Source organism: Cellulomonas sp. C5510, assembly GCF_019797765.1.
Lineage (GTDB): Bacteria > Actinomycetota > Actinomycetes > Actinomycetales > Cellulomonadaceae > Cellulomonas.
This window is the reverse complement of sequence record NZ_CP081862.1, coordinates 2,226,771-2,457,456: the sequence shown is the minus strand read 5'-3', so window position 1 is coordinate 2,457,456 and position 230,686 is coordinate 2,226,771. Positions and strand designations below refer to the sequence as shown.

General features: G+C 74.9%; 194 protein-coding genes, 1 tRNA gene and 3 rRNA genes (2 of these 198 only partly in view). 137 read left to right on the top strand and 61 right to left on the bottom strand.

The window, feature by feature from the left end; translation table 11 throughout:
* Window positions 1-372: the 3' portion of a DUF3040 domain-containing protein gene (locus K5O09_RS11425; protein ID WP_222169668.1), read on the top strand. Its footprint begins 18 nt before the window's first position; the window shows 372 of its 390 coding nt (coding positions 19-390); the start codon falls outside the window, past its left edge; its stop codon occupies window positions 370-372.
* A 126-nt stretch (window positions 373-498) separates the two neighbouring features.
* On the opposite strand, the gene K5O09_RS11420 is transcribed toward K5O09_RS11425, so the two are convergent.
* The 3 genes from K5O09_RS11420 to K5O09_RS11410 are packed head-to-tail and all read right to left on the bottom strand — an operon-like array spanning window position 499 to window position 5,010.
* Window positions 499-2,742, bottom strand: coding sequence for a DUF3488 and transglutaminase-like domain-containing protein (locus tag K5O09_RS11420; protein WP_222169667.1), 2,244 nt, complete (start codon window positions 2,740-2,742; stop codon window positions 499-501).
* 43 nt (window positions 2,743-2,785) lie between these two features.
* Complete coding sequence (locus K5O09_RS11415) at window positions 2,786-4,006, bottom strand: DUF58 domain-containing protein (RefSeq protein ID WP_222169666.1); 1,221 nt, start codon at window positions 4,004-4,006, stop codon at window positions 2,786-2,788.
* Window positions 4,006-5,010: a MoxR family ATPase gene (locus K5O09_RS11410; RefSeq protein WP_222169665.1), complete on the bottom strand. Its 1,005-nt coding sequence runs from the start codon at window positions 5,008-5,010 to the stop codon at window positions 4,006-4,008. Before K5O09_RS11410 ends, K5O09_RS11415 begins: the two co-directional genes overlap by 1 nt.
* A 506-nt stretch (window positions 5,011-5,516) precedes the next feature.
* Between K5O09_RS11410 and mraZ the strand changes: the two genes are divergently transcribed.
* The 20 genes from mraZ (at window position 5,517) to dnaE (ending at window position 30,682) form a co-directional block, all read left to right on the top strand.
* Entirely contained in the window at window positions 5,517-5,951 is a 435-nt protein-coding gene (mraZ, locus tag K5O09_RS11405; protein WP_222172742.1) for a division/cell wall cluster transcriptional repressor MraZ, read from the top strand.
* A 220-nt stretch (window positions 5,952-6,171) separates the two neighbouring features.
* Entirely contained in the window at window positions 6,172-7,257 is a 1,086-nt protein-coding gene (rsmH, locus tag K5O09_RS11400; RefSeq protein WP_222169664.1) for a 16S rRNA (cytosine(1402)-N(4))-methyltransferase RsmH, read from the top strand.
* Complete coding sequence (locus K5O09_RS11395) at window positions 7,254-7,667, top strand: hypothetical protein (RefSeq protein WP_222169663.1); 414 nt, start codon at window positions 7,254-7,256, stop codon at window positions 7,665-7,667. The genes rsmH and K5O09_RS11395 overlap by 4 nt, the downstream gene beginning before the upstream one ends.
* A gap of 65 nt (window positions 7,668-7,732) precedes the next feature.
* Window positions 7,733-9,544, top strand: a complete 1,812-nt coding sequence (locus tag K5O09_RS11390) for a penicillin-binding protein 2 (RefSeq protein WP_255595307.1) — start codon at window positions 7,733-7,735, stop codon at window positions 9,542-9,544.
* 73 nt (window positions 9,545-9,617) lie between these two features.
* Window positions 9,618-11,222 (top strand): UDP-N-acetylmuramoyl-L-alanyl-D-glutamate--2,6-diaminopimelate ligase, encoded by a 1,605-nt coding sequence (locus K5O09_RS11385; RefSeq protein ID WP_222169662.1) that lies wholly within the window; start codon window positions 9,618-9,620, stop codon window positions 11,220-11,222.
* Window positions 11,219-12,712, top strand: coding sequence for a UDP-N-acetylmuramoyl-tripeptide--D-alanyl-D-alanine ligase (gene murF / locus K5O09_RS11380; protein WP_222169661.1), 1,494 nt, complete (start codon window positions 11,219-11,221; stop codon window positions 12,710-12,712). The genes K5O09_RS11385 and murF overlap by 4 nt, the downstream gene beginning before the upstream one ends.
* Entirely contained in the window at window positions 12,709-13,791 is a 1,083-nt protein-coding gene (gene mraY / locus K5O09_RS11375; RefSeq protein WP_222169660.1) for a phospho-N-acetylmuramoyl-pentapeptide-transferase, read from the top strand. Before murF ends, mraY begins: the two co-directional genes overlap by 4 nt.
* Window positions 13,776-15,248 carry a UDP-N-acetylmuramoyl-L-alanine--D-glutamate ligase gene (gene murD, locus K5O09_RS11370; RefSeq protein WP_222169659.1) on the top strand — a complete coding sequence of 491 codons (1,473 nt, stop codon included), beginning with the start codon at window positions 13,776-13,778 and terminating at the stop codon, window positions 15,246-15,248. The genes mraY and murD overlap by 16 nt, the downstream gene beginning before the upstream one ends.
* Window positions 15,249-15,258: 10 nt before the next feature.
* Entirely contained in the window at window positions 15,259-16,488 is a 1,230-nt protein-coding gene (gene ftsW / locus K5O09_RS11365) for a putative lipid II flippase FtsW (RefSeq protein ID WP_222169658.1), read from the top strand.
* 134 nt (window positions 16,489-16,622) lie between these two features.
* The gene (murC, locus tag K5O09_RS19560; protein ID WP_370635434.1) at window positions 16,623-19,628 is read left to right on the top strand and encodes a UDP-N-acetylmuramate--L-alanine ligase; all 3,006 of its coding nucleotides are present in this window, start codon (window positions 16,623-16,625) and stop codon (window positions 19,626-19,628) included.
* Between the two features lie 161 nt (window positions 19,629-19,789).
* On the top strand, window positions 19,790-20,752 hold the full coding sequence (locus K5O09_RS11355; protein WP_255595306.1) for a cell division protein FtsQ/DivIB: 963 nt from the start codon (window positions 19,790-19,792) through the stop codon (window positions 20,750-20,752).
* A gap of 141 nt (window positions 20,753-20,893) precedes the next feature.
* The gene (ftsZ, locus tag K5O09_RS11350) at window positions 20,894-22,138 is read left to right on the top strand and encodes a cell division protein FtsZ (protein WP_222169656.1); all 1,245 of its coding nucleotides are present in this window, start codon (window positions 20,894-20,896) and stop codon (window positions 22,136-22,138) included.
* Window positions 22,139-22,143: 5 nt separating this feature from the next.
* Window positions 22,144-22,890: a peptidoglycan editing factor PgeF gene (gene pgeF, locus K5O09_RS11345; RefSeq protein ID WP_222169655.1), complete on the top strand. Its 747-nt coding sequence runs from the start codon at window positions 22,144-22,146 to the stop codon at window positions 22,888-22,890.
* Window positions 22,891-23,008: 118 nt separating this feature from the next.
* Window positions 23,009-23,494, top strand: coding sequence for a cell division protein SepF (locus K5O09_RS11340; RefSeq protein WP_222169654.1), 486 nt, complete (start codon window positions 23,009-23,011; stop codon window positions 23,492-23,494).
* 22 nt (window positions 23,495-23,516) lie between these two features.
* Window positions 23,517-23,807 (top strand): YggT family protein, encoded by a 291-nt coding sequence (locus K5O09_RS11335; protein ID WP_222169653.1) that lies wholly within the window; start codon window positions 23,517-23,519, stop codon window positions 23,805-23,807.
* Between the two features lie 157 nt (window positions 23,808-23,964).
* Entirely contained in the window at window positions 23,965-24,630 is a 666-nt protein-coding gene (locus tag K5O09_RS11330; protein ID WP_222169652.1) for a DivIVA domain-containing protein, read from the top strand.
* A 152-nt stretch (window positions 24,631-24,782) separates the two neighbouring features.
* Window positions 24,783-25,241, top strand: a complete 459-nt coding sequence (locus K5O09_RS11325) for a TraR/DksA family transcriptional regulator (protein WP_222169651.1) — start codon at window positions 24,783-24,785, stop codon at window positions 25,239-25,241.
* Window positions 25,242-25,367: 126 nt separating this feature from the next.
* Window positions 25,368-26,096, top strand: a complete 729-nt coding sequence (locus tag K5O09_RS11320; RefSeq protein ID WP_222169650.1) for a signal peptidase II — start codon at window positions 25,368-25,370, stop codon at window positions 26,094-26,096.
* Window positions 26,089-27,024 (top strand): RluA family pseudouridine synthase, encoded by a 936-nt coding sequence (locus K5O09_RS11315; RefSeq protein WP_222169649.1) that lies wholly within the window; start codon window positions 26,089-26,091, stop codon window positions 27,022-27,024. The genes K5O09_RS11320 and K5O09_RS11315 overlap by 8 nt, the downstream gene beginning before the upstream one ends.
* 76 nt (window positions 27,025-27,100) lie before the next feature.
* A complete protein-coding gene (dnaE, locus tag K5O09_RS11310; RefSeq protein ID WP_222169648.1) occupies window positions 27,101-30,682 on the top strand; it encodes a DNA polymerase III subunit alpha in 3,582 nt (1,193 codons plus the stop codon).
* A 229-nt stretch (window positions 30,683-30,911) separates the two neighbouring features.
* Here the strand turns inward: dnaE and K5O09_RS11305 are convergent, their stop codons facing one another.
* Entirely contained in the window at window positions 30,912-31,130 is a 219-nt protein-coding gene (locus K5O09_RS11305; protein ID WP_222169647.1) for an RNA-binding S4 domain-containing protein, read from the bottom strand.
* A 381-nt stretch (window positions 31,131-31,511) separates the two neighbouring features.
* Between K5O09_RS11305 and hisD the strand changes: the two genes are divergently transcribed.
* A complete protein-coding gene (hisD, locus tag K5O09_RS11300; protein ID WP_222169646.1) occupies window positions 31,512-32,834 on the top strand; it encodes a histidinol dehydrogenase in 1,323 nt (440 codons plus the stop codon).
* Window positions 32,835-32,884: 50 nt separating this feature from the next.
* Window positions 32,885-33,277: a hypothetical protein gene (locus tag K5O09_RS11295; protein WP_222169645.1), complete on the top strand. Its 393-nt coding sequence runs from the start codon at window positions 32,885-32,887 to the stop codon at window positions 33,275-33,277.
* A gap of 194 nt (window positions 33,278-33,471) precedes the next feature.
* Here K5O09_RS11295 and K5O09_RS11290 read toward each other — a convergent pair whose 3' ends face one another.
* Window positions 33,472-35,685: a RecQ family ATP-dependent DNA helicase gene (locus tag K5O09_RS11290; protein ID WP_222169644.1), complete on the bottom strand. Its 2,214-nt coding sequence runs from the start codon at window positions 35,683-35,685 to the stop codon at window positions 33,472-33,474.
* Between the two features lie 153 nt (window positions 35,686-35,838).
* Here K5O09_RS11290 and K5O09_RS11285 point away from each other — a divergent pair, with 153 nt between their 5' ends.
* The 6 genes from K5O09_RS11285 (at window position 35,839) to K5O09_RS11260 (ending at window position 40,710) form a co-directional block, all read left to right on the top strand.
* Window positions 35,839-36,969, top strand: a complete 1,131-nt coding sequence (locus K5O09_RS11285; protein WP_222169643.1) for a histidinol-phosphate transaminase — start codon at window positions 35,839-35,841, stop codon at window positions 36,967-36,969.
* On the top strand, window positions 36,966-37,580 hold the full coding sequence (hisB, locus tag K5O09_RS11280; RefSeq protein ID WP_222169642.1) for an imidazoleglycerol-phosphate dehydratase HisB: 615 nt from the start codon (window positions 36,966-36,968) through the stop codon (window positions 37,578-37,580). Before K5O09_RS11285 ends, hisB begins: the two co-directional genes overlap by 4 nt.
* Complete coding sequence (locus K5O09_RS11275) at window positions 37,577-38,125, top strand: hypothetical protein (protein WP_255595300.1); 549 nt, start codon at window positions 37,577-37,579, stop codon at window positions 38,123-38,125. The genes hisB and K5O09_RS11275 overlap by 4 nt, the downstream gene beginning before the upstream one ends.
* Window positions 38,126-38,410: 285 nt before the next feature.
* Window positions 38,411-39,058, top strand: coding sequence for an imidazole glycerol phosphate synthase subunit HisH (hisH, locus tag K5O09_RS11270; protein ID WP_222169641.1), 648 nt, complete (start codon window positions 38,411-38,413; stop codon window positions 39,056-39,058).
* Window positions 39,059-39,157: 99 nt separating this feature from the next.
* Window positions 39,158-39,898 carry a bifunctional 1-(5-phosphoribosyl)-5-((5-phosphoribosylamino)methylideneamino)imidazole-4-carboxamide isomerase/phosphoribosylanthranilate isomerase PriA gene (gene priA, locus K5O09_RS11265; RefSeq protein WP_222169640.1) on the top strand — a complete coding sequence of 247 codons (741 nt, stop codon included), beginning with the start codon at window positions 39,158-39,160 and terminating at the stop codon, window positions 39,896-39,898.
* On the top strand, window positions 39,895-40,710 hold the full coding sequence (locus tag K5O09_RS11260; protein WP_222169639.1) for an SseB family protein: 816 nt from the start codon (window positions 39,895-39,897) through the stop codon (window positions 40,708-40,710). Before priA ends, K5O09_RS11260 begins: the two co-directional genes overlap by 4 nt.
* Window positions 40,711-40,801: 91 nt before the next feature.
* Here the strand turns inward: K5O09_RS11260 and K5O09_RS11255 are convergent, their stop codons facing one another.
* The 3 genes from K5O09_RS11255 to K5O09_RS19200 all read right to left on the bottom strand — a co-directional run bounded on the left by K5O09_RS11255 (window position 40,802) and on the right by K5O09_RS19200 (window position 43,016).
* On the bottom strand, window positions 40,802-41,299 hold the full coding sequence (locus K5O09_RS11255) for a hypothetical protein (protein WP_222172909.1): 498 nt from the start codon (window positions 41,297-41,299) through the stop codon (window positions 40,802-40,804).
* 128 nt (window positions 41,300-41,427) lie between these two features.
* On the bottom strand, window positions 41,428-42,189 hold the full coding sequence (locus K5O09_RS11250; protein ID WP_222169638.1) for a serine protease: 762 nt from the start codon (window positions 42,187-42,189) through the stop codon (window positions 41,428-41,430).
* Complete coding sequence (locus K5O09_RS19200; RefSeq protein WP_255595297.1) at window positions 42,186-43,016, bottom strand: hypothetical protein; 831 nt, start codon at window positions 43,014-43,016, stop codon at window positions 42,186-42,188. The genes K5O09_RS11250 and K5O09_RS19200 overlap by 4 nt, the downstream gene beginning before the upstream one ends.
* Before the next feature lie 112 nt (window positions 43,017-43,128).
* Here K5O09_RS19200 and K5O09_RS11240 point away from each other — a divergent pair, with 112 nt between their 5' ends.
* Window positions 43,129-44,529, top strand: a complete 1,401-nt coding sequence (locus tag K5O09_RS11240; protein ID WP_370635433.1) for an MFS transporter — start codon at window positions 43,129-43,131, stop codon at window positions 44,527-44,529.
* Window positions 44,530-44,543: 14 nt separating this feature from the next.
* Here the strand turns inward: K5O09_RS11240 and K5O09_RS11235 are convergent, their stop codons facing one another.
* The 3 genes from K5O09_RS11235 to K5O09_RS11225 form a co-directional block, all read right to left on the bottom strand.
* Window positions 44,544-44,900: a DUF1844 domain-containing protein gene (locus K5O09_RS11235; protein ID WP_222169637.1), complete on the bottom strand. Its 357-nt coding sequence runs from the start codon at window positions 44,898-44,900 to the stop codon at window positions 44,544-44,546.
* An 81-nt stretch (window positions 44,901-44,981) separates the two neighbouring features.
* The gene (locus tag K5O09_RS11230; protein WP_222169636.1) at window positions 44,982-46,484 is read right to left on the bottom strand and encodes a catalase; all 1,503 of its coding nucleotides are present in this window, start codon (window positions 46,482-46,484) and stop codon (window positions 44,982-44,984) included.
* A 137-nt stretch (window positions 46,485-46,621) separates the two neighbouring features.
* Window positions 46,622-47,095, bottom strand: a complete 474-nt coding sequence (locus K5O09_RS11225) for a Fur family transcriptional regulator (protein ID WP_222169635.1) — start codon at window positions 47,093-47,095, stop codon at window positions 46,622-46,624.
* A gap of 308 nt (window positions 47,096-47,403) precedes the next feature.
* On the opposite strand from K5O09_RS11225, the gene infC reads away from it, so the two are divergent.
* The 8 genes from infC to K5O09_RS11185 all read left to right on the top strand — a co-directional run bounded on the left by infC (window position 47,404) and on the right by K5O09_RS11185 (window position 59,498).
* A complete protein-coding gene (gene infC / locus K5O09_RS11220; RefSeq protein ID WP_255596359.1) occupies window positions 47,404-48,498 on the top strand; it encodes a translation initiation factor IF-3 in 1,095 nt (364 codons plus the stop codon).
* An 86-nt stretch (window positions 48,499-48,584) separates the two neighbouring features.
* Complete coding sequence (gene rpmI / locus K5O09_RS11215) at window positions 48,585-48,779, top strand: 50S ribosomal protein L35 (protein WP_146835768.1); 195 nt, start codon at window positions 48,585-48,587, stop codon at window positions 48,777-48,779.
* A 60-nt stretch (window positions 48,780-48,839) separates the two neighbouring features.
* Window positions 48,840-49,226, top strand: a complete 387-nt coding sequence (gene rplT / locus K5O09_RS11210) for a 50S ribosomal protein L20 (RefSeq protein WP_222169634.1) — start codon at window positions 48,840-48,842, stop codon at window positions 49,224-49,226.
* A gap of 194 nt (window positions 49,227-49,420) precedes the next feature.
* On the top strand, window positions 49,421-50,311 hold the full coding sequence (locus K5O09_RS11205) for an RNA methyltransferase (protein WP_222172735.1): 891 nt from the start codon (window positions 49,421-49,423) through the stop codon (window positions 50,309-50,311).
* Between the two features lie 145 nt (window positions 50,312-50,456).
* Complete coding sequence (gene thpR / locus K5O09_RS11200) at window positions 50,457-51,074, top strand: RNA 2',3'-cyclic phosphodiesterase (protein ID WP_222169633.1); 618 nt, start codon at window positions 50,457-50,459, stop codon at window positions 51,072-51,074.
* A gap of 220 nt (window positions 51,075-51,294) precedes the next feature.
* Complete coding sequence (gene pheS, locus K5O09_RS11195; protein ID WP_222169632.1) at window positions 51,295-52,359, top strand: phenylalanine--tRNA ligase subunit alpha; 1,065 nt, start codon at window positions 51,295-51,297, stop codon at window positions 52,357-52,359.
* Complete coding sequence (gene pheT / locus K5O09_RS11190) at window positions 52,359-54,941, top strand: phenylalanine--tRNA ligase subunit beta (RefSeq protein ID WP_222169631.1); 2,583 nt, start codon at window positions 52,359-52,361, stop codon at window positions 54,939-54,941. Before pheS ends, pheT begins: the two co-directional genes overlap by 1 nt.
* Before the next feature lie 426 nt (window positions 54,942-55,367).
* Window positions 55,368-59,498: an ExeM/NucH family extracellular endonuclease gene (locus K5O09_RS11185; protein WP_222169630.1), complete on the top strand. Its 4,131-nt coding sequence runs from the start codon at window positions 55,368-55,370 to the stop codon at window positions 59,496-59,498.
* Window positions 59,499-59,582: 84 nt separating this feature from the next.
* On the opposite strand, the gene K5O09_RS11180 is transcribed toward K5O09_RS11185, so the two are convergent.
* The 3 genes from K5O09_RS11180 to K5O09_RS11170 all read right to left on the bottom strand — a co-directional run bounded on the left by K5O09_RS11180 (window position 59,583) and on the right by K5O09_RS11170 (window position 62,172).
* Window positions 59,583-60,314 carry a DsbA family oxidoreductase gene (locus K5O09_RS11180; RefSeq protein ID WP_222169629.1) on the bottom strand — a complete coding sequence of 244 codons (732 nt, stop codon included), beginning with the start codon at window positions 60,312-60,314 and terminating at the stop codon, window positions 59,583-59,585.
* On the bottom strand, window positions 60,311-61,294 hold the full coding sequence (locus K5O09_RS11175; protein ID WP_222169627.1) for a quinone oxidoreductase: 984 nt from the start codon (window positions 61,292-61,294) through the stop codon (window positions 60,311-60,313). The genes K5O09_RS11180 and K5O09_RS11175 overlap by 4 nt, the downstream gene beginning before the upstream one ends.
* A gap of 116 nt (window positions 61,295-61,410) precedes the next feature.
* Window positions 61,411-62,172 (bottom strand): alpha/beta hydrolase, encoded by a 762-nt coding sequence (locus K5O09_RS11170; RefSeq protein WP_255595287.1) that lies wholly within the window; start codon window positions 62,170-62,172, stop codon window positions 61,411-61,413.
* Between the two features lie 84 nt (window positions 62,173-62,256).
* Here K5O09_RS11170 and argC point away from each other — a divergent pair, with 84 nt between their 5' ends.
* The 28 genes from argC to K5O09_RS11030 all read left to right on the top strand — a co-directional run bounded on the left by argC (window position 62,257) and on the right by K5O09_RS11030 (window position 97,094).
* Window positions 62,257-63,327: an N-acetyl-gamma-glutamyl-phosphate reductase gene (gene argC / locus K5O09_RS11165; protein WP_255595285.1), complete on the top strand. Its 1,071-nt coding sequence runs from the start codon at window positions 62,257-62,259 to the stop codon at window positions 63,325-63,327.
* Window positions 63,324-64,526 (top strand): bifunctional glutamate N-acetyltransferase/amino-acid acetyltransferase ArgJ, encoded by a 1,203-nt coding sequence (gene argJ / locus K5O09_RS11160; protein ID WP_222169625.1) that lies wholly within the window; start codon window positions 63,324-63,326, stop codon window positions 64,524-64,526. The genes argC and argJ overlap by 4 nt, the downstream gene beginning before the upstream one ends.
* The gene (gene argB, locus K5O09_RS11155; protein ID WP_222169624.1) at window positions 64,523-65,536 is read left to right on the top strand and encodes an acetylglutamate kinase; all 1,014 of its coding nucleotides are present in this window, start codon (window positions 64,523-64,525) and stop codon (window positions 65,534-65,536) included. Before argJ ends, argB begins: the two co-directional genes overlap by 4 nt.
* Window positions 65,537-66,832, top strand: a complete 1,296-nt coding sequence (locus K5O09_RS11150) for an acetylornithine transaminase (protein ID WP_222169623.1) — start codon at window positions 65,537-65,539, stop codon at window positions 66,830-66,832.
* Complete coding sequence (argF, locus tag K5O09_RS11145; protein ID WP_222169622.1) at window positions 66,829-67,776, top strand: ornithine carbamoyltransferase; 948 nt, start codon at window positions 66,829-66,831, stop codon at window positions 67,774-67,776. Before K5O09_RS11150 ends, argF begins: the two co-directional genes overlap by 4 nt.
* Window positions 67,773-68,312 (top strand): arginine repressor, encoded by a 540-nt coding sequence (locus tag K5O09_RS11140; protein ID WP_222169621.1) that lies wholly within the window; start codon window positions 67,773-67,775, stop codon window positions 68,310-68,312. Before argF ends, K5O09_RS11140 begins: the two co-directional genes overlap by 4 nt.
* 52 nt (window positions 68,313-68,364) lie before the next feature.
* Window positions 68,365-69,603 (top strand): argininosuccinate synthase, encoded by a 1,239-nt coding sequence (locus K5O09_RS11135; RefSeq protein ID WP_222169620.1) that lies wholly within the window; start codon window positions 68,365-68,367, stop codon window positions 69,601-69,603.
* Entirely contained in the window at window positions 69,596-71,056 is a 1,461-nt protein-coding gene (argH, locus tag K5O09_RS11130) for an argininosuccinate lyase (protein ID WP_222169619.1), read from the top strand. Before K5O09_RS11135 ends, argH begins: the two co-directional genes overlap by 8 nt.
* A complete protein-coding gene (locus K5O09_RS11125; RefSeq protein ID WP_255595283.1) occupies window positions 71,053-71,655 on the top strand; it encodes a uridine kinase in 603 nt (200 codons plus the stop codon). Before argH ends, K5O09_RS11125 begins: the two co-directional genes overlap by 4 nt.
* Window positions 71,652-72,386, top strand: a complete 735-nt coding sequence (locus tag K5O09_RS11120; protein ID WP_370635432.1) for a DNA-3-methyladenine glycosylase — start codon at window positions 71,652-71,654, stop codon at window positions 72,384-72,386. The genes K5O09_RS11125 and K5O09_RS11120 overlap by 4 nt, the downstream gene beginning before the upstream one ends.
* Before the next feature lie 53 nt (window positions 72,387-72,439).
* Window positions 72,440-73,705, top strand: coding sequence for a tyrosine--tRNA ligase (tyrS, locus tag K5O09_RS11115; RefSeq protein ID WP_255595281.1), 1,266 nt, complete (start codon window positions 72,440-72,442; stop codon window positions 73,703-73,705).
* A gap of 939 nt (window positions 73,706-74,644) precedes the next feature.
* A 16S ribosomal RNA gene (locus K5O09_RS11110) occupies window positions 74,645-76,165 on the top strand.
* Between the two features lie 361 nt (window positions 76,166-76,526).
* Window positions 76,527-79,638, top strand: a 23S ribosomal RNA gene (locus K5O09_RS11105).
* A gap of 97 nt (window positions 79,639-79,735) precedes the next feature.
* Window positions 79,736-79,852: ribosomal RNA gene (gene rrf / locus K5O09_RS11100) — 5S ribosomal RNA — on the top strand.
* The 16S, 23S and 5S rRNA genes sit together here, the layout of an rRNA operon.
* A gap of 2,018 nt (window positions 79,853-81,870) precedes the next feature.
* Entirely contained in the window at window positions 81,871-82,626 is a 756-nt protein-coding gene (locus K5O09_RS11095; RefSeq protein WP_222169616.1) for a hypothetical protein, read from the top strand.
* Window positions 82,623-83,672, top strand: a complete 1,050-nt coding sequence (locus K5O09_RS11090; RefSeq protein WP_222169615.1) for an HAD-IIA family hydrolase — start codon at window positions 82,623-82,625, stop codon at window positions 83,670-83,672. Before K5O09_RS11095 ends, K5O09_RS11090 begins: the two co-directional genes overlap by 4 nt.
* A gap of 49 nt (window positions 83,673-83,721) precedes the next feature.
* Complete coding sequence (locus K5O09_RS11085) at window positions 83,722-83,865, top strand: hypothetical protein (RefSeq protein WP_222172908.1); 144 nt, start codon at window positions 83,722-83,724, stop codon at window positions 83,863-83,865.
* Between the two features lie 5 nt (window positions 83,866-83,870).
* Window positions 83,871-84,683: a TlyA family RNA methyltransferase gene (locus tag K5O09_RS11080; RefSeq protein ID WP_222169614.1), complete on the top strand. Its 813-nt coding sequence runs from the start codon at window positions 83,871-83,873 to the stop codon at window positions 84,681-84,683.
* A complete protein-coding gene (locus K5O09_RS11075; RefSeq protein WP_222169613.1) occupies window positions 84,680-85,657 on the top strand; it encodes an NAD kinase in 978 nt (325 codons plus the stop codon). The genes K5O09_RS11080 and K5O09_RS11075 overlap by 4 nt, the downstream gene beginning before the upstream one ends.
* 3 nt (window positions 85,658-85,660) lie before the next feature.
* The gene (gene recN / locus K5O09_RS11070) at window positions 85,661-87,391 is read left to right on the top strand and encodes a DNA repair protein RecN (RefSeq protein WP_222169612.1); all 1,731 of its coding nucleotides are present in this window, start codon (window positions 85,661-85,663) and stop codon (window positions 87,389-87,391) included.
* A gap of 6 nt (window positions 87,392-87,397) precedes the next feature.
* The gene (gene steA / locus K5O09_RS11065; RefSeq protein WP_222169611.1) at window positions 87,398-88,588 is read left to right on the top strand and encodes a putative cytokinetic ring protein SteA; all 1,191 of its coding nucleotides are present in this window, start codon (window positions 87,398-87,400) and stop codon (window positions 88,586-88,588) included.
* Window positions 88,589-88,703: 115 nt separating this feature from the next.
* Window positions 88,704-89,756 carry a copper transporter gene (locus tag K5O09_RS11060; RefSeq protein ID WP_222169610.1) on the top strand — a complete coding sequence of 351 codons (1,053 nt, stop codon included), beginning with the start codon at window positions 88,704-88,706 and terminating at the stop codon, window positions 89,754-89,756.
* Window positions 89,753-90,694 (top strand): hypothetical protein, encoded by a 942-nt coding sequence (locus K5O09_RS11055; protein ID WP_222169609.1) that lies wholly within the window; start codon window positions 89,753-89,755, stop codon window positions 90,692-90,694. Before K5O09_RS11060 ends, K5O09_RS11055 begins: the two co-directional genes overlap by 4 nt.
* Entirely contained in the window at window positions 90,691-92,571 is a 1,881-nt protein-coding gene (gene murJ / locus K5O09_RS11050; RefSeq protein WP_222169608.1) for a murein biosynthesis integral membrane protein MurJ, read from the top strand. Before K5O09_RS11055 ends, murJ begins: the two co-directional genes overlap by 4 nt.
* Complete coding sequence (locus tag K5O09_RS11045; RefSeq protein ID WP_222169607.1) at window positions 92,568-93,653, top strand: glycosyltransferase; 1,086 nt, start codon at window positions 92,568-92,570, stop codon at window positions 93,651-93,653. Before murJ ends, K5O09_RS11045 begins: the two co-directional genes overlap by 4 nt.
* A gap of 81 nt (window positions 93,654-93,734) precedes the next feature.
* On the top strand, window positions 93,735-95,432 hold the full coding sequence (locus K5O09_RS11040; protein ID WP_222169606.1) for a CTP synthase: 1,698 nt from the start codon (window positions 93,735-93,737) through the stop codon (window positions 95,430-95,432).
* On the top strand, window positions 95,429-96,043 hold the full coding sequence (locus K5O09_RS11035; RefSeq protein ID WP_222169605.1) for an NUDIX hydrolase: 615 nt from the start codon (window positions 95,429-95,431) through the stop codon (window positions 96,041-96,043). The genes K5O09_RS11040 and K5O09_RS11035 overlap by 4 nt, the downstream gene beginning before the upstream one ends.
* A gap of 82 nt (window positions 96,044-96,125) precedes the next feature.
* Window positions 96,126-97,094, top strand: coding sequence for a GGDEF domain-containing protein (locus K5O09_RS11030; protein WP_222169604.1), 969 nt, complete (start codon window positions 96,126-96,128; stop codon window positions 97,092-97,094).
* A 16-nt stretch (window positions 97,095-97,110) separates the two neighbouring features.
* On the opposite strand, the gene K5O09_RS11025 is transcribed toward K5O09_RS11030, so the two are convergent.
* The 4 genes from K5O09_RS11025 to K5O09_RS11010 are packed head-to-tail and all read right to left on the bottom strand — an operon-like array spanning window position 97,111 to window position 100,825.
* Window positions 97,111-97,917 carry an ABC transporter permease gene (locus K5O09_RS11025; RefSeq protein WP_222169603.1) on the bottom strand — a complete coding sequence of 269 codons (807 nt, stop codon included), beginning with the start codon at window positions 97,915-97,917 and terminating at the stop codon, window positions 97,111-97,113.
* Window positions 97,917-98,888, bottom strand: coding sequence for an ATP-binding cassette domain-containing protein (locus K5O09_RS11020; protein WP_222169602.1), 972 nt, complete (start codon window positions 98,886-98,888; stop codon window positions 97,917-97,919). Before K5O09_RS11020 ends, K5O09_RS11025 begins: the two co-directional genes overlap by 1 nt.
* Window positions 98,889-98,927: 39 nt before the next feature.
* Window positions 98,928-99,626 carry a response regulator transcription factor gene (locus tag K5O09_RS11015; protein WP_222169601.1) on the bottom strand — a complete coding sequence of 233 codons (699 nt, stop codon included), beginning with the start codon at window positions 99,624-99,626 and terminating at the stop codon, window positions 98,928-98,930.
* Window positions 99,623-100,825, bottom strand: coding sequence for a sensor histidine kinase (locus K5O09_RS11010; RefSeq protein ID WP_222169600.1), 1,203 nt, complete (start codon window positions 100,823-100,825; stop codon window positions 99,623-99,625). The genes K5O09_RS11015 and K5O09_RS11010 overlap by 4 nt, the downstream gene beginning before the upstream one ends.
* Before the next feature lie 208 nt (window positions 100,826-101,033).
* On the opposite strand from K5O09_RS11010, the gene K5O09_RS11005 reads away from it, so the two are divergent.
* Window positions 101,034-101,729 (top strand): D-alanyl-D-alanine carboxypeptidase family protein, encoded by a 696-nt coding sequence (locus K5O09_RS11005; RefSeq protein WP_222169599.1) that lies wholly within the window; start codon window positions 101,034-101,036, stop codon window positions 101,727-101,729.
* A gap of 18 nt (window positions 101,730-101,747) precedes the next feature.
* On the opposite strand, the gene K5O09_RS11000 is transcribed toward K5O09_RS11005, so the two are convergent.
* The 4 genes from K5O09_RS11000 to K5O09_RS10985 all read right to left on the bottom strand — a co-directional run bounded on the left by K5O09_RS11000 (window position 101,748) and on the right by K5O09_RS10985 (window position 105,275).
* Window positions 101,748-102,404, bottom strand: coding sequence for a GAP family protein (locus K5O09_RS11000; RefSeq protein ID WP_222169598.1), 657 nt, complete (start codon window positions 102,402-102,404; stop codon window positions 101,748-101,750).
* Between the two features lie 19 nt (window positions 102,405-102,423).
* Entirely contained in the window at window positions 102,424-103,407 is a 984-nt protein-coding gene (locus K5O09_RS10995; protein ID WP_370635430.1) for a heme A synthase, read from the bottom strand.
* A 105-nt stretch (window positions 103,408-103,512) separates the two neighbouring features.
* Complete coding sequence (locus tag K5O09_RS10990) at window positions 103,513-104,313, bottom strand: ABC transporter permease (RefSeq protein ID WP_222169597.1); 801 nt, start codon at window positions 104,311-104,313, stop codon at window positions 103,513-103,515.
* Window positions 104,310-105,275, bottom strand: a complete 966-nt coding sequence (locus K5O09_RS10985) for an ABC transporter ATP-binding protein (RefSeq protein WP_255595271.1) — start codon at window positions 105,273-105,275, stop codon at window positions 104,310-104,312. Before K5O09_RS10985 ends, K5O09_RS10990 begins: the two co-directional genes overlap by 4 nt.
* 163 nt (window positions 105,276-105,438) lie before the next feature.
* Here K5O09_RS10985 and K5O09_RS10980 point away from each other — a divergent pair, with 163 nt between their 5' ends.
* The 8 genes from K5O09_RS10980 (at window position 105,439) to K5O09_RS10945 (ending at window position 112,520) form a co-directional block, all read left to right on the top strand.
* Complete coding sequence (locus K5O09_RS10980; protein ID WP_222169595.1) at window positions 105,439-106,272, top strand: metalloregulator ArsR/SmtB family transcription factor; 834 nt, start codon at window positions 105,439-105,441, stop codon at window positions 106,270-106,272.
* A 1-nt stretch (window position 106,273) separates the two neighbouring features.
* Window positions 106,274-107,716, top strand: coding sequence for a Fe-S cluster assembly protein SufB (sufB, locus tag K5O09_RS10975; RefSeq protein ID WP_222169594.1), 1,443 nt, complete (start codon window positions 106,274-106,276; stop codon window positions 107,714-107,716).
* Window positions 107,716-109,077 carry a Fe-S cluster assembly protein SufD gene (gene sufD / locus K5O09_RS10970; RefSeq protein ID WP_222169593.1) on the top strand — a complete coding sequence of 454 codons (1,362 nt, stop codon included), beginning with the start codon at window positions 107,716-107,718 and terminating at the stop codon, window positions 109,075-109,077. Before sufB ends, sufD begins: the two co-directional genes overlap by 1 nt.
* A complete protein-coding gene (locus K5O09_RS10965) occupies window positions 109,074-109,406 on the top strand; it encodes a non-heme iron oxygenase ferredoxin subunit (RefSeq protein WP_222169592.1) in 333 nt (110 codons plus the stop codon). The genes sufD and K5O09_RS10965 overlap by 4 nt, the downstream gene beginning before the upstream one ends.
* A 24-nt stretch (window positions 109,407-109,430) precedes the next feature.
* Window positions 109,431-110,198 carry a Fe-S cluster assembly ATPase SufC gene (sufC, locus tag K5O09_RS10960; RefSeq protein ID WP_222169591.1) on the top strand — a complete coding sequence of 256 codons (768 nt, stop codon included), beginning with the start codon at window positions 109,431-109,433 and terminating at the stop codon, window positions 110,196-110,198.
* Between the two features lie 104 nt (window positions 110,199-110,302).
* Window positions 110,303-111,667 carry a SufS family cysteine desulfurase gene (locus K5O09_RS10955; protein WP_222169590.1) on the top strand — a complete coding sequence of 455 codons (1,365 nt, stop codon included), beginning with the start codon at window positions 110,303-110,305 and terminating at the stop codon, window positions 111,665-111,667.
* On the top strand, window positions 111,664-112,176 hold the full coding sequence (gene sufU / locus K5O09_RS10950) for a Fe-S cluster assembly sulfur transfer protein SufU (RefSeq protein WP_222169589.1): 513 nt from the start codon (window positions 111,664-111,666) through the stop codon (window positions 112,174-112,176). Before K5O09_RS10955 ends, sufU begins: the two co-directional genes overlap by 4 nt.
* On the top strand, window positions 112,173-112,520 hold the full coding sequence (locus K5O09_RS10945; protein ID WP_222169588.1) for a metal-sulfur cluster assembly factor: 348 nt from the start codon (window positions 112,173-112,175) through the stop codon (window positions 112,518-112,520). Before sufU ends, K5O09_RS10945 begins: the two co-directional genes overlap by 4 nt.
* A gap of 112 nt (window positions 112,521-112,632) precedes the next feature.
* On the opposite strand, the gene K5O09_RS10940 is transcribed toward K5O09_RS10945, so the two are convergent.
* From K5O09_RS10940 to K5O09_RS10925, 4 genes are all read right to left on the bottom strand, one after another.
* Window positions 112,633-113,526: a neutral zinc metallopeptidase gene (locus tag K5O09_RS10940; protein WP_222169587.1), complete on the bottom strand. Its 894-nt coding sequence runs from the start codon at window positions 113,524-113,526 to the stop codon at window positions 112,633-112,635.
* Between the two features lie 188 nt (window positions 113,527-113,714).
* Entirely contained in the window at window positions 113,715-114,317 is a 603-nt protein-coding gene (locus tag K5O09_RS10935) for an energy-coupling factor transporter transmembrane component T (protein WP_222169586.1), read from the bottom strand.
* Complete coding sequence (locus K5O09_RS10930) at window positions 114,314-115,177, bottom strand: energy-coupling factor ABC transporter ATP-binding protein (RefSeq protein ID WP_222169585.1); 864 nt, start codon at window positions 115,175-115,177, stop codon at window positions 114,314-114,316. Before K5O09_RS10930 ends, K5O09_RS10935 begins: the two co-directional genes overlap by 4 nt.
* Window positions 115,174-115,884, bottom strand: coding sequence for a biotin transporter BioY (locus K5O09_RS10925; protein WP_222169584.1), 711 nt, complete (start codon window positions 115,882-115,884; stop codon window positions 115,174-115,176). The genes K5O09_RS10930 and K5O09_RS10925 overlap by 4 nt, the downstream gene beginning before the upstream one ends.
* A 442-nt stretch (window positions 115,885-116,326) precedes the next feature.
* Between K5O09_RS10925 and K5O09_RS10920 the strand changes: the two genes are divergently transcribed.
* A complete protein-coding gene (locus K5O09_RS10920) occupies window positions 116,327-117,925 on the top strand; it encodes an ABC-F family ATP-binding cassette domain-containing protein (RefSeq protein ID WP_222169583.1) in 1,599 nt (532 codons plus the stop codon).
* 120 nt (window positions 117,926-118,045) lie between these two features.
* On the opposite strand, the gene K5O09_RS10915 is transcribed toward K5O09_RS10920, so the two are convergent.
* Genes K5O09_RS10915 through K5O09_RS10905 form a run of 3 tightly spaced genes read right to left on the bottom strand, consistent with a single transcriptional unit; the run spans window position 118,046 to window position 119,720 of the window.
* Window positions 118,046-118,993, bottom strand: a complete 948-nt coding sequence (locus tag K5O09_RS10915) for an SURF1 family protein (protein ID WP_255595259.1) — start codon at window positions 118,991-118,993, stop codon at window positions 118,046-118,048.
* Between the two features lie 44 nt (window positions 118,994-119,037).
* Window positions 119,038-119,322, bottom strand: coding sequence for a hypothetical protein (locus tag K5O09_RS10910; protein ID WP_222169581.1), 285 nt, complete (start codon window positions 119,320-119,322; stop codon window positions 119,038-119,040).
* Window positions 119,319-119,720 carry a DUF3099 domain-containing protein gene (locus tag K5O09_RS10905; protein ID WP_222169580.1) on the bottom strand — a complete coding sequence of 134 codons (402 nt, stop codon included), beginning with the start codon at window positions 119,718-119,720 and terminating at the stop codon, window positions 119,319-119,321. Before K5O09_RS10905 ends, K5O09_RS10910 begins: the two co-directional genes overlap by 4 nt.
* A 287-nt stretch (window positions 119,721-120,007) precedes the next feature.
* Between K5O09_RS10905 and fabG the strand changes: the two genes are divergently transcribed.
* Genes fabG through K5O09_RS10890 form a run of 3 tightly spaced genes read left to right on the top strand, consistent with a single transcriptional unit; the run spans window position 120,008 to window position 122,078 of the window.
* Entirely contained in the window at window positions 120,008-120,742 is a 735-nt protein-coding gene (gene fabG, locus K5O09_RS10900) for a 3-oxoacyl-ACP reductase FabG (protein WP_255595257.1), read from the top strand.
* A gap of 33 nt (window positions 120,743-120,775) precedes the next feature.
* Window positions 120,776-121,543 (top strand): enoyl-ACP reductase FabI, encoded by a 768-nt coding sequence (fabI, locus tag K5O09_RS10895; RefSeq protein ID WP_222169578.1) that lies wholly within the window; start codon window positions 120,776-120,778, stop codon window positions 121,541-121,543.
* Between the two features lie 19 nt (window positions 121,544-121,562).
* On the top strand, window positions 121,563-122,078 hold the full coding sequence (locus tag K5O09_RS10890) for a histidine phosphatase family protein (RefSeq protein ID WP_255595255.1): 516 nt from the start codon (window positions 121,563-121,565) through the stop codon (window positions 122,076-122,078).
* Window positions 122,079-122,092: 14 nt separating this feature from the next.
* On the opposite strand, the gene serB is transcribed toward K5O09_RS10890, so the two are convergent.
* Together serB and K5O09_RS10880 are read right to left on the bottom strand one after the other, a co-directional pair.
* Window positions 122,093-122,728: a phosphoserine phosphatase SerB gene (serB, locus tag K5O09_RS10885; protein WP_255595253.1), complete on the bottom strand. Its 636-nt coding sequence runs from the start codon at window positions 122,726-122,728 to the stop codon at window positions 122,093-122,095.
* Window positions 122,729-122,824: 96 nt separating this feature from the next.
* Complete coding sequence (locus tag K5O09_RS10880; RefSeq protein ID WP_222169577.1) at window positions 122,825-124,066, bottom strand: glucose-1-phosphate adenylyltransferase; 1,242 nt, start codon at window positions 124,064-124,066, stop codon at window positions 122,825-122,827.
* 70 nt (window positions 124,067-124,136) lie between these two features.
* On the opposite strand from K5O09_RS10880, the gene glgA reads away from it, so the two are divergent.
* Window positions 124,137-125,357, top strand: coding sequence for a glycogen synthase (gene glgA / locus K5O09_RS10875; RefSeq protein ID WP_222169576.1), 1,221 nt, complete (start codon window positions 124,137-124,139; stop codon window positions 125,355-125,357).
* Window positions 125,358-125,396: 39 nt separating this feature from the next.
* Here glgA and K5O09_RS10870 read toward each other — a convergent pair whose 3' ends face one another.
* Window positions 125,397-126,203, bottom strand: coding sequence for a hypothetical protein (locus K5O09_RS10870; protein ID WP_222169575.1), 807 nt, complete (start codon window positions 126,201-126,203; stop codon window positions 125,397-125,399).
* A 55-nt stretch (window positions 126,204-126,258) separates the two neighbouring features.
* Here K5O09_RS10870 and K5O09_RS10865 point away from each other — a divergent pair, with 55 nt between their 5' ends.
* The 9 genes from K5O09_RS10865 to K5O09_RS10825 all read left to right on the top strand — a co-directional run bounded on the left by K5O09_RS10865 (window position 126,259) and on the right by K5O09_RS10825 (window position 137,864).
* Window positions 126,259-127,044: an ABC transporter ATP-binding protein gene (locus tag K5O09_RS10865; RefSeq protein ID WP_222169574.1), complete on the top strand. Its 786-nt coding sequence runs from the start codon at window positions 126,259-126,261 to the stop codon at window positions 127,042-127,044.
* Between the two features lie 168 nt (window positions 127,045-127,212).
* Window positions 127,213-127,719 carry an NfeD family protein gene (locus K5O09_RS10860; RefSeq protein WP_222169573.1) on the top strand — a complete coding sequence of 169 codons (507 nt, stop codon included), beginning with the start codon at window positions 127,213-127,215 and terminating at the stop codon, window positions 127,717-127,719.
* Between the two features lie 128 nt (window positions 127,720-127,847).
* Window positions 127,848-129,056 (top strand): SPFH domain-containing protein, encoded by a 1,209-nt coding sequence (locus tag K5O09_RS10855; RefSeq protein ID WP_222169572.1) that lies wholly within the window; start codon window positions 127,848-127,850, stop codon window positions 129,054-129,056.
* A 456-nt stretch (window positions 129,057-129,512) separates the two neighbouring features.
* Entirely contained in the window at window positions 129,513-130,250 is a 738-nt protein-coding gene (locus K5O09_RS10850; RefSeq protein ID WP_222169571.1) for a TetR/AcrR family transcriptional regulator, read from the top strand.
* A 136-nt stretch (window positions 130,251-130,386) separates the two neighbouring features.
* On the top strand, window positions 130,387-132,120 hold the full coding sequence (locus K5O09_RS10845) for an ABC transporter ATP-binding protein (protein ID WP_222169570.1): 1,734 nt from the start codon (window positions 130,387-130,389) through the stop codon (window positions 132,118-132,120).
* Window positions 132,117-134,192, top strand: coding sequence for an ABC transporter ATP-binding protein (locus tag K5O09_RS10840; RefSeq protein WP_222169569.1), 2,076 nt, complete (start codon window positions 132,117-132,119; stop codon window positions 134,190-134,192). The genes K5O09_RS10845 and K5O09_RS10840 overlap by 4 nt, the downstream gene beginning before the upstream one ends.
* A gap of 86 nt (window positions 134,193-134,278) precedes the next feature.
* Window positions 134,279-135,598, top strand: a complete 1,320-nt coding sequence (locus K5O09_RS10835) for a sugar MFS transporter (RefSeq protein ID WP_222169568.1) — start codon at window positions 134,279-134,281, stop codon at window positions 135,596-135,598.
* A 72-nt stretch (window positions 135,599-135,670) separates the two neighbouring features.
* Window positions 135,671-137,008 (top strand): amidohydrolase, encoded by a 1,338-nt coding sequence (locus K5O09_RS10830; protein WP_370635428.1) that lies wholly within the window; start codon window positions 135,671-135,673, stop codon window positions 137,006-137,008.
* Window positions 137,009-137,033: 25 nt separating this feature from the next.
* Window positions 137,034-137,864 carry an RNA methyltransferase gene (locus tag K5O09_RS10825; RefSeq protein ID WP_222169567.1) on the top strand — a complete coding sequence of 277 codons (831 nt, stop codon included), beginning with the start codon at window positions 137,034-137,036 and terminating at the stop codon, window positions 137,862-137,864.
* Between the two features lie 18 nt (window positions 137,865-137,882).
* Here the strand turns inward: K5O09_RS10825 and K5O09_RS10820 are convergent, their stop codons facing one another.
* Entirely contained in the window at window positions 137,883-138,113 is a 231-nt protein-coding gene (locus K5O09_RS10820; RefSeq protein ID WP_222169566.1) for a DUF3072 domain-containing protein, read from the bottom strand.
* Window positions 138,114-138,218: 105 nt separating this feature from the next.
* Between K5O09_RS10820 and K5O09_RS10815 the strand changes: the two genes are divergently transcribed.
* Window positions 138,219-139,919, top strand: coding sequence for a BCCT family transporter (locus tag K5O09_RS10815; RefSeq protein ID WP_222169565.1), 1,701 nt, complete (start codon window positions 138,219-138,221; stop codon window positions 139,917-139,919).
* 12 nt (window positions 139,920-139,931) lie between these two features.
* Here K5O09_RS10815 and K5O09_RS10810 read toward each other — a convergent pair whose 3' ends face one another.
* Window positions 139,932-140,552 carry a LysE/ArgO family amino acid transporter gene (locus K5O09_RS10810; RefSeq protein WP_222169564.1) on the bottom strand — a complete coding sequence of 207 codons (621 nt, stop codon included), beginning with the start codon at window positions 140,550-140,552 and terminating at the stop codon, window positions 139,932-139,934.
* A 161-nt stretch (window positions 140,553-140,713) separates the two neighbouring features.
* On the opposite strand from K5O09_RS10810, the gene K5O09_RS10805 reads away from it, so the two are divergent.
* From K5O09_RS10805 to K5O09_RS10790, 4 genes are read left to right on the top strand one after another with little or no spacing between them, the layout of a single operon-like run.
* Complete coding sequence (locus K5O09_RS10805) at window positions 140,714-141,103, top strand: GntR family transcriptional regulator (protein ID WP_222169563.1); 390 nt, start codon at window positions 140,714-140,716, stop codon at window positions 141,101-141,103.
* Window positions 141,100-141,969 (top strand): ABC transporter ATP-binding protein, encoded by an 870-nt coding sequence (locus K5O09_RS10800; protein ID WP_222169562.1) that lies wholly within the window; start codon window positions 141,100-141,102, stop codon window positions 141,967-141,969. Before K5O09_RS10805 ends, K5O09_RS10800 begins: the two co-directional genes overlap by 4 nt.
* On the top strand, window positions 141,966-142,682 hold the full coding sequence (locus K5O09_RS10795; RefSeq protein WP_222169561.1) for an ABC-2 transporter permease: 717 nt from the start codon (window positions 141,966-141,968) through the stop codon (window positions 142,680-142,682). The genes K5O09_RS10800 and K5O09_RS10795 overlap by 4 nt, the downstream gene beginning before the upstream one ends.
* Before the next feature lie 12 nt (window positions 142,683-142,694).
* The gene (locus tag K5O09_RS10790; protein ID WP_222169560.1) at window positions 142,695-143,579 is read left to right on the top strand and encodes a LysR family transcriptional regulator ArgP; all 885 of its coding nucleotides are present in this window, start codon (window positions 142,695-142,697) and stop codon (window positions 143,577-143,579) included.
* A 61-nt stretch (window positions 143,580-143,640) separates the two neighbouring features.
* Here K5O09_RS10790 and K5O09_RS10785 read toward each other — a convergent pair whose 3' ends face one another.
* From K5O09_RS10785 to K5O09_RS10770, 4 genes are all read right to left on the bottom strand, one after another.
* Entirely contained in the window at window positions 143,641-144,078 is a 438-nt protein-coding gene (locus K5O09_RS10785; protein WP_222169559.1) for a PTS sugar transporter subunit IIA, read from the bottom strand.
* Window positions 144,075-145,583: a PTS mannitol transporter subunit IICB gene (locus tag K5O09_RS10780; RefSeq protein WP_222172728.1), complete on the bottom strand. Its 1,509-nt coding sequence runs from the start codon at window positions 145,581-145,583 to the stop codon at window positions 144,075-144,077. The genes K5O09_RS10785 and K5O09_RS10780 overlap by 4 nt, the downstream gene beginning before the upstream one ends.
* Window positions 145,584-145,784: 201 nt before the next feature.
* A complete protein-coding gene (locus K5O09_RS10775) occupies window positions 145,785-146,825 on the bottom strand; it encodes a zinc-dependent dehydrogenase (RefSeq protein WP_222169558.1) in 1,041 nt (346 codons plus the stop codon).
* Window positions 146,826-146,872: 47 nt separating this feature from the next.
* Window positions 146,873-147,634 (bottom strand): DeoR/GlpR family DNA-binding transcription regulator, encoded by a 762-nt coding sequence (locus K5O09_RS10770; RefSeq protein ID WP_222169557.1) that lies wholly within the window; start codon window positions 147,632-147,634, stop codon window positions 146,873-146,875.
* Between the two features lie 215 nt (window positions 147,635-147,849).
* On the opposite strand from K5O09_RS10770, the gene K5O09_RS10765 reads away from it, so the two are divergent.
* Window positions 147,850-148,266, top strand: a complete 417-nt coding sequence (locus K5O09_RS10765; protein ID WP_222169556.1) for a transferase — start codon at window positions 147,850-147,852, stop codon at window positions 148,264-148,266.
* A 62-nt stretch (window positions 148,267-148,328) separates the two neighbouring features.
* On the top strand, window positions 148,329-149,417 hold the full coding sequence (locus K5O09_RS10760) for an App1 family protein (protein WP_222169555.1): 1,089 nt from the start codon (window positions 148,329-148,331) through the stop codon (window positions 149,415-149,417).
* Between the two features lie 13 nt (window positions 149,418-149,430).
* Here the strand turns inward: K5O09_RS10760 and K5O09_RS10755 are convergent, their stop codons facing one another.
* Genes K5O09_RS10755 through K5O09_RS10735 form a run of 5 tightly spaced genes read right to left on the bottom strand, consistent with a single transcriptional unit; the run spans window position 149,431 to window position 155,404 of the window.
* Window positions 149,431-150,885 (bottom strand): GuaB1 family IMP dehydrogenase-related protein, encoded by a 1,455-nt coding sequence (locus tag K5O09_RS10755; protein WP_222169554.1) that lies wholly within the window; start codon window positions 150,883-150,885, stop codon window positions 149,431-149,433.
* Window positions 150,886-150,940: 55 nt separating this feature from the next.
* Complete coding sequence (locus K5O09_RS10750; protein ID WP_222169553.1) at window positions 150,941-151,837, bottom strand: carbohydrate ABC transporter permease; 897 nt, start codon at window positions 151,835-151,837, stop codon at window positions 150,941-150,943.
* A complete protein-coding gene (locus K5O09_RS10745; RefSeq protein ID WP_222169552.1) occupies window positions 151,834-153,045 on the bottom strand; it encodes a carbohydrate ABC transporter permease in 1,212 nt (403 codons plus the stop codon). The genes K5O09_RS10750 and K5O09_RS10745 overlap by 4 nt, the downstream gene beginning before the upstream one ends.
* Window positions 153,046-153,047: 2 nt before the next feature.
* Complete coding sequence (locus tag K5O09_RS10740) at window positions 153,048-154,316, bottom strand: extracellular solute-binding protein (RefSeq protein ID WP_222169551.1); 1,269 nt, start codon at window positions 154,314-154,316, stop codon at window positions 153,048-153,050.
* 41 nt (window positions 154,317-154,357) lie between these two features.
* Window positions 154,358-155,404, bottom strand: a complete 1,047-nt coding sequence (locus K5O09_RS10735) for a LacI family DNA-binding transcriptional regulator (protein ID WP_222169550.1) — start codon at window positions 155,402-155,404, stop codon at window positions 154,358-154,360.
* A gap of 197 nt (window positions 155,405-155,601) precedes the next feature.
* Here K5O09_RS10735 and K5O09_RS10730 point away from each other — a divergent pair, with 197 nt between their 5' ends.
* From K5O09_RS10730 to pflA, 4 genes are all read left to right on the top strand, one after another.
* Window positions 155,602-157,668, top strand: coding sequence for a glycogen debranching N-terminal domain-containing protein (locus K5O09_RS10730; protein ID WP_222169549.1), 2,067 nt, complete (start codon window positions 155,602-155,604; stop codon window positions 157,666-157,668).
* A 130-nt stretch (window positions 157,669-157,798) separates the two neighbouring features.
* Window positions 157,799-159,730 carry a 1-deoxy-D-xylulose-5-phosphate synthase gene (dxs, locus tag K5O09_RS10725; protein WP_222169548.1) on the top strand — a complete coding sequence of 644 codons (1,932 nt, stop codon included), beginning with the start codon at window positions 157,799-157,801 and terminating at the stop codon, window positions 159,728-159,730.
* A gap of 270 nt (window positions 159,731-160,000) precedes the next feature.
* Entirely contained in the window at window positions 160,001-162,268 is a 2,268-nt protein-coding gene (gene pflB, locus K5O09_RS10720) for a formate C-acetyltransferase (RefSeq protein ID WP_222169547.1), read from the top strand.
* 95 nt (window positions 162,269-162,363) lie between these two features.
* Window positions 162,364-163,293, top strand: coding sequence for a pyruvate formate-lyase-activating protein (gene pflA, locus K5O09_RS10715; protein ID WP_222169546.1), 930 nt, complete (start codon window positions 162,364-162,366; stop codon window positions 163,291-163,293).
* A gap of 18 nt (window positions 163,294-163,311) precedes the next feature.
* Here pflA and K5O09_RS10710 read toward each other — a convergent pair whose 3' ends face one another.
* The 4 genes from K5O09_RS10710 to K5O09_RS10695 form a co-directional block, all read right to left on the bottom strand.
* Window positions 163,312-165,540, bottom strand: coding sequence for a 3-hydroxyacyl-CoA dehydrogenase NAD-binding domain-containing protein (locus K5O09_RS10710; RefSeq protein WP_222169545.1), 2,229 nt, complete (start codon window positions 165,538-165,540; stop codon window positions 163,312-163,314).
* Between the two features lie 102 nt (window positions 165,541-165,642).
* On the bottom strand, window positions 165,643-166,893 hold the full coding sequence (locus K5O09_RS10705; RefSeq protein WP_222169544.1) for an HRDC domain-containing protein: 1,251 nt from the start codon (window positions 166,891-166,893) through the stop codon (window positions 165,643-165,645).
* Window positions 166,894-166,966: 73 nt separating this feature from the next.
* Entirely contained in the window at window positions 166,967-167,395 is a 429-nt protein-coding gene (locus K5O09_RS19555; protein ID WP_222169543.1) for a LuxR C-terminal-related transcriptional regulator, read from the bottom strand.
* A 418-nt stretch (window positions 167,396-167,813) separates the two neighbouring features.
* Complete coding sequence (locus K5O09_RS10695; protein ID WP_255595238.1) at window positions 167,814-168,395, bottom strand: DUF3000 domain-containing protein; 582 nt, start codon at window positions 168,393-168,395, stop codon at window positions 167,814-167,816.
* Between the two features lie 112 nt (window positions 168,396-168,507).
* On the opposite strand from K5O09_RS10695, the gene gndA reads away from it, so the two are divergent.
* The 13 genes from gndA (at window position 168,508) to K5O09_RS10630 (ending at window position 183,511) form a co-directional block, all read left to right on the top strand.
* Window positions 168,508-169,950 carry an NADP-dependent phosphogluconate dehydrogenase gene (gndA, locus tag K5O09_RS10690; protein ID WP_222169541.1) on the top strand — a complete coding sequence of 481 codons (1,443 nt, stop codon included), beginning with the start codon at window positions 168,508-168,510 and terminating at the stop codon, window positions 169,948-169,950.
* Window positions 169,947-171,218, top strand: a complete 1,272-nt coding sequence (locus K5O09_RS10685) for a hypothetical protein (protein ID WP_255595237.1) — start codon at window positions 169,947-169,949, stop codon at window positions 171,216-171,218. The genes gndA and K5O09_RS10685 overlap by 4 nt, the downstream gene beginning before the upstream one ends.
* 347 nt (window positions 171,219-171,565) lie before the next feature.
* Complete coding sequence (locus K5O09_RS10680) at window positions 171,566-172,930, top strand: MFS transporter (RefSeq protein ID WP_222169540.1); 1,365 nt, start codon at window positions 171,566-171,568, stop codon at window positions 172,928-172,930.
* Window positions 172,930-173,952 carry an alpha/beta hydrolase fold domain-containing protein gene (locus tag K5O09_RS10675; protein ID WP_222169539.1) on the top strand — a complete coding sequence of 341 codons (1,023 nt, stop codon included), beginning with the start codon at window positions 172,930-172,932 and terminating at the stop codon, window positions 173,950-173,952. The genes K5O09_RS10680 and K5O09_RS10675 overlap by 1 nt, the downstream gene beginning before the upstream one ends.
* Window positions 173,937-175,070 carry a crotonobetainyl-CoA dehydrogenase gene (caiA, locus tag K5O09_RS10670; RefSeq protein WP_222169538.1) on the top strand — a complete coding sequence of 378 codons (1,134 nt, stop codon included), beginning with the start codon at window positions 173,937-173,939 and terminating at the stop codon, window positions 175,068-175,070. Before K5O09_RS10675 ends, caiA begins: the two co-directional genes overlap by 16 nt.
* Window positions 175,067-176,281, top strand: coding sequence for an L-carnitine CoA-transferase (caiB, locus tag K5O09_RS10665; protein WP_222169537.1), 1,215 nt, complete (start codon window positions 175,067-175,069; stop codon window positions 176,279-176,281). Before caiA ends, caiB begins: the two co-directional genes overlap by 4 nt.
* A gap of 42 nt (window positions 176,282-176,323) precedes the next feature.
* Window positions 176,324-177,874, top strand: coding sequence for an AMP-binding protein (locus K5O09_RS10660; RefSeq protein ID WP_222169536.1), 1,551 nt, complete (start codon window positions 176,324-176,326; stop codon window positions 177,872-177,874).
* A 58-nt stretch (window positions 177,875-177,932) separates the two neighbouring features.
* A complete protein-coding gene (locus K5O09_RS10655; protein ID WP_222169535.1) occupies window positions 177,933-178,805 on the top strand; it encodes a MaoC/PaaZ C-terminal domain-containing protein in 873 nt (290 codons plus the stop codon).
* Complete coding sequence (locus K5O09_RS10650) at window positions 178,796-180,178, top strand: MFS transporter (RefSeq protein WP_222169534.1); 1,383 nt, start codon at window positions 178,796-178,798, stop codon at window positions 180,176-180,178. The genes K5O09_RS10655 and K5O09_RS10650 overlap by 10 nt, the downstream gene beginning before the upstream one ends.
* 32 nt (window positions 180,179-180,210) lie before the next feature.
* Entirely contained in the window at window positions 180,211-180,993 is a 783-nt protein-coding gene (locus K5O09_RS10645) for a hypothetical protein (RefSeq protein WP_222169533.1), read from the top strand.
* Window positions 180,994-181,008: 15 nt separating this feature from the next.
* On the top strand, window positions 181,009-181,935 hold the full coding sequence (locus K5O09_RS10640; protein ID WP_222169532.1) for an electron transfer flavoprotein subunit alpha/FixB family protein: 927 nt from the start codon (window positions 181,009-181,011) through the stop codon (window positions 181,933-181,935).
* Window positions 181,932-183,227: an FAD-dependent oxidoreductase gene (locus K5O09_RS10635; RefSeq protein ID WP_222169531.1), complete on the top strand. Its 1,296-nt coding sequence runs from the start codon at window positions 181,932-181,934 to the stop codon at window positions 183,225-183,227. Before K5O09_RS10640 ends, K5O09_RS10635 begins: the two co-directional genes overlap by 4 nt.
* Complete coding sequence (locus K5O09_RS10630; protein WP_222169530.1) at window positions 183,224-183,511, top strand: ferredoxin family protein; 288 nt, start codon at window positions 183,224-183,226, stop codon at window positions 183,509-183,511. Before K5O09_RS10635 ends, K5O09_RS10630 begins: the two co-directional genes overlap by 4 nt.
* A 52-nt stretch (window positions 183,512-183,563) precedes the next feature.
* On the opposite strand, the gene K5O09_RS10625 is transcribed toward K5O09_RS10630, so the two are convergent.
* The 3 genes from K5O09_RS10625 to K5O09_RS10615 form a co-directional block, all read right to left on the bottom strand.
* Entirely contained in the window at window positions 183,564-186,107 is a 2,544-nt protein-coding gene (locus tag K5O09_RS10625) for a helix-turn-helix transcriptional regulator (protein WP_222169529.1), read from the bottom strand.
* 86 nt (window positions 186,108-186,193) lie between these two features.
* Window positions 186,194-186,679: a hypothetical protein gene (locus K5O09_RS10620; protein WP_222169528.1), complete on the bottom strand. Its 486-nt coding sequence runs from the start codon at window positions 186,677-186,679 to the stop codon at window positions 186,194-186,196.
* Window positions 186,680-186,689: 10 nt separating this feature from the next.
* Window positions 186,690-187,478 carry a dihydrofolate reductase family protein gene (locus K5O09_RS10615; RefSeq protein WP_222169527.1) on the bottom strand — a complete coding sequence of 263 codons (789 nt, stop codon included), beginning with the start codon at window positions 187,476-187,478 and terminating at the stop codon, window positions 186,690-186,692.
* A gap of 181 nt (window positions 187,479-187,659) precedes the next feature.
* Here K5O09_RS10615 and zapE point away from each other — a divergent pair, with 181 nt between their 5' ends.
* On the top strand, window positions 187,660-188,715 hold the full coding sequence (zapE, locus tag K5O09_RS10610) for a cell division protein ZapE (protein ID WP_255595231.1): 1,056 nt from the start codon (window positions 187,660-187,662) through the stop codon (window positions 188,713-188,715).
* A gap of 195 nt (window positions 188,716-188,910) precedes the next feature.
* Here zapE and treZ read toward each other — a convergent pair whose 3' ends face one another.
* The 3 genes from treZ to glgX are packed head-to-tail and all read right to left on the bottom strand — an operon-like array spanning window position 188,911 to window position 195,526.
* A complete protein-coding gene (gene treZ, locus K5O09_RS10605; protein WP_222169525.1) occupies window positions 188,911-190,776 on the bottom strand; it encodes a malto-oligosyltrehalose trehalohydrolase in 1,866 nt (621 codons plus the stop codon).
* Window positions 190,773-193,304, bottom strand: a complete 2,532-nt coding sequence (gene treY / locus K5O09_RS10600; RefSeq protein WP_222169524.1) for a malto-oligosyltrehalose synthase — start codon at window positions 193,302-193,304, stop codon at window positions 190,773-190,775. The genes treZ and treY overlap by 4 nt, the downstream gene beginning before the upstream one ends.
* Window positions 193,301-195,526, bottom strand: coding sequence for a glycogen debranching protein GlgX (glgX, locus tag K5O09_RS10595; protein ID WP_222169523.1), 2,226 nt, complete (start codon window positions 195,524-195,526; stop codon window positions 193,301-193,303). Before glgX ends, treY begins: the two co-directional genes overlap by 4 nt.
* Window positions 195,527-195,876: 350 nt before the next feature.
* Between glgX and K5O09_RS10590 the strand changes: the two genes are divergently transcribed.
* The gene (locus tag K5O09_RS10590; RefSeq protein ID WP_222169522.1) at window positions 195,877-196,086 is read left to right on the top strand and encodes a hypothetical protein; all 210 of its coding nucleotides are present in this window, start codon (window positions 195,877-195,879) and stop codon (window positions 196,084-196,086) included.
* A gap of 97 nt (window positions 196,087-196,183) precedes the next feature.
* Here K5O09_RS10590 and K5O09_RS10585 read toward each other — a convergent pair whose 3' ends face one another.
* Together K5O09_RS10585 and K5O09_RS10580 are read right to left on the bottom strand one after the other, a co-directional pair.
* Entirely contained in the window at window positions 196,184-196,789 is a 606-nt protein-coding gene (locus tag K5O09_RS10585; protein ID WP_222169521.1) for an isochorismatase family protein, read from the bottom strand.
* A 48-nt stretch (window positions 196,790-196,837) separates the two neighbouring features.
* Window positions 196,838-197,638 (bottom strand): putative protein N(5)-glutamine methyltransferase, encoded by an 801-nt coding sequence (locus K5O09_RS10580; RefSeq protein WP_222169520.1) that lies wholly within the window; start codon window positions 197,636-197,638, stop codon window positions 196,838-196,840.
* Window positions 197,639-197,812: 174 nt separating this feature from the next.
* On the opposite strand from K5O09_RS10580, the gene K5O09_RS10575 reads away from it, so the two are divergent.
* From K5O09_RS10575 to K5O09_RS10560, 4 genes are all read left to right on the top strand, one after another.
* Window positions 197,813-197,886 (top strand) — tRNA-Leu (locus K5O09_RS10575).
* 241 nt (window positions 197,887-198,127) lie between these two features.
* Complete coding sequence (locus tag K5O09_RS10570) at window positions 198,128-198,832, top strand: ANTAR domain-containing response regulator (protein ID WP_370635427.1); 705 nt, start codon at window positions 198,128-198,130, stop codon at window positions 198,830-198,832.
* Between the two features lie 233 nt (window positions 198,833-199,065).
* A complete protein-coding gene (locus K5O09_RS10565; RefSeq protein WP_222169519.1) occupies window positions 199,066-200,328 on the top strand; it encodes an ABC transporter substrate-binding protein in 1,263 nt (420 codons plus the stop codon).
* Window positions 200,329-200,501: 173 nt separating this feature from the next.
* Window positions 200,502-200,897 (top strand): DUF2277 domain-containing protein, encoded by a 396-nt coding sequence (locus K5O09_RS10560; protein WP_222169518.1) that lies wholly within the window; start codon window positions 200,502-200,504, stop codon window positions 200,895-200,897.
* A gap of 33 nt (window positions 200,898-200,930) precedes the next feature.
* Here K5O09_RS10560 and K5O09_RS10555 read toward each other — a convergent pair whose 3' ends face one another.
* Genes K5O09_RS10555 through K5O09_RS10540 form a run of 4 tightly spaced genes read right to left on the bottom strand, consistent with a single transcriptional unit; the run spans window position 200,931 to window position 205,145 of the window.
* Window positions 200,931-201,749 (bottom strand): ABC transporter ATP-binding protein, encoded by an 819-nt coding sequence (locus tag K5O09_RS10555; RefSeq protein WP_222169517.1) that lies wholly within the window; start codon window positions 201,747-201,749, stop codon window positions 200,931-200,933.
* Window positions 201,746-202,747, bottom strand: coding sequence for an ABC transporter ATP-binding protein (locus K5O09_RS10550; protein WP_222169516.1), 1,002 nt, complete (start codon window positions 202,745-202,747; stop codon window positions 201,746-201,748). Before K5O09_RS10550 ends, K5O09_RS10555 begins: the two co-directional genes overlap by 4 nt.
* Complete coding sequence (locus K5O09_RS10545; protein ID WP_222169515.1) at window positions 202,737-203,723, bottom strand: branched-chain amino acid ABC transporter permease; 987 nt, start codon at window positions 203,721-203,723, stop codon at window positions 202,737-202,739. The genes K5O09_RS10550 and K5O09_RS10545 overlap by 11 nt, the downstream gene beginning before the upstream one ends.
* Before the next feature lie 9 nt (window positions 203,724-203,732).
* On the bottom strand, window positions 203,733-205,145 hold the full coding sequence (locus tag K5O09_RS10540) for a branched-chain amino acid ABC transporter permease (protein ID WP_222169514.1): 1,413 nt from the start codon (window positions 205,143-205,145) through the stop codon (window positions 203,733-203,735).
* Between the two features lie 433 nt (window positions 205,146-205,578).
* Here K5O09_RS10540 and K5O09_RS10535 point away from each other — a divergent pair, with 433 nt between their 5' ends.
* Window positions 205,579-206,262, top strand: coding sequence for a GNAT family N-acetyltransferase (locus K5O09_RS10535; protein WP_255595229.1), 684 nt, complete (start codon window positions 205,579-205,581; stop codon window positions 206,260-206,262).
* On the opposite strand, the gene K5O09_RS10530 is transcribed toward K5O09_RS10535, so the two are convergent.
* The gene (locus K5O09_RS10530; protein ID WP_222169513.1) at window positions 206,175-206,627 is read right to left on the bottom strand and encodes a PaaI family thioesterase; all 453 of its coding nucleotides are present in this window, start codon (window positions 206,625-206,627) and stop codon (window positions 206,175-206,177) included. The genes K5O09_RS10535 and K5O09_RS10530 overlap by 88 nt on opposite strands.
* On the opposite strand from K5O09_RS10530, the gene polA reads away from it, so the two are divergent.
* Window positions 206,626-209,355 (top strand): DNA polymerase I, encoded by a 2,730-nt coding sequence (gene polA, locus K5O09_RS10525; RefSeq protein WP_222169512.1) that lies wholly within the window; start codon window positions 206,626-206,628, stop codon window positions 209,353-209,355. The two genes, K5O09_RS10530 and polA, sit on opposite strands and share 2 nt — an antisense overlap.
* A gap of 65 nt (window positions 209,356-209,420) precedes the next feature.
* Here polA and K5O09_RS10520 read toward each other — a convergent pair whose 3' ends face one another.
* Entirely contained in the window at window positions 209,421-210,359 is a 939-nt protein-coding gene (locus K5O09_RS10520; protein WP_222169511.1) for a class I SAM-dependent methyltransferase, read from the bottom strand.
* Between the two features lie 123 nt (window positions 210,360-210,482).
* Between K5O09_RS10520 and K5O09_RS10515 the strand changes: the two genes are divergently transcribed.
* The 16 genes from K5O09_RS10515 to K5O09_RS10440 form a co-directional block, all read left to right on the top strand.
* Window positions 210,483-211,508: a 6-phosphofructokinase gene (locus tag K5O09_RS10515; RefSeq protein WP_222169510.1), complete on the top strand. Its 1,026-nt coding sequence runs from the start codon at window positions 210,483-210,485 to the stop codon at window positions 211,506-211,508.
* Window positions 211,509-211,655: 147 nt separating this feature from the next.
* Entirely contained in the window at window positions 211,656-213,149 is a 1,494-nt protein-coding gene (gene rpsA, locus K5O09_RS10510; protein ID WP_222169509.1) for a 30S ribosomal protein S1, read from the top strand.
* A 249-nt stretch (window positions 213,150-213,398) separates the two neighbouring features.
* Window positions 213,399-215,273, top strand: coding sequence for an ABC transporter ATP-binding protein (locus K5O09_RS10505; protein ID WP_222172724.1), 1,875 nt, complete (start codon window positions 213,399-213,401; stop codon window positions 215,271-215,273).
* Window positions 215,270-217,090, top strand: coding sequence for an ABC transporter ATP-binding protein (locus K5O09_RS10500; protein WP_222169508.1), 1,821 nt, complete (start codon window positions 215,270-215,272; stop codon window positions 217,088-217,090). Before K5O09_RS10505 ends, K5O09_RS10500 begins: the two co-directional genes overlap by 4 nt.
* A 33-nt stretch (window positions 217,091-217,123) precedes the next feature.
* Window positions 217,124-217,555, top strand: a complete 432-nt coding sequence (hisI, locus tag K5O09_RS10495) for a phosphoribosyl-AMP cyclohydrolase (protein ID WP_222169507.1) — start codon at window positions 217,124-217,126, stop codon at window positions 217,553-217,555.
* A complete protein-coding gene (locus K5O09_RS10490) occupies window positions 217,552-219,165 on the top strand; it encodes an anthranilate synthase component I (protein ID WP_222169506.1) in 1,614 nt (537 codons plus the stop codon). Before hisI ends, K5O09_RS10490 begins: the two co-directional genes overlap by 4 nt.
* On the top strand, window positions 219,155-219,835 hold the full coding sequence (locus K5O09_RS10485; protein ID WP_222169505.1) for a Trp biosynthesis-associated membrane protein: 681 nt from the start codon (window positions 219,155-219,157) through the stop codon (window positions 219,833-219,835). Before K5O09_RS10490 ends, K5O09_RS10485 begins: the two co-directional genes overlap by 11 nt.
* A 59-nt stretch (window positions 219,836-219,894) precedes the next feature.
* Window positions 219,895-220,215: an HGxxPAAW family protein gene (locus K5O09_RS10480; protein ID WP_222169504.1), complete on the top strand. Its 321-nt coding sequence runs from the start codon at window positions 219,895-219,897 to the stop codon at window positions 220,213-220,215.
* 159 nt (window positions 220,216-220,374) lie between these two features.
* Window positions 220,375-220,824: a CD225/dispanin family protein gene (locus tag K5O09_RS10475; RefSeq protein ID WP_222169503.1), complete on the top strand. Its 450-nt coding sequence runs from the start codon at window positions 220,375-220,377 to the stop codon at window positions 220,822-220,824.
* A gap of 6 nt (window positions 220,825-220,830) precedes the next feature.
* Entirely contained in the window at window positions 220,831-221,310 is a 480-nt protein-coding gene (locus K5O09_RS10470) for a DUF2752 domain-containing protein (RefSeq protein WP_255595228.1), read from the top strand.
* A 140-nt stretch (window positions 221,311-221,450) separates the two neighbouring features.
* Window positions 221,451-222,266, top strand: coding sequence for an indole-3-glycerol phosphate synthase TrpC (trpC, locus tag K5O09_RS10465; protein WP_222169502.1), 816 nt, complete (start codon window positions 221,451-221,453; stop codon window positions 222,264-222,266).
* A 70-nt stretch (window positions 222,267-222,336) separates the two neighbouring features.
* Window positions 222,337-223,611 carry a tryptophan synthase subunit beta gene (gene trpB, locus K5O09_RS10460; RefSeq protein ID WP_222172722.1) on the top strand — a complete coding sequence of 425 codons (1,275 nt, stop codon included), beginning with the start codon at window positions 222,337-222,339 and terminating at the stop codon, window positions 223,609-223,611.
* The gene (gene trpA / locus K5O09_RS10455) at window positions 223,608-224,426 is read left to right on the top strand and encodes a tryptophan synthase subunit alpha (protein WP_370635426.1); all 819 of its coding nucleotides are present in this window, start codon (window positions 223,608-223,610) and stop codon (window positions 224,424-224,426) included. Before trpB ends, trpA begins: the two co-directional genes overlap by 4 nt.
* A 142-nt stretch (window positions 224,427-224,568) precedes the next feature.
* A complete protein-coding gene (lgt, locus tag K5O09_RS10450) occupies window positions 224,569-225,459 on the top strand; it encodes a prolipoprotein diacylglyceryl transferase (protein ID WP_222172720.1) in 891 nt (296 codons plus the stop codon).
* A 152-nt stretch (window positions 225,460-225,611) separates the two neighbouring features.
* The gene (gene gltB, locus K5O09_RS10445) at window positions 225,612-230,195 is read left to right on the top strand and encodes a glutamate synthase large subunit (protein ID WP_222169501.1); all 4,584 of its coding nucleotides are present in this window, start codon (window positions 225,612-225,614) and stop codon (window positions 230,193-230,195) included.
* A protein-coding gene (locus K5O09_RS10440) for a glutamate synthase subunit beta (protein ID WP_222169500.1) crosses the window boundary here: on the top strand, window positions 230,188-230,686 show its beginning. Its footprint extends 983 nt past the window's final position; the window shows 499 of its 1,482 coding nt (coding positions 1-499); the start codon lies at window positions 230,188-230,190; the stop codon falls past the right edge of the window. Before gltB ends, K5O09_RS10440 begins: the two co-directional genes overlap by 8 nt.

Sequence of the window (230,686 nt, the reverse complement as noted above, 5' to 3'; positions counted from 1 at the left end):
GAGCAACGTGTACTGGAGCAGATGGAGCGTCAGCTCACGTCTGACGATCCCCGGCTCGCGAACACGCTCACCTCGCGTGGTCGGAAGCCGGTCCTGCGGTACGTCCTGGGCGGCATCGGTGCCGTCGCCGGACTCCTGCTGCTGGTGGGTGGCGCGGCTGCGTCCGAGGTGTGGCTCGGGGTGCTCGGCTTCGTCGTGATGTTCGCGTCCGTGGCGATCGCGTTCACCCGACTGCGCGGCGGCAGCGCCTCCGGCCCGACCGGCGTCGTCCGGCCCGACGGCAGCACGACGGCGCGCCCCGCGCCGCGCAAGAAGGGCTTCATGAATCGCATGGAGGACCGCTGGGACCGTCGGCGGGACCAGGGCCGCTGACGTTCTCGCGGTCGACGCTGCGCCGTGGCGCGGCCCCGGCGGTCGCTCTCGCGCCCGGTACGGCCAGCGGGCGCGTCAGCCTGATGACGACGTCTCCGCCTGCCGACGTCGCCGTCGATCGAGCGATCATCCGCGGGCGGGCAGCGGGGTGCCCGGTGCCTCGGGCCGACTCCCCGTGCTGACGTCCGTCAGCACCACCGCGATCCACGCCTGCAGCTCGGCGGGTGCCGGCGGGCCGGGGTCCGGCGCGTAGCGCTCCCGCTCGACCGAGGCTGCGAGCGCGGTGAGCGCCTGCTCCGCCTCGGCGGACAGCGGGCGGCCCCGGCGGTCGCGGACCTGGTCACGGACGGCCGCGGCCGCCTGCCGGGGGGTGTGCGCGTCGGACCACCCGACACCGGCGCGCCGCAGCCGCTCCCGCAGCCGCCGCCAGGCCGCCTCGGGGGTCAGGCGGGCGCCTTGCTGCTGCCGTCGCCGCAGCGCGATGCCGCCGAGCACGCCGGCCGCGACCAGCACCAGCACGCCGAGCGTGATGAGCGGCGCGGGGGTGCCGTCGGCGGTCGTCACGCCCGGCAGGCCGCCGCCGCTGCTCGAGGTGGTGGACGTCGCCGTCGGGGTGGGGGCGGCGCTCGGCTGCGCGGTGCCGGTGGTCGGGGCGGCGGTCGGCGTGCTGGCGCTGAAGGGGTTGCTCCACGCGGGGGGAGGGCCGGTCTGGACGGCGGGTGTGGGCTCGAACCGCACCCAACCGGTTCCGGGGAAGTAGAGCTCCGGCCACGCGTGGGCGTCCGCGCCCGTGACCCGGTACGCGCGGTCCGACCCCAGGTCGCCGGGGAGGAACCCGACCCCGAGACGGGCCGGGATGTCGAGCGTGCGGGCGAGCACGGTCATCGCGGTGGCGAACTGGACGCAGTACCCCCGCCGGCTCTGCAGGAAGTCCCACACGGCGTCGTCGCTGGTGCCGGCCTCGACCGAGGTGTCGTACCGGAACTGCGTGCCGTCGCGGAAGTACGACTGCAGCGCGAGGGCGCGGTCGTAGGCCGTGCCCGCGCCCGCCGTGATCTCCGCGGCGAGGTCCCGCAGGTCCTGCTCGTGCTCGGTCTCCGGTACGGCGAGGTAGGCATCGGCCCCGTCCGGGAGGTCGCCCGCGGCGGCGCGCAGCAGGTCCGCGTCCAGAGCCGGCACCTCGACGACCATGTCGTAGCGGGTGCCCGCCTGCGTGCGGTCCTGCCCGACGACCTCGTCCCGGGCGGCGTCGTAGGACCAGCGGCCGTCGATGGCGACCGTGCGGGGGAACGTGCTCACCGGCAGCCGCTGCTCCCGCAGCGCCCCCACCTGGACGCCGACGGAGACGAGCGTGCCGCGCGCCGGATCCGGTGCGGCGCCCACGAGCCCCGGCGTGGACGACAGCAGCCCCTCGCGGTCCCAGTCGGTGAGGTCCGCGCCCGGGTCGCGCTGCCAGGACCGGCCGTCGAAGTCCCGCAACGTGAACGAGCGCAGCGGCCCGACGAGCCCGGCGGTGGCGGCGGGGCGGCCGTCGGCCTCGGGGTCGACCGCCTCGACGGTGTACCGCAGGACGACCTGCGAGGACTGCTCGCGCAGGCTGTCGCGCAGGTCGAGGTCGTCCGCGAGGCGCACCGGCCCGACGGCTCCGGTGCCGACGTCGGGCAGGTCGAGCCACGACCACGCGGGGACGGCCGCCACGACGGGGCCCGCCGCGAGCGTGACGACGACCAGGCCCGCGGCGCCCGCGAGCACCGTGGCGGCGCGTCGGCCGCCACGGTCGCGGCTGACCGGCGGCTGGGCGAGAGCGAGCAGGACCAGGTAGAGGAACCCGGTCGCGGCGAGCGCAGCCGTGCTGCCGGGGAAACCCAGCACGACGGCGGGCGTCCAGACCGCGACGAGGGCGAGCCCGGTGAGCGCGGGCATGCCGCAGCCGACGGCCAGCAGGTCCGCGGCGAGGAACACCAGGACGGCGGCGCCGACGATCAGCAGCTCGACGGGCGGCGGCACGGGCATCGGCACCACGGACACCTCGATGAGCTGGGCGGCCTGCCCGCCGAGCTGCCCCGCTCGTTCGAGGGTGGCGGGCCCGACCAGCAGGGGGCTGCTGCCGGGCGGTGTCGCGTAACAGGCGAGCAGCGCGTACGAGGAGACGAGCAGCGCCACCGTCGACGGCAGCCACGACGACCGGCTGACTGCGCGCACACCGAGCACCACGAGCGCTGTGCCGGCGACGGCGAGCACGGCGTGCAGCGCCCAGGTGCTCCCGGCGAGCAGGCCGGACAGCGCGCCGAGCGCCGCGCCCGTCGCCGCGGCCACCACGGCCGTCGCGACGGGTGAGCGCCAGCCCCTCCGGAGCGCGCTGCCGCTCACGACCGCCTCCGCGGGCGCCCGGTCCGGGAGGTCGGTGCAGCCGTCATGTCGTCGCCCCGGTGAGCCGCCACCAGGCGGCCGCGGTGTCGGAGCCCGGCGCGGCCTGGACGACGCGCCAGCCCGCCCGGCGCAGCGCGCGTGCGGTGGCGGTGGCGGGCTCGTCGCTGTCCTCGCCCCGGACGACCGCCCACGAGGGCCGGGTGCGGCTCACCTCGGCGAGTGCCGCGCGTCCGGCGGCGCCCTGCGGCCCGAGGACAGCCACGACCAGCCCGGAGCCGCCGTCGGCCTCGTCCATCGCGCCGATCTCGGCGAGCAGGGCGCGTTCCGCCGCCGCCGGGTCCGGGTGCCCGGCGAGGTCGACAGTGGCGTCGAGGAGCTGCTGCGCGGCCGGCGCGCCGGCGTCGGTCAGCCTGCGCCCGCCGGCCGGGGTCCCGGTGAGCAGGTGCGTGGGGTGGCCGGCCGCACGGACCGCGAGGGCGACGGACGCGGCCAGGGAGATGCTCCACTCGAGCGCGTCGCCGGCGCCCGGCTGGTCGAGCAGCACGGTGACGGGGCGCATCCCCGCGCGCTCGTCGGAACGCACGACCAGCTCGCCGCGCCGGGCGCTGCTCGGCCAGTGCACACGGCGCAGGTCGTCGCCGACGCGGTAGTCGCGCAGTGCGGCGTCGTCGGACGCGGGGGAGCGCGCGCCGACGACGGACCGCTCCGGCTCGGCGACCAGCAGCTCGCGCGGGACGGGCAGCTCGACCACGGCGGGCCACACGGTGACGGTCTCGCGCGTGCCGAGCGTGGCCCGCACCTGCGCGACCCCGAACGGGTCCGTGCGGGTGACGACGAGCGGTCCGAGCGCCCACCGCCCGCGGCGGGTGGCCTGGACGGGGTAGCGCAGCCGCACCGCCCGGGGCTCCCGGGACACCGTCGCGCGCAGCGGTCGCCCGCCGGACAGCTCGACGGCGGCCTGCTCGCGCAGCCGCAGGTCGGTGAGCCGGGCGCGGGCCGCGCCGCGGGCGAGCGCGACCTCGACCTGGACGTCGGCGGTGCGCCCGGCGTGCACGGGGTCGGGCCGCACCGTCCGCCGCGTCCGCAGCGCGTTCCCGCGTCCCGGGTCGACGACGCCGACGGCCGCCAGACCCAGCAGGACCAGCAGGACCGGGAGGGTGCCGAGCGTGAGCAGGTCCGTCGACCCGAGCCCGGTGCCTGCCGCGGACACGACGAGACCGGCGACCACGAGGCCCGCCCCCCGGCGGGTCGGGCGCACGCGCATCAGCCCGCGGCGGTGCGGTCGCGGGCGACCCCGCGCGCCGGTGCGGGCACGGCGGTGCGCGCGACCAGGTCGCCGATCACGTCCTGGCCGGTGCGGCCGGCCAGCCGCGACTCGGCGCTGAGGATGACGCGGTGCGCGAGGACGGCGACAGCCAGGTCCTGCACGTCGTCGGGCAGCACGTGGTCGCGCCCGGCGACCGCCGCGAGCCCCTTCGCGGCGCGCAGCAGCTGGATCGCGGCGCGCGGGGAGGCACCGAGACGGAGCGCGGGGTCGTCACGCGTCCCGCTGACGAGGTCGACGACGTACTGCTTCACCGCGGCCGAGGCGTACAGGTGGCGGGTGGTCGCGATCAGGCGCGTCACCTGCGCCGCGTCCGTCACGGCCGAGAGCCCGTCGAGCGGGTCGGACGTCTCCTGCAGGTCCAGCATCGCCATCTCGGCCTCCGCGGTCGGGTAGCCGACCGCGAGCCGCGCCATGAACCGGTCCCGCTGCGCCTCGGGCAGCGGGTAGGTGCCCTCCATCTCGACGGGGTTCTGGGTCGCGACGACGAGGAACGGCCGCGGCAGCGGGTAGGTCCGCCCGTCCACCGTGACCTGGGCCTCCTGCATGGACTCCAGCAGGGCGGACTGCGTCTTGGGGGAGGCGCGGTTGATCTCGTCGCCGATCACCACGTGGGAGAACACGGGGCCGGGCCGGAACTCGAACTCGCCCGTCTGCGCGCGGTAGATGGTGACGCCGGTGAGGTCGCTGGGCAGCAGGTCCGGGGTGAACTGGACCCGGCCGACGGTGCAGTCGATCGTGCGGGCGAGCGCCTTCGCCAGGGTGGTCTTGCCGACGCCGGGCACGTCCTCGAGCAGGAGGTGGCCCTCGGCGAGCAGCACGGCGACGGCGGTGCGGACCAGCTCCGGCCGGCCGCTGACGACGCGGTCGATGCCGGCGCGCATCCGGTCCGTCACGGTGATGAGCTCGTCCATCGCGGACGCGCCGGGCACGGCCAGCGGCATGGGACCCCCTCGGTCGACTGGGGGAAGCCTAAGCGCCCGCGCTGGTGGGCGGGAGGTCGGCGGCCGCGGTGCGGCCGGGCTCGGCTCGCTCCCGCTCCGGGCGGGGGAGTCTCCCGGTGCCTCCGGGCGGCGCGCCCGCGATGCTCCACTTCCCTCCCCCCGCGAGCACGGGGGCCGGCGGGGCGCGTCGGGGCTCGGCGGGCAGGAGTGCGTTGCGAGGCGCTGACCTGCGACGACGCGCTGCGGTGAGGGCAGGGGCGGTGTGGGGCGCGCGCCGGCTGCCGCGAGGTCGCCACGCGGAGGGCGTCTCGTCCTCCACCACGCTCCACCGGTTCTGACCTGCGCGGACGCCTCAGGTTCACCCGTCCGGCACCGATCTCCCAGGTACAGGTGGAGTGAAGTGGAGTACCGTGGAGCCACGGGGTGCCAGCGGGTGCCCCGAGCGCGGTCCGGGGGAGGTGGGCGACGTGGGGTTCGAGCAGGCGCTGGCCGGCCTCGGTGCCTCCGTGCCGTTCCTCGGGACCCACACCCCGAAGCTCGACGACAAGGGGCGGCTGATCCTCCCGGCCAAGTTCCGCCCCCAGCTCGCGCAGGGCCTGGTCATGACGCGCGGCCAGGACCGCTGCCTGTTCCTGCTGCCGCTCGACGAGTTCGCCCGGATGCACGACAAGCTCCGCCAGGCGCCCGTCACCAGCAAGCAGGCCCGCGACTACCTGCGCGTGTTCCTGTCCGGAGCCTCCGACGAGGTCCCCGACAAGCAGGGACGCGTGTCGATCCCCCCGATGCTGCGCGCGTACGCCGGCCTCGACCGCGACGTGGCCGTGATCGGCGCCGGCACGCGCGTCGAGATCTGGGACCTGCAGGCGTGGGAGACCTACCTGGCCGCGCAGGAGGCCGGCTACGCGGAGACCGCCGAGGAGGTGTTCCCCGGAGCCTTCTGACGCACGACCACCGCCCGGTGAGACCTCCCCCCGGCAGCTCTGACGCACTTCCCCGGCGTCAGAGGGCCGGTGGGGGATCTGGTCGGACGGCGGAGGGGCCGCCCGACCACTTCCGTGCCCCGCACCAGCACCACCCGGCACCACCCGGCACGACCCCGCACCACCCGCCCCGGCCCGTCCGGGCACGACCCCGCACCACGCCGCGCGAGAGGAGGCACGCATGAACGAGCGCGACGCCGCGTCCCGGCACACGCCGGTGCTCCTGCAGCGCTGCCTCGACCTGCTGGCCCCCGCGCTGGCGGAGCCCGGCTCGGTGCTGGTGGACGCAACGCTCGGCATGGGAGGGCACACCGAGGGCGTGCTCGCGGCGCTGCCGCACGTCCGGGTGGTCGGTGTGGACCGCGACCCGGAGGCGCTGCGGCTCGCCTCGGCGCGGCTCGCGCCGTTCGGCGACCGGTTCACCCCGGTGCACGCCGTGTACGACGAGATCCCCGAGGTGCTCGAGCGGCTCGGGCTCCCCGGCGTCCAGGGCGTGCTCATGGACCTCGGCGTGTCGTCGCTGCAGCTCGACGAGGCGGAACGCGGGTTCTCCTACGCCCAGGACGCCCCGCTGGACATGCGGATGGACCCCACCCGTGGCCGCACCGCGGCGGACGTGCTCAACACCTACGACGAGGCCGAGCTGGCCCGGGTGCTGCGGGAGTACGGCGAGGAGCGGTTCGCCGGGCGCATCGCGCGGCGGATCGTGCAGGCACGCGCGACCGCGCCGGTCGAGCGGTCCGGCCAGCTCGTCGACCTGGTGCGCGCCGGCATCCCCGCGGCCGCGCGCCAGACGGGCGGCAACCCCGCCAAGCGGACCTTCCAGGCGCTGCGCATCGAGGTGAACGACGAGCTCGTCGTCCTCGGTCGCGCGGTCCCTGCGGCGGTCGAGGCGCTCGTCGTCGGCGGGCGCATCGTCGTCGAGTCCTACCAGTCGCTCGAGGACCGCCTGGTGAAGCGGGCGTTCGCGGCGGGTGCCGAGATCAGCGCCCCGCCCGGGCTGCCCGTGGTCCCCGAGACGCACGCGCCGTACCTGCGGCTGCTGACGCGCGGTGCCGAGGAGGCCGACGCCGCGGAGATCGCCCGCAACCCGCGGTCCCAGTCGGTCCGGCTGCGCGCCGCCGAGCGGTTGCGCCCGACGCCCGACCACCTGCGTCCCGGTGCCGGCGCACCGCCCCACGGCGCCCGGGGACGCGCCGCGCGCCGCACGGAGACCGGCCGCCGCACCGACACCACCCGCACCACCGGACCGAGGAGAACCGCATGAGCGCCGAGCAGGCCGCAGCGCGCGCCCCGCGCGTCCACCCCCGTCCGTCCGCCGCGCCCTCCGCCGCCCCCGCGCGCCCCCGCCTGCGCCTCGTGCGGCCGCCGGCGCAGGCGCGCACGCACGTGCCGTTCGTCGTCACGTGCATGGCGATCCTGGCCGCGGCGCTGCTGGCCGCCCTGCTGCTGAACACCCAGCTCGCCGCCGGCGCGTACGCGACCCGCACGATGGACCTGCGGCTCGCCGAGCTGGCGCGCACGGAGCAGTCGCTGTCGGCCGAGCTGGACGCGAACAAGGCGCCCGCGCACCTGGCGGAGCAGGCGACTGCGCTCGGCATGCAGCCCGCGGGGTCGACCGCCTGGCTGCGGCTCGCGGACGGCACCGTCCAGGGGGCGACGGGAGCCGGCCAGTGAGCACGCCGCCGCGCCGGACGTCCGCCCCGGTGCGGCCCGCGCGGCCCGCCGGTGCCGTGCGTCGCGTGCCGGGCACCTCGGCGCCCCGCGTCCCGACGCAGCGCGGCCCGCGTCGGGCCGCCGTCGCCGGGGGGCCCAGCATCACGCTGCTCAACCGCCGCCGGACCGTGCTGGTCGTCGCGGTCGCGCTGCTGCTCACCGTGTTCTCCGGCCGGCTCGTGTGGCTCCAGGGCGTGCAGGGCCAGGCCGTGGCGGCGGAGGCGCTGCAGAGCCGCCTGACCACCGCGCAGCTCGTCGCCGCGCGCGGGCAGATCACGGACGCCGAGGGCGAGGTGCTCGCGACGTCCGTCGACCGGTACGACATCGAGGCCAACCAGCAGCTGATCCGCACCTGGTCGGCGAAGGTCGACGGCACCACCTACACCGGTGCGGCCGGGGCGGCGCAGCTCCTCGCGCCCGTGCTCGACGCGAACGCTGCGGAGCTCGGCGCGACGCTCGACGGCGACCGGGGCTTCGTCTACGTGGCCAAGAACGTGCTGCCGGAGGTCTGGCAGGCGGTCGCGGAGCTGCGCATCAACGGCATCACGGCCAGCCAGGTGGCGGACCGCGTCTACCCGAACGGCAACCTCGCGGGCAACCTGCTGGGCTGGGTCGACGCCGAGGGGAGCGGCGCCACGGGGGTCGAGGCGGTGCTCGACGACGAGCTCGCCGGCACCCCGGGCAGCACGACGTACGAGCGGGGGCGCGGCGGCCAGCAGATCCCCGGCGGCTACCAGGAGTCGACGCCCGCCGTCGACGGCCGCAGCGTGCAGCTGACGATCAACTCCGACATCCAGTGGAAGGCGCAGCAGGCCATCGAGCAGCAGGTCGCCGCGACCGGCTCGGACTCCGGCACGATCGTGATGACCTCGGTCACGACCGGCGAGGTGCTCGCGATGGCCGAGTCACGCACGGTCGACCCGAACGACCCCGGCGCGGACTCCGCGTTGTGGGGTGGGTCCAGCGCGGTGTCCGACGTCTTCGAGCCGGGGTCGACCGCGAAGATCATCACGATGGCCGCGGCCGTCGAGACCGGCCTCGTCGACCCGTACAGCCAGTTCGAGGTGCCGTACCAGTACACGACGCCGAACAACCAGACGTTCAAGGACTCGCACGAGCACGCGGGGCTGCGCCTGACGACCACGGGCATCCTCGCCGAGTCGTCGAACACCGGCACGGTGATGATCGGGCAGAACATCCCGGAGCAGGTGCGGCACGACTACCTCGCCAAGTTCGGCTTCGGTCAGAAGACCGGCATCGAGCTCCCCGCGGAGCAGTCGGGCCGGCTGTGGGACGCGGACGACTGGGACGGCCGCACCAAGTACGCGGTCCTGTTCGGACAGGGTCTGTCCGTGACGGCTCTGCAGGCGACTGACGTGTTCGCGACCATCGCCAACGGCGGTGTCCGTGTCACCCCGCACCTCGTCAAGGGCTGGACGGAGCCGGACGGCACGTACACCCCGGCCCAGCCGGCGGAGACGACCCAGGTGGTGTCCCCGGAGACCGCGCAGACCGTCCTCACCATGATGGAGAGCGCGGTCGACGAGGGCACCGGCTCGGCGGCCGCCATCCCGGGCTACCGCGTGGCCGGCAAGACCGGCACCGCCCAGGCATGGGCGGCCGACGGGACCCAGGGCATCACCGCCTCGTTCATCGGCGTGGCCCCGGCGGACGACCCGGCGATCGCCGTCAGCGTCGTCCTGCACAACCCGCGCACGTCGGAGTGGGGCGGCACCGTCGCCGCCCCGGTGTTCTCCGAGGTCGCCGGCTACGCCCTCACGGAGCTCGGTGTGGCCCCCAGCGGGACACAGCCCGAGCTGTTCCCGACGACCTGGTGAGCGGGGCGTGACCACCGTCACGGGCGGGCTCCCGGTCGCGGGTGCGACCGCCCCTCGCGGTAGCCTCGTGCCCATGACGTCCCCGCAGGGCCGGCTGCGCCCGGAGCACCCCCACCGTCGCCGGGTCGCCGACCTCGCCGCCGCGTCCGGGGTCGTCGCCGCCGGCTCCGAGGTGCCCGTCGACCTCCTGGCCTCGGGCGTCACCGTGGCGAGCGGCGACGTGCTCCCGGGCGACGTGTTCGTCGGCGTGCCCGGGGCGCGGACCCACGGCGCCGTCCACGCGCCGCAGGCCGTCGCCGCCGGAGCGGTCGCCGTCGTCACCGACGCCGCCGGCGCGGAGCTGCTGCAGGACGAGCCGGCGCTGCGCGACGTGCCGGTGCTGCTCAGCGACGACCCGCGCGCGCTCGCCGGGATCCTCGCGGCCGAGCTGCACGACCACCCCGGACGTCGGCTCACGACGGTCGGCGTCACCGGGACGAACGGGAAGACCACCACGACGTACTTCGTCGAGGCCGCGCTGCGGCGCGCGCACGAGCGCACCGTCGTGATGGGGACGGTCGAGCTGCGCATCGGCGACGAGGCGATCGAGAGCCCCCGGACCACGGTCGAGGCACCCGTCGTGCAGTCGATCCTCGCGCTCGGCCTGGAGCGGGGCGCGACCGCGGCGGCCATGGAAGTGTCCTCGCACGCGCTGGCGCTCGGGCGCGTGAACGGGCTCGAGCTCGACGTCGCCGGCTTCACCAACCTGCAGCGCGACCACCTCGACTTCCACGGCGACATGGAGGGGTACTTCCAGGCCAAGGCCCAGCTGTTCCGCCCCGGTCACGCCCGGCGCGGGGTCGTGGTCGTCGACGACGAGTGGGGCCGCCGGCTCGCGGCGGAGGCGGAGATCCCCGTCGACACGGTCGCCACGCACGTCGGCTCGCCCGAGTCGGCGACGGCGGACTGGGCGGTCACCGAGGCGGACATCGGCCTGGACGGGGTCGGCTCCTCGTTCCTGCTGCGGGGCCCGGACGGCGCCACGCACCGCGCGGCGAGCCCGCTGCCGGGCCTGGTGAACGTCTCGAACGCGGCGTTGGCGGTCGTCGTCGCCCACCGGGCCGGCATCCCGCTCGCGGACGCGATCGACGCGGTCGCGCACGCCAGCGGGATCCCCGGGCGGATGGAGCGCGTCGTCGAGCGCCGCCCGGCTCCCGACGAGCGACCGCTCTGCCTCGTGGACTACGCCCACACGCCCGACGCCCTGGTCCTGGCGCTGGAGGCCGTCCGCCCGATCACGCCCGGCCGGCTCGTCATCGTGTTCGGCTCCGACGGCGACCGCGACCGCGGGAAGCGGCCGATCATGGGCCGGATCGCCGCGCGCCTCGCCGACGTCCTCGTCGTCACCGACGAGAACCCCCGCTCGGAGGACCCCGCGTCCATCCGGGCCGCGATCCTCGACGGGGTGCGCGACGAGCGCCCCGGCCTGGCGGACGTGCACGAGGCCTCGAGCCGCACGCAGGCCATCCACGACGCCCTCGACCTCGCGACGGAGCTGGACACCATCATCATCACCGGCAAGGGTCACGAGCCGACCCAGGAGATCGCCGGCGTCTTCCACCGCTACAACGACCGCGACGTGCTGCGCGCGGCGGACGCGGAGCGGACGGCCCGGCAGCAGCAGGAGCAGCACGCGTGATCGCGATGACGGCGGCGCAGGTGGCGGCCGCGACCGGCGGGCGGCTGCGCCCGGCGGACCTCGACCCGTCCACGGTGGTCACCGGACCGGTCGTGGTGGACTCCCGGCTCGCCGGACCCGGCGCCCTGTTCGTCGCGCTGCCGGGGGAGCACGTCGACGGGCACGACTACGCCGCGGCTGCCGTGCAGGCGGGGGCGACCCTCGTGCTGGCGGCCCGCGAGCTGACCGCCGACGGCCCCGACGGCGGCGACCCGGTCCTGCTGCCCGTGGTCGTGGTCGACGACGTCGAGCGCGCGCTCGGCGAGCTGGCGCGCGTCGTGCTCGAGCAGCTCCGCGAGGCAGCGGCCGAGCCGGGCGGCAGCGGGCTGCGCGTCATCGGCGTGACGGGATCCGTCGGCAAGACCACCACCAAGGATCTGCTGGCGCAGCTCTGCACCGCTGCCGGCCCCACGGTGGCGCCGGAGAAGTCGTTCAACAACGAGATCGGCCTGCCGCTGACCGTGCTGCGGGCGGACGAGCAGACCCGGTTCCTCGTGCTCGAGATGGGCGCGTCGGGGATCGGCCACCTCGACTACCTCACGGACATCGCGCCGCCGGACGTCGCCGTCGTGCTCGTCGTCGGGCACGCCCACCTGGAGGGCTTCGGCGGGATCGAGGCCGTGGCGCGCGCGAAGTCCGAGCTCGTCACCGGGCTCGCGCCGGGGGGCGTCGCCGTGCTCAACGCGGACGACCACCGCGTGCTGGCCATGGCGGAGCTGGCCCCGGGGCCCGTCGCGACGTTCGGCACCACCACGGGCGCGGACGTGCGTGCGGTGGACCTGCGCGTGGACCGCGCCGGCCGCGCGGCGTTCACGATCGACGCCGGGCGGGTCCCGCCCGTCGAGGGCGACGCGTCCCGGGAGCGCGCCGAGGTCACGCTGCGGCTGGTGGGGGAGCACCACGTGCACAACGCGCTGGCCGCCGCGGCGGCCGGGCTCGCCGTCGGCCTGCCCCTCGCGGACGTCGCCGCCGGGCTGTCCGCCGCCGACGCGATCAGCCCGCACCGGATGCACGTCGTCGAGCGCCCCGACGGGGTGACGGTCGTCGACGACTCGTACAACGCCAACCCCGACTCGATGCGCGCCGCGCTGCGGGCGCTCGCCGTGCTGGCGGGGCGCGAGCGCCGCTCGGTGGCCGTGCTCGGCGAGATGATGGAGCTCGGCGCCGACGCGCGCGCCCAGCACGAGGCGATCGGCCTGCAGGTGGTGCGGCTCAACGTCGGGCTGACCGTCGTGGTCGGGGAGGGCGCGCGGGGCATCGCCGCCGGCGCCGTCCGCGAGGGGTCGTGGGGTGACGAGGTCGTCGTGGTGGACGACGTCGACGCCGCCGCGGAGCTGCTCGGGTCGGAGCTGCGGCCCGGCGACGTCGTGCTGCTCAAGGCCTCGAACGGTGCCGGGCTGTGGCGTCTCGGCGACCTGCTGACGAGCGTGCCCGCGGAGGTGCAGCCGTGATCTCCGTCCTCGTCGCCGGCGGCGTCGCGATGGTCGTCGCGCTGCTCGCCACCCCGCTGTTCATCAGCTTCCTCGTCGGCCGGCAGTACGGCCAGTTCATCCGCCAGGACGGCCCGACGGCGCACTACACCAAGCGCGGCACCCCCACGATGGGCGGCGTCGTCATCATCGCGGCCACCCTGCTCGGCTGGGGCGCGGCCGTGCTCGCCTCCGGGACGCTGCCGAGCGCCTCCGCGGTGCTGGTGCTGTTCCTCATGACCGGGCTCGGCGTGGTCGGGTTCCTCGACGACTTCATCAAGATCTCCCGGCAGCGCAGCCTCGGTCTGTCCGCGCGCTGGAAGATCGTCGGGCAGGGCTTCGTCGGCATCACGTTCGCCGTGCTCGCGCTGCAGTTCCCCGACGCGACCCTGCGCACGCCCGCGTCGACGCACATCTCGTTCATCCGGGACACCGGGCTGGACCTCGGGTTCGCCGGCGCCACCGTCGGGGCGATCCTGTTCGTGATCTGGGCGAACTTCCTCATCACCGCCTGGTCGAACGCCGTGAACCTCACCGACGGGCTCGACGGGCTCGCCACCGGGTCGTCGCTCATCGTGTTCGGTGCCTACGTCATCGTCTGCGTCTGGCAGTTCAACCAGCGCTGCGGCCTCCCGGACGGCGACCCCGCCCGGTGCTACGGCACCCGCGACCCGCTCGACATGGCCGTCGTGGCCGCGGCGATCACCGGCGCGTGCTTCGGGTTCCTGTGGTGGAACGCCAGCCCGGCCAAGATCTTCATGGGCGACACCGGGTCGCTGGCCCTCGGCGGCGCGCTGGCCGGCCTGTCGATCGTCACCCGCACCGAGGTGCTCGCGGCGATCATCGGCGGCCTGTTCGTCATCATCGTGATGTCCGACGTGATCCAGATCGGCTTCTTCAAGCTGACCGGCAAGCGCGTGTTCAAGATGGCGCCGCTGCACCACCACTTCGAGCTGTCGGGGTGGGGCGAGGTCACGATCGTCATCCGGTTCTGGCTGATCGCCGGGCTGTTCGTGTCCCTGGGCGTCGGGATCTTCTACGCGGAGTGGGTGACGGGCTGACCGTGGACGACACCGCCGCCGGACCCGCGACCGCGCAGGACCTCGGGCGGGCCCGGGTCGTCGTCGCGGGGCTCGGGCTCTCGGGGCGAGCCGCGCGGGACGCGCTCGCCGGCCTGGGCACCCGGGTCACGACCGTCGACGACCGCGCGGAGGATGCGGACCACCGGGTCGACGGGTTCCTGGCCGCAGGTCTGCTGGACGCCGCCGACGTCGTGGTCGTCTCGCCGGGCTGGCCGCCCGCCCACCCGCTGCTCGCCGCCGCCCGCGCGGCCGGCGTGCCGGTGTGGAGCGAGGTCGAGCTCGCGTGGCGGCTGCGCGTCGGCCGGGACACCGGCGACGGCCCGGCTCCGTGGCTCGCCGTCACCGGCACCAACGGCAAGACGACCACCGTCGAGATGCTCGACGCGATCCTGCGGGCGGCCGGCCGGCGCTCGGCCGCCGTCGGCAACGTGGGCACCCCCGTCGTCCGGGCCGCGACCGACCCCGCGCTCGACGTGCTCGCCGTCGAGCTGTCGAGCTTCCAACTGCACCACACGACCTCGGTGGCGGCCCAGGCGGCCGCGGTGCTCAACGTCGCGGCCGACCACCTGGACTGGCACGGCTCGCTCGACGCCTACGCAGCCGACAAGGGGCGCATCTACTCGGGGGTGGAGGTCGCGTGCGTGTACAACGCGGCCGACCCGACGACCGAGCACCTCGTGCGGGAGGCCGACGTCGCCGACGGCGCGATCGCGGTCGGCTTCACGCTCGGGGCGCCGTCGGTCGGCCAGGTCGGCCTCGTCGACCACGTCCTCGTCGACCGGGGCTTCGCCGCGCTGCGGCACACCCACGCCCAGGAGCTCGCGACGCTCGACGACCTGGCCCACCTGGCCGGGCCGGACGGGCTCGCGCCCCACGTCGTGCAGGACGCGCTCGCCGCGGCCGCCCTGGCGCTCGCGCACGGTGTGCCGCCCGAGGCGGTCGGGGTGGGGCTGCGGTCCTACCGTCCCGGCGCGCACCGGATCGCGACGGTCGCGGAGGTCGACGGGGTGCGCTGGGTCGACGACTCCAAGGCCACGAACGCCCACGCGGCGGCCGCGTCCCTGGCGGCGTTCGCGCCGGGCAGCGTCGTGTGGCTCGCGGGCGGGCTCGCGAAGGGCGCGACGTTCGACGACCTCGTGGCGTCGCGGGCCGACCGGCTGCACGCCGTGGTCCTGATCGGCGTGGACGCCGCACCGCTCGCCGACGCGCTCGCCCGACACGCGCCGCAGGTCCCCGTGGTCCGCGTGGATCCCGGTGACACTGGGACGGTGATGACCCGCGCCGTGACCGAGGCCCGCCGCCTGGCGGACGCCCGGGGTGCCGGCACCACCGTCCTGCTGGCGCCGGCGTGCGCCTCGATGGACCAGTTCTCCTCGTACGCCGAACGGGGAGAGGCGTTCGTCGCCGAGGTCCGCGCACTGCTCCCGAGGGGGTGACCCGGCGCCGATGGCCCAGACGACCGACGCCCCGTCGCCCGCCACGGAGCAGCGCCCCTCGCGGCTCGGGCAGTGGAACAGCGCCGTCACGAGCTACTACCTGCTCGTCGGCGCCGCCGGGCTCATGCTCGTGCTCGGCCTCGTCATGGTCCTGTCCTCCTCCGCGGTGGACTCGCTCGCCAGCGACGACTCGCCGTACGCGGTGTTCCGCAACCAGGCCCAGTACGCGCTGATCGGCCTGCCGCTGGCGTGGGTCGCCTCGCGGATGCCGTCGCGGGTCTACCAGGCGCTCGCCTGGCCGCTGCTCGGTGTCGGCCTGGTCGCGCAGCTCCTCGTCTACACGCCGCTCGGCTGCGGCAAGGGCGGCAACCAGGGCTGGGTCTGCGTCGGCGGTTTCACCGCGCAGCCCGCCGAGGCGCTCAAGCTCGCGCTCGTGGTGTGGCTCGGAGCGGTGCTCGCCCGCAAGCAGCCGCTGTTCGACGACTGGAAGCACGCCGCCATCCCCGCGCTGCCCGTCGCCGGAGGCGCGGTCGGCATGGTGCTGCTCGGCCACGACCTCGGCACCGCGATCATCATGCTGCTCCTCGTCGCCGGCGCGCTGTTCGTGGCGGGGGTGCCGATGCGGATCTTCGCCGCCGCCGGGATGGCGGCCGCCGCCGGGGTGGCCGTGCTCGCCATCGGCAGCACCAACCGGACCAGCCGGATCATGGACTGGTTCACCGGCGACTGCGACGTCCAGGGCGGCTGCTACCAGACGGTCCACGGTCTGCAGGCGCTCGCCACCGGAGGGTGGGCGGGTCTCGGCCTCGGCCAGAGCCGCGAGAAGTGGTCCTACCTGCCCGAGGCGCACAACGACTTCATCTTCGCGATCATCGGCGAGGAGCTCGGCCTCATCGGGACGCTGCTCGTCCTCGTGCTGGTCGCCGTGCTCGCGTTCGCGATGTTCCGCGTCATCGCCCGCCACCGGGACCCGTTCGCCCAGATCGTCACCGGCGGCGTCGCCGCGTGGATCGTCGGGCAGGCCCTCGTCAACATGGGGGTCGTCGTCGGGCTGCTCCCGGTCATCGGGGTGCCGCTCCCGCTGGTGTCCGCGGGCGGGTCCGCGCTCATCACGACGCTCGTCGCTCTCGGCATGGTGGTGTCGTTCGCGCGGACCGAGCCCGGTGCCGCGGAGGCCCTCGCCACCCGGCCGAGCGTCGTGCGCCGGTCGCTCGCCGTGATCGGCCGGACCCGTGCCTGACGTCGCGGGTGTCCCGCAGCACCCCGCCCGGTGCCGCCCCGGCGCGCCGGACAGGCCGCCGGCTCACGCGCGACACCCCCGCCCCTCGCCCCGCTCGCACCACCGGCGCCCGCGCGCCTGAACCGGAGGACCCCGTGACCGCACCCGACGCCGACGCCACGCACGACGAGGAGCCGCGTCCCCGCGCGGTCCTGCTCGCGGGCGGCGGCACGGCCGGGCACGTCAACCCGCTGCTCGCCGTGGCGGAGGAGCTGCGCGCCCGCGACCCGGAGCTGCGCCTCGTCGCGCTCGGCACCGCGGAGGGCCTCGAGTCGCGGCTGGTGCCCGAGCGCGGGCTCGAGATGCACGTGGTCCCCAAGGTGCCGCTGCCCCGCCGGCCCACCCCGGACTGGCTGCGCCTGCCCCGGATGCTGCGCGTGGCGGTCGACGCCGCGGGCGAGGCGATCGACGCCACCGGCGCGGGTGCGGTCGTCGGGTTCGGCGGCTACGTCTCCACCCCGGCCTACCTGGCGGCCCGCTCCCGCGGCGTGCCCGTGGTCGTGCACGAGCAGAACGCCCGGGCCGGGCTCGCGAACCGGCTCGGCGCCCGCGGCGCGCACGCCGTCGCGGTGACCTTCCCCGGCACGCGTCTGCCCCGGGCCCAGGTCACCGGGCTGCCGCTGCGCCCGGAGATCGCCGGCCTGCTGGCCGACCGCGCCCGCGACCCGGAGGGGACACGGCGCCGGGCGGCCGCCGAGCTGGGCTTCGACCCGGCCCGCGTCACGCTGCTGGTGACCGGCGGCTCGCTCGGGGCGGTGTCCGTCAACCGCGCGCTCGCCGCGGAGGCGCGCGCCGTGCTCGCCACCGGGGCCGAGGTGCTGCACCTGACCGGCGCGGGCAAGGCCGAGGAGGTGCGCTCCGCGGTCCGGGGTGTCCCGGGCGCGGAGCGGTACCACGTGCGGGAGTACCTGGGGGAGATGGAGCAGGCGCTCGCCGTCGCGGACCTCGTGCTGTGCCGTGCCGGTGCGGGGACGGTCAGCGAGCTGGCCGCCCTCGGCATCCCCGCGGTGTACGTGCCGCTGCCCGTCGGCAACGGGGAGCAGCGCCTCAACGCGCAGCCCGTGGTCGCCGAGGGCGGCGGGCTGCTCGTCGCCGACGACGCGCTGACCGGCGACTGGATCACCGCGCACCTGCTGCCGCTGCTGGAGCCGGACGCCGCGGACGAGCGCCGTGCGATGGGCGAGGCCGCCGCCCGGGTGGGCGTGCCGGACGCCGCCGCGCGCGTCGCCGACCTCGTGCTGGACGCCCTCGCCGAGGGCGAGCGGGTCGCCGCCCAGCGGGCCGAGGCGGAGCGGGCCGCGGCCGAGCGCACCGCCGCGGACGCCGCGGAGCGCGAGTCGCGAGCCGACGGAGCGGGTCGTGCGGACGCGGGCCCGGCGGGCGACGGCTCCGCGGCGGACGCCGGACCGCTCGTGGACGGCGCGGCTGTCGGCGGGACGGTCGCGCCGGACGGCGGCGACGCCGCGGCGGCGGGTGGCCGGGGGGACGGGGAGCCGAGCGCGCACCCCGCCGCGACCCGCGGTGACGCGGTGGCCGATCTCGGGCGCGTGCACCTGGTCGGCGTCGGCGGGGCGGGGATGTCCGCCGTGGCGGGGCTGCTCGCCGCGCGCGGCCTGACGGTCTCCGGCTCCGACGCGCACGAGGGCCCGGCCCTGCCGGCCCTGCGCGAGGCGGGCGTGGTCGTCCACGTCGGTCACGACGCGGCGCACCTGGCCGGCGTCGACACCGTCGTGGTGTCGAGCGCGATCCGGGAGACGAACCCCGAGCTCGCGGCGGCGCGGGAGCGCGGGCTGCGGGTGCTGCACCGCTCCGAGGCGCTGGCCGCGCTCATGACCGGGCGCATCGGCATCGCCGTGGCCGGCGCGCACGGCAAGACCACGACGTCGACGATGGTCGCGACCGCGCTCGGCGCCGCCGGCCGCGAGGACCCGGTGCTCGACCCGTCGTACGCGATCGGCGGCACCGTCCTCACCGCCCACGGCGCCACGCCCGGGCACCGCACCGGGGCGGGCGAGGTGTTCGTCGCGGAGGCCGACGAGTCCGACGGCTCGTTCCTCGCGTACGCGCCGGCGGTCGCCGTCGTGACCAACGTGGAGCCCGACCACCTCGACCACTACGGGTCGGCGGAGGCGTTCGAGGCCGCGTTCGAGGCGTTCGCCGACCGCGTGCTCGACGGCGGCGCGTTCGTCGCGTGCCTCGACGACGCGGGAGCGGCCCGGCTGGTCGAGGCGGTGCGGGACCGCCTGACGCGGCGCGGCGTCCGCGTCCTCACCTACGGATCGGATGCGGCGGTCGCCGGGGACGGGCCGGGCCCGGACCTCGTGCTGGGCCCGGTGCGGGCGCAGGGCGGCGGCTGGCACGTCACGCTCACGTCGCGCTCCGCCGAGGTCCCCGGTGCCGACCTGGTGCTCGCGGTGCCCGGCGACCACAACGCCGCGAACGCCGCGGCGGCGTACCTGGCGGCGTGGGCCGTCGGTGCCGACCCCGCGGCCGTCGCGGCCGGGCTGGGGGAGTTCCGCGGTACGGGCCGGCGGTTCGAGGACCGCGGGACGGCGGGCGGCGTCCGCGTCGTCGACGACTACGCCCACCACCCCACCGAGGTCGCCGCGCTGCTGCGCACCGCCCGCGGCGTCGTCGGGGACGGGCGGGTGCACGTGCTGTTCCAGCCGCACCTGTACTCGCGGACGCGGACCTTCGCGACCGAGTTCGGCGCGGCGCTCGACCTCGCGGACACCGTCGTCGTGACCGACGTCTACGCCGCGCGCGAGGACCCGGACCCGGAGGTCAGCGGCGACACGATCGTGCAGCGCGTGCCCACGCCGGGGCGTGCGACCTACGTCGCGGACCGCCACGAGGCCGCGCGCGCGGTGGCCGCGGCGGCCGCGCCGGGCGACCTGGTGCTCACGGTCGGCGCCGGCGACGTCACGCTGCTCGCAGCCGAGGTGCTCGCGACGCTGGACGGGGGGGCCGGCGACGCGCAGCCCGGCGACGGTGCCGGGGACGCCGGCGACCTGCTCGCCCCTCCCGGGCCGTCCGAGGTGCCCGACGCGTCCGAGGGTGGCGACGACGCGGACCAGCCCGACGGGACCGGCCGGGCGTGACGCCGCAGCGCCCGCGCCCGCCCCAGCCCGGACGGACGTCCGGGCCGAGACGTCCGCCCGCTCCCCGTCCGGCCCCTGCCTCGCCGGATCCCCGCCCGGCGGCGTCCCGCCCCTCCGGCCCGGGCACCACGGCGCGCCCGGGCACCGCCCCCACGAGCGCCGTGCCCGACAGGAGCGCAGCGCCCGCGGTGGACGCCGCCGCGCGCCCCGGTCGCGCCGCGGGGGTCGGCGGCTCGGGATCCCCGGCGCCGACGGGCCGGGCGTCCGGCGGCGGTCGGCGGACGGCGGGCTCGGCACTCGTCCCGCGGTCCGGCACGGGGGCGTTCCCCGTCCGGCCGCCCGTCGTCAGCCAGGGGTCGGCCGCTCGGTTCGCCGAGCGGGCGCGCGCCCGACGCCGACTGGCGTGGCGCCAGATCCTCCTGGTCGCCGGCGGGGTCCTCTCCGTCGCGGCGGTCGCGTGGCTGCTGCTGCTCTCGCCCGTGCTCGCCCTGGAGAAGGACCAGGTCACCGTGACCGGTGCCGGCACCGTGGTCGCGGTCGACCAGGTGCGGGCCGTCGTGGACGCGGAGGACGGCACGCCGCTGCCGCGCCTCGACACGGCCCGGCTGCGCTCCGAGCTGCTCGACGTGCCCGGGGTGCGGGACGTGACGGTCAGCCGGGACTGGCCGCACGGGCTGACCGTGGCGCTGGTGTCCCGCGAGCCGGTCGCTGCCGTGCCCGAGTCGTCGGAGGTCGCAGAACGGGCGGACCACAGCGCCACGGACGGCGAGGGCGGGGGCTTCGCCCTCGTCGACCAGGAGGGCGTGCAGGTCGGCCGGGCGGATGCGCCGCCGGAGGGCCTCCCCGTGGTCGAGGTGCCCGTCGGCGAGGGCCGCATCCTCACGGCGACGCTCGGGGTGCTCGAGGCGCTGCCCGAGGACCTGCTCGCGGCGATCGGGCAGGTGTCGGCGGGCACGCAGGACACGGTGCAGTTCACGCTGCGCGACGGGGCGACCGTCGAGTGGGGGAGCGCGCAGGACTCGGCGCTCAAGGTGGCGGTGCTGCAGGCGCTGCGCGCCGCGCCCGAGACGGCGGGCTCGACGCGCTACGACGTCTCGGCGCCCACGATGCCGGTCGTCGGGTGATCCGGGGCCGACACGCGCGCACCGGTCGTTGAACCGGTCCGGCGCGCCACATACCGTCACACCCAGACAGAACTGACATAACTATAACCCTCTAGTTGAGGGTGAAGGTTCGTCGACATCGCGAGACGAGAGGCACCCACCGTGGCAGCTCCGCAGAACTACCTGGCGGTCATCAAGGTCGTCGGCATCGGTGGTGGCGGCGTCAACGCCGTGAACCGCATGATCGAGGTCGGCCTCAAGGGTGTCGAGTTCATCGCCATCAACACCGACGCGCAGGCCCTGCTCATGTCCGACGCCGACGTGAAGCTCGACGTCGGCCGCGAGCTGACCCGGGGCCTCGGCGCCGGCGCCGACCCGGAGGTCGGCAAGAAGGCCGCCGAGGACCACGCGGAGGAGATCGAGGACGTCCTGCGCGGCGCCGACATGGTGTTCGTGACCGCGGGCGAGGGCGGCGGCACCGGGACGGGCGGCGCCCCGGTCGTGGCCCGCATCGCCCGCTCGCTCGGCGCGCTGACCATCGGCGTCGTCACGCGCCCGTTCACCTTCGAGGGTCGCCGCCGCACCGTGCAGGCCGACTCCGGCATCGAGGCGCTGCGCGCCGAGGTCGACACCCTCATCGTCATCCCCAACGACCGCCTGCTGTCGATCTCCGACCGGTCGGTCTCCGTGCTCGACGCGTTCCGGTCCGCCGACCAGGTGCTGCTCTCCGGTGTCCAGGGCATCACCGACCTGATCACCACGCCGGGCCTCATCAACCTCGACTTCGCCGACGTGAAGTCGGTCATGCAGGGTGCGGGTTCGGCGCTCATGGGCATCGGCTCCGCACGCGGGGAGGACCGCGCGGTGCAGGCGGCCGAGCTCGCCATCTCCTCGCCGCTGCTGGAGGCCAGCATCGACGGCGCCCACGGCGTGCTGCTGTCGATCCAGGGCGGGTCCGACCTCGGGCTGTTCGAGATCAACGAGGCCGCCCGCCTGGTGCAGGAGGCCGCGCACCCCGAGGCGAACATCATCTTCGGCGCCGTCATCGACGACGCCCTCGGCGACGAGGTGCGCGTGACGGTGATCGCGGCCGGGTTCGACGGCGGTGCGCCTTCCGTCCGGCGCGATTCGCGCGCTCTGGGGCAGGTCAGCTCCGGCGGCGCCCCGGCGCCGGCGGCGATCCCGCCCTCGGCGGCGGTGCCCACCACGACCGCCGCGCACGCCGCCGTCCCGCCGCGGCCCGTCGGCCCCGACGAGGAGCAGCGCCCGGCGGCCGGCGTCCCGGCGTTCCTGAGCACCGAGACCGACGCCGGCGCCACCGGCCAGCTCGAGGTCCCGCGGATCTTCGAGGAGGAGGTCGCGCGGCGCAAGGACGACGACCTCGACGTGCCGGACTTCCTCAAGTAGCCGCCGTGGGTCTCCCGGTCCTGGAGGTCGACCTCGGCCCCGGCGTCCGGGCGGGCTTCACCACCCGCGCCGGCGGCGTCAGCGCGCCACCCTGGGACACCCTCGACCTCGGTCTGGCCGTGGGGGACGACCCGGCGCACGTGCGTGAGAACCGTGCGCGCGTCGCGGCGTGGGCCGGGGCACCGGTCGCGTGGGGCCGTCAGGTGCACGGGTCCGCCGTGCACGTGGTCGGCTCCGCCGCCGACGCCCGGTCCGACGCGGTGGGGGACGCCGACGCGTTCGTCACGACGCTGCCCGGGACGGCGGTCGGTGTGCTGGTCGCGGACTGCGTCCCGGTGCTGCTCGCCGACCCCGTCGCGCGCGTCGTGGGCGCGGCGCACGCCGGGCGGCGGGGGCTCGTGGCCGGCGTGCTGCAGGCGGCGCTCGGGGCCATGGTCGCCCGGGGAGCGGACCTCGCACGGGTGCGAGCGGTGGTCGGTCCCGCGATCTCGGGTGCCCGCTACGAGGTCCCCGCGGCGATGCAGCGGGAGGTGGCGCACGTCGTGCCCGCGACGGCGTGCACGACCGACCGCGGCACGCCCGGGCTCGACCTGCCCGCTGGCGCCGCCGCCGTCCTGCGCGAGGCCGGCGTCGGGGACGTGCGGCTCACGGGATGGTGCACGGACACCGACGAGCGCTTCTACTCGCACCGGCGGGCGCAGCGTGCGGGGCGCACCACCGGGAGGTCCGCCGGGGTGGTCGCGCTCGTCTGAGGCGCCGGGCCGGCGTGGACCGCGGTCGACACGCCGCGTGTCGCAGCCGGGCAGCGCGCCGGCGCGTTGCTAGCGTGACGTCGCAGGACCTTTCAGCAATGCGGATGGAGTGATCGCGATGGCCGGAGCGCTGCGCAAGACCATGCTGTACCTCGGGCTTGCCGACGACCGTGGCGAGCACGACCAGTACGTCGACGAGTACGACGAGCCGGAGGCGACCGTGGGACAGGACTACGAGGCCGAGGTCACCCCGCTGCACCGGACCGCCGCGCCCGTCGAGCGCCCCGTCGCGCCGGCGTCCGCGCCCCGCCACGACGGCGAGGTCCGCCGCATCACGACGATCCACCCGCGCTCCTACAACGACGCGCGCAAGATCGGCGAGGCGTTCCGGGAGAACACCCCGGTCATCATGAACCTGTCGGACATGGACGACGCGGACGCCAAGCGGCTCGTCGACTTCGCCGCGGGCCTGATCTTCGGCCTGCACGGCGCGATCGAGCGGGTCACCAACAAGGTGTTCCTGCTGTCGCCGTCCTCGGTCGAGATCACCGGTGACGGCCGGCCCGCCGAGGGCTCGCGCGCCGGCTTCTTCAACCAGAGCTGACGGATCGGGGAGACTGGGACGCGTGACCTTCGTCCTCGGCCTGCTGCAGCTCGTCGTCCTGGCCTTCATCCTCGTCCTGCTCGTGCGCCTGGTCCTCGACTGGGTGCAGTACTTCGCGCGGGACTGGCGCCCTCGCGGTGCCGCTCTCGTCGTCGCCGAGATCACGTACTCGGTGACCGACCCCCCGCTGCGTGCGCTGCGCCGCGTGATCCCGCCGCTGACGCTCGGCTCGGTGCGCCTCGACCTGGCGTTCCTCGTGCTGATGCTCGGCTGCTCGTTCCTGCTCTCCCTCCTGGGGTGGCTCGCGGCATGACGCCGCTGCTCCCCGGGCCGGCGTGCCCCCGGGTCCGATCGCGTGCCGCGGCACGCGGGCGGGTCGCGTGCACAACTCCCAATGTCCGCTACGGTGGCCCGAGGTGGTCGGCGGACTGCCACCGGCTCGACCCAGTACGACCGAAGAGGTGACGACGATGGCACTGCTGACGGCAGACGACGTCCTGAACAAGAAGTTCCAGGCGACGAAGTTCCGCGAGGGGTACGACCAGGACGAGGTCGACGACTTCCTCGACGAGGTCGTGAACACCCTCCGGGAGACCCAGAGCGAGAACGAGGACCTCAAGGCGAAGCTCGCCGCGGCGGAGCGCCGCATCGCCGAGCTCAGCCGCCAGGGCGCGCAGGCGCCTGCGGCCCCGAAGCCCGAGGAGAAGCCCGCCCCGGCCCCCGTCGCCGCGGCCCCGGCCCCGGCTCCCGCCCCGGTGGCCACCGCGCCGGTCGCGCCGCAGCGGCAGAGCGAGCCCGAGTCCGCCACCGGCATGCTCGCCCTGGCCCAGAAGCTGCACGACGACTACGTCCGCAGCGGTCAGGAGGAGGGCGACCGCATCGTCAACGAGGCGAAGGGCCAGGCCCAGCGCATCGTCCGCGAGGCCGAGGAGACCTCCGCCCGCACGCTCAGCGAGCTCGAGCAGGAGCGCTCGGTGCTCGAGCGCAAGATCGACGAGCTCCGGGTGTTCGAGCGCGACTACCGCACGCGCCTCAAGAGCTACCTCGAGAACCTGCTCGGCGACCTCGACAACCGGGCCAGCGCGCTGCCGCAGCGCGGTGCCCAGGGCGCGACGCCGTCGGCCGACCGCCTCTGACACCGGCGCCGCCGGGCGCCTGCCGACCCGGCCGGCAGCCGGACGCCTCGTCACCCACGACACACCACGCCCGCGCCGTCGGGCGTGGTGTGTTGTGCGTCCAGGGCGGGGCGCATAGTCTCTGCGGACTCATCTGAGGAAAGAGGACCCCCGTGGCCATCAACGACTCGCTCAGCGCGCACGCCCCTCGCACGCTCCCCGACCTGACGGACGCGGCCACCCGGTTCCCCGTCCGGGCCGGTGAGGACGCCTGGACCGAGCAGGAGGTGCAGGAGATCGCCACCGAGCTCGTCGGCGAGGTCGACCGTCTGACCGCGGAGCTCGCGGCCGCCGACGAGGAGCTGTCGAACCTGCTGCGCAACTCCGGTGACGGGGCCGGCGACGACCAGGCCGACTCCGGCTCCAGCGCGCTGGAGCGGGAGCACGAGCTCACGCTGGTCAACAACACCCGCGACATGCTCGAGCAGACCACCCGCGCGCTGGCGCGCATCGACGCCGGCACGTTCGGCCGCTGCGACTCCTGCGGCGAGGCGATCGGCAAGGCCCGCGTGCAGGCGTTCCCGCGGGCGACGCTCTGCGTGGCGTGCAAGCAGCGCGAGGAGCGCCGCTGACCCCGCCCGCGACGCCGACGACGGCCCCCGGGTGACCCCGGGGGCCGTCGTGCGCCCGGGGTCACCTGCACCGCGGCCGCGCGGGGGCGGCCGGCGGGGTGCGGCGCGCCCGTAGACTCTGCGGCGATGTCGCGAACCCCCGGGCCCGAGCCCGTCCCCGCAGCCCCGCAGCCCGGCGATGCCGAGGTCGCCGCCGTCCCCGCGCGCCCGGAGGGTGGCCCGCTGCCCCGGACGGCACCGGACGCAGCCCCGGTGCCGGGCCGCGGCTCCCGCCGCCGGTTCGTCGCCGGGCTGGTCGCCCTGGCGGTGGGCACGCTCGTGCTCGACCAGGCCACGAAGGCGTGGGCGCTCGCGACGCTCGAGGAGGGCGTCCGCCGACCGCTGCTCGGCGACCTGCTCGGGCTGCAGCTGCTGTTCAACCCGGGTGCGGCGCTGGGCATCGCGACGGGGACGACCTGGCTGCTGACCGTCGTCGCGATCACCGTCGTGGTGGTGATCGTCCGGGTCGCGCGGCGGCTGGGGTCGCGTGGCTGGACCGTGGCGCTCGGGCTCCTGCTCGGCGGGGCGCTCGGCAACCTGGTGGACCGGATGATCCGCGACCCCGGCGTGGCGCGCGGGCACGTCGTGGACTTCATCGCGTACGCGGACTGGTTCGTGGGGAACGTGGCCGACATCGCCATCGTCGTGGCGGCGGGCATGCTCATGCTGCTGTCGCTGCTCGGCATCCGGCTGGACGGCTCGCGCGAGGGCCGCGGCGAGGACGAGGCGCGACGCGACGGCGCGCCGGCGACCGGCGGGGCGGCCGGTGCGCCGGCGGACCTGCCGGGGGCCCCGGGGACGCGCGCCGATGGCTGAGGTCCGCACCCTCCCGGTCCCGGACGCGTTGGCGGGCGAGCGGGTCGACGCCGCGCTGTCGCGGATGCTCGGGCTGTCCCGGACCCGCGCGGCCGAGCTCGCCGAGGGCGGGTTCGTGCGGGTCGACGGGCTCGCCGTCGGCAAGTCGGCCCGCCTGCCCGCGGACGGCTGGCTCGAGGTCGAGGTGCCCGCGCCCGAGCCGACCCGGGCCGTGGACTCGGAGCAGGACGTGCCCGCCCTGCGCATCGCGCACGACGACGCCGACCTGGTGGTGGTGGACAAGCCTGTCGGCGTCGCCGCCCACCCGTCGCCGGGCTGGACCGGCCCGACGGTCGTCGGCGTGCTCGCCGCACGCGGCTACCACGTGTCGACCTCGGGCGCGGCGGAGCGCCAGGGAGTCGTGCACCGGCTGGACGTCGGGACGTCGGGCCTCATGGTCGTCGCCAAGAGCGAGCACGCCTACACGGTCCTCAAGCGGGCGTTCAAGGAGCGCACCGTCGAGAAGGTCTACCACGCGCTCGCGCAGGGCCACCCCGAGCCGACCACCGGGACGATCGACGCCCCGATCGGCCGGCACCCCGGGCAGGACTGGAAGTTCGCCGTGACAGCGGACGGCAAGCCGTCGGTCACCCACTACGAGGTGCTGGAGATGCTGCCGGCCGCGTCCCTGGCGGAGGTGCACCTCGAGACGGGGCGCACGCACCAGATCCGCGTGCACTTCGCGGCGCTGCGGCACCCGCTCGTGGGCGACCTGACGTACGGCGCGGACCCCGTGCTCGCGCAGCGGGTCGGGCTCACGCGGCAGTGGCTGCACGCGGTGCGGCTCGGCTTCGCGCACCCCGCGGACGGGCGGTGGCTGGAGGTCTCCAGCGCGTACCCCACGGACCTCGAGCACGCGCTGGAGACGCTGCGCGACGGCTACCGCTGACGCTCTCCCCGCGGGGCGCCGGGTGCGGCGGCGGGGCACGCCGGGTCTGTCGGACGGGCGACCTAGGATGACGGGCATGGCATCAGGTGGCAGCAACGGTTCCGACTTCGTCCACCTGCACGCGCACTCCGAGTACTCGATGCTCGACGGTGCGGCCCGGGTCGGTGAGATGCTCGCGGAGGCCCAGCGCCTCGGTCAGTCGGCGATGGCGATCACCGACCACGGCTACCTGTTCGGCGCGTTCGACTTCTACTCCCAGGCCACGAAGCTCGGCGTCAAGCCGATCATCGGCGTCGAGGCGTACGTCACGCCCGGCACCAGCCGGTTCGACCAGACGCGCGTCCGCTGGGGCGAGGCCCACCAGGCGGCCGACGACGTCTCCGCCCGCGGCGCCTACACGCACCTCACGCTGCTGTCCCAGACCACCGAGGGCATGCACAACCTGTTCCGGATGGGCTCGCTGGCCTCGCTCGAGGGGCAGATGGGCAAGTGGCCGCGCATGGACCGCGAGCTGCTGCAGACGTACAGCACGGGGCTGATCGCGACGTCGGGGTGCCCGTCCGGGGAGATCCAGACGCGGCTGCGGCTGGGGCACGACGCAGAGGCGCTGCGGGCGGCCGGGGAGCTGCAGGACATCTTCGGCAAGGAGAACTTCTTCGTCGAGCTGATGGACCACGGTCTCGAGATCGAGCGCCGGACCATCAAGGGCCTGCTGCGGATCGCGGAGACGCTCGGCGCGCCGGTCGTCGCGACGAACGACCTGCACTACACCCGCAAGGAGGACGCGCACGCGCACGAGGTGCTGCTGGCCGTCCAGTCCGGGTCCACGCTCGACGAGCCGACGTACGACCAGGGCGGGTCCCGCTTCGCCTTCAGCGGCGACGGCTACTACGTGAAGTCGGCGCAGGAGATGCGCCAGACCTGGTCGGAGCTGCCGGAGGCCTGCGACAACACCCTGCTCATCGCGGAGCGGTGCGACGTCGAGTTCCCGACGGGCGCGAACTACATGCCCCGGTTCCCCGTGCCGGACGGCGAGGACGAGAACTCCTGGTTCATCAAGGAGGTCGAGCGCGGCCTGCACCGGCGCTACCCGGGTGGCATCCCGGACGACGTCCGCGCCCAGGCGACGTACGAGACCGACGTCATCGTCCAGCTCGGCTTCTCCGGGTACTTCCTCGTCGTCGCCGACTTCATCGCGTGGGCGCGCGCGCAGGGCATCCGCGTCGGGCCGGGGCGTGGCTCCGCGGCGGGGTCGATGGCCTCGTACGCGATGGGCATCACCGAGCTCGACCCGTTGCGGCACGGGCTGATCTTCGAGCGGTTCCTCAACCCCGAGCGCGTGTCCTGGCCGGACGTCGACGTCGACTTCGACGAGCGCCGGCGCGGCGAGGTCATCCGGTACGTCACCGAGAAGTACGGCGACGACCGGGTCGCGCAGATCGTCACCTACGGCACCATCAAGGCGAAGCAGGCCCTCAAGGACTCCTCGCGCGTGCTGGGCTTCCCGTTCGCGATGGGGGAGAAGCTCACCAAGGCGATGCCGCCCGCCGTCATGGGCAAGGACATCCCGCTGTCCGGCATGTACGACCCCGAGCACCCGCGCTATGCCGAGGCCGAGGAGTTCCGCCAGGTCGTCGCCGCCGACCCCGAGGCGCAGCGCGTCCTGGAGACCGCGCGCGGCCTGGAGAACCTCAAGCGCCAGTGGGGCGTGCACGCCGCCGGCGTCATCATGTCCAGCGAGCCGCTGATCGACATCATCCCGATCATGAAGCGCCCGCAGGACGGCGCCGTCATCACGCAGTTCGACTACCCGACGTCCGAGGGCCTCGGCCTCATCAAGATGGACTTCCTCGGGCTGCGGAACCTCACCATCCTCGACGACGCGCTGCGCAACATCGTCATGAACGACAAGCCGGCCATCGAGCTCGAGGAGATCCCCCTCGACGACAAGGCGACGTACGAGCTGCTGGCGCGCGGCGACACCCTGGGTGTGTTCCAGCTCGACGGCGGCCCGATGCGGGCGCTGCTGCGGCAGATGCGCCCCGACAACTTCGAGGACATCTCCGCCGTCATCGCCCTGTACCGTCCCGGGCCGATGGGCATGAACTCGCACACGAACTACGCGCTGCGCAAGAACGGCCTCCAGCCGATCACGCCCATCCACCCGGAGCTCGAGGAGCCCCTCGCGGAGGTCCTCGACGGCACGTACGGCCTCATCGTGTACCAGGAGCAGGTGCAGAAGGCCGCGCAGGTGCTCGCGGGCTACTCGCTCGGCCAGGCGGACCTGCTGCGCCGCGCGATGGGCAAGAAGAAGAAGGAGATCCTCGACAAGGAGTTCGTGCCCTTCGAGGCGGGCATGAAGGAGCGCGGCTACTCGAAGCCCGCGATCCAGGCGGTCTGGGACACGCTCGTGCCGTTCGCGGGCTACGCGTTCAACAAGGCGCACTCCGCGGGCTACGGCGTGGTGTCGTACTGGACGGCGTACCTCAAGGCGAACTACCCGACCGAGTACATGGCGGGCCTGCTCACCTCGGTGGGCGACGACAAGGACAAGTCCGCGCTGTACCTCGGCGAGTGCCGGCGCATGGGCATCACCGTCCTGCCGCCGGACGTCAACTCGTCGTCCGCGCTCTTCACAGCCGTCGGGGCGGACATCCGGTTCGGCCTCACCGCCGTCCGCAACGTCGGCGCCAACGTGGTCGACGCGATCGTGCGGACGCGGGAGGAGAAGGGCGAGTTCACCTCGTTCACCGACTTCCTCGACAAGGTCCCGGCGGTCGTCTGCAACAAGCGGACCATCGAGTCCCTCATCAAGGCCGGGGCGTTCGACTCGCTCGGCCACGCGCGCCGGGCGCTGCTGCTCGTGCACGAGCAGGCCGTGGAGTCCGTGATCGGCGTCAAGCGCCGCGAGGCCGAGGGGCAGTTCGACCTGTTCGCGGACCTCGGCGCGGGCGACGACCCCGGGTTCTCCGTCCAGGTCCCGGACGTGCCCGACTGGGACAAGAAGCAGCGGCTGCAGTTCGAGCGGGAGATGCTGGGTCTGTACGTGTCCGACCACCCGCTGTCCGGGCTCGAGCACGTGCTGTCCGCCGCCGCCGACGTCTCGATCGCGACCCTCAACGCCGACGAGGCGCGCCCCGACGGGTCCACCGTCGTCGTCGCCGGCCTCGTGACGTCCCTGCAGCGCAAGATGTCCAAGCAGGGCAACCCGTGGGCCGCCGTGACGCTGGAGGACATGGAGGGGTCGGTCGAGATCATGTTCTTCGGCGAGACCTACCTCGCCTACTCGACCGTGCTCGCCGAGGACGCCGTCATCGTCGTGCGGGGGCGCGTCCGCCGCCGGGACGACGCCATGCAGCTGCAGGCGATGGAGGTGTCGCTGCCCGACCTGTCGGCTGTCGCGGACGCGCCCGTCGTGGTGCGGATGTCGGAGGCGCGCTGCACGCCGCCGGTCCTCGAGCGGCTGCTCGAGGTGCTGCGCACCCACCCCGGGATGTCGGAGATCCACTTCCGCGTCGCGCAGGTCCGCGGGGGCACCGCGCTGGTCATGCCGAACGGCGGCTGGCGGGTCGAGCGTTCACCCGCGCTGTACGGCGACCTGAAGGCGCTGCTCGGCCCGGGCTGCCTCGAGTCGGCGACCACCCCGGTCGGCGTCTAGGGCCCGCGCCGGGCCGTCCGGCCCGGCGCGCCCCGGGCGGGCGCGGACGGGCGCGCCGAGAGTTCCGCCGCCGCCCGCCGAGGTCGTCGACCTCGCGTGAGGGCTGCGTCCGCACCGTCCCGCGAGTTCGGCAGGTGCGGTGCGAGTTCGGCACCTCCGACTGCCGAACTCGACCGGGAGTGCCGAACTCGCCGGGAGTGTCGAGCTCGCGGGGTGCCGCCGGGGCGCGTCAGGCGACGGTGGCGCGATGCGGGCCGGCCGGGGTGGCGACCTCGACGACGTCCCCGCGGTGCAGCTGGCGGCCGCGGCGCGACTCCGGCTCACCGTTGACGGTCACCTCGCCGTCGTCGAGCAGCGCCCGGGCGTCCGCCCCCGAGTCGGCCAGGCCGGCGAGCTTGAGGAACTGCCCGAGTCGGATGACGTCGTCAGAGATCGGCACGGTGGTCACCGGACCATCCTGCCAGCGCGCGGCACCGTCACGCTCGGCCCAGACCGGCAGTCCTCGCGCGCTAGTGTCCCGTGTCCCGTGTCCCGTGTCCCGTGTCCCGTGTCCCGTGTCCCGCGTTACCGCCGCCCGTGTCCCGCGTTACCGCCGCCCGTGTCCCGCGTTACCGCCGTCCGCCCGCGATCGCGGCTCGGTGCCGGTCGACCGCGCTCGGCACCGCCCGGCCGACGGGGACCGTGGCGGTTCGGGGAGCAGGGAGGCGCGGGAGCCCGCGCGCCCGTCCCGGCTCCGACGCCGAGGCCCGGACGTCGGGCTGAGCGCGCCCTCGTCCGCGCCGGTGGACGCCCGGGGCGCACGCTCCGGCGCGGCCCTAGAATCGGGAGGGTGATCTCCCGCATCGACCTGCGCGGTCGCGCCCTGTCCCGCCGCGAGCTGCTCGAGACGCTTCCGCGTCCCGAACTCGACGTCGAGTCCGCCACGGCGGCCGTCGAGCCGGTGATCGCCGACGTCCGGGCGCGCGGCGCCGCGGCGTTGCGTGACCTGGCCGAGCGGTTCGACGGCGTCCGGCCCGCCCACCTGCGGGTGCCGGCGGATGTGATCGCCGCCGCCGTGGACGTGCTGGACCCGCAGGTGCGGGCGGCGCTCGACGAGACGATCAGCCGGGTCCGCGCGGTGCACGCCCAGCAACGCCCGGCCGACCACACCGTGCAGGTCGCCCCGGGCGCGCAGGTGCGTCAGCGGTGGATCCCGGTGCGGCGCGTCGGCCTGTACGTGCCGGGCGGTCTCGCGGTCTACCCGTCGTCCGTGATCATGAACGTGGTGGCCGCGCAGGAGGCGGGCGTCGGTTCGCTGGCCGTCGCGTCGCCCCCGCAGCGGGACGAGGACGGGCTGCCGGACCCGGTCGTGCTCGCGACGTGCGCGCTGCTGGGGGTCGACGAGGTCTACGCGGTCGGGGGCGCCCAGGCGATCGCGATGCTGGCGTACGGCGCGGCCGGCTCCGAGCCCGCTGACGGCGGCACGCTCTGCGAGCCCGTCGACGTGATCACCGGCCCGGGCAACGTGTACGTCGCGGCGGCCAAGCGCCTCGTGCGCGGCGTCGTCGGCATCGATGCGGAGGCGGGCCCCACGGAGATCGCGGTCCTGGCGGACGGCACCGCGGACGCCGACCACGTGGCCGCCGACCTGGTCTCGCAGGCGGAGCACGACCCGCTGGCGGCGTCCGTCCTGGTCACGCCGTCCGTCGAGCTCGCGGGCGCCGTCGAGGCGAAGCTCGTGGACCGCGTGCAGGCCACCCGGCACGCCGCGCGCGTGGCCCAGGCGCTGTCCGGCCCGCAGTCGGCGATCGTCCTGGTGGACGACGTCGAGGCCGGCCTCGAGGTCGTCAACGCCTACGGGGCGGAGCACCTCGAGATCCAGACGGTCGACGCCGCGGCCGTCGCGGAGCGTGTGACCAGTGCGGGTGCGATCTTCGTCGGCGCGTACTCCCCGGTGTCGCTGGGCGACTACATGGCCGGCTCCAACCACGTCCTGCCGACCGGTGGCTGCGCCCACTTCTCGTCCGGGCTCGGCGTGCACTCGTTCGTCCGGGCGGTGCAGGTGGTGGAGTACGACGCGGACGCGCTGCGGGAGGTCGCGGACCGGATCGTCGCGCTCGCCGACGCCGAGGGGCTGCCGGCGCACGGCGAGGCCGTCCGCGCCCGGTTCTGAGCCACGTGATCACGCGCGGGACGGTGACCTGGTCGTCTACCGTGGGTGACATGCGTACACGCCGTCGGCCGGTCGTCGCTCTCGCGGTCACGGTGATCCTGGCCGTCGGCTCGCTGGCCGGGTGCGTCGCCGAACGCGAAGACGAGCCGGACGCCGAGGGGACGACACCGGGGCGGACCGCGCCCGTGTCACCGGGGACCGCAGTCCCGCCCACGACCCCCGCCACCTCAGGGGACCCGACGGTGGGGGAACCGACGCCGGGCCAGCCCTGCGAACCGGGATCGCACCCGGACTGCTCGGACGCCACCGGCACGGAGGGTGACTCGTGGCGGATCATCGCCGGGTACGCCGACTGCGTCGAGGGCTTCGGCGAGGACGAGGCGTACGGGTTGTGCACGGACCTCGACGGCGACGACCAGGCGGGGTACGCGGACGCAGGCTGACCGGCGTCGGTGGTTCGGCGCCGGCGCCTCGCGCGCGGCGGCGGCACCGAACCGCGCGGCGGTGCCGAACCACGGAGCGCTGCCGAACCACGAAGGGCTGCCGAACCCGAGGAGCGACACGACCGCCGCCGCCGGGGCCGGTCCACGGCGCCGCGCCGACGGGTGACGCGACCGCGACCGCCGGTGCGCCGGTCTCAGCCCACCCCGAGCACGAACGGAAGCACCGCCGCAGCGCCCGCCTGCCGGAGCAGCCGCGCGGCGACGGTGAGCGTCCACCCGGAGTCGGTGCGGTCGTCGACGAGCAGCACGGTCCGTCCGGGGAGCCCGGCGGCCGCGGCGGGCCCGAGGTCCAGCTCGAGCCGCCGGGCGACCGCGGCGAGGCGGTGCGCGGAGTTGACGTCGTGCCGGCTCGGCGGGGTGTCGGGCCGGGGCGCGACGGCGCCGACGAGCGGGACGCCGAGGTGCCGGGCGACGCCGTTCGCGAGGTGCTCGACGAGGGCGGGCCGCGTCGAGGAACGCACCACCACGACCCCCTCGGGCCGGTGCTCGGGCCGCCACGCGTCGAGGGTGGCGAGCACCGGGTCGCGCAGCGCCGCCGGGAGGCCGGCCTCCGGGTCCGCCTCGCCGCCGAACAGGTCGCGCAGCAGCCCGCCCCACCCGACGGAGTCGAGCCGGGCGACGGCGCGCCCCGGCTCGGCGTTCTCCTCGACCGGGATCCGCCCGCGCAGGTCGAGTCCCAGGGTCGCCATCCCGGTGGGCCACTGCCGGCGCGGGTCGACGGCGACACCCGCCGAGGTGAGCAGCGCCTGGGCGCCGGCGACGTGCTCGGCGTCCGGCGCCACGCCCACCGTGCTGCCCGTGCAGCGGTCGCAGCGTCCGCACCGCCACTCCTCGCCGCCGGGGCCTGCGAGCTCGGGGTCGTCGAGCGCCCGTCGCAGGTGGGCCATCCGGCAGCCGTCGGTGGTGACGTAGTCGACCATGAGCTGCTGCTCGGCCCGACGGGTGGCGGTGACGCGCTCGTACCGCTCCGCGTCGTACGACCAGGGCTCGCCGGTCGCCTCCCAGCCGCCCCGCACGCGCCGGACCGCACCGTCGACGTCGAGCACCTTGAGCATCTGCTCGAGGCGTGACCGGCGCAGCGAGACGTGCGTCTCGAGCGCCGCGGTGGACAGCACGCCGCCCTCGCGCAGGGCTCGCAGCGCGGCCCGCACGTCGTCCTCCGGGGGGAACGCGGTCGACGCGAACCACTCCCAGATCGCGCGGTCCTCCCGGCCCGGCAGCAGCACCGCGGTCGCGCGCCCGCCGACGGCCTCGGCCGCCCGTCCGGCCCGGCCGACCTGCTGGTAGTACGCGATGGGGGAGGACGGGGCCCCGACGTGCACGACGAACCCGAGATCCGGCTTGTCGAAGCCCATGCCGAGGGCGGAGGTGGCGACCAGCGCCTTGACGCGGTTCGCGAGCAGGTCCGCCTCGGCGACCTCCCGCTCGGCGGGATCGGTCTGCCCGGTGTACGCCCGCACGTCGAGGCCGGCGGAGCGCAGGTGCTCGGTGACCTGCTGGGCGGCCGCGATCGTCAGGCAGTAGACGATCCCGGAGCCCTCGAAGGCGGGCAGGTTCTGCGCGAGCCAGGCCAGCTGCCCGGCCGTGTCGGGGAGCCGCACGACGGACAGGTCGAGGCTGGAGCGGTCGAGCGGCCCGCGCAGGACGAGGACGTCGTCGCGGACCGCGGTCCCGAGCTGCTCCGCGACGTCCGCGGTGACGCGGGCGTTCGCCGTGGCCGTCGTCGCCAGCACGGGGATCCCGTCCGGCAGCTCCGCGAGCAGCGTGCGGATGCGACGGTAGTCGGGCCGGAAGTCGTGGCCCCAGTCGGAGATGCAGTGCGCCTCGTCCACGACCACCAGGCCGGCGTCCGCGGCCAGCCGCGGCAGCACCTCGTCCCGGAACTGGGGGTGGGTGAGGCGCTCGGGGGAGACCAGCAGCACGTCGACGTCGCCCGCGGCGATCTGCGCGTGCACGTCGTCCCACTCGGTGACGTTGGCGGAGTTGAGCGTCACTGCTCGCACGCCGGCACGCTGCGCGGACGCGACCTGGTTCCGCATGAGCGCGAGCAGCGGCGAGACGAGCACCGTCGGACCCGCGCCGCGGGCGCGCAGCAGGGCCGTCGCCACGAAGTACACGGCCGACTTGCCCCACCCGGTGCGCTGGACGACGAGCGCGCGGCGGTGGTCGGACACGAGCGCATCGACGGCGCGCCACTGGTCGTCGCGCAGACGCGCGTCGTCACGCCCCACGAGGCGGCGCAGCACGGTCTCCGCCTCCTCGCGCAGGTCGGCGCGCGTCGTGCTGCCGCCGGCGTCGGCGATCTCGTCGGAGGTCGGGTCGGTCGCGCCCGGCGTCTGCTGCGTCATCGCCCCGACACTAGCCAGGACCCCCGACACCGGCCGCCTCGCCCGCCCCGCCCTGTGGACGACCGCCCACCCGCGCTGCCGACGCCGCCCCCCGCCGGCGCCGTCCTGTGGACGACCGCCGGCGGCCGCCCGTGCCGCGGATACGATCACCCGGTGACCGCACCCGATCCCGCCCCGCAGGCCACGCGGCCCGTGCTGCCGGTGCGTCCCGAGCTCGCCGGCGAGGTGCCGTACGGCGCCCCGCAGCTCGACGTGCCGGTGCTGCTCAACGTGAACGAGAACCCCTACGCCCCGTCGCCGGAGGTGGTGGCCGACATCGCCGCCGCGGTCGCGGAAGCCGCCACGGGCCTCAACCGCTACCCGGACCGCGAGTTCCTCGCGCTGCGCGCCGACCTGGCGGACTACCTGGCGGTGGAGTCGGGCGTCCGGCTCGAGCCCGAGCAGGTCTGGGCGGCCAACGGGTCCAACGAGGTGATGCTCCACCTGCTGCAGGCCTTCGGAGGGCCGGGACGCACGGCGGTGTCGTTCGCGCCGACGTACTCGATGTACCCGGAGTACGCCCGGGACACCCACACCCGCTGGGTGGCCGGCCGGCGGACGGAGCAGTTCGACGTCGACCCGGCCGAGGCGCGCACCCTCGTCGCGCGCGAGGCGCCCTCGGTCGTCCTGCTCACCAGCCCGAACAACCCGACCGGGACGGCGCTCGACCTCGCGACGGTGCGCGAGGTGCTCGACGCCGCGGCGGAGGTGCCGGGCGGGTGCGTCGTCGTCGTCGACGAGGCGTACGCGGAGTTCCGGCGGGAGGGCGTCGACTCGGCGCTGACGCTGCTCGCCGAGCACCCCCACCTCGCGGTGAGCCGCACCATGTCCAAGGCGTTCGGCCTGGCCGGCGCCCGCGTGGGCTACCTCGCGGCGTCGCGGGAGCTGGTCGACGCGCTGCGGGTCGTGCGGCTGCCGTACCACCTGTCCGCGGTCACGCAGGCGACGGCCCGCGCGGCGCTGCGGCACGCCCCGGAGCTCATGGCGCAGGTCGGCTCCCTGCGGGCGGAGCGCGACGGTCTCGTGGCCACCCTGCGCGGCCGCGGGCTCCGGGTGGCGGAGTCCGACGCGAACTTCGTGCTGTTCCAGGTGCACGGGGACCGACACGAGATCTGGCAGGGTCTGCTGGACCGGGGCGTGCTGATCCGCGAGGTCGGCCCCGAAGGATGGCTGCGGGTGTCGGTCGGCACCCCGGAGGAGACCGCGGCGTTAACCGCCGCGCTGTGGGAGGTGCTGGGGACGTGACCACGACGACCGGCGGGCGGACGGCCCGGATCGAGCGGACGACGAGCGAGTCGAGCGTCGTGGTCGAGGTGGACCTCGACGGATCGGGGCGCACGGACATCAGCACGACCGTGCCGTTCTACGACCACATGCTCACGGCGCTCGGCAAGCACTCCCTCATCGACCTGACGGTCCGGGCGTCGGGGGACACCGAGATCGACGCGCACCACACCGTCGAGGACGTCGCGATCTGCCTGGGCGAGGCGCTGCGGCAGGCGCTGGGGGACAAGCGCGGCATCGCGCGGTTCGGCGACGCCACGGTGCCGCTCGACGAGGCGCTGGCGCAGGCCGTCGTGGACGTGTCGGGCCGGCCGTACCTGGTGCACTCGGGGGAGCCGGAGGGTCAGGAGTACCACCTGATCGGCGGTCACTTCACCGGGTCGCTGACGCGCCACGTGCTCGAGTCGATCGCCCACCACGCCGCGTTCGGCATGCACGTGCGCGTGCTCGCGGGTCGCGACCCGCACCACATCGTGGAGGCCCAGTTCAAGGCGCTGGCCCGCGCGCTGCGGGCGGCCGTCGCCCTGGACCCGCGCGTCGACGGCGTGCCGAGCACCAAGGGCGCGCTGTGAGCGACGCGCCTCGCGGCGGTTCGCCCGACGACGTCCCCGAGGACCTCCCGGACGACCTCGGCATCGAGGTCCCCGACGACCTGTCCGGCCTGGACGCGGCGGCGGCCGAGCCCGACGAGCCCGTCGTCGCCGTCGTCGTCACGCAGGTCGACGGCGCTCGGCCCCTGGCCGCGGCGTGCTCGCTCGCGGGGGTCGACGTGGACGCGGTGCCGTCCCCCGTCGGCGCGCTGGCCGTGCTCCGCGACACCGCCGACGCCGCGGGCACCGCTGCCGCCGCCGAGGCGATCTCCCGGATGCTCCGCGGCTCGCCGGTCGTGCTCCTGGACCGGCGAGCCGGTCGGATCGCGGCGAGCCGGTGGGTCGGTGGCGCCCGGGAGGACGACCTCCCGCCCGGGCTGGTGCTGTCGGGCGCACCCGCGGTGCTCGAGGACGTGCTCGTCGGCGGTACACCGGTCGCCGATCTCGACGGCGTCGAGACGAGCGTCGGCATGTCGCGCTGGGCCGCGATGAAGGCGCTCTCGGGCGGTCGGCGCCGCAAGGGCTGACCGTCCACCGCCTCGCGTGCACGCGACGCGGTGCGCGCTCGCGGCGCAGCGGGCTGTCGGACCCGGCCAGGCCGCCGCCCTCGCCGGGCGCGCCGTGCCGCACCGCGCGGGGCTGCGCGGCGCCCGCACCGCGGCGGGTCTTGCCGCGCCGGGTCTCACCGCGCCGGGTCTCACCGCGGCGGGTCTCACCGCACCGCACCGGGTCGTCCCGCACCGCTCGGCCCGGCCCGGTCCGCGCACCGGACGCCGGGAGGCCGGCCGCGCGGCGCCGGGTAGCCTGGACCGGTGCCCAGCCAGCCTCGCGTCGTCGTCCTGGACTACGGATTCGGGAACGTCCGCTCGGCCGTGCGCGCCCTGGAGCGGGTCGGCGCCGAGGTCGAGCTGACGTCCGACGCGCACCACGCCGCGGAGGCTGACGGCCTCGTCGTCCCGGGTGTCGGCGCCTTCGCCGCGGTCATGGCGGGCCTGCGGGACGTGCGCGGGGACCAGATCGTCGACCGCCGGCTCGCGGGCGGCCGTCCCGTCCTGGGCATCTGCGTCGGCATGCAGGTGATGTTCGACCGCGGCGAGGAGCACGGCGTCCGCACGGACGGCCTCGGCGAGTGGCCCGGCGTCGTCGACCGGCTCGAGGCCGACGTCGTGCCGCACATGGGCTGGTCGACGGTCGACGCCCCCGACGGCACGCGGCTGTTCGCGGGCGTCGAGCGCGAGCGCTTCTACTTCGTGCACTCGTACGCCGCCCGCAGCTTCCCGCTGCTCGGCACCGCCGACCCCGAGCGCATGTCCCCGCCGCTGGTGACGTGGTCCGAGCACGGCGGGCGGTTCGTCGCCGCCGTGGAGAACGGGCCGCTGGCGGCGACGCAGTTCCACCCCGAGAAGTCGGGCGACGCCGGGGCGCAGCTGCTCGAGAACTGGGTCGGCTCGCTGACCTGACCCGACCGACCCGACCGACCCGTCCCACCCCGCACGAACCCCGCCCCCGGTTCCCCGGCACCGCCGGCCGTCGCCGGGGCACCCCGACCGAGGAGTCCCATGTCCGACCGTCTGCAGCTCCTGCCCGCCGTCGACGTCGCCGACGGCCAGGCCGTCCGCCTGGTCCAGGGCGAGGCGGGATCGGAGACGTCCTACGGCGACCCGCTCGCTGCCGCGCTCGACTGGCACGCCGGCGGTGCGGAGTGGGTCCACCTCGTGGACCTCGACGCGGCGTTCGGCCGCGGCTCCAACGCCGAGCTGCTCGCCGACGTGACGCAGGTGCTGTCCGGCAAGGGCGTCAAGGTCGAGCTGTCCGGGGGCATCCGCGACGACGCGTCGCTCGAGCGGGCGCTCGGGACGGGTGCGACCCGGGTGAACCTGGGGACCGCCGCGCTGGAGGACCCGGACTGGACGGCCGGCGCGATCGCCCGGCACGGTGCCGCGATCGCCGTCGGGCTCGACGTGCGGGGCACGACGCTCGCCGCGCGCGGCTGGACCCGCGACGGCGGCGACCTGTGGGAGGTGCTCGCGCGCCTCGACGCCGCCGGGTGCGCTCGCTACGTCGTGACGGACGTCACCAAGGACGGCACGCTCCGCGGCCCGAACGTGGAGCTGCTGCGGGAGGTCTGCTCGCGCACCGACGCGCCGGTGGTGGCGTCCGGCGGCGTCTCGTCGCTCGACGACCTGCGCGTTCTCCGGACGCTGGTGGCGGACGGCGTCGAGGGCGCGATCGTCGGCAAGGCCCTGTACGCGGGCGCGTTCACGCTGCCCGAGGCCCTGGACGTCGCCGGGCGGCCGTGACCGGGCGGGAGCTGCCACCGACCTCGCCGTTCGCCGGCGACGACGGCAGCGCGGACCCGGCGGTCGCCGCGGCGCTCGCGGACCTCGCGTCGGGCGGCACGGTGGCGGCTGTGGTCGCGGCGCTGGCCGGGACGCGCGTGCTGGTCCCCGTGCTCGCGGAGCTCGACTCGGCGGGGACCGTGGAGGTCGACGGCCACGCCCACACGGTGGAGAAGGAGGCGTCGGCCGGGATCGTGGCGCTGCGGGCGCCGGACGGCAGGACGGCGTTGCCGGTGTTCTCGTCGGTGGTGGCGATGACGGCGTGGCGTCCGGACGCGCGGCCCGTCCCCACGGAGGTCGCCCGCGCGGCCCTGTCCGCGGTGCAGGAGGGCTGGGCGCTGCTCGTCGTCGACCCCGGCGGCCCCGTGACGGCGCTGCTGCCGCGCCCGGCCGTGTGGGCGCTCGCGCAGCAGCAGCCGTGGCGCCCAGCGGTGACCGGGACCGGAACCGGCGCGGCGGTCGACCCCGAGGTGGCGGCGGCCGTGCGCGGGGCGGTGCTCGCCGCGGTGGGGCCGTCGTCCGGCGGCGAGCAGGGGCCCGGAACCCGCAGCCGGTGGTTCCGCCGCGCGGCACCGGCGGAGCACCCCGGCGTGCCGGTGCGCGACGTCGCGGCGCTGCCGGGCGGCCGTGCCGAGGTCGCCGTGGAGCTGACGCTCGTGCCGGGACTGGACCGCGTCGCCGTCGACGCGGTGGTGCGCCGCGTGGGGGAGGCCCTGGGCGCCGACGAGACCGTCACGCAGCGCGTGGACTCCGTCGAGGTGCGGCTGCGCTGACCTCGGTGCCTCGGTGCCTCGGTGCCTCGGTGCCTCGGTGCCTCGGTGTCTCGGTGCCGCTGTGCGGCGGCGGTGGGACGCCACCGCCCGCTCAGCGCCGGCGGCGCAGCCGTCCCACCGCGAGCACGAACGACAGCGCCACCACGGACACCGCGCCGACCACCTGCCCGCCGAGGACGACCCGGTTGACGTCGACGGCGGGCCGCCAGCGCACCCCGGTGCTGTCGACGACGTAGACGCCCAGCGGCTTGATCCGCGTCGCGAAGCCGGACCCCTCCGCGTCGCCGCCGCCCCGGCCCGACGGGGCCCGCCCGCCGCCCGCGCCCGGGCCCTCCGGGTCGCGCCGCTCGTCCTCGTCCTGCCCCGCCCCGGGCCCGGGGTGCTGCCACCGGCGGCTCCCCGGGCGCAGGCCGAGTCGGCCGTGCCCGCTCGCCGTGCCGGCGCCGTGCGACCCGAGCACCTTCGCGACCGGGATCACCAGCGTGCCGTCGTGCTCGTACGCCTCCCCGAAGACGCGCTGGGCCGAGAACACGTCGCTCGCGGCGCGGGTGAGCTCCGGCAGGTCGTCGCGGCGGTCGTCGTGGGGCATGGGTCCTCCCGGGTGGGTCCGAGGCCCCACCGTCGCACGTCAGGCGCCCGCCGCACCAGGGCCGGACGCCGCGGGCGCGTGCACCGGACGGCACCCCGCGCGCCTCGGTCGGCCCACCCCGGGGCGGGTCAGCCGCAGGACGTCGTGGGGGTGAACGACGCCTCGTCGGCGAGCAGCTGCCGCAGCGTGCTGACGGGGACGACGAAGCTCTGACCGGTGGCGTTCTTGGCGTACACCACGCCGACGACCCGGCCCGAGGCGTCCAGCACGGCGGAGCCGGAGCTGCCGGGCTCGACCTCGGCGTTCGTGACGAGGACCTGGCCGAGGTTCTCGTTCAGCGGGTCGGTCGTCGCCCCGATGACCTGGCCCGTGGTGACGGTCAGCGCGCCGCCCTGCGGGTACCCGACGACCGTGACCTCGTCGCCCGGGCCGGGGTCGGCCTCGGCGAGGCCCGGCGCTGACGGCAGCGGGTCGGCGGTGCGCACGACCGCGAGGTCGGCGAGCGCCGCGGTGGCCGAGGCCGTGACCGCGACGTCGCGGCCGTCGTACGTCGAGAGCTGCAGGTCGGCGGAGTCGGCGACGACGTGGCGGTTGGTGATGAGCGTGCTCTCGTCGATCGCGAAGCCCGAGCCGGTGGACAGGGAGTCGCAGCCGACGTTCCGGATCCGCACCGCCATCCGCTGGGCGGAGTCGAACCCGTCGGGCGAGAGGTTGCCGGACGAGGTCGGCGTGGGCACGGGGGCGTCGGACGGCACGAGGTCCGTCGGCACGGAGCCCGGCTCGGGCGGCAGGACCCCGCACCCGGCGAGCACCAGCAGCGCGAGCAGCGGGGCGGCGGCTCGGGGCGCGGCACGGCGCCGCTCGCGTCGTGCCCGGACGTCGCCGGTCACCCGTCCGCCCCCGCCGCGAGCTGGCGCTGCAGCTCGGTGTTCGCGTCGGTCGCCGCGGCGCACACGCCCTGGACGTCGCCCTGGAACCGCTCGAGGTCGGCCGGGTCGTACGACTCGGCGTCCTCGAGGTACGTGATCAGCTGGTTCTGCGCGTCGATGCAGGTCGACAGGGCGGAGGCGACGTTCGCGGCGGCCTGCGAGACGCGGGCCTGGTAGTCCACGAGCTGACGCTGGACCTCGCGGTCGTCGCCGACCTGCGCCTTCTCGTCCGCGAGCTGCACGATGCGCTCCTGCGCCGTCGCGAGCTGGTCGGCCACGGCGGCCAGCTCCCCGAGCGTGCCCTCGTGCTGCGCGCGCAGGGTGGCGAGCTCGGCACCGACGTCGCGCCCGCGGTCCTCGACCTGCGCCGCGTACTCCTGCCAGCTCACGACGCGCAGCCAGAGGACGGCGGCGAGCGCGAGCGCGGCGGCGAGCAGCACGGCGAGCGCGACCAGCCCCCAGCCGCGGCGTCGACGGCGGGCCGGGGGAGCGACGTGGGCGTGCTCGTCGTGGCGGCGGTCCGGGCCCGTCGCGGCGGACGGGTCCCCTGACGGGCCACCGGGCACGCGCCCGGGGGTCCCCGCGGGAGCCGGTGCGGCGGCGTCCGGTCCGCCACGCAGGTCGACCGCGCGCGGGTCGGCCGTGCGTGTCGCGGCGGGGGAGGACGAGGCGCCGTGGGCGCCTCCGGCGGCGGCCCGGGCGTCCGTGGTCTCGTGGTGCGGCCGCGACGAGGGCCCGACCGGCGCCGGCGTGCCGATCGGGTCGCCCGGCCCGGTGGCAGACGTCACGGCACCACCATACGGGCGGGTCGGCGGGACGTGCCCGAGATCACTCCCGGTCGGGGTCGCGGTGGTGGGAAACCTGTCGTCCGGGACGGGGCCGCCGCGGGAGAATCCTGACGTGTCCCTCGCCCCCTACGGCCGCCTGCTGCGCCTGCCCGGAGTCCTCCCGCTCGTCCTCGTCTCCTTCGTGGCGCGCATCCCGCACGCCATGACGGGCGTGGTGCTCACCCTGCACGTGGTGGGCCCGCTCGGGCAGGGGTACGGCCGCGCAGGCCTCGTCGCCGCCGCGATGACGGTCGGCGTGGCGATCGGGTCGCCGTGGCGCGGGCGGCGGGTGGACCGGCTGGGGCTGCGGCGGGCGCTCGTGCCCTCGGTCGTGGTGGAGTCGGCGGTGTGGCTCGTCGCGCCGCGGCTCGGGTACGAGGCGCTGCTGGTCGCGGCGGTGGTCGCGGGGGCGTTCCTCGTCCCCGTGTTCTCCGTGGTGCGGCAGTCCCTGTCGGTGCTGGTGCCCCCGGAGCAGCAGCGCACCGCGTACGCGCTGGACTCGGTGGGGACGGAGCTGACGTTCATGCTCGCCCCGACGGTGGGCGTCCTCGTCGCCACGCAGGTATCGACCTCCGTCGCCCTGACGGTGATCGGCGTGTCCACGGTCGGCGCCGGCCTGCTGCTCATGTGGTTCGACCCGCCGACCCGCTCGGCCGGGACCGCACCCGGTGCGCCCCCCGCCGGGCCGCGGCAGCGGGTGCTGACGCCGGGCCTGCTGGTCGTGCTCGCCGCTGCCTCGACGGCGGCGCTGGTGCTCAACGGGACGGACGTGGGCATCGTCGCGGCGCTGCGCGGCTGGGGCCACGAGTCCGCCGTCGGCTGGATGATCGCGCTGTGGTGCGTGGGCTCCGTGGTGGGCGGGCTGGTGTACGGGGCGGGTCGGCGCGAGCTGCATCCGCTCGTGCTCGTCGCGGCCCTCGGGGTGGCGACCGTGCCTGCCGCGTTCGCGCAGACGCAGGCACAGCTCGCGGTCGCGGTGGTGGTCGCGGGTCTGCCGTGCGCCGCGGCGCTGTCGTCGATCAACGCCTCGCTGGTCCGTGCGGTGCCCGAGCACCGGCGCGGCGAGGTGATGGGCTGGAGCGGCACCGCGAACACGGTGGGCGCCGCGATGGGCGCACCGGTGGTCGGCGCGGTGATCGACGGGTTCGGGCCGTGGTCGGGCTTCGCCGCCGCGGGCGGTGCCGGCGTGCTGCTCGCGCTCGGCGGTCTCGCGGTGCTGACGGCCGCGCGCCGGCGCGCGGCGGTGGGACGCGCCGGTGCGGCGGGCTCCGCGCCGGACGGTGGTGCGGGGCAGGGCGACGCGCTGCCCGCGGGACCCGCGCCGCTGCCCGGGGCCACGGGGCCGGCTGCGTCCGCCCCGGTGCCCGCCGGGGCCGCCCGTGCCGTCCCGGCGGCCGCCGGGGTCGTGCCGACACCCGTGCCCGTGGGGGCCGACGACGTGGCCGTCCGCCCGCAGGAGGACGTCGCCCGCTGACGCGGCAGGGTGTGTCAGGACACCGCGCCGGTGAACTTCTCGCCGGGACCCTCGCCCGGGGCGTCGGGGAACGGGCTGGCCTCCCGGAACGCGAGCTGCAGCGAGCGCAGCCCGTCGCGCAGCGACCGTGCGTGCTGGTTGCCGATGTCCGGCGCCGACGCGGTGACGAGGGCCGCCAGCGCGGTGATGAGCTTGCGGGCCTCGTCGAGGTCCAGGTCGTCGCTGCCCCTCCGGCCGTCGGTGTCGGGCGACAGGCCGCACTTGACGGCGGCCGCGCTCATCAGGTGCACGGCGGCGGTCGTGATCACCTCGACCGCGGCGACGTCGGCGATGTCGCGGGTGGCGGTCTCGGGGTCGGGCGTCTGGCTCATGCGGGCGATCCTCTCATCCGCGACGACGCCCGCCGTCCGGGGTCCGGGCGGCGGGCGTCGTGGTGCGCGGGACGGCCGGTGTCAGGCGACGGGCGTGCTCGCGGTGGCGGGCTCGCCGGTCTCGAGCGGGGCGCTGCCGGCGAGCGCGGCGGCCAGCGCCTCGCCCAGACCCGCGTCCACGTTCCTCCAGTACTGGACGGCCCGGGCGCGGATCACGTCGCTGCGCACCGCACCGACGTGCCCCGTGATCGTCTCGAGGAACCGGGCGCGGGCCGCGTCGTCGAACACCTCGCGGTACAGCGTGCCGGCCTGCCCCCAGTCGTCGTCCTCGGCGTGCAGCGTGGCCGCGGCGCGGACCATCGCCCCGTCGGACTCCCACCCGGCGGACTCGGCGGCGCGCGCAGGATCCGCCGCCGGGCCGCCGACGGAGTTGGGGGCGTAGACCGGGACGTCGGGCGCGCTGAACGAGTAGCGCGCCGCGCCGTCCTTGGAGTACGAGTGCACCGGGGACCGCGGGGCGTTCACCGGCAGCTGGGCGTGGTTGGTGCCGACGCGGTACCGGTGGGCGTCCGCGTAGGAGAAGATCCGTGCGAGCAGCATCTTGTCCGGGCTCGCCGCGATGCCGGGGACGAAGTTCGACGGCGCGAACGTGGCCTGCTCGATCTGCGCGAAGTAGTTCTCCGGGTTGCGGTTGAGCTCCATCACGCCGACCTCGATCAGCGGGTAGTCGGCGTGCGGCCAGACCTTCGTGAGGTCGAAGGGGTTGAACCGGTACGTCTTCGCGTCCTCGTACGGCATGACCTGCACGGACAGCGTCCAGCGCGGGAAGTCGCCGTCCGCGATGTGCTCGAACAGGTCGCGGATGTGGTGGTCGGCGTCCGAGCCGGCGAGCTGCGCGGCCTCGTCGGCCGTCAGGTTGTCGATGCCCTGCTGCGTCGTGAAGTGGTACTTCACCCAGAACCGCTCGCCGGCCGCGTTGACCCACTGGTAGGTGTGCGAGCCGAAGCCGTCCATGGTCCGCCAGGAGCGCGGCAGACCGCGGTCGCCCATCAGCCACGTCACCTGGTGCGCGGACTCGGGGGACAGCGACCAGAAGTCCCACTGCATGTCGTTGTCGCGCAGGTTCGAGCCGGGCAGGCGCTTCTGCGAGCGGATGAAGTCGGGGAACTTGATGCCGTCACGGAGGAAGAACACCGGCGTGTTGTTGCCGACCAGGTCGTAGTTGCCCTCGGACGTGTAGAACTTCAGCGCGAAGCCGCGGGGGTCGCGCCACGTGTCGGGGGAGCCGTGCTCGCCGGCGACGGACGAGAACCGTGCCAGCATGTCGGTCGTCGCGCCGGGCTGGAACAGCGCCGCCCGCGTGTAGCGGCTGACGTCGGCGGTGGTCGTGAACGTCCCGAAGGCGCCGCCGCCCTTGGCGTGCACGACCCGCTCGGGCACGCGCTCGCGGTTGAACTGGGCGAGCTTCTCGACCAGGTAGTGGTCGTGCAGGACGATCGGGCCGTCGGCGCCGACCGCGAGCGAGTGCGCGTCGGAGGCGACGGGGGCGCCGGAGTTCGTGGTGGTGGGGTGGACCTGGGTCACACGTGTCCTTCCGGGTCGGGCGAGCCGCTGCGGGCGCGCCGGGGGCCGGTGCGGGCGGGTGCGCCCGACCGGTGGTCGGTGGGTGGTGGCCGGCGGGGCGCGCCGGCAGGTCGTCGGTGGGGTCCGGTGGAGGAGGTTCAGCCGGAGGCGGCCCGGCAGCCGGGGCACAGACCCCAGTAGGTGACCTCGGCGGTGTCGACCGTGAAGCCCGACGTGGAGACGGGCGTGAGGCAGGGTGCCTCGCCCACGGCGCAGTCCACGTCGCCGACGGCACCGCAGCGCCGGCACACGACGTGGTGGTGGTTGTCGCCGACGCGGCGCTCGTACCGGGCGGGGTGCCCGGCCGGCTCGATGCGCCGCAGGATGCCGGCGTCGGTCAGTGCGTGCAGCACGTCGTAGACCGCCTGCACGGAGACGGTCGGCAGGGCGGTCCGCGCGTGCCGCAGCACGGCGTCCGCGTCGGCGTGCGGCATCGAGGCGACCGCGTCGAGCACGGCCACGCGCGGGGCGGTGACCCGCAGCCCGTGCCGGCGCAGGAGGTCCTGCGGGGTCCCGTGCTCCGACTGCTCGGTCGGCGCGCCGGCTGCGGCGGGTGCGTGGTCGACGGGCATGGGCCCACCCTGGCACGTCTTCTGGAACAGTTCAAGGAGGGATCTGACGACGTGTCACCACCTGGCGCCGGTGCCGGGGGATGCGGACGGTTGGCCCGGGTGTTCTGGTAGAGTCATCCACGACTGACCTGGGTGGTGCGCGCGAGTGCTCCACCCGGGTGCACAAGTGGAGCCACTCCCACCTGAGTCCCGACCGCCCGGTCCGCCGGCAGCAGGGTCCAGGTCACCGGTCCAGGCCGTGCCCCCTCGCGGGAGCGCGGTCGGCGACGCACCGCTCGCGCGGTGGTCGTGGAACCGTCGGCCCCCACCTGTGCCCAGGACCGGGGGCCTTCCTCGTTCCTGGGGTCGACACCTGCGACTTCGAGGAGCACCACATCAGCGAGCCCCGCATCAACGATCGGATCCGCGTCGCCGAGGTCCGCCTGGTCGGCCCGAACGGCGAGCAGGTCGGCATCGTCCGCGTGGAGGACGCGCTGCGCCTGGCCCAGGACGCCGATCTCGACCTGGTCGAGGTGGCCCCGGACGCCCGTCCGCCCGTCTGCAAGATCATGGACTACGGCAAGTTCAAGTACGAAGCAGACATGAAGGCCCGCGAGGCCCGGCGGAACCAGACCAACACGGTTCTCAAGGAGATCCGCTTCCGCCTCAAGATCGACCCGCACGACTACGGCACCAAGAAGGGCCACGTCGAGCGGTTCCTCGCGGCGGGCGACAAGGTCAAGGTCATGATCATGTTCCGCGGCCGTGAGCAGTCGCGCCCCGAGATGGGCGTGCGCCTGCTCCAGCGGCTCGCGGACGACGTGTCCGAGCTCGGCTTCATCGAGAGCATGCCGAAGCAGGACGGCCGCAACATGATCATGGTGCTCGGCCCGACCAAGAAGAAGGCCGAGCAGAAGGGCGAGCAGCGACGCGCACGGCGCGAGCAGCGCACCCAGGACGAGACCGACGCTCCGGGCGCCGAGGCCCCGGCCGAGGACGGCCCGACGGCTGCTCCCGCGGCCGCGCCTGCTCCGGCGGCGGCGCCCGCTCCGGCCGCCGCGCCTGCCCCGGCTGCCGCGCCTGCCCCGGCTGCTGCCGAGACGCCCGCCGCCTCGCCCGCACCCAGCGCGCCCCGCCCGGCGACGGCTCCGCGCCCGGCGTCGGCACCCCGGCCCGCGGCCGCACCGCGACCCCAGGCCGCACCGCGACCGCAGACCACGGCACGCCCCGCCGCGGCTCCCCGGTCCGCGTCGACCCCCACGCCGGCGGCTGGTCCGTCGGCGACACCCCGCCCGACGTCCGGCCCCGCGGCCGGGTCGACGGCGGCGCCGACCCCGCGGCCCGCGCCGCGCCCGGCACCCACCCCGCGTCCCTCGGCGCGACCGGCCCCCCGCGGCCAGTCGTCCGGCGGCGGGAACGTCTGACCCGCACCACCACGCCCTGACCCCACCGGGTCCGGACGGACGAGTCGCGCCCCGGCGCGATGCGACGACAAGGAGAGACGGCAGCCATGCCGAAGAACAAGACGCACTCCGGTGCGAAGAAGCGCTTCCGGATCACCGGGAGCGGCAAGGTCATGCGCGAGCAGGCGAACGCCCGCCACCTGTTCGAGCACAAGTCGAGCCGTCGCACGCGCCGCCTCGCCTCGGACCAGGTCGTCTCCGCGGCCGACGCCCCCCGCATCAAGAAGCTGCTCGGCAAGTGACCGTCGGCGCGTGAGCGCCACGGCACCCCGCCGACCCGAGAACAGAGCAAGGAGCATCACGTGGCACGCGTGAAGCGGGCGGTCAACGCCCAGAAGAAGCGCCGGGCAACCCTCGAGCGCGCCAGCGGCTACCGCGGGCAGCGCTCGCGCCTGTACCGCAAGGCCAAGGAGCAGGTCACCCACTCCCTCGTCTACGCCTACCGCGACCGCAAGGTCCGCAAGGGCGACTTCCGCAAGCTGTGGATCCAGCGGATCAACGCGGCGGCGCGCGAGCAGGGCCTGACCTACAACCGCCTGATCCAGGGCCTCAAGCTCGCGGGCGTGGAGGTCGACCGCCGCGTGCTGGCCGACCTGGCCGTCACCGACGCGCCGGCGTTCAACGCCCTGGTGCAGGTGGCCAAGGACGCGCTCCCCGCGGACGTCAACGCGCCGCGCGCCGCGGCCTGACGCCGAGCAGCACCTCCGGCCGGGCGCACCCCGCCCGTGCCGTCGACGGACCCCCGGCAGCCCTCGCGGCTGCCGGGGGTCCGTCGTCGTCCGGGACGAAGCCCGGTGCGGGAGTGCGGGAGGATGGGGACGTGTCCCGTGAGCTGCCGCCCGTCGTCCCGGTGAACCACCCCGCACGCAGCGGGCCCTCCCTGCTGACGAACCTGCACTCCGACCGGGTGCGGCACGTGCGGGGCCTGGTCGCGCGGGCGGGTCGGCGCCGGGCGGGCCGGTTCCTGGCGGAGGGCCCCCAGGCGGTCCGGGAGGCGGTGCGGTGCACGCCGTGGCTGGTGCGGGACGTCTACCTGACGCCCGAGGCCGTGGAGCGCCACCCGGAGATCGCCGAGGACGCGAGCGGCCTGCACGTGCACCTCGCGTCCCCGGCGGTGCTGGACGCGATGTCCGCGGACGCCCAGGGCGTGCTCGCGGTCGTGGACCTGCCCGCCGACGCCGTCCCAGCGGGGCGGCTGACCGGGCCGCTGGCCGCGGCGGCGCTGCCCGAGGTCCTCGCCGGGCGGCCCCGGCTCGTGGCGGTGCTGGCGCGGGTCCGCGACCCGGGCAATGCGGGCACGGTCATCCGGGTGGCGGACGCCGCCGGGGCGGACGCCGTCGTCATCGCGGGTGACAGCGTCGAGGCGACGAACCCCAAGGTCGTCCGGTCGACGGCGGGCTCCCTGTTCCACCTGCCGGTGGTCTCGGGGGTGCCGGTGGCCGAGGCGGTCGCGGCGGTGCGCGGCGCGGGCCTGACGGTGCTCGCGGCGGACGGCGCGGGCGACCTGGACCTCGACGACCTGCAGGACGCCGCTGCCCGTGCCGGCGGCGCAGCGCCGGTGGACCCCGCGGCGGCCGCCGCTCCCGACCGGGAACCCGACCTGCGCGCGGCGACCGCGTGGCTGTTCGGCAACGAGGCGTGGGGCCTGCCCGCGGCGGACCGGGACCTCGCCGACGCCGTCGTGCGGGTGCCACTGCGCGGCAGGGCGGAGTCGCTCAACCTGGGGACGGCCGCGGCCGTGTGCCTGTACGCGTCCTCGCGCGCGCACCGCTGACCGGCGCGCGCACCGCTGACCGGCGCGCGCACCGCTGACCGGCGCGCGCACCGCTGACCGGCCCGCGCCCGTCCGGCGCATGCGGCCGTGGGGCGCGGCGGCCTCCGCCACGGCGCCGCGCGGTCGCCTGCGGCATGCTGGCCGGGTGCGCGTGTTCGCAGGTCTGTGGCCGACGCCGGAGGTGCGTCGTCACCTGGCGTCGGCGCTCGTGACGGCTGTCGGCGTGGACGCCGAGGGCGCGCCGGGCCGCGCGGGTCCGGAAGGGGTGCGGTGGACGGCGGCGGAGAACTGGCACGTGACGCTCGCGTTCTACGGGGACGTCGGGGAGAGCGTGGCCGAGCTGCTGGCGGGGGAGCTCGCGGCGGTGGCGGCGGGCACGAGCCCGTTCGGGCTGTCGCTGACGGGGGCCGGCGTCTTCGCGCACCGCACGCTGTGGGCCGGCGTCGGCGGGGAGGTCGAGGCCGTGCACAGCCTGGTGGCCGGGTGCCGGGAATCGGGCGAGGCCGTGGGTGCACGGCAGGACGACAGGGTGCGGTCGCGGCCCCACGTCACGCTCGGGCGGGCTGTGCCGCCCCGGGGGCCGCGCCGCCGGGTCCGGACCGCGGGCCCGGACCCGGCCGACCTCCTCGTGCACGCGCTGGCGGTCTACCGGGGCCCGGCCTGGCCCGTGCGGGACCTCGTGCTCGCGGAGTCCCGGCCGGGCGAGGGACGCGCCGGCGGGCCGCTGTACGTGCCGCTGGGCTCCTGGGCCCTCGGCGGCTGAGCGGCGTGGTGTGGCACCATGGCGCGCATGACGTCCCAGCCGCGCACCAGCCGCCGATTTCCCGGGCCCGTGCCCGGGGCGCGGCGCTGACGCGCGGCACCTGACCTCCGCAGGGCGGACGGTCCGGAGTCCCCGGCACGGGCGCCACTAGACTCGCCCGTCGGCCGGTCGTCGCGTGCGCGCGACCTCCCGGCCCGCCGATCCCGCCTGGAAGGTCCGGATGTCCACGCCCGACACACCCCTGTCCCCGCTCGACGCCGACGCCGTCGAGCACGCCCTGTCCGACGCCCTGGCGGCCGTCGCCGCCGCGCGAGACCTCGACGGGCTCAAGGCCGCCCGGCTCGCGCACACCGGCGAGCGCAGCCCGTTGGCGCTGGCCAACCGCGCGATCGGCGGCCTCGCCGCGGCGGACAAGGCCGTCGCCGGCCGGACCGTCGGCCAGGCGCGCGGCCGCCTGAACGCCGCGATCGCCGCGCGCGAGGAGCAGCTGGCCGCCGAGCGCGATGCTCGGGTGCTCGTCGAGGAGGCCGTGGACGTCACGCTGCCGTCCGACCGGCGCCCGCAGGGTGCCCGGCACCCGCTCGAGCTGCTGCAGGAGCGCGTCGCGGACGTGTTCGTGGCGATGGGCTGGGAGATCGCCGAGGGCCCCGAGGTCGAGGCCGAGTGGTTCAACTTCGACGCCCTGAACTTCGGCCCGGACCACCCGGCCCGGCAGATGCAGGACACGTTCTACGTCGCCGCTCCCGACGGCGAGCCCGACCCGCACCTGGTGCTGCGCACGCACACCTCGCCGGTGCAGGCGCGCAGCCTCCTGGAGCGTGAGCTGCCCGTGTACATCGCGTGCCCGGGCCGGGTGTTCCGCACCGACGAGCTGGATGCCACGCACACGCCGGTGTTCCACCAGGTCGAGGGGCTGGCGGTCGACAAGGGCCTGACCATGGCGCACCTCAAGGGCACGCTGGACCACTTCGCGCGGGCGATGTTCGGCCCGGAGGCCCGCACGCGCCTGCGGCCGTCGTTCTTCCCGTTCACCGAGCCGAGCGCCGAGATGGACCTGTGGTTCCCGCAGAAGAAGGGCGGCCCCGGCTGGATCGAGTGGGGCGGCTGCGGGATGGTCAACCCGAACGTGCTGCTCGCCGCGGGGATCGACCCCGACGTCTACTCCGGCTTCGCGTTCGGGATGGGCATCGAGCGCACGCTCATGCTCCGCCACGAGATCGCGGACATGCACGACATGGTGGAGGGCGACGTGCGCTTCTCCACCCAGTTCCGGGCGGTGATCTGATGCCTCGCATCCCCCTGACGTGGCTCGCCGAGCACGTCGAGCTCCCCGAGGGCCTCACGGCCGAGCAGCTGGCGGTCGACCTCGTGCGGGTCGGCCTCGAGGAGGAGGCCGTCCACCCGGCCGCCGTGACGGGTCCGCTCGTCGTCGGCCGGGTGGTGGAGCGCCACCCCGAGCCGCAGAAGAACGGCAAGACCATCAACTGGTGCCAGGTCGACGTGGGTGACCACAACGGCACCGCGGAGGACGGCACCCGCACACCGCGCGGCATCGTGTGCGGCGCGCACAACTTCGACGTGGGCGACCACGTCGTCGTGGCGCTGCCCGGCACGGTGCTGCCCGGGCCGTTCCCCATCGCGTCCCGCAAGACCTACGGCCACGTGTCCGACGGGATGATCTGCTCGTCCCGCGAGCTCGGCCTCGGCGACGACCACGACGGCATCATCGTGCTGTCCGAGCTCGGCATCGACGCGGAGCCCGGGACCGACGCGCGCGCCCTCCTGGGGCTCGGCGAGGAGGTCCTGGAGATCAACGTGACCCCGGACCGCGGGTACTGCTTCGCGATGCGCGGCGTCGCACGGGAGTACGCGCACGCCACCGGGGCGGTGTTCACGGACCGCGGCCTGCCGCGGCCGGGGGCCGACCACGGCGTCGCGACGACCGGCGGCTTCGGTGTGGAGCTCCGCGACGACGCCCCGATCCACGGGGTGCCCGGTGCCGACCGGTTCGTGGCGCGCGTCGTGCGCGGTGTCGCGGCCGACGCGCCGTCGCCGGCGTGGCTGCAGCAGCGGCTCACGCAGGCCGGCATGCGCCCGATCTCTCTCGCGGTCGACGTGACCAACTACGTGATGCTCGACCTGGGCCAGCCGCTGCACGCCTACGACCTGGCGACGCTCAGCGCGCCGATCGTCGTGCGCCGGGCGCGCCCGGGGGAGCGGCTGACGACGCTCGACGGCGTGGACCGGCCGCTCGACCCGGAGGACCTGCTCATCACGGACGGCCCCGACGCGGGGCGCGTGCTCGGGCTGGCGGGCGTCATGGGCGGGGCCGAGACCGAGGTGTCGGCCACGACGACCGACCTGCTGATCGAGGCCGCGCACTTCGACCCGGTGACGATCGCCCGCACCGCGCGGCGGCACAAGCTGCCCAGCGAGGCGAGCAAGCGCTTCGAGCGCGGGGTCGACCCGCAGCTGCCCCGGGTCGCGGTCGCGCGCGTGGTCGAGCTGCTCGTGGAGCACGGCGGCGGGACGCCCGACCCGGTGCTCACGGACGTGGACCGCACGGGTCCGGCGCCGCGGCTGCTGCTGCCCGCCGACCTCCCGTCGCGGCTGATCGGGCTCGACCTGGACGTCGCGGAGGTCGCCACGCACCTGCGGGCGATCGGCTGCACGGTCGGCGAGCCCGCCGGGACGGGCGCGGACACGGTGCTGCCGGTGACCGTGCCCACGTGGCGCCCGGACCTCACCGCCCCCGTGGACCTGGTCGAGGAGGTCGCGCGGCTGCACGGCTACGACGCGATCCCCTCGGTGGTCCCGCGCTCGCCGGTGGGGCTCGGCCTGACCGTGGCCCAGCGCCGGCGCCGCCGGGTGGCGCAGGTGCTCGCGGACTCCGGGTGGGTCGAGACGCTGTCCTACCCGTTCGTCGGCACCGCCCAGCTCGACGCGCTGGCCCTGCCGGAGGACGACGCACGGCGCGCCCTGCTCCGGCTGGCGAACCCGCTGTCGGAGGAGCAGCCGTACCTGCGCAGCTCGCTGCTGGTGACGCTGCTGGAGACCGCGCGGCGCAACGTCGCCCGCGGCACCACGGACCTCGCGGTGTTCGAGGTCGGCGCGGTGACGCGGCCCGTCGCGGGGACGTCCCCGGCACCGGTCCCGCCTGTCGCCGAGCGCCCCGCGCCGGAGGTGCTCGACGCGATCCGCGCGGCGGTGCCCGCGCAGCCGCGGCACGTCGCCGGCGTCCTCACGGGGCTGCGGGAGCCCGCCGGCTGGTGGGGTCCCGGGCGCCCGGCGGACCACGTCGACGCGATCGACGCGGTGCGCCTGCTCGCCGAGACGCTGGGCGTCGACGTGCGCCTGGAGGCCGACGCCTCGACCGCGCCGTGGCACCCCGGGCGCTGCGCCCGCGTGACCACGGCGGACGGCGTACTGGTCGGCCACGCCGGTGAGCTGCACCCCGCGGTCGTCACGACGCTCGGCCTGCCGGTGCGGGCGTGCGCGTTCGAGGTGGACCTCGACGTGCTGCTCGCGGCGGCGCCGCGCACCGAGGTGGCCGCACGCGAGGTGTCGACCTACCCCGTCGCGAAGGAGGACGTCGCCCTGGTGGTGCCGGACTCCGTGCCGGTCGCGGACGTCCTCGAGGCCGTGCGGGCGGGGGCGTCCGCGAGCACGGCGGGGGACGTCCTGGAGAGCGCGCGCCTGTTCGACGTGTACTCCGGCGAGCAGGTCGGCGCCGGACGGCGGTCGCTGGCGTTCGCGCTGCGGCTGCGCGCCGCGGACCGGACGCTGACCGCCGACGAGACGGCGGCCGTGCGCGCCGCCGTGGTGGCGGAGGCGGAGCGCCGGTTCGGCGCGACCCTGCGCGCGTAGGCGGGCCACGTCCCGACGGCCCCGGCCGCCGCCCCCGACGGGGTGTGCGGCCGGGGCCGTCGCCGTGTGCCGCCGCGCCGGGCCGGCCGCGCGCCCGGCGTCCGCGCGGCCGGCGTCCGCGCGCCCGGCGCCCGCGTCGGCGCCGTCGGCGCCGCCACGCCCGTCCGAGGTCGTCAGCCCGGACGGACGACCTCGGCCCGGCACCGGGTCCTGTGCAGTCGTGGTGTTCACGCTCCCGCCACCCGCGTGTTCCCCGGGGGTGGTTGCCTATCCGGACATACCGCCCATACGTTGTCACTCGGCTGAGTCACGTCTGTGACTGGGCCCTGTGACGCGGGCCGTCGTGCCCCCGGGGATCGGAGAAGATCGGTGAGCGCTGTACGCACACGCACGAGGTGGGCGGCGAGCCTCGCCGCCGCGGGAGCGATGGTCGGGGCACCCCTGGCCGCCGCTGTGCCCGCGGCAGCGGCGGAGGACACCCACACCATCGCGCAGGTCCAGGGCACGGGGGACGCCTCGCCGCTCGCGGGATCGACGGTGACGACGACCGGAGTCGTCACCGCGGTCTACGCGACCGGCGGCTACCGCGGCTACGTGATCCAGACGCCGGGCACGGGCGGTGACGCCGCCCGGACGGGGTCGGACGCGGTGTTCGTGTTCTCGCCGTCGACGGCGGGCTCCGTCGCCCCGGGGGAGCTGGTCCAGGTGACCGGTGCCGTCTCGGAGTACCAGGGCCTCACGGAGATCACCGTCGCCTCGGCGGCCGGCCTCGTGAAGCCCGGGGGCGAGGCCGCTCCCGTCGAGCCGGTCACGACGCCGTGGCCGGCGGACGCCGCTGGGCGCGAGGCGCTCGAGTCGATGCTGTACCTGCCGACGGGCGACCTGACGGTCAGCAACACCTACACCACCCACCAGTACGGCGAGATCGGCCTGGCCGTGGGCACCGCGCCCCTGCGGCAGCCGACCGACGTCGCGGCGCCCGGCACCCCGGAGAACGCCGCGGTGTCCGCGGACAACGCCGCCCGCGGTGTCGTGCTGGACGACGGCGCGAGCACGAACTTCCTCTCGGCCGCGAACTCGGGTCTCACCCCGCCGTACGTGTCACTGGAGAACCCGGTGCGCGTCGGGGCGCAGGTGACGTTCACCGAGCCCGTCGTCGTGGACTACCGGAACAGCAGCTGGAAGCTCAGCCCGACGGCGCCGGTGGACCCCGCCGACCCGACGAGCGTGCCGGTGCAGGTCGAGGACGACCGCACGGCCGCCCCGGAGGGCCTCGGTGACGCCGAGGTGACCGTCGCGTCGTTCAACGTCCTCAACTACTTCACGACGCTCGGCTCCCAGGGGGCCTCCTGCGTGCCCTACACCGACCGTGCCGGCGACCCGGTGACGGTCCGCGAGGGCTGCGCGCAGCGCGGGGCGTGGGACGCGGACGACCTCCAGCGCCAGCAGGACAAGATCGTCGCGGCCGTGAACGCCCTCGACGCCGACGTCGTGGGCCTCATGGAGATCGAGAACTCCGCTGTCGTCGACGGCGACCCCGACGAGGCGCTGGCCTCGCTGGTCGGCGCCCTCAACGACTCCGCGGGGGCCGGCACGTGGGACTACGTGCCCTCGTCGGCCGAGCTGCCGGCGGTGGAGCAGCAGGACAGCATCACGAACGCCCTGATCTACCGCCCCGCGGAGGTCGAGCCGGTGGGCGACGCCCGGGCGCTCGGCACGCAGTCGGGGGAGGACCAGGCGTTCGGCAACGCGCGGGAGCCGATCGGCCAGTCCTTCGTGCCGGTGGGTGGGGGCGACGAGCTCTTCGTCGTGGTCAACCACTTCAAGTCGAAGAGCTCTCCCGGTCCCTGGCCGGGTGACGCGGACGCCGGGGACGGCCAGGGTGCGTCGAACGAGTCGCGCGTCCGGCAGGCCGAGGCGCTGCGCGACTGGGTCCCGACGGTGCAGGGCGACGCCGAGGCCGTCGCGCTGCTCGGCGACTTCAACTCCTACACCCAGGAGGACCCGCTGCGGGTGCTGTACGACGCCGGCTACGCGGACGCCGCGACGGCGCTGGACACGCCGGGCTCGTCGTACGTCTACCAGGGCCTGTCGGGCTCGCTGGACCACGTGCTGCTGAACGAGGCGGCGCTGGACCGGGCGACCGGCGCGGACATCTGGGAGATCAACGCGGGCGAGTCGGTGGCGCTGGAGTACAGCCGCTACAACACGCACGGCACGCTGTTCTACGCGCCGGACGCCTACCGGTCCTCCGACCACGACCCGGTGCTCGTCGGCTTCGAGGCGGGCGACGGCGGCACGGCGCCCGACGGGCCGCTCGACCTCACGCTGCTGAACATCAACGACTTCCACGGCCGCATCGACGCCAACACCGTCGCGTTCGCCGGGACGGTCGAGCAGCAGCGGGCGGCGGCCGAGGAGGCCGGGGGCGCCGCGGTGTTCCTGTCCGCCGGCGACAACATCGGCGCGTCGCTGTTCGCGTCCGCGGTCGCGGAGGACCAGCCGACGATCGACGTGCTCAACGCCCTGGACCTGGCGGCGTCCGCCGTCGGCAACCACGAGTTCGACCGCGGCTACGCCGACCTGGTGGACCGCGTGATCGCGGGCGGCGGGAACGCGCAGTGGCCGTACCTCGGCGCGAACGTCTACGAGAAGGGCACTGAGAACCCGGCGCTCGACGAGTACACGGTGCTCGACGTCGACGGCGTGCGGGTCGCCGTCGTGGGCGCGGTCACGCAGGAGACGCCGACGCTCGTCAGCCCGGGCGGCATCGGGACGCTCGACTTCGGCGACCCGGTCGAGGCGGTGAACCGCGTCACGGCGCAGCTGTCCGACGGCGACGAGGCCAACGGCGAGGCCGACGTCATCGTGGCGGAATACCACGAGGGGGCCGGCGCCGGGACGCCCGACGGAGCGACGCTGGAGGAGGAGATCGCCGCGGGCGGCGCCTTCGCCGACATCGCGACCGCGACCTCCGCGGACGTGGACGTGATCTTCACCGGGCACACCCACAAGCAGTACGCGTGGTACGGCCCGGCGGAGCCCGGAGCCACCGGCGAGGGCACGCGACCCATCGTCCAGACCGGCTCGTACGGCGAGAACATCGGCAAGGTCACGCTCACCTACGACCCGGCCACGGACGCGGTGTCGGCGCTCGCGGGGGAGAACGTCAAGCGCGTCGCCCCGGCGACGGGCCAGACCCAGGCGCAGCTCGACGCGGCCCTGGTGGCCCAGTACCCGAGGGTCGCCGAGGTGAAGGCGATCGTCGACGCGGCGATCGCGGAGGCGGCCGTGGTCGGCAACCAGCCCAAGGGCTCGGTGACCGCCGACATCACGACGGCGTTCGCGGGCGGCGGCTACACCGGGACCGGCGGCACCTACGCCGGCGGCACCCGGGACGACCGGTCGAAGGAGTCGACGCTCGGCAACCTCGTCGCCGACTCGCTGCTGGAGACGCTCGCTCCCGCCGAGCGCGGCGGCGCGCAGATCGGCGTCGTCAACCCCGGCGGTCTGCGGGCGGAGCTCTTCTACGCCCCGGACGGCGTCATCACCTACGCCGAGGCCAACGCGGTCCTGCCGTTCGTCAACAACCTCTGGACGACCACGCTCACGGGCGACCAGGTGGTGACGATGCTCGAGCAGCAGTGGCAGACCAACGCCGACGGCACGATCCCCTCGCGCCCGTACCTGCAGCTCGGCCTGTCGGACAACGTCACGTACACCTACGACGAGTCGCAGCCGCTCGGCAGCCGCATCACGTCGGTGACGGTGGACGGGGCCCCGATCGACCCGGAGGCGGAGTACCGCATCGGCACGTTCTCGTTCCTCGCCCAGGGCGGTGACAACTTCCGGGTGCTCGCCGAGGGGGCCGGGACGACCGACTCCGGGCTGATCGACCGGGACGCGTGGATCGCGTACCTGGAGGCGAACCCGGGGCTGGCTCCGGAGTTCGACGAGCGGGCCGTCGGGGTGCCGGCGCTCCCTGAGGAGGTCGCCGCGGGTGAGGAGCTCGCGTTCCCGGTGACGGGCCTGGACCTGACGAGCCTCGGTTCGCCGCGCAACACGGCGCTCGACGTGCAGCTGGACGGCACGTCGATCGGGTCCGCCTCGGTGACCGAGGGCGTCGCGGACGTCGCGGTGACCGTCCCGGAGGGCACGACGCCGGGCGCGCACACCCTCGCGCTGGTGGCGGCCCCGAGCGGCACGACGGTGACGCTGCCGGTGACGGTGTCCGAGCCGGAGGGACCGGTGCTCGCGGCCTCGACGACCCGCCTGTCGGCCAGCCGGTCGAGCCAGCCGTACGGGAGCTGGCTCCCGACCGTGCTGCTCGCCCGGGTCCAGGTCGAGGGCACGTGGTTCCCGAGCGGGACCGTCGAGTTCCGCGAGGGCGACCGGGTGGTCGGGCGGTCCCCGGTGCTGCTGGGCCTCGCGCTCGGGACGGTGCCGCGCACCGCGCCCGTGGGGCCGCACCAGTACACGGCGACGTTCGTGCCGTCGAAGCCGGACGCGGTGGCCGGCAGCACGAGCGCCCCGGTCACGGTGACGGTGCGCCGCTGACCTCGGCGGGCTGACGCGGCAGGGCCCCCTCCCGGACGTCCGGGAGGGGGCCCTGCCGCGTGTGCGGCGCCGTCGCCGGCGGGCTCAGCAGCCGTCGGGCCCGCACGCCTCCGCGTCGGCCGCCCCGGCCACCGTCGGGATCGCCAGCGGCGGGTTGGCGTCCCGCCACGCCTGGTCGAGCAGCTGCGCGAAGACCTCCACGGGCTGCGCGCCCGAGAGCCCGAGCCGCCGGTCGGCGACGAAGAACGGCACGCCCTGGATGCCGAGGGCCGCCGCCTCGGCCTCGTCGGCGCGGACGGCCCCCGCGCCGGCGTCCGAGTCCAGGGCCGCGCGCACGGCGTCCGCGTCCAGCCCGGCCTCCGCCGCGACCGTGACCAGCACCTCGGGGTCGTCCACCACGCGGCCGTGCTCGAAGTGCGCGCTCATCAGCCGCTCGACGACGTCGGCCGCCGCGGCCGCCCCGCCGAGCCCCGCCGCGACGTGCACCAGCCGGTGGGCGTCGAACGTGTTGGCGGGCACGACCCGGTCGAAGTCGTAGGCGAGCCCGACCGACGCCGCGATCCCCGTCACGTGCGCGAACATCTGCTGCACCTGGTCCAGCGGCATGCCCTTGCGCTCGGACAGCAGCTGCGCCTCGGTCAGGCCGGGGTGCGCGGTCGACGGCTCGGCGTCCGGCTGCAGCTCGAACGACCGCCACGTCACGCGCACGTGGTCGCGGTGCTCGAACTGCTCCAGCGCGGCCGCGAACCGGCGCTTGCCGATGTAGCACCAGGGGCAGGCGATGTCGGACCAGATCTCGATGTGCAGGTCTCTCATGCGGTCAGCAGCACCTTCCCGGTGGTGGCGCGGCCCTCGAGGGCGCGGTGGGCCTCCTCGGCCTCGGACAGGGGGTAGGTCGCGCCGATGCGGACGTCCAGCGCCCCGGCGGCGACCGCGTCGAACAGCTCACCCGCGCGCCACGTCAGCTCCTCGCGGGTCGCGACGTGGTGGCCGATCGTGGGGCGCGTGAGGTAGACGGAGCCCGCGGCGTTGAGCCGCTGCGGGTCGAACGGCGGCACCGGCCCCGACGACGCCCCGAACAGGGCGAGCCCGCCCCGGGGGCGCAGGGACGCGAGCGACGCGTCGAACGTCGAGCGCCCGACGCCGTCGAAGACGGTGTGCACGCCCCGGCCGCCGGTGAGCCCCCGCACGATCTCGGGCAGCTCGGAGGTCAGGTCGTCGAGCTCCGTGTACCGGATGACGTCGGCGGCGCCGGCCGCGCGGGACAGCGCCTCCTTCTCCGCGGTGCCCACGGTGGTGATGACGCGGGCACCGCGCGCGGCGGCGAGCTGGGTGAGCAGCAGCCCGACCCCGCCCGCTCCGGCGTGGACCAGCACGTCCTGCCCGGCCTCGACCGGGAACGTCGACGTGGCGAGGTAGTGCGCGGTGATGCCCTGCAGCGGCAGCGCGGCGGCCACGTCCTCCCCGACGCCGTCGGGCACGTGCAGCGCGACGACCTCCGGCACGACGACCAGCTCCGCGTACGACGACGGAGCCGACGCCCACGCGACCAGGTCGCCCACGGCGAACTCCCGCACCTCGCGCCCGACGGACTCGACGACGCCGGCACCCTCGGACCCCGGGACGTGCGGGAACGGCATGGGGTACGTGCCGTTGCGGTGGTAGACGTCGATGAAGTTCACGCCCGCGGCGCTGAGCCGCACCAGCAGGTCGCGCGGCCCGGGCAGCGGGTCGGGGATCTCGTCGAGCGCCAGGACGTCGGGCCCACCGGGTTCGGTGGCGAGGACTGCGTGCATGTGGCCTGCAACGACGCCGGGCGCGCGGGCATTCCGCGGCACGCCTCGCCTGCGCCGCGGAGGGCGCCCCGGGGCGTGGCGGTCCGGCCGTCGCGCGAGGCGCCCCGCGCCCGCGCTCAGGCGGGCCCGATGCCCTGCGCGGCGAGCCAGGGGAGCAGCGCGGCGGTCCACGCCCCGGCGGGCAGCCCGTCGGCGAGCCCGAGGCCGTGCGGGCCGCTGGGGTAGACGTGCAGCTCCACGGGCACCCGGTGGCGCCGGAGCGCGGCGGTCGCGAGCAGCGCGTGCTCGACGGGCACCGCCTCGTCGTCCGCGGTGTGCCACAGGAACGTCGGCGGCGTGGCGGCGTCGACGCGCTCCTCGACCGACAGCGCCCGCGCGGGGCCGTCGTCCTCGTGGCCCAGCAGGTGGGTGCGGGACCCCACGTGGGGGTGCCGCACGAGGGAGACGACCGGGTAGCAGAGCACGGCGGCGTCCGGCCGGCGCACCTCGGAGGGGTCCAGGCCCGCGAGGGCCGCCGCACCGGCGCGCTCCTCGTGTGTCGCGGTCGCGGCCGTACCCGCCAGGTGCCCGCCGGCGGAGAAACCGAGCACCGCGACGGGCCCGTCCACGGGGGCGCCGCCGCGCCGGCCCGCGCGCAGGTCGGCGACCGCGAGCAGCACCTCGTGGAGGGCGGCCGGGTAGCGGGCAGGCGCCACGGGGTAGTCCAGCCAGGCCGACCGGACGCCGTGCGCGCCCAGGAACGCGGCGACGTCGCCGGCCTCGTGCGGGGCGCGCATGACGTAGCCGCCGCCGGGGAGCACCAGCACGGCGCCGCGGGAGCCGCGGGGAGTACCGTCGACGGGGGGACCGGGATGCAGCTGCGCGCGAGGGCTGGTCACGGAGCGTGAGACTAGCGCCCGCCGGCGGGGTCGACGCCACGCCGGGCCAGCAGGATGAATCGTCCTGCACAGGGATGTATGATCATGCACATGTCCTTCTCCGTCGCCGTCGCGGGCGCCTCCGGGTATGCCGGCGGCGAGACCCTCCGGCTGCTGCTCGGCCACCCCGACGCCGAGATCGGTGCGCTCACCGCGCACAGCAACGCGGGCACCCGCCTCGGCGCCCACCAGCCCCACCTGCGGTCGCTGGCCGACCGCGTCCTCACCCCGACCTCGGTGGACGAGCTCGCCGGGCACGACGTGGTGGTGCTCGCGCTGCCGCACGGGGCGAGCGGGGAGATCGCCGCGGCGCTCGCGGACCGCGGCGACGGGGCGGTCGTGGTCGACCTCGGCGCCGACCACCGGCTGTCCGACGCGGACGCCTGGCGCCGGTTCTACGGCACGGAGCACGCGGGGACCTGGCCCTACGGCATGCCGGAGCTGCTGCACGCGGGGGAGTCCGCCCCGGTCGCCCAGCGGGCCGCCCTCGCGCAGGCCCACCGGATCGCCGTCCCGGGCTGCAACGTCACCGCCGTCACGCTCGCTCTGCAGCCGGGCGTCGCCGCCGGCCTCGTCGGGCCGGACGTCGTGACCGTGCTCGCCGTCGGGTACTCCGGCGCCGGGCGGACCCTGAAGCCGCACCTGCTGGCGTCCGAGGCGCTCGGCTCGGCGCAGCCGTACGCCGTCGGCGGGACCCACCGGCACGTGCCCGAGGTCCTGCAGAACCTCGCGGTCGCCGGTGCGCCCGGCGGCACCCGGCTGTCGTTCACGCCGGTCCTCGTGCCGATGTCCCGCGGCATCCTCGCGACGGTCACCGCGCCCCTCGCGGCGGGCGCCGACGCCGCCGCCGTCCGCGCCGCGTGGCAGACCGCCTACGCGGACGAGACGTTCGTGCAGCTGCTGCCCGAGGGCGAGTGGCCGGGCTCCGGCGCCACCACGGGGGCCAACACCGCCCTGGTCCAGGTCGCCGTCGACGAGTCCGCCGGCCGCGTCGTCGCCGTGTGCGCGCTGGACAACCTCGTCAAGGGCACCGCGGGCGCCGCGGTGCAGTCCCTGAACCTCGCGCTCGGCCTGCCCGAGCGCGCCGGCCTCACCACCGAGGGAGTCGCCCCGTGACCGACGCCGAAGCCGCCCCCGCCGCCCCCGCCGCCCAGGGCGTCACCGCCCCCGCCGGCTTCCGCGCCGCGGGCGTCACCGCCGGGCTCAAGGCGTCCGGGCGCCCGGACGTCGCGCTGGTCGTCAACGACGGCCCGCTGCAGGTCGCCGCGGGCGTGTTCACGTCCAACCGCGTCGTCGCCGCCCCGGTCGTGTGGTCGCGCCAGGCCGTCTCGGACGGTGTCGCCACGGCCGTCGTGCTCAACTCCGGCGGCGCGAACGCCTGCACCGGCCCCGAGGGGTTCGCCGACACCCACCGCACGGCCGAGCACACCGCCGAGGTGCTCGGCGTCTCCGCGGGCGACGTCCTGGTGTGCTCCACCGGGCTGATCGGCGAGCGGCTGCCGATGGACCTGCTGCTCGCCGGCGTCGGGGCGGCGGCGGGCGCGCTGCGGCCGGACGCCGGGCCGGACGCGGCCACCGCCATCATGACCACGGACACGGTCAGCAAGACGACGGCCGTGGCCGGCGACGGCTGGATGGTCGGCGGCATGGCGAAGGGCGCGGGCATGCTCGCGCCGGGCCTCGCGACCATGCTCGTCGTCCTCACCACCGACGCGGTCGTGACCGCCGAGCAGGCCGACGCGGCGCTGCGCGGCGCCACCCGGACCACGTTCGACCGCGTCGACTCGGACGGCTGCATGTCGACCAACGACACCGTGCTGCTGCTCGCCTCCGGGGCCAGCGGCGTCACGCCCGACCCCGAGCTGTTCGCGACCGCGGTCGCCGCCGCCTCCGCGGACCTGGCCCGGCAGCTCGTCGCCGACGCGGAGGGCGCCTCGCACGACATCGCGGTGACGGTCACGGGGGCGACCACCGAGGACGCGGCGGTCGCCGTGGCCCGGGCGGTCACGCGCTCGAACCTGTTCAAGGCCGCGGTGTTCGGGAACGACCCGAACTGGGGCCGCGTGCTCGCCGCCGTCGGCACCGTGCCGGAGGAGGTCGCGCCGTACGACGCCTCGGTGCTCGACGTCGCGATCAACGGCGTCCAGGTGTGCCGCGCCGGCGGCGTCGGCGACCCGCGCGAGGGCGTCGACCTGGCCGCGGCGCGCGAGGTGCGCGTCGACATCGACCTGCACGCCGGCGACGCCACCGCGACCGTCTGGACCAACGACCTCACCCACGACTACGTCCACGAGAACAGCGCGTACTCCACATGAGCCTCGACGCCCCGCCGCCGCACCACGCGGCGTTCGACACCCGCACCGACCTGCGCCCCGACCAGAAGGCCGAGGTCCTCGTCGAGGCGCTGCCCTGGCTGCAGCGCTTCGCCGGCGCCCTCGTCGTCGTCAAGTACGGCGGCAACGCGATGGTCGACGACGAGCTCAAGCGCGCCTTCGCCGAGGACATGGTGTTCCTGCGTCAGGTCGGGCTGCGCCCGGTCGTCGTCCACGGGGGCGGGCCGCAGATCAACGCGATGCTGGACCGGCTCGGCATCGAGTCGGAGTTCCGCGGCGGGCTGCGCGTCACGACCCCCGAGGCGATGGACGTCGTGCGCATGGTGCTCACGGGCCAGGTGTCGCGGGAGCTCGTGGGCCTGCTCAACGCCCACGGCCCGTACGCGGTGGGCCTGTCCGGCGAGGACGGCGGGCTGCTCCAGGCCCGGCGGCGCACCGCGACGGTCGACGGCCGGCCGGTCGACGTCGGGCAGGTCGGCGACGTGGTGCAGGTCAACCCCGGAGCGGTGCACGACCTGCTGGACGCCGGACGCATCCCGGTGGTCTCCACGGTCGCCCCCGACGTCGACGACCCGACCCAGGTGCTCAACGTCAACGCCGACACGGCGGCGGCCGCGCTCGCCGTGGCGCTCGGCGCCCGCAAGCTCATCGTGCTGACCGACGTCGAGGGCCTCTACACCTCGTGGCCGGACCGCTCGTCGCTGGCCCGCCGCATCCGCGCGGGTGCGCTGGCCGACCTGCTGCCGTCCCTGGACTCCGGGATGCGCCCCAAGATGGAGGCCTGCTGGCGCGCGGTGACGGGCGGCGTCGGCCGGGCCCACGTCATCGACGGCCGGCAGGCGCACTCGATCCTGGTCGAGGTGTTCACGTCCGAGGGCATCGGCACGATGGTGCTGCCCGACGACGAGCCCGTGCCCTCGCCCTTCACCGCCCCGATCCCGCAGGTCGGCGGCGGCGTGCCGAACGTCCCCCACGTCCCCGAGGTGAGCTGAGTGACCGCGCAGCAGCCGGCGCCCGTCGACGGCGCCGCCGTCCTGACGGGCCTGACCCGGTCCGACTCCGTCGCGCACTGGACGCAGCGCTACGGCCACGCCCTGATGGACACGTTCGGAGCGCCGCAGCGCGTGCTCGTCCGCGGGGAGGGGCCGTACGTCTGGGACGCCGACGGCACCCGCTACCTCGACCTGCTCGGCGGCATCGCCGTGAACGCCCTGGGGCACGCGCACCCGACCCTGACGGCGGCCGTCTCCGCCCAGCTCGGCACGCTCGGCCACATCTCGAACTTCTTCGCCAGCCCGACGCAGATCGCGCTCGCCGAGCGGCTGCTGGCGCTCGCGGACGCCCCCGAGGGGTCGCGGGTGTTCCTCACGAACTCGGGCACCGAGGCGAACGAGGCGGCGTTCAAGATGGCCCGTCGCAACGCCGACGGCCCCGCCGGCCGGCGCACCCGCGTCCTGGCGCTGGAGGGTGCGTTCCACGGCCGGTCGATGGGCGCGCTCGCGCTCACGTCCAAGGCCGCGTACCGGGAGCCGTTCGAGCCGCTGCCCGGCGGGGTGGAGTTCCTGCCGTTCGGGGACACCGCGGCGCTGGAGGCGGCGTTCGAGGGCAGCGACGGGGACCGCGTCGCGGCGCTGTTCCTGGAGCCGATCCAGGGCGAGGCGGGGGTCCGCCCCCTGCCGCCCGGGTACCTGGTGCGGGCCCGCGAGCTGACGGCCGCGCACGGCGCGCTGCTCGTGCTCGACGAGGTGCAGACCGGCATGGGCCGGACCGGCGTGTGGCTGGCGCACCAGCACGCGCACCTCGGCGGCGGCATCCGCCCCGACGTCGTCACGCTGGCCAAGGGCCTCGGCGGCGGCTTCCCCGTCGGGGCGGTCGTCGCCTACGGGGAGCGCGCGGCGACGCTGCTCGGCCGCGGCCAGCACGGCACCACGTTCGGCGGCAACCCGGTCGCGGCGGCCGCGGCGCTCGCCACGGTCGGCGTCATCGAGCGCGACGGGCTGCTGTCGCACGTCACGGAGCTCGGCGCGTGGTGGCGGGAGCAGATCGCGGCGCTCGGGCACCCGCTCGTCGCCGAGGTCCGGGGGGAGGGGCTGCTCGTCGCGGTCGGCCTCACCGCGCCCGTCGCCGCCGACGTCGCCGCCCGCGCCCTCGAGGCCGGCTTCGTCGTCAACCCGTGCACCCCGGAGACCATCCGCCTGGCCCCGCCGTTCGTGCTGACCCGCGAGCAGGCCGCCACGTTCACCGACTTCCTCGCGGCGTTGCCGCACGACCTCGGAGCCGCCGCATGACCGCCGCCCCGCCCCGGCACTTCCTGCGCGACGACGACCTCAGCCCCGACGAGCAGGCGCAGGTGCTCGAGCTCGGCCTCGCGCTGCGGGCGGACCGCCACCTCCGCCGGCCGCTCGCCGGTCCGCAGGCGGTCGCGATCGTCTTCGACAAGCCGACGCTGCGCACGCAGGTGTCGTTCACGACGGGTGTGGCCGAGCTGGGCGGCTACCCGCTCGCCGTGGACGGCAACCTCGCCCGGATCGGGGTGCGGGAGTCGATCGCGGACACCGCGCGGGTGCTGGGCCGTCAGGTCTCGGCGATCGTCTGGCGGACGCACGCGCAGGCCCGGATCGAGGAGATGGCGGCCCACGCCGGCGTCCCGGTGGTCAACGCGCTGACCGACGACTTCCACCCGTGCCAGGTGCTCGCGGACCTGCTCACGCTGGCCCAGCACTGGGGCGGCGTGGGCGCGCTGCGCGGCCGGACCCTGGCCTACACGGGCGACGGCTCCAACAACATGGCGCAGTCGTACCTGCTCGGCGGCGCGACCGCGGGCCTGCACGTGCGCATCGCGACGCCGGCCGCCTACCTGCCGGACGCGGGCGTGGTCGCGGCCGCCGCGGCGGTGGCGGCGCGCACCGGCGGCTCTGTCGAGGTCACGGACGACCTGGGCGCGGCCCTCGCCGGCGCGGACGCGGTGGCGACGGACACGTGGGTGTCGATGGGCCAGGAGGACGAGGCCGCCGAGCGGGAGCAGCCGTTCGTGCCGTACCGCCTGGACGCCGCCGCGCTCGCCCTCGCGGCGCCGGACGCGCTCGTGCTGCACTGCCTGCCGGCGTACCGCGGGAAGGAGATCACCGCCGAGGTGCTCGACGGCCCGCAGTCCGTGGTCTGGGACGAGGCGGAGAACCGGCTGCACGCGCAGAAGGCCCTGCTCGCCTGGCTGCTCGAGGACGCCTCGTGACGGCCGAGGAGCCGGTGACGTCGACCGGACGCATCCCCGCGACCAAGGCCGCCCGGCACGCGCTGATCCGCGACCTGCTGTCCCGGCAGTCCGTGCACTCGCAGTCCGAGCTGGCGGATCTCCTCGCGCACCAGGGCGTCACCGTCACGCAGGCCACGCTCTCGCGCGACCTCGTCGAGCTGCGGGCCGTGAAGATCCGCACCCCCGTCGGCGCCCTCGCGTACGCCGTGCCGGGGGAGGGCGGCGACCGCAGCCCGGCCCCGGTGTCCGACGCCGAGGCGCTCGCCGCGCGGCTCGCCCGGCTCTGCTCGGAGCTGCTGGTCACCGCGGAGGCGTCCGGCAGCCTGGTCGTCCTGCGCACCCCGCCCGGCGCGGCGCAGTTCCTCGCCTCGGCCATCGACCACTCCGTCCTGCCCGGCGTGCTCGGCACGATCGCGGGCGACGACACCGTCCTCGTCATCGCCCGCGAGGGCGCCGACGGCCCCGAGGGCCCCGCGATCGCGGCCCGGTTCCTCGAGCTCGCGCAGACCGGCTGACCCCGGCGCGCCACCCGACCACCCCCGTCACGCAGACACGAAAGAGAAGAACATGACTGAGCGCGTCGTCCTCGCCTACTCGGGCGGCCTGGACACCTCCGTGGGCATCGGCTGGATCGCCGAGGCGACCGGCGCCGAGGTGATCGCCGTGGCGGTCGACGTCGGCCAGGGCGGCGAGGACCTCGAGGTCATCCGCCGGCGCGCCCTCGACTGCGGCGCGGTCGAGGCGTACGTCGCCGACGCCCGCGACGAGTTCGCCGCCGAGTACTGCATGCCGGCGCTGCGCGCGAACGGCCTGTACCTCGACCGGTACCCGCTGGTGTCGGCGCTGTCCCGCCCCGTCATCGTCAAGCACCTGGTCCGCGCCGCCCGGCAGTTCGGCGCCACCACCGTGGCGCACGGCTGCACCGGCAAGGGCAACGACCAGGTGCGGTTCGAGGTCGGCATCACGTCGATCGCGCCCGACCTCAAGTGCCTCGCCCCGGTCCGCGACCTCGCGCTGACCCGCGACAAGGCCATCGAGTTCGCCGAGCGCAAGAAGCTCCCCATCGCGACCACGAAGCACAACCCGTTCTCGATCGACCAGAACGTGTGGGGCCGCGCCGTCGAGACCGGCTTCCTCGAGGACATCTGGAACGAGCCCACCAAGGACGTCTACACCTACACGGACGACCCGACCTTCCCGCCGGTCGCCGACGAGGTCGTCATCACGTTCGACCAGGGCGTCCCGGTCGCGCTGGACGGCGTGCCGGTCACCCCGCTGCAGGCGATCCAGGAGATGAACCGCCGCGCGGGCGCCCAGGGCGTCGGCCGCATCGACATCGTCGAGGACCGTCTGGTCGGCATCAAGTCCCGCGAGGTGTACGAGGCCCCGGGCGCCATCGCGCTCATCGCCGCGCACCAGGAGCTCGAGAACGTCACCGTCGAGCGCGAGCAGGCCCGGTTCAAGCGCCAGGTCGAGCAGCGCTGGACCGAGCTGGTCTACGACGGCCAGTGGTTCTCCCCGCTGAAGAAGTCGCTCGACGTCTTCATCGACGACACCCAGCGCTACGTCTCCGGCGAGATCCGCATGGTGCTGCACGGGGGCCGCGCGACGGTCACCGGGCGGCGCTCGGACTCCTCGCTGTACGACTTCAACCTCGCGACCTACGACTCGGGCGACACGTTCGACCAGTCGGCGGCCCGCGGGTTCATCGAGATCTACGGCCTGTCGTCCAAGCTCGCCGCCGCCCGCGACGTGCAGTTCGGCAACGGCGAGGACCTCGGTTCGCAGGGCGGCATCGGTGCCTGAGCAGGCCGGGACGCTGTGGGGCGGCCGGTTCGCCGGCGGCCCCGCCGATGCCCTGGCGGCGCTGTCGAAGTCCACGCAGTTCGACTGGCGCCTGGCCCCGCAGGACATCGCGGGGTCGAAGGCCCACGCGCGGGTGCTGCACGCGGCCGGGCTGCTCGACGACGCGGCGCTCGCGGGCATGCTCGACGCGCTGGACCGCCTGCGCGCCGACGTCGAGTCCGGGGCGTTCGTCGCCGCCGAGTCCGACGAGGACGTGCACGGGGCGCTGGAGCGGGGCCTGATCGAGCGCGCCGGGGCCGATCTCGGCGGCCGCCTGCGCGCCGGGCGGTCGCGCAACGACCAGATCGCCACGCTGGTGCGGATGTACCTGCGGGACGAGGCCCGGGCGATCATGGGGCTGACGCTCGAGGTCGTCGACGCGCTCGTGACCCAGGCCGAGGCCGCGGGCGACGCGATCATGCCGGGTCGCACGCACCTGCAGCACGCGCAGCCCGTCCTGCTCGCGCACCACCTGCTGGCGCACGCGTGGCCGCTGCTGCGCGACGTCGAGCGGTACGCCGACTGGGACCGCCGCGCCGCGGTGTCGCCGTACGGCTCCGGTGCGCTGGCGGGCTCCTCGCTGGGCCTCGACCCGGCGGCCGTCGCGGCGGAGCTCGGGTTCGACGGCCCGGTGGAGAACTCGATCGACGGCACCGCGTCCCGTGACGTCGTGGCCGAGTTCGCCTGGGTGTCCGCGATGCTCGGCGTGGACCTGTCCCGCCTGGCGGAGGAGGTCGTGCTCTGGTCGACCGTCGAGTTCGGGTTCGTCCGGCTGGACGACGCCTACTCGACCGGGTCGAGCATCATGCCGCAGAAGAAGAACCCTGACGTGGCCGAGCTGGCACGCGGCAAGGCCGGCCGGCTGGTGGGCGACCTCACGGGCCTGCTCACCACGCTCAAGGGTCTGCCGCTCGCGTACAACCGCGACCTGCAGGAGGACAAGGAGCCGGTGTTCGACCAGGTCGACACCCTCACCGTCCTGCTGCCCGCCTTCGCGGGGATGGTCGCGACGCTGCGGTTCGACACGGAGCGGATGGCGTCGCTCGCCCCGCAGGGGTTCTCGCTCGCGACCGACGTCGCCGAGTGGCTGGTGCGCCAGGGCGTGCCGTTCCGCGTCGCGCACGAGGTCGCGGGCGCGTGCGTCCGGGCCTGCGAGCTCCACGAGCCGCCCGTCGAGCTGTGGGACCTCACGGACGAGGAGCTGGCCGCCGTCTCGCCGCACCTCACCCCGGACGTGCGCAGCGTGCTCTCGGCCGAGGGGTCCGTGGCCTCCCGGTCCGCGCACGGCGGCACCGCCCCGGTGCGGGTCGCCGAGCAGCTCGGGCGGGCACGCGCCCGTGCCGCCGTGCTGCGCGCGTCGGTGTCGGGCGCGGAGCCGGGTCGTGCGTCGTCGTCTGGCACGATCGCCGGGTGACCAGCCCGAGCGCGCCCCAGGGGCACGAGGACGCCGCGGGCGTCGTCGTGCCCCTGCTGCTGTCCGCGCCCCGGCGGCTCGGACCCGTCCGGATAGTCGCCGTCGACGGCCCGGCCGGATCGGGCAAGACCACGCTCGCGGGCGCGGTCGTCCGCCGGTGCGCCGAGGCCGGCGTGCGCGGGCACGTGCTCCACATGGACGACCTGTACGAGGGCTGGTCCGGGCTGGACGGCGACCTGTGGCCGCGGCTGGCCGTCCAGGTGCTCGAGCCGCTGCGCCGCGGGCTGCCCGGGCGGTTCCAGCGCTACGACTGGGTCGCCGGGCGGTTCGACGGGTGGGTCGACGTTCCGGTGCCCGACGTCCTGGTGCTCGAGGGCTGCGGCTCCGGCCGGCGGGCGGGCGCGCCGGACCTCAGCCTGCTCGTCTGGGTCGAGGCCGACGACGCCACCCGGCTCGCGCGCGGCCTGGAGCGCGACGGGCAGGCGGCCCTGCCGCACTGGGAGCGGTGGATGCGTGACGAGGCGGTGCACTACGCGCGCGAGGGCACCCGTGGACGCGCCGACGTGCGGGTGGACGCATGGGGCAGGATGGCCCGGTGAGCCAGGCGGTCCCGGAGAGCGAGGGCGGCGTGCCCGACGCCGCCGCGCCCGGCGTCCCCCTCGGCCGCGCCCCGGCCCGCGTCTGGTACGCGCGGCCCGTGCTCGACGTGGCGGCGGACCTGCTCGGCGCCCTCCTGACCGTCCGCTCCGACGAGGGCGACGTGACGGTGCGCCTCACCGAGGTGGAGGCCTACGCCGGCGAGGCCGACCCCGGTTCGCACGCGTTCCGCGGCCGCACGGCGCGCAACGCGGTGATGTTCGGCGAGCCCGGGCGGTTGTACGTCTACCGGCACCTCGGCCTCCACCACTGCGTCAACGTCGTCACCGGGCCGGCCGGCACCGCCTCCGCCGTGCTGCTGCGCGCCGGCGAGGTGGTCGACGGGGTCGACCTGGCCCGCGACCGCCGGGCGCGCGCCGGAGTGGTCGACTCCGACCGCCAGATCGCGCGCGGCCCGGCCCGGCTCGCGGTCGCGCTCGGCGTCGGCATGGACGACTACGGCGCCGACGTGACCGAGTCCGGAGGACGGATCGTGCTGCACCGCGACCCCGACGCGGTGACCGGGGCGCACGCCACCGGACCGCGCGTCGGCGTGGCCGGCCCCGGCGGCGACGCCGCCCGGTACCCGTGGCGGTTCTGGCTGGCCGGCGAGCCCACCGTCTCCGCGTTCCGCCCGGCGTATCGCCGGCCGGCGTCGGGAAGCAGCCCGCAGCGCGGGGCGACGCCGGCATGACCCCGACCGCCGACGGTGCGGCCCCTCCCGGCCGCGCGACGCAAGGAGCACCCGTGACCCACCTCCTCGACGAGCTCGCCTGGCGAGGCCTCGTCGCCCAGACCACCGACCAGGACGCGCTGCGCGAGGCGCTCGACGCCGGCCCGGTGACGTTCTACGCCGGGTTCGACCCGACGGCGCCGAGCCTGCACCACGGCCACCTGGTGCAGCTCGTGCTCATGCGGCACCTGCAGCTCGCCGGCCACCACCCGCTGGCCCTCGTCGGCGGGGCCACCGGCCTCATCGGCGACCCCCGGATGTCGGGGGAGCGCGTCCTCAACACCAAGGACACGGTCGCCGAGTGGGTGCAGCGGCTCCAGGCGCAGATCTCCCGGTTCCTCGACTTCGAGGGGGACAACCCGGCGCGGATGGTGAACAACCTCGACTGGACGGGTGAGCTCACCGCGATCGACTTCCTGCGGGAGGTCGGCAAGCACTACCGCCTGGGCACGATGCTCGCCAAGGACACGGTGGCCCGGCGCCTCGCCTCCGACGAGGGCATCTCGTTCACCGAGTTCAGCTACCAGATCCTGCAGGGCATGGACTACCTGGAGCTGCACCGCCGGCACGGCTGCACGCTGCAGACCGGCGGCAACGACCAGTGGGGCAACCTGCTGTCCGGTGTCGAGCTGATCCGCAAGTCCGAGCACGCGTCCGTGCACGCGCTGACCACCCCGCTCATCACGAAGGCGGACGGGACCAAGTTCGGCAAGTCCGAGGGCGGTGCCATCTGGCTCGACCCCGAGATGATGAGCCCGTACGCCTTCTACCAGTTCTGGCTCAACGTCGACGACGCCGAGGTGGTCGGCTACCTCAAGGTCTTCACGTTCCGCACGCGGGAGCAGATCGCGGAGCTCGAGGAGGCCGTGGCCGCGCGCCCGGCGGCGCGCGAGGCCCAGCGGGCGCTCGCCTACGACGTGACGTCCCTGGTGCACGGGACCGACGCCACCGACAAGGTGATCGCCGCGAGCCGCGCCCTGTTCGGAGGCGGCGACCTGGCCGGCCTCGACGAGGCGACCCTGCGCGCCGCGGTCGCCGAGCTGCCGTCGGCCGAGGTGCGGGTCGGCGACCCGCTGGTGGACGTGCTGGCCGCCACCGGGCTGGTGGCCTCCAAGGGCGCGGCGCGCCGTGCGATCGCGGAGGGGGGTGCGTCGGTGAACAACCGGAAGATCACGGACGACACCGCCGTGGTCGCGGCCGAGGACCTGCTGCACGGGCGGTGGCTCGTGCTGCGTCGGGGCAAGCGGACGCTCGCGGTCGCGCGGGTCGCCTCCGCCTGACCGCGGCGCCACCCCGACGGGGGTGGTCGGTGCCTGGCGCCGGCCACCCCCGTCGTCGTCCCGGGCGCCCGCGCCGTGCCCGGATCACGGTCGAGGGGTTGCGGCGCCCGCCGGCCCGGGGCACTCTGGACGCAGAGTGACGGGCGTCGCACCGGCGCCCGTCGCGCCACGACAAGGGTCACCCCGGCCGGCTGCGCGCGAAACCGCAGGTCAGCGGGGGTGCGGGGAGCGCGCGGGGCCCGTGAGCCCGCCGGCTTGACGCTGGGCGAAACGTCCGCGTAATGTTCTCCGAGTCGCCCGGCAGGGAGGAACGGACACCGAGGATCTCTCCCGGTGGCTGGTCCCACGGGTGGCCACCCCCTCAGCACGACCGACAGGCGCCTTGGCGTCCGGAAGGTCGCGCCGAGACCGGGGCGGACGACCCGCCGAATCGGAATTGACGCCGACAAAGCAGGACGAAAGCTCTGGTAGAGTGAAGGAAAGCTGAGCCGGGAAATACACCGGCAAAGCGGACCGGAAACTCTGGTAGAGTGAGGGAACGCCGGACCGGGAACGGAAAAGCGGGCCAGACACTCTGATAGAGTGGTGGAACGGGAAGCCGCGCGAGACGCGAGCGGAACGGACCAGGAACTCTGGTCGATCGGAACTGAGCCTCCGGCCAGGAGCCCGCAAGGGTGAGTGGGGGATGCGCGTCTGTTCTTTGAGAACTCAACAGTGTGCCTAGTAGTTGATGCCAAGATGGTTCATCGCTCGGGTTGGTCGCCTCGTTCGGGGTGGTTGGTCCGTGTGGTGGGTCTTGGTTTCACTGGGGAGCCGTGTCCGACCCCGTCGGTGCGGTTCCCGGTAAGCCGAATTGATAGATCCTCGCTCGCCAGCGGGTGGGGGTCGTTTCGTGTGTCGGTGGACTGCTGCTTTCGGGTGGTGGTTGCCAATGAGACATTTACGGAGAGTTTGATTCTGGCTCAGGACGAACGCTGGCGGCGTGCTTAACACATGCAAGTCGAACGGTGAACCCCAGCTTGCTGGGGGGATCAGTGGCGAACGGGTGAGTAACACGTGAGTAACCTGCCCCTGACTCTGGGATAAGCCTTGGAAACGAGGTCTAATACCGGATACGTACCGCTCGGGCATCCGATGCGGTTGGAAAGATTTATCGGTCAGGGATGGACTCGCGGCCTATCAGCTTGTTGGTGGGGTAACGGCCCACCAAGGCGACGACGGGTAGCCGGCCTGAGAGGGCGACCGGCCACACTGGGACTGAGACACGGCCCAGACTCCTACGGGAGGCAGCAGTGGGGAATATTGCACAATGGGCGCAAGCCTGATGCAGCGACGCCGCGTGAGGGATGAAGGCCTTCGGGTTGTAAACCTCTTTCAGCAGGGAAGAAGCGCAAGTGACGGTACCTGCAGAAGAAGCGCCGGCTAACTACGTGCCAGCAGCCGCGGTAATACGTAGGGCGCAAGCGTTGTCCGGAATTATTGGGCGTAAAGAGCTCGTAGGCGGTTTGTCGCGTCTGCTGTGAAAACTCGAGGCTCAACCTCGGGCTTGCAGTGGGTACGGGCAGACTAGAGTGCGGTAGGGGAGACTGGAATTCCTGGTGTAGCGGTGGAATGCGCAGATATCAGGAGGAACACCGATGGCGAAGGCAGGTCTCTGGGCCGCAACTGACGCTGAGGAGCGAAAGCATGGGGAGCGAACAGGATTAGATACCCTGGTAGTCCATGCCGTAAACGTTGGGCACTAGGTGTGGGGCTCATTCCACGAGTTCCGTGCCGCAGCAAACGCATTAAGTGCCCCGCCTGGGGAGTACGGCCGCAAGGCTAAAACTCAAAGAAATTGACGGGGGCCCGCACAAGCGGCGGAGCATGCGGATTAATTCGATGCAACGCGAAGAACCTTACCAAGGCTTGACATACACCGGAAACTTCCAGAGATGGTTGCCCCGCAAGGTCGGTGTACAGGTGGTGCATGGTTGTCGTCAGCTCGTGTCGTGAGATGTTGGGTTAAGTCCCGCAACGAGCGCAACCCTCGTCCTATGTTGCCAGCACGTGATGGTGGGGACTCATAGGAGACTGCCGGGGTCAACTCGGAGGAAGGTGGGGATGACGTCAAATCATCATGCCCCTTATGTCTTGGGCTTCACGCATGCTACAATGGCCGGTACAAAGGGCTGCGATACCGCGAGGTGGAGCGAATCCCAAAAAGCCGGTCTCAGTTCGGATTGGGGTCTGCAACTCGACCCCATGAAGTCGGAGTCGCTAGTAATCGCAGATCAGCAACGCTGCGGTGAATACGTTCCCGGGCCTTGTACACACCGCCCGTCAAGTCACGAAAGTCGGTAACACCCGAAGCCGGTGGCCCAACTCTTTGAGGGGGAGCCGTCGAAGGTGGGACTGGCGATTGGGACTAAGTCGTAACAAGGTAGCCGTACCGGAAGGTGCGGCTGGATCACCTCCTTTCTAAGGAGCATCTGACACGCCCTGCTTCGGTGGGGTCGTGCAGAGGCCATGCCCCGGCCGTACGCGTCGGGGGTGGTGCTCACGGGTGGAACATCAACTACGGCGGTCCGTTCGGGCCGGCACTGCGTCAGTACTCCTTCGGGATGGAACGCGCGCCGCCGGGTCGGGTGGGTCGCCGAGGCACGCTGTTGGGTCCTGAGGGAACAGCCCCGCGTGGGGAGGTTGCTTCGTGACGGGCCCGGTTGGTCGGTCGAACCGCCAGCTGCTTCGTGCAGCGGGTAGGCGCCGGACGCAAGACCGGGGATCGTTCGTTGTTTGAGAACTGCACAGTGGACGCGAGCATCTTTAAGTATGTCTTTGTGGTCAAGTTTTTAAGGGCACAGGGTGGATGCCTTGGCACTAGGAGCCGAAGAAGGACGTGGTAGCCTGCGATAAGCCTCGGGGAGTTGGCAAACGAACCGTGATCCGAGGATGTCCGAATGGGGAAACCCCGCACGAGTCATGTCGTGTGACCCGCACCTGAATATATAGGGTGTGTGGAGGGAACGCCGGGAAGTGAAACATCTCAGTACCGGCAGGAAGAGATATTCCGTGAGTAGTGGCGAGCGAAAGCGGATCAGGCCAAACCGTATGCGTGTCAAGCCGGCAGGCGTTGCGTGTACGGGGTTGTGGGACCTTTCAGTTGATTCTGCCGAGTCAGCAGGGAGTCAGAAAGCCTCGTGATAGTCGAAGGGCATTGAATGGCCCGGCACAGAGGGTGGTACCCCCGTAGACGAAATCATGTGGCCTCCCGAAGGGGATCCCAAGTAGCACGGGGCCCGAGAAATCCCGTGTGAATCTGGCAAGACCACTTGCTAAGCCTAAATACTACCTAGTGACCGATAGCGGACAAGTACCGTGAGGGAAAGGTGAAAAGTACCCCGGGAGGGGAGTGAAATAGTACCTGAAACCGTGTGCCTACAATCCGTCGGAGCCTCCCTAGCAGGGGTGACGGCGTGCCTTTTGAAGAATGAGCCTGCGAGTTAGTGGTACGTGGCGAGGTTAACCCGTGTGGGGAAGCCGTAGCGAAAGCGAGTCCGAACAGGGCGTGATAGTCGCGTGCTCTAGACCCGAAGCGAAGTGATCTAGCCATGGGCAGGTTGAAGCGCGGGTAAGACCGCGTGGAGGACCGAACCCACCTGGGTTGAAAACCGGGGGGATGACCTGTGGTTAGGGGTGAAAGGCCAATCAAACTTCGTGATAGCTGGTTCTCCCCGAAATGCATTTAGGTGCAGCCTCGCGTGTTTCTTGCCGGAGGTAGAGCTACTGGATAGCCGATGGGCCCTACCAGGTTACTGACGTTAGCCAAACTCCGAATGCCGGTAAGTGAGAGCGCGGGAGTGAGACTGCGGGGGATAAGCTCCGTAGTCGAGAGGGAAACAGCCCAGACCACCAGCTAAGGCCCCTAAGCGTATGCTAAGTGGGAAAGGATGTGGAGTTGCACAGACAACCAGGAGGTTGGCTTAGAAGCAGCCACCCTTGAAAGAGTGCGTAATAGCTCACTGGTCAAGTGATTCCGCGCCGACAATGTAGCGGGGCTCAAGTATACCGCCGAAGCTGTGGCATTCACACATTGCGCTAGGCCTTCGTGGTCCAGGCGTGTGGATGGGTAGGGGAGCGTCGTGTGGCGGGTGAAGCTGCGGGGTGACCCAGTGGTGGACGCTACACGAGTGAGAATGCAGGCATGAGTAGCGAATGACGGGTGAGAAACCCGTCCGCCGAATGACCAAGGGTTCCAGGGCCAGGCTAATCCGCCCTGGGTAAGTCGGGACCTAAGGCGAGGCCGACAGGCGTAGTCGATGGACAACGGGTTGATATTCCCGTACCGGCGAAGAACCGCCCATACCGAGCCCGGTGATGCTAAGCGCCCGAGCCCGCATATCGCGCCCTTCGGGGTGCACCGTGCGGGGGAGCGCGCGACCCGATCCGGTAGTAGGTAAGCGTATTAACAGGAGTGACGCAGGAAGGTAGCCCAGCGTGGCGATGGTAGTCCACGTCCAAGGCCGTAGGGCGAGTGGTAGGCAAATCCGCCACTCACATAGCCTGAGAACCGATGGTGACAGCGTATGCTGGATGATTGGGTGATCCTATGCTGCCGAGAAAAGCTTCGACGCGAGGTTCTAGCCGCCCGTACCCTAAACCGACTCAGGTGGTCAGGTAGAGAATACCAAGGCGATCGAGAGAATCGTGGTTAAGGAACTCGGCAAAATGCCCCCGTAACTTCGGGAGAAGGGGGGCCTGAAGCGTGTACCGGTTCGCCCGGGAAGCGTGGAGGGCCGCAGAGACCAGGGAGAAGCGACTGTTTACTAAAAACACAGGTCCGTGCGAAGTCGCAAGACGATGTATACGGACTGACGCCTGCCCGGTGCTGGAAGGTTAAGAGGACGGGTCAGCCGCAAGGCGAAGCTCAGAATTTAAGCCCCAGTAAACGGCGGTGGTAACTATAACCATCCTAAGGTAGCGAAATTCCTTGTCGGGTAAGTTCCGACCTGCACGAATGGCGTAACGACTTCTCCGCTGTCTCAACCGCGAACTCGGCGAAATTGCACTACGAGTAAAGATGCTCGTTACGCGCAGCAGGACGGAAAGACCCCGGGACCTTTACTATAGCTTGGTATTGGTGTTCGGTGCGGCTTGTGTAGGATAGGTGGGAGACTGTGAAGCCGGCACGCCAGTGTCGGTGGAGTCAACGTTGAAATACCACTCTGGTCGCTCTGGATATCTAACCTCGGTCCGTGATCCGGATCAGGGACAGTGCCTGGTGGGTAGTTTAACTGGGGCGGTTGCCTCCTAAAATGTAACGGAGGCGCTCAAAGGTTCCCTCAGCCTGGTTGGCAATCAGGTGGCGAGTGCAAGTGCACAAGGGAGCTTGACTGTGAGACTGACAGGTCGAGCAGGGACGAAAGTCGGAACTAGTGATCCGGCGGTGGCTTGTGGAAGCGCCGTCGCTCAACGGATAAAAGGTACCCCGGGGATAACAGGCTGATCTTGCCCAAGAGTCCATATCGACGGCATGGTTTGGCACCTCGATGTCGGCTCGTCGCATCCTGGGGCTGGAGTAGGTCCCAAGGGTTGGGCTGTTCGCCCATTAAAGCGGTACGCGAGCTGGGTTTAGAACGTCGTGAGACAGTTCGGTCCCTATCCGCTGCGCGCGCAGGAAACTTGAGAAGGGCTGTCCCTAGTACGAGAGGACCGGGACGGACGAACCTCTGGTGTGCCAGTTGTTCCGCCAGGAGCACGGCTGGTTGGCTACGTTCGGAAGGGATAACCGCTGAAAGCATCTAAGCGGGAAGCCTGCTTCAAGATGAGGTTTCCACGGGTCTTCGGACCTGAGAGGCTCCCGGCTAGACCACCGGGTAGATAGGCCGGATGTGGAAGAGGGGACGCAAGACCCTCGCAGCTGACCGGTACTAATAAGCCGACAACTTCACCACTCATACTTTGCTACGCGTCCACTGTGCGGTTCCCGAACCACGAACACGCGCCCTCCGACCTGTCGGTGGGTGTCCCGTGTCGACAGTTCGACAGAGTTACGGCGGCCATAGCGAAGGGGAAACGCCCGGTCCCATTCCGAACCCGGAAGCTAAGCCCTTCAGCGCCGATGGTACTGCACTCGCCAGGGTGTGGGAGAGTAGGACGCCGCCGGACATCATTCAGAAGAAGCCACCCCATCGCTGGGGTGGCTTCTTCTGTTTCCCGGGCTCTTGCGGGCGGATCTTCTGTCGACGCGGGACGGTCGTGGCGGCGTCCAGGGGCCGTGCAATCGTGAGCCTGGTGCGCCGCGCCGGGGCACCATCCACGCCGCCCGGGGGAGAGCTGTCGAGGCGCTGCGTGGGGCGATCCGCACCCAGGACGTGCCACGAGAGCCCGCTCCAGGTTGCGGTCGTTGCGAGGTTCGACGGCGTCGCGACCGCAGCCTTCGCGATCTGAGGGCTGCGCCGGTCCCGACGGTGCTGGGCACGGGGACGTCTCGTGCGGGACGGGACGGGACGTTCGACGTGCGGGGGCTCGCGGGGATGAGCCCCTATCTCGGGCCGGCTGTCGCTCGGTCCGGGCGGTCACGGCCGGTGCGTGGAGCGGGGTCACGTCATCTGGTCAGCTCGCGGTCGAGTGTCCGGTCGGCGGTTCTCGGGCGGCTCGAGCGGGCGATCCTCGCTCGGACTCTCGGCTCTCGGTTCCTCGGTCGGTCGTGGGTCGGTGGTGCCGTGGGCACGCGGTGGTGCCGTCGGTACGCGGTGGCGCGGCCTGCACTCGGGACGGGATCCCCGGCAGCGGTGGTTGCCCTGGCCCCGGGATGGTCCGGGCGGGCGAGGGCCGGTGCTCGGGCGACGTGACGGTCGATGGTCCCCAGGCCGGGGCCGGATGTGGGGTCGGGCGTGGCTGGATGAGACGATGGTCAACGGTCGGATGACGAGGAGACGCAGGACATGAGCAGCGACGAGCGCGGGACGCGTTCGGCGGACGAGGGCGATCGCCGCGGCGGTGGCGTCGGGCGCTACAGCAACCGGAACGGTGCGCGCCCTGCGGGCGGTGCACGGCCGGCGCGCGCTCCGCGGGTGGCGGGTCAGCGCGGCCGGGGACAGGCCGAGGGCGGCGGCGCGCGCGGCGGGAGCGAGGGTTCGCGGGCCGGCCGTGGGGGCACCGCCGCGCCCCGCGGGCGCGAGGGGTACGAGCGCGACGGGCGTCCGTCGGACGGCGGAAGTGCCGGGCGCGGTGCGTGGGGCGGGTCCGACCAGGGCGGTCGGTCGGGTCGTGGTTCTCAGGGTGACCGTAGCCGGCCGACCGAGGGCTACCGGGGCGATTCGACGCGCGGTGCGGGGGACGCTTCGCGCGGTGGGTACCGAGGTGAGCGGGCCGGCGCGGCTCGCGACCGTGGGGGTCGCGCCGACGGGTTCGCCGGGGAGCGTTCCTCGCGACCTGGCGGCGGGTCCACGCGCGACCGCGCGCGGGACGGCTCAGGTCGGGACGACCGCGGCGGCGCACGTCGACCGTCCGGGGCGGGTGAGGGGCGCGGGGCCGGCACCGGCTGGGGTGGTCCCCGCCGCGATGCGCGCGGCTCGCGCGACGAGGGACGAGCCGGCTACCGGGACGGCGCGGGACGTGACGGCGCGGGGCGTGACGGCTCGCGGCGGGACAGCGGAGGCGCGTCCGGTGGGTTCCGGCGCGACGGGGACGAGCGGCGGGACGTCCGGCGCGGCGGTGGTGCCCGTGAGGGCGGGTTCCGCAGCGGTGCCCGTGACGGCGCCGATCGCGGGTCCGCCCGTCGAGGCTCCGAGAGCGGCGACCGGCCGCGTGGCACCTGGCAGGAGCGAGGGCGGCGGGACCAGGACGGCTCCGCCCCGGGCGACAGGCGGTCGCGTAGCGGGGGTGCGCGGGGTGGTCGTGCCGGTGGGTTCGGCCGTGAGGAGGGCGCTCGGCGTGACGAGCGCGGTGGTCGGCCCGGGTTCGGCGACCCCCGAGGCGGTGCGCGGGGTGACCGGGTCGCGGGCCGGGACGACCGCGGTGGGTCGCGGGAGGGACGTCGCGGGTTCGACGGCGAGGTCCGGGGTCCGCGGGGCTCCGACGAGCGGCGGCCTCTGCGTCGTGGACCGCACCGCGAGGACGACCAGCGGGACACGCGGCCGCCCCAGTCCGTCCGGGTCTACGGCCCGGACATCCCGGACGACGTGGAGTTCAGCCAGCTCGACCGCGAGGTCCGGGCGCGGCTGCGGACGCTCAGCAAGGACAACGCGTTCGTCGTGGGGCGTCACCTCGTCATGACCGGGCGGCTGCTCGACGTCGACCCGGAGCTCGCGTACGAGCACGCCCAGGCCGCGGTGCGGCACGGGGGCCGGGTGGACGTGGTGCGGGAGGCCGCCGGGCTGGCGGCGTACCGGACCGGGCGTTTCGCCGAGGCGCTGCGGGAGCTGCGCACGGTCCGGCGTCTGAACGGGTCGTCGGAGCACCTCGCCGTGATGGCCGACTGCGAGCGTGGCCTGGGGAGGCCGGAGCGGGCGATCGCCCTCGCGGCCGAGCCGGAGGCGGAGCAGCTCGACGTGCAGGGCCGGGTGGAGCTGGCGATGGTGGTCAGCGGGGCGCGGCTCGACATGGGCGACCCCGATGCGGCCCTCGCGGCCCTGTCGGGGATCGCGACCGGGACGGTGCGGACGGTCCTCGGCGCCCGGGTCGTCCAGGCGAGGGCCGAGGCGCTGCGGGCGGCCGGTCGCGCCGCGGAGGCCGACGCGGTCGAGGCCGCGGTCCCGGCGGCGCTGATGGCGCAGGCCGCGGACCTCGAGCCGGACGAGGACGTCGTCGTGTTCGACCTCGAGGAGGACGACGAGGCGGGAGGCGTCACCGACCAGCCTGCGGTCGGGGTCGAGCCGGACCAGCCCGCCGGGGCCGCCGACCAGGCGACCCCCGAGCCCGACACGGAGGACGAGTGACCGACGCACGCCTGCTCGGCAGCGACATCCCGCTGGCCGAGCGCTACGACCTGGCCCTCGTCGACCTGGACGGCGTCGCGTACCGGGGGCACGAGCCCATCGACGGGGCGTCGGCCGGGCTCGCCGGTGCGCGAGCCGCGGGCATGCGCCTGGTGTTCGTGACGAACAACGCGTCGCGGGAGCCGGGGTCCGTGGCCGAGCAGCTCACGTCCCTGGACATCCCGACGCGGCCGGACGAGGTGATGACGGCGGCACAGGCCGCGGCGGCGCTGCTGGCCACCCGGCTGGAGCGCGGCGCCACGGTCCTCGTGGTGGGCGGCGCGGGGCTGCTGACGGCGGTGCGGGAGGCGGGCTTCACGGTCGTGACGTCCGCGGAGGACCGGCCGGACGCCGTGGTGCAGGGCTTCGCTCCCGAGCTCGGCTGGGCCCAGCTGGCGGAGGCGGCGTACGCCGTGGCCGGCGGCGCCTGGTTCGTGGCGAGCAACCTCGACAAGAGCCTGCCGACCGCCCGCGGGTTCGCGCCCGGCAACGGCGCGCTCGTGGGCGCGGTCACGGCGGCCACCGGTGTCGTCCCGGACAGCGCCGGCAAGCCGGCGTCGACCATGTACGAGATGGCGGTGGAGCGCGCCGGTGCCCGCGCGGCCCTGGTGGTCGGCGACCGGCTCGACACCGACCTGGCGGGCGCCCGGTCCGGCGGCTTCGACGGACTGCACGTCCTGACGGGCGTCAGCACGGCGCGGGACGACGTGCTGGCCCCGCCCGGGCTGCGCCCGCACTACATCGCGGCGGACCTCGGCGGGCTGCTGGTCCCGCACCCCGAGCCGGTGGCCGCGGGCGACGGCTGGTGGACGTGCGGCGGTGCCGCGGCGCGTGTGGTCGACGGCCGCCTCGACCTCGGGTCGTCTCCCGCCGGCACCGATCTGGTGCGGGCGGCCTGCGCGGCGGCGTGGGCCTCGGCCGACGCGGGTCAGGCGGTCGACCCGGCTTCGGTACCGGAGCTGCGTGTCGAGCCGGGGCGGGCGGCCGGCGTCGGAGCAGGCCGGTAGCCTGACGGAGGCGGGGGACGTCAGCACCGGTGGATGGGGAGTGGGAGTCGTGGAGCCGACGGGCGACCAGGTGGTGGACGAGGCGCTGTCGCGCCTGACCGACGTCACCGAGCTGGGGCTGCGCGAGCAGCTCGCCGTCGTCGACGCCGTGCACGCCGCCCTCCAGGACCGCCTCGCCGACGCGGAGGGCTGAGGCGCGTGGCGACGCGTGTCGACGCCGCGCTGGTGCGCGACGGCCTCGCCCGGTCGCGCCGGCACGCGGCGGAGCTGATCGCCGCCGGCCGCGTGGTCGTCGACGGTGCCGCGGTCCGTCGGGCCGCCCTGCCGCTCGCGGAGGGCCAGCGTCCGGAGGTCGTCGGCGGCGGGACGGACGACGACTGGGCGTCGCGCGGTGCGCACAAGCTGCTGGGCGCGCTCACAGCCTTCGAGGTCGACGTCACCGACCGCGACTGCTTGGACGCGGGCGCCAGCACCGGCGGGTTCACGGACGTGCTGCTGCGCCGGGGCGCGCGCCGTGTCGTCGCGGTGGACGTCGGGCACGGTCAGCTCGTGGAGCGGCTGCGCACCGACCCGCGGGTGGAGTCGCGCGAGGGCGTCAACGTCCGGTACCTCGGGGTGGGCGACGTCGCGCCGGCCCCCGGCCTCGTGGTGGGTGACCTCTCGTTCATCTCGCTCCGGCTGGTGCTCCCCGGCCTGGTGGCGGTCGCCGCGCCGGGGGCGGACCTGCTCGTGCTCGTCAAGCCGCAGTTCGAGGTCGGGCGGGACCGGCTCGGCGCCGGTGGCGTGGTGCGGTCCCCCGGGCAGCGCGCGCAGGCGGTGCTCGACGTCGCCGCCGCAGCGGGCGACCTCGGCCTCGCGGTGCTCGGCGTGGCCCGGAGCCCGCTGCCCGGCCCGAGCGGCAACGTGGAGTACTTCCTGCACCTGCGGCGAGGCCCGGCGGGCCTCGTCGGCGAGAGCCTGGCCGCGCGGGTGCACGAGGTCGTGGACGACGGAGAGGGTGCAGGGGCATGAGCAGCAGGAGGGTGCTGGTCGTCACGCACAGCGGGCGGCCCGAGGCGGTGACGGCCACCGAGGAGGCGGCAGCGGCCCTGACGGCGGCCGGTTTCACGCCGGTCCTCGCCGGCGAGGACGTCCCGGGCATGGCGTTCCACGACATCGAGCTCGCGATGATCCTCGGCGGCGACGGGACGATCCTGCGTGCGGCGGAGCTCGCACGCGGAGCCGGCGTGCCGCTGCTCGGGATCAACCTCGGCCACGTCGGGTTCCTCGCGGAGAGCGAGCGGGACGACATCAAGGAGGCCGTGCGCCGCATCGCGGCGGGGGACTACACGGTCGAGGAGCGGACCACCCTGCAGGTGCAGGTGCAGGTCCCCGGACGGCCGGACCCGCTGACGTCGTGGGCGCTGAACGAGGCCGCTCTGGAGAAGGCCGAGCCGGCGCGCATGGTCGAGGTGGTGATCGAGGTCGACGACCGGCCGCTGTCGACGTTCGGGTGCGACGGCGTGGTGCTCGCGACGTCCACCGGGTCGACCGCGCACGCGTTCTCCGCCGGGGGGCCGGTGGTGTGGCCGGAGGTCGACAGCCTCATCGTCGTCCCGCTGTCGGCGCACGCGCTGTTCGCGCGCCCGCTCGTCGTGGGCCCGCGCAGCGTCGTCGCGGTCGAGGTGCTGACGCGCTCGCCGTCGCCCGCCGTGCTCGTGTGCGACGGGCGCCGGCGCATCGACGTCCCGGCCGGCTCGCGCGTGGAGGTCCGCCGGTCGCCCGTGCCGGTGCGGCTGGCGCGCCTCACTCCGGCGCCCTTCACGGACCGCCTGGTCAACAAGTTCGCCCTGCCTGTCGCCGGCTGGCGGGGTCGCTCGCACGAGCACGAGCCGCACCCGCACGGCACCGGCCCCGAGGACGCCCTCCGGGGGGACACGGCCCGGCCGGACGGACCGAGCCGCCCCGGCGACGCGGTGGGTGCCCCGGCCGCGGAGGGGAGCTGACCGGTGTTCGAGGAGATCTCCATCAGCGACCTCGGCGTCATCACCGGCGCCCAGGTGCGGCTGCACCCGGGGCTGACCGTGCTGTCCGGCGAGACGGGTGCCGGCAAGACGATGGTGCTCACCGGCCTCGACCTGCTGCTGGGCGGCAAGGCCGACCCGGCGACCGTCCGGACCGGCGCGGCGCAGGCGGTCGTCGAGGGCCGGGTCCTCGTCGCCGCGGGCTCGCCGGTGCTGGCCCGCGCGCGGGAGGCGGGCGCCGCTCTCGACGACGACGGCGGGCTCGTGCTCGTGCGCACGGTGACGGCGCCGACGGAGGACGCCCCTGGCCGGTCCCGCGCGCACCTCGGCGGTCGGTCCGTGCCGCAGGCCGTGCTGGGGGAGCTGGCGGAGCACCTCGTGACCGTGCACGGCCAGCAGGACCAGGCGCGCCTCCGGTCGCCCGCCCACCAGCGGGAGGCGCTCGACGCGTTCGCCGGAGCGGCCCACCAGGACCTGCTCGGGGAGTACCGCGAGGCGTGGGCGGAGCGCGCCCGGCTGCAGGCGACGATCGACGACCTGACCGCGCGACGGCAGGACCTCGCTCGGGAGGCGGAGCTGCTGCGGCTCGGGCTCGCCGAGGTGGAGCGGGTCGACCCGCAGCCGGGGGAGGACGAGCAGCTCGCGGCGGAGATCGAGCGGCTGGAGCACGCGGAGGACCTGCGCGCGGCCGCGTCGGGGGCGCACGCGGCTCTCGTCGGGGACGACGACGCAGCGGACGACGCCGCCACGGCCGCCGGCGCCGTCGAGCACGCGCGGCGGCTGCTCGACGGGGCGGGGGTGCACGACGGGCGCCTGGCCGAGCTGCGCGACCGCGTCGCGGAGGCGGGCTACCTGCTGGCGGACGCCGCGACGGAGCTGTCGTCGTACCTCCAGGACCTGCAGGCCGACCCGCTGCGCCTGGACGCCGCGCAGACCCGTCGCGCCGAGCTCACCTCGCTGACGCGGTCGTACGGCGAGGACGTCGCCGCGGTGCTGCGCTGGGCGGACGAGGGCAGCCGGCGGCTGCTCGAGATCGGCGACGGCGACGAGCGCGTCACCGGTCTGCTCGCGCAGCGGGACGGTCTGGACGCGCGCCTGGTCGACCTCGCCGACCGGGTCGGGGCGGCACGTCGGGAGGCCGCCGCGCGCCTGGCCGCGACCGTCTCCGCGGAGCTCGCGGGCCTGGCGATGGCGGGCGCGTCCCTCAAGGTGCGGGTCGACCCTGCGCCCGAGCTGGGTCCGCACGGTGGAGATGTCGTGGAGATGCTCCTGGTGGCGCACGCCGGTGCACCCGCCCGCCCGCTGGGCAAGGGCGCGTCCGGGGGCGAGCTCTCGCGTGTGATGCTGGCGCTCGAGGTGGCGCTCGCCACGTCGCCCGACCAGGGCGAGCACCGCCCGGGGACGTTCGTCTTCGACGAGGTCGACGCCGGCGTCGGCGGCCGTGCGGCGACCGAGGTGGGGCGCCGGCTCGCCTCTCTGGCGCGGAACTCCCAGGTCCTGGTCGTCACGCACCTCGCGCAGGTGGCGGCGTTCGCGGACCGCCACCTGGTGGTGACGAAGTCGCGCGACGGCGCGGTGACCGCGTCGGACGTGCGGGAGGTCACGGGGGAGGACAGGGTGCGCGAGCTCGCGCGCATGCTCTCCGGGCAGGAGGAGTCCGGAGCGGCGCGTGCGCACGCAGCGGAGCTTCTGGAGCAGGGAAGCGTGGCACGATGAACACCGATGAAACTCCTGCCCTCGCGTAGACGCCCCGCCGCGCCCCCCGGGGGCGAGCTCGTCGGCCCCGCCCGGGTCGACCCCCGCACGAAGTCGCTGACCAAGCGGCTGCGGCCCGGGGAGATCGCGGTGATCGACCACGTCGACATCGACCGGGTCTCGGCCGAGGCGCTCGTCGCCTGCCAGCCCGCGGCGGTGCTGAACGCCGCCCGCTCGACGTCGGGGCGCTACCCGAACCTCGGCCCGGACATCCTCGTGTCGGCCGGCATCCCGCTGGTCGACGACCTCGGCCCGGACATCATGACGCTGCGCGAGGGCCGCTCGCTGCGGATCACCGGCGGCGCGGTGCACGACGGCGACCGGCTGGTGGCGGAGGGCGTCGTGCAGACCCCCGAGACCGTGGCGACCGACCAGGCCGCCGCCCGCGAGGGCCTGTCGGTGCAGCTCGAGTCGTTCGCGGCGAACACCATGGACTACCTCCGGCGCGAGCGCGACCTGCTGCTCGACGGCGTCGGCGTGCCCGACATCGCGACCGTCATCGACGGCCGGCAGGTCCTCATCGTCGTGCGCGGCTACCACTACAAGGAGGACCTGGTCACGCTGCGCCCGTACATCCGCGAGTACCGGCCGGTGCTCATCGGCGTGGACGGCGGGGCGGACGCCATCCTCGAGGCCGGGTGGACCCCCGACATGATCGTCGGGGACATGGACTCCGTCTCCGACCGGGCGCTGCGCTGCGGCGCCGAGATCGTCGTGCACGCCTACCGGGACGGCCGCGCGCCGGGCCTCGCGCGCGTGGACCAGCTCGGCGTGCCCCACATCGTCTTCCCGGCGACCGGCACCAGCGAGGACGTCGCCATGCTGCTCGCGGACGACAAGGGCGCCGAGCTCATCGTCGCCGTCGGCACCCACGCCACGCTGGTCGAGTTCCTCGACAAGGGGCGTTCCGGCATGGCGAGCACGTTCCTCACGCGGCTGCGCGTGGGCGGCAAGCTGGTCGACGCCAAGGGCGTGTCGCGGCTGTACCGGAACCGGATCTCGAACCTCCAGCTCACGTTGCTGGTGCTCGCCGGTCTGCTGGCACTCGGCGTCGCGCTGGCCTCCACCACCGCCGGTCAGACGCTGATCGGCCTGACCGGCGCCCGCTGGGACGACCTCGTGTCCTGGTTCGGGTCCCTGTTCGGCGGCGCACCGTGACCCCCGGCCGTCGGGCCGAGCACGCCCCACCCTCCCGCGCGTCCCGCGTCTCCGCCGACCGTCCCGCCCCCCGCCGTGCCCGCCTCACGCCGGCACCCGACCGAGAGCGCTCCCTGTGATCGACTTCCGCTACCACCTCGTCTCCCTGATCTCGGTGTTCCTGGCGCTGGCCGTCGGCATCGCGCTCGGGGCCGGCCCGCTCAAGGAGACGATCGGCGACACGCTCACCGGCCAGGTCGACCAGCTCCGCGCCGAGAAGGACGCGCTGCGTGCCGAGCTCGACGCCGCGAGCACCGACCTCGCTGCCGCCGACACCTGGGTGCGCGCCGCGGGCGCCGAGCTGGTCGACGGCACGCTCGAGGACCGTCGGGTCGCCGTCATCGCGCTCGGTGCGGTGGACGGCGACGCGCTCGCGGCCGTCGAGGACCAGCTCACCGACGCCGGCGCGACCGTCAGCGCGGACGTCACGCTGAACCCGGCGTGGACGTCGACGGACCTGCGGCAGTTCCGGTCCGCGCTGGTCGGCAACATCGAGGCCTACCTCGACCCGCAGCCGGACGACGACGCGACGCCGGACACCGCGCTCGCCGAGGCGCTGCTCCAGGGCCTCACGGGAGCCGACCCGGCGCAGCCCGACGAGCTCAGCACCGACGCGGCGACCCTGCTGGAGCTGCTGACCTCGGGGGACGACCCGCTGGTCGCCTTCGGCGCTGACGTCACGACGCCCGCCGACGCGGTCGTGCTCGTCGCACCCACCGTCCTGCCCGCGGAGGCCGGGACGGAGCCGAGCGGAGACGCCGACGAGCTCCAGGCGGCGCTCGACTCGCAGATCGCGCTGGCGCGCGTCGCGCAGACCCGGTCCGAGGGCGCCGTCGTGGTCGACGGCCCGCTCGCCGAGGGCACCCTGGTGTCGGCGATCCTGGCCGACGAGGACGCGTCACGGGCGATCACGACCGTCTCGGACGCCGACACGGCGACAGGCCAGGTGTCCGTCCCGCTCGCGCTCAACGCCCGCATCGGGGGCACCGGCGGCCACTACGGCCACGGGGAGGACATGACCGTGCTGCCCGAGACCACGGTCCTGACGCCGGTGGACCGCACGCCCGTCGCGTCCGGGGCCGACGACACCGCCGGGGACGGCGCCGGCGACGCGGGCGGCGAGGGGTGAGCGTCGCGCGGCGGCTCGCGGCGGCTGCGGCCGCGCGGGTCACGACGACCCTGGTGCGCGGCCTGCTCGACGACGACCCGCCGGGCGGCGCGCGGACGTGGGAGCGCACCAACCACCGCGGCGAGCCCGTCAGCCTGCTGGGTGGGCCGGCGGTCGCCGCGGGCGTGCTCGCGGGCGGCCTCGTCGGCGCGCCCTCCACCCGTGACGGCGCGGCGCTCGCTGTCGCGACCGGGGCCGCGACGGCTTTCGGGCTGGTCGACGACCTCACCGAGGACCGCGAGGGCGCGGTCCGCAAGGGCCTCAAGGGTCACCTGGGCGCCCTCGCGCGCGGCGAGGTGACGACGGGTGGCCTCAAGGTGCTGGGCATCGGTGCGGGCGCCCTGGTGGCGGCGGCGCTGAGCAGACCGCACGACGCCCGGACTGCCGGGCGGAGCCGGGTCGTGCTCCGGCTCGTCGACGTCGCGGTGGACGGTGCGCTGGTGGCCGCCAGCGCGAACCTCGTGAACCTGCTCGACCTGCGCCCCGGTCGCGCGCTCAAGGCCGCGGGCATCGCGGCCGCCCCGGCGGGCGTGCTCGGCGGCCGGGGCGGCGCGACCGCCGCGGCGGTGCTGGGTGCGGTCGCCGCCGAGCTCCCCGACGACCTGGCGGAGCGCGACATGCTCGGTGACTCCGGTGCGAACGCCGTCGGCGCGGCGCTCGGCGTGGTCGCGGTCCAGCAGTGCCCGCGACCCGTGCGCGCCGCGCTGCTGGCCGGCGTGGTGGCGCTCACCGTGGCCTCGGAGCGGATCAGCTTCACGCAGGTCATCGCGCGAACCCCGGTGCTGCGGGAGGTCGACGGTTGGGGCCGGCGCCCGGCGCACGTGCCGGCCCCGGCGCGGCCGTCCTCCGGGATGCCGGGGCCGGACGCGCCGGGGCCGGGCGGGGTGCCCGGGCGGTGAACCGGCGGGGCGTCCTGTCGGGCCTCGCGGGCGCCGCGGCCCTGATCTCCGTCGTCACGATCGTCAGCCGGCTGCTCGGCTTCGCGCGGACGCTCGCGTTCACCGGCAACGTCGGCATCACCGCGGCGGGTGACGCGTACGCGTGGGCGAACACCCTGCCGAACGTGCTGTTCGAGGTCGTGGCCGGCGGTGCCCTCGCCGGCGCCCTGATCCCGGTGCTCGCGGCGCCGTTGGCCCGGGGGATGCGGGACGACGTGTCGCACATCGCCTCCGCGATGCTCGGCTGGACGCTCGGCGGCCTGACGCTGCTGGCCGTGGCGCTGGCACTGGCGGCCGAGCCGATCGCGCTGCTCGCGACGACGCGCTCGGACGCCGGCCACGACCTCGTGGTGTTCTTCCTGCGGGTGTTCGCGGTGCAGCTGCCGCTCTACGGGCTCGCCGTGGTGCTGTCCGGGGTCCTGCAGGCGCAGCGCCGGTTCTTCTGGCCCGCGTTCGCCCCCGTGCTGTCCAGCCTCGTGGTGATCCTGACCTACCTGGGCTACGGTGCCGCGCTGCGGCACGCCCAGGTCGACCCCGCGTCGAGCGACGTCGGGGTGCTGCCGGGCGGCGCGACCGCGCTCCTGGCGTGGGGCACGACAGCGGGGGTCCTCGCCATGGGTCTGCCGATGCTGGTGCCCGTGCACCGGTCCGGTGTGCGGCTGCGTCCGACGCTCCGGTTCCCCGAAGGTGTCGCCGCGAGGGCTCGCGGCCTCGCGCTCGCCGGCGTCGGCGGCCTCGTCGCCCAGCAGGTGGCCGTGCTCGCGACGACCCTGTGGATGGCGCGCCGGTTCGGCGGCGACGGCACGCTGACCGCGTACCAGCAGGTCGTGCAGGCGGTGTACCTGCTGCCGTACGCCGTGCTCGCCGTCCCGCTGGCCACGAGCACGTTCCCGCGGCTCGCCGAGCGCGCCGCCCGGCCCGGCCGCGAGGGGTACGCACCGCTCGCGGCGGTGACGACGCGGGCGGTGCTGGTCGCCGGGGCCGTCGGCGCGGCGGTGCTCGCCGCGGCAGCGCCGGCCGTCGCGCGGGCGTTCGTCGCGATCGGCACGGGCGACGAGCGCCTCATCGCGTCGGTGGACGTCGCGCTGACGCTCATCGCCCCCGGGCTCCTCGGGCTCGGCTTGATCTTCCACCTGTCGCGTGCCCTGTACGCGCTGGAGCGGGGACGGCTCGCGGTGCTCGCCGTCAGCGGCGGGTGGGCGGCAGTGGTGGCGGCGTCCTGGGTCGCGTGCGTCGTGATGGTGCCGCCGGGGGCGCAGGACGGGCCGGCGACGCTGCGGGCGCTCGCCCTCGGGAACACCACCGGCATGGTGGTCGCCGGGATCCTCCTCCTCCTGGCCGTCCGGTCCGCCGCAGGCGCCGGTGCGATCGCTGGGACCGCCCGCACGCTCGCGGTGCTCGTGCTGGGAGGCGTGGCCGGTGCGGTCGCGGGCCGCTGGACCGTCGACGCGGTGCAGCGGTTCACCGAGGGGCTCGGCGCGGCCGTGGGCGCGGCGGCCGGGGGCGGCGCGCTCGCGGCGTCGGTCGTGGTCGGGGCGGTGTGGCTGCTGGACCGGTCGACCGTGACGGGCCTGCTCCGGCGACGGCGCTCGCCGGGGGCGGCGCACGGAGCCCCGTCGCGGGACGCTGCTGGCGTCGCGACGGGCCCGGCGGCCGCCGCGGCCCCCCGGGATGGGGTACCGGGCGGCCCGGTGCCCACCGGCCCGGGGCCCCGGGGCGTCGTCCCCGGCGTGGCCCGCCCCGGGGGCCCGACGTCCTCGCCGGCGGACGACGGACGCGCGGCGGGCACCGGCGACGCGGGCCGGGACGGCCGCAGCGAACGGGAGGTGGAGCGGTGACGCGACGGGTGCTGCAGGTGCTGGGCTCGAGCGCGGGCGGTGTGGCCCGGCACGTCGCCCAGGTCGCGGCGGCGCTGGCCGGGGCGGGGGACCAGGTGGTCGTGGCGGGGCCGTCTGCCCTGGCGGAGACGGTCGCGCCCTCGGCCGGTGGCGCGCGGTTCGCCGCGGTCGAGATCGCCGACCGCCCCCACGCCTCGGACCTGCGCGCCGTGTCCCGCCTGGCGCGGCTGGCGCGCGACGCGGACGCGGTGCACGCCCACGGGTTGCGCGCCGGCGCGCTGACCGTGCTGGCCGTGCGCGGTCGCCCGGGGCGACGGCCGCGCGTCGTCGTCACGCTGCACAACCTGCCCGTCGGCGGGCGTGCCGTGCGGGCGGTGTCGGCGGTGCTCGGGCGCGTCGTCGCCCGGGGTGCCGACGTGGTGCTGGGCGTCTCCGGCGACCTCGTGGCGCTGAGCCGGTCGCAGGGAGCGCGCGTGGCGGAGCGTGCGCTCGTGCCCGCGCCGGCCCGCCCGGCGCCGTCACGCGGGACGGGGGAGACGCGTGCCGCGCTGGGCCTCGCGAGCACCGACGAGCTGGTCGTCACGGTCGCCCGGCTGGCGCCGCAGAAGGGCCTGGACACGCTGGTTCGTGCCGCGTCGGCGGCTGCCCGCACCCGGCCCGCGCTGCGCTGGGTGGTCGCGGGGGACGGCCCGCTGCGCGACCAGGTCGAGGCGGCGGTCCGCGCGGCCTCCGCGCCCGTGACGCTGCTCGGACGGCGCGAGGACGTCGCCGACCTCCTGGCGGCGGCGGACGTCGTCGCGTCCACCGCGGTGTGGGAGGGGCAGCCGATCGCCGTGCAGGAGGCGCTGGCCCTCGGGTCGGCGGTCGTCGCCACGGACGCCGGCGGGACGCGCGAGGTGACCGGCGACGCGGCCGTCCTGGTGCCCGTCGGGGACGCGGAGGCGCTGGGCGCGGCGGTGGCCGCGGTGCTCGCGGACGCCAGCCGGCGGGACACCCTGCGGCAGGCCGCCCGCGACCGGGCGGCCCGGCTCCCGCAGCTGCCCGACGTGCTGGCGCAGCTCGAGACGCACTACCGCGGCTGAGCGCACCACGCGGCGGCGTGTCACCGGGGTCACCCGGCGCGTCGGCCCGCCGGGCGCTCGCGTCGGGTACAGTGGAAGCCCGTGGCAGAGCGCGCAAATCGACTCTCCGGGCGGTCGGATTCCACGACCCGGCACATCTTCGTCACGGGAGGCGTCGCCTCCTCACTGGGCAAGGGCCTGACCGCCTCCAGCCTGGGACGACTTCTCCGCTCCCGCGGGCTGCGGGTCACGATGCAGAAGCTCGACCCCTACCTCAACGTCGATCCCGGGACGATGAACCCGTTCCAGCACGGTGAGGTCTTCGTCACCGAGGACGGCGCCGAGACGGACCTCGACGTCGGGCACTACGAGCGGTTCCTCGACGTCGACCTCGTCGGCTCGGCGAACGTCACGACCGGCCAGGTGTACTCGCACGTGATCGCGAAGGAGCGGCGCGGCGAGTACCTGGGCGACACGGTCCAGGTGATCCCGCACATCACCGACGAGATCAAGAGGCGCATGCGGTCGCAGGCCGCCGACGACGTCGACATCATCATCACCGAGATCGGCGGGACGGTCGGCGACATCGAGTCGCAGCCGTTCCTTGAGGCCGCCCGCCAGGTGCGGCACGAGCTCGGCCGGGACAACGTGTTCTTCCTGCACGTCTCTCTGGTGCCGTACATCGGTCCGTCCGGGGAGCTCAAGACCAAGCCGACGCAGCACTCCGTCGCCGCGCTGCGCAGCATCGGCATCCAGCCGGACGCGATCGTGCTGCGCTCGGACCGCGAGGTCCCGCAGTCGATCAAGGCGAAGATCGCCCTGATGTGCGACGTCGACACCCAGGGCGTCATCTCCTGCAAGGACGCTCCGAGCATCTACGACATCCCGCGCGTGATCCACGCCGAGGGCCTCGACGCGTACGTGGTGCAGCGCCTCGGCCTGCAGTTCCGCGACGTCGACTGGAGCGGGTGGGACGACCTGCTGGAGCGGGTGCACCAGCCCGCGCACCAGGTCGAGATCGCGCTGGTCGGCAAGTACATCGACCTGCCCGACGCCTACCTGTCGGTGACCGAGGCGCTGCGCGCCGGCGGGTTCCACCACGGCGCGAAGGTGCGGATCCGCTGGGTCACGTCCGACGACTGCCAGACGCCCGACGGTGCGCAGCGCGCGCTGTCCGGCGTGGACGCCGTGCTGATCCCCGGCGGCTTCGGCGTGCGGGGCATCGAGGGCAAGCTCGGCGCCCTGCGCTGGTCCCGCGAGAACCGGGTGCCGACGCTCGGCATCTGCCTGGGCCTGCAGACCATGGTCATCGAGTACGCGCGCAACGTGCTGGGCCTGCCCGGCGCGTCGTCGTCCGAGTTCGACACGGACCCGGCCGACCCCGTGGTCGCCACCATGGCGGAGCAGCTCGCGATCGTCGGCGGTGACGGCGACCTCGGCGGCACCATGCGGCTCGGCTCGTACGAGGCGGTGCTGGCCGAGGGGTCCGTCGTCGCCGAGGCGTACGGCACGACCCGGGTCACCGAGCGGCACCGGCACCGGTACGAGGTGAACAACGCGTACCGCGACAGGCTGGAGGAGGCCGGCCTCGTCATCTCCGGGGTGTCGCCCGACTCGTCGCTGGTGGAGTTCGTCGAGCTGCCGCGCGACGTGCACCCGTACTACGTGTCGACGCAGGCGCACCCGGAGTTCAAGTCCCGGCCCACCCGCGCGCACCCGCTGTTCTCGGGCCTGGTGGCCGCCGCCCTGGCCGCGCAGCAGGCGGCGCCGGCCGGGCGCCGCGCCGCGGTCGAGGCGTGACGGTCGCCGACGCGGCGAGCGGGGGGCCGGCCGACCGGTCGGCCCCCCGGCCCGTCCTGGAGCACACGGACCTCCACCACGGGAAGATCTGGGACCTGGTCTCCGAGACCGTGGACCTGGGGGAGTCCCAGGTGGTCCGCGAGTTCGTCGACCACCCCGGAGCCGTCGCGGTGATCGCGCTCGACGAGGACGACCGCGTGCTGCTCCTGCGCCAGTACCGGCACCCGGTGCGCGCCGAGCTCTGGGAGCCGCCGGCGGGCCTGCGGGACGTCGACGGCGAGCCGCCGCACGTCACCGCCGCCCGGGAGCTCGCCGAGGAGGCGGACCTGCGGGCCGGCACCTGGCACCTGCTCGCCGAGTTCGCGAACTCCCCGGGCGGGTCGAACGAGCGCATCCTCGTCTACCTGGCCCGGGACCTGTCGGAGGTGCCCGAGGCCGAGCGGTTCGCCCGCGAGGACGAGGAGGCGGGGATGGTGCCGCTGTGGCTGCCGCTCGACGACGCGGTCACGGCCGTGCTCGAGGGCCGGCTGCACAGCCCGAGCGCGGCGGTCGGCGTCCTGGCGGCTGCCGCGTCGCGCGACCGGGGCTGGAGCACGCTGCGCCCCGTGTGACCTGGGTGTTCACCCGTCGCCCGATCGGTGGACGTCGAGCCTGACAGGTCAGGCAGAGCCGAGGTGCGCCGATGACCAGGGTGTGCCCGACGCCAGCCCCCCGCCGCTCTCGCCGGCGGGGGTCGTCCTGGCCGGGACGCACGCGGCGGTGGTGCTCGGCCTGTGCGCCCTGCTCTGCCTGGCCGGCGCTGTCTGGCCGCCGTCGCCGCTGACCCGGGTCGGGTACTGGTACGTCGGTGGGACGGTGCTGGCCGTGGCAGCGCTCGCTGCGGCGGTGTGGCGGCGCCACCGGCGCACGCCGCTGGTCGCTGCGCTGCTGGGGATCGCCGTCGGGGCGGCGCTGGTCGCGGTGTGCCGGACGCCTGCCGGGGTCGTGACGACGTCGCTCGGACTGGTCGTCGCCGGGCAGGCCGCTGCGCTGCTCGGCGGCCGCCGGCTGGCACGTGGCCTGCTCCTGGTCGTCGTCGTGACGCTCGCAGCGGCGATGGCCGCGTCCCCGGTGCCCTTCCGGGTGTCGAGCTGGCTCGTGCTCGCTGTCATGACGGTCGTGACGAGCGAGCTGGTCACGTACCTGCTGTCGCGGTTGCGGGAGCTCGCGACGACGGACGACCTGACCGGGGTCCTGACGCGCGCGGCGTTCGACGAGCGTGCCGCGGCCGTCGTGGCGCGGGCGACCCGCGACGGGCGGCCGGTGAGCCTGGTCTGCCTGGACGTCGACGACTTCAAGGAGGTCAACGACACCCGCGGCCACCAGGCGGGCGACGACGTCCTGGTGCGCCTGGTCGCCGCCTGGCGGGGGGCGCTCGGGCGGCACGACGTGATCGGGAGGCGGGGCGGCGACGAGTTCGCGGTCGTGCTCTCCGGCCGCGCGGCGGAGGCCGCCGAGGTCTGGGCGCTCCAGGCCGACGCGGCGCGGGCTCCGGGCGACCCGACGTGGAGCCACGGTGTCGCCCAGGCGCACCGGGGCGAGCCGGTCCGCGAGGTGCTCGCCCGCGCGGATGCCGCGCTGTACGCGCGCAAGGCCGACCGGCCGGCGGAGGGCCTCGCCTGATCCGGGCGTCCCGTCCTCAGCGGCTGGTGGACACCCGGTACTGCGCGTTCGCGAGCGGCACGAAGATCACCAGGAACAGCGCGGACCAGATCAGCGTGTAGACCTCCGGGTTCTGCAGGGGCCACGCGGTGGGCTCGGGGACGCCCGGTGGGATGTTGCCGAACAGCTCCCGTGCGGCCTGCGTCACGGCCGAGACGGGGTTCCACTCGGCGAACGTCTGCAGCGGCGCCGGGAGCGTCTCGAGCGGGACGAACGTGTTGGCCACGAACGTCAGCGGGAAGATGATGATGAACGAGGCGTTGTTCACGACCTCCGGGCTGGGGACCAGCATCCCGACCCACGCCATGATCCAGGAGATCGCGTAGGCGAACGCCAGCAGCAGGCCGAAGCCGGCGAGGGCGTCGATCCACGAGGACCGGATGCGCCAGCCGACGACCAGCCCGGTCAGACCCATGACGACGAGCACGATGACGTTGTTGACGACGTCCGAGAACGTGCGGCCGGTGAGCACCGCGGACGGCGCCATCGGCAGCGACCGGAACCGGTCGAGGATGCCCTTCTTGAGGTCCTCGGCGAGCGCCGCCCCGGTGACGGTCGCTCCGAAGATCACCGTCTGGGCGAAGATCCCCGCGATGAGGAACTCCCGGTAGGCGGACCCGCCGCCCTGCTGGTCGATCGCGCCGCCGAAGACGTACGAGAACAGCAGCACGAACATGATCGGCGACAGCGTGGTGAAGACCAGCAGGTCGGGGACCCGCTTGATCTTGATGATGTTGCGCTTGGCGACGACGGACGCGTCGGCCAGCACGGCGGGGAACCGCATCACGCGCCTCCTTCCTGAGGGGCTGCGTCCTGCTCGGTGGGGCGCCCGGTGAGGGCGAGGAAGACGTCGTCGAGCGTCGGGCGGCGCAGGCCGACGTCCTCGAGGCGGACGTCCTGGGCGTCGAGCCGGCGCAGCGCCTCCCCGAGCACCTCGGGCCCGCCGGACACCGGCATGACGAACGACCGCCGGGACGGGTCGACGACAGGCGCACCGACGCCCAGCGGGGTGAGCGCCTCGGTGGCGACGGCGAGCCGGGCGGCGTCGGCGACGGTGAGCTCGAGGCGCTCGCCCCCGACCTGGCGCTTGAGCTGGTCGGCGGTGCCCTGCGCGATGATCCGCCCGTGGTCGATGACCACGATCTCGTCGGCGAGCATGTCGGCCTCCTCCAGGTACTGCGTGGTCAGCAGCAACGTGGTCCCCCCGGCGACGAGCTGCTGGATGACCTCCCACATGTCCGTGCGGCCGCGGGGGTCCAGGCCGGTCGTCGGCTCGTCGAGGAAGATGACCGGCGGGTCCGCCACGAGGGCGCCGGCGAGGTCGAGCCGTCGCCGCATGCCGCCGGAGTACGTGCGGGTGGGCCGGTCGGCGGCGTCCTCCAGGCGGAACGACGCGAGCAGCTCACGCGCCCGCGCCCGGGCCCGCCGCCCCCCGAGGTGGTAGAGCCGGCCGATCATCTCGAGGTTCTCGTACCCCGAGAGGTACTCGTCGACCGCGGCGTACTGCCCTGACAGCCCGATGCGGCGACGGACCTCCGCGGGGTGTGCGAGGACGTCGACGCCCATGACGTGCGCGGTCCCGCTGTCCGGGCGCAGCAGCGTGGACAGGATCCGCACGATGGTGGTCTTGCCCGCCCCGTTGGGGCCGAGCAGACCGAGCACGGTGCCGGCCGGCACCGTGAGGTCCACGCCGTCCAGGGCGGTGACGCCCTTGTAGCGCTTCGCGAGCCCGTGGGCCTCGATCGCCTGTTCCATGGTGCGAGCGTAGATGTGACCTACGACACACCAGAAGGGTCACCGGGGAAGATCGCCGCCCGGCACGACGAGTCCCGACTCGTACGCCAGCACCACGAGCTGCGTGCGCGAGCTCGTCCCCGTCTTCGCGAGCAGGCCGTGGACGTGCGCCTTCACCGTGGCGACCGCGAGCCCGAGCTCGTCCGCGGCCTCCTGGTTCGACCGCCCGCGCGCCACCGCCAGCAGCACGTCGCGCTCCCGGGGGCTCAGGCCGTCGATCCCCGCCGGCTCGGTGGCCGTGCGCGGACGCGCGCGGCCCCAGCGCCGCCACTGCTCCAGCACGAGCGGGGCGACAGCGGGGTCGAGCACGGACCCGCCCTCGTGCACCCGCCGGACCGCCGTGACCAGCGCCGCCGGGTCGGTGTCCTTGAGCAGGAACCCGTCCGCGCCGGCGTGCAGCGCACGGGTCACGTACTCCTCGTCGTCGAACGTGGTGAGCACGAGCACCCGCACGTCGTCGAGACCGGGGTCGGCGCGCAGCCGCCGCGTCGCCTCGATCCCGTCGAGCACCGGCATGCGGATGTCCATGAGCACGACGACGGGGCGGTGCTGCGCGGCGAGCTCGACGGCCTGCGCCCCGTCCGCCGCCTCGGCGACGGTCGTCAGGCCGGGCTCGTGGTCGAGGATCAGCCGCAGGCCGAAGCGGATCATCGCCTGGTCGTCCGCGACGAGGACCCGGACCTCGGGGACGTCGGTCACGGCACCGGCACCTCCAGGGCGACGACCCAGCCGCCGCCCTCCGGGCCGGCCGCCAGCGTGCCGCCGCAGGCCGCCGCCCGCTCGCGCATGTGGACGACGCCGTTGCCGCCGCCCGCGGCACCGGTGCGGGCCGGCCCGTCGTCCTCGACCCGCAGCGAGAGGCGGCCCGGCCGACGGCTCAGCTCGACCCGGGCGCGGGGGGCGTCCGAGTGCACCAGCACGTTCGTCAGCGCCTCCTGCGCGACGCGGACGACCGCCAGCCCGACCTCCGGCGGGCACGGCGGCAGGGGGTCCGGCAGCGCCGCCTCGACCGTCAGGCCCGACCCCCGCACCCGCTCGAGGACGTTCCCGAGCTCCGTCAGCCCGGGAACGGGGGACAGCGGGACCTCGGCCTCGTCCGCCGCCCGCAGCACGCGGACGACCGAGCGCATCGCGGTGAGCGCCTCCCTGCCGGCCGGCGCGATCCACCGCACCGCGTCCCGGTACTCCTCGGGGCGCTGGTCGCCGACGCGGTCCGCGGCCTGGGCCCGCACGACGATCGCGCTGACGTGGTGCGCGACCACGTCGTGCAGCTCCCGGGCGATGCGGGTGCGCTCGGCCCGCACCGCAGCGCGCTCGCGCTGAGCCTGCAGGGCGTGCAGCTCGGCGTTGCGGAGCTCGAGGGAACGCGTGGTGGCCGCCAGCCGCCCCGCGACCGTGCCGAGCGTCGTCGCCGCCACCACGAGCAGCACCAGCAGTAGGGTGTCCGACGGGTCGCCGAGCGCGGGGCTCGCCGGGCCCGCCCCGCCGGACAGCAGCAGGCGCACGTTGTCCGCACCGGTCGCGAGCGTCGCCGTCGCGACCGCGCCCACGGCCCCGGCGACCAGCGGGTGCACCGCGCGGGCGCGGGTCGCCGCGTAGGCGGCCACGAGCAGGGGAGCGGCGTGCAGGTCGGCCTGCACCGTCGCGCCGTACGTCAGCACCGCGTAGCCGAGCGGGTAGAGGACGACGGTCAGCCACAGCCCGGCCGCCGGGGCGGCGCGACGCAGCGCGAGCGGCACCGCGAGACCGACGCCGGCCCACAGGTGCGCCTCCTGCCACCGCGGGCTCCACAGCCCCGTCCGGGCGAGCAGCGTGACCGCGAGCGTCCAGCCCAGCAGCACGCCGAGCGCGACGAGGCCGTCGACGAGCGCGGCGTGGCGGCGGTCGGTCCCGGGCATGCCGCGAGCCTAGGACGCGGGCACGGGCGCGGGCGTCGGCTGCCGGGCGGATCGTGCGAGGGCCGGCACCACCACCTTCGGGTGGAGGCCGCTCGCCGGGCGTCGGACCGGGAACGGACGGCCACCACCTCAGGGAGGCCCGGTGCGCCGGCGCGGATCGGACCCCCGTCCGACGCCCGGCGCGGGTGCCGGCGACGACGGTGGAGGCATGACGACGACGACCCGCCGGCACGCCCGGCTCACGGCAGACCGCGACCGCGCAGCCACGGCGCCCGGGGGTGCCGTCCCGTGGCCGGCGGTGCCCGGGGACCCCGGCCACCGTGCCGGCACCCGCCGCCCGGGCGGGCGGCAGGGCGGTCGCCGGCTCCGACGGGGCGTGGTGGCGCTGCTGGTGCTCGGGGCCGGAGCCTGGGCGGTGCAGGGCCTGGACCTCGACGCGGTCCGCGGCCGGATCGCGTCGGGGGTCGCCCGGGTCTCCGGGTCGCCGACCGCGACCGGCTCCGTGGGCGCGCCGGGCGGTGCGGGCGACGTGACCGGGCTCGACGCCGAGCTGCAGCGGCGCTTCGACAGTGCCGTCGCGGCCGCGGCCGCGGACGGGGTCGCGTTGACGCTGACGTCCGGCCGCCGCACCGCGGAGGAGCAGCAGGTGCTGGTCGACCAGGCGGTCGCGCGCTACGGCGTCCCGGAGGCGTACCGCTGGGTGCTGCCGCCCGACCAGTCCGCCCACGTCCGGGGTCTGGCCGTCGACGTGGGCCCGACCGACGGCGCGCTGTGGCTGGGGGAGCACGGCCAGGAGCTCGGGCTGTGCCGCACGTACGCCAACGAGGTGTGGCACTTCGAGATGCTCCCCGACGGCGCCACCACCTGCCCGGAGCAGCGGCCGGACTCCTCGTGGGCCTGGTGACCGGGCGCGGCGGGCGGGCTACAGCGCGGCGAGGCCGTCCCCGAGGATCTTCCCGCCGATCAGCAGCAGCACCGCGGCGGTGAGGACGGCGCTGTGCCGCGTCATGAGATCGCGGACCCGGGTGAGCGCCGGCTCGGCCCGCGCGCCTGCCACGGCGTGGGCGGCGACCGCGGCGAGCACGTTCGCCGAGCCGAGCAGCACGAAGACGGCACCGGAGGCAGCGACCGCCCCGGGTGCCACCTCCTGGACCGTGGCCGCGGCGGACGCGGCGAGCGCGATGTTCTTCGGGTTCGCGCCGCCCAGGAGCGCGCCCAGGCCGAGCGTCCGTGCGGGTGCCGGGTCGTCGAACGCCGACAGCCAACCCGGCGGCCCGGGCGTCCCGGCCCCGCGCGCCGCGAGCACCTTGCGGACCGCGAGCACGACGAGCACGGCACCGAGCAGCACCCGGAGCCACGCGACGGCTCGCGGGCCGCCGTCCACCGACTCCACGCCGCCGACGACGAGGAGCGCGGCCGCGGTCAGCGCGCCCAGCCCCACGACCCAGCCGGCCAGGAACAGCCACCCCGACGTGCGTGGCCGCGGACCGGTCAGCAGCAGGGTCGTGGCCACCAGCGGGAACGGGCTCAGGGCGACGGCGAGCGCCACGGGCAGGAACGAGCCGATCGCGTCGAGCACGGCGGCCTCCGGGGACGGGTCAGGCGGGGGACGCCGCCGGCGCGGTCGCCGGCCGGGCGGTCGCGCCGGCGTCGACGCCCCGGGTGCGGAACGTCAGCAGGTAGCGGGTGGTGCCGGCCGCGAGCAGCGCGGCACCGAGCATGTGCAGCAGGACGAGCAGCACGGGCAGGTCGGTGGCGACCTGCACGTACCCGATGAGGCCCTGGAGGGCGACCAGGGCGACCATCACCCAGCCGCGGCGGCGCAGCACCTGCGGCCCGCGGCGGTTGAGCACGAGCAGGGCCACGAGCGCCGCGACGAACAACCACACCGCGGCGGCGTGCACGCGGGCCATCAGGTACGGGTCGACCGCGAACCGGTACCCGACCTCCTCGTCGCCGGAGTGCGGGCCGGCGCCGGTCGTGACGGCGCCGAGCACCAGCACGACCGCCAGCAGCACCGCCAGGACCGGGGCGAGCGCCTGGGCCGCGGGGGGCGCGACGGGCACCGGCGCACCGTCGCCCTCGCGCCCGCGGTGGACGAGCAGCGTGGACAGCACCACGAGCAGCATCGACACCAGGAAGTGCAGGCTCACCCAGGCCGGGTGCAGGTGCAGCAGCACGATCACCCCGCCGATGACCGCCTGGGCCGCGACGCCGAGCAGCGGGGCGAAGCCGAGCAGCCGGTACGAGCGGGCGCGGCGGCGGTCGGGCCAGACCACGAGGATCACCAGGACCGCGAGCACGGACAGGACACCGGTGAGGGTGCGGTTCCCGAACTCCACGAACCGGTGGTACGTCGCGGCCTCGTGGAACACCGGCGCGAACTGCCCGGGCTCGCACTGCGGCCACGTCGAGCAGCCCAGTCCCGAGCCGGTCAGCCGCACCGCCCCGCCCGTGACGACGATGCCGATCTGCCCGACCAGGTTCGCCACGAGCACCGGGTGCGCCAGCCGGTCGCGCCACGCGGCCGACCGGGACGGTGCGGGGCGGGGCGCGGGCACGGCGGCGACGTCGGAGCTCACGGGGGCCAGCCTACGGTTGCGGCAGGACCCGCGGGTGCGCGGGCGCACGAGTTCTCGCTCACGCCCTCGGACGCGGGTGTGCGCGGTCCGGGCGGGGTCGGCGGGTCAGTCCCAGCGGAACCAGCGCCGGACGGCCGCAGCCAGCAGCACCGCCCACCCGGCCAGCGCCGCGAGCGGGGCCGCGGGGAAGCCACCGTCGACCAGGGCGGTGCGGAGCGCCTCGCCGAGGGCGCCGGGCGGCAGCCAGCGGGCGACGGCGGCCCAGCCGGCGGGCAGCTCCGCGACGGGCAGCACCACACCCCCGACGACGGCGAGCACCACCAGCAGCAGGTTCGCCACCGCGAGGACCGCCTCGGCCCGCAGGGTCCCGGCGAGCAGCAGCGCGAGCGCGGTGAACGCCGCGACGCCCAACAGCAGGGCCAGCGCGGCGGGGACCAGGCCGGCCGGCTCCGGGCGCCAGCCGAGGGCGAGCGCCGTGGCGCCGACGACGAGCACCTGCAGGGCGGCGACCGCGAGCACGGCGAGCGCCTTCCCGGCGAGCAGGCCGCCGCGCCCGAGCGGTGTCGTGGCCAGCAGCCGCAGGACGCCGTTGCGCCGGTCGAAGGCGGTGGCGATCGCCTGGGAGGTCAGCGACCCGGCCATCACGGCCAGGCCCAGCACGCCGGGCGTCACGACGTCGAGCCGCTCGGCGCCGCCGGTGTCGAGCTCGACGAACGACGACCGCCCCAGGGCCACGAGCGCCACCACGGGGATGACGAGGGTCACGAGGAGCTGCTCGCCGTTGCGGAGCACCGCGAGCGCCTCGAACCGCGCCTGCGCGAGCACGCGGCGTGCGACGGGCGCCGCGCGCTCCGGTGCGGCGGGCCCGGGTGCGGCGGGGCGGGCGCCCGGCGTGGTCGTGGTCATCGCAGGGTCCGTCCGGTGAGGTCCAGGAACACGTCCTCGAGGGTGCGCCGCCCGACGTCCACGTGGGTGAGCAGCACGTCGCGGTCGGCGCACCACGCGGCGAGCGCCGCGAGCAGCCGGGGGTCGGCGGGGGCGTCGACGACGTACGCGCCGGGTCCCGTCTCGCGCACGACCGGGCGGCGCGCGTCGGCCGCGCCCGACGGACCCCCCGTGGCCAGCGCCCGGCCGAGGTCGTCGACGGGCAGCCCGGGCGTCGCCCGGAACGCCAGGGTCGACCCGTCGGCGCCCGCCAGGAGGTCCGGCACGGCGCCACGGGCGATGACACGGCCGTGGTCGACCACCGCGACCTCGTCGGCGAGGGCCTCCGCCTCGTCCATGAGGTGCGTGGTCAGCAGGACGGCCACGCCGTCGGACCGCAGCTCGGCGACCAGGTCCCACACGGCGCGGCGGGCCTGCGGGTCCATGCCGGCGGACGGTTCGTCGAGGAAGACCACGTCGGGCCGGCCGACGACAGCGGTGGCGAGGGCGAGCCGCTGGCGCTGCCCGCCGGACAGGCGCCGGACGGTCGTGCGGGCGAACGGGTGCAGACCGAGGCGGTCGGCGAGCTCGCCGACGTCCCGCGGGTCGGCGTACATCGCGGCGACGTGCCGCAGCACACCGAGCGCCGGCACGCCGGTCGGCAGGCCGGCGTCCTGGAGCATGACCCCGACGCGGGGCCGCAGGGCGCGTGCGTCGGCGACGGGGTCCAGCCCCAGCACGCGGACGGAGCCGCCGTCCGGTGCGCGCAGCCCCTCGCAGCACTCGACCGTGGTGGTCTTGCCGGCGCCGTTCGGACCGAGCACCGCCGTCACCCGTCCGGGTGCCGCGTGCAGGTCGAGGCCGTCGACGACCGCCCGGCCGTCGTACCGCTTGACGAGCCCGCGGACCTCGACGGCGAGCGGGGTGGGGGTCGGGCCGAGCACCCCGCGAGTGTAGGGGCCGCCGTCGGGTGTGAGGCGAACCTTGCTTGCGGGGACTGAATTCGGCAACAAAGATGTTGCCGATATCGGATGCCGTCCGTGGCGTCCGGGTGTGCCCCTCACGGGACCGCCGTCAGCCGCGCAGCAGCGAACCGGAGGTGTGTGCATGGGTCCGACGACGCCGAGCCCCCTCGCCGTGGCGCCGACCGCTGCCCCGGCCGCGGGCGATCACGACCTCGAGGCCGGGACCCGCCGCCGCGTGCTGGACCTCATCGCCGCCGACGGGCCGGTCACCGCGGCCGAGCTCGCCGCCGAGCTGTCGCTCACCGCTGCGGCCGTCCGCCGGCACCTCGCGACGCTGGAGTCGGAGGGCCAGATCGGCGTCCACGACGGGCGCGGCCAGGCCGGTCCCGCCCGCCGTGGCCGGCCCGCCAAGCACTACGTCGTCACCGCCGAGGGGCAGGCCGCGCTCAGCCAGCAGTACTCCGAGCTCGCGGCTCAGGCCCTGCGGTTCGTCGCCGAGATCGGCGGCGCGGACGCCGTGCGGAGCTTCGCCGAGCGGCGGGTCCACGAGCTCGAGCAGCGGCACGCCGAGGCGCTCGCCGAGGCCGGCGCCGACCCCGCCCGGCGCGCCCGGGTGCTGGCGGAGGCGCTCGCGGACGACGGCTTCGCCGCCACCGCCCGGCCCGTGCCCGGCGGCCACGCGATCCAGCTCTGCCAGGGGCACTGCCCGGTGCAGGACGTCGCCTCGGAGTTCCCCGAGCTCTGCGAGGCGGAGGCCCACGCGTTCTCCCGGATGCTCGGCGTCCACGTGCAGCGGCTCGCGACCCTCGCGCGCGGCGGGCACGTCTGCACGACCAACATCCCGATCACCCCGGTGCGGCGACCGACCGCGACCGACCCGCCCGCCGGCACCTCCGGGCCCCCGCCCGGTCTGCCGGCAGCACCCCCCGAGCGACCCGACGCCACCGCCCCCGCGGCGTACACGGAAGGACGATGAGATGACCACGACGGACCCCGGCCGCACGGCCGAGCCGATGACCCAGGACGAGGCGATCGCCTCGATCGGTGCGTACGGCTACGGCTGGCACGACCCGGACTCCGCGGGCGCCACCGCCCAGCGCGGCCTCTCCGAGGCGGTCGTGCGCAACATCTCCGCGCTGAAGAACGAGCCGGAGTGGATGCTCAAGACGCGCCTCAAGGCGCTGCGCCTGTTCGACAAGAAGCCGATGCCCTGGTGGGGTGCGGACCTGTCGGGCATCGACTTCGACAACATCAAGTACTTCGTGCGGTCCACGGAGAAGCAGGCGACCTCCTGGGAGGACCTGCCCGAGGACATCCGGAACACCTACGACCGGCTCGGCATCCCGGAGGCGGAGAAGCAGCGCCTCGTCGCCGGCGTCGCCGCGCAGTACGAGTCCGAGGTGGTCTACCACCAGATCCAGGAGTCGCTCGAGGCGCAGGGCGTCATCTTCGTCGACACCGACACCGGCCTGCGCGAGTACCCGGAGCTGTTCGAGCAGTACTTCGGCTCGGTCATCCCGCCGGGGGACAACAAGTTCGCGTCGCTCAACACCGCCGTGTGGTCGGGCGGCTCGTTCGTGTACGTGCCGCCGGGCGTCCACGTCGAGATCCCGCTGCAGGCCTACTTCCGGATCAACACCGAGAACATGGGCCAGTTCGAGCGGACGCTGATCATCGCGGACGAGGGCTCGTACGTGCACTACGTCGAGGGCTGCACCGCGCCGATCTACCAGTCGGACTCGCTGCACTCCGCGGTGGTCGAGATCATCGTGAAGAAGAACGCCCGCGTGCGGTACACGACCATCCAGAACTGGTCGAACAACGTCTACAACCTCGTGACGAAGCGGGCGACCGCCGCCGAGGGCGCGACGATGGAGTGGGTCGACGGCAACATCGGCTCCAAGGTCACCATGAAGTACCCGGCGATCTACCTGCTGGGCGAGCACGCCCGCGGCGAGACGCTGTCCATCGCCTTCGCGGGCGAGGGCCAGCACCAGGACGCCGGCTCGAAGATGGTGCACGCCGCGCCGCACACGTCGTCATCGATCGTGTCGAAGTCGGTGGCGCGCGGCGGTGGCCGCACGTCGTACCGGGGCCTGGTGCAGGTGCTCGAGGGCGCCTCGCACTCGGCGTCGAACGTGCTGTGCGACGCCCTGCTGGTCGACCAGATCTCGCGCTCCGACACCTACCCGTACGTCGACGTCCGCGAGGACGACGTGTCGATGGGCCACGAGGCCACGGTGTCCCGCGTGAGCGAGGACCAGCTGTTCTACCTGATGTCCCGCGGGATGCCCGAGACGGAGGCCATGGCGATGATCGTGCGCGGGTTCGTGGAGCCCATCGCGCGCGAGCTCCCCATGGAGTACGCCCTCGAGCTGAACCGCCTGATCGAGCTGCAGATGGAAGGGGCCGTCGGCTGATGTCGACCACCGCAGAGCAGGGTCTGTCGACCGACCACTCCCGGGCGACCGCCGACGAGGCGCACAGCCACGGCGTCGGCACCGTCCCGGAGGCGTCCCGCGCCGCGCGCCCGACCTCGTTCGAGGTCGCGGACTTCGCCGTGCCGACGGGTCGCGAGGAGGAGTGGCGGTTCTCGCCCGTGGACCGGCTGGCGCCGCTGTTCGCGCCGGAGACCGGCACGCTGACCGGCCACGGCGTCCTGACCACGGTCGTCGACGCGCCCGAGGTCGAGGTCGAGATCGTCGACCGCGGCGACGCCCGCCTCGGGCGCGCCGGGCAGCCGGGGGACCGTGCGGCTGCGGTCGCGTGGGCGTCGTTCCCGCGCGCCACGGTCGTGACGATCCCGCGTGAGGCCGTCGCGTCGACGGTCACGTCGGTCCGTGTCGAGGGCGTCGAGGGCCAGCTGGAGCCGACGGCGTCGCACCTGCTGGTGCACGCCGAGCCGATGTCGCAGGCCACCGTCGTCATCGACCACGTCGGGTCGGCGCTGCTGACCGAGACGGTCGAGGTCGTGGCCGAGGACGGCGCCCACCTGACCGTCGTGTCGGTGCAGGACTGGGCCGAGGGCTCCGTGCACAACGCCGCCCACCGGGTGCGGCTGGGCCGCGACGCGACGGTCAAGCACATCGTCGTCACGCTCGGCGGTGACGTCGTCCGGCTCACCCCGGACGCCGAGTTCGCCGGCGAGGGCGGTTCGGTCGAGATGCTCGGCGTGTACTTCGCCGACGCCGGCCAGCACCAGGAGCAGCGGCTGTTCGTCGACCACGCGGTGCCGTCCTGCACCAGCCGCGTCACCTACAAGGGGGCGCTGCAGGGCGAGGGCGCGCACACCGTGTGGGTCGGCGACGTGCTGATCCGCAAGGAGGCCGAGGGCACCGACACCTACGAGCTCAACCGCAACCTCGTCCTCACGGACGGCGCGCGCGCGGACTCGGTGCCGAACCTCGAGATCGAGACCGGCCTCATCGAGGGCGCCGGCCACGCGTCGGCCACCGGCCGGTTCGACGACGAGCAGCTGTTCTACCTGCGCGCCCGCGGCATCCCGGAGACGGACGCCCGCCGCCTGGTGGTGCGCGGGTTCTTCGCGGAGCTGATCGGGCAGATCGGCGTCCCGGAGGTCGAGGAGCGGCTGATCGCGGCGATCGAGGCCGAGCTGGCCCGGTCGATGACGGAGTTCGCCCCGGCGACCGCGGCGGGGGCCCCGGCCGCCGTCGCGCCCGCCGGCGGGGACCACGCGTCCGACGTCACGCCGCAGACCGACGGCGCACGCGCGATCCTCGTCGAGCCCGCCTCGGTCACCAGCCGGGACGAGCCCGCATGACCGCCCAGCTCGCCTGCATGACCTCCGACGTCCCCGAGGCCGGCGCCCTGCGCGTCGAGCTCGAGGGGGAGTCGGGCGTCGTCGAGGTCGCGGTCGTCCGCGACGAGGACGGCGCGCTGCACGCCATCAGCGACATCTGCTCGCACGGCGCCGTGTCGCTGTCCGACGGGGAGGTCGAGGGCTGCACCGTGGAGTGCTGGCTGCACGGGTCGCGGTTCGACCTGCGCACCGGTGAGCCGCTGGGGCCCCCGGCCGTCCGCCCCGTCCCCGTCTACCCCCTGACCGTCGACGGCGAGCGTGTGCTCGTCGACGTCGACGGCGCCGCCTGAGCCTGCTGCGAGGAGAACGAGAGCATGTCCACCCTGGAGATCCGCGACCTGCACGTCAGCGTCGAGACCAAGGAGGGTCCGAAGCCGATCCTGCGCGGCGTCGACCTGATCATCAACAGCGGCGAGACCCACGCGATCATGGGCCCGAACGGCTCCGGCAAGTCGACGCTGGCGTACTCGCTGGCCGGGCACCCCAAGTACACGATCACGTCGGGCACCGTGACGCTCGACGGCGAGGACGTCCTCGCGATGTCCGTCGACGAGCGGGCGCGCGCCGGCATGTTCCTGGCGATGCAGTACCCCGTCGAGGTGCCGGGCGTGTCGGTGTCGAACTTCCTGCGCACCGCGAAGACCGCGATCGACGGCGAGGCCCCGGCCCTGCGGACGTGGGTGAAGGACGTCAACAGCGCCATGGAGCGTCTGCGCATGGACGCCACGTTCGCGGAGCGGTCCGTCAACGAGGGCTTCTCCGGCGGCGAGAAGAAGCGCCACGAGATCCTGCAGATGGAGCTCCTCAAGCCGCGGTTCGCCATCCTCGACGAGACGGACTCCGGCCTGGACGTCGACGCGCTGCGCATCGTCTCGGAGGGCGTGAACCGCGTCCGCGAGACCACCGACGTGGGTGTGCTGCTCATCACCCACTACACGCGCATCCTGCGCTACATCACGCCGGACTTCGTCCACGTGTTCGTGGACGGCCGCGTGGCCGAGGAGGGCGGGCCGGAGCTCGCCGAGCGCCTGGAGAACGAGGGCTACGACCGGTTCCTCACCGGTGCGGCCGCCGGCGCCTGACGGCGACGGCACACCGGGCCGGGGACGACGCACCGTCGCCCCCGGCCCGACCCCGGGGGCGACGGGGCGGCACCCGCGACGGCACGAGCACGAGGGACGACGAGATGACGGACACGCTGGACGCGGCCCAGGGCAGCACGCCCGAGGAGGGCCGGACGCTCGGCGCCGCCGAGCTGGCCGCGGTGCGCGCGGACTTCCCGCTGCTCGCGCGGACCGTGCGCGGCGGCCGCCCGCTGGTGTACCTCGACTCCGGCGCGACCTCGCAGAAGCCCGAGGTCGTCCTGGACGCCGAGCAGGACTTCTACGCGCAGCGCAACGCCGCCGTGCACCGCGGCGCGCACCAGCTCGCCGAGGAGGCCACGGAGGCGTTCGAGACCGCGCGGACGCAGGTCGCGTCGTTCGTGGGCGTCCGCGACGACGAGCTGGTGTGGACCTCCAACGCGACCGCGGGGCTCAACCTCGTCGCGTACGCGATGTCCAACGCGACGCTCGGCCGGGGCGGGGACGCCGCGCGCCGGTTCGCGCTCGCCCCGGGCGACGAGATCGTCGTCACCGAGGCCGAGCACCACGCGAACCTCGTCCCGTGGCAGGAGCTCGCCGCCCGCACCGGCGCCACGCTGCGCTGGCTCGGCGTCGACGACTCCGGCCGGATCCGGGTGGACGAGCTCGACACGGTCGTCACGGAGCGCACCAAGGTGCTGGCGTTCACGCACGCCTCGAACGTGACCGGGGCGATCACCCCCGTCGCGCCGTTCGTCGCCCGGGCGCGCGAGGTCGGGGCGCTCACGGTGCTCGACGCCTGCCAGAGCGTGCCGCACCTGCCCGTCGACCTGGCCGCGCTCGGCGTCGACTTCGCCGCGTTCTCCGGGCACAAGATGCTCGGCCCCACCGGCGTCGGCGCGCTGTACGGCCGCCGCGAGCTGCTCGAGGCCATGCCGCCCGTCACCACGGGGGGCTCGATGGTCGAGGTCGTCACGATGGAGGCCACCACGTACGCGCCCCCGCCGCGGCGGTTCGAGGCCGGCACCCAGATGGTCTCGCAGGCCGTCGGCATGGGCGCTGCCGCGACGTACCTGGCCGAGCTCGGCATGGACGCCGTGGCCGCGCACGAGCGGCACCTGTCGGGGCTCCTGCTCGACGCGGTCGCGTCGGTCCCCGGCGTCCGGGTGATCGGCCCCACGGAGAACGTCGACCGGCTGGCGGCCGTCTCGTTCGTCGTGGACGGCGTGCACGCGCACGACGTCGGGCAGGTGCTCGACGACGCCGGCGTGGCCGTGCGCGTCGGGCACCACTGCGCGCAGCCGCTGCACCGGCGGTTCGGCGTCGCCGCCACCGCGCGGGCCTCGGCGGCCGTCTACACCACCGACGAGGAGATCGCGGTGTTCCGGGAAGCACTGGCGGGGGTCCGGGCGTTCTTCGGACTGGAGAGCACCCCGACGACCCCCGCGAACGAGGACGGCACCCGATGAGCACCGGCATGGAGCAGCTGTACCAGCAGCTGATCCTCGACCACGCGAAGCACCCCGCCCACCGGGGCGCGCAGGACGCGTACGACGTCGAGGTCCACCACGTGAACCCCACGTGCGGCGACGAGGTCACGCTGCGCGTGCGGCTCGACGCGGGGGAGGCCGGCGGCTCCGGCCCCGTGATCGGGGAGCTGACCTGGACCGGGCAGGGCTGCTCGATCTCCCAGGCATCCGCGTCGGTGATGTCGCAGGCCGTCTCCGGGCGCTCCGTGACGGACGCGCTCGCCCTGTCCGCGGACTTCCGCGAGCTCATGGACTCCCGCGGCGTGCTGCCGGAGAAATTCGAGGGCGACGCGCTCGACGAGTCGCTGGAGGACGCCGTCGCGTTCGTCGGCGTCGCGCGCTACCCCGCCCGCATCAAGTGCGCCCTGCTCGGCTGGGCCGCGATGAAGGACGCCGTGGCGCAGGCCGCCGCGGCGACGACCACCACCCAGCAGGAGGAGGGCCGATGAGCGACACCACCGTCTCGGGCCAGCCGGACCAGGCACCCGCGAACGCCGCCGACGTCGAGGAGGCGCTCCGCGACGTCATCGACCCCGAGCTCGGCATCAACGTGGTCGACCTCGGCCTCGTCTACGGCATCGCGCTCGAGCCGAACCGGCACGTGACCATCGACATGACCCTGACCTCGGCGGCCTGCCCGCTGACGGACGTCATCGAGGACCAGGCGGGCTCGTCGCTCGAGGGGCTCGTCGACTCGTTCCGCATCAACTGGGTGTGGATGCCGCCGTGGGGGCCGGAGCGCATCACCGAGGACGGGCGCGCGCAGATGCGGGCGCTGGGGTTCAACATCTGACCCCTCCCGTCGCGGACGTCACGGCCGGTCGCCCCCTGCGCGGGGTGGCCGGCCGTCGTCGTGCCGGACCAGGCGGCGTCGGGGATCGCCCGGGCCGCGGTGACGGGCCCGGCTACGGCTCCGTCACCGCGAAGGTGTCGCACGCCGCGAGGGTGCCCTGCTCGTAGCCGGTGGTGAACCAGCGCTGCCGCTGCTCGCCCGACCCGTGCGTCCAGGTGTCCGGGTCCACGCCGCCGTCGGACTGCTGCTGGATGTGGTCGTCCCCGACGGCCGCCGCGGCGGACAGCGCGTCGGCGAGCTGCCCGCGCGTGATCGGCTCCAGGTACGTCACGCCGGTGTCCGGGTCGACCGTCGTCGCGGCGTGCCCGGCCCACAGGCCCGCGTAGCAGTCGGCCTGCAGCTCCACGCGCACCGAGTCGGAGTCGTCCCCGGTGCCGGAGCGGTCCGTGCGGTCGAACACGCCGGTGACGTTCTGGACGTGGTGCCCGTACTCGTGCGCCACCACGTACATCTCCGCGAGCGGGCCGCCCGCGGACCCGTACTGCGACACCAGCAGGTCGTGGAACGACAGGTCGAGGTAGATGGTGCGGTCCGGCGGGCAGTAGAACGGGCCGGTGCTCGCGGACGCCGCGCCGCAGCCGGTGTCGGTGGCCTGGGCGAACTCGACCACGCCCGGCTGCACCTGCTCCGCCGACGCCTGCACGCCGGCGGCCGGCAGCACCTGCTCCCAGTACGCGTCCAGCGACTGCACGGTGGCCGACAGCCGGCACGCGCGGTCGCTGTTGGCCTGCTCGGCGGAGCAGTCGCCGACCTGCGACACCTGCTCGCCGCCGCCGTCGCCCGCGGGCCCCTGGAGGAGCTGGGACGGGTCGCCACCCAGCAGCACCACCAGCGCGACGAGCACCAGGCCGCCGAGGCCGCCGCCGACCGCGATGCCGCGGCCCCGACCACCCCGGCGCGACTCGACGCGCCCGCCCTCGAACCGGCCGCCGCCCTGGAACGTCATGGCCGGGACGGTAGCGCCGCGCGGGTCGGCGCGCGCGGCGGACGCCGCGACCGTCGGTGGGGCGGGAGTCCGGTGCCGCCCGGTGCCGCCCGTGGGCGCGGCGGACACGCGGCCCGCGGCGCGCGACGCCGCGCGCTGCGGTCGGACGCGACCGGATCGCGGACCGTGGGTCGGCGGCGGACCGTGGCTCAGTCGACGATGCCGCGGGCGGCCAGCGCCTCGCCGAGGTCGCGCGCTCGGCCCAACACGCGCAGCACCGCGGGCGTGAGCCACACGCGCGGGTCCCGCTCGGCGCCGCGCGCGCGGGCCGCGTCCCGCACCTCGTGCACCGTGCGGGCGATCTCGGGCACGGTCCGCAGCACCAGCGCGACGGCGAGTGCCACGACATCGGGTCGGACGCCCACCCGTCGCAGCGGGTGCACGGCCCGGGTGAGGCCGTCGAGCAACCGGTCGGCCGGCGTCGTCGCCGTGACGACCGCGGCGGCGAGCACCAGGGTCAGCAGGTCCGCGACGACCTCGACCGCCGGTGCCCAGCCCCGCGCCCACGCCTGGTACGCGCCGGCGACGGTCGCCGTGGCCAGCACCGGCAGCATCCCGCGCAGCGTCGGGCCCGGCGGCAGGGCGGCCACCGCCGCGAGGGCGACCGTCGCCGCCAGCAGGGTGAGCGACGGGACGACGCCGGCGGACACGACGACAGCGACGCCCAGCACCGCGAGCCCGGCGAGCTTCGCGCCCGCCGGTGCCCGGTCGAGCGGCGTGCGCGCGGTCCGGTGCGCGCCGAGCAGCGTCACGGCCGGTTCCCGTCGGCTCCCGCGTCGGGGAGACCGCCGAGGTCGTCACCCCGGGCCGAGGTCGTGCGTCCGGCCTGCCGACCTCGGCCGGAAGTGACGACCTCGCTCGCGTCGGCGGGAGCCGTGGGGGCGCCGGGGGAGGCGGGGGGCGGGGCGGACATGAGGGCGCGGTACGCCGCCAGGGTCACCGCGGGTGGGCCGTCGTGGACGACGCGGCCCTCGTCGACGACGAGCACCCGGTCGGCGCGCGCCGCGGCCTCCAGGTCGTGCGTCACCTGCACCACCTGCTGCGGCAGGTCCGCGAGCAGGGCGTCCACGACGCCGCGCCAGCGCAGGTCCAGCAGCGTCGTCGGCTCGTCGCAGACCAGCACGTCCGGCTCGGTGGCGAGCACGGCCGCGAGGGCCAGGAGCTGCCGCTGCCCGCCGGACAGCGCCCGCACCGGGACGTCCGCGCGCTCCGCGAGACCCACCCGCGCCAGCGCCTCCCGCGCCCGCGCGTCCCGCTCGCGCGCCGGCACCCCGCGGCGCCGCAGCGACAGCGCGACGTCCTCGACGGGGGTCGGCATGACGACCTGGGCGTCGGGGTCGGTGAACAGGAAGCCGACGCGCCGCCGCACGGCCGCACCGTCGCGTGCGGTGTCCAGACCGTCGACCCGGACCGCCCCGGCCGACGGGAGCGTCAGCCCGTTCAGCAGGCGGGCGAGCGTCGACTTGCCCGACCCGTTCGCCCCGACCACCGCGATGCGGCGCTCGGTCAGCGTGCAGGTCACGGGACCCAGCAGCGTGACGACCCGCTCCGAGCCCCGCCGGGCCGCACCGGGGGCGTACGCGGTGACGACCGCGCCGTCGAGCTCGATCACCGGCCGCGCAGCAGGTCGGGGAACGCGCGGAGCGCGGCGGCCGCGACGACGGCGGCGAGGAGGTTCTTGATCGCGTCGCCCGGCAGGAACACCGCGCCCGCGGTGATCGCCTCCGACGGCGACAGCCCGAGCCGCCAGCCCATGACGGCGATGCCCAGCGGGTGGACCGTCAGCAGCGTGGCGGCGGCCGCGGCACCGAACAGGGCGGGGACGCGCCAGCGGGGAGCCGCCCGGCGGGCCAGCAGGCCGAGCGCGCCGGCGACGGCGGCCGCCGCGGGGAACGCGAGCAGGTACCCGGCGGACGGGCCGGCGAGCACGCCCAGCCCGCCCGTCGCCCCGGCGAACACCGGCAGCCCCGCGAGCCCGACGGCGACGTACAGCAGCAGGGCCAGGAAGCCGCGGCGCGGCCCGAGCACCAGCCCGGTCAGCACCACGCCGAACGTCTGCAGCGTGATGGGCACCGCGCCGCCCGTCGGGATCGCCGGCAGCACCGCGCACACCGCGACGAACGCGGCGAACGTCGCCACCAGGGCCAGGTCGGTCGCGACGGACGCGCGGGCCACGGGAGCGGGGATCGCGGGGGACGCCGCCGTGGCGGCGGCGCCGGACGCCGGGGCACCGGGCGAGCGGGGCTCGGCGGGCCGGAGGTCGGCGGAGGTGGCGGGTCGTGCCGTCGGGTCGTGCTCGGGACGGTGCTGCTCGGACATGGGACCTCGCTGGACGGGGCGGACGGGTGTGCTGCCGTCACGCTAGTTCGCCCTACCCGGCGGGGTCGCCGGTCGACCCGCCCAACACTCCCCCCACCCCGCTGGAGGTTTCCGCACCCACCCACCCACCCCGCCCACCCCACCCACCCACCCCACCCCGGCCCACCACCCACCCGCGTTCACCTCCCGCGAGTTCGGCAGTCGGGGTGCGAGGTCGGCACCTGGAGCTGCCGACCTCGACCGGGGCTGCCGAACTCGGCGCAGGGCGGGAGCGGAGCGCGCGTCGCGCGGCGGGGCGGGGCCGAGGGGGGCGGGAATTCTCGTCGGCGGGCGGGCGCTGGGGCTCGTAGAATGGCCGGCGTTTGTGCCGGGTCGGCGACGGGGCGCGCGGCAAGCAGCCGGGTCGAGCCACGTCCGGGCACGGTGGAGGGACAGGGACCAAGTGATCACAGCCCAGGGCGTCGAGCTGCGCGTCGGTGCGCGCGTGCTGCTGTCGGCGGCGACGTTCCGCGTGGCGCCGGGGGACCGGATCGGCCTCGTGGGCCGCAACGGCGCCGGCAAGACCACGCTGACCAAGACGCTCGCCGGGGAGTCGCAGCCGACCGGCGGGCAGGTGTCCCGCAGCGGTGACGTCGGGTACCTGCCGCAGGACCCCCGCTCGGGCGACCTGTCGACGCTGGCGCTGCACCGCGTGCTGTCGGCGCGGGGTCTGGACCAGATCGTCGCGGCGATGCGCGAGACCGAGGGCGCGATGGCGTCGGCCGACGACGAGACCCGCGAGGCCGCGATGGAGCGGTACACACGTCTCGAGGCCCGTTTCCTCGCAGCCGGTGGTTACGCGGCGGAGTCCGAGGCGCACCGCATCACGTCGAACCTCGGCCTGGACGACCGGGTGCTCGCCCAGGAGATCGGCACGCTCTCCGGCGGCCAGCGCCGGCGCGTCGAGCTGGCCCGCATCCTGTTCTCGGGCTCCGAGACGCTCCTGCTCGACGAGCCGACGAACCACCTCGACGCGGACTCGATCGCCTGGCTGCGCGACTACCTCAAGGTGTACCCGGGTGGGTTCGTGGTCATCAGCCACGACGTCGAGCTGCTGCGCGCCACGGTGAACAAGGTGTTCCACCTGGACGCCAACCGGGGCGAGCTCGACCAGTACAACCTCGGCTGGGACGCGTACGTGCTGCAGCGTGAGACGGACGAGAAGCGCCGCCGGCGCGAGAGGGCGAACGCCGAGAAGAAGGCGTCCGCTCTGCTCGCCCAGGCCGACAAGATGCGCGCGAAGGCCACCAAGGCGGTCGCGGCGCAGAACATGGCGCGCCGCGCCGAGCGGATGCTGTCCGGGCTGGACGAGGTCCGGGTGTCGGACAAGGTCGCGAAGCTGCGGTTCCCCGAGCCCGCGCCGTGCGGCCGCACACCGCTGACCGCCTCCGACCTGTCGAAGTCGTACGGGTCGCAGGAGGTCTTCGCGGGCGTCGACCTGGCGATCGACCGCGGCTCCCGTGTCGTGGTGCTCGGCCTGAACGGCGCCGGCAAGACGACGCTGCTGCGCATCCTCGCGGGGTTGGCGCAGTCCGACACCGGCGAGGTCACCCCGGGGCACGGGCTCAAGCTCGGGTACTACGCCCAGGAGCACGAGACGCTCGACCTGGACCGGACCGTCGTCGAGAACCTCCGGTCGTCGGCCCCGGACCTCACCGACACGCAGGTCCGTTCCGTGCTCGGGTCGTTCCTGTTCTCCGGGGACGACGCCGACAAGCCCGCGAAGGTGCTGTCCGGCGGCGAGAAGACCCGCCTGGCGCTCGCGGCCCTGGTCGTGTCCAGCGCGAACGTGCTGCTGCTCGACGAGCCCACCAACAACCTGGACCCCGCCAGCCGCGAGGAGATCCTGGCGGCGCTGCGCGGCTACACGGGCGCGGTCGTGCTGGTCAGCCACGACGAGGGGGCGGTCGAGGCGCTCAACCCGGAGCGGGTGGTCCTGCTGCCCGACGGCGACGAGGACCTGTGGAACCCGTCGTACCTGGACCTGGTGACCCTGGCCTGACGGTCGGGGGAGAGCGCCGTCACGACCCCGTGTCCGGCGCTCGGACCCGATCGCGCCGGCACGCCCGGTGCGCCGGTGCGGCCGGGCCGGACGGGCGCCTCGGAGGGCGCGCCTCGCCGGTCAGCCCATCTGGGAGTCGATGAGCGCGTCCTCGGTCTCCTCGTCGGACGGCCGGCGTCGGCGTGCCCGAGCCGGCCGGGCGGGGCGGCCGGGCACGCGCTCCGGGGAGCCGTCCGACGAGAGGCCCGCGCCGTGCCCCCCTGCCGGGCCGGCGGGTGCACCCGGTCCGGCGGGCCCGCCCGGTCCGGCGGGCCCGCCCGGTCCGGCCGGTGCCGCGCCCTCCAGCAGCTCGCGGCGCGCGAGCCACGTGAACGCGACGAGCGATCCCACCGCGAACGTCCACCACTGGAACGCGTACGACAGGTGCGACCCCGGGTCCGTGCTGGGGGCGGGCAGCGCGCCGAGCGTCGTCGCCGCAGCGGGCGCCTCGGTGATCGCGCCGCCGTACGCCGCGTAGGACGGTGCCGCGACACCGCCCGCGGCCAGCACCTGCTCCACGTTGACGGCCTGCACCTGCCCCGCCGGCGCCTCACGGGTGCTCGCGGGCTCGTCCGGTCGCAGGTGCACGGTGACCTCGACCTCGCCCGCCGGGGGCTGCGGCACGTCGACCTCGCCGCTCGCGTCCCGGTCCCAGGCCACCCAGCCGCGGTCGACGACGAGGACGGTGCCGTCGTCCTGCACGAGCGGCACGAGCACGTGGAACCCCGGCTGGCCGTCGACGGGCCGGTTGCGCAGCAGCACGGCGGCGTCGGCGTCGTAGGTGCCGGTGACGGTGGCCTGCCGCCACACGTCGGAGGGGTCGAGCGCGGCACCGGAACCGGGGAGCAGCTCGGCGAGCGGTACCGGGTCGGCCTCGTAGTTCTGCTCGACCAGCCGGATCGCCGCGTCGCGCGCCACGTGCCGGTGCCACTGCCACCGTCCGAGGAACACGCACGCGACGGCCAGCACCACCGCGAGCACCAGCAGGCCCACCGCGCGCCGGAGAGCGGGGTTGCCGCGAAGCCGCACCCGCGTGCCCGCGGGTGTCGGCGGGGGACTCGTGGGCGCCGCGGTCATCGCAGCCCCGGCAGCCCCGGCGACCCCGGCAGCCCCGGCCGCGAACCGAGCTCCAGCCGCGGCAGCTCGTCGACCGGCACGGTCTGCTTCCAGAACGCCCGGACGCCGAGGTACTCCTCGAGGTGCGCGCGGTGCTCGTCGCACGCCAGCCACACCTTGCGGCGCTCCGGCGTGTGCAGCCGCGGGTTGTTCCACAGCACACCCCACGACGCCTCGGCGCGGCAGCCGCGGGCGCTGCAGCCGAGCTCGTCGCCGACGGGGTCGGGCGCGGGGGCGGTCATCGAGGTCCTCCGGGGGTGCCGTGGTGGTGGTCGTCGTCGACGGCGTCGGGCCGGCGGTGGTCTCCGCGGGGCGCGTCGGCCGGCGGGGGCGCGACCGGCCGCACGGGTGGCGCGGCGTCGATCAGGTGGGGCACGTAGCCCGCGGGCGCGTCGTCCCGGCGCTCCCGTCCGGCGTTGGCGAACAGCACCGCGGTGTACGGCAGCACGACGGCGCCGACGATCAGCGTGAGGCTCAGCCAGAGCGGGACGTGCGTCCAGGTGAGCACCGCGAGCACGAAGCACGCCACGCGGACGCCCATCTGGATCAGGTAGCGGCGTGCCCGGCGTGCCTGGTCGGCGCCCAGGGGCTCGGGGGCGCTCGTGATGCTCTGCGCCTCGTCGGGGGTCCGCCTGCTCACACCTGATCGTAGGCGCCCCTCGCCCACCCCGCCCCACGTCCCCCACCTCCTCGCGCAGCCGTCCCGGACGACTCGGAGGCTCCGACGTGCGGTCGGAGGTGTCTGCGGAGCCCTCCGATACCGCGCGCACGCCTCCGACCGCGTTCGGAGTCTCCGAGGGGATGGGGAGGGTGGGGGAGAGCGGGGTGGTGGGGCCGGGGATTGTGCGATCCGCACAAGACCCGCCCGCCATCCTGTGCCGCGGCGGTGCACCGGCCGCGCGGGGGCGTCGGCTAGCGTCGACTTCCGTGCCCGAGAACTCCCAGACCTCCCGTCCGGAGCCCCGCAGCGTCCTGGTGACCGGCGCGAACCGTGGCATCGGCCGTGCGATCGCCGAGCGGTTCGTCGCGAACGGCGACAAGGTCGCCACCCTGGTCCGCACCGGCGGTGCGCCCGACGGCGTGCTGGCCGTCACCGGCGACGTCACCGACACGCCCTCCGTCGACGCCGCGTTCGCGGAGGTCGAGGCGCAGCACGGGCCCGTCGAGGTGCTGGTCGCCAACGCCGGCGTCACGCGCGACGGCCTGCTGATGCGCATGTCCGACGAGGACTTCGAGCAGGTGCTCGACGTCAACCTCACCGGCGTCTTCCGCTGCGTGCGGCGCGCGTCGAAGGGCATGATCCGCCTGCGCCGCGGCCGCATCGTCATGATCGGCTCGGTGGTCGGCCTGTACGGCAACGCCGGTCAGGTCAACTACACCGCCACGAAGGCGGGCCTGGTCGGCATGGCCCGCTCGGTCACGCGCGAGCTCGGCGGGCGCGGCATCACCGCGAACGTCGTCGCGCCCGGCTTCATCGAGACGCAGATGACCGCCGAGCTGCCCCAGGACCGCCAGGACGCGTACCTGTCGTCGATCCCCGCCGGCCGGTTCGGCGCGGTCGACGAGATCGCCGCGGCCGTCGAGTTCCTCGCCTCGCCCGCCGCCGGGTACATCTCCGGCGCCGTGCTGCCGGTCGACGGCGGCCTCGGCATGGGCCACTGACCTCCCGCCCCCACGAACGGAACGGAACACCCCATGGGCCTCCTCGACGGCAAGAAGCTCCTCGTCACCGGCGTCCTCACCGACGGCTCGATCGCCTTCCACGTCGCGCGCCTCGCGCAGGAGGAGGGCGCCGAGGTCGTGCTGAGCTCGTTCGGCCGGCAGTTCCGCCTCACGCAGGCGATCGCGCGCCGCCTCCCGAAGGAGGCCCCCGTCGTGCAGCTCGACGTGACCGACGCCGACGACCTGGCGGCGCTCGCGGACCGGGTGCGCGAGCACGTCGACCACCTGGACGGCGTCGTCCACTCCATCGGCTTCGCACCGCAGTCGGTGATGGGCGGCAACTTCCTGTCCGGCGAGTGGGCCGACGTCGCCACCGCCCTGGAGGTGTCGGCGTTCTCGCTCAAGTCGCTCGCGGTCGCAGCCCAGCCGCTGCTCACCGGGGGCGGCTCGATCGTCGGTCTGACGTTCGACGCGCGGTTCGCCTGGCCGGTCTACGACTGGATGGGTGTGGCGAAGGCCGCCTTCGAGGCGACCTCGCGGTACCTCGCGCGGGACCTCGGGCCGTCGGGGGTGCGCGTCAACGTCGTGTCCGCGGGCCCGATCCGCACCACCGCCGCGAAGTCGATCCCCGGCTTCGAGGCGATGGAGGGCGGCTGGGACGGCCGCGCGCCGCTGGGGTGGGACGTCACCGACCCGGAGCCGACCGCCCGCGCGGTGGCCGCGCTGCTGTCCGACTGGTTCCCCAAGACCACCGGCGAGATGATCCACGTCGACGGCGGCGTGCACGCGATGGGCCAGTAGTCGTGCGACTCTGGTTCGCGTGACCCACCCGCACCGTCTCGTCCTGCTCCGCCACGCGAAGGCGGAGCACGCTGCGTCCCTGGAGGACCACCTGCGCCCGCTGGCGCTCACCGGCCGCCGCCAGGCGTCGGAGGTCGGCACCGGGATGGGGGCCGCAGGTCTGGTGCCCGACCTGGTGCTCGTCTCGTCCGCGCTGCGGACCCGGCAGACGTGGGACCTGGTCCGCGCGGGCCTCGGCCTGCCCGCGGAGGTCGCGCGCCTGAGCGACGAGCTGTACGCGGCGGGGGTCCGGTCGCTCATCGGCCTGCTGCGCGAGGTCGAGGAGCAGGCGGCGACGGTGCTGGTCGTCGGCCACGAGCCGACCGTGTCGCAGACCGCGGCGGCGCTCGCCGGCCCGGGGTCGGACGACGCCGCGACGGCTCGCGTGCGGGTCGGCGTGCCGACGGCCACCTACAGCGTCCTGGAGGTCGACGGCACCTGGGCCGAGCTGGTCCCGGACGCGGCGCGGCTCGTGCGGGTGGTCAGCCCGGCCTGACGGGCCGACCACGGTCAGCGGAGCTGCGGCAGCTCCAGCACGGCGTCGAGACGGCCACGCACCACGGCGTCGGCCTGCTCGCAGACCACGGGCTTGGCGTTGAACGCCACACCGATCCCCGCAGCGGCCAGCATGTCGAGGTCGTTCGCACCGTCCCCGATCGCCACCGCGCGGTCCAGAGGCACACCGGTCTCGGCGGCGTACTCGCGGAGCGTGCGCGCCTTCACGGCCCGGTCGACGACCTCGCCCGCGACCCGGCCGGTCAGCGCGCCGCCGGAGACCTCCAGCGCGTTCGCCCGGTACCGGGTGATCCCGAGGCGCGCGGCGAGCGGGCCGACGACCTCCACGAAGCCGCCGGAGACCAGCCCGACGGGCCACCCGCGGCGGTCGAGCTCGGCCAGCAGCTCCACGGCCCCCGGTGTGACGACGACCTCGTCCAGCACCTCGGCGAACACGCTGACGGGCAGCCCCGCGAGGGTCGCGACGCGCGCCCGCAGGGACGCGGTGAAGTCCAGGTCGCCGCGCATCGCCCGCTCGGTGATCGCGGCGACCTCGTCCCGCGACCCGGCGTGGGCCGCGAGCAGCTCGATCACCTCCTGGGTGATGAGCGTCGAGTCGACGTCCATGACGACGAGGCGGGTGGGTGTCACGCGGGCAGGCTAGCCGGGCGCGCACGGTCGACGCCCGGGCGTCCACGCCCCGGGCGTCCACGCCCGGGCGTCCGGCACCGGCGGGGCCCGCCCGGGTCAGAGGCTGACGACCGCGCCCTTCGGCACCACGGTGATCCCCGACTCCGTGACGGTGAACCCGCGCGCCAGGTCCTGCTCCCGGTCGATGCCGACCCGCGCCCGCTCGTGCACGACGACGTTCTTGTCGAGGATCGCCCGGTGCACCTGCGCGTACCGGTTCACGACGACGCCGTCCATCAGCACCGAGTCCGTGACCTGCGCCCACGAGTGCAGGTACACCCCGGGCGAGAGCACCGATCCCGACACCGTCGCGCCCGAGACGATCACGCCGGGCGAGACGATCGAGTCCGCGGCGTGCCCGAGCCGGCCGGCGCCCGCGTGCACGAACTTCGCAGGCGGCAGCCCGGTGTAGCCGGTGTACACGGGCCACGCGTCGTTGTAGAGGTTGAACACCGGCTCGATCGAGATGAGGTCCTGGTTCGCCTCGTAGTACGAGTCGAGCGTCCCGACGTCCCGCCAGTACTGCCGGTCGCGGTCCGTCGACCCGGGCACGTCGTTGTGGATGAAGTCGTACACCGCCGCGGTGCCGCGCTCGACGAACGCCGGCACCAGGTCGCCGCCCATGTCGTGCCGGCTGGTGGGGTTCTCGGCGTCCTCGGTGACCGCGCGCCGCAGGGCGTCGGTGTTGATGACGTAGTTGCCCATCGAGGCGAGGATCTCACCGGGGGAGTCCGGCAGGCCGACCGGGTCGGTCGGCTTCTCGCGGAACGCGGCGATCTTCGTCGGGTCGGACGGGTCGGTCTCGATGACGCCGAACTGGTCGGCCATCCCGATCGGCTGCCGGATGCCGGCCACCGTGATCTCCGCACCGGTCGCGATGTGCTGGTCGACCATCTGCGAGAAGTCCATGCGGTACACGTGGTCCGCGCCGACGACCACGACGATGTCCGGCCGCTCGTCGTCGAGGATGTTGAGGCACTGGTAGATCGCGTCGGCGCTGCCGAGGTACCAGTGCTTGCCGACCCGCTGCTGCGCGGGCACGGGGGAGACGTAGTTGCCGAGCAGCGTCGACATCCGCCAGGTCTTCGACACGTGCCGGTCGAGGCTGTGGGACTTGTACTGCGTCAGCACGATGATGTGCAGGTAGCGCGAGTTCACGAGGTTCGACAGCGCGAAGTCGACGAGCCGGTAGATGCCGCCGAACGGGACGGCGGGCTTGGCACGGGCCTCGGTGAGCGGCATCAGCCGCTTGCCCTCTCCACCTGCGAGGACGATTGCCAGGATGCGCGGCGCTGCCATGCCCCGACCCTAGAGGCAGGACGGCCCCGACGGCGAGGTGAACACCCGGAGTGGCGCTAGCGTGTCCGAGGTGAGAGTCGACCTGCTGACGCGCGAGTACCCGCCCCACGTCTACGGCGGGGCCGGGGTGCACGTCGCCGAGCTCGCCGCGGTGCTGCGGCGCAGCGTCGACGTGCGGGTGCACTGCTTCGACGGCCCCCGCGACGAGGCGGGCGTGACGGGGTACGACGTCCCCGCGGCGCTCGCCGGCGCCAACCCCGCGCTCGCGACGCTCGGGGTGGACCTGTCGATCGTCGACGGCGTGGGGCGCGGCGCGGGCCCCGCCACGGACCTCGTGCACTCGCACACCTGGTACGCGAACCTCGCCGGACACCTCGCGTCGCTGCTGCACGGTGTGCCGCACGTGGTGTCGGCGCACAGCCTGGAGCCGCTGCGGCCGTGGAAGGCCGAGCAGCTCGGCGGCGGCTACGCGCTGTCGTCGTGGGCGGAGCGCACGGCGTTCGAGTCGGCGGCGGCGGTCATCGCGGTGAGCGCCGGCATGCGGGCGGACATCCTGCGCTGCTACCCGGGGATCGACCCGGACCGGGTGCGCGTCGTGCACAACGGCATCGACCTGTCCGGGTGGCGCCGGCCGGAGGGCGACGAGCAGTGGGCGGCGGCGCGCCGCGTCGCCGAGGCGAACGGCATCGACCCGGACCGGCCGGCCGTGGTGTTCGTCGGCCGGATCACCCGGCAGAAGGGCCTGCCGTACCTGCTCCGCGCCGCCGAGTCGCTGCCGCCGGAGGTGCAGCTCGTGCTGTGCGCGGGCGCCCCGGACACGCCCGAGATCCTCGCGGAGGTCACCGAGCTGGTCGGCGCCCTGCGCGCGCGGCGGGACGGCGTCGTGTGGATCGAGCGGATGCTGCCGCGCGACGAGCTGGTGGCCGTCCTCGCGACGGGGACCGTGTTCGCGTGCCCGTCGGTGTACGAGCCGCTCGGCATCGTGAACCTCGAGGCGATGGCTGTCGGGCTGCCCGTGGTGGGTACCGCGACCGGCGGCATCCCGGAGGTCGTCGACGCGGGGACCACCGGCTGGCTGGTGCCGATCGAGCAGGTGCAGGACGGCACGGGCACGCCCGTCGACCCCGACCGGTTCGTGGCCGACCTCGGAGCGGCGCTGGCGGAGGCCGCGTCGGACCCGCGTCGCGCGCGGGAGTGGGGCGGCGCGGCGCGACGTCGCGTCGAGGAGCACTTCTCGTGGGACGCCGTCGCCGAGCGCACGCTCGAGGTCTACCGGTCCGTCCTGGCCTGAGGCCGCCCGCGGCACGGGCGGGACGGAGCCGGCACCGCCTCAGCCCGGGCCCGGGTGCGTCGCGGCGGCCAGCGCCCGGCGGGCCGCCCGGTCGACGTCCCGCAGCGCCGTGGAGCGCTGGTCGGCCTGCCAGAGGTTGACCGCCGCACCGTCGTCGGCGGTCGCGAGGTCGATGATCGCGCGCAGCCGCAGCGCCGTCCCGAGCACGCGGACACGGCGCGGCTCGAGCCCCGGGGGCACCAGCGGACGCAGGTCGGGCGGTGTCCGCAGGGCGGCGATCCGCTCGGCGGCGTCCTCCCGCCAGCGGGCCACGTCCAGGGCGACCAGGGCCTCCGTCGCCCGCGTCAGCGCCGCCGCGAGGTCGCGCTCGGCGTCCGCGAGCGTCCCGACGTGCCCCACCAGCGCGGTGCGCCAGGCGGGCACGGCGTGCAACCGCCACGTCACCAGGTGCCCCGCCTCGTACACGCTGCCGAACCGCTCGACCCCCGGGACCGCGGCGAAGTCGCCGTCGGGGGTGCTGACCAGCACGGCCTCGCCGGCCGCCTGGGCGGGGCCGGCCACCGCGGCGGGCGCCCCGGCCGGGTCGCCCGGAGCGGGCAGCACCGCCGCGACCGCCCGCGGCCCGCTGCCCCAGGCCGCGACGAGGTCCGCGAGGGTGGGGCCGCCCGACCCGAGGACGGTGTCGGTGAGACCAGGGACGGCGGCGTCGCCCACCAGGACACGGTGCGGCTCGTCGTCTCCCTGCACCGCGTCGAGCGTGCGCTGCACGGGACCCGAGCCCGGCCCGGGTTCGGCGAGCCACAGGGCGAGCAGCACGGAGCGCGGCAGGGCGGGGGCGTGGTCCACCGCACCAACGTACGACCACGTCCGCGCGGGCCCGGGCGACTAGGGTCTGGTGTCCATGACCGACGTGCTCCACCTCCAGGACGTGACCATCCGACGCGGGACGACGACGATCCTCGACCGGCTCTCGTGGACGGTCCGGGAGGGCGAGCGCTGGGTGGTGCTCGGGCGCAACGGCGCGGGCAAGACCACCGTGCTCCAGGTCGCGTCCGGGCGGATGCACCCGACGTCCGGCACCGCCGACCTGCTCGGGTCGCGGCTCGGGCGGGTCGACGTGTTCGAGCTCCGGCCGCGCATCGGCCTGGCCAGCGCGGCGCTCGCGGAGCGGATCCCCGGCGGGGAGATCGTGCGCGACGTCGTGCTGACCGCCGCCTACGGCATGACCGGGCGGTGGCGCGAGTCGTACGAGGACGTGGACGAGGCGCGGGCGGCCGACCTGATGGCGGCCTTCGGCGTGGCCCGGTTCGCGGACCGCCGGTACGGCACCCTCAGCGAGGGCGAGCGCAAGCGCGTGCAGATCGCCCGGGCGCTCATGAGCGACCCGGAGCTGCTGCTGCTCGACGAGCCGGCCGCCGGCCTGGACCTGGGCGGGCGCGAGGAGCTGGTCGCCGCCCTGGCCGAGCTGGCCGCCGACCGCCGCTCGCCGGTGCTGGTGCTGGTCACGCACCACGTCGAGGAGATCCCGCCGGGGTTCACGCACCTGCTGCTGCTCGCGGACGGCCGGGTGCACGCCGCCGGCCCGGTGGACGAGGTGCTGACCGCCGAGAAGCTCTCGGAGGCCTTCGGCACACCGCTGACCGTGGAGCGCTCCGGGGACCGCTGGGCGGCCCGCGGGCGGGCGTGAGACGGGGCTGAGCCCGCGCCGTCGGCGGACGCTCCGGCCGGGCGGTCCGGACCGTATCCCTCACAGAGAAGTCAAGGGACCGTCTAGGATCGGTGGGAGAGCGGCCGTGGTCGCCGCCGAGGACGACGGTGCCCGGACCGCGGGCACCCGCAGGGAAGGGGGCCGACGATGGGCTGGCTGTGGTGGCTCGGCGGCGCGTTGCTGCTGGGCGTGGCCGAGATGTTCACGCTGGACCTGATCTTCCTCATGCTGGCCGGGGGTGCCCTGGCCGGCACGATCGCGGCGGCGTTCGGGGCCCCGCTCGCCGTGCAGATCGTCGCCGCCGCGGTGGCGTCGCTGCTGCTGCTGTTCGCGCTGCGGCCGTTCCTGCTGCGCCGCCTGCGCGAGCGGACCGAGCTGGTGGAGACCAACTCCGCCGCCCTCGTGGGCCGCCCGGCCGTGGTGGTCGCCCCGACCGACGGCGTCGGGGGCCGCGTGAAGCTGGCGGGTGAGGTCTGGTCGGCGCGCACGGAGGACGTGGGCGTGTCGTTCCCGACCGGGACGGAGGTCCGCGTGACGCGGATCGACGGGGCGACGGCGGTGATCGCGGCCGTGCCCCGCGTGGCGGGCCCGGCGTCCGGCAACGTCGACGGGCCGGCCGGCGGGCCGCTGCCCGGGACGCCCGCCGGGGCCTGACCGCCCCGCACGCACTGCACGGACCCTCGACGGCCGCCGGGCACGCCCGCCGGCCGGGGGAGGCGGTGGCCGACCGGCCGCCGCCGGGCACGACGACGGCCCGAGCGGGCCGAGGTGGGAGGACGGCTGTGGACGACCCGAACATCGGCACGATCGTGGGGTGGGCGTTCATCGCCGTCCTGGCGATCTTCGTGGTGGTGACCCTGGTCCGCGCCGTGCGGATCGTGCCGCAGACGGTGGCGCTGCTCGTCGAGCGCCTCGGGCGGTACCACCGCACGATGGACGCCGGCCTGCACCTGATCGTCCCGTTCATCGACCGGGTCCGCGCCGGCGTCGACCTGCGCGAGCAGGTGGTGTCGTTCCCGCCCCAGCCGGTGATCACCTCGGACAACCTCGTGGTCAGCATCGACACGGTCATCTACTTCCAGGTGACCGAACCCAAGTCGGCGGTCTACGAGATCGCCAACTACATCACGGGCATCGAGCAGCTCACCGTCACGACGCTGCGCAACGTCATCGGCTCGATGGACCTCGAGCAGACGCTGACCAGCCGCGACCAGATCAACGGGCAGCTCCGCGGCGTCCTCGACGAGGCGACCGGCAAGTGGGGCATCCGGGTGAACCGCGTCGAGCTGAAGAGCATCGACCCGCCCGCCTCGGTGCAGGGCGCGATGGAGCAGCAGATGCGGGCCGAGCGCGACCGCCGCGCCGCGATCCTGACCGCGGAGGGCGTCAAGCAGTCCCAGATCCTCACCGCCGAGGGTGAGAAGCAGGCGGCGATCCTGCGGGCCGAGGGTGCCGCGCAGTCGGCGATCCTCACCGCAGAGGGGGAGTCGCGCGCGATCCTCCAGGTGTTCGACGCGGTCCACCGCGGAGACGCCGACCCCAAGCTGCTGGCGTACCAGTACCTGCAGGCGCTGCCCAAGCTCGCGTCGACCCCGGCCAACAAGGTGTGGATCGTGCCGTCGGAGCTCACGGGTGCGCTGAGCCAGTTCGCGCAAGGGTTCGCCGGTGCGTTCGGCGGGGCGGTGCCGGGTGCCGAGCAGGGGGAGCCGTCGTCCGGTCGACGCGCGGGGGAGTCGCCGCTGTCGGCGGAGGACCTGCCGCCGGTCGCGCTCACCGACCCGAAGGAGGCGCTGGCCGAGGCCCGTCGCGAGTCCGAGGCGGCGACCGCCGACGCCACGAGCGCGGGCACGTTCAGCGGCCGGCCGTTCGACCCGGTCGCTGAGGCGGGCCAGCGCCCGCGGCACGGTTCGGTGCCGCCGACGCCCCCGCCGCCGGCTCCGCTGCCGACGGAGCCGGACGCCGGGACGACCCCACCGCCCGCCCAGCCCTGACCTGACCCGGCCCCGCCGCGAGGCGGTCCGGGGACCCGTCGACGCCCGTCGTGCTCCGGCCCGGCGGGCGTCGCCGCGTCCGTCCGCACCCGCGCGGCGCCCGCGCGTCCGTCCGCGCGCCGACCGCGCTGCGTCCGCGAGCCGAGAGTCCAGGACACGCCCACGGTCATGCACGGAACTCGGGCGTGTCCTGGACTCTCGGCGCGGTGCGTGCGTGCGTGCGTGCGCGGGCGGCTGACCGTGGCCGGGCATGACCGCGCGTGCGTCCCGCGTGCGTCTCGGGCCCGGGTGGCTGCGCGGCGAGAGTCCAGGACACGCCGAGGGTCCGGCGTGGTTCCCGGGCGTGTCCTGGCATCTCGGTGAACGGGCCAGGCGGGCGTGGAGGGTGCGGGCGTCCGCGGTGCGGGGCGCGAGTGGATTGGACGAGTGAGTGCTCACTCATTTACGATCGGCGGCGTGGAGGAGACGAGGAGCGGACGCGCGCGGCCGATGAGCCGCGAGGAGCGCCGTGACGCCATCGCGGCGGCCACCATCCCGCTCCTCGTGCAGCACGGCTCCCAGATCTCCACCCGGCAGATCGCGCTGGCGGCGGGCGTCGCGGAGGGCACCCTGTTCCGCGCGTTCGACGACAAGGTCGAGCTGCTGCGCACGGCCGCCGAGCGCGCGCTGGACCCGCAGGTCGGCGTCCGGGAGATCGAGGCGCTGCCGCAGGCCTCGTCGCTCGCGGACGAGCTGGCGCAGATCGCCCGGGTCGTGCTCGACCACGGCCGCCGCGCGCGCCGCGTCATGGTCGGGCTGCACACGCTCCTCACGTCGGACGAGGGCCGGCGGGCAGAGCGCATCAGGGAGGCGCGCGGCGCGGACGTCACCGGGCGCGACGCCGCCCGCCACGCCGGCCGCGCTCCCGGGCCGGACGCGGAGAGCGGCGCGTTCCACCCGCCGGTCCCGCACGGCCGCGGCCACCCCGCGATGCCCGGACGCGACGCCCTCACGCGCGCGCTCGCCGAGGAGAAGGCGGTCGTCACCCGCCGGATCGCCGCCTACGAGGACGATCTCCGGGTCGAGCCCGAGCGGCTCGCCGGGGTCCTGCTGGCCGCCGTGATGGGTCACGGCTTCCCGTTCCTGCCCGAGGACGCCGACGCCATGGTGGCCGACCTCGTCGAGGTCCTGCTGCACGGCGCCGCCCGCACCTGACGGCACGTCGCACCCCCTGTCGTGCCGGGCTCGCCCCCGTCGACGCGACCTCACGACGCCCGCCCGCGGACGCCGCACCGCCCGGCACACGTGCCGGGCGACCCGCCCCCACCCCGTCCGGAACCTCAGGAGTCCCATGCTGCTCCGCCTGCTCCGCGAGCACCTGCGGCCGTACCGGGCCCAGGTCGGCGCCGTGCTGCTGCTCCAGCTCGCGCAGACCGTCGCCACCCTGTACCTGCCCACGCTCAACGCGGACATCATCGACAAGGGCGTCGCCGTCGGCGACACCGGCTACATCATGCGCATCGGCGCCGTCATGCTCGGCATCAGCCTGCTGCAGGTGATCTGCTCCGTCAGCGCCGTGTACTTCGGCGCGCAGGTCGCCATGTCGTTCGGCCGCGACGTGCGCGAGCGGCTGTTCACCCACGTGCAGACGTTCTCGGCGCGCGAGGTCGGGCAGTTCGGCGCTCCGTCGCTCATCACCCGCACCACCAACGACGTGCAGCAGGTGCAGATGGTGGCGCTGCTGTCCTTCACCATCATGCTGATGGCGCCGATCATGCTGGTCGGCGGCGTCGTGCTCGCCCTGCAGCAGGACGTCGCGCTGTCGAGCCTGCTGCTGGTCGTCGTGCCGGTGCTCGCGGCCGTCGTCGGCTTCATCGTGTCCCGGATGGTCCCGTACTTCCGGACGATGCAGCAGCGCATCGACGCGATCAACCGGGTCATGCGCGAGCAGATCACCGGCCTGCGCGTCATCCGGGCGTTCGTGCGGGAGCGCCGCGAGGCGGAGCGGTTCGAGGTCGCGAACGACGCGCTCTTCGACACCTCGCTGCGCGCCGGCCGGCTGATGGCGCTGATGTTCCCGGTCGTCATGCTCATCATGAACGTGACGAGCGTCGGGGTGCTGTGGTTCGGCGCCCGGCGCATCGACGCGGGGGAGATGCAGATCGGCGCCCTGACGGCGTTCCTGTCCTACATCATGTACATCCTCATGGCCGTGATGATGGCCTCGATGATGTTCGTCATGGTGCCGCGCGCCGTGGTGTCGTCGGAGCGCATCACCGCGGTGCTCGACACCGAGACGTCCGTCGTCCCGCCCGCCGTGCCGGTCGCGCTGCCGAGGCCGCAGGGCCGGCTCGAGCTGCGGGACGTCGAGTTCCGCTACCCGGGTGCCGAGCGGGCGGTGCTGCACGGGATCGACCTGGTGGCAGCGCCGGGGGAGACCACGGCGGTCATCGGCTCGACCGGCTCGGGCAAGACGACCCTCGTCAACCTGGTGCCGCGGCTCTTCGACGTGACCGGCGGGTCGGTGCTGATCGACGGCGTCGACGTGCGCGAGCTCGCGCCGGACACGCTGTGGAGCCTGATCGGCCTGGTGCCGCAGCGCCCGTACCTGTTCAGCGGGACGGTCGCGTCGAACCTGCGCTACGGCAACCCCGATGCGACCGACGAGGAGCTCTGGCACGCGCTCGAGGTGGCGCAGGCCCGGTCGTTCGTCGCCGAGATGCCCGGCGGACTGGAGGCCCCGATCGCCCAGGGCGGCACGAACGTCTCGGGCGGTCAGCGGCAGCGGCTCGCGATCGCACGCGCCCTGGTCCGCCGCCCGGCGATCTACCTGTTCGACGACTCGTTCTCGGCGCTCGACTTCGCCACGGACGCCGCGCTGCGGGCCGCGCTCGTCCCGGAGACGCGGCACTCGGCGGTCGTCGTGGTCGCCCAGCGGGTCGCGACCATCCGCGACGCCGACCGCATCGTCGTCCTCGACGAGGGCGCCGTGGTCGGCACCGGCACGCACGCGGAGCTGATGGAGACCTGCCGCACCTACCAGGAGATCGTGTACTCCCAGATCAGCGCGGAGGAGGCGGCATGAGCGCCGAGCACGAGGGCCGCCGGCCCACCGGGACCGCCCCCGCGGGAACCGCGCCCGCCGGGTCCGCCCCCGACACCGCCACCGAGCCGCCCGCCCAGGCGTCCGCCGCGGCGGCACCGGCCGGGCGCCTGCCCCGTCCCCGCGGCGGCCACATGGGCCCGATGGGCGGCATGGGGATGCCGGGGGAGAAGTCCCTCGACTTCGCGGCCTCGGGCCGCCGCCTGCTGGGCGTCCTGCGGCCCGAGCGGTGGCGCCTGGCACTCGTGATGGTGCTCGGCGTCGTCTCGGTGGCCCTCGCGGTCACCGGGCCGAAGGTGCTGGGCAACGCCACGAACGTCATCTTCGAGGGCATCATCGGCCAGCGGCTGCCCGCCGGCACCACGCAGGCGCAGGCGATCGAGGGGCTCCGCGCCCAGGGGCAGGACCGGCTCGCCGACATGCTCGGCGCCATGCAGGTCGTCCCCGGCCAGGGCGTCGACTTCACGCGGCTGCGCACGCTGCTGCTCGCGGTCGTGGCGATCTACGTCGGGTCGGCGCTGTTCAGCTGGCTGCAGGGCTACATCACCACCGGCGCCGTGCAGCGCACGGTCGCGGGCCTGCGGCGCGACGTCGAGGCGAAGCTCGGCCGGCTGCCCCTGAAGTACTTCGACGGGCAGCCGCGCGGCGAGGTGCTGAGCCGGGTGACGAACGACATCGACAACGTCGCGCAGACCCTCCAGCAGACGCTGTCGCAGCTCATCACCTCGGTGCTGACCGTGCTCGGCGTGCTCGGGATGATGTTCTGGATCTCGCCGCTGCTCGCGGTGGTGGCGCTGGTGACGATCCCGCTCTCGGTGGTCGTGACCACGGCGATCGCCAAGCGCTCCCAGCCGCAGTTCGTCCAGCAGTGGCGTGTCACGGGCACGCTGAACGCCCACATCGAGGAGATGTACACCGGCCACGCGCTGGTCAAGGTGTTCGGCCGCCAGGAGCAGGCCGTGCAGGAGTTCCACGACCAGAACGCCGACCTGTACGCCGCGTCGTTCCGGGCGCAGTTCATCTCGGGGATCATCCAGCCGGCGATGGGGTTCATCGCGAACCTCAACTACGTCATCGTGGCGGTGGTCGGCGGCCTGCGGGTCGCGTCCGGCACGATGACGCTGGGCGACGTGCAGGCGTTCATCCAGTACTCGCGGCAGTTCACGCAGCCCATCACGCAGATCGCGTCGATGATGAACCTGCTGCAGTCCGGCGTGGCCTCGGCGGAGCGGGTGTTCGACCTGCTCGACGCGCCGGAGCAGGACCCGGACCCGGCGCGGCCCGAGCGGCTGCCGGCGCGGGTCGCGGGGCGGGTCGTGTTCGAGGACGTGGCGTTCCGGTACGTGCCGGAGACGCCGCTCATCGACGACCTGTCGCTCGTCGCGGAGCCGGGGCGGACGGTCGCGATCGTCGGCCCGACCGGCGCGGGCAAGACCACGCTGGTGAACCTGCTCATGCGGTTCTACGAGATCGACGGCGGCCGCATCACGCTCGACGGCGTGGACACCCGCAGCCTGACGCGCGACGACCTGCGCTCGCAGATCGGGATGGTGCTCCAGGACACCTGGCTGTTCGGGGGCACCATCCGCGACAACATCGCCTACGGGGTCGAGGACGTCGACGAGGACCGGCTGGTCGAGGCCGCGGTGGCCACGCACGTCGACCAGTTCGTGCGGGCGCTGCCCGACGGCTACGACACCGTCGTCGACGACGAGGCCGCGAACCTCTCGGCGGGCGAGAAGCAGCTGCTGACGATCGCCCGCGCGTTCCTCGCCGACCCCGCGATCCTCGTCCTCGACGAGGCGACGTCGTCGGTGGACACCCGCACCGAGGTGCTCGTGCAGCAGGCGATGAACGCGCTGCGGTCGGGGCGGACGTCCTTCGTCATCGCGCACCGGCTGTCCACCATCCGCGACGCCGACGTGATCCTGGTGATGGAGCGCGGCGCGATCGTCGAGCAGGGCTCGCACCACGAGCTGCTCGCGGCCGGCGGGGCGTACGCCCGGCTGTACGCGAGCCAGTTCGCCGCCGCGGTGGCGTCCGTGGAGGACTGAGCACCCGGTCCCGGCCCGGTGGTGCTCGCACGCCACCGGGCCGGAAGGCCCGCCGGCCGCCCGCCCGCGACCAGTAGGGTCGGCGCGTGACGACACGCACCGCGGCGGACCCGCCGCGGCTCCACCGGGACCGGCTCACCCTCACCCTCTACGGGTCGTTCGTCACCTGGGGCTGGTTCCTCTACTCGTTCAACCCGAGCGTCCCGCTGCTCGCGCGCGAGCTCGACGTCACCCACGCCCAGGCCGGCCTGCACGGCACGGCGATGGCGGTCGGCGCGGTGGGCGCCGCGGCCCTGACGCCGCGGGCCATCCGGCGGTTCGGCCGGCGCGCCGTGGTCGCGGGGGCGGGCGTGGTGATCGCCGCCGGTACCGCGCTGCTCACGACCGGCACCTTGCTGGCCGTCACCCTGTCGGCCGTCGTCGTCCTCGCCGTCGGCGGCAACATGATCATCAGCGCGTCCCTGACCGGGCTCGCCGACCACCACGGCCGGGCCGCCTCGGCGGCGGTGACCGAGGCGAACGGCGTGGGCTCGGGCCTGGGGCTGCTCGGGCCGCTCGCAGTCGGCGCGTGCGTGGCCATCGGCTGGGGCTGGCGCCCGGCGGTCGCCGTGACCGGCGTGATCGCGCTGGCCACCGCGGTGCTGATCCGGCGTCTGCCGGTCGGCGGCGCGCTGGGCCGCGGCCAGGCCGAGCAGGCCGCCGTCGTGAGCGGCGCGCCTGGTACCGACGCGGCCGGGACGGGCCTGGCAGCGGCCGGTGGGCCCGGAGCGGGCCCGGTCGGGGCCGTCGCTGAAGGCGCTGCAGGATCCGGACCCGGAGGCGGGCCGGGCCGGGCGGTGCACGCGTCGCGGTGGTTCCTCGTGACGATCGTCGCGGCGATCGCGGTCGAGAACGCCACGACGTACTGGGCCACGGACCTCGTGCGGGAGCGCACCGGCGCCGGCGCCGGGATCGCCACCGCGACGACGGCCGGCCTGGTCGCGGGCATGACGCTGATCCGGTTCGTGGTCGGGCCGCTGTCGCTGCGGGTGTCGCCCGCCCGGCTGCTCGCGGCGGCGTTCGGCGTGGCGGTCGCCGGCTGGGCCGTGCTGTGGACGGCGACCAGCGCGTCCGTGGCGCTCGCGGGCCTGTTCCTGGCGGGCCTCGGGTACGGCGCGCACTACCCGCTGGGCGTCGCGCTGCTGCTCGGGGCGTCCGCGGGCGCGACCGACGCGGCGCAGGCGCGCGCGACCGTCGCCGGCGGGCTGGCGATCGGGATCGCGCCGTTCCTCCTGGGCGCGCTCGCGGACGCGGTCGGTACGCACGCCGCGTTCGTCGTGGTCCCCGTGGTCGCCGTGTCCGGCGGCGTGGCGGCGCTCGCGGGTGCCCGGGCGTGGCGGCGGGAGCGGCCGGCGCCGGCGGTCTGACCCGCCCGTCCCTCCCGGCCCGCCCGGTACGGTGCGGAGGACCCGTCACCCGCCCGAAGGGACGTCCCGCACGTGTCCTCCTCCGCCGAGCCCGACCCGACCGCCGCCGACCCGACCGCGCTCGACCCGACCGCCCCTGACCCCGGCCGCGCCGCCCGCGTGCTCGACGCCGCCGACCCCCGCACGGACCACTGGCGCGCGCTGTACCGCGACCTGCACGCGCACCCCGAGCTGTCGGGCCGCGAGCACCGCACCGCCGCCGCGCTCGCGGCGGAGCTCCGGGAGTCGGGTCTGGAGGTCACGGAGGGCGTCGGCGGGACGGGCGTGGTCGGGGTGCTCCGCAACGGGGACGGCCCGGTCGTCATGCTGCGCGCCGACATGGACGGCCTGCCCGTCCGGGAGGAGACGGGGCTGCCGTACCAGAGCCGGCACAGCGACGTGGACCCGGCGGGTGACACGGTCCCGACCATGCACGCGTGCGGCCACGACATGCACGTCACCGCGCTGGCGGCGGCGGTGGACGCGCTCGCGGTCGCACGCGAGCAGTGGCACGGCACGCTCCTGGTGGTCGGCCAGCCCGCCGAGGAGACGGCGTCCGGCGCGTCCGCGATGCTCGAGGACGGGCTGTTCAGGCGCTTCCCGAAGCCGGACGTGGCGCTCGGCCAGCACGTCGGGGCGTTGCCGGCGGGAGTCTCCCACCACGCACGCGGTCTGCTCATGGCGGCGGCCTGCACCCTCGACGTCACGGTCCACGGCCGCGGCGGCCACGGCTCCCGCCCGTTCGTCACGGTCGACCCGGTGCTCACCGCGGCGTACGCCGTGACGCGGCTGCAGGCGATCGCGGCGCGGGAGACCTCGCCGGACGACCCGGTGGTCGTGACCGTCGCGACGTTCCACGCCGGCACGAAGTCGAACATCATCCCGGACACGGCGACGTTCACGGTCAACCTGCGCGCCCGCTCGGACGCCACGATGGCCCGGCTCGTCGCGTCGGTGCGCCGGGTGGTGGAGGCCGAGGCCGCCGCCGCGGGGTGCCCGCAGCCGCCGACCGTCACGCTGCGGGAGAACCCGCCGGCGACGGTCAACGACCCGGACGTCGTGGACCGGGTGATGGCGGCGCAGCGGGCCGTCATGCCGGCCGGCACCGTGCGGACCGCCGAGCCGCTCATGGGCTCCGAGGACTTCTCCGAGTACGGGCTGCCGCGCGGCCGGTACGACGGCGACCCGGTGCCCTACGCGTTCTGGTTCTGGGGCGGCCCGGACCCGGCGCTGTTCCCCGAGGGCACCGACTCGGGCCTCTCGCCGGAGGTGCCGGGCAACCACAGCGCCCAGTTCGCGCCGCTCGACGACCCGACGATCGCCGCCGGGCGCCGCCTGCTGGTGGCCGCCGCGCTCGCGTTCCTCGGCTGAGGCCTCCATCAGGGAGGATGGGCGGGTGCCCGCGCTCGACCTCGTCCCCCTGACCGACCCCGGCGACGAGCGGCTGGCCGACTACGTCGCGCTGACCGACGTCGCGCTCCGCTCGCGGCACGAGCCCGAGAAGGGCCTGTACATCGCGGAGAGCTCGACGGTGCTCGGCCGGGCCCTCGCCGCGGGGCACCGGCCGCGGTCGGTCCTCGTGTCCCCGCGGTGGCTGCCGGACCTGCGCGCGATGCTCGAGGCGCGCGACCCGGACGGCGAGCCGGTGCGCGTGTACGTCGCGGAGCCGGCGGTGCTCGAGGCGATCACGGGCTTCCACGTGCACCGGGGCGCGCTCGCCGCGATGCACCGGCCCCGGTTGCCGTCGGTGGCCTCGGTGCTGGAGGGCGCGCGGCGGGTCGCGGTGCTGGAGGACGTGGTGGACCACACCAACGTCGGCGCGGCGTTCCGGTCGGCGGCGGCGATCGGTGTCGACGCGGTGCTCGTCACGCCGCGGTGCGCGGACCCGCTGTACCGGCGCAGCGTGCGGGTCTCCATGGGCACCGTGTTCCAGGTGCCGTGGACGCGGGTCGAACCCTGGCCGGGCGGGATCGGGCTGCTGCGCGAGGCCGGGTTCGTGACCGCCGCGCTGGCGCTGTCGGACGACTCGGTGCCGCTCGACGCGCTGGAGCAGGCCCCGCCGGAGCGGCTCGCGCTCGTTCTCGGAGCCGAGGGTGACGGGCTCAAGCCGGCGACGGTCGCGGCGGCGGACCTCACCGTGCGGATCCCGATGGCCGGAGGTGTCGACTCGCTCAACGTCGCGGCGGCAGCGGCCGTGGCGTTCTGGGCGACCCGGGTCCGGGACTGACAGCGCGCGGCCGCGGCCTCAGGCGCCGCGGCCGGTCTCGCCCTGCAGCCGGTCGATGAGCTCCGAGGCCTGGGCCTTGGTGAGGTCGTCGGGGACCTCCTCGCCCGCCTCGCGCGCGAGCGTGTGCAGGTAGGAGCGCTGCGGGCCGGTCATCGGCTCGTCGCCGGTGGTCCAGTCGGTGGGGTCCTTGGCGGCGTCGGTGGCGGCGTCGGCGCCGGGCTCGACGGGGTCAGGAGTCGTGTGCGTCATGGCGGTCACGGTAGGTCGCGCGCCCGGGGGGCGCACGGCGGGCCGGGACGGGCGGCCCTGGCTAGGGTGAGCACCGCGCGAAGCCGACCGCGAGAGGAGCCCGACGTGACCACGTCGCCGACCGAGACGCAGCAGGACCCGCCGCCCGGGGCCACCGCACGCAGCGGACCCTGGGGGACCAACCCGGCGGTGTTCTGGGGCTCGGTCGCCGTCGTCGCCCTGGTGGCGGGCCTGACGATCGCGTTCCCCGACGCCGCGGGCGACGTGATCGGGCGGGTCCAGTCGGACGTCATCGGCGCGTTCGGCTGGTACTACGTGGCCCTGGTCGCCTGCTTCGTGGCGTTCGCGATCTGGCTGGGCGTCGGCCGGTGGGGTGACATCACGCTGGGCAAGGACGACGACGAGCCGGAGTACCCGCTGGGCAGCTGGTTCGCGATGCTGTTCGCGACGGGCATGGGCATCGGCCTGGTGTTCTGGGGGGTCGCGGAGCCGCTGAGCCACTACGCGAACCCGAAGCCCGGGGTGACCGGCACCCCGGAGCAGCTCGCGCAGCAGGCGATGACGCAGACGTACCTGCACTGGGGGCTCAGCGCCTGGGCGATCTACGTCGTGGTGGGTGTCGCGATCGCGTACTCGGTGCACCGCAAGGGTCACCCGGTGTCGATCCGCTGGGCGCTGGAGCCGATCCTGGGCAAGCGGGCCCGCGGGCCGATCGGGGACGCGGTGGACGTCGCGGCCGTCGTCGGGACGGTGTTCGGCGTCGCGACCTCCCTGGGCCTCGGCGTGCTGCAGATCACGGCCGGCCTGGAGCACACGGGCGTCGTGTCGTCCTCGACGGGCCTGCAGGTCGCCCTGATCGTCGGCATCACCGCGCTGGCGACGCTGTCGGTCGTCTCCGGGCTGGACCGCGGCCTGAAGTGGCTGTCGAACATCAACGTGTCGCTGGCCGGCGTGCTGCTGGTCGCGGTGCTGGTGCTGGGCCCGACGCTGTTCCTGCTGCGCGAGTTCGTGCAGTCCATCGGTGCGTACCTGGCGTCGGTGGTCCCGCTGATGTTCAACTCCTCGGCGTACGCGGGGCAGGCGGGGCAGGAGTGGCAGGCGGCCTGGACGACGTTCTACTGGGGCTGGTGGATCTCCTGGTCCCCGTTCGTCGGGGTGTTCATCGCGCGGATCTCGCGCGGGCGCACCGTGCGTGAGTTCGTCGGCGGGGTGCTGCTGGTCCCGACGCTGGTGTGCTTCCTGTGGTTCTCGGTGCTCGGCGGGACGGCCCTCTACCAGGAGCTGTTCGGGGGCGGCGGCCTGGTGCCGGCCGACGGCGAGGTGGTCCCGGAGAACGCGCTGTTCGACGTGCTGTCCGGCCTGCCGGGCGGCACCGCGCTGTCCATCGGGGCGATCATCCTCGTCGCGCTGTTCTTCATCACGTCCGCCGACTCCGGCGCGCTCGTCGTGTCGATGCTGGTCGCCGGCGGGGACCCCCAGCCCCGGACCCCGCTGCGCGTGGTGTGGGCGTGCCTCGGCGGTGTGCTGGCCATCGCGCTGCTGCTCGCGGGCGGCCTGAACGCGCTCCAGACGGCGGCGATCCTCATCGCGCTGCCGTTCAGCGTGGTGATGATCGGGATGGTGGTCGCGACGTCGCGGTCGCTGCACCTGGAGCACATGGCGTTCCTGCGGGCCGAGCGGCGCCAGCTCCGGGCGCTGATCGACGCCCAGGTGTCGGCCCAGGTCGGAGCGCACGTGGACCGGAGGGTCGACGAGCGGCTGCGGCGCTGGCGCCGGACGCGGGAGCAGGGGCGCGGCGAGCGCTGAGCCCCGCGGCGGTCAGAGCCCGCGCAGCAGGCTCACCGCGATCGCGGCCATGACGAGCGCGATGGCGGCGTCGAGCACGCGCCACGCGCCGGGCCGGACGAACAGCGGCCGCAGCAGCCGCGCGCCGTACCCGAGGCCGGCGAACCACAGCACGCTGCCGGTCGCTGCGCCCGCGGCGAACCACCAGCGCAGCCCGCCGTGCGTGCCGGCCACGGACCCGAGCAGCACGACCGTGTCGAGGTACACGTGCGGGTTCAGCCAGGTCAGGGCGAGGCAGGTCGCGAGCACGGGCCAGAGCCGGGCGGGGGCGGTGCCGCCGGCGGCGTCGAGCGCGTCCCCGGTGGGCTGCCACGCGCGCCGCGCTGCGACGGCGGCGTATCCGAGCAGGAACGCGGTACCGGCGACGCGGGCCACCGTGAGGACGGCGGGTGCCCGGTCGACGAGCGCTCCCATCCCGCCCACGCCCGCCGCGATGAGCACCGCGTCGGACAGGGCGCACACGGCGACGACGGGCAGCACGTGCGCGCGCCGGAGCCCGACCCGGAGCACGAACGCGTTCTGCGCACCGATGGCGACGATGAGCGACAGACCGAAGACGAGTCCGGTCAGGGCGGTGGTGAGGGCGGCGGGCACGCGCCGACGCTAGGCGCCCCCCGGGACATCAGTCCAACGACTGTGTGCGATGCAGCATCAGCAGAACTGATGTCGCGACCTGGGTCGGAAGTCCTGCGACCGCACCGCACGCTGAGGGTCTACTGTGCATACTGCATATGAACAGTAGAGGAGGTGGCTTCGTGCGGATCGTGGTCTCCAACAGCGCCGACGCGCCGCTGTACGAGCAGGTCGCCGAGCAGATCAAGGTCGCGGTGCTCGCCGGCGAGCTCCAGGACGGCGACGCGCTGCCGTCCGTCCGGTCGCTCGCCCGCGACCTGCGGATCTCCGTCATCACCACCACCCGGGCGTACGCCGAGCTCGAGGCCGCGGGCTTCATCACGACCGTCCCCGGCAAGGGTGCGTACGTGCTGCCGGTGGACACCGCGCTGGTCCGCGAGCAGGTGCTGCGCCGCGTCGAGGACGCCCTCGGCGCTGCCGCCGACGCCGCCCGGCTCGCGGGCGTCGACCGGGACGGCCTGGTCGAGATGCTCGACGTCGTGCTCGCCGAGGCCGAGGGGGCCCGGCGGTGAGCGGCGACGCCGTCGTGCTGGACCACGTCACGGTCCCGGTCGGCGGGTTCACGCTCCAGGACGTGAGCCTGCGCCTGCCCACCGGCTACGTCATGGGCCTCGTCGGGCCCAACGGGGCGGGCAAGACGACGACGATCCGCACGCTGCTCGGCATGCTGCGTCCCACGTCCGGCCGCGTCGAGGTGCTCGGGCACGCGCTGCCCGCGCCGGCTTCGCTGCGGCAGGACGTCGGGGTCGTGCTCGACCGGCCGAGCCTGGTCGGGGAGTGGCGGCTGCGGGACGTGGAGCGCGCGCTCCGGCCCTTCTACGACCGCTGGGACCCCGCGCGGTACGCCGCGCTGCTCGCCGAGTTCGAGCTCGACCCCCGGTCGCGGGTCTCCGAGCTCAGCCGCGGCATGACGATGAAGCTCCAGATCGCCGTGGCGCTGTCGCACGGCGCGCGGCTGCTCGTGCTGGACGAGCCGACCAGCGGCCTCGACCCCGTGGCGCGCGACGACCTGATCGGCATCCTCGGCGACTACCTGGTGGCGGAGGGCCGCAGCGTGCTGTTCTCCACGCACCTCACCGCGGACCTGGAGCGCATCGCCGACCACCTCACCCTGCTCGCCGGCGGCCGCGTGCTGCGGACCGGCACCAAGGAGGAGCTGATGGACGCGTACTGCCTGGTGCGGGGCGGTCCCGACGACCTGCCGCCCGACGGCCTGGTCCCGCTGCTCGGCGCCCGGCGCACCGGGGTGTGCGTGGAGGCCCTCGTGGCGGCCGACGACGTGCCGCTGCTGGGCACCGGCGTGGTCGTGGAGCGCCCGACGCTCGACCAGATCGTCGTGCACCTCGGGGCGCGCCGCCGGACGGCGGTGCCGGCGTGAGCGCCCGCGAGGTCGGGGCGGCGCTCGGGCTGGACCTGAGGACCGTCCGGCCGTTCGCACGCCAGCTCGTGCCGCTGGCCGGGGCCGTCGGCGTCATCGCCGTCGTCGCCGGCCGGCCGCAGGCGGTCGTGCTCGCCGGCGCGGTGTTCGCCGCCCTCGGCGCGTCCTACCCGTTCGCGATCGGCGAGCGGGACGGGCTCGACACGCTGCGCGCCGTGCTGCCCGTCGGGCGGGGGACGCTGGTCGCCGGGCGCTACGCGTTCACGCTGGTGCTGTACCTCGCCGCCGCGCTGGTCGCGGTGCCGCTCGCGGTGCTGGGGGCCGAGATGCGGGACGTCGTCGTGCAGGCGTCGCCCGGGGAGGTCGCGACGTCCGTCGCCGTGGGGTTCGGCGTCTACGCGCTGCTCGCCGGGACGCAGCTGCCGGTCTACTACGCGCTCGGCTACACGCGAGGGCGGATGGTCGCGATCGTGCCGCTCGTGCTGCTGTGCAGCGCCGCCGGAGCGGCGGTGAGCGTGCTCGGCGACCGGATCCCGGACCTCGACGCCTGGCTCGCGCGCTCGACGGACCGGCTCGCCCCGCTGGCCCTGGTGGGCGGGGCGGTCGTGCTCGCGGCGTCGGCTGCGGTCTCGTGGCGGGCGGACCGCCGGCGCTGGGAGCGTGCGGGTGGACCCGGGGGCCGCGGACGCGGGGGAGCCGGAGGCGCGCGGTAGCGTGGCGCCACCATGCCGGACGTCGACCTGCCCCAGCTCCGCGCGCTGCTCGCCGTCGTGGACGAGGGGTCGTTCGAGGGTGCCGCGCACGCCCTGCACCTGACGCAGTCGGCGGTCAGCCAGCGGATCAGGGCGCTCGAGACCGCCGTCGGCCAGGTGCTGGTCCGCCGCACCCGGCCGGCCGGCGTGACCGCGGCCGGTGCCGTCTACCTGCGCCTGGCCCGGCAGGTGCTCGGGCTCGAGGCGGAGGCGCGCGCGGCGGTGAGCGCCGCCCCCGGGCCCGGGCGCCCCGTGCTCCCGGTGGCCGTGAACTCCGACTCGCTCGGCACGTGGGTGCTGCCCGCGCTCGCGCCGCTGGCCGACGAGGTGCGGTTCGAGCTGCACCGCGAGGACCAGGACCACTCGGCGGACCTGCTGCGCGACGGCGTGGTGGTGGCCGCGATCACCACGGCCGCCCGACCTGTCCAGGGCTGCACGTCCCACCGGCTCGGCGTGCTGCGGTACCGGCCGGTGGTCGCCGCCGCGCGCGCCGGGACCGACTTCCCGGACGGTCCGACCCCCGAGGCGCTGGCAGCCGCCCCGCTGGTGGTGTTCGACCGGAAGGACGACCTGCAGGACCGCTACCTGCGCGAGCGCGGCGTCGACCCCGCCGCCCCGCCCCGCCACCACGTGCCCGCGACCGCGGACTTCGCGCTCGCGGTCCGGCTCGGGTTCGGCTGGGGTCTGCTGCCCGAGGCGGACGCCGCGGCGGGCGAGCGGGAGGGCGCTCTCGTGGACCTCGACCCGGGGCGGCACGTGGACGTGACGCTGTACTGGCAGCAGTGGACGCTGCCGACCGCCGCGCTGCGCCGCACCGGCGACGCGGTCCGCGAGGCCGCGGCGGCGGCGCTGCGCTGACGCCGGCGGCGCGGGCACGGCCCGTGGGGACCGCACCCGCGCCGCCGGCGCCACCCGCCCGTCAGGCCGGCTCGACCTCCGCGAGGATCCCCGCGAGGGCCTCCCGCGTCGTGGCGTCGAGCACCCGCTGCACCCGCTCCGCGTCGGTGAACACCAGCGCGATCCGGGACAGCAGCTCCAGGTGCTCCCCGCCCGCGCCCGCGATGCCGACCACCACGCGCACGGGGTTGCCGTCCCAGTCGACCGGCTGCTCGTACCGGACCAGGGAGATCGCGGACCGCCGGATGCGGCCCTTCGCCTCCTCGGTGCCGTGCGGGATGGCGAGGTGGCTGCCCATGTACGTGGAGACGGTCCGCTCGCGGTCGAGCATCGCGTCCACGTACTCCGGCTCGACCGCGCCGGACGCCACGAGCAGGCCGCCCGCCTCGCGGATCGCCTCCTCCTTCGTGGTCGCCCGTCCCGCCGGGACGATCAGGTCGTCGCTGAGCACGGCGTTCACGACTGGGTCCTCTCCGCGGCCTGCGCCTCGCGCACGACGTCGTCGTAGACCGGGCTGCTGAGGAAGTTGTCCACCGAGACGTGCCGGGCGGACGGGGCGTGCCGCCGGGCCCGGTCCGTCAGCTCGCGCTGCGTGATGACCAGGTCGACGTCGTCCTCGAGCTGCGCGACGGCCCGGTTGACCACCGTGATGTCGCCGCGACCCGCCTTCTTCAGCTTGTCACGCAGGATGCTGGCCCCCATCGCGGACGACCCCATGCCGGCGTCGCACGCGAACACGATCGACCGCAGCGGCCGGTCGGGGAGCGCGTCGCCGCCGCCCGCGGGGGTCGTACCGGGGACCGGTCCGGCCTGGCTGGCCAGGGCGCCGAGCGCCGAGGACGACTTGCCCTTGTTCGCCTCGGTCTGCGCGATCGCCGCCTCGAGGTCCCCGCCGCCCGCCGCGAGGTCCCGCTTGCGGGACGCCCGCAGGATCACGGCCGAGACCAGGAACGTCACGGCGAACGACAGCACCACCGACAGGACGACACCGACGTACGAGTCCCGTGGCGTCGCCGCGAGCACCGCGAGGATCGACCCCGGTGCGGCCGGCCCGCGCAGGCCCGAGCCGAACACGACGTTCGTCGCGATGCCCGTCGCGCCGCCCGCGATCGCCGCGAGGATCAGCGCCGGCTTCATGAGCACGAACGGGAAGTAGACCTCGTGGATGCCGCCGATGAACTGCACGACGGCCGCGCCCGGGGCGGACATCCGCGCCGCGCCGACGCCGAACACCGTGTACGCCATGAGGATCCCGAGGCCGGGGCCCGGGTTGGCCTCCACCAGGAACAGCAGCGACTTGCCGGACTCCACGACCTCCTGCGCGCCGAGGGGCACCAGGACGCCGTTGCCGATGGCGTTGTTGAGGAACAGCACCTTCGCCGGCTCGACGATCACCGACATCAGCGGCAGCAGGTGGTTGTCCGCCATCCAGGAGACGATGCTCCCCAGCCAGCTCGACACCTGCGTGATGATCGGCGCGAACCCGAAGAACGCCCCGACCGCCATCGCGGCACCGAGGATGCCCGCGGAGAACATGTCGACGAGCATCTCGAAGCCCGGCTTGATCTTGCCGGCCCACAGGGAGTCGACCTTCTTCATGACCCAGGCCGACAGCGGGCCGACCACCATGGCGCCGAGGAACATCGGCACCGTGGAGCCGGTGATCATGCCGACCGCCACGATGGACGCGACGACGCCGCCGCGCTCCTTGTAGACGATGCGGCCACCGGCGTTGGCGATGAGGATCGGCAGCAGGTAGGTGACCATCGGGGCGACGAGGCCCAGGTACTGCCGGAACGTCGTGCCGTCGTCCGCCAGGGCGAGCTGCGTCGCGGCACCCTGCCAGCTCATCTCGTCGGCGTTGCCGAACCCGCCGAGGATGCCGTTGGGCGTCCAGCCCACGGCGATGAACATCGAGGTGATGAGCCCCCACGCCAGGAAGGCGGGGAGGTTCGGCATGATCATGGCGCTGAGGAACGCACCGAACCGCTGGATGCGGACCTGCGCCTGCTTGGCGCGCGTCGGGCTGGTGGAGCCCGGGGCGGCTGTGGTCGCGGACACGGTCGTCACGCCTCCGTCTCGGGGGTCGCCCGGCCCGCGCGGGCCGGGAGGGAAGGGGTCGTCATTGACCTGCTCCTTGCTGGTCGGGTGCCGGCGCGTGGCCGGTCACGGCTCGATGGTGACCTTGATGCCCGCCCCGGAGCGGACCACGTCGATGCCCTCGGCCACCCGGTCGAGCGGCAGCCGGTGGGTGATGAGGTCCGCGACCGGCACGCTGCCGTCGGCGATGTGCGCCAGGGCCTGGCGGTTGTGCTCCGGGCTGGAGCCGTTCGCCCCGAACACCGCCAGCTCGCGGTAGTGGACGAGGTTCGAGTCGAACGTGATCGTGGGGCGGTCCTTCGGCAGGCCGCCGAACAGGCTGAGCCGGCCCTGCGGGGCGAGCATCTGCAGCGCCTGCTCCTGCGCCGCGCCGGACGCGGCGGCCGTGATGACGACCGACGGCCCGCGGCCGTCCGTGGCCTCCTTGACGGCGGCGACCGGGTCGACCTCCGACGCGCAGATCGCCGCGTCCGGCTGCACGACCGCCGCCGCGAGGTCGAGGCGCTCGCGGCTGAGCTCCACGAGCAGCACCTGCTTCGCGCCGCGCGCCCGCGCCAGGCGGACGTGGAGGCAGCCGATGGGCCCGGAGCCGACGACCACGACGACGTCGCCGTCGTGCACGTCGATGATCTCCTGGGCGTTGATCGCGCACGCGAACGGCTCGGCGACCGAGGCCTCCGCGTACGAGACGCCCTCGGGGATCCGGTTGAGGCCGTCGACCTTGAGCACCTCGCGGGGCACGATCATGTACGGCGCGAACCCGCCGTCGAAGTCGTAGCCCATCGAGACCTGGTTCGGGCAGATCGTCATGGCGCCGGCGCGGCAGTACTCGCACTCGCCGCACGGGATGGCCGCGATCACCTGCACCCGGTCGCCCGGCGCCCAGCCCTCGACGCCGGCGCCGACCTCGACCACCTCGCCGGCGATCTCGTGGCCCATGACGCGCGGCGGGCGGATGCGCTGGTGCCCCGACGTGGAGATCTTGACGTCGGTGCCGCACATCGACGTCGCACGGACGCGGATCTTGACCTCGCCCTCGCTCGGCGACGGCTCCGGCGCGTCCTCCAGCCGGACGTCACCGGGTGCGTAGAAGCGGAAGACCTTCATCTCTCTCCTCGGGTTCGGGGCCGCGCGGGGCGCGTGGTCCTCGGTGGTCAGGCCCGCACGACGCGCGGGCCGGCTGTCTCGATCTCGTCGGCGAGCTCCGGCTCGATGCCGGAGTCGGTGACGACGGCGTCGACCGCTGCGAGCGGGGCGACGCGCGCGAGCTCCGCGCGGCCGACCTTGGTGCGGTCCGCCAGCACGACCGTGCGGGCAGCTGCGGCGACGAACGCGCGCTTCACCGCCGCCTCGGCCAGGTCGGGCGTCGTGAGCCCGTCCTCGACGGTCAGGCCGTTGGTGCCGAGGAACGCCACGTCGACGCGGACGTCGGCGAGCGCGCGCACGGCCCAGGTGCCGACCGCGGCGAGGGTGCGCCGCCGGACGGTGCCGCCGAGCAGGTGCAGCGTCACGGACGGCAGCGGGGCGAGCACCATCGCGACGGGCAGCGCGTGCGTGACGACGATGAGCTCGCGGTCGGGGGGCAGCAGCTCGGCGAACCGGACCGTGGTGGTGCCGGCGTCGATGAGCACCGAGCCGCCGGCCGGCAGCTCGTCGAGCGCCGCCTTGGCGATCCGCTCCTTCTCGGCCGTCAGCACCTGCTCCCGCTGGGGGAGCGCGGGCTCGTAGCCCAAGCGCTCCACGGGCACCGCGCCGCCGTGGACGCGCCGCACGAGCCCCATCCGCTCGAGCGCGGTGAGGTCGCGGCGGACGGTCTCGGCGGTGACGTCGAGCTCGGCGGCGAGCTGCTGCACCTCGACCCGGCCCGCCGTGCGGGCGGTGGTCACGATGAGCTGCTGGCGTTCGGGCGGGTACATGACGTCGACGTCCTGTCCTCGGGGTGGGTGCGGCTGGTGCCGGCACCGCGACATCGGTGTCGCGCGGATCACACTCTGGCAACACCAGGCCCCCAAAGTCAACACGAACACAGCGATCCGGATCGAAACGGGCATACATCCGGGGCCAAACACAGGGCTCGGGGGCCGATCCGGCCGGGAACACGGGGGTGCCGTCCCGCGTTGTACGGGTCGGTATGAAGAAGCGATACGAGGACCTCGAGCAGGACGACGGCACGGTCGTGCGCTACCAGCGCCACGACAACGGCGGCGGGCTCGTCGCCAAGGGAGCCGTCGTCGACGACAGCGCCTACGTCGCCGACACGGCGTGGGTGGACCCCGGAGCACGCGTGGAGGCCCGCGCGCGCATCGGCCAGCACTGCTGGGTCGAACCAGGCGCACGCGTGGAGGTGGCCGCGACCGTCGGCTCGCACGCCCACGTCGGCCGCGGAGCCAGCGTCGGGGCGGGCTCGACCGTCGGGACCCGCAGCGACGTCGGCGCCGAGGCGCGCCTCGAGCCCAGCGCGGTGGTCGAGCCCGAGACGCGGGTCGCGCCGGGCGCCGTCGTGCGCGGCGGCACCCCGCGGCGGCTCGACCGGCACCTGGTCGCGTAGCCCGCCCGCACCAGGCGCGCACCCGCCGCGCGGGCGGCGCGGGCCCGGCCGATACTGGGGCGATGCCCCGGATCGCCACGCTCGCCGCCCGCGCCGAGGACCGGTTCAACGCCGCCGTCGTGCGGGTGCTCACCCGGCGCGGGTACCGCCCGCGCGTCGTCACCTACCCGTCCTACGGGACCACCACCCGGTCGCGGGTGCGTGCGCGCGTCCTCCTCACCCCGCCCGACGCCCCGACCCCGGGCAGCGTGGCCCGGCGCGGCTGGCGCAACCTGTTCTCCGCCGAGGTCGCCGGGGCGTCCGTCCGGATCACCGCCGGCCCGGACGGACCGGTCCTGCTGGAGACGCGCTCCGACCGCGGCGGCTACGTCGACGCGTGGGTCGAGCTGCCCCTCGAGCCCGGCTGGCGCACGCTGCACGTCGCGGTGGTCGACGTGGCGGCGGCCGAGGAGGGGGAGGGCGCCGACAGCGGGGCCGTTCACGCCTCGTCCCCGCCGGTGCCGGCGCCCGTGCAGGTCGTGGACCCCGCCGCCACGCACGGCATCGTCAGCGACATCGACGACACCGTGCTCGTGACGATGGTGCCGCGGCCCCACCTGGCGGCCTGGAACTTCCTCGTCCGGTCCGAGGCACGGCGCAAGCCGGTCCCCGGCATGCCCGAGCTGTACGCCCGGTTCACCGCGGCCCACCCGGACGCGCCGGTGTTCTACCTGTCGACGGGCGCCTGGAACACGGCCAGCGCCCTCGCGAGGTTCCTCGAGCGCGTGGGGCTGCCGCAGGGGTCGCTCCTGCTGACCGACCTCGGGCCGACCGGCACGGCGCTCCTGCGTTCCGGGCCGGCCCACAAGGCCGCCACCCTGCGGGCGCTCGCCGAGGAGCTGCCGCACCTGCGCTGGATCCTCGTCGGGGACGACGGCCAGCACGACCCCCAGGTGTACGAGGCGTTCGCCGGGGAGCACCCGGGCCGCGTCGCCGCCATCGCGGTGCGCGAGCTGTCCCTGGGGGAGCAGGTCGCGCAGAACGGGCTGCCTGCCGCGTCCCCGGCGACACGCCGCGCCGTCGAGGACCTCGACGCGTCGGAGGTGGTGCTGGCGCGTGGTGCCGACGGCCGCGCGCTGGCCGCCGAGCTCGAGCGCACCGGCGTCATCTGAGCCCGCGGGCCCGTCACCAGCCGTCGGGCAGCGGCCGTCCCTCGTCGTAGCCGGCGGCGGACTGGATGCCGACGGTGGCGCGCTCGGCGAACTCGTCCAGCGTCGTGGCTCCCACGTAGGTGCAGGACGACCGCACGCCCGAGGTGATCCGGTCGAGCAGGTCCTCCACACCGGGGCGCTCCGGGTCCAGGTACATCCGCGACGACGAGATGCCCTCCTCGTAGAGGGCCTTGCGGGCGCGGTCGAACGCCGAGCCCCCGCGGGTCCGGGCGGCGACCGCTCGGGCGGACGCCATGCCGAAGCTCTCCTTGTAGAGCCGCCCGTCGCCGTCGGCGTGCAGGTCGCCGGGGGACTCGTGCGTCCCCGCGAACCACGAGCCGACCATGACCTGCGAGGCGCCCGCCGCCAGGGCGAGCGCGACGTCGCGGGGGTGCCGCACGCCGCCGTCGGCCCACACGTGCTTGCCCAGCCGGCGCGCCTCGGTCGCGCACTCCAGCACCGCCGAGAACTGGGGGCGGCCCACCGCGGTCATCATGCGGGTGGTGCACATGGCGCCCGGACCGACGCCGACCTTGACGATGTCGGCACCGGCGGCGATGAGGTCCCGCGTGCCCTCGGTGGTCACGACGTTGCCCGCCACGACGGGGACCTGGGGGTCGAGCGACCGCACGGCCTCCAGGGCGTCGAGCATCTTGCGCTGGTGGCCGTGCGCCGTGTCGACCACCAGCACGTCCACCTCGGCCTCGAGCAGCGCCGCGGCCTTGGCCTTCACGTCGCCGTTGACGCCGACGGCCGCGGCGACCCGCAGCCGGCCCCGTGCATCCACCGCGGGGGCGTAGATCGAGGAGCGCAGCGCGCCGACCTGGGTGAGCACCCCGACCAGCTCGCCGTCCCGGACCACCGGGGAGAACCGGCGCCGCGACGCGTGCAGGCGCTCGAACGCCGCCTGCAGCCCCGCGACCCCGCCGGACTCGACGACCGACAGGTCGACCGTCGTCGGCTCCGGGGTCATCACCTCGGCGACCTGCGTGAACCGGTCGACGCCCTCGCAGTCCGCCGGCGTCACGACGCCGACCGGCCGCGAGCCCTCGACCACCACCGCCGCACCGTGTGACCGCTTCCCGATCAGCGTCAGCGCGGTGTGCACCGTGTCCTGGGGGGAGACGACGACGGCGCTCTCGACGACCGTGTGCTTCCCCTTGACCGACGCCACGACGTCGGCGACCACGTCGGTCGGCACGTCCTGCGGCAGGACGGCCAGGCCGCCGCGCCGGGCGACCGTCTCCGCCATGCGCCGGCCGGCCACGGCGGTCATGTTGGCGACCACCACCGGGATCGTCGTGCCGGTGCCGTCGGGTGCGGCGAGGTCGACGTCGAACCGCGACGCGACCTCGGATCGGGACGGGACGAGGAAGACGTCGCCGTACGTGAGGTCGGACGAGGGCGAGTGCCCGGGCAGGAAGCGCATGAGTGTTCCCCTTTCCGCCCGAGTCTACCCGCCGCCCCGCCGTCGGCCCCGGGGGCTACTCCTTCACGGCGCCCGCGCTCTGGTTCATGATCCTCTTCTGGAACACGAAGAACAGCACCGCGACGGGGATCGTCATGATCGCGGCCGCCGCGAGCTTCAGCGGGTACTGGGTGCCCTGGCTGAGCTGCCCGGACGCGAGCTGCGCGACGCCCTTGGTGAGCGTGACGAGATCGGGGTCCTGCGAGGCGACGATGAAGTGCGACAGCTCGTTCCACGACCCCTGGAACGAGAGGATCACCAGCGTGACGACCGCCGGTCGGGCCATCGGCAGGACGACGGACCAGAACACCCGGAAGGTGCCGGCACCGTCGAGGCGGGCGGCCTCCTCGACGCTCGGCGGGATCGACTCGAAGAAGTTCTTCATGATGAAGATGCCGGCGGCGTCCGCGAGCAGCGGCACGATCAGCCCGGCGAACGAGTTGTAGATGCCGACCTGCTTGATGACGAGGAACTTCGGGATCAGCAGGACGACGTTCGGCACGGCCATCACGGCCACCAGCCCGGCGAACACCAGGCCGCGCCCGCGGAACCGCAGCCGCGCCAGCGCGTAGCCGGCGAGCGAGTTGATGAACACCCGGCCGAGCGTCACCACGACCGTGACGATCACGGAGTTGCGGAACCACAGCGGGAAGTCCGAGCGCAGGAACAGCCGTTCGTACGCCGCGGTGCTCCACGTCTGCGGGATGAGCGAGACGGCGTTCTGGGCGGCCTCGGCGTCCGTCTTGAAGGACGTCGCGACCTGGATGAGGAACGGGTAGACGTACAGGACGGCCAGGACGGCGAGCACCGCGTAGGTGAACGACGTCGCGACCACGCGGCGGTTGCTGCGGCGGGCCCGGGGCACCGGTGCGCCGGGGCGGGAGGGCGCGGGCAGGGCGGTGGTGGCGCTCATCGGTCGTCCCCCTCGGTGGCGCTGGCGGTGCCGGTCGTCGTGCCCGCGCCCGGGGCGCCGGCGGCGGTGACGGTGCCGGCGAGGGCGGCCGGGGGTGCCGGCGGGGTGCGGTAGAACCGCTTGCGCCGTGGCACGGTGTCGCGCTCCCGCAGCACGAGCCGCTGCAGCACGGTGAGCAGCACGATGATCGCGAACAGCACGAACGCGATCGCGGCGCCGCGGCCCCACTGGTTGTTCTGGAACGCCGCGCTGTAGGACAGGTAGGCGGGCGTGATCGTCGTCTTGGCGGGGCCGCCCTGGGTGCCCGTGTAGATCTGGTCGAACACCTGCCACGTGCCGATGAGCCCGAGCGTCACCACCGTGAACACCGTCGGCCGCAGCATCGGGAGCGTCACCCGGCGGAAGCGCTGCCAGGCGGTGGCGCCGTCCATGACGGCCGCCTCCTCGACCTCCGAGGAGATCGCCTGGAGCGCCGCGAGGAACAGCAGCATGAACGTGCCGGACGTCGTGAAGATCGCCAGCAGGATCAGCGCGGACATCGCCACGGACGGCCCGGCGAGCCACTCCCACAGCGGGATGCCGAGGAACCCGTGCTGCGCGAGGGACTCCGGCGCGGTGTCGACGCCGACCGCGCCCAGCAGCAGGTGCAGCACGCCGCGGGGGTCGTTGAACCAGTTCGGGCCGCTGATCGACAGCCGGGCCAGGATCGCGTTGATCGTCCCCGAGGCGGAGAACAGGAACAGCCACAGCACCGTGATCGCGACGGACGAGGTCACCGAGGGGAAGTAGAAGGCGGTGCGGAAGAACCCGCGGCCGCGCAGCGCCCGCCGGTTGACCATCGTCGCGAGGAACAGCGCGAGCGCGGTCTGCAGCGGCACGACGAGCAGCACGTAGTACGCGTTGTTGCGCATCGCGGTGCCGAAGTCCTGCGTCGCGAGCCCGCCGCCGAGCAGCAGGCTCCGGTAGTTCTCCATCCCCACGAACGACACGTCGGACGACAGCGGGCTGCCGCGCCCGGTCCAGTCGGACATGCTGACCCACAGCGCCATGAGGACGGGGACGACGAGGAACAGCCCCAGGATGACGAGCATCGGGGCGAGGAACAGCCACCCCGACGCGGCCGCACGGCCCCGGGCGGACCCGGGGCCGTGCGGGCGACGGCGGCGGCGCACCGGCGCGGACGCCGGCGACGTGACCGCTGCGGACATCGTCAGGACGCGTTCTCGTCGAGGACGGCCTGCAGGTTGGTCTGCACGGAGGCGAGGATCGCCGCCGGGTCGCCGGTCTTGAGGCTCTCGAGCTGGGCGTTGAAGTCGGTGATGACGTCCGCCGCGCCCTGGGCGTTCACGACGTTCTGCGCGAAGTCGGCCGAGTCGATGAACGCGGTCATCTCCGGGTACAGCTCCTTCCAGCCGTCGGCCGCCGACTGCACGGACGGCATGACGCCGAACGCCTCGGAGAACGCGAGCTGCTGGTCGGTGCTCGTCAGGTGCTGGACCAGGTCGACGGCGTCCGACTGGTTGTCGGAGTCGGCGGCGACGCCCCAGCAGTTGGTGAACTGCAGGGTGCCCTGACCGGCCGGGCCGGCCGGGAGCTCCACCACGCGGTAGTCCACGTCCGGGTAGTCGTTGGACATGGCGCCGGTGATCCAGTTGCCCTCGATCGTCATGGCGGCCGCGCCGGTGCCGAACGCCTCGCCGCCCCAGCCGGTGCCGAGGTCCGCGGCGTACGCGGCGCTGCCGGACGCGAGGAGCTGCTGGACGTACGTGAGGCCCTCGAGGTTCTCGGAGGAGTCGACGGTCGCCTCGGTGCCGTCGGCGTTCGTCATGGTGCCGCCGGCCTGCGCGAGGAACGCGCCGACGCGGGCGTACTCGCCGGAGAACCCGAGGCCGACCTGGTCGCCGGTGGTGAGGCGGCCGGCGACGTCGGTCAGCTCGTCCCAGGTCGCGGGCACGTCGTCGTCGGTGAGGCCCGCGGCCTCCCACGCGCCGGTGTTGATGATGAGCGCGAGCGTCGAGAAGTCCTTCGGCGCGCAGACGAGCTGCCCGTCGGCGCTGAACTGGTCGACGAGGCTCGGGTAGAAGTCGTCGGCGTTGTCGAGCTGGTCGCCGTACGGGTACAGCGAGCCGTTCGCCGCGTAGGTGCGGAACTGGTCGGCGCTGACGTAGAACACGTCGGCCGGGTCGCCGGAGGCGAAGCCCTGGCTGAGCTCCTGCGTGAGGTCGGACGCCACCTGGACGGTCGCCTCGACGCCGGACTGCTCGGACCAGTCGGCGACGGCGGCCTTCACGGCGTCGGTCTCGGCGTCGCCGGACGAGCCGATGAGGATGCTGAGCGGGCCGCCGCCGCCCGATGCGGTCTCCTCGTCGCCGCTGTCGTCGAACCCGGATCCGCCGCAGGCGGCCAGGGCGAGGACGCCGGCGACGCCGACGGCGGTGGACGCCAGCAGGCGCCGTCCTCGCGTGGGGGTGCTGTGCATGAGGGTCTCTCCTTCGAGGGGGTGGTGCGGGGGCTGCGGGGTCAGGGGGTGTGCGGGGCGCCGGGTCCGTGGGACGAGGCGCGCTCGACGAGGTGCGGGGCGAGCAGGACCGTGCGGCTGCGCGCGCCGCCGCCCCCGTCGAGCTGGTCGAGCAGCAGGTCCAGCGCGCGGTGCGCTGCCTCGGTGAGGGGCTGGGCGACGGAGGTGAGGCCGACGGCGGCCGCCACGGGCGTGTCGTCGAACCCGACGACGGCGAGCCGGGTGTCGCGCGACCGGGCGACCGTGAGCGCGCCGAGCCCGAGGGAGTCGGACGCGCAGACGACGGCGGTGGGGGAGGCGTCGGCGAGCACGCGCTCGATGGCCTGCGCTCCCGCCGCGACGCCGTCCGGGACCCGCGCGTGCAGGCGGCGCAGCAGCGAGCCGTCGTGGCCGGCGTCCACCATGGCGGCTGCCCAGCCGGAGGCGCGGTCCTCGCCGGTGTCGGAGCCGTCCGGCCAGCCGAGGTAGGCGATGCGCTCGTGCCCGAGGCGTCGCAGGTGCTCGACCGCGGCGCGGGTGCCGGCGGCACCGTCGACGTCGACCCACGGGTGGTCGTCGTGCGCCTGGCCGGGCGCCGTCCAGGGGCGGCCGAACGTCACGAACGGCACCTCGCGCTCGGCGAGCCAGGCGGCCCGGGCGTCGTCCCGGTGGGTGCTGGTGAGCACGAACGCGTCGATGTCGGCGGTGTCGAGCAGCTCGCCGTACTGCGCGATCTCGCGCTCGTCGTCGGGCGCGGTGAAGAGCATGACCCGGTAGCCGCGGGCCTGGGCGCTCTCGGTGAGCGCGTGCAGGAACCGGTCCAGCACCGCGCCGTTGATGCCGTCGCGCACCGGCTCGAGCCGCAGGCCCACGACGCGGGAGCGGCCGGTCCGGAGCTGGCGGGCCGCGGCCGACGGCCGGTAGCCCAGCTCGTCGATGGCGCTGCGCACCCGGTCGGTGGTCTCGGGCCGGACCAGGTGCGGCGCGTTGAGCACGTTGGACACGGTCTGGCGGGAGACGCCCGCGCGCTGCGCGACGCTCTCGAGCGTCGGCCTCGTCGTGCTGTCCATCTGCGCTCCTTCGAGTCATATGATCGTTCCAAGTCGGATTGGAGCGATCAAACGATGGGCTCTAGAGTTGCCAGCGGCCCCGGGCGTGTCAAGCCGGGGCGCGGTGACGCAGGGTCACGATCAGGTCTCGGCACCTCCTGCGCACGACCCGGCCCACGCCCGACCCCCGCCCGACCGGACGAACGACGAGGTACCCCATGGAGCTCCAGCCCCTGCTGCACGACCTGCTGGTCGCGGTGCACGCCCCGACGCAGGCGTGGTCCGACCGGGACGGACAGATCGGCCTGGTCGGAGGACGTGGCGCCCAGGGCGTCTACCACGGCGACGTCCGGGTGGTCTCCGGCGCCCGGCTCACCGTCTCGGGCGCCGTGCCGGAGGCGGTCTCCTCGGGCGCTGACGGGCCGGGTCGGGCGCGCGCGGTGCTCCTGCCGCGGACCGTGGACGGCCCCGGAGCGGACCCCACGGCCCGGCTGGAGCGCCTCCGCGAGGTGTCGCCGGGCGCGGTGAGCGAGACCCTCACGCTGAGCTGCTCGACGGCCGGACCCGTCGCGGCGCGCCTGGAGGTCCAGGTCACGCCCGACGGCACGCCGATGGACCGCATCAAGTCGGGCGCCGCGGTCGGCGCGCCCCCGGCGGCGGAGCCGGTCGCGGGCGGCGTGCGCTGGCGGGCCGACGACGAGGTGACCGCCGAGGTCGTCGCGCCGGGCGCCCACGTCGAGGTCGCCGCGGACGGCACCGTCCGCCTGGCCTGGGACGTCGAGGCGACCACCGGCACCCCGGCGGTCGTCGGCTGGACGGTCACGGTCGCCGACGCGGGCGGTGTGGTGACGGCGCCGCGCCGGGAGGAGCCGGAGTGGGCTCCGCTGCGCGTCGAGGCGGCCGACCGTCGCCTGCCGGCCCTGCTCGACCAGGCGCTCGGGGACCTGGCCACGCTGCGGATGTCCGCGCGGTTCGCGCCCGACGACGTGTTCCTCGCCGCCGGGGCGCCGTGGTTCTTCACGCTGTTCGGCCGCGACTCGATCTGGGCCGCCCGCATGCTGCTGCCGCTGGGGACCGAGCTCGCGGCGGGCACCCTGCGCACGCTGGCGGCGCTGCAGGGCACGACGACCGACCCGGCGACCGCGGAGCAGCCGGGCAAGATCCTGCACGAGGTCCGGCGCGCCGAGCTGTCGATGCCCGGCGAGGGCACCGTGCTGCCGCCCGTCTACTACGGCACGGTGGACGCGACCCCGCTGTGGGTGTGCCTGCTCCACGACGCGTGGCGCTGGGGGATGCCGGCCGCGGAGGTCGAGGCGCTGCTGCCCGCGATGGAGAAGGCGCTCGCCTGGATGTCCGACCACGGGGACTCGGACGGCGACGGGTTCCTCGAGTACGCCGACGAGACCGGCCACGGGCTCGCGAACCAGGGCTGGAAGGACTCGGGCGACTCCGTGCAGTGGCGCACCGGCGAGCTCGCGTCCGGGCCGATCGCCCTGGCCGAGGTGCAGGGGTACGCGCACGAGGCGGCACTGGCGGGCGCGGCGCTGCTCGACGCGTTCGGCCGACCCGGGGCGGAGCGCTGGCGGTCCTGGGCCGCGGGGCTCGCCGACCGGTTCCGGGCGGCCTTCTGGACCGCGGACGAGCGGGGTCGCTACCCCGGCATCGCGCTCGACGCGGACAAGCAGGTCGTGGACACGGTCACCTCGAACATCGGGCACCTGCTCGGCACCGGGATCCTCACGGCCGAGGAGGAGGCGCTGGTCGCGGCCCGTCTGACGGGCCCGGACATGGACTCCGGGTACGGGCTGCGCACCATGTCGACGGACTCCGCCGGCTACTGGCCGCTGCGCTACCACGGCGGGGCCGTCTGGCCGCACGACACGGCGATCGTCGTGCAGGGGCTCGCCCGCGCCGGGCACGCCCGCGAGGCCGCCGCGCTGGCGGAGGGCCTGCTGGCCGCCGCGCAGGGATTCGACGACCGGCTGCCCGAGCTGTACGGCGGCGACCCGCGCGGCACGGTCCCGGCTGTCGTCCCGTACCCGGCGGCGTGCCGGCCCCAGGCGTGGTCCGCGGCCGCCGCGGTGTCGGTGCTGGGCGCCGCGCTCGGCCTGCGGCCCGACGTCCCCGGCGGGCGCCTCGACGTGCAGCCGCCCGCGCCCGCTCCGCTCGGCGCCGTCGCCGTGGAGGGGCTCCGCCTGGCCGGGCGGCCGCTCGCGGTGCGGGTCGGCGCGGACGGCCGGGCCGAGGTCGCGACCGACGCGCCGGTCGAGGTCCGCACCCTCTGAGCGGGGGCTGAGGCCCTGCTGAGGACGGGCGCGGCGCGTGGGCGGCCCCGGGAGCCGGGTGCGTCGTATCGTGGACCCCTCGTGCCCGCGGACCCCCTGCGCGGCGCGACGGCGACGGGGCGGTGGACGGATGGGACTGCTGGACCGGATCGGCTCGCCCGCGGACGTGCGCGCCCTGAGCCACGCGCAGCTGCGCGGGCTCAGCACCGAGATCCGCGCGTTCCTGGTCGACCAGGTGTCGCGGACCGGCGGGCACCTCGGCCCGAACCTCGGTGTCGTCGAGCTCACGCTCGCGCTGCACCGCGTGTTCGACTCGCCGCGCGACACCCTGGTCTTCGACACCGGGCACCAGGCGTACGTCCACAAGCTGCTGACCGGGCGGCAGGACTTCGGGCGCCTGCGGCACCGCGGCGGCCTGTCGGGCTACCCGAGCCGCGCCGAGTCCGAGCACGACGTCGTCGAGAACTCGCACGCCTCGACGGCGCTGTCCTGGGCGGACGGCATCGCGCGGGCCGACGCCCTCGCCGGGCGCGGCGACCGGCACGTGGTCGCGGTCATCGGCGACGGCGCGCTGACGGGGGGCATGGCCTGGGAGGCGCTCAACAACATCGCGGACGGCACCGACCGCCGGCTGGTCGTCGTGGTCAACGACAACGGCCGCTCCTACGCGCCGACCATCGGCGGCCTCGCGCTGCACCTGGACGCCCTGCGCACCACGCGCGGGTACGAGACCGTGCTGTCCTGGGGCAAGCGCACCCTCAAGCGGTCCGGACCGCCCGGGCGGCTCGCGTACGACGCCCTGCACGGGCTCAAGAAGGGCATCAAGGACGTCGTCGCCCCGCAGGGCATGTTCGAGGACCTCGGCCTGAAGTACATCGGCCCGGTGGACGGGCACGACGTCGCGGACGTCGAGTTCGCGCTCCAGCGCGCGCGGGCGTTCGGCGGGCCCGTCATCGTCCACGTGATCACCGAGAAGGGCCGCGGCTACACGCCCGCCGAGCAGGACGTGGCGGACCGGTTCCACGCGGTCGGGCAGATCCATCCCGAGACCGGCCTGCCCGTGGCGCCGTCGCGGTTCGGCTGGACCGGCGTGTTCGCGGACGAGATCGTGCGGATCGGGCACCGGCGTCCCGACGTCGTCGCGCTCACCGCCGCCATGCTCAACCCGGTCGGCCTCGCGCCGTTCGCGGCCGAGTTCCCGGACCGGACGTTCGACGTGGGCATCGCGGAGCAGCACGCCGTGACGACCGCCGCGGGGATGGCGTACGCCGGGCTGCACCCCGTGGTCGCCGTGTACGCCACGTTCCTCAACCGGGCGTTCGACCAGGTGCTCATGGACGTCGCGCTGCACCGGGCGGGCGTCACGTTCGTCCTCGACCGCGCCGGGCTCACCGGGGACGACGGCGCCAGCCACAACGGCATGTGGGACCTGGCCGTGCTCGGCGTCGTGCCGGGGCTGCGCCTGGCAGCGCCGCGTGACGGCGACACGCTGCGGGCCGCGCTGCGCGCCGCCGTCGACGTGGACGACGCCCCGACGGTCGTGCGGTACCCGAAGGGCGCTCTGCCCGACCCCGTCCCGGCCGTCGACGAGGTCGACGGGGTCGACGTGCTCGCCCGGCACGGCGGCACCGCGGACCCGGTGGACCCGGTGGACCCGGTGGACCCGGCCGAGCCGGGCGACCGGGCGGCGCGGTCCGTCCTGGTCTGCTCCGTCGGGGCGATGGCGCCGACCGCCCTCGCGCTCGGCGAGCTGCTGGCCGCCCACGGGCTGCGCGTGACCGTCGTGGACCCGCGGTGGGTCCTGCCCGTACCGGCCGCCCTGGTCAAGCTGGTGGGGGAGCACGACCACGCGGTCACCCTGGAGGACGGCGTCCGCGAGGGAGGCATCGGATCGGCGCTCGGGCTGCGCGCCCGGGACGCCGGCATCGGCACACCCGTGCAGGCGTTCGGCGTCCCGCGCCGGTTCCTCGAGCACGCGTCCCGCGACGAGCTCCTGACGTCCCTGCGCCTCACGGCCCCCGACATCGCGCGGGACGTCCTCGCGGCCCTCGCCGCGCGCTGACCCGCCGCCGCGCCGCGTCGAGCGTGCAGCAGGTGCGGGGTTCCCGCGCGCGGACCCGCACCGACTGCGCCCTCGACGGGCGGGTCGCGGAGCGTGGGGCCGGCGGACAGGTGGCGTGACAGGTCCCGGGGGGCCGCCCGCGGTCCCACGTGAGCACCGTCACGTCCGCGTTCCCGCTGGTCGGGCGCGCGTTGGGACCTCGGTCCCAAGACATCCCATGACCTCGTGAATAGCGTCACGAGTACGACGTCCTCAGCGAGGGAGCATCACATGTCCACCACCGCAGTACCCCAGTCCGGCACCGACGCCACCGCGGGTGCCTGGAGCGGTTTCGTCACCGGACCCTGGTGTGACGGGATCGATGTCCGCGACTTCATCCAGCGCAACTACACCCCGTACACGGGCGACTCGGCGTTCCTCGCCGGCCCCACGGAGCGCACCACGGGCATCTGGGCGAAGCTCAGCGCGATGTTCCCGGAGGAGCGCGCCAAGGGCGTGTACGACATCGACAACCACACCCCGTCGACCATCGTCTCCCACGCGCCGGGCTACATCGACCAGGACAACGAGCTCATCGTCGGCCTGCAGACCGACGCCCCGCTGAAGCGCGCCATGATCCCCAACGGCGGGTGGCGCATGGTCGAGAAGTCGCTCGAGACCTACGGCTACGAGGTCGACGCGGAGGTCGCGAAGATCTTCACCACGTACCGCAAGACGCACAACGACGGCGTGTTCGACGTGTACCCGCCGAACGTCCGCGCGGCCCGCTCCTCGCACATCATCACCGGCCTGCCGGACGCCTACGGCCGCGGCCGGATCATCGGCGACTACCGCCGCGTCGCGCTCTACGGCGTGGACGCGCTGATCGAGGGCAAGCGCCTCGAGCGGCACGAGATGGACATGGAGCCGTCGGTCGAGGACATCATCCGCGACCGCGAGGAGAACGCGGAGCAGATCCGCGCGCTCGTCGAGCTCAAGCAGATGGCGGCCTCCTACGGCTACGACATCTCCAAGCCGGCCACCAGCGCCCGCGAGGCCGTGCAGTGGCTGTACTTCGCCTACCTCGGCGCCGTGAAGGAGCAGAACGGCGCGGCCATGTCGCTCGGCCGGGTCTCGACGTTCCTCGACGTCTACATCCAGCGCGACCTCGCCTCCGGTGCGATCACCGAGGAGTTCGCGCAGGAGCTCATCGACGACTTCGTCATCAAGCTGCGCATCGTGCGGTTCCTGCGCACCCCCGAGTACGACTCCCTGTTCTCCGGCGACCCGACCTGGGTCACCGAGTCCATCGGCGGCATCGGCGAGGACGGCCGGCCGCTGGTCACCAAGTCGTCGTTCCGGTTCCTGCAGACGCTCTACAACATCGGCCCGGCCCCGGAGCCGAACCTGACCGTGCTGTGGAGCAACCGGCTGCCGGAGGGCTTCAAGAAGTTCTGCGCACAGGTCTCGATCGACACCTCGGCGATCCAGTACGAGTCCGACGAGCTCATCCGCACCTCCTGGGGCGACGACGCGGCCATCGCGTGCTGCGTGTCCCCGATGCGGGTCGGCAAGCAGATGCAGTTCTTCGGCGCCCGCGTCAACATCGCCAAGGCGCTGCTGTACGCGATCAACGGCGGCCGCGACGAGGTGTCCGGCAAGCAGGTCGCGCCGGTCAGCGCCCCCGTCGAGGGCGACGTGCTGGACTACGACGACGTCGCGGCGAAGTACGACAAGCTGCTCGACTGGCTGGCCGAGACCTACGTCGACGCGCTCAACTGCGTGCACTACATGCACGACAAGTACGCGTACGAGCGCCTCGAGATGGCCCTGCACGACCGGGCGATCCTGCGGACCATGGCGTGCGGCATCGCGGGCCTGTCGGTCGTCGCGGACTCGCTGTCGGCCATCAAGTACGCCAAGGTCACGCCGGTGCGCGACGAGGACGGCCTGGTGACGGACTACGTCATCGAGGGCGACTTCCCGAAGTACGGCAACGACGACGACCGCGCGGACGACATCGCCGTGGGCATCACCAAGGCCTTCATGGAGAAGATCCGCCACCACAAGACGTACCGGAACGCGCTGCACACGCAGTCGGTGCTGACGATCACGTCGAACGTCGTCTACGGCAAGGCCACGGGCAACACCCCCGACGGCCGCCGCGCCGGCGAGCCGTTCGCCCCGGGCGCCAACCCGATGAACGGGCGCGACTCGCACGGCATGCTCGCCTCCGCGATGTCGGTCGCGAAGCTGCCGTACTCCGAGGCGATGGACGGCATCTCGCTCACCTCGACGGTCGTGCCCTCGGGCCTCGGCCGCACCAAGGACGAGCAGGTGGCGAACCTGGTGGGCCTCATGGACGCGTACAACGTGTCCTCCGGCTACCACCTGAACGTCAACGTCCTCAACCGGGACACCCTCGAGGACGCCATGGAGCACCCCGAGAAGTACCCGCAGCTCACCATCCGGGTCTCCGGCTACGCCGTGAACTTCGTCCGGCTGACGCGCGAGCAGCAGCTCGACGTGCTGTCCCGGACGTTCCACGGCGGGCTCTGACCCGCACGCGGACCCGGGTGCCCGGCCGAGGGAGCAGCCCCGGCCGGGCACCCGCCCCCCGCACCACCCCGCACGACCCACCGGAGGAGGCCGAGATGACCAGCACCGTCGAGCGCGAGGTCCCGGCCTGCGGTTCCGCCTCCGACGCCGGCGACGTCCGCGGCGACGTCGGCGCTCCGGTGATCCAGCTCGGCGTCCCGGTGGTCGGCGGGTCCCACCACCGGTCCTCGGCCGGCACCGCCGGGCTCGAGGTGTCGGACGCCGAGCGCAGCGAGAAGTTCGCGCAGATGCGGGCCGGCGAGCTCGGTTCGCTGCACTCCTGGGAGCTCGTGACGGCGGTCGACGGCCCCGGGACGCGGCTGACCACGTTCCTCGCCGGCTGCCCGTTGCGCTGCCTGTACTGCCACAACCCCGACACGATGGAGATGCGCCGCGGCGAGCCCGTGCTCGCCGAGGAGCTGCTGCGCCGCATCGCCCGGTACCGCGCGGTGTTCGCGGTCACGGGCGGCGGGCTGACGATCTCCGGCGGCGAGCCCCTCATGCAGCCGGTGTTCGTCGCGCGCATCCTGCGCGGTGCGAAGGAGCTCGGCGTCCACACGGCGATCGACACCTCCGGCTACCTCGGGGCGCACTGCACGGACGAGATGCTGGCGGACATCGACCTCGTCCTGCTGGACGTGAAGTCGGGCATCCCCGAGACCTACAAGAAGACCACCGGCCGGGAGCTGCAGCCGACGCTCGACTTCGGCCGCCGGGTCGCCGCGAGCGGCACGGAGATCTGGATCCGCTTCGTGCTCGTGCCCGGGCTCACCGACGCCCCGGAGAACGTGGACGCCGTGGCCGACTACGTCGCGACGCTCGACACGGTCACCCGGGTGGAGGTGCTGCCGTTCCACCAGATGGGGCGCGACAAGTGGGCGAGCCTCGGGATGACCTACGAGCTCGAGGACACCCAGCCCCCGAGCCCCGAGCTGGTCGCCCGCGTGCGCCAGCAGTTCCGCGACCGCGGGCTCACCGTCTTCTGAGCCCCTGCCGGTCCCCGCTCACGCCGGCACGGACGCGACGCCCGGCGGGAGCAGCCGCCGCCCGAGCACCCGCTCGGACCAGCCCTCCCTGTCCAGCCACGGGCAGATGCCGCCGAGGTGCGCCGGCCAGCCCGCGCCGAGCAGCATCGCCAGGTCCACCTGCTCCGGTCCGGGCACGACGCCCTCGTCGAGCAGCAGTCCGATCTCCTCCGCCAGACCGCGGGCGACCCGGTCCAGCACGGCCTCACCGCCGCCGCCCGTCGCCGGCCCGAAGGCGTCCTGCACGGCCGGGTCCACCTCGGGCGACCCTGCGGGTCCGGTCCGCGTGACGGCGCGGCCCTGCTCGACCAGGCGGTCGAGCCCGGGCGACAGCGGGTAGCGGTCCCCGAGCTCGTCGTGCAGCGTGACCAGCACGTGCCGCGCGACCGGCAGGCCCACCAGCTGGAGCAGCGCGAACGGGGACATCGGCAGCCCGAGCGGCCGCAGCGCGGCGTCCGCGACGTCGACGGGGGTGCCGCCCTCGACCGCCGCGAGGACGTCCGCGAGCATGCGCAGCAGCACGCGGTTGACCACGAACCCGGGCCGGTCGGTGGTCCGCACGACGGTCTTGCCGGCGCGGCGGGCGACGTCGACCGCGGTGGCCAGCGCCGCCGCGTCGGACGATCCGGCCGCGACGACCTCGACGAGCGGCATCTGCGCGACGGGGTTGAAGACGTGCAGCCCGACGACGCGCCCGGGGTGGGCGAGCCCGTCGGCCATCGCCGCCACGGACAGCGCGGACGTGTTCGTGGCCAGCACGCAGTCGGGCCGCACGAGCTGCTCCAGCTCGGCGAACACGGCGCGCTTCACGTCGAGCACCTCGGTGACGGCCTCGACGACGAGGTCCGCGCCGGCGAGCTCCGCCAGGTCGGTGCCGACGCGGACCCGGTCGACGAGCCGGCGACCCGCGTCCGGGTCGAGACGGCCCCGGTCCACGGCCTGCGTCACGAGCTCCTCGACGCGCCGCCGTCCGGCCGCGGCGCGCTCCTCGTCCACCTCCCGCATCGCGACGGGTACGTCCAGGCGGGACCCGAGCAGCACGGCCAGCTGCGCCGCCATCAGGCCGGCACCGACGATGCCGACCGACCGCACCGGGCGCGGCTCGGCCTCGGGCCCGTCCGGGCGCGCGGCCCGGCGCGACCCCGGGCCGGTGAGCTCCGCGGCGTACAGGGCGGCGCGCGCCTGGTCGGACAGCAGGAGCGCGCCGAGGGCGTCGTCCTCCGCCCGGAAGCCGGCGTCCCGGTCGCGCGCGCCTGCCCGCGCGAGCAGGTCGAGGACGTGCGCGTACGCCGGCGCGGCGCCGTGCAGCCGGGCGTCCAGCGCGGCCGCGGCCCGGGCCACCGGGTCCGGCTCCCCGGGCGGCAGCGGCGGGACGGCCGCGCCGCGCCGGTCGGGCGCCGCGTCGCCGGCGCGCAGCGTCCCCGCCGTCCACGCGAGTGCGTGCCGCTCGAACCCGTCGGCGGGCAGCACCGCGTCCACCAGCCCGGACGCGAGCGCCTGCTCGGCGGTGGTGAGCCGGTTCCCGGCGAGCGGGCGCAGCACGGCGAGGTCGACGGCGGCCGGGAGCCCGACCAGCCGGGGGAGCAGCCAGCAGCCGCCCCAGCCGGGGACGATGCCCAGCGAGGCCTCCGGCAGCCCGAGCGACCGCACGCCGGCCGCGACGACGCGGTGGTCGCAGTGCAGCGCCAGCTCCAGACCGCCCCCGAGGGCGTGGCCGGTGATCCACGCGACGGTGGGCACGGGCATCTCGCCGAGCAGCCGCAGGGTCGCGTGCCCGGCCACCCCCAGCGTGCGGGCGTCCGACCGGTCGCGCAGCGTGCGCGCCACGCCCAGGTCGGCGCCCGCGACGAAGCAGCCCGGGCGGCCGGTGACCGCGACGGCGGCGACCTCGCCGCGTTCCGCCCGCCGCTGGACGGCGACGAGCGCCTCGTGCAGCACAGCCAGACCCCGCGGCCCGAGTGTCGTCGGCCGCCGCTCGTCCGCGGCCGTCAGGGTCAGGACCGCGAGCACGCCGCCGTCGTCGGGCAGCGCCACGTCGCGCGCGTCCACCCGCAGGACGTGGTCCGCGGGCTCGGCGGGCAGTGCCGCGAGGAGGTCGGCGGGGGCGGCCCCCGGCCGAGAGGGGCCGGAGGGGCCGGTCCGGGCGGCACGGGGCCCGGACGGCGCGGCGGAGCTGGTCGCGGACGGTGCCTCGGCGGCGTGGCGCATGCGGTCTCCCAGGGACGTCGGTGTCCGGCGGAACACCCGCGACCCTAACCGCGGACCCCGGCGCTGTCGCGGGACGGCGCCCGGGTCGCGCCGGCGGCCGGGCTACGCCGGGGCGCCCTGCTCCGCGAACGCCGCGGCCAGCCGCTCCGCGAGCAGCCCGATCTGCCACGGCCGCGCCCCGCCGGCGGCCAGCCGCTCGGCGAGGTGCTCCGCGTCCGCGGGCTCGGGCGGCGTCCAGCAGACCCGTCGCAGCAGGTCCGGCTGCAGCAGGTTCTCCGCCGGGACGCGGTGCGTCTCCGACAGCTCCGTGACGACCGCGCGGGCGGCGGTGAGGCGTGCGGCGGCCGCCGGGTCGCGGTCGGCCCACGCCCGGGGCGGCGGCGGGGCGTCGGTGCGCGGGCCGCGGGCGGACGGGAGCTGGTCCTCGGGCAGCGCGAGACCGGCGTCGACCGCGCGCTGCCAGAGCGCGGCGCGGCGGCGGGTGCCCTTGCCGGAGAACTGCGGCAGCGCCACGAGCTGCGGCACCGACCGGGGGAGCGCCTGCGCGGCGGCGACGATGGCGGCGTCGGGCAGCACGCGGCCGGGGGAGATGTCCCGCTGGCGGGCGTTCTCGTCGCGCGTCTCCCACAGCGACCGGACGACGGCCAGCCGGCGCGGGTCGCGGATCGCGTGCACCCCGGAGACCCGGCGCCACGGCTCCACACGCGGCGCCGGCGGCGGCGCCAGCCGGACCGCCTCGAACTCCTCGGCCGCCCACTGGGCCTTGCCGGCGAGGGCGAGCCGCTCGGCCAGCACCTCGCGCAGCTCCACCAGCACCTCGACGTCGAGCGCGGCGTAGCGCAGCCACTGCTCGGGCAGCGGCCGCGTCGACCAGTCGACGGCCGAGTGCTCCTTCGCCAGGCCGAGGCCCAGCAGCTCGGCGACCACAGCGGCCAGCCCCACGCGCTCCAGGCCGAGCAGGCGCGCGCCGAGCTCGGTGTCGAACACCCGCGACGGCCGCATGCCCTGCTCGGCGAGCGCCGGCAGGTCCTGCGAGGCCGCGTGCAGCACCCACTCGACTCCGACGAGGGCGTCGGAGAGCGGGGACAGGTCGGGCAGCGCGACGGGGTCGACCAGGGCGGTGCCGGCGCCCTCGCGCCGGAGCTGGACCAGGTAGTTGTGCTGGCCGTAGCGGTACCCGGAGGCCCGCTCGGCGTCGACCGCGACGGGACCGGTGCCCGCGCCGAAGGCCTCGACCACGCGGGCGAACGCCTCAGGCGTGTCGACGACCGCGGGGACTCCCTCGGCGGGCTCGGTCAGGGGGACCACGTCGGGCTCGGCCGGGTCGCCGGCCGGCTGGGGGACGGACTGCATGGGTCAACCGTAGGCCGTCGCCGCCCCTGCGCCGCGCCACGCCGCGCTGCGGGACGGGGCCGCGTCGCGACCGTCAGGACAGCAGGCCGGTCCGGATCGAGATCGCCACGAGGGCGGCGCGGTCGCCGGTGCCCAGCTTGCGGGAGATCCGCGCGAGGTGGCTCTTGACCGTCAGCGCGGACAGCCCGAGCTCCTCCCCGATGGCGCGGTTGCTGAAGCCGTCGGCCACCAGCCGCAGCACCGACAGCTCGCGGGTCGTCAGGTCGGGACGGCTCCGGGCGAACGGCGACGGCACCGCGCCGGGGGCCGCCCCCGGCAGGCCGACGACCGCGTTGGGGTCGGTGGCGACGGCTCCCCGCAGCCCGCCGGTGAGCAGGCCGACGAGGTCGCGCCGGCCCGCGCGCCGGGCGAGCAGGATGACGCGGCCGGAGCCGCGGCGGCGCAGGTTGCGGACCAGGGCCTGCCCGTCGCCCTCCCCGAGCTCGGTGACGACGACGCACATCTGGCCGAGACCGCGTCGGCGGGGGTCCGAGCCGGGGGCGGAGGGTCGGCGGGTCTGCGGGGGGAGGGCCGCCACGCGCGAGGGCGGCGCGCCGGGGGTGGCCGGGGCGGACGAGCCGCTGCGGGCGGAACCGGGCGCGCTCGGCACGCCCGTCCGTTGTCTGATCGGCTCGAAGCTCACTGCAGCGCCCCCTCGACGGTCCATCACTTGCCCCCTTTATCGGCCCGCCGCGCCCGTGTCTTGAGCGGAACGGGTGACATCGTGTCGTGTTCGCGGATCCTTGTCACGTGACGCCGGTCACGTGCGCGGGCGGGCGGCGTGTCGTGACCCGTCGCCCGGTCGGCCGCGAGGGCGGGTCTGACGGTCGGTGGTGCGTCGTGGCCCGTGCCCCGGACGCCCGCCGGCGGGACGGGCGGGGTCAGTGGCGCGGGCCGAGCGCCACGACGCCGTCGGGCAGCGGGGGCAGCCCGGCGACGGTGCACAGCAGCACACCCCACGCCCGCAGGTGCGGTGCCAGGTCGGGCTCGCGCGCCGTCCAGGACGCCCGGAGCTCGAGCTCGCACAGCTCGGGGCGCTCGTCGAGCGCCCCGAAGGACTGGGACAGCACGCGGGTCACGGTCCCGCCCGCGGCGTGCGCGTCCACGTCGGTCGAGCCCAGTGCGTCGGAGAACCAGCTCCACGCCACCTCCGCGAGCAGCGGGTCCTGACCGACCTCGGGCTCGAGCGTGGCCCGGACGAGCGTCACCAGCCGGAACGCACCCTCCCACGCCTCCTGGCCGGCCGGGTCGTGCAGCACGACGAAGCGGCCCGTGGCCAGCGCGTCCGCCTCGGGGTCGCGGCGGCTGCTGCGGACCTCGGCGACGAGCGCAGCGGTGTACGGGGCGATCCGCGTCGGCCCGGGGGCCTCCTCCAGCGAGACCTCCGGCCGCAGTGTCACCCCGCGCAGCGAGCGCAGGGCGCGCAGGAACTCCGGTGGCGCGTCACGGGGGCCGGTGCTCACAGCAGCCGAGCGTAGGGGCGGGCGCCCGGAGGGTGGGCGAGCCACGCCGGTCGGTGGCGCCCCCACTAGGGTGAAGGGGCCCTGGCACCGCCTCCCGAAGGAGCTCCCGCGCATGTCCGCTGCACCTGCCGCACAGATCGGCGTCACCGGCCTGGCCGTCATGGGCCGGAACCTCGCCCGGAACCTGGCCCGGCACGGCTACACGGTCGCGGTGCACAACCGCTCGCAGGCCCGCACCGACTCGCTGGTCGCGGAGCACGGTCACGAGGGCACGTTCGTGCCGTCCGTGACCACCGAGGAGTTCGTCGCCTCGCTCGAGCGTCCCCGGAAGATCGTCGTGATGGTGAAGGCCGGCGCCGCGACCGACGCGGTCATCGACGAGCTCGTGCCCCTGCTGGACGAGGGCGACATCGTGATCGACGCGGGCAACGCGCACTTCCCCGACACCCGCCGGCGCGAGGCGGCGCTGCGTGCCCGCGGCCTGCACTTCGTGGGGACGGGCGTGTCCGGCGGCGAGGAGGGGGCCCTCAACGGACCCTCGATCATGCCGGGCGGCTCGCGCGAGTCGTACGAGGTGCTCGGCCCGATCCTGGAGGACATCTCCGCGAAGGTCGACGGGGTGCCGTGCTGCACGTACGTCGGCCCGGACGGGGCGGGGCACTTCGTCAAGATGGTGCACAACGGCATCGAGTACGCCGACATGCAGCTCATCGCCGAGGCGTACGACCTGCTCAAGCAGGGCCTGGGGGCGTCGGCCGCCGAGATCGCCGACATCTTCCGGACGTGGAACGAGGGCGACCTGGAGTCGTTCCTCATCGAGATCACCGCCGAGGTGCTGTCCCAGGTGGACGCGGAGACCGGGGCGGCGTTCGTCGACGTCGTGCTGGACCAGGCGGAGCAGAAGGGCACCGGCCGCTGGACCGTGCAGAACGGCCTGGACCTGGGCGTGCCGATCACCGGCATCGCGGAGGCGACGTTCGCCCGCGCCCTGTCCGGCTCCGTCCCGCAGCGCACGGCGGCCCGGGGGACGCTGCCCGCCCACGCCGCGCCGATCGCGGTGGCCGACCGGGACGCGTTCGTCGAGGACGTGCGCCTCGCGCTGTACGCCTCCAAGGTCGTCGCGTACTCCCAGGGCTTCGACCAGATCGCCGCCGCGTCCGCCGAGAACGGCTGGGACATCGACCGCGGCGCCATGGCCCGCATCTGGCGGGGCGGCTGCATCATCCGCGCCCGGTTCCTCAACCGCATCACCGAGGCGTACGAGCGCGACGGCGACCTGCCGCTGCTGCTGGCCGACGAGTACTTCACCGGCGCCGTGGCGAACGGCGTCGCCGCGTGGCGCCGGGTCGTGGCGCAGGCCGCGCTCGCCGGCGTCCCCGTGCCCGCGTTCTCGTCCTCGCTCGCGTACTACGACGGGGTGCGGGCCGAGCGGCTGCCGGCGGCGCTGATCCAGGCGCAGCGCGACTTCTTCGGCGCGCACACCTACCGGCGCACCGACAGGGACGGCACGTTCCACACCGACTGGTCCGGCGACCGCACCGAGCAGCCCGCGTGAGCGCCGCGGTCCCCGCGCCCGGGGGCGACGCGCTGCGCGACCTGCAGCCCGTCGTCCTCGGCGCCGACATCGGCGTGTACGCGCTCGCCCGGGCGTTCCACGAGGAGTACGGCGTCCGGAGCGTCGTCGTCAGCGGCGCCGCGCTCGGCCCGGTCGCGCACTCGGCCATCCTCGACAACGTCCTGGTCGCCGACGGCCACGACCCCCGCCAGCTCGTCGACGCCCTGCTGCGCGTCGCCCGCGAGCAGGCCGGGCGCCGCCTGGTGCTGCTCGCGAACTCCGACTGGCTCGTGCGGGTGGTCGTCCAGCACCGTGCGGAGCTCGAGCCGCACTACGTGGTGCCGTTCCTGCCGCAGGACCTCCTGGACCGGCTGTCGGACAAGGCGACCTTCGCCGAGATCGCGACCTCCCTGGGGCTGGACGTGCCGCGGACGGTCGTCCAGGACTTCGCGGCCGCGGACGACCCGGCGTGGGCTCCCGTGCCGGTGGACGTGCCGTACCCGCTGATCGCGAAAGCGGCCAGCTCCGCGGACTACCAGGAGGTGTCGTTCCCGGGGAAGCAGAAGGTCTTCGAGATCGGCTCCCCGTCGGAGCTCGACGCCCTGTGGGACTCCCTGCGCGACGCCGGGTTCCGCGGCCGGTTCGTGGTGCAGGAGCTCGTGCCGGGCGACGACACGCAGATGAGGTCCGTGACCGCGTACGTCGACAGCCGCGGGGAGATCACCCTGCTGTGCTCGGCGCACGTGCTGCTCGAGGAGCACACGCCGTCCGGCCTGGGGAACCCCGCCGCGATGGTGGTCAGCAGGGAGCAGGGGATGCTCGACCAGGCGGCGGCGTTCCTGCGCGGGGTCGGCTACGTCGGGTTCGCCAACTTCGACGTGAAGGTCGACCCCCGTGACGGGTCGTACCGGTTCTTCGAGGTCAACCCCCGGATCGGGCGCAACAACTACTACGTGACCGCCGCCGGGGCGAACGTCGCCCGGTTCCTCGTGGAGGACCGCGTGCTCGGCCGCGCCGTGGAGCCCGTCGTCGTGGACACCGAGGTGCTGTACTCGATCCTCCCGCACCGGCTGCTGCTGCGGTACGTGCTCGACCCGGCGCTCGCCGGGCGCGTCCGGGCGCTCATCCGGTCGCGTCGCGTGGCGCACCCGCTGCGCTACCGCGGCGACGCCGGCCCGCGCCGGCGCTGGTACGCGTTCGCGGCCGCGCTCAACCAGGTGCGCAAGTTCCGCCGGTACTACCCGGAGGTCACCGGCACGGGCTTCTGAGCCCCGGGCCGACCGACCTCGCACGCCCCGGTCCCGTCGCAGGCACGCCGCCCGCGACGGGGCCGGGGCGTGCTGCGTGCGGGCCCCTCGCGGCCCGGGTCCGCGCAGGCCGGGGCCCAGGCCCGGTCCCAGGGTCGACGCCCCGCGGCGCACTACCTTGTGACCCGGTTCGCAAAGTCGTCCGGCGCCGGTACCGAACCCGTCGCGCGCGGTACGCAAGGCCGAGGGGCGGCCTACCCAAGCGCGACCCGGCGGTGCGCGAGCGCCCCGAGCGGCCCCGCGGACCCGGCAGGTTGTCCCGTGATCGCCCCGACACGGGAGTCGGGGCTCGCTGAGGAGGGCGTCGGATGTCGCGCAGGACTATCGGCTCGGCCGACCGGGAGGTCGGGGCGGCAGGGCTCAGCCCCGCCCGTCGATGGATCGTGCTGATCCTGGTCAGCATGGGCAGCAGCACGATCTATGCCCCGGCCTACCTGAAGAACACCTTCTACGACGCGCAGCTCGAGTCGCTGCACCTGACCAACACGCAGGTCGGGCAGCTGATGAGCGCGTACGCCTGGACCGCCGTGGCGGTCTACCTGTTCTCGGGCCTCATCGCGGACAGGGTCCGGATGCGCACCCTGTCCGCGACGGGGTTCTTCACCACCGCGGTGCTGACGTTCTGGTACGCGATGCTGCCGTCGTTCGGCGTGCTGATCGGCATCTTCATCGGCATGGGCCTGTCCACGATCCTGCTGTGGTGGGGCGTGCGGTACAAGCTCGTGCGGCTGGTCTCCACGGAGGAGGACTACTCGCGCTCCATCGGGATCAGCTACGGGTTCTACGGCGCGGCCGGCCTGCTGATCGGGGTCATCGGCACGTGGGTGCTGGGGGCGTTCGCCGACGACGCACAGGGCGCGTTCCGTACGTTCCTGCTGGTGATCGGCGCGATGATCGCGCTGCTCGGTGTGCTGTCGCTGGTGTTCATCCCGCGGTTCGAGGGCGAGATCAGCGGTGAGGGCTCCGTGCGGGCCGTGCTCGTGGACGCCTGGCGGGCGCTGGCGAACCCGGTGGTCCTGCTGACGTCGGCCTGCCTGTTCTTCGTCTACTTCTTCTACACCTGCACGTCCTACACGGCGCCGTACATGACGGCGCTCGGTGCGGACGCCACGGTCACCAACGCCGTCTCGGTCGTGCGGACCTACGGCATCACCCTGCTCGCCGGCCCGCTGTTCGGGATGCTCGCCCACAAGGCGAAGAAGTCCTCGCTGGTGATCTGGATCGGCTCGGCGCTCGCCGCCGTCGCGTTCGGCGTCGTCGCGGCGCTGCCGGGCGAGGAGGGCAGCATCGTCGCGATCGCGGTGCTGGCCGTGGCGCTCGGGTTCATCGCGAACGGCGTGTTCGGCATCTGCTCCGGCATGCTGACCGAGGGCAAGGTGCCGCTGGCGGCCTTCGGCGCGGCGACGGGTGTGCTGTCGGTCATCGGGTTCCTGCCCGACACGTTCTCCGCGATCTGGCTCGGCTCGATCCTCGACGACGCGGAGGCCGCGGGCGACGTCACGACCGCGTACCCCACGGTGTTCCTGATCCTCGCCGGGATCGCGGTGGTGGCCGCGCTGGCCGCGCTCGCCCTGCAGCTCTACGTGCGCTCGCACCGGGGCCGCCTGGAGGCCGCGTACGCCGCGGGCGCCGGCGACACCACCGGCGCGGCGGCGGTGGGGGCGGCGGCCTGATGGCGGCGGTCGACGTGCTGGCGCGCCTCACCCCGGGGATGCGGGAGGTCCTGGAGATCCAGACCGACCTCGCGGCCCGGCTGGCCCGCCCCGGGTCCGACCTCGAGGTGCTGCGGGCGAACTACGCCGCCGAGCACCGCTGGTGGAACGAGGGCGGTCCGCGGATGGCGCGCAGCACGTCGGCCGCCGTGGCCACCCCGCACGGGCCCGTGCCCGTGCGGGTGCACCACCCGGAGCCGTTCGCCGGCGACGGCGGCCCGGCCGGCACCCTCGTGTACCTGCACGGCGGCGGCTTCGTCCTCGGCGACCTGGACTCCTACGACCGCATCCTGCGGGAGCTGGCGGCCGCCACCGGCGCGGTCGTGGTCGGCGTGGCGTACAGCCTGTCGCCGGAGGCCAAGGTGCCGCAGGCCGTCGAGGAGGCCGCCGCCGTCGTGCGGCACCTCGCGGCCCACCCCGGTGACATGGGCGTCCCGCCCGGGCCGGTGGCGCTGGCCGGCGACTCGGCGGGTGCGGCGATGGCGCTGGCCACGGCCCTGCACCTCCGGGCCTCCGGCGGGCCGCAGCCGTCGGCGCTGCTGCTCTGGTACGGGCTGTACGGGCTGCGCGACTCCGCGTCCCGCCGCCTGCTGGGCGGCCCGTGGGACGGGCTCGCCCCGGAGGACCTCGCGTTCTACACCGCGGCCTACACCTCCGGCCCGGACGACCTCGCCGGCCCGTACGTCGACTGCCTCGGCGCCGACCCGGACCTGCTCGCGTCGCTGCCGCCCACCTACGTGGCTGCGACCGACCTCGACCCGCTGCTGGACGACTCCGTGGCCCTCGCCGGGCTGCTGGACCACCACGGCGTGCCGCACCGCCTGCACGTGCTGACCGGCGTGCTGCACGGCTTCCTGCACTGCTCCCGGACGCTGCCCGAGGCCCGGGAGGCCCTGGCGGCGGGCGCCGCGTTCCACCGCGAGCACCTGCCTGCGAACCACCCCCTGGAGAACCGAGAGGCCCATCGATGGATTTCCGACTGACCGAGGACCAGCAGCTGATGGTCCAGGCCGTCCGCGAGCTGATGGAGAGCGAGAGCTGGGAGCCGTACTTCGCGCAGTGCGACGCCGCCCACGAGTACCCGCAGCGCTGGGTCGCCGCGCTGTGCGAGCTGGGGGTCGACACGATCCTGCTGCCCGAGGAGCACGGCGGGCTCGACGCCGGCTGGACGACCGTCGCGGCGGTCTGGGAGGAGCTGGGCCGCCTGGGAGCGCCCACGTACGTGCTCTACCAGCTGCCGACGCTGCGCACCGTGCTGGAGGTCGGCACGCCGGAGCAGATCGAGCGGATCCTGTCCTACGTCGGCACCGGCCGGCAGATCTGGAACTTCGCGATGACCGAGCCGGGCGCCGGCTCCAGCTTCGCCGCGATGTCCACCACGTACACCCGCCGGGACGGCAAGGTGTACCTCAACGGCCACAAGACGTTCATCACGTCGTCCCTGGGCGTGGACCAGCTCGTGGTCATGGCACGTGACGCCGACGACATGGACCAGTACACCGAGTGGTTCGTCGACCTGTCCCTGCCGGGCATCACGCGCGAGCCGCTCGACAAGCTGGGTCTGCGGATGGACTCGTGCTGCGAGATCTACTTCGACCAGGTGGAGCTGCGCGAGGAGGACCGGTTCGGCGGCGAGGGGCAGGGCTTCGCGCGCACCGTCGCGGACTTCGACCTCGAGCGGTTCCTCGTCGCGGCGTGCGACTACGGCTGGGCGCTGTGCGCCTTCGAGGACGCCGTGCGGTACGCGAACCAGCGCGAGCAGGGCGGGCAGGCGATCGGCCGCTACCAGCTCGTGCAGGACAAGATCGCCCGGATGCGCATCGCGCTCACCACCATGCGCGCGATGGTCTACGAGACCGCCTGGAAGGCCGACAACGGCCTGCTCGGCAAGGGCGACGCGTCGATGGCCAAGCTGTACTGCACGCAGGCGGCGGCGCAGGTCGTCGACGACGCGATCCAGGTGCTGGGCGGCATCGCCGTCACCGGCGCCCACCGGGTGGCCCGGTTCTACCGGGACCTGCGCGTGGAGCGGATCTCCGGCGGCACCGACGAGATGATGGTGCTGACCGTCGCCCGCGCGGCCCTCAAGGAGTACCGGTGACCGCCGCCGGGGGCGCCGTCCCCGAGTTCGGCGTGCTGGCGGGCGTGAAGGTCGTCTACGCGGCGGTCGAGATCGCCGCGCCCACGGCCGCCGCGCTGATGGCCGAGTGGGGCGCCGACGTCGTGTGGATCGAGAACACCCGCACGGGCGACTCCATGCGCGACACCGCGTGGGTCAAGGAGATGGAGCGCCGCAACCAGCGGTCCGTCGCCCTCAACCCGTTCACCGAGCAGGGCCGGGAGGTGCTGCTCGACCTCGTCGCGGACGCCGACATCTTCATCGAGTCGTCCAAGGGCCCCACGTACGCCCGGCGCGGCATCACCGACGAGCTGCTCTGGGAGCGCAACCCCGCGCTCGTGATCGTGCACGTGTCGGGCTTCGGCCAGTACGGGGTGCCCGAGCGCGTGAACCGCGCCGCCTACGACCTCACCGTCCAGGCGTACTCCGGCTACCTCGCGCAGAACGGCACCCCCGAGCAGCCCATGGCCCCGCTGCCGTACGTCGGGGACTACTTCACCTCCGAGATGGTGACGGCCTCCGCGCTCGCGGCCCTGCACAAGGCCCGCACCACCGGGCAGGGCGAGAGCATCGACGTGGCGATGTACGAGGTGATGCTCCGCGTCGGTGCGTACTACCTCATGGACTACCTCAACGCCGGCACGCGGTACCCGCGCCCCGGCGCCCGGCACCCCAACCTGTGCGGCATCGGCGAGTACCGGTGCGCGGACGGCTTCATCGGGCTGTGCGTCTACGGCGTCCCGCAGAACAAGTACCTGCTGGAGCGCATCGGGCTCGGCCACCTGTGGGGGACCGAGGACTACCCGGAGGACACGGCGGCGCTGTGGCTCGACGGCCCCGCGGCGCAGCTGATCGAGGAGCACCTCGACGCGTTCTGCCTCACGCAGAAGGCCCGGGAGCTGGAGGACGAGCTGTCGGCCGTCGGCATCGCGGCGAACGCCGTGCTCGAGTTCGAGGACCTGCTGGCCGAGGAGCACGTGGCCCAGCGCGAGGCGATCGTCGACTGGCGGACGCACGACGGCGACCCGGTCCGAGGCGTCGGCATCGTGCCGAAGTTCGCCCGCCACCCGGGCCGGATCTGGCGCCCCATGCCGACGCTCGGCATGGACACCGACACCGTGCTCGCGGAGGCGGGGTACGCGCCGGAGCGCATCGAGCGCCTGGCGGCCGACGGGACGATCCGGAGAGGGTGAACGACTCGGGCCCGGGGCGTCGGCCCCGGGCCCGGCACGACCATGGACACTGCACGCGAGGAGACGCTCGCCGACCTGTGGCACGCGCAGGTGGGCCGGCGGGGCGACCACCCCTTCCTGGTGGCCGAGGACGCGACGGGCGCCGTGCGCACGTACGGGTACCGCCAGTTCGACGCGCTCGTGGCGTCGGCGGCCGCCGCGATGCGCCGGCTCGGGGTCGGCCCGGGCGACGCCGTGGTGCTGCACCTGCCGCTGGGCGCCGAGCTGGTGCGCCACCTGCTGGCCGTCATGGCGTCCGGCGCCGTCGCGGTGGTGCAGGACCCGGGCAGCCCCGCCCCGGAGTGCGCGCACGTGGCGCAGCGCGTCCGGGCGCGGCTGGCCGTCTGCACCCCGGAGGCCGCCGGGCGGTACGCCGGTGTGCCCGGGCTGCGGGTCGTCGGGCCCGCGGACGCCGCGGCGCCCGTCGGGTCCGGTGCCGGCGCGTCGCCCGGTGCCGGCGTCACGGGACACGACACGGCCGGGGTGGTGTTCACCTCCGGGTCGACGGCCACCCCCAAGGGCGTCGTCCTCACCCACGCCAACCTGGTGTTCTCCGGGCGCTTCGTGCAGTGGCAGGCCACGCTCGGCCCCGAGGACCGGCTGCTGACGACCATGCCGGCGTGCCACGTGAACTTCCAGCTCAACGCGTTGCTGCCGGTCATCGCGGCCGGCGCCACCCTGGTGGTCGTCGAGCGGTACTCGGCGCGGCGGTTCTGGCACCAGGTGCAGGCGCACCGCGCCACCGTCGTGCAGTCCATCGCGATGATCGTGCGCACCCAGCTCTGCCGGCCCGTCGAGCCGGGGGAGCGGGACCACCACGTCCGCGAGGTCCTGTACTACCTGCCGCTGCCCGACGCCGAGAAGCAGGAGTACGAGCGCCGCTTCGGCGTCCGGCTGCTGAACTCGTACGGCACCAGCGAGTGCCTGGTCGGGGCGATCACCGACCCGCCCGCCGGCGAGCGGCGCTGGCCGTCCATCGGCCGCGTCGGTCCCGGGTACGAGGCGCGCGTCGCCGGCCCCGACGGCCGCGCGCTGCCGCCCGGGGAGCCGGGGGAGATCCAGCTCCGAGGCGAGCCCGGCGTCAGCCTCATGGCGGGGTACCTCGACGACCCGGAGTCCACCGCGGCGGCGTACGACGCCGACGGCTGGATGCGCACCGGTGACCTCGGGTACGTCGACGCCGACGGCTGGTACTACTTCCTCGACCGGCGCTCGCGGATCATCAAGCGCGGCGCCGAGAACGTCTCACCGGCGCGCGTCGAGGCGGTGCTGCTGGAGCACCCCGGCGTCGCGCAGGCCGCGGTGGTCGGCGTCCCGGACCCGGTCTACGACCAGGCGGTGCTCGCCGTCGTGGTCCCACGGCCCGGCGTCGCGCTCACCGAGGCCGACGTCCGCGCCCACTGCGCAGCGCGGCTGCCCGCGCCCGCCGTCCCGGGCACCGTGCAGGTCGCCGACCGGCTGCCGCGCACCGCCAGCTACAAGGTCGCCACCGGGACGCTGTCCGCCCGCGCGGCCGCCGGTTCCGCCGGTTCCGCCCGCAGCGCCCGCACCTGACGTGCGCGACCCCGCACGACCCCGCACGACCCCGTACGTCCCCGCACCACCCGCACCGATGGAGGAGCAGCACGACATGGCGATCAAGACCGAGATGGTCGGGCAGTGGTTCGGCCCGTTCGAGCGCGAGTACACCACCCGGGACCTCAGCCTGTTCGCGCTCGGGTCCGGGTGCGCCGTGGACGGCCGCACCGACCTCGAGTACGTCTACGAGAAGGACATGAAGGTGCTGCCGACCTTCGGCGCCATGCCGATCGTCGACTCCGAGGTCACGCGCACCATCGACTACGGGTACGACTACGCCGGGTCCCTGCACTGGAGCTTCGACCTGACGTTCCACCAGCCGATCACGCGGCTCGAGGGGCGGCTCTCGACCCGCGTGCTCCTCAAGGGCCTCTACGACCGCGGGCCGGGCAAGGGTCTGCTGGCGCAGCACGTCGGCGAGACCCGCGACGAGGACGGGACGCTGCTGTTCACGAACGAGTCGTGGGACTGCCTCATCTACGACGGCGGCTGGGGCGGGCCCGCCGCGCCCAAGGACCTGGTCGAGATGCCCGACCGGCCCGCCGACATCGCCGTCGAGGAGCGGATCCCCGAGAACCAGGCGCTGATCTACCGGCTGTCCGGGGACTACCACCCGCAGCACGTGGACTGGGAGTACGCCGCCGCGAACGGCCAGCCCCGGCCCATCCTGCACGCCGTGAGCTTCGCCGGCGTCGTCTGCCGGCACGCGATCCGCTCGCTGTTCCCGGGCGAGCCCGAGCGGCTCCGGCGGTTCAAGACCCGCATCACCGCCCCCGTGCTCCCCGGCTCCACGCTGCGCACCGAGCTGTGGCGGATGGACGAGCACCGGGCGCACTTCCGCCTGGTCGACGCCGACGACCCGACCGCCAAGCCGCACCTCAACTGGGGGGTCGTCGAGTGGAGCTGAGCCCCGGGCGGCAGACCGTGCTGCTCGACGACGTGGGGATGACGCCGTTCCTCAAGCGGGTGACGCTGTTCTCCGCCGGCGGGCCGTTCCTCGACGGGTACGTGCTGTCCATCATCGGGGTCGCGCTCATCCAGCTCACGCCCGCGCTGGACCTCGACGCCCGCTGGACCGCCCTGGTCGGCGTCGCGGCACTCGTCGGGCTGTTCCTCGGCACGTCGGTCGGCGGCTACCTGACCGACCGCATCGGCCGCAAGCGGATGTTCGTGGTCGACATCGTCGGCATCGCGGTGATCTCCGCCGCCACGGCCCTCGTCGCCGCGCCCTGGCAGCTCGTCGCGATGCGGTTCGCGATCGGCGTCGTCATCGGGGCGGACTACCCGATCGCCACGTCGCTCGTCGCGGAGTTCACGCCCCGCCGGCACCGCTCGATCTCCATGGGGCTGATCGCCGCCGCCTGGTACCTCGGGGCCAACGCGGCCTACCTCGTGGGCTACCTGCTCCTCGACGTCGACGGCGGCTGGCGGTGGATGCTCGCCAGCGCGGTCGTGCCGTGCCTGGTCATCCTCGTCGGACGGTGGGACATCCCGGAGTCGCCGCGGTGGCTCGCCCGCCGTGGCCGGGGCGACGAGGCGCGGGCCATCGTGCACCGGGTGCTCGGCGCGGACGTGCAGCTCGAGCCCGAGCCCGCCGAGACCGAGTCCTACGCCGCCCTGTTCCGCCGCGGCTACCTCGGCAAGGTGCTGTTCGTCGGGACGATCTGGCTCTGCCAGGCCGCGCCCATGTTCGCGATCTACACCTACGGGCCGCAGATCATGGGCGAGCTCGGGTTCGGGGAGCGCCAGGTCGCGACCCTCGGCGAGATCGTCATCGGCACGTTCTTCCTCGTGGGCTGCCTGCCCGCCATGTACTGGGCCAACTCGCTCGGCCGCCGCCGGCTGCTCGTCGTCAGCTTCGCGATCATGACCGCGGCGCTCGCGGTGCTCGGTGCCCTGCCGTCACCGGCGATGGTGACCGTCGTCGCGTGCCTCGGCCTGTACGCGTTCTTCTCCGGCGGGCCGGGCAACCTCCAGTGGCTCTACCCGAACGAGCTGTTCCCGACGGAGATCCGCGCCTCCGCCGTCGGCGCCGCCATGGCGGTGAGCCGCATCGGCACCGTCGTGTCCACCTACGTGCTCCCGGGCTTCCTGCTCGCGCACGGCACCCGCGCGACCATGCTCGCCGGCGCCGCCATCTCCGGTCTCGGCCTCGTCGTCTCGGTGCTCGCCGCACCCGAGACCCGCGGCCTCACCCTCACCGAGTCCGCCGCTCTGCGGTTGGGACCGCCCGGCCGTGGCCGGCCCGATCCCGGCCCCGGCGGGCCGCCCCGACCGTGACCCCCGCGGTCACCGACGCAAGGAGACACCCGATGACCATCGTCGTGGCCTGCAAGTGGGCCCCCAACCCCCAGGACGCGTCCGTCGGCCCCGACGGCGCCGTGGACTGGAGCCGCGCCAAGCCCGCGGTGTCCGAGTACGACCCCGTCGCCGTGGAGGTCGGTCGCCGGCTGGCCGACGCGACCGGCTCCGAGCTGGTCGGCGTCACGGTCGGCGGCCCCGAGGCGGCCTCGGCGCTGGCGCGCAAGTCGCTGCTCTCGCGCGGGCTGGACCGGCTGGTCGTGCTCGCCGACCCGGCTCTCGCCTCCGCGGGTACCACCGCGACCGGTCTGGCGCTCGCCGCGCTCGTGCGGCACGTCGGCGACGTGGACGTGGTGCTCGCGGGCGACGCGTCCGTCGACTCCGGCGCCCAGCTCGTCCCCGCGGTGCTGGCGGGCGCGCTCGGCTGGCCGGCCCTGCTCGGCGTCGGCGCCGTCTCGGCGGTCGACGGCGGCACCGGGGAGCTCGCGGTGGAGCGTGCCACCGGGGCGGGGTCGGAGCAGCTCGCGGTGCGCGGGCCCGCCGTGCTCGCCGTCGCGGCGGACGCCGTCGTGCCGCGCGTGCCCGGGATGAAGGACATCCTCGCGGCGGGCAAGCGGCCGGTCGAGCAGCTCGACCTCGCCGCCCTCCCCGTGGAGCTGCCCGCCGGGCCGGCCGTCGTCGGCACCGCCCCGCCCGCGCTGCGGGCCCGCCGCCGCCAGGTGGTCGACGCCTCCGACGCGTCCGCCGCGGCTGCCGAGCTGGTGGCGGCGCTGCGCGCCGACGCCGTGATCTGACCGAGGGAGACCATCGTGACCACCTACATCCTCACCGCGGGCGACGCCCGCATCGGCCGCCTCGCCGAGCTGGCGGCCGGCACCACCACCGCCGTGGTCGTCGGCGACGCGCAGACGGCGGCCGCCGTCGCACGCACCCCCGGCGTCGACCGGGTGCTGCGGGTCGAGCCCGCGCCCGGAGCCCCCGTGGAGACCTGCGCCGGCGCCGTGGCCGCCCTCGTCGCCGACGCCGAGCCCGCGCTCGTGCTGGCCGCGCCCCGACCGGCCGACCGCGTGCTCGCCGGGGCCGTCGCGGCGCGCCTGTCGGCGCCCGTCCTCACCATGGTCCGCACCGTCGCGGTCGGGGACGGGGGCGTCGACGTGACGCGGTCGGTCTTCGGCGGCATCGCGGAGCAGACCGAGCGGGTGACGGGCACGGCCGTCGTCGTCACCGACGGCGGCGCCGCCGGCGAGGGCGGTTCCGCGCCCGTCGTGGACGCCGTGGTGGCGCCCGCGGACCCGGGCGTCGTCGTGACGGCCACGCGGGTCGCGGAGCGCGCGTCGGTCGACCTCTCCCGCGCTTCCCGCGTGGTCGCGGCCGGCCGGGGCGTCCGCCGCCAGGAGGACCTGGCGCTCGTCGAGGGGCTCGCCGCGGCGCTCGGCGCCGAGGTGGCGTGCTCCCGGCCGCTCGCGGAGGGCGTCGGCTGGTTGCCGCACGACCGGTACGTCGGGGTCACCGGCCAGCACGTCGCGCCCGAGCTGTACGTCGCCGCCGGGGTGTCCGGGCAGCTCCAGCACGTCGTGGGCGCCCGCGGCGCGGGGACCGTCGTCGCCATCAACACCGACCCGGGGTGCCCGTACTTCGCGGAGGCCGACTACTGCGTGGTGGGCGACCTGTACGAGGTGCTCCCGGCGCTGACCGAGGCGCTGGCCGGTGCGGCGGGCGCGGGGGCGGCCTCGTGACCGCCGAGCCGGACTTCGACGTCGTCGTCGTCGGCGCGGGCATCGCCGGGTGCGTGACCGCGTACCGGCTGGCGCAGGCCGGGCGGTCCGTCGCGCTCGTGGAGCGCGGCGCGGTGCCGGGCTCCAAGAACCTGTCCGGCGGGGTGCTGTACTCGCGCGGCCTGGAGGAGGTCTTCCCGGACCTGCTCGAGCGCGCGCCGATCGAGCGCCGCATCACCCGCAACTACCTCCAGCTGCTCAACGCCGAGTCCGCGGTCGGCATCGACTACCAGGACCGCCGGCTGGCGGAACCTGTGAACGCGGTGACCGTGCTGCGCGCCCGGTTCGACCCGTGGCTCGCCGAGCAGTGCGAGGAGGCCGGCGCCGACCTGCTGTCGGGCGTGCGCGTCGACGAGGTGCTGCGCGAGGACGGCCGCGTCGTCGGTGTCCGCGCGGGGGAGGACGAGCTGCGGGCCCACGTCGTCGTGGCGGCGGACGGGGTGAACTCGTTCGTCGCCCGGGGCGCGGGCCTGCGCGGACGCGAACCGCTGCACCACCTCGCGCTCGGCGTGAAGGCCGTCGTCGCGCTGCCCGAGGAGCGCCTGCGCGAGCGGTTCCACCTGACCGGGGACGAGGGCGTCGCGTACGCCGTGGTCGGGGACTGCACGCGCGGGGTCGGCGGGGGCGGGTTCCTGTACACGAACCGCGCGTCGCTGTCCGTCGGCGTGGTGCTGCGCCTGGACGACCTGGTGGCGAAGCGCGAGGACTCGGCGGCGGTGTTCGACCACTTCCTGGCGCACCCGTTCGTCGCACCGCTGCTCGAGGGCGGCGAGGTCGTCGAGTACGGCAGCCACCTGGTCGCCGAGGGCGGCCTGGCCATGCTCGGCGAGGTCGTCACCGACGGCATGGTCGTGGTGGGCGACGCCGCCGGGCTGACGATCAACACCGGGCTCACGGTCCGGGGGATGGACCTCGCGGTCGCCTCGGGTGTCGCGGCGGCGTCGGCCGTCGGCCAGGCGCTCGACACCGGCGACACCTCACGGGACGGCCTGGCCGGGTACAGGAGGGAGCTCCTCGACTCGACCGCCGGGCGGGACCTGCAGACCTACGCCAAGGCGCCGGCCTTCCTGGAACGGGAGCGGATGTACCACGACTACGGAGCGCTGCTGGGTGACGTCCTGCACCGCGTGTACGACCACGACCTGACCCCGCGCCGCCACCTGCTCGACGTGGCGCGCGCCGAGCTGCGGCGCTCGCCCGTGCGGGTGCGGGATCTGGTCCGCGACGGCCTGGCGGGGGTGCGGGCGCTGTGAGGACGACGTCGATCCCCGACCGGCTGGCGGCCAACAGCTACGTCACCGACGAGGAGCAGCCGCACATCCGCGTCGACCAGGAGCTCGCGCGCCGCACCGGCTGCGGCGACCGGCTGATCGCCGTGTGCCCCGCGAAGGTCTACACGCGTGAGGCGGACGGCACGGTCGGCGTCGAGCACGCCGCGTGCCTCGAGTGCGGCGCGTGCTTCGCCGTCGCCGACCCCGGCGTCCTGGAATGGACCTACCCGCGCGGCGGCTTCGGCATCGCCTTCCGGGAGGGCTGAGCCGCCGGGGCGGGGCGTCTCGTCGCGGGGACGCCCCGCCCCGGCCCGGGCGTCAGCGCTGGGTGCAGGTCAGCCACGTGCGGGCCGCCCGCGCGAGCCCCTCCCGGGAGTTCACACCGACCTTCCGGCAGGCGGACAGGATGTGGTGCTCGACGGTGCGGGCGCTCAGCACCATCCGGGTCGCGATCTCGGGGGACGACAGGCCCCGCGCCACCAGCACCGCGACCTCGCGCTCCCGCGACGTCAGCCGCACCGCCCGGTCGAACGGCAGGAACAGCCCGCACAGGTCACGGCCGCGCAGGCCGCCCTGGCTCCACGCCGTGTCGGCCCGCTCGATCGCCGCGGCCGGCTGCCCGTCGGCGAGCAGGCGCACCGCCCGGGCCACGGCGGCCCGGACCGCGAACTGCCGCAGCCCCGCTCGCCGGAGCTCCGGCTCCAGTGCGGCCAGCCGGTCCGGGTCTCCGGACGCGACGGCAGCCGCGAACGCCGCCAGGTGCGTCAGGAGCGGCGCGTCGCAGCGCGCGGCGGCGTCCGCCAGGACGGCTGCGCGAGCCGCGTCCGGACGGCGTTCCACCGCGGCGACGCCCGCCACGATGCCGGCCGGCAGGTAGCCGGCCTCGAGCCGCTCCACCGCCACCTGCCAGATCCGGTCGGCCGTCTCCGCGGCCACGGCAGGGTCGTCCTCGTCCTGGATCAGGGGCGCGACCAGGTCGCTCGACTGGTACGGGTGCGGCCCTCGTCGCGACGGCAGCGAGCGGGCCTGCACCGCGAGCGACTCGGCGAACTCCCGGTGGCCCTGCCAGGTCGCGGCCTCGGCCGCCAGTGCGATCAGGCCGGTGACGAGCTGCGGCTCCTGCGGGCACGCGGTGCTGAGCGCCAGGGCGTCGCACGCCAGCGCGTCGAGCTCCATCGCGCGTCCCTGCACGGCGAGGGCCAGCCCCGCCACCGACGCGTGCGCCAGCAGCGACACCGGGTCCAGCTCCTGCCGGGCGCGCTCCACGCCCGCCAGGGCGGTCGTGGCGGCGGCCGCGACGTCGCAGGTGTACAGCAGGGCGAGCCCCCGTGCGGTGCCGGCGATCCACCGGGCCTGCGCGTCCTGCGGCTCCGGGCCGTCGAGGAGAGCCAGGGCCTCCCGCGCGCGACCGGTCGCCACGAGCGACTCGGCCCGGACGGCGCGCGCGAGCTCGTCGTCGGGCTCCGGGGCCCCGTCGGGCGGCGACGACTCGCGGCCGAGCGGCGCCCCGCCGGTCAGCGCCAGGTGGTCCAGCACGGCGCCGAGCGCGGGCCCGTGGCCCGGCAGGTCGTCCGCCAGCTCCGCGACCACCAGCGCCGCGGCGACGGGGGAGCCGGACTCCCGGCCCCGGTAGGCGGCGTGCGCGGCCACGAAGGCGGCGCGGTCCGCCGGGTCGCCCGCGTCGGCGCGCGTGCGGTCGAGCACGTGCTCCACCTGGTGGGGCCGGGCGTGGGTGAGCAGCATGGCCTCCAGCAGCTCCGCCCCGGCGCGGGCGCTCGGGTCCGCCTCCCAGCGGCGGCGCGCCTCGCGGCACCGCTGCTCCCAGCGCTGCGCGATGAGCCGGCCGGCGAGCGGCGCCGCCGTGCGCACCCCGGCGGGCAGGGACTCCTCGCCCTGCAGCTCCTCGGCGACGCGGGCGCGCACCAGCAGGCCGCGGGTCGTCGCGCTCTCCTGCACCAGGCAGTCGGCGAGCAGCGGCGGGAAGACGCCGACGAGGGCGTGGTCGCCGTCGGTCACCACCTGCACGAGGCCCGACTCCTCGAGCCGCACCAGGGCGGCGGTGCCCGCGAGCCGGCCCGCGGCGGCCAGCGACACCGTCCCGGCGAAGGCCAGCACCGTCAGCGCCTCGCGCAGGTCGTCGTCGAGATCGGCGAGGAACGGCTCGACGGTCTGCGCCAGCGACGCGGTCCACAGGTCGCCGCGCGCCACCCACAGGCCGTCGCGGACGACCAGGCGGTTCTCGCGGCGGGCCGTGTCGACCAGCGCCTGCACCAGGCCCGGCAGACCGCCCGTCGCCGCGGCGACGCGCGCGACCGCGGTCGGCTCCACCCCCCGCCCCAGCATCGTGTGCAGCAGCCGGTGCACACCGGCGAACGGCAGCGGGTCGACGGCGACCCGGGCCGACGGCTGGAGTCCGTCGGCGAGCAGACCGGCCGCCGGGCCGCCCCCGCGGCCGCAGGCGATGACCACGCGGGTGCCGAGACGGGCCCGGGCGGCGAGCACCGCGCCGACCGTCCCGCTGTCCAGGTCGTCCGCGTCGTCGACCAGCAGCACCGAGCCCGGGGCAGCGAGCATCTGCTCCAGGGACTCCACCGCAGCGCTCAGCATGCGGAGCTGCTGCGGCGCGCTCGGGAGCGGGACCCCGGCCACGGCCAGCGCGCCCAGCGTGCGGTCCCGCAGGGCGCGGACACCGCGCAGGCGGACCGCGGCGATCCCGAGCCCGGCGAGCCGGTCGGCCACCTGCTCGAGCACGGACGACCGTCCGGCCGCGCGCATGCCGACGACCTGGACGTGCGTCCCGTCCTGCAGGTAGCCGACGATCTGGGACACGGTGTCCGGGTGAAGCACGACGTCGTCTCTCACGCCCGTCACGCTAGCGACGCACCAGGGCGGCGGACCGTGCCCTAGGTCCGGGTGGCCGCCTCGACCGCCGTGGTGCGGACCGTGCGTCAGCCGAGCTCGGACGTCCCGGAGTACAGGTGCAGGACGGGGACGTGCAGCTCGTCGCGCGCGCGGGAGGCCCAGTCGCGGTGGAACGTGTCCTCGAGCGCGTGCGGGTAGGTCACCACGACGACCTCGCGGGCGCCCTCGGACGCGACGGCGGCGCGCAGGGCCGGCAGCGGGTCGTCGTCGACGACGGTGCCCGTGGCGGCGACCCCGGCCGCGGTGAAGGCGGCGAGGCTGTCGGCGAGCTGCTCGGCGGCGTCCGCGGTGGCCTCCGACGGCCGGGGCTCGCGCCCGAGGACGGTGTCGAGCGCCTCGCGGAGCTCCCCGAGGCTGAGCTGGTCCACGAGGGACACCAGCACGTTCCGCTCGGTGTCCGCCGGCACGAGGACGCGGTACGCCAGCGTCTCGCCCTCGTGCAGCGACAGGATGTGGGCGACGTCCGCCGAGGCCAGGGTGTCCTCCGTGAGGACGAGGATGGTGTCGGTCACGCCGTCGAGACTATCGCCGTGCGAGCGTCCAGCGCCCGAGCAGCATCCCGTCGTGGTGCAGCAGGTGCTCCGGGCGGGCGGCCAGCGGTCCGACCCAGTCCGGCCCCTGCACGGCACGCAGCGCCGGCCCGGCCACCACGAGCGGGCTCGTCGTCAGGCAGAGCTCGTCCACCAGGCCGGCCCCCACGAGGTCCGTGAGCAGCCGCGGCCCGCCCTCCGCGAGCACCCGTGTCAGGCCGTGTCCCGCGAGGGTCGCCAACGCCCCGGCGAGGTCGACGTGGTCGTCACCGGCGACGACCACGCGCTCCGGGCCCAGCTCACCGCGCAGGGCGTCCAGGCGCGGGCACGCCGCCGACGTCACGACGTACGGCGGCCGTGCCGTCCCCCGCAGCCCCTCCGGGAGCACACCGGACGCCGACACCACGGCCAGCGCCAGCTCCGGGTCCTGGCCCCGGGCGGCCCGCACCCCGCGCAGGTCCGCGGGCACCGCGAGCGGCGTGTAGCCCTCCGCGCGCGCCGTCCCCGCACCGACCAGCACCACGTCGGCGACTGCCCGCATCACCCGGAACACGCGCCAGTCGGCGGGCCCGTTGATGCTCCGCGACCGCCCGTCCGGCCCCTGCGCCGCGCCGTCGAGGGTGGCGATCATGTTCGCCCGCACCGCCGCCGTGCGCCCGTCCCGGGGGGCGGGGTGGGCGTACAGGGCGTGCAGGTCCGGCTCGTCGCCCCCGGGGGCGAGCACCGCGCCCGCGCGGTCGAGCGGCAGCAGCACGTCCAGGGGCGGGAGCTCGCGGGGCATGCCGGTCAGGCTAGCGGCGGCCGGCCCCCGCGTGTCAGGCGCTCGCCGAGCCACCAGGACACGCCGGCGCGCTGTGCCGGATCCCGGGCGTGTCCTGGCATCTCGGCGCGGGCAGGCCCGGGTCGGGCAGGTGGGCGCGCTGCCTCGCCGCGGGCGGGCGCCCGGCCTAGGCTGTGCGGCCGTGACCCCCACCCCCGCCACACCGACCACGGCGAGCCTGACCGACCGCCGCCCGGAGGTGGCTCCGGACCGGCTCCTCGCCGAGCGCGTGCCGCCACGGCACTTCGCGCACGAGTCGTTCGACACGTACCGGCCCGACGCGCGCTACCCGAGCCAGCAGGCGGCGCTCGTCCGGCTGCGTGAGGTCGCGGGGACGCTCGCGGGTGGTGACGGGAGCGGCGGTCTGCTGCGCCGGCTGCGCCGCCGCCCCTCCGCCGTGCCCGCGGTCTACCTGGACGGCGGGTTCGGCGTCGGGAAGACGCACCTGCTGGCGTCGCTCGCCACCGCCGTCGGTCCGGATGCCTCCGCCTACGGCACGTTCGTCGAGTACACCAACCTGGTCGGCGCCCTCGGGTTCCGGCCGACCGTCGACGCCCTCGCGACCCGGCGCCTCGTGTGCATCGACGAGTTCGAGCTCGACGACCCCGGCGACACGGTGCTCATGTCCCGGCTGCTGCGCGAGCTCACCGACCGCGGGGTGGCGCTGGCGGCCACGTCGAACACCCTGCCGGAGTCGCTCGGCGAGGGCCGGTTCGCCGCCGACGACTTCCTGCGGGAGATCCAGGACCTGGCCGGGAGGTTCGAGGTGCTGCGCATCGACGGGCAGGACTACCGCCAGCGCGCGGTCGTCACCGACGCCCCGGGGCTCGACGACGCGGCGGTGCGGGACGCCGTCGCCTCGGCGCCGGCCGCGACGCTCGACGACTTCGGGTCGCTGCTGCGGCACCTGGCCACGGTCCACCCGTCCCGGTACGGGGCGCTGCTGGACGGCGTGGACCTGGTGGGTCTGACGGGCGTCGGGCCGGTGCCGGACCAGGACGTGGCCCTGCGGCTCGTCGTGCTGGTGGACCGGCTGTACGACCGCGACGTGCCCGTGCTGCTGGGAGGGGCGGGGGAGTCGGCCCTGTTCGGCGAGCAGATGCTCGCGGGCGGGTACCGCAAGAAGTACTTCCGGGCGCTGTCCCGCCTCGGCTCGCTCGCGGAGCGGGGCCGCGAGGAGGCCGCCGCCCGGGCGTAGCCCCGCCGCGCACCCGTGCACCCGTGCACCCGTGCACCCGTGCACCCGTGGCGGTCGTCGCGGATCCGTTCGTGCGGGCTCGCCGGGCGTGTCGGTGGGGACGGGTCCGAACGTCAGGGCGCGGCCCGGGGGGCGGCGGTGCGCGGCTGTCGGGGTCCTGGACGTGGTGGCGCCGGGGCGCGGCGCCGCGGGTGCTCAGGACAGGACGGCCACCGAGCGGGGGCCGATGAGCAGCTGCGCGGCGCCGTCGGGGGAGGCGGGCACGAGTCTCGCCGTCGCCCAGGAGGCCACGACGCGCAGGTCCTCGCGGTCGGTGCCGAGAGGGACGACGCGCTCGGTGGCGGCGAGGTTGACCACGACCCGCGCGTCCCCCCGGTGCAGGACGAGCCAGTCGCGCCACGCGCCCTCGGGACCGTCCGAGCCGTCCGGTCCGTCGCCGGCGTCCGGCGCCCAGGTGAGGTCGGTCGCCGCGCGGTCGCCCGACGCCAGGTCCGGGACCTCGCGGCGCAGCTCCACCAGGCGCCGGTACCAGTCGAGCATGCGCGCGTGGCCGGGCAGCCCGGGCTCGTCCCAGTCGAGGCGGCTGGCCTCGACGCCCGTGGGGTCCTGCGGGTCGGGCACGCGGAACGTCTCCTCGTCCTGGCCGTACATCGCGGCCCAGCCGTGCCCGCCGAACTCCCGGGCGCGGCCCTCCCGGACGGCCTGCGCGAGCTCCGGCTCCGGGTGGTCGGTCATGTACAGCCAGGGCGTGCGGGCGCCCCACTCCTCGCCCATGAACAGCATCGGCGTGAACGGGGACAGCAGGACGAGCGCGGCCTCGGCGGCGAGCGCGCCGTCGTCCAGCGCGGCGGACGGCCGGTCGCCGAGCGCGCGGTTGCCGACCTGGTCGTGGTCCTGCCCGAACACGACGAACCGGTGCCCGTCGACGTCCGGGGGCACCGGACGCCCCCAGTCGCGACCCCGGAAGGTCGAGTACGTCCCGTCGTGGACGAACACGTCGCGCAGCGCCTTGCGGAGCGTCGCGGGCGATCCGAAGTCGACGTAGTACCCGTGCCGCTCGCCCGTGAGCAGGGCGTGCAGCGCGTGGTGCACGTCGTCGGCCCACTGTGCGGTCATGCCCCAGCCGCCGCCCGCCGTGGGCGTCACGGACACCGGGTCGTTGAGGTCGACCTCGGCGATCAGCGACAGCGGCCGGCCGACCTCCGCGGCCAGCGCGGCGACCTCGTCGGACAGGTCCGCGAGCACGTGCCGCGGGGACTCGTCGACGAGGGCGTGCACGGCGTCGAGCCGCAGGGCGTCGACGTGGAAGTCCCGCAGCCACCGCAGGGCGCTGTCGAGGATCCAGCGGCGCACCTCGCCCGCGTCGTCGCCGTCGAGGTTGACGGCCGCGCCCCAGGGCGTGTGGTGGGCGTCGGTGAAGTACGGGCCGAACTCGCCGAGGTAGTTGCCGGACGGCCCCAGGTGGTTGTGGACGACGTCGAGGCAGACCGCCAGGCCCGCGGCGTGCGCGGCGTCGACGAAGCGCTGGAGCGCCGCCGGTCCGCCGTAGGGCTCGTGCACCCCGTACAGCCCGACGCCGTCGTAGCCCCAGCCGTGCACGCCGTTGAACGGCGCGACGGGCAGCAGCTCGACCACCTGCACGCCGAGCCCCGCCAGGTGCTCCAGCCGCGCGGCGGCCGCGTCGAGCGTCCCCTCCGGCGTGAAGGTCCCCACGTGCAGCTCGTAGAGCACGGCGCCGCGCACGTCCAGCCCGGCCCAGCCCGCGTCCGCCCACTCGTGGCGCGTGCTGTCGAACACCCGGCTGGGCCCGTGGACGCCGTCCGGCTGCCACGGGCTGCGGGGGTCGGGGCGCGGGTCTCCGCCGTCGAGGACGAAGGCGTAGTCGGTGCCGTGCGGCAGGTCCCGGTCGGGCGTCCACCAGCCGTCCGGGCCGCGGGTGAGCGGCACGGTGTCGGCGCCGCCGTCGTCCGCGGCGGGCAGGTGCAGCGCCACGCTGCCTGCGCGCGGCGCCCAGACGGCCCCGGCGGGCCGGAGGGCCGGGGTCCCGGTGCTCGCGCTCATGCGTCCGTCCTCCTCACCAGCAGGGCCACCGGCATCCGGTCGAGCAGACCGGCGAGCTGCTGCACCCCGCCGGGCACGCTGCGGTCGGCGAGCACGTCGTGCCAGTCGCCCTCGGGCAGCGCCACGGTGTGGTCGTCCCAGCCGCCGAGCCGGTCGACCATCGCGGCCAGCCGCGTCGCGAGCACGGCGACCCGCGGCTCCCCGTCGGCGGTGCGGGCGTAGGTCAGCACGTGGCCCGAGGAGTGGGCGATCGGCACCAGGCCCGCGCCCGGTCCCACGAACGCCTCCGGCACGTCCCGGCGCAGCCGCAGGGCGCGCGAGGTGACGAGCAGCTTCTCGTCCGCGAGGTCGCGCGGGCCGGCGCCCTCGTCCAGGCGGGCGAGCCGTGCGGCCAGCGCCTCGGCGTCGACGGGCCGCCGGTTGTCGGGGTCGACGAGGGCGACCGCGGGCACCTCGGTGCCCTGGTACACGTCGGCGACGCCCGGCAGCGTGAGCTGGACGAGCTTCTGCCCGAGGGTCGCGGCACGGACCGCGGGCCGGGTGCGGTGCTCCCACGCGACGAACAGCTCCGCGACGCGTCCGTCGGTGAGCGCCTGCGCCGCGGCGTCCAGCACGGCCCGCTCGTAGGCCTCGTCGGGCGCGGTCCAGGACGTGCGGTCCTTCGCCTCCCGCACGGCCTTCGTGAGGTACTCCGCGAGCCGGTCGCCCGCGATGGGCCCGTCCGCGGTCCACGTGCCGGCGAGCGTCTGCCACAGCAGGTTCTCCGTGCGGCCGTCGAGCAGGGACGAGCGGTACGGCGCGGACGCGGCGCGCAGCCGGCCGACGAGCTCCGCCCACTCCACCGGGAGCTCGGACAGCACGCCCAGTCGGGCGCGCACGTCCTCGCTGCGCTTGGTGTCGTGCGTCGACAGGGTCGTCATGCCGAGCGGCGTCTGCTGCTGGGCCCGGGCGGCCCACGCGATCAGCTCGGTGGGGGACAGCGAGAACCGGTCCGGCTCACCCCCGACCTCGGTGAGCGAGACCAGGTGGGTCCAGCGGTAGAACGCGGTGTCCTCGACGCCCTTGGCCATCACGGCGCCGCAGGTCTGCTGGAACCGCACGACGAGCTCGTCGCGGCGCGGGTCGCGCGTCCGGCCTGCGCTGCCGACCTCGCGGCCCAGCAGCAGGTCGACGAGCACGTCCATGGTGGCCGCCCGTTCCGGGGACAGGCGGTCCCGGGCGGTGCGCGCGGCGTGCTCCAGCACCTCGACGTCCGCCGGGTGCGGCGTCCGCCCGGGCACGACGTACGCCCGGTACCGGTCCATCGCGACGAGCAGCTCGACCAGGCAGTCGTGCAGGGAACGCCACGTGTGGTCGCGCAGCCGCAGGTCGTCGCGGCAGACCTCCGCCGCGAGCTCGGTCAGGCGGTACACCTCGGCGTACAGCGCCCGGTCGACGATCTGCCGCTTGGCGGTGTCGACGATCTCGGGCAGCGCGTCGGACGTGTCGCCGGAGAGGCGGTGCAGCAGGGCGCCGAGGCGCGCGCCGCCGCCGGGGTCGACGAACGCCTGCTGGATCCGCCACAGCGCCTCGTACCCGGTCGTGCCGGCGGTCGACCAGTCCGCGGGCAGCTCCTCCTCGCCCTGCAGGATCTTCTCGACGACGACCCACGCGCCGCCGGACCGCTCCCGCAGCCGGTCCAGGTAGCCGCCCGGGTCCGCGAGGCCGTCGGGGTGGTCGATCCGGAGCCCGTCGACGACGCCGTCGTCGAGCAGGCGCAGCACCAGGGCGTGGGTGGCGTCGAACACGTCGGGGTCCTCGACGCGGACGGCCGCGAGCGTGCCGACGTCGAAGAACCGGCGGTAGTTCAGCTCCTCGTCGGCGACCCGCCAGTAGGCGAGGCGGTAGTGCTGCCGCTCGAGCAGCTCGGCCAGGGGCAGCGCCTCGGTGCCGGGACGGACGGGGAACACGTGGTCGTAGTAGCGCAGCACGGGCTGCGGGTCGTCACCGTGCCCGGGGACGACCTCGTGCTCGAGCCGCAGCTCGCCGGACGCCAGCACCGCGCCGATCCGGTCGCCGAGGACGGGCATGAGCACGTCGCCCTCGCCGGCGGACCAGTCGACGTCGAACCAGGACGCGTACGGCGACTCGGGGCCCTCGGCGAGCACCGACCACAGCGCGCGGTTGTGCCACGCCGGGGTGGGGACGGCCATGTGGTTCGGGACGATGTCGAGCACCAGACCGAGCCCCGCGGCGTGCGCCGCGTCGGCGAGCCGGCGCAGGCCCTCCTCGCCGCCGAGCACGGGGGAGACCGTGTCGTGGTCGACCACGTCGTACCGGTGCGTGGAGCCGGGCGCCGCTGTGAGGACCGGCGAGAGGTACACGTGCGTCACGCCCAGGTCGGCCAGGTACGGCACGCGGGCCGCGACGTCGTCGAACGTGAGGTCCGCGCCGAGCTGGACGCGGTACGTCGACGTCGGGACGGGCCGGTCGGGGGCGGGGAGCCGGCGGGACGGGGTGCGTGCCTCCGGGCCGCGGTCGACGGTCATGCGCGACCGCCCGGCTGCGGGGCCGGCGGGCCGTCCTGCGGCGGGGCCGGCGGCTGCGCGCCGGCGTCGAGGGTCGTGGTGGCGGGAGCCTGCGTGACCGGGTCCACCGCCTGCACCGGCGGCCGCACGAGCACGACCGTGGAGCGGTGCTCGAGCCGCACGTCGACACCGGCGGCGAGCTCGTCGCCGGGTGTGAGCTGGTGGTCGGTGTCCAGGGCGACGGTCCACGTGTCGCCGTAGTCCGACCCCGGCAGCGTGAAGGTGGTCGGCTCCGGCTGCGCGTTGAACAGCACCAGGAACGAGTCGTCGACGATGTCCTCCCCGCGCAGGTCCGGCTCGGCGATCGCGTCGCCGTTGAGGAACACCATGACCGACCGCGCGAGGGCCTCCTGCCACTGCGCGTCGGACATGTGCTCCCCGGCCGGCGTGAACCACGCGATGTCCCGCAGGTCGGACTCGCCACCCCGCTCGGGCGCCCCGGCGAAGAACCGGCGCCGCCGGAACACGGGGTGGTCGCGACGCAGGTGCACGACGCGGCGGGCGAACTCGAGCAGCGTCGTGCGGCGCTCGTCGAGGTCCCAGTCCACCCACGACAGCTCGTCGTCCTGGCAGTAGACGTTGTTGTTGCCCTGCTGGGTGCGGCCCAGCTCGTCGCCGTGCGCGATCATCGGCACGCCCTGGGACAGCAGCAGGGTGGTGAGGAAGTTGCGCTGCTGCCGACCGCGCAGGTCGAGCACCTCGGGGTCGTCCGTGGGGCCCTCGACGCCGCAGTTCCAGGACCGGTTGTGGCTCTCGCCGTCGCGGTTGCCCTCGCCGTTGGCCTCGTTGTGCTTCTCGTTGTACGACACGAGGTCGGCGAGCGTGAACCCGTCGTGCGCGGTGACGAAGTTGACGCTCGCGATGGGCCGGCGGCCGGAGTGCTCGTACAGGTCCGCGGAGCCGGACAGCCGGCTGGCGAACTCGGCCAGCGTCGACGGCTCCCCGCGCCAGAAGTCCCGCACCGTGTCGCGGTACTGCCCGTTCCACTCCGACCACAGCGGGGGGAACCCGCCGACCTGGTAGCCGCCGTCGCCGAGGTCCCACGGTTCCGCGATGAGCTTGACCTGGGAGATGATCGGGTCCTGCTGCACGATGTCGAAGAACGCGCTCAGCCGGTCGACCTCGTGGAACTGCCGGGCCAGCGTCGCCGCGAGGTCGAACCGGAACCCGTCGACGTGCATGTCCTGCACCCAGTAGCGCAGCGAGTCCATGATCAGCTGCAGCACGTGCGGCGAGCGCATGAGCAGCGAGTTGCCGGTGCCCGTCGTGTCGAAGTAGTGCGCCTTGTCCTCGTCCACGAGCCGGTAGTACGACGCGTTGTCGATGCCGCGGAACGACAGCGTGGGGCCGAGGTGGTTGCCCTCGGCGGTGTGGTTGTAGACGACGTCGAGGATGACCTCGATGTCCGCGGCGTGCAGCTCCTTGACCATCGCCTTGAACTCCTGCACCTGCTGCCCGGTGCTGCCGAACGCGGCGTAGCCGTTGTGCGGCGCGAAGAACCCGATGGTGTTGTAGCCCCAGTAGTTCGACAGCCCGCGGTCCTGGAGCGCCGGGTCGTCGACGAACTGGTGCACCGGCATGAGCTCGACGGCGGTGACGCCGAGCGAGGTCAGGTGCTCGATGACGGCGGGGTGCGCGAGCGCGGAGTACGTGCCGCGCATCTCCTCGGGCACCGCCGGGTGCAGCCGGGTCAGTCCCCGCACGTGCGCCTCGTAGATGACCGAGTCGTGGTACTCGTGCTGCGGCGGCCGGTCGTGGCCCCAGTCGAAGTAGGGGTTGACGACCACGGACGTCATGGTGTGGCCCGCGGAGTCGTCGGTGTTGCGGTCGTCCTCCGCGCCGAACGTGTACGAGTACAGCGACGGGTCGTTGTCGATCTGCCCGTCGACGGCCTTGGCGTACGGGTCGAGCAGCAGCTTCGACGGGTCGCAGCGGTGCCCCTCGGACGGGTCGTAGGGGCCGTGCACCCGGTAGCCGTACCGTTGCCCGGGCTGCAGCGCGGGGACGTAGCCGTGCCAGACGAACGCGTCGACCTCGGGCAGGTCCACCCGGGTCTCGTTGCCGGCCTCGTCGAACAGGCACAGCTCCACCCGCTCGGCGACGCCCGAGAACAGTGCGAAGTTGGTGCCGCTGCCGTCGTACGTGGCGCCCAGCGGGTAGGGGCGTCCGGGCCAGATCCTCATGCGTGGTCGTCCTTCGGCAGGTGGTGGCGCTGGGCCGGTGGGCCCAGGAGCACAGCGTGCCAGCCGAACCCCCGGGTCCGCAGGACGAAGCAGCGCGGCCGGGCACGTCCGTGCGGTGGTGGGGCGGCCGCCCCCGGGCGGGAAGCGGGGCGCGTGGCACCGCCCGGGCCGCGCAGGGGCGACGTCCGACCTGCGTGCGGCGGGTGCCCGGCGGGGGTCCCGGACCGGGTCCGGCGGCGGCCGAACGGGCGACGGGTGTGCCCCTCGGGGGCGGGGTTCACCCGGTCCTCGGCGTCCGTTCACCCCGACGGACTATCGCAAAACGGGCAAAACGGACGCATGCTCGACCCATGGCGGACGAGGACGAGGCGCGCGTGGTCATCACCAACGCGGACATCGCGGCGGCGAAGCGCGACTGGCAGCTCGCCCGCAGCCGCGGGGACCTGCCCGTGCGGATCGACGCCGCGTACGACCTCTACCGCCGGCTCGTCTCCGCCCAGGCCCAGCAGATCGCCGACACCTTCCGGGAGACCGGGCGCCTGCGCGCCGACCAGGGCTGAACCGCGGACTCGCCGGGGGCAGCCGCCGCGTCCCGGGCACCGACCGGCGCGCCGTCCTGCGGGGAGTGCGGCGCCCGCGGACGCGTCGGCGCGCGGCCTACCGCGTCCCGGAGGTCGCCAGCGCCACGCCGTGCCCGGCGAGGCGCGTCAGCGCGTCGATCGTCGTGCGGACGCCCACGCCCGCGGTCAGGTCGGTGAGCACCCGCACGTCGAAGCCGGCGGCGACGGCGTCGAGCGCCGTGGCGGCGACGCAGTGGTCCGTGGCGAGGCCGACCACGTCGACGCCGTCCACCCCCCGCGCGCGCAGCACGTCCGCGAGCCCCGTCCGGCTCCCGTCACCCTGGCCCTGCACCTCGCCCTCGAAGCCCGAGTAGTCCTGCCGCCCCTGGCCCTTGCGGACGTGCACGGTCCCCGCGGGCAGGCGGAGCGCGGGGTGGTACGCCGCGCCCGGCGTGCCGCGGACGCAGTGCTCCGGCCAGGTGGTCACGTAGTCGGGGTCGGCGCCGACCGCGAAGTGCCCGGCGTTCGAGTCGGGCAGCGGCTCGTGCCAGTCGGCCGTCGCGACGACGGCGTCGTACGAGCCCGCGGCACCGCCGAGGAACGCCGTCACCGCCCGGGCGACCTCCGCGCCCCCGGCCACCGCCAGGGCCCCGCCCTCGCAGAAGTCGTTCTGCACGTCCACCACGACCAGCGCCCGGCCCACCGCAGCCTCCCCTCGGTGGCGCACCCGGTGCGCGCCCCGCGTCCCACTCTAGGAGCGCGACCCACCCGACCGCCGGGCGACGACCACCGTCCCGTCGACGTCGTCGTCGTGCTCCACGCGGGTTCGCAGCCCGTGCGCCTCGCACGCCGCGGCGGTCGCGTCGGCCTGGGCCGTGCTGGTCTCGATGAGCAGGTGCCCGCCGGGGGCCAGCCAGCCCGGTGCGGCGGCCGCCACGCGGCGGTGCAGGTCCACGCCGTCCGCCCCGCCGTCCAGCGCGACCAGCGGCTCGTGGTCCCGCGCCTCCGGGGGCATGTGCGCGATCTCGGTGGTGGGGACGTACGGCGCGTTCGCCGCGAGCACGTCCACCCGGCCGCGCAGTCCGGCCGGGAGCGGCGCATCGAGGTCGCCCTGGAGCGCCGTCCCCAGGCCGTCCAGGTTCGCGCGGGCGCAGGCCACCGCCGCGGGGTCGATGTCCGTCGCCCACAGCCGGGTCCCGGGATGCGCTCGGGCGACCGCGAGGCCGACCGCCCCCGTCCCGCAGCACAGGTCCACCACCGTCGGGTGCGGGACGCCGGCCGCCAGCCGCACCGCGCGCCGTACGAGCGCCTGCGTGCGGGCACGTGGGACGAACACCCCCGGTGCGACCGCCACCCGCAGCCCGGCGAACGCGGCCCAGCCGACGACCTGCTCCAGCGGCTCGCCGGCGACCCGGCGCCCGACCAGCACGTCCAGCGTCGCCTGGTCCGGCGCCTCGCCGGCGAGCAGCGCGGCCTCGTCCTCCGCCCAGACGCACCCCGCCGCCCGCAGCCGAGCGGCCACGGCGACGAGCTCGGCGGGGGTCGGGGTCACGGGCGCCGAATCTACGCCCGCGCCCGCCCGGGGTCGTGGGAGCGGACGTCCCGGGGGTCACGGGAGCCCCCTCGGGACGCCCGGGCCCGGCTGGTCCGGCGCGCCGGTCCAGGGCCGCCACGCGGGTCCGCACCCGCGTGGGTGGTGGTCGCGCGCCGGTACGCTGGTCCGGCGGCCCCGATAGCCCAACCGGCAGAGGCGTTCGGCTCAAACCCGATCCAGTGTGGGTTCGAATCCCACTCGGGGCACCGCACCGCACCGCGGTGATCCGCGCGGGCACCGTCGGCGCGACCGCTCGGCGGCACAGGCCCGGCGCGACGGCGACGAGCCCCCGCGGCCCGGGCCGGCGCGGGTGGTGGCCGGACCACCCTGTCGGCCCGCCGGGCCCGCCCAGCGGACCGGGACGAACCCGACCACGCGGTCGGCGTGCCGAGGTTCACAGGGGCGTTCCGGGCGTCCGGGGCGGACGTGGTCCTAGAATCTGATCCCGTGAGCACCCAGGACGCGACGCCGACCACGCCGGACGGCAGCGAGCAGCAGGCCGGCAGCACCCCCCTCGACCTCGACATCCCGCAGGCCCGTGCGGCCGAGAGGGCCCCCGAGGCGACCGCGAAGCCGGCTCGGCGCGCGGTGGTGGCGGAGGACGAGGCCCTCATCCGCATGGACGTCGTCGAGACGCTGCGCGAGGCGGGTTTCGACGTCGTCGGTGAGGCGGGCGACGGCGAGCAGGCCGTGGCGCTGGCCACGGAGCTCAAGCCCGACGTCGTGGTCATGGACGTCAAGATGCCGGTGCTCGACGGGATCTCCGCGGCCGAGCGCATCGCCAAGGCCCACCTCGCGCCGGTCGTGCTGCTCACCGCGTTCTCGCAGACCGAGCTGGTGGAGCGCGCCCGGGACGCCGGCGCCATGGCGTACGTCGTGAAGCCGTTCAGCCCGGCGGACCTGCTGCCGGCGGTCGAGATCGCCATCTCCCGCTACGCGCAGATCACCGCACTCGAGTCCGAGGTCGCGGACCTCGCCGAGCGCTTCGAGACCCGCAAGCGCGTGGACCGCGCCAAGGGCCTGCTCATGACGAAGATGGGTCTGACGGAGCCCGAGTCGTTCCGCTGGATCCAGAAGACCTCGATGGACCGCCGCCTCACGATGCGCGAGGTCGCCGACGCGGTCATCGAGCAGGTCGGTGGCGGCGCCTGACGCCCCACACGTCCGGTCGCTCCCCGAGGCCCGGTCCGCCCGTCGTGGCGGACCGGGCCTCGGTGCGTCAGGGCCCGGCGGCGGACCGCTCGTGCGGCGATGGTCACGAATCGGCAACAACCACTGGTTGAGACACGGCCGACACACGTCGGACACACGTGGCCCTTACGTTCGCGGCCACAGCACCGGCCGGGGCTCCCGGCCGGCAGTACTCACCGACAGGGGTACCACGCATGATCCGTACGACTCACGCCGTCCAGTCGGCGGCCCTCGCCGGCGCCGTCGCGCTGGTGCTCACCGCGTGCTCCAGCTCCGACGACGGCGGGTCCGGCGACGACGAGACGGCCGGCGGTGACAGCAGCCCGCTGATCGTCGGCACGCTCCTCCCGCAGACCGGCACCCTGGCGTACCTCGGCCCGCCGGAGGTCGCCGGCGTCGACCTGGCGGTCAAGGAGATCAACGAGGCGGGCGGCGTCCTGGGCCAGGACGTCGAGGTCACGCACGCGGACTCCTCGGACGCCGACCACGCCGAGGTCGCGACCCAGTCGGTGACCGACCTGCTGTCGCAGGACGTGCAGGTCATCATCGGTGCGGCGTCCTCGTCCGTCACGCTCAACGTGATCGACGACATCACGGGCGCCGAGGTCGTGCAGATCTCGCCGGCGAACACGGCGACGTCGCTGTCCGGCTACTCGGACTTCTACTTCCGCACCGCCCCGCCGGACACGGTCCAGGGCTCGGCGCTCGGCAACCTCATCACCGGTGACGGGCACTCCAGCATCGGCATCCTGGTGTTCAACGACGACTACGGCACCTCGCTGCGCGACGTCGTCAAGGAGACCGTCGAGGCCACGGGCGCGACCGTCGTCTACGGCAACCCGGGCGAGGAGTTCGACCCGGCCGCGAGCAGCTTCGCGACCGACGTCACGGCGCTGATGGCGACCGACCCCGACGCGGTCGTGGTGCTGGCGTTCGAGCAGACCAAGCAGATCATCCCCGAGCTCGCCGCCGCCGGCGTCGACCCGTCGACGATCTACATGGTGGACGGCAACACGGCGGACTACTCCGCGGACTTCGAGCCGGGCACGCTCGAGGGCGCCCAGGGCACCATCCCCGGTGCGTTCCCGAGCGACGAGTTCCAGGCGCGCCTCAAGGAGGTCGACCCGAACCTCACCGACTACGCCTACGGCCCCGAGTCGTACGACGCGACGATCCTGGCGGCCCTCGCGGCGGTCAAGGGCGGCGCCACCGACGGCCCGACGATCCAGGCGAACCTGGCGGCGGTCTCCGGCGCGGACGGCGGCGAGGAGTGCTCCACGTTCGCGGACTGCGTCGAGCTCCTCGACGGCGGCAGCGACATCCACTACGTCGGCCAGGCGGGCACCGGCCCGTTCAACGAGGACAACGACCCGTCGTCGGCGTTCATCGGCGTCTACACGTACGGGGCCGACAACAAGAACGTCTGGGTGAAGGCGGTCGAGGGCTCCGTCGAGTGACGCGACCCTGACCGGCGGCAGCCGGCAGCACCACCACCCCGGGGCCCGGGACGCCACGCGCGTCCCGGGCCCCGGCGCGTGCCCTCGGGGGCTTCCACGGGCCCGGTGGCGCGGCGTACGGTCGCCGGGCACGGGCCGCGCGGCCCGGCGCACCGTCCGCGAGGGGGACCACGATGTGCCGGAACATCACGACGCTGCGGGGGCTGGAGCCGGCCGCGACGCCCGAGGAGGTCGAGGCCGCCGCGCGGCAGTTCGTCCGGAAGGTCACGGGCGTCCAGGTCACGAGCGCGGCGACCCACGAGCCCGTCGAGCGGGCCGTCGCGGAGGTGGCGGCGATCGTCACGCGGCTGCTCGCCGAGCTCCCGGACCGGCGTCGCCCGCCGGCCACCGTGCCGCCGCTGCGGCGCCCGGAGGTGCGGGCGCGCCTCGGGATGGCGCCGTTCGACGCGGGGGAGCCGGAGGTCGGCGCGGGGCACGACCACGCGCACCCGCACGACCACGACCACCCGCACGACCACGCGCACCCGGACCACGCGCACCCGCACACGCACGAGCCCGCGCCGGCCTGACGGCGGACGCGGGCTCGCGACGGGAAGACGGCCTCAGCCCTGCGGGGCCTCCCGCCGCGCCGCGGCCTCCACGTCGGTGGCGAGCGTCCCGAGGTACAGCTCGATGACCTTCGGGTCGTGCATGAGCTCGCGCCCGGGGCCGGAGTAGGCGTTCGACCCCTGGTCGAGCACGTACGCGCGGTCGCAGATCTGCAGGCAGCGCCGGGCGTTCTGCTCGACGATCACGACCGACACGCCCGCCTTGTTGATCGTGCGGGTCCGCAGGAACGTCTCGTCCTGGCGCACGGGGGACAGACCGGCGGACGGCTCGTCGAGCAGCAGCACGGACGGGTCCATCATCAGCGCGCGTGCCATGGCGACCATCTGCCGCTCGCCGCCGGACAGCGACCCGGCGCGCTGCTTGCGCCGCTCGCCGAGCACCGGGAACAGGTCGACGACGAAGTCGAACCGCTCCGCGAACCGCTTCGGGGCCTGGAACAGCCCCATCTCGAGGTTCTCCTGGATGGACAGCGACGGGAACACGTTGTTGGTCTGCGGCACGAACCCGACGCCGCGCCGCACCAGCGAGTCGGCGCGGTGGTTGGTGATGTCCTCGCCCTTCAGCACCACCGAGCCGGACCGGATCGACACCAGACCGAACAGGGCCTTGAGGAGCGTGGACTTGCCGGCCCCGTTCGGGCCGATGATGCCCACGAGCTCCCCGGGGTGCACCACGAGGTTGCAGCCGTTGAGGATGTCGACGCCCGGCACGTAGCCCGCGACGAGGTCGGTCGCGGCGAGCAGCGGCTCGCCGGCGGGCGCCCCGCGGTGGACGGTCGAGGGGTCCGACCCCTGCACGGCGGTGCTGCTCATCGGGTGCCCTCCTTCGTGTCGGTGCCGGCGAACGCGTCGTCCACCTGCCCCGCCTCCTCGGCCTCGAGCCGCTGGATGCCGTCCTCGAGCAGTGCGTCGTCCCCCAGGTCCGTGTCGTGGTGCGCGCCGAGGTAGGCGTCGATCACGGCCTGGTCGGCCATCACGGCCTCGGGCGGCCCCTCGGCGACGATCCGGCCCTCCGCCATGACGACCACCCAGTCCGAGATGTGCCGGACCATGTGCATGTCGTGCTCGACGAACAGCACGGTCGTGCCGTCCTCGCGCAGCGCCTGGATGTGGCCGAGCAGCGACTGCGTCAGCGCCGGGTTCACGCCGGCCATCGGCTCGTCGAGCATGACCATCGTGGGGTCCGACATCAGCGCCCGCGCCATCTCGAGCAGCTTGCGCTGGCCGCCGGACAGCGAGCCCGCGTAGTCGTCGCGCTTGGTGTCCAGCTTGAACCGGGCGAGCAGCTCCTCGGCCTTCTCGGTGATCTCCTTCTCCCGCGCCCTCCACAGCGGCGGGACCAGGGCGGTGAACAGGTTCTCGCCGGGCTGGTGGGTGGCGCCGAGCCGCATGTTCTCGATCACGGTCATGCGGGACAGGGCCTTGGTGAGCTGGAAGGTGCGGACCATCCCGGACCGGGCGACGCGCGCCGCCGCGACCCCGGACAGCGACCGCCCGTCGAACGACCACGTGCCGGTGCTCGGGCGGTCGAAGCCGGTGAGCAGGTTGAACAGCGTCGTCTTGCCGGCGCCGTTCGGCCCGATGAGGGCGGTGATGGCGCCGCGCTGCACCTCCAGGTGCTCCACGTCGACGGCGGTCATGCCGCCGAAGTGCCGGGTGACGCCGTCGGCGACCACGATCGCGTCCGGCTTCAGGACGCCGGGCGTCCGGGCGACGTGCGCCAGGTCCGCGGTGACGCGGTCCTTGCCGCTGGCCGTGGTGGCGTGGGGGACGGGCGGCGGCACGTGGCCGCGGGGGACGTCAGCGGACATCGATCGCCAGCTCCTTCTTGTCGCCGAGGATGCCTTGGGGCCGGAAGATCACCAGCAGCATGAGCGTCACGCCGACGACGATCCAGCCGAACTGCTCGATCTGCTCGGTGCGCATCACCGACTCGGGGACCCCGACGCGCATGACGGACTTGATGAGCATGAGCGAGACCCAGAAGACGATCGACCCGAGCACCGGCCCGAACACCGTCGCGGCACCGCCGAGCAGCAGGATCGTCCAGACGAAGAACGTCATGGGGCGGCCCATCGAGTCGGGCTGCACCGCCCGGGGCAGCACGTAGACGATCCCCGCCACCGCGCCGATCACGCCGCCGAGCACCAGGGACTGCATCTTGTACGAGTAGACGTTCTTGCCGAGCGACCGCACGGCGTCCTCGTCCTCGCGGATCCCCTTGAGCACCCGGCCCCACGGGCTGCGGACGAGCAGCCACACCAGCAGGCACGCCAGGGCGACGACCGCCCAGCCGACGATGCGGATCCACCACGAGTTGGACGCGTTCGTCGAGTACTCGAACGGACCGAGCGCGAGGGTGCCGTCCGGGAACGGCGACGCGTCCTGGAACGTGTCCTTGTACGAGTTGCCGCGCAGGCCGGACGAAGCGCCCGTCAGGTCCGTCAGGGCTGTGGACCGCCCGACGAGGCGGATGATCTCGGCGGCGGCGATCGTCACGATCGCCAGGTAGTCGCCGCGCAGCTTGAGCGTGGGGATGCCGAGCAGCAGGGCGAACACGGCGGCGCAGGCGATCGCGACGAGCACCGCGGCCCACAGCGGCCACCCGGCGATGGTCGAGATCGCGAAGCCGTAGGCACCGAGCAGCATGAACCCGGCCTGGCCCATGTTCAGCAGGCCGGTGAGGCCGAAGTGCACGTTGAGGCCGATGGCCGCCAGCGCGTAGGCGGCAGTGGTCGGGGCGAAGATCTCGCCCGCGACGTTGACGAGGATGCGGGACCACTCCATGACGGCTCCTTAACCGATCCGCTCGGCGCGTCCGAGGATGCCCTGGGGCCGCAGCAGCAGGACGAGGATGAGGATGAGCAGGGCGCCGGCGTAGCGCATGTCGCTCGGGATGACGAGGTTCGACATCTCGACCACCAGGCCGATGACGATCGAGCCGGCCAGCGCGCCGAACGCCTGGCCGAGGCCGCCCAGCGTCACCGCGGCGAACATCAGGAGCAGCAGGGCGCCGCCCATGTTCCAGGACGTGGCGTTGAGGTAGAGGCCCATGAGCACGCCGCCGAGCGCGGCGAGCGCCGCGCCCAGCACCCACACGAGCCGCACGATGCGGTCGACCGTGATGCCCGACGCCGCAGCCAGCGCGGGGTTGTCGGAGACCGCCCGGGTGGCGCGGCCGACCCGGGTGCCGAGCAGGAAGTACGCCACCGCGGCGAGGACGACCGCCGCCAGCAGCAGCGACCACAGCGACGTCGTGCTGATCCGGACGGGACCGAGCGTGACCGTCGTCGGGTTCGTGGTGACGATGCGCAGCGCGCCCCCGCCGAAGAAGAACTGGTACGTGTACTGCAGGGCCATCGACAGGCCGATCGTGACGATCACCTGCTGCGTGGTGCCGACCCGCCGCTTGCGCAGCGGGTGCCACATCCCCGCGTCCTGCAGCCAGCCCGACGCGGCGCCGACGACCACGGCCAGCACGCCCGCGACGAGCAGCGGCAGGCCCCCGAGCTGGACGCCCACGTAGGCGGCGATCGCGCCGAGCGTCACCTGCTCGCCGTGCGCGAAGTTCGACAGGCCGGTGGTGCCGTAGATCAGCGACAGCCCGACGGAGGCCAGCGCGAGCAGCACGCCGAACACCAGGCCGCTGCTGGCCTGCTGGGCGAGCCGGCCCCAGGAGAACCCGCCGGAGCCGGACGACCCCGTGGGGGTCCCCACCTCGTCGGACGGGGCCGGCGCGGTGCTGCCCGGGTCGGGGGCGGCGGTCTCGTCACCGCCGCCGGCGGGCGCCGTGGGCTCGCCCAGCGGGAAGAGCACGCCCGCGGAGGATCCGAGCGCGACCGTCACGGTGCGCGGGTTGCCCGACGGGTCACGCAGCGTCTCCCCCGCGGGGAGCGTCGCGGTGTCGAGCGTGACCGTGTAGTCGCCCGCCTCGGTCACGGCCAGCGTCCAGCGGCCGTCGGCGTCCGTCGTGGCCCGGCTCGTGCCCCCGGGGCCGTCGACGTCGAGCACGACGCCGGCCGCGGGCTGCTGGGCGGACGTGCGGATGGTGCCGTTGAGGCACCCGGTGGCCGCGTCGGCGACGCAACCGGCAGCCGCTGCCCGGGCGCTGCCCGGGACGGCGACGGTGAGGATCAGGGTGAGGAGGAGCACGCCGAGGACGGCGAGCGCCCCGGCGGTGGAACGGTCCCTGGTCGCGGCTCGGCGCACCTGGTCCTCCGTCCGGTCGTGGGCCGACGGATCGGCCGGAGTCGGCTGCGGGCTCAGGCGAGCACGCAGGACGACCGGGGGCCCCGGCTCGTCACGTCCTGCTCTCCGTGAGTTGGCGCGACAGTAGGGAGCGTTCGTTTCCGGACGATTACGGGCGTGTTCGAGGCGTTCGCGGCCTCCGGGGGCCGCCGGGCGCAGGCACGCGCGGCCCGCACCGGGCCGCTCCGGTGGCGCGTTCACCCGGGCGTGTGAGCCAGGTCGCACCCCGTCGTGCTGACCAGGGCGTTCGGGCGCGGGCACGTGGTTCGCTGCCCGAGGCGACTAGGCAGGACGGGGGGACGTGCGCCATGATCGGGCGGTGCCGCGGGGGGCGCAGCAGGCTCGCGACGACATCGTTGTCGTCGCCCCGTCCGAGTGCTGACAGGAGGTCGCCGTGCCGTCGCCCGTCACCGTGCGCCCTGCCCGACCCGAGGACCTCGACGTCCTCGTCGCCCTGAGCCTCGCCGCCCGCGCGGAGTCGGTGGTGGGCGCGCAGCTCTGCACGGACGACGCCGACCGCCTGCGGCACCAGATCGGCGCGCTCGTCGGTGAGCCGGGGGCGTGCGGGATCGTCGGCCTGCTGGACGGCGAGGTCTGCGGGCTGGCCCTGGCCCGGATCGTCGGGCCCAGCCTGTTCACGGACGAGGTGGCCGTCTCGATCGAGGCCGTCTACGTCGCGGAGGGCGCGCGCCGCCGCGGCGTGGGCCACGCCCTGCTCGGCGCCGTGGTCGAGGAGGCCCAGCGGGCCGGTGCCGCGGACGTGCTCGCGGTCCCGCTGCCGGGAGCGCGCGGCATGCTGCGGTTCCTCGCTCGGCTGGGGTTCGCCCCCGCGGCCGCGCACCGCGTGGCCAGCACCGAGGCGCTGCAGCGCCGGCTGGTCGCCGACGCCCCGGCGCGACGCAGCACGCGCGTCGGGCTGGACGACCTCATCGCGCGCCGGCGCCGGGCGCGGGCCGGCCGGAACGCGACCGCCGCCGAGGCCGCAGTGGCTCAGACCGGGCGGTCGTCGATCAGCATGCAGGTCAGCCGCGCGGAGCACACGCGCCGGCCGCGCGGGTCCTCGACCACCACGTCGTAGGTCGCCACCCGCCCGCCGAGGTGCACCGCGGTGGCGGTGCCCGTGACGACGCCGTCGGTCGCGGACCGGTGGTGCGTGCAGCTCAGCTCGATGCCCACCGCGCGCCGGCCCGGGCCGGCGTGGGCGGCGGCCGCGTACGAGCCGAGGGTCTCGGCCAGGGCCGCCGAGGCACCGCCGTGCAGGAGGCCGTAGGGCTGCGTGTTGCCGGCGACCGGCAGCGTCCCGACGGCCCGCTCCGGCGTCACCTCCAGCAGCGTCATGCCCAGGCGCTCCATGAGCGTGCCGGGAGGGAAGGCGAGGCCGGGGTCCCCGGCGCCGTCGGGGGCCTCGGGGGTGTCGATGGGGTGCGGGCCGGTGTCGGACATGCCCGATAGGTTGGCACCCGTGACTGACGCGACGCGACTCCCCGCCGGCGGGCAGCCCGCACGACTGCTCCTGGTGGACGGCCACTCGGTGGCGTACCGGGCGTTCTTCGCCCTCCCGGTGGACAAGTTCGCCACCTCGACCGGCCAGCCCACCAACGCGGTCTTCGGGTTCGTGTCGATGCTCGCCAACCTGCTGCGGGACGAGGCGCCGACGCACGTCGCGGTGGCCTTCGACGCGGGTCGCACGACGTTCCGCACGGAGCAGTACGAGGAGTACAAGGCGAACCGCTCGGCGTCCCCCGAGCCGTTCCGCGGCCAGGTCGAGGTCATCAAGCAGGTCCTCGCGACCATGCACATCCCGACGCTGGACAAGCCGGGCTTCGAGGCCGACGACATCCTCGCGACGCTGGCGCGCCAGGGCGCGGCCGAGGGGATGGACGTGCTCATCTGCTCGGGCGACCGCGACTCGCTGCAGCTCGTGACGGAGCGCGTCACCGTGCTCTACCCCGTCAAGGGCGTCTCCGAGCTCGCGCGCATGACGCCGGAGGCCGTCGAGGCGAAGTACGCCGTGCCGCCGTCCCGGTACCCCGACGTCGCCGCGCTGGTGGGCGAGTCGTCGGACAACCTGCCGGGCGTGCCCGGCGTCGGGCCGAAGACGGCCGCGAAGTGGATCGCCACCTACGACGGCCTGCAGGGCGTGGTCGCGAACGTCGACAGGATCACCGGCAAGGCGGGGGAGTCGCTGCGCGCGCACCTCGACCAGGTCCTGCTCAACCGCCAGCTCAACCGGCTGCTGGACGACCTGGAGCTGCCGCTCGGCCCGGAGGACCTGGCCGCGCGCCCGTGGGACCGCGAGGCGCTGCACACCATCCTCGACGAGCTCGAGTTCCGCACCCTGCGGGACCGCCTGTTCGCCATGCTCCCGGGTGAGGGCGACGGCGCGGGGGAGGTCGCCGGGCCGTCCGAGGGGCCCGGGATCGTCACGCCGGTCGACGGCGGCCTGGCCGCGTGGTTCGAGCGGCACGCCGGCGTGCGCACGGCGGTCGACGTCCAGGGCTCGGCGTCGCCGGCGGGCGGTGACGCGTGGGGGATCGCCCTCGTCGTCGGCGACGAGGCCGTGGCGTACGACCTCGCGCAGCTCGCCCCCGAGGACGAGGCGGCGCTCGGCGCCTGGCTGGCCGACCCCGCGCAGCCGAAGGCGCTCCACGCCGCGAAGGAGGCCTGGCACGCGCTGGCGGGACGCGGGTTCGCGCTCGCCGGCGTGGAGTTCGACACCGAGCTCGGCGCGTACCTGCTGCAGCCCGACCGCCGCGGCTACGACCTGTCGGACCTCGCGATCGGCTACCTGCGGCGGGAGCTCGGCGCGGTGGCGGACGACTCCGGCCAGGGAGCGCTCGACCTCGACCTCGAGGGGTCGCAGGAGGGTGCCCGCGGCGCCGTGCGCGCGGCCGCCGTGCTGGACCTCGTCGACGTGCTCGGCGGGCAGCTCGCGGACCGGGGCGCCGACCACCTGCTGCGCGACGTCGAGCTGCCGCTCGAGGGCGTGCTGGGGCGCATGGAGCACGTCGGCATCGCCGCGGACTCCGACTACCTGGCGGCGCTCGAGAAGGAGTACGACACCGCCGTGCAGCGCGCCGCCGCCGAGGCCTACGACGTCATCGGCCGGGAGGTGAACCTCGGCTCGCCGAAGCAGCTCCAGGAGGTGCTGTTCGACCAGCTCGAGATGCCGAAGACCAAGAAGATCAAGACCGGCTACACCACCGACGCCAACGCCCTGGCGGACCTGTTCGCCCGCACCGGGCACCCGTTCCTGGAGCACCTGCTGGCGCACCGCGACGCGATCCGGCTCCGGCAGACCGTCGAGGGCCTGCTGCGGTCCGTCGCGCCCGACGGCCGGATCCACACGACGTTCCAGCAGACGATCGCGGCGACCGGCCGCCTGTCGTCCACGGACCCGAACCTGCAGAACATCCCGATCCGCACCGAGGCCGGCCGCCAGATCCGCCGCGCGTTCGTCGTCGGCGCCGGGTACGAGACGCTGCTCACCGCGGACTACTCGCAGATCGAGATGCGCATCATGGCGCACCTGTCGGGCGACGCCGGCCTCATCGAGGCGTTCACCGCGGGGGAGGACCTGCACTCCTACGTCGGCTCGCGGGTGTTCGGGGTGCCGACCGACCAGGTGAGCAGCGCCCAGCGCTCCAAGATCAAGGCGATGTCCTACGGGCTGGCGTACGGCCTGTCGTCGTACGGCCTGTCGCAGCAGCTCAAGATCGACGTCGCCGAGGCGTCCGCGCTGATGCGCGACTACTTCTCCCGGTTCGGCGGTGTCCGTGACTACCTGGCCGGCGTGGCCGACGAGGCCCGCGCGACGGGCTACACCGCGACGATCCTCGGCCGGCGCCGGTACCTGCCGGACCTGACGAGCGACAACCGGATCCGCCGGGAGGCCGCCGAGCGCATGGCGCTCAACGCTCCCATCCAGGGCAGCGCCGCGGACATCATCAAGCTGGCGATGCTCGGCGTGCAGCGGGAGCTCGACGCGCAGGGGCTCGGGTCGCGGCTGCTGCTCCAGGTGCACGACGAGCTCGTCCTCGAGGTGGCTCCCGGCGAGCGCGACGCCGTCGAGGCGCTGGTGCGCGCGCAGATGGGCGCGGCGTACGCACTCGAGGTCCCCCTCGACGTGTCGGTCGGCGTGGGCCCGAGCTGGCACGACGCCGGCCACTGACCCCGCCGGCCCCGGTCACCCGACCCCCACCCACTGCGACCACCGGGCTCGCGGGCTGGTCGGACTCAGGCCGGGCGGTGCGCCACGAGGATCAGCGTGCCGGGCAGGTGCGCGCCGCGCAGGGGGCTCCAGCCGCCCCACGTCCTGTCGTGCCCCTCGGGCCAGGCGGGCTCGACCAGCGCGTCCAGCACCAGGCCGGCCGCGACGACGTCGGCCACGTGGTCCCCGACGGTCCGGTGGTACTCCGCGTACAGGACGCGGCCCTGCTCGTCCTGCTCGACGTACGGCCGCCGGTCGAAGTACGACCGGTCCGCCGTCAGGCCCCGCGGCCCCGGGTCGTCGGGGAACGCCCACCGCACGGGGTGCGTCACCGAGCACACCCACCGGCCGCCCGGACGCAGCACCCGGGCCGCCTCGGCGTGGACCCGGGCGGCGTCGGGGACGAACGGGATGGCACCGTACGCCGTGAACACCGCGTCGAACGACGCCTCCGGGAACGGCAGCGCCCGGGCGTCGGCCTGGACGAGCGGCACCGGGGTGCGTGCGCCGCCGACCGGCCCGGCGTCGGAGGGCCGGTCCGCGCCGGACCTGGCCCGCCCGCCGGCTCCCGCGCCGCCGCGCGCGCCCCGGTCCAGCCGCGCGGCGGCCCGCAGCATCCCGCCGGAGACGTCGGTGGCCACCGCCAGCGCCCCGTGCGCGGCGAGCCAGCGCGAGCACTGCGCCGCGCCCGCCCCGACCTCGAGGACCCGTCGCCCGGCGACCTGGCCGAGCAGCCGCGCGTCCGCCTCGCGCAGCCCCTCGGGGCACCACACGAAGTCGTCGTCGCCGAGGAACGAACCGTGCTCGTCGAGGTACTCGCCGGCGTTCGCGTCCCACCAGCGGCGGCCGGCACCCTCGACCGCGCCCGCAGGGAGGTCGACGTAACCGGCGGACGCCAGCGGGCCCGGGGCCGGGGCGCCGCCCGGACCTCCGTCCCGGCTGCGGTGCTGCTCCTGGCTGGTCATCCCCCCGACCGTACTGCCCCGGGACCTCCGGCTCACCGGTGCGGACCCGGTGCGGATAGCCTGGTCGCGTCGCGCGACGGAGCTGCGGCCCACCCCCACCCCCTGGATGAAGGAGACCTCAGCGTGCGAGTCGGACTGCTCACCGGCGGAGGCGACGTCCCCGGCCTGAACGCCGCCATCCGGGCCGTGGTGAAGCGCGGCGAGGGGGAGTACGGGCACTCGATCATCGGGTTCCGCAACGGCTGGCGCGGGGTGGTCGACGGGGACATCGTCCCGTTGACGCGCAACCACATCCGCAACGTCCTGCCGGTCGGCGGCACGCTGCTCGGGACGGCCCGGTACCACCCGCACGCCTCCAACGGAGGCATGGACGGCGTGCTGGCGACGCTCGAGGCGGAACGCATCGAGGCGCTGATCTGCATCGGCGGCGACGGCACCCTGCACGCCGCGTCCAAGGTGGCCGAGGCCGGCGTCAAGATCGTCGCGATCCCCAAGACCATCGACAACGACGTCTGGGGCACCGACCGGTCGATCGGCTTCGACACGGCCGTGGAGATCGCCACGGAGGCGCTGGACCGGGTCCACACGACGGCCGAGTCGCACAACCGCGTCATGATCGTCGAGGTCATGGGCCGGCACGCCGGCTGGATCGCCGTCACCGCGGGCATCGCCGGTGGTGCGGAGGTCGTCCTGGCGCCCGAGGAGCCGTTCGACATCGACGCGATCATCAAGTTCCTCAAGCACCGGCACCGCGCGCACGCGAACTTCTCGATCGTCGTCGTGGCGGAGGGCGCCGTCCCCGCCGAGGGCACGTCGATGTCCTACGAGGCCCCGGTCGGGCAGTTCGGCGAGATCGTCGCGGGCGCCATCGGCGAGCGGGTCAAGGCGGAGATCGAGCAGCGCACCGGCTTCGACACGCGCGTGACCGTGCTCGGGCACGTCCAGCGCGGGGGCAGCCCCGTCCCGGCGGACCGGATCCTCGGCAGCCGGTTCGGCGTGGCGGCGATCGACGCGATCAGCCGCGGGGAGTCGAACGTGATGACCGCGCTGCGCGGCGAGGACGTCGTCCTGGTGCCGCTGCCGGAGATCGCGGGCAAGGTCAAGCACGTCCCGGCGGACCTGCTGCGGGTGGCGCGGGCCCTGGCCTGATCGCTTTGACCGGCCGTCACCGCGGCCGGTAAGGTATTCGGCGGTGTGGCGTGCCCTGCCTCGACCTCCTAGGGTCGCGCAGAGGGGCCGCTGCGCCGCCGAATCCCTGTCCGCACGACAACTGTCCGCATCGGAGCCCATCCCTACATGAGCATCTCCACCCCCGCCAAGCCCGGCACCCCGCAGGTCGCGGTCAACGACATCGGCTCGGCCGAGGACTTCCTCGCCGCCGTCGACGCCACCATCAAGTACTTCAACGACGGTGACATCGTCGAGGGCACCATCGTCAAGGTCGACCGCGACGAGGTCCTGCTCGACATCGGCTACAAGACCGAGGGCGTCATCCCGTCCCGCGAGCTGTCCATCAAGCACGACGTGGACCCGGGCGAGGTCGTCAAGGTCGGTGACGAGGTCGAGGCCCTCGTCCTCCAGAAGGAGGACAAGGAAGGCCGGCTGATCCTGTCCAAGAAGCGCGCCCAGTACGAGCGCGCCTGGGGCACGATCGAGAAGATCAAGGAGGAGGACGGCGTCGTCACCGGCACCGTCATCGAGGTGGTCAAGGGTGGCCTCATCCTCGACATCGGCCTCCGCGGCTTCCTGCCCGCCTCCCTGGTGGAGATGCGTCGCGTCCGCGACCTCCAGCCGTACGTCGGCAAGGAGATCGAGGCGAAGATCATCGAGCTCGACAAGAACCGCAACAACGTGGTCCTGTCGCGCCGCGCGTGGCTCGAGCAGACGCAGTCCGAGGTCCGCTCCACCTTCCTGCAGACCCTGCAGAAGGGCCAGGTGCGCCCCGGTGTCGTGTCCTCGATCGTCAACTTCGGTGCGTTCGTCGACCTGGGCGGCGTGGACGGGCTCGTGCACGTCTCCGAGCTGTCCTGGAAGCACATCGACCACCCGTCCGAGGTCGTCGAGGTCGGCCAGGAGGTCACGGTCGAGGTCCTGGACGTCGACTTCGACCGCGAGCGGGTCTCGCTGTCGCTGAAGGCGACGCAGGAGGACCCGTGGCAGGCGTTCGCCCGGACGCACGCCATCGGCCAGGTCGTCCCCGGCAAGGTCACCAAGCTCGTCCCGTTCGGTGCGTTCGTGCGCGTCGAGGACGGCATCGAGGGTCTGGTGCACATCTCGGAGCTGGCCGTGCGCCACGTCGAGATCCCGGAGCAGGTCGTGCAGGTCGGCGACGACGTGTTCGTCAAGGTCATCGACATCGACCTGGAGCGCCGCCGCATCTCGCTGTCGCTCAAGCAGGCGAACGAGGGCTTCGACCCGACCTCCGAGGACTTCGACCCCGCGCTGTACGGCATGGCGGCCGAGTACGACGAGGAGGGGAACTACAAGTACCCCGAGGGCTTCGACCCGGCGACCAACGAGTGGCTCGAGGGCTACGAGACCCAGCGCGAGGCCTGGGAGGCGCAGTACGCCAAGGCCCACGAGCGCTGGGAGGCGCACCGCAAGCAGGTCCTGGACGCCGTCCAGGCCGACGCGGAGGCCGCGTCGGAGGGCGCGTCGTCGTCCTCGTCCTCCTCGTCCTCGGCCGGCGGCTCGTCGTCCTACTCCTCGGCCCCGGCCCAGGAGGCGACCGGCACGCTGGCGTCGGACGAGGCGCTCGCCGCGCTGCGCGAGAAGCTCACCGGCAACTGACACTGGTGCCGGGCTCGTCCCCGGCGCACCGGTCCGACGGGCCGGCCACCTGCGGGTGGCCGGCCCGTCGGCGTTCCTGCGCCCGGTCATGCGCCCGGTCCCGCGCCGGGCCGGGTGTCGGTGCTGCGTGAGAGGATCGACCTCGCCGCCCACCACCCCTTCCCGAGAGGCCGAGCTGTGCCTGCCCGCTCCACCACGCCCCGCCCGGCGACGCTCACCGGCTCGGTCCTGCGGCGGTCCCTGCTGCTCATGGGCCGCGGCATCGCGTCGCAGCCGCGCACGTACGTGCTGGCCATCAGCACCTCGGCCGCCTTCGGCGCGCTGACCGTCGCGGTCAGCCGGGTGCTCGGGTGGGCGACCGACACCGTGGTGGTGCCGGCGCTCGACGGCGACCCGGTCGCCCGCGGCCGCATCTGGCTGGCCGGCGGCGTGCTCGCGCTCGTGGCGGTCTCGCTCGCGGCGGCGGTCGCGGGCCGGCGGATCTTCGCGGGCATGGGCGTCGCCGACCAGCAGGCCATGCACCGGCGCGCCGTGACCCGGCAGTACCTCCGCCTGCCCATGACCTGGCACCGGCAGCACCCCACCGGCCAGCTGCTGTCGAACGCGTCGGCGGACGTCGAGGCCGCGACCGGTGTGTTCAACCCCCTGCCGTTCGCGCTGGGCGTCGTCGTGATGATCGGCGTCGCGGCCGTCGCGCTGCTGTCGACGGACGTGTGGCTCGCGGTGGCGGCGCTCGTGGTGCTGCCGGCCGCGGTGGTCGCGAACCTCGTGTTCCAGCGGCGGATGTCGCCGGCCGCGACCCGCGCGCAGCAGCTGCGGGCCGAGGTCGCCGACATCGCGCACGAGAGCTTCGAGGCCGCGCTGCTCGTGAAGTCCCTCGGCACGGAGGACCGGGAGGAGCGCCGGTTCGCCGAGCGTGCCGACCGGCTCCGGGCGGCGAACGTCCGCGTCGGCGTGGTCCGGGCGTACTTCGACCCGGTGATCGACATGCTGCCCGGCGTGGGGACGTTGCTGGTGCTGCTCGTGGGCGTCCAGCGCGTGGCGGCCGGGGCGGTGCAGACCGGCGACGTCGTGGCCGCCGCGTACCTCCTGACGCTCATGGCGGTCCCCGTGCGCGCGTTCGGCTGGGTGCTCGGCGAGCTGCCGCGGGCGCTCGTCGGCCACGACCGCGTCGCGCGGGTCGTCGACTCCGGGGGCGAGCTGGTCCCCGGGACCCGCCCCCTCGCGCGGGCGCCGCAGGGCGCCTCGCTGCGGATGTCCGGGGTCGGCGTGCGGGTGCCGGGGCCGGACGGGCCGGTCGACCTGCTCCGGGACGTCGACCTCGACGTGGCGCCCGGGCGCGTCGTCGCGGTGGTCGGGCCCACCGGTGCGGGCAAGACCACGCTCGTGTCGCTGGTCGCGCGGCTGACCGACCCGACCTCGGGGACCGTCGAGGTCGACGGCACCGACGTGCGCGACCTCGTGCCCGGTGACCTCACGGCCCAGGTGGTGCTGGTCGGCCAGCAGACCTTCGTCTTCGAGGACACGGTGCGGGGCAACGTCACGCTGTGCGACGGCGACGACCCGGATGCGCCCGACGACGACGAGGTGTGGGCGGCGTTGCGGCTCGCGCGGGTCGACGGCGTCGTCCGGGACCTCCCGGGCGGGCTCGACGCCCCGCTCGGCGAGCGCGGGTCGAACCTGTCCGGCGGCCAGCGGCAGCGGCTGGCGATCGCGCGGGCGCTGGTCCGGCGACCGCGGCTGCTCGTGCTCGACGACGCGACCTCGGCCGTGGACCCGCGCGTGGAGCAGGGGATCCTCACGGGGCTGCGGGAGCACACCGGCGGTGCCGCGGGTGGTCCGACGGTGCTGCTCGTGGCGTACCGGATGTCGTCGGTGCTCCTGGCGGACGAGGTGGTGCACGTCGCGGGCGGGCGCGTCGTCGACCGGGGCACGCACGCGGAGCTGCTGGCCCGTGACCCCGGCTACCGGGAGCTCGCGACGGCGTACGAGCAGGAGTCGGAGCGCCGCGCCGCGCGCCGGGCCGAGGCGCTGGAGGCGGAGCTCGAGGCCGAGGAGGCCGAGGAGGAGCTCGAGACGGGGCTGCTCGTGGCGGAGGAGCAGGACGAGGAGGAGGTCCGATGAGCGCGCCGCAGGCCGACGCCCTCGGGGGCGGCCCGCAGCTCGGGGTGCTGGGGACGCTGCGCCGCGGCGTGCAGGTGTCGCCGCAGCTCGTGCAGGGGCTCTGGCTAACGTTCCTGCTGGCGGTGCTGGCCGCCGCCGGCAAGGTCGTCGTCCCGGTCGCCGTGCAGCAGGTCATGGACACCGGGATCCTCGCCGAGGGCGGCCCGGACGTGCGGCGGGTCGTCACGCTCGTGACCCTGGCCGCCGTGGCGCTGCTCGCCGGGGGCCTGTGCTCCGCCCTGGTGAACGTCCGGCTGTTCCGGGCCTCCGAGGCGGGGCTCGCGGAGCTGCGGGTCCGGGCCTTCCGGCACGTGCACGACCTGTCGGTGCTGACGCAGAACACGGAGCGGCGCGGGTCGCTGGTGTCCCGGGTCACGTCCGACGTCGACACCATCTCGATGTTCGTGCAGTGGGGCGGCATCATGCTGCTCGTCTCGACGCTGCAGGTCGCCGTGGCGACCGTGCTCATGGCCGTCTACTCCTGGCAGCTGACCATCCTCGTGTGGCTCTGCTTCGGCCCGCTGGCGCTGGCCCTGCGGCCCCTCCAGCGCCGGGTGAACGTGGCGTACACCCGGGTGCGCGAGCGCGTCGGCGCGATGCTCGGCGCCGTGTCGGAGGCCGTGGTCGGCGCCGAGACCATCCGGGCCTACGGCGTGCAGCGGCGGGTGCAGCGCACGGTGGACGGCCGCATCGACGCCACACGCGACGCGATGGTGCGGGCGCAGAACACCGTCGCCGGCGTCTTCTCGTCCGGCGTGCTGGTCGCGAACCTCGTGCTGGCGGTCGTGGTCGTGGCAGGCACGGCGCTGGGGGCCGCCGGTGACCTGAGCGTCGGGCGCCTCCTGGCGTTCCTGTTCCTCGTGCAGCTGTTCACGGGCCCGGTGCAGCAGGCGACCGAGGTCCTCAACGAGCTGCAGAACGCGGTCGCCGGCTGGCGGCGCGTGCTCGGCATCATCGACACGCCCGTGCAGGTGGCCGACCCGGGACCGCGCGGTGTCCCGTCGCAGCGCGGGCCGGCGTCGGTCGAGCTGCGCGGCGTCGGGTTCGCGTACCCGGGCGGACCGCCGGTGCTGCACGACGTCGACCTGCGGCTGCCCGCCGGCCGCTCGGTGGCCGTGGTCGGCGCGACCGGCTCGGGCAAGACGACGATCGCGAAGCTCGTCACCCGCCTCATGGACCCGACGAGCGGGACGGTGCTGCTGGACGGCACGGACCTGCGCACCGTCAGCACCCAGCACCTGCGCCGCCGCGTGGTCATGGTGCCGCAGGAGGGCTTCCTGTTCGACACCACGCTCGCGGACAACCTGCTGTACGGCCTGCGGCCGGGGCCGGACGGCGCGACGCCCGACCGCGACGCCGCCGAGCCGCTGCTGCGCACCGCCCTCGAGGAGCTCGGGATCGCCGACTGGGCGCAGGAGCTGCCGTCGGGGCTGGACACGCCCGTCGGGCAGCGCGGCGAGGCGCTGTCGGCGGGGGAGCGGCAGCTCGTCGCCCTCACCCGGGCGTACCTGGCGGACGCGGACCTGCTCGTGCTCGACGAGGCGACCTCGGCCGTCGACCCGGCGACCGAGGTCCGCATCGCGCGCGCCCTCGACTCGCTCACCAGCGGGCGCAGCACGATCACCATCGCGCACCGGCTGTCCACCGCGGAGGCCGCCGACCTCGTCGTGGTCGTCGACGCCGGGCGCGTGGTGGAGGTCGGCCCGCACGAGCAGCTGGTGGCCCGCGACGGCGTGTACGCCGCGATGCACCGGGCGTGGGTCTCGCAGACGCGCTGACCGCGTCCCGCGCGCTCGTGGGAGGATCGCCCGGTGGCACAGCACCCTGCTCCCGACACCTCCCGCACGCCCGCTCGGTCGTCCGCGCTCGACCCCGCCGTCGCCGCGCGGCTGAGCCGTGACCCCGCCGGCCTGGTCGCCGCCGTGGTCCAGCAGCACGACACCGGCGACGTCCTCATGGTCGGCTGGATGGACGACGAGGCGCTGCACCGCACCCTCACGACGGGCCGCGTCACGTTCTGGAGCCGCTCCCGGCAGGAGTACTGGCGCAAGGGCGACACGTCCGGGCACGCGCAGTACGTGAAGTCCGTCGCGCTCGACTGCGACGGCGACGCCCTGCTGGTCCGCGTCGACCAGGTCGGCGCCGCCTGCCACACCGGGTCCCGGACGTGCTTCGAGGCGGGCGGCCCGCTGGCCGCCGTCGTGGGGGAGCGCCCGGTCGCGGCCGCCGGGGGTGCGGCGTGACCCCGCCCGCGGCCGCCTCGCCGCACCCGACGTCGCTCGAGGCCCGCCCCGCGCCGGCCGAGGCGGCGGTCGAGGTCCCGTGGGGCAGCACCTGGCCCACGCTGGAGGAGTTCCGCGAGCGTGCCGCCGACCGCCGCGTCGTCCCCGTGGTGCGCCGCCTGCTCGCGGACGACACCACGCCGGTCGGTCTGTACCGCACGCTCGCGGCGGGTCGTCCGGGCACCTTCGTGCTGGAGTCGGCGGAGCAGGACGGCACGTGGTCGCGCTGGTCGTTCGTCGGTGTGCGGTCCCGCGCCACGCTCAGCGTGCGTGACGGCCGTGCGGTGTGGACCGGCGACGTGCCGGCGGGCGTGCCGACCGACGGCGAGCCGCTCGACGTGCTCGGCCGCACCCTCGAGGTGCTGCGCACGCCCGCCGTGCCGGGGCTGCCCCCGCTGACCGGCGGTCTCGTCGGTGCCCTCGGGTGGGACGTCGTGCGCCACTGGGAGCCGACGCTCCCCGCCGCGGCGCCGGACGAGCTCGGCGTCCCCGAGCTCACCCTCTGCCTCGCCACCGACCTCGCGGTCACCGACCACCGGGACGGCTCCGTGTGGCTGATCGCGAACGCGATCAACTTCGACGGCTCGGACGAGCGCGTCGACGAGGCGCACGCCGACGCCGTGGCACGCCTCGACGCCATGCAGGAGGCGCTGCTGAGCCCTGTCGCGCCCGCGGCGGCCGCGCTCGGGGACGCTCCCGTCCCGGAGCTCGAGTTCCGCTCCACGGCCGAGGAGTACGAGCAGGCCGTCCTCACCGGGAAGGAGGCGATCCGCGACGGCGAGGTCTTCCAGGTCGTGCTGTCGCAGCGCCTCGACCTGGACTGCCCCGCCGACCCGCTCGACGTCTACCGGGTGCTGCGCACCGTGAACCCGAGCCCGTACATGTACTACCTCCAGCTCCAGGACGCCGACGGGCACGACTTCGCGGTGGTCGGGTCCAGCCCGGAGACCCTGGTGAAGGTCTCGGAGGGGCACGTCACGACGTTCCCCATCGCCGGGTCCCGTCCCCGCGGAGCCACCCCGGAGGAGGACCGCGCGCTGCACGACGAGCTGCTCGCGGACCCGAAGGAGCGCGCGGAGCACCTCATGCTCGTGGACCTGGCGCGCAACGACCTCGTCAAGGTGTGCGAGCCCGCGACCGTGGAGGTCGTGGAGTTCATGGAGGTGCGCCGCTTCAGCCACATCATGCACATCTGCTCGACCGTGGTCGGCCGCCTGCGGGAGGGGGCCACGGCGCTGGGCGCCCTGACCGCGACGTTCCCCGCCGGCACGCTCTCGGGAGCGCCGAAGCCGCGGGCGATCGCCCTGATCGACGAGATCGAGCCTGCCCGCCGCGGCATCTACGGCGGCACGGTGGGCTACTTCGACCTGGCCGGCGACATGGACATGGCCATCGCGATCCGGACGGCGCTGATCCGCGACGGCCGCGCCAGCGTGCAGGCGGGCGCGGGCATCGTCGCCGACTCGGTGCCGGAGACCGAGTACCGCGAGTCGCGCGACAAGGCGGCGGCCGCCGTCCGGGCGGTGCAGATCGCGGCGCGCCTGCGCGGGGCGGGACGACATGGCGGCTGACGACGCCTCGGCCGGCCGGACGCCCGTGCGTCGCGACGCTGCGGGTCGCGGCCGGGCGGTCCTGGTGCTGCTGCTGCTCGCCGGCCTGGCCGGCCTCGTGACGCTGCCCGCCTGGGTGACGGCCGAGGGCGCGAACGCGCTCGGCGAGCCGGTCGCGGTGACCGTGCGTGGCTCGGCCGCGGCTCCGGGGATCGTCGCCGGCGCGCTCGTGCTGCTCGCCGCGGCCGGCGCGGTGGGGCTGGTCGGGCGCGTCGGGCGCTGGGTGGTCGTGGCGGTCGTGGCGGCCGCGGGCGCTCTCGTCACCGGGTCGGCACTGGCCGCCCGGAGCGGGGCCGCCTCCGCGGCCGAGCGCGCCGCGGCCGACGCGACGGGTGTGGCGAGCCTGGCGGGGGAGGCCGTCGTCGCCGCATGGCCGGTCGTGGCGGCCGCGATCGGGCTCCTCGCTGTCACCGCTGCCGCCTGGCTGGCCGTCGCGTCGGGCCGGTGGACGGCGCCGTCCGACCGCCACGAGCGCGCTGTGCGCGCCGACGGGGGGAGGGGCGCGGTCGACCGCGGCACCGGCGCCGCCGGCGCACCCGGGGACGGGGGCGCGGGCGGTTCCGGCGGGGCGGACACGGCGGACGAGCGCAGCACGTGGGACGCGTTGAGCCGGGGCGACGACCCGACCTGAGCGGCACCCGCGCGTCCGCTAGGGTGACGACACCATGTCATGAAAGGTGTGTTGCCACGATGGTCGAGCAGTCGGTCCGTTCCCCCGGTGTCGTGACCGGTGCCCCGCAGTCCCCGGGCTCCGAGACGCTGCGGCTGCCGCCGTCGGCGCCGCCGACGAACCACGGCCACACCACGGCCGCCTGGACCACCACCGTCATCGTCCTCGTCGGCTCCGTGGCGGCCGCGCTCGGCATGATCGTCGGGCAGGTCTGGCTGTTCTGGGTCGGCATGGGCGTCGCGCTCGGCGGCGTCGTGGTCGGCAAGATCCTGCAGGTCGCGGGCTACGGCCAGGGCGGGCGGCACACGCTGGAGAAGCAGCGCCGCGCCGGCGGGCACTGACGCCTCGCACGGGTCGGGCCCGTCCGGGGTCGAACCTGGGCGCGCGGGGGTCCCAGTGCTGGACGGCGGACCCCGGCTCCGGTACACCTGGGGGGCCGCGGAGCGCTGTCCGACTGCGCAGACGCGATTCAGCAGCCGTACGACCACGACAGGAGCGCCATGTCGACGCCCAACCAGCCGCAGGACCCGTACTCCCACCCCGAGGGCGACGGCTCCGGCCAGCAGCCCGGCAGCACGCCGGGGGGCATCCCGCAGTACGGCCAGTACTCGTCGAGCGACCCGGCGGCCGGCTACGGCCAGCCCCAGGCGTACGGCCAGCCCGCCGGCTACGGGCAGCAGGGCTACGCCGCCCCGCCGCAGAACTACCTCGTCTTCTCGATCCTCGCGACGGTGCTGTGCTGCATCCCGCTGGGCATCGTGTCGATCGTCTTCGCGTCGCAGGTCAACACGAAGTGGAACGCCGGTGACCAGGCCGGTGCCCTCGAGTCCGCCCGCAAGGCCAAGCAGTGGGCGATCTGGAGCGTCATCGGCGGCGTCGTGTTCGCGATCTTGTACGGGATCCTGATCTTCGCCGGCGTCCTCGGCACGGGCTTCACCTCCTCGTACTGAGCCACCGTGGTCACCGACCGGCACCTGCCCGACGCCGTCGGGACCCCGCACGCCGACCCGCGCCGCAGCCCGTCGCCTCACGGCGGCGCGCTGCGGCGCGTGGCGTCGGGGCCCGTGCTCGTCGCCGGTGCGGCCGGAGCTGCGCTGGCCGTGCTCGCGACGGTCGACCCGAACCGCCCGGGCCACTACCCGACGTGCCCGTTCCTCCTGCTGACCGGGCTCTACTGCCCCGGCTGCGGGTCCCTGCGAGCCCTGCACGACCTCACCCAGCTCGACGTCGCGGGCGCGTGGGGCATGAACCCGCTGCTGGTCGTGGCCCTGCCGCTCATGGTCGCCAGCTGGCTGGCCTGGACCCGGCGCGCCGTCCGGGGTGCCCCCAAGGCGCGCCTGCTGCCCGGGTGGACCGTCAACGCGCTGCTCGTCCTCCTGCTCGTGTACTGGGTGGCCCGCAACGTACCGGCCCTCGCCCCCTGGCTGGCCCCCTGACCTGCCCCTGCGTGGTCGGCGGCGGTCGCCTCGCGTCCCACCCGCTGGGCCGTGGTCCGGCCGTGTGCCCGGGGCCCCCTACGATGGCGAGGGCGGCACCGCGCGGCGGGCAGCCGCGGACTCGGGGGAGATGAGGACCGATGGGCACCGTGCTGGACGACATCGTGGCGGGCGTCCGCGAGGACCTCGCCGTGCGTGAGGCCGCGACGCCGCTGGCCGTGCTCAAGGAGCGCGCCGCCCGCGTGCCGGGCGCGAAGGACTGCGTCTCGCGGCTGCGGCTGGACGACGCCGTCACGGTCATCGCCGAGGTCAAGCGGTCCAGCCCGAGCAAGGGCGCCCTCGCGACGATCACCGACCCGGCCGCGCTCGCCGCGGAGTACGAGAAGGGCGGCGCGACCGTCATCTCGGTGCTCACCGAGCAGCGCCGGTTCAACGGCAGCCTGGCCGACCTCGACCACGTGCGCGCCGCGGTGGACATCCCGGTGCTGCGCAAGGACTTCGTCGTCACGCCGTACCAGGTGTGGGAGGCGCGGGCGCACGGCGCCGACCTGGTGCTGCTCATCGTGGCGGCGCTCGAGCAGACGGTGCTGACCTCCCTCGTCGAGCGCGTGCACTCCCTGGGCATGACCGCCCTGGTCGAGGTGCACGACACCGAGGAGGTGGCGCGCGCGGTGGACGCGGGTGCCCGCGTCGTCGGCGTCAACGCCCGGAACCTCAAGACGCTCGACGTCGACCGCGGCACGTTCGCCCGCGTGGCGCCGTCGATCCCCGCGGACGTCGTCAAGGTCGCGGAGTCGGGCGTGCGCGGGCCGCACGACGTCATGGACTACGCCCGGGCGGGTGCCGACGCGGTGCTCGTGGGCGAGGCGCTCGTCACGGACGACGCGCCGCGGCAGTCGGTCGCGGACCTCGTGGCGGCGGGCGCGCACCCGTCGCTGCGCGCCGTCCGGCAGTGACACCCAGCAGCAGCACGGCAGCGAGGAGCAGCGAGTGACCACGGGTCGGCAGGGTCCGCAGGTCCCCCTGGTGGGGGAGACGCCCGGGGGGCCGCTCGGCACCCACACGGGCCCGTACTTCGGCGACTTCGGTGGGCGGTTCGTCCCGGAGGCGCTGGTCGCGGCCCTGGACGAGCTCGACACGGAGTTCCACAAGGCGCTGGCGGACCCGTCGTTCGGCGCGGAGCTCGCCCGCCTGCACCGCACGTACACCGGGCGGCCGAGCCCGCTGACCGAGGTGAAGCGGTTCGCGGAGCACGTCGCGCCGGGCGTGCGGGTGTTCCTCAAGCGCGAGGACCTCAACCACACCGGCTCGCACAAGATCAACAACGTGCTCGGCCAGGCGCTGCTCGTGAAGCGCATGGGCAAGACCCGCGTGATCGCGGAGACCGGTGCGGGCCAGCACGGCGTGGCCACGGCCACCGCGGCGGCGCTGCTCGACCTCGAGTGCGTCGTCTACATGGGCGAGGAGGACACGCGGCGCCAGGCGCTCAACGTCGCCCGGATGCGGCTGCTCGGCGCGACCGTCGTCCCGGTGACCATCGGGTCGCGCACCCTGAAGGACGCGATCAACGAGGCGCTGCGCGACTGGGTGGCGAACGTCGACACGACGCACTACCTGCTCGGCACGGTGACCGGCCCGCACCCGTTCCCCGAGATGGTGCGCGACTTCCACAAGATCATCGGCGAGGAGGCGAAGGCCCAGCTCGCGGAGGAGATCGGCCGGCTGCCCGACGCCGTGGCGGCCTGCGTGGGCGGCGGGTCGAACGCGATGGGCATCTTCAACGCGTTCCTCGACGACCCGTCGGTGCGGCTGTTCGGCTTCGAGGCCGGCGGCGAGGGCATCGCGTCCGGGCGTCACGCGTCCCGGTTCAGCGGTGGCTCACCGGGCGTGCTCCAGGGCACGAAGTCGTACCTGCTGCAGGACGACGACGGCCAGACGCTGCCCAGCCACTCGGTCTCCGCGGGGCTGGACTACCCGAGCGTCGGGCCCGAGCACGCGTGGCTGCACGACATCGGCCGGGCGGAGTACCGGCCGGTCACGGACGCCGAGGCGATGGACGCCTTCCAGCTCCTGTGCCGCACCGAGGGCATCATCCCCGCGATCGAGTCGGCGCACGCCCTCGCGGGCGCGATCCAGCTCGGCCGGGAGGTCGCCGGCTGGGAGACGCCCGACGGCCGCGAGCCGGTCCTCCTGGTGAACCTGTCGGGGCGCGGGGACAAGGACGTGGCGACCGCGGCGGCGTGGTTCGACCTGCTGGAGGACAAGCCGGTCGTGCAGGCGGACGAGGGAGAGCAGCTGTGAGCGACGTGGCGACGACCTCGCGGACCGCCGCGACGCTGGACCGCGTGAAGGCCGAGGGGCGGGCCGCGCTCGTCGGGTACCTGCCGCTCGGGTTCCCGAGCGTCGCCGGCTCCGTGGCGGCCGCGCGCACGATGGTGGAGGCCGGCGTCGACGTGGTCGAGCTCGGTCTGCCGTACTCCGACCCCGTCATGGACGGACCGGTCATCCAGCACGCCGTCGACCACGCGCTGGCCGCGGGGACCCGGGTGCACGACGTCCTGGGCGCCGTCGAGCAGATCGCGGCCACCGGCGCGCCCGTGCTCGTCATGACGTACTGGAACCCGGTGCTGCGCTACGGGGTCGACGCGCTCGCCCGCGACCTCGCGTCGGCCGGTGGTGCGGGGCTCATCACGCCGGACCTCATCCCCGACGAGGGCCAGGACTGGATCGCCGCCTCGCGCGAGCACGACCTGGACCGGGTGTTCCTCGTCGCGCCGTCCTCCACGCCGGAGCGGCTGGCGATGACGGCTGCGGCGTCCCGCGGGTTCGTGTACGCGGCGTCGACGATGGGCGTGACGGGGGAGCGGACCACGGTCGGCGCCCGCGCGGAGCAGCTCGTCGCCGACACGCGCGCGGCCGGGGCGGACCACGTGTGCGTCGGGCTGGGCGTGTCCCGGCCCGAGCAGGCGCAGGACATCGGGCGGTACGCGGACGGCGTCATCGTCGGCTCGGCGTTCGTCCGCGCCCTGGCCGGTGCCGACGACGAGCGCGCGGGGCTCGACGCCCTGGCGGCGGTCGCGTCCGGCCTGGCGGACGGCCTGCGCCGCTCCCGCTGACGCGCGGCGCCGCGTCCGTGCCGCGTCACCCGCACGGGCGTGCGCGCCCGCCTCGGCGCGCGAGGTCGACACACCTGGGCCGGCGCACGCCGCCAGGCGGACGTGCCGCCCGTCGGCCTGCGTGGCCTAGGCTCGCGTCGTGATCCTCAGCCTCGCCACGGCCCTCCCGGCCGCGATCCCGAGTCCCTCGCAGGGTGTCTGGCACCTCGGCCCGGTGCCGCTGCGTGCGTACGCCCTGGCGATCCTGCTCGGCATCGTCGCGGCCGTCCTGCTGACCCAGCGGCGGTGGAAGGAGCGGGGCGGCGATCCCGACCAGGTGCTGGAGATCGCGTTCTGGGCGGTCCCGTTCGGCATCGTCGGCGGCCGGCTGTACCACGTGGTCTCGTCGCCGGACGCGTACTTCGGGGCGGGCGGCGACCCGTGGAAGGCGTTCGCCATCTGGGAGGGCGGCCTCGGCATCTGGGGGGCGATCGCGCTGGGTGCGGTCGGCGCGTACATCGGCTGCCGTCGGCAGGGCGTGTCGTTCCCGGTGTTCGCGGACGCGCTGGCGCCCGGCCTCCTGGTCGCGCAGGCCGTCGGGCGGCTCGGCAACTGGTTCAACCAGGAGCTGTTCGGCGGCCCGACGACGCTGCCCTGGGGCCTGCAGATCGACGACGCGCACCTGCCGGCCGGCTACGAGCCCGGCACCCTGTTCCACCCGACCTTCCTCTACGAGCTGCTGTGGAACCTGGCGGGCGCGGCGCTCCTGATCTGGCTGGACCGCCGGTTCCGGCTGGGCCACGGCCGGGTGTTCTGGCTGTATGTCGTGGTCTACACGACGGGGCGGCTCTGGATCGAGCTGCTGCGCATCGACCCGGCGGAGATGATCGGTCCGTTCCGGCTCAACGTGTGGACGTCGATCATCGTCGGTCTGGGGGCGCTGGTAGCGTTCGTGGTTGTCGGACGTCGTCATCCTGGACGCGAGACCACACCCGACCTGCGCGGATCCGGTACGCAGGACGCCGATGTGGAGGAGCACGGCACCGCCCGCTGACCGCGGCTCCGCCCGTGTGACCCACGTCACTTTCTCGCGATGTGAGCGCCTGTGTTTCCGACAGGTATCGTCGCCACACTGTTGCCCGGGCCGATGACGTCCCAGCCCCCCCAAGCTCTATCTGGCCCCCACGGGTCGTGAGGACGGTGCTGATGGCCGCGTCGCCACTGCGTCTCGGTGCTTCCCCCGCCGTGCCGCGCCCGGGTCTGTACGACCCGGCCGCCGAGCACGACGCGTGCGGGTTCGCGTTCGTCGCGACGCTGCGCGGCACCCCCGGTCGCGACATCGTGGACGCCGGGCTGACCGCTCTGCTCAACCTCGACCACCGCGGCGCGGTCGGCGCGGAGGAGAACAGCGGCGACGGCGCCGGCATCCTCACGCAGATCCCCGACGCGTTCCTGCGCGACGTCGTCGACGCCGAGCTGCCGCCCGCCGGCCGCTACGCGATCGGCATGGCGTACCTGCCGCAGGACGACGAGGAGCGGACCGTCGCGGTGCGCGCCGTCGAGGCGATCGCGGCGGAGGAGAAGCTCGACGTGCTCGCGTGGCGCGACGTGCAGGTGACGGCGGACCTCGTCGGCCCGACCGCCCGCGCCGCCATGCCGGTGTTCCGCCAGCTCGTCGTGGCGGACCCGTCGCGGGAGCTCGCGGGGATCGACCTGGACCGCCGGGCGTTCCGGCTCCGCAAGCGCGCCGAGCGCGAGCTGGGCGTCTACTTCGCCTCGCTGTCCGCCCGCACGCTCACCTACAAGGGCATGCTCACCACCGGGCAGCTCGAGCCCTTCTTCGCCGACCTGTCGGACCCCCGGTACGCCTCCGAGCTCGCGCTGGTCCACTCCCGGTTCTCCACGAACACGTTCCCGTCGTGGCCGCTGGCGCAGCCCTTCCGCATGGTCGCCCACAACGGCGAGATCAACACCGTGCGCGGCAACCGCAACTGGGTCGCCGCCCGCGAGGGGATGCTCCGCTCGGAGCTGCTGGGCGACCTGACGCCGCTGCTGCCGGTGTGCACCCCGGGCGGGTCGGACTCCGGGTCGTTCGACGAGGTGCTCGAGCTGCTGCACTTGGCCGGCCGCTCGCTGCCGCACGCGATCATGATGATGATCCCGGAGGCGTGGGAGAACCACGCCCAGATGGATCCCGCGCGCCGCGCGTTCTACGAGTACCACGCGAGCCTCATGGAGCCGTGGGACGGCCCGGCGGCGATGACGTTCACGGACGGCACGCTCATCGGCTCGGTGCAGGACCGCAACGGCCTGCGTCCGGGGCGGTTCTGGGTCACCGAGGACGGCCTGGTCGTCATGGCGTCGGAGGCCGGCGTCCTGGACCTCGACCCGGCGACGGTCGTGCGCAAGGGCCGGCTGGAGCCGGGCCGCATGTTCCTCGTCGACACCGGCCAGGGCCGGATCGTCGAGGACGAGGAGATCAAGGCCCAGCTCGCGGCCCAGCGCCCGTACGCGGAGTGGGTCCGCGACAACTCGGTGTACCTGGAGCAGCTGCCGGAGCGCGAGCACATCGCGCACTCGTCGGCCTCGGTCCGGCGCCGCCAGCGCACGTTCGGGTACACCGAGGAGGAGCTGAAGATCCTCCTGACGCCCATGGGCGCCACGGGTGCGGAGCCGCTCGGCGCCATGGGCTCGGACACGCCCGTGGCCGTCCTGTCGCAGCGGCCGCGCCTGCTGTTCGACTACTTCACGCAGATGTTCGCGCAGGTGACGAACCCGCCCCTCGACGCGATCCGCGAGGAGCTCGTGACGTCCATCGGCGGGGCGATCGGCCCGGAGCCGAACCTGCTCGAGGACACCCCGCTGCACGCGCGCAAGCTCGTGCTGCCGTTCCCGGTGCTCGACAACGACGGCCTGGCGAAGATCGTCAAGATCGACAAGGACCCGGCGATGGCCGGGATCTTCCGCGCGACGATCGTGCGCGGACTGTACGCGGCCTCCGGCGGCGGCGAGGCCCTCGAGCAGCGCCTCGAGGAGATCTTCGCGGAGTGCGACCAGGCCATCGCCGACGGCGTGAGCTTCCTCGTGCTCTCGGACCGCGACTCCGACGCCGACCGGGCCCCGATCCCGTCGCTGCTGCTGCTGTCCGCGGTGCACCACCACCTGCTGCGCCGGCACACCCGCACCCAGGTGTCGCTGGTCGTCGAGGCCGGCGACGTGCGCGAGGTGCACCACGTCGCGCTGCTCATCGGATACGGCGCCGCGGCGGTCAACCCGTACCTGGCCATGGAGTCCGTCGAGGACCTCGCCGCGAACGGCTACCTGCCCGGCGTCAGCCCCGAGCAGGCGGTGAAGAACCTCATCAAGGCGCTCGGCAAGGGCGTCCTCAAGGTCATGTCGAAGATGGGCATCTCGACCATCGCGTCCTACCGCGGTGCGCAGGTGTTCGAGGCGATCGGCCTGTCGCACGCGCTGGTCGAGCGGTACTTCACGGGCACCACCAGCCGGCTCGGCGGCATCGGCCTGGACGTCATCGCGGCCGAGGTCGCCGCGCGGCACGCCGACGCGTACCCGGCGAACGGGAACCGGCTGGCCCACCGCCGGCTCGCGACCGGCGGCGAGTACCAGTGGCGCCGCGACGGCGAGGACCACCTGTTCGACCCGGAGACCGTGTTCCGGTTGCAGCACTCCACCCGCACGCGGCAGATGGACGTGTTCCGCTCCTACACGCACCGGGTCAACGAGCAGTCGCAGCGCCTCATGACGCTGCGCGGCCTGCTCGAGCTGCGCGCGGGCGAGCGCACGCCGGTCCCGGTCGACGAGGTCGAGCCCGTCAGCGAGATCGTCAAGCGGTTCAGCACCGGAGCCATGTCCTACGGGTCCATCTCCGCCGAGGCGCACGAGACCCTCGCGATCGCCATGAACCGGCTCGGCGCCAAGTCGAACACCGGCGAGGGCGGCGAGGACCCCGAGCGCCTGCACGACCCGGAGCGCCGCTCCGCGATCAAGCAGATCGCGTCGGGCCGGTTCGGCGTGACGTCGGAGTACCTGACGTTCGCGGACGACATCCAGATCAAGCTCGCCCAGGGCGCCAAGCCGGGCGAGGGCGGCCAGCTGCCCGGTCCGAAGGTGTACCCGTGGGTCGCACGCACCCGGCACTCGACGCCGGGCGTCGGCCTCATCTCGCCGCCGCCGCACCACGACATCTACTCGATCGAGGACCTGGCGCAGCTCATCCACGACGCCAAGAACGCGAACCCGCGGGCGCGGATCCACACCAAGCTCGTCAGCGAGTTCGGCGTGGGCACCGTGGCGGCGGGCGTGGCCAAGGCGCACTCCGACGTCGTGCTCATCTCGGGCCACGACGGCGGCACCGGCGCCTCGCCGCTGACGAGCCTCAAGCACGCCGGCACGCCCTGGGAGATCGGCCTGGCCGAGACCCAGCAGACGCTCGTGCTCAACAACCTGCGCGACCGGGTGGTCGTGCAGGTCGACGGCCAGCTCAAGACGGGCCGCGACGTCGTCATCGGCGCGCTGCTCGGCGCGGAGGAGTTCGGGTTCGCGACCGCGCCGCTCGTCGTGTCGGGCTGCATCATGATGCGCGTCTGCCACCAGGACACCTGCCCGGTGGGCGTCGCGACGCAGAACCCCGAGCTGCGCTCCCGGTTCACCGGCAAGCCGGAGTTCGTCGTGACGTTCTTCGAGTTCATCGCCCAGGAGGTCCGCGAGATCCTGGCGGAGCTCGGGTTCCGCAGCATCGAGGAGGCCGTCGGTCACGTCGAGCTGCTCGACACCCGCAAGGCCGTCGACCACTGGAAGGCGCAGGGCCTGGACCTCGCGCCGGTGCTCGCGCAGCCGGAGCCCGTCCCGGGCTCCTCGCTGCACCACGTGCACGACCAGGACCACGGCCTGGACCGGGCGCTCGACAACCAGTTCATCGCGATGGCGGCGCCGGCCCTCGAGGACGCCCGCCCGGTGCGCATCGAGCTGCCGGTCCGCAACGTCAACCGGACGGTCGGCACGATGCTCGGCCACGAGGTCACGCGGCGCTACGGCGGCGAGGGTCTGCCGGACGACACGATCGAGGTCGTGCTGACGGGGTCGGCGGGGCAGTCGTTCGGTGCGTTCCTGCCGCGCGGCATCACGCTGCGGCTCGAGGGCGACGCGAACGACTACGTCGGCAAGGGCCTGTCGGGCGGCCGGATCGTGGTGCGCCCGGACCGCAACGCGGTCCTCAGCGGGGAGCACAACGTCATCGCCGGCAACGTCATCGGCTACGGCGCGACCTCGGGCGAGCTGTTCCTCCGGGGTGTCGTCGGCGAGCGGTTCGGCGTGCGGAACTCCGGCGCGACGCTGGTCGTCGAGGGCGTGGGGGACCACGGCTGCGAGTACATGACCGGCGGCACCGTCGCGGTGCTCGGGCGGACGGGACGCAACTTCGCGGCCGGCATGTCCGGCGGCACGGCGTACGTGCTGGACCTCAAGCCGGAGCGCGTGAACGTGCAGGGTGTCGCCTCGGGCGAGCTCGGCCTGGCCCCGCTCGACGACGAGGACGCGCAGGTGGTGCTCGCCCTGCTGCGACGGCACGCGGACGAGACGGGTTCGCGGGTCGCGGGGGAGCTGCTCGCCGACTGGTCCACCGACGCGACGTCGGCCCGCGCCCGGTTCACCCGGGTGCAGCCGACCGAGTACGCCCGCGTGCGCGCGGCACTGGCTAAGGCGGAGGCGGACGGGCTCGACCCGAGCGCCCCCGGCGTGTGGGAGGGCATCCTGGAGGTGGCACGTGGCTGACCCCCGTGGGTTTCTGAAGGTGCGGGAGCGCGAGCTGCCCGCCAACCGTCCGGTGCCCCTGCGGCTCATGGACTGGCGCGAGGTGCACGAGCACCGCAGCGTGGCGGACGACCCGCAGTCCGCGACGCTGCTGCACCGGCAGGCCGGGCGCTGCATGGACTGCGGCGTGCCGTTCTGCCACAACGGCTGCCCGCTCGGGAACCTCATCCCCGAGTGGAACGACCTGGTGTGGCGCGGGCAGTGGGGCGACGCGATCGAGCGCCTGCACGCGACGAACAACTTCCCGGAGTTCACGGGCCGGATCTGCCCGGCCCCGTGCGAGTCGGCGTGCGTGCTCGGCATCAACCAGCCCGCGGTGACGATCAAGAACATCGAGGTCTCGATCATCGACGAGGCCTTCGACCGCGGGCTGGTGCAGCCGCAGGTGCCGCAGCGCCTGTCCGGGCACACGGTCGCGGTCGTGGGCTCCGGTCCCGCCGGGCTGGCCGCCG

Coding starts and splice junctions, on each gene's coding strand:
- rpsA (WP_222169509.1), top strand. CDS start 211,656: ATGAGCATCTCCACCCCCGCCAAGCCCGGCACCCCGCAGGTCGCGGTC.
- K5O09_RS10980 (WP_222169595.1), top strand. CDS start 105,439: ATGGGTCCGACGACGCCGAGCCCCCTCGCCGTGGCGCCGACCGCTGCC.
- K5O09_RS10710 (WP_222169545.1), bottom strand. CDS start 165,540: ATGCGCCACGCCGCCGAGGCACCGTCCGCGACCAGCTCCGCCGCGCCG.
- K5O09_RS10760 (WP_222169555.1), top strand. CDS start 148,329: ATGCCCCGGATCGCCACGCTCGCCGCCCGCGCCGAGGACCGGTTCAAC.
- K5O09_RS10560 (WP_222169518.1), top strand. CDS start 200,502: ATGTGCCGGAACATCACGACGCTGCGGGGGCTGGAGCCGGCCGCGACG.
- K5O09_RS11290 (WP_222169644.1), bottom strand. CDS start 35,685: ATGACGCAGCAGACGCCGGGCGCGACCGACCCGACCTCCGACGAGATC.
- K5O09_RS10790 (WP_222169560.1), top strand. CDS start 142,695: ATGCCGGACGTCGACCTGCCCCAGCTCCGCGCGCTGCTCGCCGTCGTG.
- K5O09_RS11415 (WP_222169666.1), bottom strand. CDS start 4,006: ATGCGCGTGCGCCCGACCCGCCGGGGGGCGGGCCTCGTGGTCGCCGGT.
- pflA (WP_222169546.1), top strand. CDS start 162,364: ATGACCAGCACCGTCGAGCGCGAGGTCCCGGCCTGCGGTTCCGCCTCC.
- pheT (WP_222169631.1), top strand. CDS start 52,359: ATGCCTCGCATCCCCCTGACGTGGCTCGCCGAGCACGTCGAGCTCCCC.
- K5O09_RS10615 (WP_222169527.1), bottom strand. CDS start 187,478: ATGCCCCGCGAGCTCCCGCCCCTGGACGTGCTGCTGCCGCTCGACCGC.
- K5O09_RS10500 (WP_222169508.1), top strand. CDS start 215,270: ATGAGCGCGCCGCAGGCCGACGCCCTCGGGGGCGGCCCGCAGCTCGGG.
- K5O09_RS11185 (WP_222169630.1), top strand. CDS start 55,368: ATGGTCGGGGCACCCCTGGCCGCCGCTGTGCCCGCGGCAGCGGCGGAG.
- K5O09_RS10990 (WP_222169597.1), bottom strand. CDS start 104,313: ATGACCACGACCACGCCGGGCGCCCGCCCCGCCGCACCCGGGCCCGCC.
- pflB (WP_222169547.1), top strand. CDS start 160,001: ATGTCCACCACCGCAGTACCCCAGTCCGGCACCGACGCCACCGCGGGT.
- K5O09_RS10680 (WP_222169540.1), top strand. CDS start 171,566: ATGTCGCGCAGGACTATCGGCTCGGCCGACCGGGAGGTCGGGGCGGCA.
- steA (WP_222169611.1), top strand. CDS start 87,398: ATGAAACTCCTGCCCTCGCGTAGACGCCCCGCCGCGCCCCCCGGGGGC.
- K5O09_RS10820 (WP_222169566.1), bottom strand. CDS start 138,113: ATGACGCACACGACTCCTGACCCCGTCGAGCCCGGCGCCGACGCCGCC.
- K5O09_RS10485 (WP_222169505.1), top strand. CDS start 219,155: ATGGCGGCTGACGACGCCTCGGCCGGCCGGACGCCCGTGCGTCGCGAC.
- argC (WP_255595285.1), top strand. CDS start 62,257: ATGCACATGTCCTTCTCCGTCGCCGTCGCGGGCGCCTCCGGGTATGCC.
- K5O09_RS10475 (WP_222169503.1), top strand. CDS start 220,375: ATGTCGACGCCCAACCAGCCGCAGGACCCGTACTCCCACCCCGAGGGC.
- K5O09_RS10705 (WP_222169544.1), bottom strand. CDS start 166,893: ATGCAGTCCGTCCCCCAGCCGGCCGGCGACCCGGCCGAGCCCGACGTG.
- rpmI (WP_146835768.1), top strand. CDS start 48,585: ATGCCGAAGAACAAGACGCACTCCGGTGCGAAGAAGCGCTTCCGGATC.
- K5O09_RS10645 (WP_222169533.1), top strand. CDS start 180,211: ATGACCATCGTCGTGGCCTGCAAGTGGGCCCCCAACCCCCAGGACGCG.
- K5O09_RS10590 (WP_222169522.1), top strand. CDS start 195,877: ATGGCGGACGAGGACGAGGCGCGCGTGGTCATCACCAACGCGGACATC.
- K5O09_RS11330 (WP_222169652.1), top strand. CDS start 23,965: ATGGCACTGCTGACGGCAGACGACGTCCTGAACAAGAAGTTCCAGGCG.
- treZ (WP_222169525.1), bottom strand. CDS start 190,776: ATGAGCGCGAGCACCGGGACCCCGGCCCTCCGGCCCGCCGGGGCCGTC.
- K5O09_RS10730 (WP_222169549.1), top strand. CDS start 155,602: ATGGAGCTCCAGCCCCTGCTGCACGACCTGCTGGTCGCGGTGCACGCC.
- K5O09_RS10555 (WP_222169517.1), bottom strand. CDS start 201,749: ATGAGCAGCACCGCCGTGCAGGGGTCGGACCCCTCGACCGTCCACCGC.
- K5O09_RS11005 (WP_222169599.1), top strand. CDS start 101,034: ATGACGACGACGACCCGCCGGCACGCCCGGCTCACGGCAGACCGCGAC.
- K5O09_RS11340 (WP_222169654.1), top strand. CDS start 23,009: ATGGCCGGAGCGCTGCGCAAGACCATGCTGTACCTCGGGCTTGCCGAC.
- K5O09_RS10505 (WP_222172724.1), top strand. CDS start 213,399: ATGGGCCGCGGCATCGCGTCGCAGCCGCGCACGTACGTGCTGGCCATC.
- K5O09_RS10860 (WP_222169573.1), top strand. CDS start 127,213: ATGGGCTGGCTGTGGTGGCTCGGCGGCGCGTTGCTGCTGGGCGTGGCC.
- rsmH (WP_222169664.1), top strand. CDS start 6,172: ATGAACGAGCGCGACGCCGCGTCCCGGCACACGCCGGTGCTCCTGCAG.
- K5O09_RS10520 (WP_222169511.1), bottom strand. CDS start 210,359: ATGACCAGCCAGGAGCAGCACCGCAGCCGGGACGGAGGTCCGGGCGGC.
- K5O09_RS10765 (WP_222169556.1), top strand. CDS start 147,850: ATGAAGAAGCGATACGAGGACCTCGAGCAGGACGACGGCACGGTCGTG.
- K5O09_RS11395 (WP_222169663.1), top strand. CDS start 7,254: ATGAGCGCCGAGCAGGCCGCAGCGCGCGCCCCGCGCGTCCACCCCCGT.
- dxs (WP_222169548.1), top strand. CDS start 157,799: ATGGGACTGCTGGACCGGATCGGCTCGCCCGCGGACGTGCGCGCCCTG.
- K5O09_RS10880 (WP_222169577.1), bottom strand. CDS start 124,066: ATGGCAGCGCCGCGCATCCTGGCAATCGTCCTCGCAGGTGGAGAGGGC.
- K5O09_RS10755 (WP_222169554.1), bottom strand. CDS start 150,885: ATGCGCTTCCTGCCCGGGCACTCGCCCTCGTCCGACCTCACGTACGGC.
- dnaE (WP_222169648.1), top strand. CDS start 27,101: ATGGCATCAGGTGGCAGCAACGGTTCCGACTTCGTCCACCTGCACGCG.
- fabI (WP_222169578.1), top strand. CDS start 120,776: ATGGGCCTCCTCGACGGCAAGAAGCTCCTCGTCACCGGCGTCCTCACC.
- treY (WP_222169524.1), bottom strand. CDS start 193,304: ATGACCGTCGACCGCGGCCCGGAGGCACGCACCCCGTCCCGCCGGCTC.
- argB (WP_222169624.1), top strand. CDS start 64,523: ATGAGCCTCGACGCCCCGCCGCCGCACCACGCGGCGTTCGACACCCGC.
- K5O09_RS10745 (WP_222169552.1), bottom strand. CDS start 153,045: ATGTCCGCAGCGGTCACGTCGCCGGCGTCCGCGCCGGTGCGCCGCCGC.
- K5O09_RS11235 (WP_222169637.1), bottom strand. CDS start 44,900: ATGAGCCAGACGCCCGACCCCGAGACCGCCACCCGCGACATCGCCGAC.
- K5O09_RS10675 (WP_222169539.1), top strand. CDS start 172,930: ATGGCGGCGGTCGACGTGCTGGCGCGCCTCACCCCGGGGATGCGGGAG.
- priA (WP_222169640.1), top strand. CDS start 39,158: ATGTCCGACCGTCTGCAGCTCCTGCCCGCCGTCGACGTCGCCGACGGC.
- K5O09_RS10545 (WP_222169515.1), bottom strand. CDS start 203,723: ATGGAGTGGTCCCGCATCCTCGTCAACGTCGCGGGCGAGATCTTCGCC.
- K5O09_RS11320 (WP_222169650.1), top strand. CDS start 25,368: ATGTCGCGAACCCCCGGGCCCGAGCCCGTCCCCGCAGCCCCGCAGCCC.
- K5O09_RS10910 (WP_222169581.1), bottom strand. CDS start 119,322: ATGACCGCCCCCGCGCCCGACCCCGTCGGCGACGAGCTCGGCTGCAGC.
- K5O09_RS10565 (WP_222169519.1), top strand. CDS start 199,066: ATGATCCGTACGACTCACGCCGTCCAGTCGGCGGCCCTCGCCGGCGCC.
- caiA (WP_222169538.1), top strand. CDS start 173,937: ATGGATTTCCGACTGACCGAGGACCAGCAGCTGATGGTCCAGGCCGTC.
- K5O09_RS10940 (WP_222169587.1), bottom strand. CDS start 113,526: ATGACGTTCCAGGGCGGCGGCCGGTTCGAGGGCGGGCGCGTCGAGTCG.
- K5O09_RS10775 (WP_222169558.1), bottom strand. CDS start 146,825: ATGAAGGTCTTCCGCTTCTACGCACCCGGTGACGTCCGGCTGGAGGAC.
- K5O09_RS10530 (WP_222169513.1), bottom strand. CDS start 206,627: ATGTCCGACACCGGCCCGCACCCCATCGACACCCCCGAGGCCCCCGAC.
- K5O09_RS10965 (WP_222169592.1), top strand. CDS start 109,074: ATGACCGCCCAGCTCGCCTGCATGACCTCCGACGTCCCCGAGGCCGGC.
- K5O09_RS10750 (WP_222169553.1), bottom strand. CDS start 151,837: ATGAGCGCCACCACCGCCCTGCCCGCGCCCTCCCGCCCCGGCGCACCG.
- K5O09_RS11075 (WP_222169613.1), top strand. CDS start 84,680: ATGAGCAGCAGGAGGGTGCTGGTCGTCACGCACAGCGGGCGGCCCGAG.
- K5O09_RS11175 (WP_222169627.1), bottom strand. CDS start 61,294: ATGCACGCAGTCCTCGCCACCGAACCCGGTGGGCCCGACGTCCTGGCG.
- K5O09_RS11020 (WP_222169602.1), bottom strand. CDS start 98,888: ATGGAACAGGCGATCGAGGCCCACGGGCTCGCGAAGCGCTACAAGGGC.
- polA (WP_222169512.1), top strand. CDS start 206,626: ATGCCCGATAGGTTGGCACCCGTGACTGACGCGACGCGACTCCCCGCC.
- argF (WP_222169622.1), top strand. CDS start 66,829: ATGACCGCCGCCCCGCCCCGGCACTTCCTGCGCGACGACGACCTCAGC.
- sufD (WP_222169593.1), top strand. CDS start 107,716: ATGTCGACCACCGCAGAGCAGGGTCTGTCGACCGACCACTCCCGGGCG.
- trpC (WP_222169502.1), top strand. CDS start 221,451: ATGGGCACCGTGCTGGACGACATCGTGGCGGGCGTCCGCGAGGACCTC.
- sufU (WP_222169589.1), top strand. CDS start 111,664: ATGAGCACCGGCATGGAGCAGCTGTACCAGCAGCTGATCCTCGACCAC.
- K5O09_RS19555 (WP_222169543.1), bottom strand. CDS start 167,395: ATGTGCGTCGTCGTCACCGAGCTCGGGGAGGGCGACGGGCAGGCCCTG.
- ftsW (WP_222169658.1), top strand. CDS start 15,259: ATGGCCCAGACGACCGACGCCCCGTCGCCCGCCACGGAGCAGCGCCCC.
- K5O09_RS11295 (WP_222169645.1), top strand. CDS start 32,885: ATGCGTACACGCCGTCGGCCGGTCGTCGCTCTCGCGGTCACGGTGATC.
- K5O09_RS10740 (WP_222169551.1), bottom strand. CDS start 154,316: ATGCACAGCACCCCCACGCGAGGACGGCGCCTGCTGGCGTCCACCGCC.
- K5O09_RS10955 (WP_222169590.1), top strand. CDS start 110,303: ATGACGGACACGCTGGACGCGGCCCAGGGCAGCACGCCCGAGGAGGGC.
- K5O09_RS10780 (WP_222172728.1), bottom strand. CDS start 145,583: ATGATCATGCCGAACCTCCCCGCCTTCCTGGCGTGGGGGCTCATCACC.
- K5O09_RS11025 (WP_222169603.1), bottom strand. CDS start 97,917: ATGCGGTTCCCCGCCGTGCTGGCCGACGCGTCCGTCGTCGCCAAGCGC.
- K5O09_RS10840 (WP_222169569.1), top strand. CDS start 132,117: ATGAGCGCCGAGCACGAGGGCCGCCGGCCCACCGGGACCGCCCCCGCG.
- K5O09_RS11315 (WP_222169649.1), top strand. CDS start 26,089: ATGGCTGAGGTCCGCACCCTCCCGGTCCCGGACGCGTTGGCGGGCGAG.
- sufC (WP_222169591.1), top strand. CDS start 109,431: ATGTCCACCCTGGAGATCCGCGACCTGCACGTCAGCGTCGAGACCAAG.
- K5O09_RS10845 (WP_222169570.1), top strand. CDS start 130,387: ATGCTGCTCCGCCTGCTCCGCGAGCACCTGCGGCCGTACCGGGCCCAG.
- K5O09_RS10480 (WP_222169504.1), top strand. CDS start 219,895: ATGGTCGAGCAGTCGGTCCGTTCCCCCGGTGTCGTGACCGGTGCCCCG.
- glgX (WP_222169523.1), bottom strand. CDS start 195,526: ATGAGGATCTGGCCCGGACGCCCCTACCCGCTGGGCGCCACGTACGAC.
- K5O09_RS10925 (WP_222169584.1), bottom strand. CDS start 115,884: ATGTCCGAGCAGCACCGTCCCGAGCACGACCCGACGGCACGACCCGCC.
- K5O09_RS10770 (WP_222169557.1), bottom strand. CDS start 147,634: ATGTACCCGCCCGAACGCCAGCAGCTCATCGTGACCACCGCCCGCACG.
- gltB (WP_222169501.1), top strand. CDS start 225,612: ATGGCCGCGTCGCCACTGCGTCTCGGTGCTTCCCCCGCCGTGCCGCGC.
- K5O09_RS11010 (WP_222169600.1), bottom strand. CDS start 100,825: ATGCCCGGGACCGACCGCCGCCACGCCGCGCTCGTCGACGGCCTCGTC.
- K5O09_RS11225 (WP_222169635.1), bottom strand. CDS start 47,095: ATGCCCGTCGACCACGCACCCGCCGCAGCCGGCGCGCCGACCGAGCAG.
- K5O09_RS11385 (WP_222169662.1), top strand. CDS start 9,618: ATGACGTCCCCGCAGGGCCGGCTGCGCCCGGAGCACCCCCACCGTCGC.
- K5O09_RS11410 (WP_222169665.1), bottom strand. CDS start 5,010: ATGCCGCTGGCCGTGCCCGGCGCGTCCGCGATGGACGAGCTCATCACC.
- K5O09_RS10735 (WP_222169550.1), bottom strand. CDS start 155,404: ATGGACAGCACGACGAGGCCGACGCTCGAGAGCGTCGCGCAGCGCGCG.
- K5O09_RS10945 (WP_222169588.1), top strand. CDS start 112,173: ATGAGCGACACCACCGTCTCGGGCCAGCCGGACCAGGCACCCGCGAAC.
- K5O09_RS10865 (WP_222169574.1), top strand. CDS start 126,259: ATGACCGACGTGCTCCACCTCCAGGACGTGACCATCCGACGCGGGACG.
- sufB (WP_222169594.1), top strand. CDS start 106,274: ATGACCACGACGGACCCCGGCCGCACGGCCGAGCCGATGACCCAGGAC.
- K5O09_RS10655 (WP_222169535.1), top strand. CDS start 177,933: ATGGAGGAGCAGCACGACATGGCGATCAAGACCGAGATGGTCGGGCAG.
- K5O09_RS10660 (WP_222169536.1), top strand. CDS start 176,324: ATGGACACTGCACGCGAGGAGACGCTCGCCGACCTGTGGCACGCGCAG.
- gndA (WP_222169541.1), top strand. CDS start 168,508: ATGTCCGCTGCACCTGCCGCACAGATCGGCGTCACCGGCCTGGCCGTC.
- K5O09_RS11255 (WP_222172909.1), bottom strand. CDS start 41,299: ATGCCCCACGACGACCGCCGCGACGACCTGCCGGAGCTCACCCGCGCC.
- K5O09_RS11135 (WP_222169620.1), top strand. CDS start 68,365: ATGACTGAGCGCGTCGTCCTCGCCTACTCGGGCGGCCTGGACACCTCC.
- K5O09_RS10550 (WP_222169516.1), bottom strand. CDS start 202,747: ATGTCCGCTGACGTCCCCCGCGGCCACGTGCCGCCGCCCGTCCCCCAC.
- K5O09_RS11180 (WP_222169629.1), bottom strand. CDS start 60,314: ATGAGAGACCTGCACATCGAGATCTGGTCCGACATCGCCTGCCCCTGG.
- pheS (WP_222169632.1), top strand. CDS start 51,295: ATGTCCACGCCCGACACACCCCTGTCCCCGCTCGACGCCGACGCCGTC.